Consider the following 230,686-nt stretch of genomic DNA (forward strand, 5'->3'; position numbering starts at 1 on the left):
CATTATTTCACTCCCACAGGCGACAGCATGCGCAAGGAGTTTTTGCGCACGCCAGTGGATTTTGCCCGCATCAGTTCACACTTCAATCTGCGCCGCAAACACCCGGTATTGCACTCGATCCGCGCGCACAAAGGCACCGACTATGCCGCCTCGACCGGCACACCCATCCGCGCGACCGGCGATGGCAAGGTCATCCATGCCGGACGCAAAGGTGGTTACGGCAATACCGTCATTATTCAACACGGCCAGACCTACCGCACGCTCTACGCCCACATGAGCAAATATGCCCGTGGGGTGAAAACCGGCAGCCGGGTTAAGCAGGGGCAGATCATCGGCTACGTGGGCTCAACCGGCCTGGCCACCGGCCCGCATCTGCATTATGAGTTTTATGTGAATGGCGCCGTGCGCAACCCCGTCACTGTGCCGCTGCCCAAAGCCAATGCCATCGCTAAATCCGAAATGAACCGGTTCCTGGCGCAGACCACCACCGCGTTGGCCGCACTGGAAAATTACCAGAAGACGACCCAACTCGCCCTGGCCGACTGATCCATGGACGGGCTTTATCTGGGCCTGATGTCCGGCACCAGCGCGGATGGCATTGACGCCGCGCTGGTGCAATTCACAAACCACCGCTATGAACTGGTTGCCAGTCGCCACCAACCTTTCTCGGATAGCTTGCGCACACGGATCCACGCAATCGCCGACGCACATCAATGGCGGCCGGCCGAGCTGGGCGAACTGGACGTCATACTGGGCCAGGCGTTTGCCTCTGCCGCACTGGCACTGCTCGACACTGCCTGCATCAAACGCCAGCAAGTTATCGCCATTGGCAGTCACGGCCAGACGATCCGGCATCAACCTCCGGCGCCCGGACTCACCCCCTTCACCACGCAAATTGGCGATGCGAACACCATTGCCGAACAGACCGGCATAGACACCATTGCCGACTTCCGGCGCCGCGACATGGCCGCCGGTGGACAGGGCGCGCCACTGGCGCCCGGCTTTCACCAGTGGGCCTGGGGGCGACGTCAGGACAGCTTCGCGGTAGTTAATCTGGGTGGCATCAGCAATCTCACCTGGCTGGCGAGCAGCGGCCAGCAAGCCGAAGGGTTTGACTGCGGTCCCGCGAACACGCTGATGGATGCCTGGTGCCAACGGCACCTGAATCGGGCCTTCGACAAAAACGGCGAGTGGGCCGCTTCAGGCCGGATCGATGATGCGCTGTTGCGGGCGCTACAAGCGCACCCATTCCTCAGGCAAACCGGGCCACGCAGCACTGGCCGCGAAGCGTTTAACCTCGCTTGGCTGGATCAGGTCCTGCAACAGTTGCCGCCCCTGGCACCGGCCGATGTACAGGCCAGCCTGTGTGAGTTCACCGCCCTTTGCATCACCCAGCCTTTACAGGCACGACCTGCCAGCCAGCTCTACTGCTGCGGAGGCGGCGCCTACAACACGCATCTGTTAAACCGACTACAAAGCCGGTTGCCCGCCTGGCAGGTAATGAGCACAGCCGCCCTGGGGCTTGCCCCCGAATGGGTCGAGGCCAGTGCGTTTGCCTGGCTCGCTTACCAGTTCATCCGCCAGCAACCGGGGAATCTGCCCGCGGTTACGGGCGCAACGGCGCCGAGAGTTCTGGGCGCGCGCTTCCCCTCGATTTGACCAATCGGTCAGTATTGGTCAATTATTAAGCGATAATTTCGCGTATAATGCGCGCCCCCAATTTCACTAACGCGGACTAAGCTGTTGTATATGAAGTTATTGACCTGCCTGACCTCACGCTCCTTGCCCGCCGGCCTGCTGGCGCTGGCTTGCCTGATGGCACCGCACGCCGCCATGGCGGACTCGCAACAAGCCATTGATAGTGAACGCAAGAAAATCCAATCGACCCTGACCCAGCACGCCGAACGGGAAGTCTATTTAAAAGACCGGATCGCGCGCACGGAAGAGGAGCTGCAATCCGCCGAGAAAGCGCTGGAGAAGCAGGAAGAAAAGCTCTCCGACGCCATCAGCAACGCTGAGCAGAATCCGAGTGATTCGACCGCGCGCGCCGCCACGCACGCATCCATTCGCTACAACCGCTCAGAAGCCCGTAGCGAACGCCTGCAAGAACGACTGGACGCAGCCAAAGATGAGCTCGCCAGTATCGAGGCCCACCGCTCGGAGCTGAACCGGCAATTAGGCGCGCTGAAAACCCGCGAAGAACAGCTCAAAGCGGCGGCGGCAAAACCTGCCCCCAAGCCGGCTGCACCGGTATCCAAACCCGCGCCTGCGGTGGCTGCACCGGCGGTGGCGCCGGCGGCACCCGTCGTAGCTGCACCCGCACCAGCGCCCGCTGTGGCGGCAACCTGGCCCAGCCCCGACGACGAATCGCCCGCGAATGTCGCGTTTGCCAAGCGCAAAATGGCGGCGGCCACCGGCAAACCGGCCGGTCAACCACCGTTGCCAAGCGTCAAGCTGAACCACAATCGGGGTCGCGGCACAGAATCCCTGGAGTATATCGGGGACAATCTGTACGTCATTTCCATGCGCCTGGAAGCGGGCATGTGGGGCTTCAAAATCTTCAATGAAACGTTCTGGGTCAGCATCCCCAAGGCCAGTGCCGACCAGGAGTTCCGTCTGGTATACGATGTGAACGGGCGCGCTCAGCTGAACGTGTTCCGCGCCAGTTTGCTCAACTGATCTAACCCGCATAAAAAAACCGGCTTTAAGCCGGTTTTTTTATGCGGGTAGCGCAGCAGGTCAGACTGAAAAACTGGCGCCACAGCCGCAAGTGCTGGTGGCATTGGGGTTCTGGACTACAAAACGGGAACCCTGCAGACCTTCCTCATAATCCACTTGCGATCCCACCAGATAGGGATAGCTCATGGCATCGACGACCACCTTAATACCGTCTTTCTCCACAATGGTGTCGTCTTCGGCAAGCTGTTCTTCAAACGCAAACCCGTATTGGAAACCGGAACAGCCGCCGCCCGTTACGTAGACCCGCAGCTTCAGCTCGGGGTTACCCTCTTCCTCGATGAGGCTATGCACCTTGGCTGCCGCCTGGGCGGTGACATTCAAAGCCTGGGGAATGAATACTTCAGGGGTGGACATCATGACTCCGGTCTATTTCACACAGCCGCCTATTATGCGCCATGGCAATACCCCAGTAAACGGGTCAGGATTAACCCGCCTCTGATACGCCTTTGAGCGCAGGGGCAGGGGCAGCCTTGGCCTTGGTCTCGGTGGCACCATAAACCAAATTGCCATTAACCTGCGAACCTTTGACCATCTCAATCATGTGGTAGTGCACATTGCCCTCAACCACTGCTTTGGCCGCGAGCTCAATGTGCTTGTCGGAATGGACATTGCCCTTTACGTGGCCATTGATGATAACGGAGGGCACACGAATATCGCCCTCGACCTGGCCTTTTTCCATAATGCGCACGCGCGCATCCCCCTTGCTGTCGGCAATGATATTGCCCCGCACTTTGCCTTCAATTTCCAGATTGCCGGAAAAGTGCACGTCGCCCACGATTTCAGTGGCTTTGGAGATCAGCGTTGTACCGCCCGTTGCAAAACTCATAATGACTACCTGCCTGTTGTGATTAGCGCTCTTCCACTAACCAGCCAAATTTTTTCTCGACGGTGGCGGGCTTGGCACCCCGGACACGGGCCGAAATCTCAATACGAATGGGTTCAAATCCCTGCGGCAACACCATTTCGCCTTCAATATTCTGAAAGTATTTAAAACCCAGCCGGATATCCATCGCATCCACAGTGGCCGAAACATCCTTCAGCGCCAGACTCATGGGCAGGTCATTTTGCCTACCCACAATCGTGAAATTCAACGAGCCGGTGAGCAACTTGTGATTGGTCGCAAATTGCTGCACCACCAGCTTGTAACGATAATGCCGGTCAACACCTGTAGACAGCAGGTTGAGCGAGCCGATGGTCAGCCCCTGCGCCTCGGCATTGGGCGCCATCAGCCCCCGGTAGAAGCTGATATCTTCCTGCAGCTCGGCAATCTGGGCTTTGAGATCAATGACCTCATTGCGCACATCCTCGCTGGCCACTTTGTCCACCTCTGAACCCAGACGAAGATTGGCCACCTCCTGTTGCAATCGCTCTACCTCCGCCCGGCTATCGGCCAGAGCACGCTCAAACTGATCGCGCTCCTGCAACGCCGCTTGCTGAAACCGCAGAGCTTCTTTGGTGGCGTACCAATGCGCAACCGCCACCGCGATCGCGGCCAACGCCACAAATGTCAATCGGATGGTCCAACGCCACACGGGCCGATAAGGGACCACCTCAAGCTTGTACTGCTTGCTGCCTTTGACAGCGGTCATGGAATTCTCCTGCTGATTGGGATTATGTCAGGGTAGCAGAGCCGGTGCCGCAAGCCCCATCGTCTCGTCGAAACCAAACATGATATTCATGTTCTGGATGGCCTGACCGGAGGCGCCCTTGGTGAGGTTATCAATCACTGACATCACCACAACAGTATCACGTTGTTGCGGCCGGCATACGGCGATACGGCACATATTGGAGGATTTCACACTGCGGGTTTGCGGGTGACTGCCGGCGGGTAACACATCCACAAAGGGTTCATTCGCATAACGCTCCTCGTACAACGCCTGCAAATCGCAGGCATCGCCGCGCAGGGTTGCATAGAGCGTGGCATGGATGCCCCGCACCATCGGCAGTAAATGCGGCACAAAGGTCAGCTGGGCGCGGCCGACGCCTTTGGGCAGCACCGCATTCAAACCTTGCTCAATTTCCGGCAGGTGGCGGTGGCCCGCCGAACCATAGGCCTTGAAGCTGTCCGCCACTTCCGACAACAGGTTATCAATACTGGCCTGACGGCCTGCTCCGCTGGTACCGCTGGCGGCATTGGCGATGAGGCGCGACGGATCCACCAGGTTGTTTTCCAGCAAGGGTAAAAAACCTAACTGAGTGGCGGTGGGGTAGCAGCCCGGGCAGGCAATCAACTGGGCGTCAGCAATCAGGTGCCGGTTCACTTCCGGCAGACCATAGACCGCGCTGCCAATCAGTTCAGGACAACCATGGGGTTTGCCATACCATTTGGCCCACAGCTCGGCGTCCCTGATGCGGAAGTCGGCGGACAAGTCCACCACGCGCACTCCCCGCTTCATCAGCTCGGGCATCATTGCCTGCGCCACACCGTGCGGGGTGGCAAAAAACACCACGTCGCATTCACCCAGCCGATCCGGATCAGGTACGGAAAACGCCAACTCGTCGTAATGGCCACGCAAGTTGGTAAACAACTGCGTCACCGGAACGCCCTCTTCGGCGCGTGAGGTAATGACATCCACCTTTACTTTCGGGTGAACGGCCAACAGTCGCAACAGCTCTACACCGGTATATCCCGTGCCGCCAACAATACCTGCCTTAATCATTTGCCTACCTCCTGCCTGAATTCTCTGGGTGAGTCGCGTATAATAAAAAGCCTGTGCCAATACGCAAGTAAAAGGAAGCCCTCTGGCGATCAACAAGGCACACAATACCTGTTACGCCTGATTTTCCATCACATCGCAAGGAGTCGAGTCCGTTACCATGGCCGTGAAGGCGCTGCAGCTCATTCAGAATTGGCTCGATAACTTCCGCTTGCGCCTGGCCTATACCGATGCCCTGCCCCAGCTTGCGCTGCTGGGTCTGGTGAGCGGCCTTGCCGCCGCCGGCGTTATCGTGGTGTTCCGGCTGGCTCTGGACGCCCCGCTCAATTGGATTCTCCCTCACGGCCAGGATGATTTTGAGAGTTTACCCTCCGTCTGGCACGCCGGGCTGCCGGTGATTGGCGGCATTGTGCTGGCGATCTTTTTTCATTTTCTGCCCGCCCGCTACCGTTCGCTGGGCGTCACCCATGTACTCGACCGGTTGAACGCTCACCAGGGCCATATGTCATCGCGCAATATGTGGGCACAATTTGTTGGCGGTCTGATTTGTCTTGCCAGCGGTCAATCGGTTGGCCGGGAAGGCCCGGCCGTCCACATGGGCGCGGCCAGTGCCAGCATCATCGGGCGCTGGTCCCGGCTGCCCAACAACAGCATGCGCACACTGGTAGCCTGCGGCGTTGCCGCCGCCATTGCGGCCTCGTTCAACACCCCCATGGCCGGCGTCGTATTTGCCATGGAAGTGGTCTTGCTGGAATACACCATCACCGGCTTCCTGCCGGTTATTCTGGCGTCGGTTTCCGGCGCTATGCTTAGCCAGATTTTTTTCGGCCAGGAAGTGGCGTTCAAGGTGCCCCCCTTGGCCATGAACAGTCTGTGGGAGTTGCCCTATATTGTGTTTGGCGGTCTGGTGGTTGCGCTGTTTGCGTCGCTTTTCATCCAGATTATTGTGCGCATGGTGCCACTGCAAAAACACCCGGTAGCCCCCCGGTTATTGGCGGCCGGCTGCATCACCGGGGTTGCCGCCTATTTTGTGCCACAAATCATGGGCATTGGTTACGACACCGTAAACCAGGTGATGAATACCCAGCTCGGCATGCAATTACTGGTCGTGATTGTGCTGACCAAGTTATTTATCACCGGCATCGTGTTTGGCCTCGGCATCCCCGGCGGCTCCATCGGCCCAACCCTCTTTATGGGCGCGATGCTGGGCAGCCTGCTCGGCATTACCGCCAATGTACTGATGCCGGACTATGCCTCTGATCCGGCCTTTTATGTGCTGCTGGGCATGGTGGGAATGATGGCGGCAGTACTGAACGCGCCACTGGCGGCGTTGCTGGCACTGCTGGAGTTGAGCGCCAGTCACACGATTATTTTCCCCGGCATGTTAATGGTTGTCACCGCCTGCTTCGCCAGCCGCCAGATCATTCCCAACACCGGCCTGTTTCAGGAAATACTCAAAGCCCAGGGTAAGTCAGGGCGCCAGGGCGTGGCAGGGCAAATTCTGTCGCGCGCCGGTATCGAAAGCGTGTTGGAACGCAATTTTATTGTGTGCGGTCGACGCAAGTATTACGACGAGTTGCGCAAATTGCTTGAGCAACAACCCGCCTGGTTATTGGTGGATGAACTGGAAGGCAAAAAATTCCTGGTGCGGCCCGCCGACGTGGCCAAGTACCTTGAAGAAGCCCCTATCGAAGAGCTCAGCCTGGAACGGGAAGTCGACCTGCTTAAAATCCCGGCCAAACGCCTTGAGCTGGCACCGATTCATTCGCGCGCCAATTTATATGAGGCACTCAGTCAACTGAAACAAACCGGCGCCGACGCGCTCTATGTGAGTCGCACTGGTGCCCCCCTGTTATCATCGGTGTACGGTATCGTGACCCGTCACGCCATCACCAGCTATTACCAACTATAAAAAACCATTAATAATTGCCGGTGCAGGTGCATAGCCGGCGGAGATACAAAATGACACACGCCGTAAGCCTGGCGCCCGATTTAACTTTTTCCCGCCTGATCTATGGCTGGTGGCGACTCATGTCCTGGGACATGGACACCAAGGCCATCGAACAACGCCTGGAAGCGTGTATTGCCATGGGCATTACCACGCACGACCACGCCGACATTTATGGCGACTACCTGTGCGAAACCACCTTCGGCCAGGCCCTGCGCCAGCGGCCGGATCTGCGCGCGCAGATTCAGCTGGTGAGCAAATGCGGCATCGAACTGGTCAGCGCCCAACGACCGGCCCACAGAGCCAAAGCCTACAACACCAGCCGCGATCATATCGTGGCATCCGCAGAGCGTTCCCTGCGCGAACTGGGCACCGATTACCTCGATGTGTTATTGATCCATCGCCCGGATCCGCTGATGGATGTGGACGCAATTGCCAGCGCATTTGCGCAACTGAAGTCAGCTGGTAAGGTACGTTATTTTGGTGTGTCGAACTTCCTGCCGGACCAATATCAACTGCTGCAAAGCCGTCTGGACTCGCCCTTGGTGACCAATCAATTGGAAGTCTCCGTCATGCACCACGACGCCTTTCACGACGGCAGCCTGAATCTGGCCCAGCGTGTGAGACAGCCGGTCATGGCCTGGTCTGCGCTGGCGGGTGGCCGCTTGTTCAGCGACCCGTCACCAGAGGCCCAGCGCGTGCGCGACGCTCTGACAGCGGTCGCCAAGGACATCGGCGCCGAGAGTATCGATCAGGTCGCGCTGGCCTGGCTGCTGTGCCACCCGGCACAGATTCTGCCCATTGTCGGCAGCGGTAATCTGAACCGCATCCAGTCTGCCAAGGGCGCGCTCGAACTCGGGCTCACCCGCGACCAGTGGTACAGCATCTGGCTGGCCGGCAACGGCACGCTGCCATAACTTTTTCGAAACACTTGCAGGATTCAATCCCATGCTCTGGATAAAGGCCTTCCACCTCATTGCAGTGATCTGCTGGTTTGCAGCACTGTTTTATTTACCGCGCCTGTTTGTCTATCACGCCATGAGCGACGATCAGATCAGCCGCGACCGGTTTGTGATCATGGAGCGCAAGCTTTACCGCGGCATCGCCACCCCGAGCATGGTGCTGACACTGGTATTGGGATTGTGGTTATTGCATTTGGTGCCCGGTTTCATGAAATCGGGCTGGATGCACGCCAAATTGACCCTGGTACTGCTGTGCGTGGCCTATCACTTCGCCGCGCGGCATTACATGGTGCAATTGCGCGATGGGCGCTGCACCAAATCGCACCGGTTTTTCCGCGTGTTCAACGAGTTACCGGTGTTCCTGCTGGTGCCCATCGTGATCCTGGTGGTGGTCAAACCCTTCTGATCGGCCGGCAGTTTTTTCTGCCTGTGTTAAACTCAAGCAGAGTGACTGCACAGGCTGAAAAGTGAACAACCCAACACCGCCGGTCATACTAACCCTCGCCCCGCACGATCCCACTGGCTGCAGCGGGGTCAGCGCCGACATACAAACCGCCGTCAGCCTCGGCTGTCACCCGGCGGCCGTGGTCACGGCCCTGGCGGCGCGCGACACCCGAGAACTGAAAGACAGCCTGTCGGTCGACACCGCATTAGTGATCGAACAGGCCCGCGCCCTGCTGGAAGACATGCCGGTAGCCGCGATCAAAGTGGGCGAACTGGCCGAGGTGGAGCACTGCGAGGCCATTCACAGCATCCTGAAAGACTACCCCCGCATTCCCGTGGTGCTCGACCTGAGCGCCCAACGCGCCGGCATCCACCGGCCCGGGATCATGCAGGCCATGCGCGCCCTGCTCTTGCCGCTGACCCGGCTGCTCTGTGCCAATACCCACGACCTGCAGCAACTGGCCCCGGAAGGTGACACGCTGGACGCCAAAGCCAATCTGCTGATGGAAACCGGCTGCCAGGCTATTCAGGTATCGCGCTGTCGTCACAGCCGGCAGGCTTGCATTAACCGGCTGTACAGCCGCACCGAGCCCGCCCGCGAATTCGAGTGGGGCAGCGGTTGCCCCAAGCCGGAAACACTCCTCGGTGCCAACGCCACTCTGTCGAGCGCCTGCGCCGCCTACCTGGCCCATGGCTCCAGCGTGCAGCAAGCGGTTCAACAGGCGCAACAGTTCGCCTGGCAGGCCTACGCCAACGCCCAGCGTGTGGGCATGGGCAAGCTGGTACCCAATCGCCTGTTCTGGACTCTGGACCAGGACACCCCCAAGCGCTTCCGCCACTGATACAATCGCGCCTTGTTTTTTAAGGGCAATCTCACGTGCACGGCCTCTACGCGATCACCCCCACCTTTGAGCAATGCGCCAGCGACAGATGGCTGATGGCGCAGACCCGTGCTTTGCTCACAGGCGGCGTGCGCTACATCCAGCTGCGGGACAAGAGCTGCGATCAGCCCCGGCGCCTGAAAGTGGCCAAAGCACTGCGCGCGCTTTGTGCAGAGCATGAGGCCCACCTGCTGATCAACGACGATTGGGCTCTGGCGCAGGCCTCAGGCGCACACGGTGTGCACCTTGGGCAAGGCGATGGTTCGCCGGCAGATGCCCGCGCTGCACTCGGCAAGCACGCACTCATCGGCCGCACCTGCCACGACTCGGAGCAGCTCGCCGCCGATGCGGTCGCACAGGGTGCCAGCTACCTCGCCTTTGGCCGGTTTTACCCCTCGCGCACCAAACCCCACGCCCGCCCGGCAACACCCGCATTGCTGACCCGGGCCAAAGCCCGTTTCAACCCGCCACTGGTGGCCATCGGCGGGGTGAATCTGGATAATGCGGAGCCATTGATCCGCGCCGGCGCCGACGCTCTGGCCCTATGTCAGGGCCTGTACGGGAGCAGCGAACCCGAGTCAGTTGCACGCGCATTTACCCTATTATTTTCCGTTACACACAAGCAGGACACCCCATGAGCCGTTCAGAGCAGCTGTTTTCCGAAGCCCAGAAAGTCATTCCCGGCGGGGTTAATTCCCCTGTGCGGGCATTCCGTGCCGTGGGGGGCACACCGGTGTTCTTCGAGCGCGCCAAGGGCGCCTACCTGTATGACGCCGATGGCAAGGAATACATCGACTATGTGCAGTCCTGGGGCCCCATGATCCTGGGTCACGCCCACCCCGACGTGCTCGCTGCCGTGATCGAGCGGGCCCAGTCCGGCCTGAGTTTCGGTGCGCCCACCGGCCTAGAAACCGACCTGGCCGAGCGCGTGTGCGCGCTGGTGCCGGGCATGGATATGGTGCGCTTTGTGAATTCCGGTACCGAAGCCACCATGAGTGCTATTCGCCTGGCCCGGGGTTTTACCGGCCGCGACAAAATTGTGAAATTCGAGGGCTGCTACCACGGTCACTCCGATTCCCTGCTGATCAAAGCCGGCTCCGGCGCCCTGACCATGGGCGTGCCCAGCTCGCCCGGCGTGCCCGAAGCATTGGCACAGCACACCATTACCCTGACCTACAACGACATCGAGGGCGTCAAGCAGGCGTTCGCCGAAATCGGCGATCAGGTGGCGTGCATCATTGTGGAGCCGGTCGCCGGCAACATGAATTGCGTGCCGCCGGTGGAAGGGTTTTTACAGTGTCTGCGCCAGGTGTGTGACCAGCACGGCGCGCTCCTGATCATTGACGAGGTGATGACCGGCTTCCGCGTTGGCCTGCGAGGCGCGCAGGGTCACTACGGCGTCACCGCCGACATCACCACCCTGGGCAAAGTCATTGGCGGCGGCATGCCGGTGGGCGCATTTGGTGGCCGGCGCGAGGTGATGGAAAAAATCGCGCCGCTTGGTCCCGTTTACCAGGCTGGCACCCTGTCGGGCAATCCGGTCGCCATGGCCGCCGGTCTCACCAATCTGGCGCTGATTTCTGCACCGGGTTTTTACGACCCGATTGTTGCCCGCACCGCGGCACTGACCGATGGCCTGCAGCGCGAAGCGGATGCCGCCGGCGTGCCCTTTACCACCAACCGGGTGGGCAGCATGTTCGGTTTTTTCTTCACTGAATCCAAACGGGTGGAAAATTTTGCCCAGGTCATGGCCTGCGATATTCCGCGCTTCAATAAGTTTTTCCACTTGATGCTGGAGCAAGGCGTTTATCTGGCACCGGCTTCCTATGAGGCCGGATTCATGTCGGCTGCACACACCGATGAGGACATTGCCCGCACGCTGGAGGCGGCCAGGTCGGCATTCGCGCAGCTCTGAGGTCACCATGCACGCCTCCCGGGCACGCTGGCTTGAACTGATCATCCTGTTCGGGTTGTGCCCGCTGGTGGGGTTTGTCGGGCGCCATTGGCTCGGCAGCTGGATGCTGCCGGTGTTGATCGGACTCGCGTTTGCCTGTACCTGGTTGATCCTGCGCGATCCGGGCTTCAAGCGTTTTCGGCTGGTCAACGCCGGCAACCTGTGGCCCGCATTAAAGCGGCGCCGCGCCGTGTTTGCCACCGGGCTCGCAGCCAGCGCGCTGTTGTTTGTCAGCGGCGCCGAGGCCGAATGGTTCCGTTTGCCCACGCAGGATACGGGCAGCTGGCTGATACTGCTGGTGGCCTATCCGTTACTGTCGGTTCTGCCGCAGGAACTGATCTTCCGCACCTTCTTTTTTCATCGCTATAAAAAGATTATCCCCAGCAAAAAACAGCGCGCCTGGCTGTCCGCGAGCGTGTTTGCCTGGGCGCATATCGTGTACGGCAACTGGGTGGCAGTTTTACTGGCGTTTGCCGGCGGCGTGCTGTTTGCCTTTACCTATGCAAAAAAGCGTTCCACGCTCGCCTGTGTGGTTGAACACAGCCTGTGGGGTTTATGGCTGTTCAGCTTTGGACTGGGGGAATACCTGGATGCAAACGCACTCTGACGCCACCGGAGACGAGCATCAACGGGCCTGAATCACTGCACGGCCATGCGCGCGATCACACGCTGAATCACTGCAATCTGCTCGCTACCCACATCAATTATCTGGAATCCGGACCATTGCAGCTCGGTTTCGGTATCTGCGCGCACCCAAAGGCAATCGACACCCAACACCAATTCGCCGTCATCGCTGAGCGCCTGCGGTAAATGAATGCGCACCGAATAGAGTTTGTTTTCCTCGAACGAAAAATCGCCCAGCACCATCATGCCTTCCTGGTGCAAATTCACCAATTGACCGAGCCGCTCATCAGTTTCACTGTCCCACACATCCAATTTATCGCTTAGTGTATGGCGGGTGAGGCGGCGACGGTTATCAGGCATGCTCGGCTCCCTGGTCAGGTTCATCCTCGGCGGCTTTATTGTTCAGGCTGTGGAAAATATTCTCCAGGGCGCGCTCGAAAAACGGCTTGGTGGAACCGGCAATGACTTTCGCCGCACCACTCAACATTTCACGAGCCAACTCCAAACCGGACTTCATCGCCACTTTTTTACCCATCTGATCCACTAACATGTAGTGCAGGGTTTTGGAGTTGTACCATGCCACTTTCAGGCGTCGTCCGCCTTCAAACTCAAACCAGGTGCCAAACTCAATCATCTTGAGGTTGTCGACCATTTGTTCTTCTTCAGGCGTGGGCTTTTCTTTGCCGAAGTCGGTATGGCCCGCCTTTTCAGCGGCCATGGTTTCCAACTTATCGCGCATGGGCGCGGGCGCCGCTTCGACCTGCTTACTTTGCAATGCCATCTTCTGCAGCGACTGCAACGCTTCGACCAGTTTTTTACCTTTCGCCTGATCGTAACCAATGGTTTCAAAGCCGGTTTCGATGACATCCAGCAAACTGTCGTGTAAGTCCAACTGGCGGGCACGGTCTTCCGAACTGACCTTGGGTTTGATACTCCACAGGATATCGTTCACGGCCGACAAGGCCCGCGACCAGCTTTCCGACTCGTCGCCATAGCGCAGCAGGACAAACGCAAGGTAATCAGACCAAGGCTGCAACAACAGCAACAACACCGCCGACGGCAGCTCCTGACCATCCGTGCGCGCGCGCACTTCCTGGTTGACGCGGATTTTTACTTCGCGCAGCTTTTCTTCGCCCTGCACCTTTTCTGTGGCGCGACGCTCCATCAACTCCTGACGGCGGGCGATTTTCTTGGTGTAAGAGCTGAACTCCAGTAACAGTTCGGCGAACAAGCGCACATCGTTTTTGAATTCTTCCAGTACCCGCGACACCACGGCCTTAATCTTCGGGTAGATCTCGTACTGGCAGGTGCCATCATTGCTGACCCACTGGGAGCCCGCTTCGGCCAGGTTATTCAAAAGCAGGCGTGCAGGGTGTTCAGTTTCTTCGAAAAAGTCCTTATCGATAAACGCCAATTTGAGAAACGGTGTATGCAAATAGCTCAGCAGTGCCTTCACGGAGTCGGGCAAATTGTCATCGGACAACATGTACTCGAACAACATACCCACCAGATCGATGGTGTGCAGGTCGTCGCCATCGACGGCGCCATCTTCACTTTGTTCGCGCAACTTTTGGGTCAGGTCACGTTCCACCTGCGCAATCATGGCTGGCGCGAGCGGTTGCAGACTGCTTTCGTCCGCCTGGAGGAACTGCTTGGTCACCGCAGTGGCCTGATTCTGCAGCGTTTGCAGTGCCGACACTAATTGATGGCTGGAATACACCACAGCCTGACGCACAGCAGCGCCTTGTTGGGGCACGCCCTGGGCGGGCTGGGCAGGTACGCCCTGGGCAGGTACGCCCGCCGCCGGCACGCCCTGGGCAGGTACGCCCGGTGCACCGGTGTGCATGGGGCCCATTTGTGCCTGCAGGTTGCGGATTGCACCCACCAGATCAGACTGGTACTGGGCGGTGGGCAGATCGGGATTAGGGGCTTGCGCAGGCCCTTGTGATACGGGCGAGGTAAAGCCGGGAATCCGGCCCTGGCCGGGCGGCGGCACAGCCGGGCCCGACAAGGTGTCGGCGACGGCGGCATCTTCCACACCGTCAAAATCTTCCGCATAGTCTGCCGCCGCTGGCGCCGATGCCACATGGGCGGAACCGCTCGCTCCGGGCGAATACTGTAAATTGGGAAGAATACCGGCTTCGACAAAGTAACTGTTCAACTCGCCCAACAAATCGGGCACCGCCGGCATAAACGCCTGATCAAATGCCTTGTAGGCGAGAATTTTGGCTTTGGTGTTCAACTCCAGCTTGCGCAGCGCCTTGCGCAGCGACTCACAAAACTGCACCGGGCTCACCGGATTGCCTTTGTCCTCCACCTGATCGCCGCCATTAAGCAGGGCAAAACGCTGGTTCAGCGCCCACATCACTTCAGCGACTTTGGCGTCGGCCTTGCGGGTAATCGAGGCGATGGCAATGGTCTCTTCCAGGTCGGCATTGTCCACCAGCGATAGCATATCGCCCGAATACTTCTCTTCACCGGTTTCTGTGCTGAGCGTCCGGTTTTTGAACTTGATAAAACCTTCGCCCAGATAGCCACAAAAATAGCGTTCGAGAATTTCCTGCTTTTCGTTGAATTCGCGCAAGGTATCGTTGGCGCGCGAGCGCTCCTGATCGGTCTTGGCTTCGTTTACCTGGTTGGACAGCGACTCTGACAGTTGCTTGTAAAACTCCGCCAGGTGGTTCTTGCTCGCCTCGACGGTGATTTTCTGGCAGGCCTTCAGGCGCTCGATCACGCTGGAATCAGCACCAGTGGTTTTAGGTGTGGCTTTGCCTTTCTCAGTCATAGAAGAATTCTTTTGGATAACATCCATGCTTTTCAGCCCTAGGTTTCAGTGTAGTCAATTATTGCCTGGCGCCAACATAGGCCTTTTTATCTAAGACCTGGCGGATCCAGCGGTTAAATGACGACAGAGCGTTCCCTGCGCGGGCGTTGGTTTTATTGTTGTGAGTCAGTGCTGACGTTTGGCCTGCCTCGGGTTTGTACCAACGTACATTTTATCACCAGTGCCGGGCCGGGGCTATGGCTGGGCAAATTGCTGCAATTGCGCCGTCAGGGTTTCATCCGAACCACTGTAACGCAAGCCCAAACGCGCGAAATTGCGCGCCTGGTCCCGGTTTCCAAGCGCATCGTAGGCTTGCGCCAGAAGCAGGTATAAATCGGCTGCATAGCGGTTAGACCGTAAACCGCGCTCGGCCAGGGAGATTGCGCGCCGGTAATCGCCCTGCTGAAAGGCCGCATCGGCCGACCGGGCATAGGCGGTAACGGCATTCTGCGTGGGTGCTTTTGCAGGTGCCGGGGCAACCGGAGCCGGTTCCGCCGCCGGCTCGGTCTCGGGCGGCAACGCCGGTTCCGGTGCGGACGCACAACCCACCATCCACAACAGCACAAACGCAATAATCAGTCTTGCCACAGCTTTTTCCACCAGTGCATCAGCGGGTTCTGCACCCATTCACAGTCGGCCTTGCCGGACGGTGCCTGACCGTAGCTATAGGGAATCAGGCGGGCAAAGCGGCAATTTTCACCGCTGGCCTGGCCGCTTCTTTCGTCCGTCCAGTAATAGGTTACCCCCGCCGGCGGGGGCGCATCCAATCCTCGGGTGTCGAGGCCGGCCACAATCTCGCTCCAGATTGGCAGGGCACCAATGGAGCCGGTCAGGGGCGTGGTGCCGTTGTCGTCCCGCCCGACCCAGACCGTGGCCACGTGTTCGGCGCTGAAGCCCGCAAACCAGCTGTCCCGCTGATCATTGGTGGTGCCGGTTTTACCCGCCACATCCAACGAAGCCGGTAGCTGGCGATAGGCCGCCTTGCCGGTACCTTCGCGCATGACCGACCGGAGCGCATAGTGCAGCAGAAACACCGACTGCGCATCAAAGCGCTGCTCCACCGCCAACGGGTAGCGCGACAGCGGTTTGCCGCGTTGATCGGTCACCTCCAGGATCGCGCGCAATGGCGAGTAAAACCCGTCGGCTGCGAGGGTGTGATACTGCTCGGTTACCGCCAACGGCGACATGTCCACAGCCCCTAACAGCATGGCCGGTACGCGCGGAACGCGAGCCTCGCCCCCCATGCGCTCCAATGTGCGCGCAACCTGATTCAGCCCCAACTGCATCCCCAGACGCGCGGTGGCCTGGTTGTAGGACTGGGCCAGCGCCTGGTAAAGCGGTACCTGGCCATGGCTTTCACGGTCGTAATTAGTGGGCGCCCACTCACCGTCCGGCCCAGCAACCCTGACGGGCTCGTCACTGATCCGGGTGGCAAGCTGATACGCCGGACTCTGCTCAAAGGCCGCCAGATAGACAGCCGGCTTGGCCAACGAGCCAATGGGCCGGCGGGCGTCGAGCGCGCGATTGAAGCCCGCCAGCGAGGGCGTGCGATCACCCGCCAGGGCCAACACTTCGGCACTGCCGACACGCGCCACCACTACCGCGCCCTGCAAGCTGCCGGCGGCCAGACCACGATCCCGCTCAACCCGTTTGAGAGAGGATGCAAGGGTTGTTTCCACTTGGTTCTGTACGCCGGTTTCGAGTGTCGTAAATACCCGCAAGCCTTCGCTTTGCAGGTCATCTGCGCTGTAATCACGCCTGAGCTGGCGTTTTACCAGGTCCAGAAAATTGGCATAACGGGTTATCGGTTCCTGATTCGGCGCCGCCACCCGCAGCGGACGCTGGCTTTCAATCTTGTATTGACGGTCATTGATCAGACCCGATTCGTGCATGATGCCCAACACCAGGTCGCGCCGGTCTTTCGCGCGCGCCGGCGAACGCCAGGGGTTGTAGTAGCTGGCGCCCTTCACCAAGCCCACCAGGAGGGCAATCTGGTCGATACCGAGTTCGTTCAGTGGCCGTCGGAAATAATGCTGCGACGCCAACCCGAACCCATTGATGGACTTGGCCCCCTGCTGCCCCAGATACACTTCATTGAGGTAGGTTTCCAGAATTTCTGCCTTGCTGTAATGCACTTCCAGCAGCAGCGCCATGATCGCTTCCATGCCTTTGCGGCTCAGGCTGCGTTCATTGGTGAGATAGAAATTTTTCACCAGCTGTTGGGTGATGGTACTGCCGCCCTGGGCGACACCACCGGCTTTGACATTGGCCCAGAGTGCACGTCCGATGGCGCGGATCGACACGCCCTGATGATCGAGAAAGTGTTTATCCTCAACCGCTAACAGTGTTTCGCCCAGCAAAGGCGGAATGTCCTGCAAACGCACCAACTGGCGGTCTTCCTGATGCGCCGGGTAAATGCCACCGATTTTTTCAGGCTCCAGTCGCAACAGGTTGCCACCGGTCAACCGCGTTATTTGGTCTCCGCTGAAAGTCAGATCCCAACGCGCCGGCGGCTCGGCCTGATCCCAGAATTCAAAACCGCGGCTGTTGATGGCGAATACCGTCTGCGCGCCCAGGCGCCGACGCTCGAATTGCCCAGGGCCGGACAAGGTCGCCACCGGCTGATAACCCAGCGTTTTGAGCTGAGCTTCAAGTCTGGCGGGCGCGAGTGGCATACCCTCGTAAACTTCGAACGGGCGCGCGTACACATGCGCGGGCAAGGCCCATTTACGGCCCTCAAATTTGCTGCGCACCTGGATGTCCAGCAGCACCACAGCCACCAGCCCCAGCAGTGCCGACAACGCCAGCAATCGCCATAGCCACGCACGCCAGCTGGTCCTGCTCGCTCGACTTCGCGCCCGCCGTTTGGCCATTACTCTTCCCCGTATTGCTCCCGCTCAGACTGCGGCAGTGTAAACAAGCCACCGACCATAGTCAGCATTAGACTTGCAGCGCCCGAGTCGGGATAATTGCGCTTTTGTTTCCGGGACGTGGCATGAAACACTTGGATATCTATGGCGTGGGCGCCGCATTGGTGGACACCGAAATCAAAGTCTCAGACCAGCAACTGCTGGACTGGGGCATACAAAAAGGCGTCATGACCTTGGTTGATGAGGCCCGTCAGACCGAGCTGCTCACCGCCATGGGCGAACACCTTGCCGGCGCCGAACGCGCGTCTGGCGGTTCCGCCGCCAACACCATCATCGGCGCGGCCTGGATGGGTGCAAAAACCGGGTATGCCTGCCGGGTGGCGGACGATGACAACGGCCGTTTTTATCTGGCCGACATGGACCGCGCCGGCGTGCAACTGACGCAGGACAAAACCACGTCGGCGTCGGGTATTACCGGTAAATGCCTGGTCATGATCACGCCGGATGCCGAACGCACCATGAATACCTACCTGGGCACCAGCGAAGGACTGGCGGCAGATAACCTGCACCTGGACCACATCGCGGCCAGCCAATGGCTGTACCTGGAAGGCTATCTGGTCACCTCTGACACCGGCCGACCGGCCGCCATCGCGGCGCGCAACCACGCCGAGCAACACGCCACCCGTACCGCACTGAGCCTGAGCGACCCGGCCATGGTGCAGTTTTTCCGCGACGGCCTGCTGGAGATGATTGGCGGCGGAGTCGATCTGCTGTTCTGCAACCGCGATGAAGCGCTGGGATTTACCCAGACACAAACGCTGAACGACGCCGCTGCTGCGCTGAAACATCACTGCAGGCAGTTTGCCATCACCCTGGGCGCCGAGGGTGCGCTGTTGTTTGACGGGGAACAGGAAATGATGGTGGCAGGCCAACCCGCCTGCGCGGTCGATACCAACGGTGCCGGCGACATGTTTGCCGGTGCGTTTCTGTACGGCCTGACCCAAGGCTGGGATTTTGCCCGCGCCGGAGAGCTGGCAAACCGCGCGGCAGCGCAAGTCGTCAGTCAATACGGACCGCGGCTGACCGAAGCGCAATACCGATCCCTGACGTCAGTCTGAGCCCTCAGCGCACTTAGTGACCACCGGGTTTGGCCGCCGCAAGTCCCAGCAGCGTTTCCAGTGGTTTGGGCGGACTGAAAAAATAGCCTTGCGCGTAATCCACGCCGATGTCCTGCAATAAGCCCAGGACTTCGGCGTTTTCCACGTACTCAGCCACGGTTTTCAGGCCGATTACGCCAGCCAGGTGATTGATGCTGGACACCATCGCCAGATCAATGGAGCCCGGCGTCATGGCCCGCACGAAACTGCCATCGATCTTGAGAAAGTCCACCGGCAGGTCGCGCAGGTAGCCAAAAGATGACAAGCCGCTACCGAAATCGTCCAGGTAAAACTTGCACCCCAATCCCCGCAGGCTTTTGATCAGGTGCACCGCCGCACGGAAATTCGCTACCGCCGCGGTCTCGGTAATCTCGAAATGCAGCCGGCTGGGATCTATGCCGCTCGCTTCGATTTCACTGTGCACAAATTGCGCGAAGGTTTCGTCGCTGATAGTGGTGCCGGATAAATTGACACCAAAACTCACGCGTTTATCCGGACAGCGTTCGATGAACTCCACCACTTTGATCAGCACAGTGCGATCAATTTCGTCCATCAATCCAAAACGTTCCGCCGCCGGCAAAAATTGCCCGGGCGCCACCAGTTTGCCGTCGTCATCCAGCATCCGCACCAGCACCTCCACGTGGCTGATCCGTGCATGCGGTTCAGCCACAGGTACCAGAGGCTGTGCGTACAACACCATCCGGTCTTCGGCCAGCGCGGCACTGATCTTGCCAACCCAATGCATCTGCGAACGGCGACGCTCTACCGCGGCGCTGTTGAGATTATGGTGCAAATGAATCCGGTTGCGCCCGGTTTCTTTGGCGGCCTCGCTGGCAGCCGTCGCCGCCGCCAACGCCTGGCTTTCCGATTCGGTGTCCACATCCACCGCCATGGCGCCGATGCTGATTGCGGCTTTGATGCGCTGGCCTTCCCATTCAAAGTTGAGCGCTTGCACCGATTGAATCATGGCATCGGCCACGCGCTGGGTGCCGGCCAGAGTTGCGCCCCGCAACAACACGCCAAATTCATCGCTGCCAATGCGCGCCAATACATCCTGCCTACGCAGGCTGGCCGCCAGGGTTTGCGCCAATTGCACCAGCAACTGGTCGCCACCGGCCTGGCCACAGGTCTCATTGATTACCCGCATCTGGTATATGTCGATCACCATCAAACCATGACCGGCATTCCCGCATTTAGCCCTGGCCACTTCGCGCGCAAGCTCTGCCTCAAACTGCAAACGATTGGGCAACTGGGTCAGTCCATCATGGGTGGCCTGCCAATTCATCCGCGCCGTGGTGCGCCGGCTACCACTGGCATCGCGAAATACCAGTACACACCCCGCCACGCGGCGTTGACCATCCCGGAACGGCGCCGCCATGGCATCGACCGCCATGGGTTCTTCACCACTGACAAACAACTGAGCATTACTGGCGGCATTACTGAGCCGGCCGCGCGTGAGCGCGTCCCTGACCAGACAGGGCAATGGCTGGTGTGACTCACCGTTAAACAGAGTGAACAAATTGCACACTTCCACGCCCATGGCTGAATGGGCACCCACATTGAGGAGACTGCGGGCGCTGGGATTAAGCGCGGTGACCATGCCCCGCTCGTCGGTCAGAATGACCGCGTCGGCAACGGAAAACAGGGCCAGCTGGACCTGCTCCCTGAGCGAGACCAATTCGTCCCGGAATGGCTGACTTTCGCTGATGTCTTCCAGCAGCAACAGCCAACCCTCTGGCCTGGCTTCAATGGCGCGCCAACGCAGCGAGAATTGCGTACTGTCTGCCGCGCGCATGCGTTGTACGAAGGGCCCCTGATTCTGGAATTGACTGACCATGGCGCTGAAGTCTTGCGCGGGACCGGTTACCCGCGCCGGCAGCAGACTGTTAATCAGTGGGGTGCGGCCGCCCAAGGCTTTCTCTGCACGTTGATTGGCCCAAAGGACCCGGCCTTGTGCGTCGGCCAGAATGACAAAATCGCTGACCTGCTGGAGCAGGCTGTCTATGAAGAGTGGCTGTTGTCGGTTTTCAGCAACTTGGCTCAAGAGTCATCCTTTTGGGTATTGGCGCCTTCCACTGAAGTATAGGTTGGCCTGCGCAGTTGGTTAGACTCTTTGACTATGGATTCCCTCACACATAGGGCGTTTTTATTACCATTTGGCACCTTAATCCACGAAAAAGGCGTCAGAACAGATCCAGCTGGTCATCCACCAAACGATCAAAACGTTCACCAAACACGCCCAGAATGGCGTCGGCAACCGGGCGCAATTGGCGCTCGAGGTAATGCGCGTAATCCAACGGCGACTGCTGCCGGGACAGGGGCTCGGGACCATTCACCGTGATCAGGTATTCGACCCAATCACCCCGCTTGGGGGGCTCTGGCAATTTGAGTGCGGCCTGCACGTGCGGCGGCCGATTGCGGGTGTAGTCCGTCAAGCGGCGTCGAAGGCGTTTGCGATACACCAATTGCGCATCCAATTCGCCGGCCCGCAAGGCCGCCACCTGATCCAGCAGCCAGCGCTTCCAGCTCAGGCCTTCGAATAGCCGCCAGTACAATTCCCGTTGAAAATCGCGCGCCAACCGGGTCCAGTCTGTGCGCACAGCCTCCAGCCCTTTAAAAATCAGCTCACGTCCTTTTTCGCCCGACACGATGCCGGCATAACGCTTTTTACTGCCGGTTTCAGCGCCCCGGATGGTGGGCATAAAAAACTTTTCGAAATGGGTTTCAAACTCAATTTCCAGCGCGCTCGTCAACGCCAGTTCCGCGTCGAGTTTTTCTCGCCACCAGTGGTTTAAGCCGGCGGCCAGCGCCGTGCCGGTTGCGCGCGCGTCCTCGCCCTTGTCGATATCAGCCAACCAGACAAATAAAGAGTCCGTATCACCATAGATGACCTGGTAACCCTGGTCTTCAATCCAATCGCGCGATTGCCGGATGATGTCATGCCCGCGCAAGGTAATGGAACTGCACACGCGCGGGTCGAAAAACCGGCACCCCTCTGAACCCAGCACCCCGTAAAACGAATTCATGAGAATTTTTATCGCCTGCGACAAAGGCGCATCGCCGCGTTGCTTGGCCTGGTCGCGGGCATTCCAGAGATGCGCAATCAGGTCAGGCAGTATGTGCCCCTCGCGGGAGAATGTGGCGCCATTGAAGCCCGGTACCGTCGCGTCGGCCTGTTGCGCGCGCGCTAACCAATAGCCGCAAGGATCAATCAGAAAAGTCCGGATAATAGAGGGGTACAGGCTTTTGAAATCCAGCACCAGTACGTTGTCATAGATACCCGGCACAGATTCCATGACATAGCCACCGGGGCTGACGATATCGGATTCCAGCTCGCCCAGGTTTGGCGCAATGTAACCAGCACGATGCAGCCTGGGCAGATAGGAAAATTCGAATGCGGCCACCGAACCACCCACGCGATCCAGCGGCAAGCCCGTGAGCCGCGCCCGCGCCAGCACGAATTCGAGCAAATGGGCGCGAGCAAAAATATCGGCGACCAGCTTACAATCCTGTAGGTTGTAGCGAGCCAGCGCCACCTTATCGTGTTGAAATAACCGGCTGATTTCACCCCCGCGATCGGTACCGGAAATCAGCTTGGCGTCTCCGAGCAACTGCCCCGATACATGGTTCAGGCTGAAGGATTCAAACTGGTAACTGGCGGCTTTCAGCCAATCGATGCCATCGAGCGCCACCCGACCCGGGATGTGTATGTAGCGTCGCTCAGACTCCGCATCTTCCCGCCAGCGAGGCTCGGCCCCTTGGCGCCCAAGCGAGAATTTCAGTTTTTGCGCCTGGCAGAATTGCGCCAGCATCCACAGGTCGAAGCCCACCAGATTCCAGCCGATGAGGATATCCGGATCGAGCAAGCGCAGCGCGCGCAGGAATTTGTCCAGGCAATCCCGCTGATCCCGGCAACTGATCAGTTCAAATTCGGTTTGCTCCGGGCAGTCGCCCACCATGTAGACCCGCGCAACATCGCAGCCATAGATACCGATGGAAAATAATTGTTTGCCATCCATGGACGTTTCAATGTCCAGCGACAGAGAACGCAGGGCTATGTCCTGCACCGGCGCCGGCAGCAATTTGCGTACAGGCAGACGTTCGCGCCCTGCGCTGGCACTGTGCCATTGCACATCGGCGGTGATGAATCGCTCCATGAGATACCGGTCGGGCGGGCGGATATCCGTTTCCCATAGGGCAATACCGGCCGCCTCGGCAAGTGATTCGATTTCGCGCTGGGTGCGCAAGTCATGGCAATAGAGCGCGTTAACCGGGCGCGCATCCCTGTTGCAGAGTTCAACCGGCTGCTGACGCCAATCGGGAAGATGGCCGATCAACTCACTCAGGCGGGACAGGTCGTCGCGGTCAAAAAAACACACGCTTTGCTCGCCGCTGACGACCAATAAACGCGCGCCTTCCGGTGTTGCCACCCAGAATTCCAGCGTGAGGCCTGTACGGCCTTCACGCCAGTCACGGGTGAGAAGGAAACCCTGTTGCACCCATTAACCCTGGGCCAGGAGCTCCCGCAAATCAATGATTGCGGCGTTGGCGCGGGAAATGTAATTCGCCATTACCAGTGAGTGGTTGGCGAGCATACCAAAGCCGGAGCCATTCAGGATCATGGGGCTACCGAGAGGCTCCTGCGTCGCTTCCAGCTCACGAATGATTTGCTGCAAACTGACGCGGGCATTTTTCTTTTCCAGCACGTCGGCGAAATCCACCTCGGCAGCTTTGAGCAAATGCAGCAGTGCCCAGCTGGTACCGCGCGCCTCGTAAAAGACATCGTCGATTTCCCACCAGGAGGTTTTGACCACCAGCTCTGCCGGCACCGCGGTGGATTGAACCGCAGCCGCATCACCGGCCAAATCCGTATTCACCCGGACCCGCTCCACACTGGCTGACAAACGCTGGGACAAGCTGCCCAAGCGGGATTCGACCGTGCGCAACCAGTAATTGAGATTATCTGCACGAGCATAAAACTGCGCTTCACGATCGTTTGGATCCGTCAGGCGCGTGAGATACGACTCTAATCGTTTGATGCCGGCAGCGTATTCGTTCTCAGACGACGGCAACATCCAGCTGCGATGATCGAAATTAAAACGGGGCTCCGCCAGTGCGAGATCTTTGTCCTCACGGGACTGCGATTGCGACCGACTCAGGGCTTCGCGCATGGCCTTGCTCATGTCGCGCACCTGCACCAATACGCCAAATTCCCAATTGGGAATATTGTCCATCCACACCGAGGGCGGCATAAGGTCATTGCTGAGATAGCCGCCGGGTTTGGTCAGCAGCGTATCGGCAATATGAATCAGCGTGGCGGTGGTTACCGCGCCCACCACCGGCTCCGCTGACTGTGCAGGCACTCGTTCAGCGGCAACCTGTTGTACTGAAAAGGGCGCCGGCTCGGTATCCCAGATGATCGCCAGCACCACCAACGGCAATGCCAGCGCGACCAGCGCGATCAACACCCAGCGCCAGTGCGATTGCCGGGTAAAATCCTCTTTCACATCCGCGCTGTAATCAGACATGCTGCGCTTGTTTTTCAACCAGAAGCGTTTAAGCCGATTCCACGCCATTGCGAGAAGCTCCCTATTAACCTTTGAACACTAGTGTTGATGGTGGTGATGATGATCAGCGCCGCGGGCCGAACGCACGTCGGCGGTGGCTGCAACTTTTTCGCCGGAGGCAAATCTGAATTCAGTCGCGACCGTCTGGCCCGCTCGCAATGGCGCCGCCAACCGGAACAGCATCACGTGATACCCGCCGGGTGCCAACTCTACCGTTTGGCCTGCAGGAATCACCACCTGCTCCAATCTGCGCATGCGCATCATGCCGCCATCGTCCTGACTGGCATGCAATTCGGTTTTATCGGCACCCTGGACGGCCACAGAAACCAACGTGACATCTTTTTTGCCGGTGTTTTTCACACTGGCAAACAGTGCCGAACTGGATGTACCCGGAATGGATTCCCTCGCCCAGCTGTCGCTGATCACTACGTCCGCAAAACTCATGGACGAGACCAATAACGCCGCAGGCAAGGCCAGACCCGCCAATAACTTTACCGATAGCGGCTCGCAAAACGCCATTATTTTCATGCTGCACTCCTTATTATCAGCCCTGTTCATCAACGGGCAAATCCTCAGCCGGATGGCCCAGCAGGTATCCCATGCCACCGTCCAGTCCCAACGCGGTAATCTGCTGCCACTCGGCGGCCGTTTCCACGCCCTCGGCCAGCACCATCATATCGCAACTGTGTGCGATTTGAGCCAAGGACTTAACAAAGAACTGGTTTTCCTGACTGGCGTCAATCGCGCGAATGAAGCTGCGATCAATCTTCAAGCTGTATAGCGCAAGCGATTGCAGATAGTTGAACGCTTTACCCGCCTGACCAAAGTGGTCGAGCGCTACCCTGACGCCCTGGGCCTGCACCCGCGCCAACAAATCTGTCAGTTCACTGCGATGATTTACCATCACCTGCTCGCTGACCTCCAGAATCAACCGCTCCGCTATAGCCGGGTGCTGACCCAGAAAGTGTGACAACCACAAACCAAAACCGGTATCGGCCACCGTGCTGGGCGATAAGTTCACACACAAATCACATTCCGGTACGGGCAACACCTGCGCCAACTTTTGTAACACACACCGATCCAATTTGGGCGCCAGACCAAAGCGCTCGACCAGCGGCAGTACTCTACCCGCACTTTGTAACTGGCCATCCACCGGTATACGTACCAGCACCTCTGCATGCAGCAACGATTGCGAGGCATCACACACCGGCTGGTAATGCAGCACCAGACCGCCGGCATCCAGTAACCGGCCCAGTAATTGCTGCCATTCGTTTGCGGGGCGTCCAGCCGAGCCCGAGGGCTCTGCCATCATCCATGCCGGTCGGCGCTGATGCTGAGCACGGCGCAGGGCTTCGTCCGCATTGGCCAGTAACTGGCTGTCCAGCGTCACCGCCGGCACATGCACGGCACCGATGGCGGCGGGAATACTGCCCTCGGGCCAGGCAATTTGTTGCAACGCCTGCGCAAGCCCGGCGCACAGCGATTCCGTCTGTTCACGCTCAATGGCAGGCACAAAAATACAAAAATCCGCACCACCTCGACGAGACACAATTGCACCCGGCCAACGCTCTACCATCGGTACCAACAGCGCGGCCACCTGCTTTAAAAGTAAGTCGCCCGCTTCACGGCCCTGCAACTGGTTGTAGGTCTGCATGTCACTGATTTGCAATAACAACAGTGCACCTTCGCCGCCACCGCGTTCGGATTGAATGAAGGATTCCAGGCGCGCATCAAAATCCACCCGGTTTGACAGGCCGGTCACAGCATCCTGATGCGACGCCCGGTGCAGCGATTCGGTCAGCTCCAGTTGCTCGCGGAACATATCGCGGATTTTCACCACCATGCGATTCATGGCCAGCACCATGCGCCGCAATTCGCGCGTGCGCGGCAAGGTGGCCTGCTCGGTGAACTCACGCCGGCAAATGGCTTCCGCCTGGCGCTCCACCTGGCGCAGCGGCCGCAACAAAAAGTGCAGGGCAATGCCCGCAAGCCCGTAGGCAAGTACTGCAGTGAACATAAACAGCCACAACTGCTCATTGAATACCCGCCACAAGTCGCGATACGCCAGGCCGGTGTGCGCACTCACTTTGAGTTCACCCAAACGGAACCAACCGCTGATGACCTCCGACTTACCGGCGGGCTCGGGGATTTCAATCAGATCGATGAACCACGCCGGTACGCCGTCAGCTTCCAATTGCTGATTGCGCTCCACCAGTACCTGCCCGTTCAGATCGAGATAGACGATCTCGCGGTAGTAGCCGCGATCAAAAATCACATCGATCATCGAGCCCACCAGGACCAGATCCTTATCCTGTGCCGCCTGGGAAATCGAAAAACCCAGGGCTGTTGCCGTGTCCTGTGCGTGGACCTGCATCTGCTCGTAAAAATAGCTGCGGGCATTGAACACGCTGACCACGAGGTTGCCCGCGAGCAACACGATAACCAGACAGGTGATAGCAAAAATTAACTGACGTAACAGGCTCACCGGCGCTCCCGGACTGACTGTGGATTTTGCCCTGACTATAGCATGAGCGGCGATGACCACCGCCAGTGGTTATCCGGCCGATGCGACCGGCGCAAGCTGTTGCGGGACTGGCACCACCACGATCCGCGGTCTGGGCGACAAGCCGGTGGTTGCGCTGAACTGGAACTGGGGCTGAGCCTGCTTGAGCTGTTGATAGACCCAGCGGGCCTCGGCGTCTGTGCGAGCGTAGATCACAATGCGCTCCTTGTGCCTGACCAGCTGGGACGCCAACCCTTGCAATTGAGCCACCAAACCGGGGTCGCGCGATGACAAGGCATCCACCGGTAGCGGCAACTCATTCAGCGCGGCGCCGGCCAGCACCAACTGCTCCTGCTGTGCCAGCGCCTGGCGCAGTGCGATTGCCTCCGGATTCTGTGGATCTACGCGCAATAATCGGCGCAGGTACCGTTGCGCGCGCTTGTAGTCACCTTCGGACAGGGCGGCATTGGCAAGCGCAAGGTAGCGCCGGCAGATCATACTCAAGCCACGACGGGCATGGGGGTTTTCAGGGTCCAGCACCAATGCGCCGCGGTACAGCTCGAACGCACTGTTGCGCAAAGGCACGGTCAGGTGGTCGCGCGCCAACGCCTCGTCCGCCGCCGCCAGGTATTCCAACAGCTGGTTTTCCGGCTCAACCGCAGAGGGCTCGAAAGGTGCCGGCCGCTGCAACTGGGTCAGCTGCGTCAATTGCGGCACGCAGCCAGACAGAAACACCAGCAGCGCTGTAACAATCCACACCCGCGGCCGATCAGACCATCGGGAGGTGGCGCCCGCTGACAAGATGACAGCTGCGGGCGACGATTTTTGAGTTAATGGAACACGTTGAAGCACTGACCAATCCGACAAAACCACTGCCAAAGCGACAAAACGCCACGGGAAGCACACAGCTGACCAGAGGCAGGTGCTATCCTTGACCTCTTTTCTGCCCGACCCACCCGGGCATCCACATAGACATTTGTACCGGTGAACGACACTATCCCTATGCTCGCACTCATTACCCGCACGATTCACAGGGGCGCACAGTGTGCCAAAAGCCACCCACTCGCGCCAGTTTCAATACTGCTGACCCTGCTGCTTACGTTGGCGATGGCGCCCGCCCAGGCCCAGTTCACCACTGACGGGCTCGGCAGCGAACCCGAGTTCCTGCCCGTAGAAGAAGCCTACCAGGCTGTGCCGCTGGTGACGGGGCAGCAATTATCGCTGGAGTGGCGCATAAGCCCCGGCTATTACTTGTACCGGGAGCGCTTCAACCTCCAGGCGGCCCAAGGCGGTCAAACCATCCCGCTGAGTACCCAGTGGCCCGCCGGCAAACACAAATATGACGAGTACTTCGAGAAAGAACTCGAGGTGTATTACTCCGGTGTGATGCTGGAATTAGCCGGCGCCTTGGATCTGACGCAGGATTTCGAGCTCCTGACCCAATCCCAGGGCTGCGCCGACGCCGGCCTGTGCTACCCACCGCGCAATCAACGCTTCCTGTTCGACGCCAGCACCGGCCAATTCACCGAAGTGGCCGTACAACTACCCGTTGCTGCCGAATCCGCGCCAGCGGCATCAATCCCGACTCCGGCGCCCGAAGGCAGCTGGGCATTTGCCCTGCTGGCCGCTTTGTTGGGTGGCGCCATCCTCAACCTCATGCCCTGTGTGTTCCCGGTGCTGTCGATCAAGGCGCTCTCGCTGGCCGCCAGTGGTGAGGACGCCCGCCACCGGCAAATGCATGGCTGGGCCTACACGCTGGGGGTTGTGCTCAGCTTTGTCGCCATTGCAGCCGCCTTGCTGCTGGTGCGTGCCGGCGGCGAAGCGGTGGGCTGGGGCTTTCAGCTGCAGACACCGGGTCTGATACTGGCACTGGTCTATCTGTTCTTTATTCTGGGCCTGGCACTGCTGGGCGCAATCGAAATTGGCTCCGGCCTTGCCAATCTGGGCAGCGGTTTGGCCAGCAAAGGCGGACTCAAGGGTTCTTTCTTTACCGGTGGTCTCGCCACCCTGGTGGCCAGCCCGTGTACGGCGCCGTTTATGGGTACCGCGCTGGGCTACGCCATGACCCAACCCGCCTATGTCAGCCTGACCGTGTTCGCCGCCCTGGGTACCGGCATGGCATTGCCGTTTCTGGCTTTGTGCTACTTACCCAACCTGCACCAATGGCTGCCAAAACCCGGCGCCTGGATGGAAACCTTTAAGGAAATTCTGGCCTTCCCTCTGCTGCTGACCGCCATCTGGTTGCTGTGGGTGTTGGGACGTCAGACCAGCACGGATCAACTGGCGCTGGCACTGTGTGGCCTGGTGGCACTCGGGTTTGCGTTGTGGGCGTGGAAACGCCGGCACTGGCTGGGCCGGGCCTTCGCCGTCGCCGCCGTGGCAAGCGCGGTAATCCTGCCGTTGGCAGACGCCGACAGCCCCGACATCTGGACAGCCTATGACAAAGACAGCTTCAGCCAACTGCGCCAGAGCGGCCAGCCGTTGTTCGTGAATGTCACCGCCGACTGGTGCCTGACCTGCCTGGCCAACGAAAAACTGGTGTTCAGCCAGCAGGACGTGATGATTGAAGTGGCTGACGCGGATTTGCTGTTAGTGAAAGCTGACTGGACCAAATACAATGCCGATATCACTGCACTGCTGGCGCAATACCAACGCAATGGCGTGCCGCTCTACCTGATGTTCCCCGCAGATCCGGCGGCCAAACCCGAGATTTTGCCGCAGCTGCTGACGCCCGAAATCTTTACCGACGCACTTTACCGCGCGATAGAGACAAATTAAGCGAAATTGAACACCAAAGCCTGCAAGTTTTTAAATCTTGCGGGCTTTGGCTGTCAAACTGCAGCCACTTTCGCCAAACATGTCGCCTTCTGCCCACTTCCAGACAACCAAATCCCAAATAAAACAAGCGTTTTGATGCTAACTTCTGCGAACTGGTAGCGATTAGGTAAGAATTCACGGTTTTCACCTGCAACCCGTGGACAAGGAGTCACAAATGGGGCACACTCGCCCTTCATTTTCGGCTCCCGACCCTTTTGCCGACGTTCGTTGCACGATCGCGGCCAGATCAGGGAATCGGGTCATTTTGAATCAACCAGGTGACGAAATTCTCCGGCATGGCGACAATTCTTGTACTGCACGGCCCAAATCTGAATTTACTCGGCACCCGCGAGCCTGGCGTGTACGGCAGCACCACGCTGACCGACATCAACCAGCGCCTGACCGAACGCTGTCTGCGCGACGGCCATCACCTGCAAGCCCTGCAAAGCAACGCCGAATATGAACTGATCGACCGCATTCACGACGCCAAGCGCGAGGATGTGGATTTCATTCTGATCAACCCCGCTGCGTTTACCCATACCAGCATCGCGCTGCGCGATGCGTTATTGGCGGTCGCGATCCCCTTTATCGAAGTGCACCTGTCAAATGTGCACGCGCGTGAACCATTCAGACACCACTCCTACTTTTCCGATGTGGCGGTGGGTGTCATCTGTGGGCTGGGAGCCCAGGGATATGAGCTGGCATTGGAAGCCGCACTTCAGAAACTGGCCTGAAAACCAATTCCTATTAACAGGCAATAACACAAAGTGAGAGTGTGATGGATATTCGCAAAATCAAAAAGTTGATTGAGCTCCTTGAAGAATCCGACATCGGCGAAATTGAAATTAAAGAGGGTGAAGAATCAGTGCGCATCAGCCGTGGCTCCAGCCACCAGCCGGTGATGCCCGTGCAATACGCCGCTGCGCCTGCCGCAGCACCGGCCGCTGCACCTGCCCCTGTTGCGGCAGCCGCCGCACCGGAAGCCGCCGCCGCGCCGGCCACCAGTGGTCACGCAGTGAAATCACCCATGGTGGGCACCTTCTACCGCTCCCCCAGCCCGGGCTCACCGGCGTTTGTGGAAGTGGGCAAACAAGTGAAAGCCGGCGACGTCATCTGCATTATCGAAGCCATGAAGATGATGAACCAGATTGAGGCCGACAAGGCTGGTGTAATTGAGGCGATACTGGTAGAAGACGGCGAGCCCGTCGAGTTTGATCAACCCCTCGTCACCATCGTTTAACTGACGGCTGCCGACAGGAGTTGACCTCATGTTTGATAAAGTACTGATTGCAAACCGCGGCGAGATTGCGCTGCGGGTTTTGCGCGCGTGTAAAGAGCTCGGCATCAAAACCGTGGCCGTGCACTCGCAAATTGACCGCGACCTGAAGCACGTGCGCCTGGCCGACGAAACCGTGTGTATCGGTCCCAACCCGTCGCCCAAAAGCTACCTGAATATCCCGGCCATTATTTCCGCCATGGAAATCACCGATTCGGTGGCAGTACACCCCGGTTACGGCTTCCTGGCCGAAAATGCCGACTTTGCTGAACAGGTGCAGCGCAGCGGGTTTGTTTTCATTGGCCCCGACCCGGACGTGATTCGCCTGATGGGCGATAAAGTCTCTGCCATCGCGGCAATGAAAAAAGCCGGTGTACCCACCGTGCCCGGCTCGGACGGCCCGCTGCCGGATGACCGCGAGCGCTGTCAGGAAATCGCCAAACGCATTGGTTACCCGGTGATCATCAAGGCCGCTGCCGGCGGTGGTGGTCGCGGCATGCGTGTGGTGCATACCGAAGCGGCGCTGATCAACGCCATTCAGCTGACCAAATCCGAAGCCAAGAACGCGTTTGGCGACGATACCGTGTACATGGAAAAATTCCTCACCAACCCACGCCACGTGGAAGTGCAGGTCATGTCTGACGGTCAGGGCAATGCCGTGCACCTGTACGATCGCGATTGCTCTTTGCAGCGCCGTCACCAGAAAGTACTGGAAGAAGCACCGGCACCCGGCATTCCCGATGCTGTGCGCGAGGCCTGCTACGCATCCTGCGTAAAAGCCTGTATTGATATTGGCTATAAAGGCGCCGGCACTTTTGAGTTCCTGTACGAAGATGAACGTTTCTACTTCATCGAAATGAACACCCGCATCCAGGTGGAGCACCCGGTCACCGAAATGGTTACCGGCATCGACCTGATTAAAGAGCAAATCAGTGTGTGTGCGGGCAACAAATTGTCGATCAAGCAGGAAGACATCGTGCTCAAAGGCCACGCCTTTGAATGCCGCATCAATGCAGAAGATCCGAAAACGTTCATGCCCTGTCCGGGCAAGATCAACACTTTCCACAGCCCCGGCGGGCTGGGCATCCGGGTCGACTCGCACATTTACGGCGGCTACAGCGTGCCCCCGAATTACGACTCCATGATCGCCAAGGTGATCAGCTACGGAGACGACCGGGAAATCGCGCTCAAACGCATGCGCAACGCACTGGATGAAATCGTGGTGGACGGTATCCGGACCAACATCCCTCTGCAGAAGGAGCTGGTGCGCGATGCTGGCTTCGCGAAAGGGGGCGTTAACATCCACTACCTCGAGAAAAAGCTCGAAGCCAACAAGTGATACCAAAGCCCGCATCTGCGGGCTTTTTTGTCTTTGCCCCGGGCATTTTTGGGGTGTGGCGCCGCCTTATCCGTCTTTAACCTGACACAATAAACGGAGTATCCCATGTCCCGGACATTTTTCGCCTGGGTCCTGCTCATTTGCACCAGCCTCGGTGCCCATGCAGCCACACTGGACCCATCCAAGGACTACCACAGCCAGTCCAACCCCCATCAGATTAAGGTGACCCATTTCGCATTGGACCTGAATGTGGATTTCAAAAAGCGCGAGCTGGCAGGTCATGTGGTTTATGACTTCGAGCGCAAAGACCGCAATGCCCGCGAACTGCTTCTGGATACCCGGGACATCACCGTCATCGCCACCAGCGTGCGCGTAGACGGCAAATGGCAGAAAACCGGCTTCAAACTGGAAGCCGCCGACCCCGCACTGGGCAGCGCGCTGCGCATTGCCGTGCCGGAGAAAGCCGAACAGGTCAAAGTCCAGTATCGCACCAGCCCGGCCGCGTCCGGCCTGCAATGGCTCCAGCCCGAGCAAACTGCCAGTAAAAAGCACCCGTTCCTGTTCACCCAGGCACAGGCGATTCACGCCCGCAGCTTTATCCCGTCCCAGGATACGCCCCAGGTGCGCACCACCTACGACGCAATCCTGCGCACGCCCAAAAACCTGCGCGCGGTCATGAGTGCCGAAAACACGCCCAATGCGGCCAAAACCGGCACCTATCAGTTTCACATGCCGCAGGCCATTCCCTCCTACCTGATCGCACTGGCAGTGGGCGATCTTGACTTCAAAGCCATGGGCGACCGCACCGGGGTCTATGCCGAGCCGGCTCTGTTAGATGCCGCTGTGGCCGAGTTTGAAGACACCGAATCCATGCTCATTGCCACCGAAAAAGCCTACGGCCCCTACAGCTGGGGGCGCTATGACCTGCTGATTCTGCCGCCGAGTTTTCCATTCGGCGGCATGGAAAATCCGCGCCTGAGCTTCATCACCCCCACGGTGATTGCCGGCGACAAAAGCCTGGTCAGCCTGATTGCGCACGAATTGGCGCACTCCTGGTCGGGCAACACCGTCACCAACGCCACCTGGCGCGACCTGTGGCTGAACGAAGGCCACACCACCTACCTGACCTACCGGATCATGGAGATCATCTACGGCACCGACCGGTTCAATATGGAATCGGTGCTCGGCTATCAGGACCTGACCGCCGACCTGGCCGATCTACCGGCGAATTACCAACACCTGGCCATCGACCTGCGTGGCAAGGATCCGGACGACGCCTTCAGCGATGTGCCCTATGAAAAAGGCGCGCTGTTTCTGAAAGAAATTGAACAGCGCATCGGCCGCGCCGCGTTCGACGCTTATCTGAAACAGTATTTCGCCGACTACGCGTTTAAAAGCCTGTCCACCGAAGACTGGCTCGCCTACGCGCAAACGCACCTGATTGCCAAACACCCGTCGGCCTTGTCCCTGGATCGCTTCAAGGCCTGGATCTATGCGCCGGGCCTGCCTGCCGATCACCCGCTGGCCGAATCCGATGCGTTCACAAAGATCGATCGCATCCACACCGACTGGCTTGCCGGCGCGATCCCGGCCACCGCCATCGACACCAAAGGCTGGACTGTGCATCAGTGGCTCTACTTCCTGAACAATTTGCCAGAACAACTCAGCCCGGAGCAAATGAGCGCGCTGGACAGCGCCTTTAATCTGACCGCCAGCACCAACAATGAAATCGCTCACAGCTGGTTGCTCATGGCCATCCGCAACCAGTACCAGCCCGCCTACGCCCGGCTGGAAACCTATCTGGTCAGCATTGGCCGGCGCAAGCTGATCACACCGCTCTATCGCGCCCTGATGGAATCCCAACAAGGGCAGGCATTCGCGCGCAAGGTTTACGCCGAAGCCCGTCCGGGCTATCACCCGCTGGCCCAGGGCACCATGGACGCCATCGTCAACGCAAAATAATCGCTCTGCCATCCGGTGGTCTGCGCGACCACCGGATGCCGCGCACTAAGTTGAAAAACTTTCACGCGCCCAATCCGGCAACCGGTCTCTGAATCGTTATACTGACCGCCCAACCCGGAGCCCACTATGAATCACCCCCTGTTCGAGCAACGCCAACAGCATTCAGAAACCCGTGTGGTCAAGGCGATCTTTCCCGGCACCACCAACCACCACGACACCCTGTTTGGTGGCCAGGCGCTGGCCTGGATGGATGAGGTCGCGTTTATCAGCGCCACGCGCTTTTGTCGCAAACCGCTGGTCACCGTATCCAGCGACCGCATTGATTTCAAAGAACCCATTCCCGCCGGCACTTTTGCCGAACTCGTGGCCCGCGTGGTTGGCGTGGGGCGCACCAGCCTGACCGTGCGCGTGGATATTTATTTGGAGTCCATGTATTCCGACGGCCAGCACCTGGCCATCAGTGGTGAATTCAAATTTGTCGCCATTGGCACCGATAAAAAACCGGTACCGGTGTTTGACCAATGATCAAGCCGCACCAACAGCCAGCGAGTAACAGCCTGTGCCCCCTGTGCCAGCGCGACAACCACTGCGCGCTCGCCCGGGGCCATGCACCGGACAGCTGCTGGTGTATGCACACCGCCGTGGATGCGACTCAACAGTCACGCGCGCAGGCCATCGATCCCGCCCGTTGCGTGTGTCCATACTGCGCTGCGCCCACAAAGGGTGCAAAGCGCTGAAAGCCGCAAAAAACCTGCACCAGCAGAGCGCAGCCCGTTGGCGACACTTTTTCTGTGCCGGGCCAGGCCGAAATATTTAGCCCAAAAACTTAAAAAAAAATTTCATTTATTGCTAAGAATCGCGCCTTTTTTAATTCCTATAAATTTGGCACGGGCAATGCAATATCCCCGGTGTAGTCAGTTAGTTTCGATTTATTTTTTACTACCGAGGGTCTGATCATGAAAGTACGCACACTTGCCACCACGCTGTTGATGACATTTGCAGCCAGCGCAACTTTTGCTGCCACTTGTGACAACGCCGCATTGCCAGCAATGCCCGGCATTCCAGCCGCTGACGAGCGCAGCTTTGAGTCCATGCTGGCCGCGCAAAACGACGTAAAAACTTACGTCACTGCCAGCAAAGAATACCTGAAGTGCGTTCGTTCAAGCAGCCGCCACAACGCATTGGTTGACCAGATTTATGCGGTCGCCGACGAATACAACACTGCGCTGGCAGAATTCCAGGCCAGCACCCGATAATTTTGCAACACGCGCTGAATCACCACGCCGCCCGGCTGTGTTTCAGATGAATACGATCGCCTGTTTGCAGGACAGGCCGTTCGATGGGATTACAGTTTTCATTGCTCTCCTGCTGTCTTTATGACAGAACCGGCGCAACAATTCCAAAAGGCTTACTGGCTTTTGGAATTGTCCGCCGGACTTTTTTTGTCAGCGTTTACTCTATAAATCAATGCACAGCCGTGCGCCATTGACCACCGAACACCACACTCAACAACGCCTGACCGCGCGCCTCCAACCGACGCATCCGCGCTGCGTTCTCCTGCGTCATGGGTTTTGCACACACATCCATCAGGTGCGCGCGGGCACACAGTGCTGCGGCTTGTGCTTCGTGCCAGAAACCTAACTCGGTCAGTGTATGTGCATGGTATTCGGCCGTATCCAGTAATCGCTCGGCATCAAAACCGGACACCAGGCCCATACCCCCATCGTTGGCGCGGATACGGACAATGTCCCAGGCCGACCCGAAAAAACTGCGCGCACGGGCCCAGTCCCGCACTAAAAATGCCTGCTGTCCCTGACTGAACGCGCCCACCCAAAGCGCCTGCGCCAGCGCAACCGAGCGCGCCACCTGCGCGCGATGATGCCCACACAAATAAACCATGCCAACCTCTTATTGATAACGATTATCATTTGCAATATAACATACGCAATGACTCATCCCATGGCAAGTGGAGGCACCCAAGATGGTACGGAAATCTCAACAAGCACCCCTGTTGGTGGCGGTAACGCCGGAGACATTGCGCCAGTTGCTGGCCGAAGGAAGGCTGGGGGCCGCGGATGTGCGTTGCTGCAACGCGCAACAACGCCAGTTGATCAAACGCTGGTGTCTGGAGAATCTGCGAGCGCGGTTGTGCTGATGGCCGCAAGCAGTTGCTGTTCGATGGCGCCCCAATCCAGTGCCTCCGGATTGAGGATCTCCACCCGTGAGTCCAGGCAGTCGTCCATGGATTGCTGACGCAATACACGATCCACCATATTAAAGCCCAGTACATCATCCGGGGTGATCATGACCGCCTTCAGGCGTTCACACGCGATACCTGAAAACAGCGCCCAGAGCCGGTCCGGATCAAAGCAGAGCTCGGGTTTAAAGGCCCAGCCGGCGCTGTGCCAGCCGCCCGAACGCCGGCTGCGGAACAGGAAACCCCGTGCGTTGTAGACCGGATTCAGCGTTAAAAGCGGCAAGGTCGAAGCCGGCACGACCGCACCGGTGGCGTCGGACTCCGCCGCCGGCCCCACCAGCCACGCCAGCTGCCCGGCCCCCTCGTGTACCGGCGACCAGGGTTTATGCCGCCACTCATGCTGGTGCAGGTATTGTTCAAACAGCATCAGGTGTTGCGGCTCATAGGTGTCGGCCTTGGCAGCCAGCACCCGGTCGGCCACCGCAATCTGCTGGTTGAATAGCGGGTTTGACCGGTAGCGGCTGTCGGTGAGCTTACGCGCATCCACCAGAGTCAGGGTGGCGCACACCGCCAGCAGGTTTGCCATATGAGGGGCACGCAGCTGCGCCAGGATCTCGTGCGGATGGCCAAGCCCGGTGGGTTCGATGATCAGCCGATCGGGCTTGGCGCGCCCGATCAGCTGATTCAGCGCAATCTGAAAGGGCAGCCCATTGGCACAACACAAACAGCCGCCCGGCACTTCTCTGACCACGACGTCGTTCGCGCCATTAGCCAGCAGCGCACCATCAATGCCGATATCGCCAAACTCATTGACCAGCACCGCCCAGCGCTCACCCGCCGGGCGTTGACGCAGCAAAGACTGTATCAGCGTGGTTTTACCAGCGCCCAGAAAGCCGGTAATGACATTGACCTTGACCATGGTGCCCCCAATCAAAAGAAGCCGCACCCTACACCAATTGGTTGCCGCCGGTATAGGGATCATCGAACGGTGCTACCCTTGGAAGGTCATTTTTAATGTTCATAAACTGGGGGTAAGATGCCTCCCATCCGTCTGGTGCCGCAGATACTGCCAGGCGCAGTCCACTTTGACCTTTCAGGAGAGTTTCATGTCTCGCAACGTTACCGTCGCCGCCACCCAGATGGCCTGTTCCTGGGATCGCGATGCCAATATCGCCAATGGCGAAAAGCTGGTGCGTCAGGCCCATGCCGCCGGCGCCCAGATTATTTTGCTGCAGGAGCTGTTTGAGACCCCCTACTTCTGCCAGAAGCCCAATGCCGATTACACCCAGTTGGCCACCGAACTCGCCGACAACCCGGCCATCAAGCATTTTCAGGCCATCGCCAAAGAACTGGCCGTCGTACTGCCCATTTCCTATTTCGAACGCGCAGGCCGCGCGCGCTACAACTCCATCGTGGTGATCGACGCCGATGGCAGCATTCTGGGTAACTACCGCAAGAGCCACATTCCCGATGGCCCCGGCTACCACGAGAAGTACTACTTCAATCCGGGCGATACCGGCTTCAAAGTCTGGAACACCCGCTACGCCAAAATCGGCATCGGCATTTGCTGGGACCAGTGGTTCCCGGAATGTGCGCGCAGCATGGCACTCATGGGTGCGGAACTGTTGTTCTATCCGACCGCCATCGGTTCAGAACCCCACGACCCCAACATCACCTCGCGCGACCACTGGCAGCGGGTACAGCAAGGCCATGCCGGCGCCAATCTGATGCCGCTGATCGCCTCCAACCGCATTGGCCGCGAGGACCAGGAGGATTACCACATCACTTTCTACGGCTCGTCATTTATTGCCAACCAGTTCGGCGAAAAGGTGCAGGAACTGGACGAGACCAGCGAAGGCATTCTGGTACAAAGTTTTGATCTGGACGCGCTGGAAAAAATCCGCACCGCCTGGGGCGTATTCCGCGATCGCCGGCCGGCACTGTATCGCGCCATTAACACCCTGGATGGCAGCCTGGAGTCCTGATGATGAGCACGCCACGCGCCGACGGCTTTGCCATGCCCGCCGAATGGGCACCCCAGAAACAGGCCTGGATGATCTGGCCCGAGCGCACCGATAACTGGCGCCTCGGCGCCAAGCCCGCGCAAGCGGCGTTTATGGCGGTGATGCGGGCAATCGCTCAGTACCAGCCACTGACTGTGGGCGTTTCGCACGCCCAGTTTGAAAACGCCAGTGAGCAACTGGCTGGCATCGCCAATATCCGCGTGGTGGAAATCAGCAACAACGACGCCTGGGTGCGCGACACCGGCCCGACCTTTGTACGCAACAGCGCCGGCGAAGTACGGGCGGTGGACTGGCGCTTCAATGCCTGGGGCGGGCTTAATGGTGGCCTGTATTTCCCTTGGGATAAAGACGATGCGGTTGCGCGCAAGATCGCACAAATCGAGAACACCGCGCGTTACCGCACCGACGAGTTCGTGCTGGAAGGCGGCTCCATCCATGTGGACGGAGAGGGTACCCTGATCACCACCGAGGAATGCCTGCTCAATGCCAACCGCAATCCGCACCTGACGCGCGAGCAGATTGAAGCCTACCTGGCAGATTATCTTTCAGTGGAAAAAGTCATCTGGTTGCCCGACGGTCTGTACAACGATGAAACCGATGGGCACGTGGACAACTTCTGTTGTTTCGTGGCGCCTGGCGAGGTGCTGTTGTGCTGGACCGATGATGAGACCGATCCCAACTATGAACGCTGCCAGCGCGCTTTTCAGGTACTCGAAGCCAGTACCGATGCCCGCGGCCGGTCGTTCAAAATACACAAAATGCCAATTCCCGGCCCGCTGTTCGCGACTGAGGAAGAGTGTGCAGGAGTTGATCGCGTTGCCGGCACGCAACCGCGCGACCCATCCATCCGGTTGGCGGGGTCCTACGTGAACTTTCTGATCATTAACGGCGCCATCATTGCGCCCAGTTTTGATGACGCCAAGGATCGCGCGGCCGCGTCACTGCTGTCCGATTGCTTCCCCGGACGCGACATAGTGATGGTCCCCGGACGGGAAATTCTGCTGGGCGGCGGCAATATCCACTGTATTACGCAGCAGCAGCCCGCCTGATCAATTGCGCCTGAATTCCACACTCAGGTGTGGAATTCGTTCACCTTCTGGCGCAGGTTCTGCACCGCAGAATTGAGCTCGCCGGCAATATCGGCCAGGGTGGTCACATCCTGCGCGGATAAATCCGTGGCATTGCCAAGGCTTGCCACCTCTTCCAGCACCTGATCCACTTTCTGGCTCACGCTATGGATATTGGATTCACCTTTTCGGGTTCGCTGACCCGTGAGCTCCGCCACCTGTTGCATCACATCGCAGGTGGTTACGATCACATCGCTCGCTTCGCGCGAGGACTGACTCAGTTTTTCCAACGAAGCTTTTTGTGAATCCACTTTTTTTCCGGCCGCATCGATCGCGCCGGTAATGGCGGAAATAATCTCGTTAATTTCGGTCAGGCTGTTCTGGGTTGACTGGCTTAAGCCCCGCACTTCATCGGCCACCACAGAGAAACCGCGACCGTGCTCGCCGGCGCGGGCGGCCTCAATGGCGGCGTTGAGCGCGAGCAGGTTGGTCTGATCAGCAATGCCGTTAATCACCGCCAGCACATCTTTTATTTTAAGCGCATTCTCTGATAGCAAGGAAAAGTTATTGGTGATTTCGTTACTGGCGCGCACGTGTTCGTCCACCAGATCTGCCATGGCACTGACGTTCGCGCGCGAACTCTGTAACTGACTGTTGGCATCATTAACGCGTGCATTGGTCTGCTCAGCGCGCTGGCTGATCCCTTGAGTCAATGCCTGCATTTCTTCCATATGCTGGCGCGCGCGATTGACCACCGCCAGTTGGTCCCGAATCCGGGAACGCATGCCCGATGCCGTGTCGTCCAACTGCTGGGCGGCGCCTTCATTCAATTCTGCCACCCGCTTGATATCCACCAACGCGTCGCGGATTTCACTGCGAAATAAATCGATGGTTTGAACCATCTCGGCCATTTCCGCATTGAGTTTGGTGTCGACATTGCAGTCCACCGACAGATCTTTGCGGGCAAAGTGTTTGAAATAATCAGCCACGCTTTGCAACGCGTCCACGCCCCAGCGCTTCTCATCAATATCGTGGATGACAAGCACGCCAATCAGCAAAAACTGGATTACCTGGCTGAGGGTATTGTCGGTAAAAAACAGGGCGTTTACTGCCAGAAGCACCATGCCCACCCAATGGACCAGGCGCATGCGTAAGAATAAGGAGGTCATATGATCGGCTATCCATAAAAAAAACACAGCATTTTTCAGGCTAGCACAGCTTTATATACCTACAAGTGATTATTCAATACCCTTAAATTACGTGTGGGTATAGGCGCAATGATACGCCTATACCTTATTGCTGGCTGCATCAGCGCGCAGCCACTTCTTCTGTGGTTACCAGCGTATCGCGGTTGAATTTTGGTGCCAGATAGCCCACCACCTTCTGTGCTTCGACCATTTCAGCAAAGCTGAGCAAATTCATGTCGTTGCAATTGTAAAAGGTGTGGGCGCGGGTACGATCGATTCCGCGAATACCGTGGTAAAGCGATGTCCGCAGCTGACCAGGCTGGTCGCGCACAATTGCTTTGCACACCCCGCTGGCTTCGTTGTCGGCCACCACAAATACTTTGCCGTTGCGCTCAATCCGGGTATCTGCCTGAACCATCGCGGCAGAGGTTAAAAGTGCGCCACCCAGCGCGGCGGCAATAACCAATACTGATGCATTTTTAATTTTCATGTCGGGTAAACTCCTGTGACTCTCTGTGCTGTTTGTTCGCGAGCTTGCTGCAGTACCTGCCAGCGCCGGCAATTGGCTGCCGGTTGAGATCCAGTATTACAGGCCCGGAAACGAAAAAAAGAGTCCTTCGACAGCCCGCCGAAAAGCCGGGTCAGCCAGCATAAAAACAACAACAGACCGACTTTTTCGGTCAATCGTGTCGCCAAAAAACGCTTATAGAGAGATAAAATGCACTGACGCACGATTAACGGTTGATCGAATCACGCTCATTATTGGCACAGAAATCGCGGTCGACAGACCGACTGAATCGCCAGCGTCGAAGTGAATGGCCGGATCGGCCAATGGAGCAACCCGAGGTGCCACCGGCGGTTATTGATCCGTTTCACTGTGCAACGCCAGGCGATTACCCTCCGAATCGATAATCAACGCGCGGTATCCATGCGGCCCAATGGCGTGAATAGCTTGCTCAACCCGTCCACCCTGCGCTGTCACCGCCGCCTCCGCAGCCCGGATACGACCATTGACATTGAGGTACACCAAGGGGCCGAGCGAACCTACCCGGTCTGGTTGCACGATGAGACACGCGCCATTGCCCTGGCCGTGGTCCAACACCGCAAACGCCACCTCGCCAACGGCTTCCTGATGCACCGGCAGCCCCAATACCTGCTCATAAAAAGCCGATGCGCGGGCAAGGTCTGCCACTGGAATATCCATCCAAACCACACGGTTGTGGTCTTTGTTCATTTCTGCCATGTTTAGCGGCTCCAAACAGATGAGGCGGGTCTATGCAAACTATCCACATTGAACGGATTTTTCCACTGCCACCCGCCGAATTATTCGCAGAACTCACTCACCACGAGCGGTTCGGCGAAATCATGGGCCAGAATATCCTGACGCTGAAGGCCGCTGAGGGAGAAGCCAGCTGCGGCGTGGGCTCTGTCCGACAGATCCCGCTGGGCATTGGACTCACGTTCGAGGAAACCGTTCGCAGTTATGTACCCGGCCAATTGATGGAGTACCAGGTCACGCGCGGCAGCCCGGTGACCGAACATTGGGGCCGGATGGCATTCCACCCCCACCCGCGCGGCTGCCGGTTGCTCTACAGCATCCGGTTTCAACCCCGCATCCCGTTCACCGGAGGGCTGATCGCCGTGGCCTTGCGCCGGGCGCTGACCCGGGGGCTGGACCGCTACCGCGATCGATTGCCATTGCGAGATTAGGCCCGTCACACGTCCCTTATGTGAGAGTTTTTTCCATTCCTCTAACAACAACAGGGAACCCTATGAACACGCTCCTTTCCAAGAGCTTGCCCATTGCACTGCTGGCGGCTGCCATCGCCGGCTGCAATGCGGACAAACCCGCCAACGACGCCGCTCAACCTGCTGCTCTGGTCAGCGGGATAGACAAAGCCAATGCCGATCCGAGCGTACGCGCTCAGGATGACTTCTACCGGCATGTGAACGGCCATTGGCTCGACACCAAAGAAATCCCGGCCGACAAATCCAATTACGGCTCCTTCACCAAACTGGCCGATGAGGCCGAGGTGCAGCTCAGAGCCATTATTGAAGACGCGGCCAAAGCCGGCGCCCAAGCCGGCACCGAAAAACAGAAAGTGGGCGATTTCTTCAACAGCTACATGAACACCGACAAGTTGGAAACACTGGGCACCCAGCCGCTGCAGCCACTGCTGGCGGAAGTGGACGCCATTGCTTCCAAAGACGCGCTGATGACCTGGTTTGGCAACGCTTCCCGTTCCGGCGTGAAAACCCCGGTGGTGTCTTTTATCAACCCCAGGATAAGCGCGACGCCACCCGGTACGCGGTATACACCTACCAAAGCGGCCTGGGGCTGCCCGACCGCGACTACTACTTCAAGGACGATGAAAAAAGCGTCAGCCTGCGCGCAGCTTATAAGGCTCACATTGCCAAGATGCTGACACTGGCCGGGATTGAGGCCGATGCCGAGGCGATTTACGCCATCGAAGAAGCGCTGGCTGAAGGCCATTGGGCCCGGGTAGATAATCGCGACCCGGTAAAAACCTACAACAAAATGCCGCAAGCAGAGCTCAATACCCTGGCAGCGGGCGTGGCCTGGGCCAACTGGACCAAAGCCCTGGGCATCGACGGCGAAGCCGATATCATCGTATACCAGCCGTCCTACCTGACCGCATTCGCTCAGGTCATGGCAGACAAGCCACTGGCAGACTGGAAAGCCTATGCCAAATGGCAGCTCGCGGCCGGTGCGGCGCCTTTGCTGAACAAAGCGCTGGACGACGAAAGCTTTAACTTCAACAAGAAAACCCTGCGCGGCATCGAAGCCCAGCAGGAGCGCTGGAAGCGTGCAGTGCAATTCACCGACGACGTGATTGGCGAGGCGGTTGGCAAAATTTACGTGGAGAAGCATTTTCCGCCGGAAGCCAAGGCGCGCATGGAAACCCTGGTGCAGAATCTGTTGCTGGCCTTTGGCGAGGGCATCGATGGCCTGGAGTGGATGACCCCCGAAACCAAGGTGGCGGCACGCGAAAAGCTGGCCAAGTTCACCTACAAAATTGGCTACCCGGATAAATGGCGCGATTACAGCTCGCTGGAGATCAAAGCTGACGACCTGTTTGGTAACGCCCAGCGCGCAGCGGCATTCGAATACCAGCGCAACCTGGCCAAGCTTGGCGCCCCAATCGATAAAACCGAATGGTACATGACGCCCCAAACCGTTAATGCTTATTACAACCCGGTGGCCAACGAAATCGTATTCCCGGCCGCCATCCTGCAACCACCTTTCTTTAACATGGCGGCGGATGATGCGGTGAATTACGGTGGCATTGGCGCCGTGATCGGCCACGAAATCGGTCACGGTTTTGACGATTCCGGCAGCCAGTACGATGGCGATGGCAATCTGCGCAACTGGTGGACCGATTCCGATCGCACCGAGTTTGAACAGCGCACCACTGCACTGGTGGAGCAGTACAACGCGTTTGAGCCCCTGCCGGGCGAATTTGTCAACGGCAAGTTCACCCTGGGTGAAAACATCGGCGACCTGGGCGGCTTAACCATTGCGCACAAGGCCTATGGTCTGTCCCTGGCTGGCAAGCCGGCGCCGGTGCTGGACGGGCTCACGGGTGACCAGCGTTTCTTCATGGGCTGGGCCCAGGTGTGGGCGCGCAAGTACCGCACTGAAGAGTTATCCCAGCGCTTGGTTACCGACCCCCACTCGCCCAGCGAATACCGTTGTAACGGTATCGTGCGCAATATGCCCGAGTTCTATCAGGCATTTGACGTGAAAGCTGGCGATGGCCTCTATCTGGCGCCCGAGCAGCGGGTCAAGATCTGGTAAGCGCAGCAGACTTTCTGGTCACAAAAAGGGGGGCTTAGCCTCCCTTTTTTATGGTTATACTGTTTGTGCTCAGCAGGAGACTTACACCATGACAAGCATCAGATCCGACCTGGATCGCGCCAAGCGCAAGGCCTATAGCCTGGCGGAAGAAATCGCCAACAGCGTCAGCCACGGTATCGGTGCCGCCCTCAGCGTTGCGGCCCTGACCCTGATGGTGGTGGTATCTGTCGCCAGTGGCGACGGCTGGAAACTGACCAGCGCGCTGGTATACGGCATCAGCCTGGTATTTCTGTTTCTGGCGTCAACCCTGTACCACGCCATCGTGCACGATAAAGTCAAAGGTGTACTGCGCCTGATCGACCACTGCGCCATTTACCTGTTGATTGCCGGTACCTATACCCCCTTCCTGCTGATCAATCTGCGCGGCGCCTGGGGCTGGACATTGTTTGCGGTGATCTGGAGCCTGGCGCTGTTCGGCATTTTCTTTAAGCTGTTTTTCAAGCACCGGTTTCCCAAACTGTCGTTGTTTACTTACATTCTCATGGGCTGGCTGGTGATTGTGGCGTTATCCGAAATGCTGGCCAAAGTCCCGTCCGGGGCCATGTGGCTGCTGCTGGCCGGCGGCCTGGTGTACACACTGGGTGCCGTGTTTTACAAGTGGGAGAAACTGCCATTCAACCATGCCATCTGGCACCTGTTTGTGCTTGGCGGCAGCACCTGCCACTTTTTAGCGGTCTACCTTTACGTCATGTAATCCCGGTGGCGTAAAAGCCAGCGGCATAAAAAAAGGCACCTGCGGGTGCCTTTTTTGTGTGTCGACGCGGTAGTGAATTACTGCGCGGTACGGCGACGCGCGGCAGCCAGCCCCAACAAACCCAGGCCCAGCAAAAACAGGGAGCCCGGCTCAGGCACACTGGAATAACCAATCGCCTCGATGTAACCACCGGGTGCATCGTTCCAGCCGGTGGCGGCAATCGCGTAGTAGCTGTAGCCCGTGTTCAGTCCCGTCATCAAAAACTCGCTGTCGGTAGGCGTTCTCTGAGACAAGCCATTGCTCGCGGGTGCGAACACAGACGAGTAATTAATCCCGTCCAGACTGTAGAAAATATTGAACATGGTGGGATTGCCCGCTTCACTGATCCCGGTATGTTCAGAGTGACCACCATTGAACCAGACCTGGTCCAGAATCACGTCGAAGGAAAAGTTGAAGAACAGGATTTCGTCACCGGCACTGGAGGAATAGACATTCGGCTCCAGATTGTCGGTATCGCGATTAAAGCGGCTGTCATCACCCGCGGTGTAGGCGCCAAGGCCACCGTGCTTGGGATCAACATCCTGATAAACCACGCCACTGACGTTGGGATCAATGTGATTGGTGGTATTGAATCCCGGCTGCGCCAGGTTTTTGTTGGCGGTGGAAATACCCGCGGTGACCACGAAATCACCGAAACCCAGCGCACTGCCATACGCATCGCCACTGGTTTTGACACTGCCGCCGGTACCGGTCAGCACATCACCCGCCTTGGCAACACCGCCGCTGTTATTGTCAAAAATGACCACTGTGGCCTGCGCCAGACCAGTCACAGACGCCAGCGCCACCGCCCCTAACATTTGAGCAAATTTCATAAAAAATCATCCATGTAGAAAGTAAAATCCTGCAAAGCAGAACTAAAGCATCAATTCGTTAGCAATAACCGGACCACATATAGAAAACGCTTAGACATCAAACAGTTAAAGCAATTACAAAGCATTAGATAAAGTCAGAGTGTTAAGTTATCCGACACCCTAAAGCATGAATTTCAGCCCTTGGCCGAATCCATCGGGCCAATGCGTTGAGGCCACCGTAAAACTAACCGACGATCGAAAATCCGGGTAAGGGGCTTTCGTTCCCCTCCGTCATATGGTGTGATTCAAAATTGGCAATTATTTGCTCAGGTGATGTAGTACATATGAACAAGGTTAAACTGTTGGCCGCCACGATAGTGGTAACGGCCACTTTGGGTACGCAGGCCTCTGCCGCCACACCCAATCAGGTCATGCGCATGGATACCAACGCACAAGGACAAGCCCACGGACTGTTCCAGATCCAGGGGCCCATCACCCCCACCTCTCAGGCAGTACAGAAAGCCGCGCGCGAAGGCGCCGCCGACTCGCTGCTGAGCAAGGCCAGGGCGTTTTTCTGGGATCACCAGACAATGCTGGGCGCAGGTGCCGGCGATCTGGTGCTGCACAAGCAAAACACCGATGCCTTTGGCAATCAGCATTTGCGTTTTTACCGCACCCTGGCCGGCATTCCGGTGAAAGACATGGAAGTGCTGGTCCATTTTGACTCCGCCGGCAATATGACCAGCGTCAATGGCGAGATCGTTCAACTGTCGCCAGCGCTGGAAACCCACATGGCCAGCCAGCGCCCGCGCATCAGCGAGGCCGACGCCCTGGCAGCGGTGGCAACGCTGCGCAATACCACGCCCGATCAATTGCGTTTGCTGTCCGCCAAACAATGGCTGTTCAATGAAGCTCCCCACGTGCGTTGGCACCTGGATTTAAACCCCGAGAACGGCATCGACAGATTCAGTTACTGGCTGGATGCGGAAACCGGCGCCCTGATAGACGTGCAGAACACCCTGCGCCATCCCATTCCCTTCCGTCGCTGAGGAAAGCCCCATGCATTACATTTTTTCAAGCGCCGGCCTGCTTTTCGCGGGCGCGCTGCTCGCCGCTGGCGCCGCCCATGCCGATAGCCTGAGCAAAGGCAATATCGCCCAATTCAGTTTTGACGGCACCGCCGGTAACAGCTATGAAATCGGCTTCAATGCGCAGAACACCTGCCCTACCAGTGCCAGTAAAAGCTGCTGCGTATTGCTGGTGAACAATGGCGCCCAGCAACCGACCTCGGGCTCCTTTGAGCAGGCCGTTGCCGCACCAGATACCAGTGTCGCCTCGGTGGTGGTAGACAAGGCCAGCGACGGTAAAATTTCAGCCGCGATTTACGCCATAGAAAACTGCGAGTACACGCCACCCAGCATCGTCGCCATCAGGGCCACGTCAGAGACTCTGCAATTCGGTTCAGGCAATGGCCAACTGGGCGAAAGCTACAGCGCGGTACCCACCACCCAGACCGCTGACGGCGGTGGATTTATGCTGCGCGATATCAGCCGACGCGCCAGCATGGAGGGCATTAATGACAACCCCAACGCCGGCCAGATGAGTGATACCAGCGCCATTACCGCGCGCCGGGTGTTTGGCTATTGGTCTGCCAACGACCTGTTCCTGTCGGACAACCCGAAGGACAGCGATGGCGTTTACAACACCAGCGCCCAATCGGAGCTGCTCGACGCGTTGATGAACTCCGGCAAGGTCTACGACTACTGGCAGTCAGTGCTGGGCTTCAACAGTTTTGACAATAACAGCGCCACCATGGACGCGCTGACCAATGCGCCTTTCCCACCGGCGCCTGCAACTTTCTGTGGCGAAGTCATTCCCGCCGGCTCGCTCTACAACGCGTTCTGGAATGGCTATGAAATTGTCTTCACTCCGCGCGATTTCACCAGCGCCCGTTCCGGCAATTACTACGCCAACAGCCTGGCCGCCGCGCTCGATGTCACCGCGCACGAATGGGGTCATGCCATCTCTGATCGCGCGGTAAATCTCACCTACGCACGCGAGTCCGGTGCACTGAACGAGGCCTACTCGGATTGGATGGGCGTAGCGGTTGAACTGGCCAACGGCGAAGACAACTGGACCATGGGTGAAGGCGTTGCCCTGATACGCGATCTGGCCAATCCGGCGCGATTCGGCGACCCCGATACTTATCAGGGCGAAAACTGGCAGCCCACCGATACCGTGTCCTGTTCTACCCCGGATATCTGTGTGAACGACTACTGCGGTGTTCACACCAACAGCGGTGTGGCCAACAAGATGTTCTACCTGCTCGCTGCCGGTGGCACGCACAACGGCATTGAAGTGCAAGGCATCGGCGCGGATGTTGCGCTGCAGATCGCCACCGATGCGCTGCACAACTACTGGACCTCAAATGTGGATTTTGCCGGCGCCAAGGCGGGCATGATTTCCGCTGCAGCCAACTACGGTGACAATGCGGTTGAACAAACCCGCAAAGCCTGGGAGGCCGTGGGTGTCAGCGAAAGCAAAGCCGACTGCAATGGCGGCACTATTTTCGGCAAAAGCTGTGGCAGTAGCAGCGGCGGTGGCGGTTGTGCGCTGGGCAACCCCGATGGCGATATCGACCCCACGCTGTATTTACTGCTCCTGCTGGCACTGGTGACACTGGTCCGCCGTCGCATTGTCTGAACCAGACGTCCCCGCACCGGCGCCAGACGCTTTACCTTTCTGGCGCCAATCCACCTGGCGCATTTGCACTGTGGTCGGCACCTTGGTGGCGCTGGCCCTCGGTGCCTGGATGCCCGTCTCCCTGACGCCATTCCAGCTGGTGCTGCTGGTCATTCTCTTTCCCCTGCTGGAGGAGATTGTGTTCCGGGGGCTGGTCCAACCCCTGATTGCCCGCCACTGGCGCGCGCGCTGGCAACAGCTGAGTCTGGCCAACATGGCCACATCGGCACTGTTTGCGCTGGCACATGTGGCCAGCCGCGGCCCCTCGCCGCTGACCGTGGGCGTATTCATTCCATCTCTGTTGTTCGGCCACGCAGCAGAGTCCAATCGGGGCAAGCTGGGTGCACCGATTGCCATGCACATGGCCTTCAATGCGGGCTTTTTTTTACCGGGGCTGATCGCGCATTAATTTCATTGGGCAGTGAATTTGAACACGCCGACCGAAGCGTCGGACCGTCGCCATGACTCCTGTCGGCATACGCCGATGTGTCGGACCACGGTTTTTGCTCCTGCAAAACCGGCATTTCTGTCAGTATTGATCGTGAACTGAACTCATTGGGCAGTGAATGTCAGCACGCCGCTCCTGCGCTTCCCTGCGCCCGCGGCATACCGTACATCCTGTACATAAAAAAAGCCCGGGAGTGCCGGGCCAGTGACGAGAGTACTCAAAAAAGTACAAGAGAGAACATAAGGCTTACGCAATAAACGCACCGCCGAAGGCGGGCAAACTCAACTGGCCGGCTGAAAGCTCAGCGCCGGTCAGTCCAGAATCCGGGAGCAAGGCTGATTGATCGGGTACCTGTAAGGTGACCGGCTCAGCCGTGAGGTTAAAGGCCGCCCGCATCACCTGACCATCCGCCATAGACCGCCTGATCAGCAAGCAGCCGTCTGGCGCATCATCAAAGGCAATGTCACCCTGGGTGAGCAGAGGCTGTTGTTTACGCCAGGCCATAAAGTGGCGGAAGAAGTTCAGCATGGAGTGCGGATCCTGGTCCTGCAGGTTCACGGCCAGGGTGCGATGGCTATCGGGCACGGGCAACCACGGCTTCTCTGCACTGAATCCCGCGTGGGGCGCGTCAGACTGCCAGGGCATAGGGGTGCGGCAACCATCGCGGCCTTTGAAATTCGGCCAGAAGGTAATGCCGTAGGGGTCCTGCAGGTCTTCGTAAGCAATATCCGCTTCCACCAGCCCCAGTTCTTCACCCTGGTAGTAACACACACTGCCACGCAGCGCAGCCACCAGTGCGTGCAATGTCTTGCCCAGCGTTGGGTTGAATCCTCCCCCCCAGCGGCTCATCACCCGCACCACATCATGGTTGGATAGCGACCAACAGGGCCAGCCGTCATTGAGGCTGGCTTCCAGGTTTTCGACGGTGGTACGGATATGTCTGGCGCAGAATTCCGGCACCAGCAACTCAAAGCTGTAGGCCATGTGCAGGCGCTTGTTGCCTTCGGTGTATTTGGCCATGGTGGCCAGACTGTCTTCCGAGGAGATCTCACCCAAGGTCACCACACCCGGGTAACGGTCACACAGCGCGCGCAACTGCTCGAGAAACCCGATGTTCTCAGGCAGATCGTTGTTGTAATAGTGGTACTGGAACGCGTAGGGATTATCTTCACTGAAACCGCGCCCCTGACGCTGATCTGCCGGCTTGGCCGGGTTATCGCGCAGGTCTTTGTCGTGGAAACAGAAACTGATGGCATCCAGACGCAAGCCGTCGACGCCACGCTTCAGCCAGAACTCCACTTCAGACAGTATCTGGGCCTGAACCTCGGGGTTATGGAAGTTCAGATCCGGTTGGCTTTTCAGAAAGTTATGCAGATAGTACTGGCCCCGGCGAGGCTCCCATTCCCAACCGCAGCCGCCAAAAATAGACAGCCAGTTGTTGGGCGCCGTGCCATCGGGCTTGGCGTCAGCCCACACGTACCAATCGGCCTTGGGATTATCGCGGCTTTCGCGACTTTCCTGGAACCAGGCGTGCTGGTCGCTGGTATGGCTCAATACCTGGTCAATCATGATCTTGATGTTGCGGTCGTGGGCCTCGGCAATCAGCTCATCCAGATCGCCCAGGCTGCCAAACAGCGGGTCCACGTCGCGGTAATCACTGATGTCGTAACCGAAATCGCGCATGGGCGATTTGAAGAACGGCGAAATCCAGATAGCGTCCACACCCAGCGAGGCGATGTAGTCCAACTTACTGATAATGCCGCGGATATCGCCCACACCATCATTGTTGGCATCCATGAGACTGCGTGGGTACACCTGATAGATCACCGCGCCCCGCCACCAGGGGGCCTGATCCGACACTGAAGACATAAAAACCTCGAAAACCTGACCATACGGCAGCGTTGTCTGTGGTCCTCACAGACCGTCTCAACAACCCGCTGCTCCGTTATTGTTGTACATGGCACAAACATACAGGGCGCTCTCTCGCACCAGCAAGGGACTACATACGTATGCATGGGGTGCGGGCCACTTATCACGCCCGTGCAAGCGATGAATACGTATGTATTGCCGCCCTGAAATTGGCAGCCAAAGCCGCTTTTGTCATAACCTAAACACCGATTGTGATTGTTAGTCCTCTCGTCCTTGAAACCCGCCCATGGCAGCACCTTGCCGGGCGGGCATTTTTTCTTCACCCTCCTGCGATGACCCGACTGACAATCCTGGTTTCAGCGTTTTCGGAGCAACAATGAAAATAATCCGCCCCGCCCTTCTGGCAACTTCCATTGCCCTGGCTGCCTGTGGCAGCAAGGCGCCAAGCACCGCCGCACCCAGTACAACATTGCCGCTGATTGGCACCGACGAACCCTGGGCCTCTGAAGCCATTTACTTCGTGCTCACCGATCGCTTTGTGGACGGTGACAGCAGCAACAACTTTGAAGATCAGGGGCGCGAGATCGGCGACGGGCGCTGGCACAGTTTTCACCGGCACTTCGACGGCCCGAACGGCCGCAGTGCCAACGTAGGCTACATGGGCGGCGATTTCAAAGGTCTGCTCAACCACGCGGATTTCATTACCGACATGGGCTTTACTGCGGTGTGGATGACACCGATTGTGGACAACCCCGACGCCGCTTTTAACGGCGGTGACCCGGTGGGCTACGACCAGTGGGGCGACGGCGGAAAAACCGGCTTTCATGGCTACTGGGGCGTGAATTTCTACGCGCTGGATGAACACCTGCCCTCTGCCGATCTGGATTATCGCCAGCTGAACCGGCAACTGAAAGACACCTACAACCTGAAAACCGTACTCGATATCGTCGGCAATCACGGATCGCCCTCGTACAGCGCTCCCGAGCAGATCAGCAATTTTGGCAAATTGTTCGACGCATCCGGCGCGCTGGTGGCCGACCACCAGAACATCCATCCGGAACAATTGAGCGACGATGAGCCTTTGCATCATTTTTTCAACCGCAAACCGGATGTGGCGCAACTGTCAGACTTCGATGAAAACAACCCGGCTGTCGTGGACTATCTGGTGGGCTCCTACTTGCAATGGATCGACCAGGGTGCCGATGCCATTCGCATCGATACCATCAAACACGTGCCTCACCATTTCTGGAAAACCGTGACCGACCGCATCCGCGCCGAACACCCGGGCTATTTCCTGTTTGGCGAATCGTGGAATTATGACGCCGAATTCATTGCTCAACACACCCTGCCGGAAAACGGTGGCGTGAGCGTACTGGATTTCCCCATGCAACAGGCCATGTTCGCCATGTTCGGACAGGAACAGGCGCCCTACAGCAAAGCGCTGGAGGCCATGTATCTGACAGACGGCCCCTACCACAATGTGTACGAGCTGGTGACCTTCTACGACAACCATGATGTGCAGCGTCTCGACGCCAGCGATGAAGGCTTCATCGATGCCAACAACTTTATTTTTACCAACCGGGGTATTCCGCAGATTTATTACGGCTCGGAAATGGGTTTTGAACGCGGGATGAAAGAGCACCAGGGCTCGCGCAATTATTACGGCGTTGAAAATATCGAAAAGGCGCGCAAGCATCGCATTTTCGCCGAACTGAAAAACATCGCCCACGTCCGCAAAACCACGCCGGCGTTGCAACGGGGGTTACAGCACAACCTGGCCTTCACTCAGGATACCGCGGCCTTCTATCGGGTATTGGACGCCGACGGCATTCAGCAAACCGCGCTGGTGTTGCTCAACAAAGGTGACCAACCACAGGCCCTGTCCGTAAGCCAGGGGCTCGCGCAGGGCGAATGGAAAAATGCCCTCACCGGCGAGACCCTGCAGGTACAAGACAAGTTACAACAAACGCTGGCGCCGCACAGCGTGCAGGTCTGGATCAAACACGGCGCGATCGACGCCGAATTGCGCCAACTGCTGAATTAACCGGATATGCACCGCTTAGGGCCAGATTCTGGCCCATCTTTTTTTACTGGCGGTAAACAAAACTACAATAAGCGATAACAAACCATAGGTCCTTCCTGTATGAGCACAAACAAACAACAACCGGTCTTGCCGTTCTGGCAGGTGTGGAATGTGAGCTTCGGCTTTCTCGGCGTGCAATTCGGCTTTGCCCTGCAAAACGCCAACGTAAGCCGCGTACTGTCCGATCTGGGCGCTGATCTGCACGCACTTTCCCTGTTCTGGCTGGCCGCGCCGGTTATGGGGCTGTTGGTACAACCCATCGTGGGTGCCGCGTCCGATCGCACCTGGAATCGCCTGGGTCGCCGTCGGCCATTTATCCTCGGCGGTGCCATTGCCGCTGCGCTCGGCATGCTGCTGATGCCAAACGCGCCCCTGTTTGTCTCGCTCATGGCACCCATGTTATTTGGTGGCCTGATGCTGGCGCTGATGGACGGCGCCTTTAACGTCACCATGCAACCCTTCCGTGCGCTGGTGGCCGATATGGTGCCGAGCGAGCAACGCACGCTGGGCTACTCCATCCAATCACTGCTGATCAATATCGGCGCCGTGTTTGGTTCAATCCTTCCATTCCTGCTGACCAATGTGATCGGCCTGGATAACGCCTCCAAAGTAGGCGAGGTCGCGCCGTCGGTCACCTGGGCGTTTTACATCGGCGCCACCATTTTATTTGTCAGTGTGCTGTGGACAGTGATCCGCACCAAAGAGTACGCGCCAGACGAATATGCCGCTTACAAGGGGCTTGACGCAGACGCGCTGAAAAAAGCCCAGGCACCCAAGCCGCTGATGGAAAAACTGAAAGGCTTTTTCGCGCTTTTCCCGCAGATGCCCACCACCATGCGCCAACTGGCCATCGTGCAATTTTTCAGCTGGTTCGCCCTGTTTATCATGTGGGTATATACCACACCGGCCATTACCCAATACGTGTGGGGCGTGGAAGCCAAATGGTTTGACCCGGACTACCTGCACAGCGTGGGCGAAATTCCTGCTCACATCGCACAGGCCAAAGGCGCGGCGGGCGATTGGGTCGGCATCCTGTTTGCCGGCTACTCCCTGTTTGCCGCCATCTTTTCGGTTGTGCTTACCCGGTTGGCGCGTCAGTTCGGCCGCAAAGCCATCTACGCGTTTTCGCTCGCGGCCGGTGGCGTGGGTTACATGAGCTTCATGTTATTCCAGGGTGGCGATGCTACCAGCGTAAACCTGGGCGTTACTCAGATTACCGTACCCAGCGGCGCGCTCGGCCTGATGCTGCCCATGATCGGCGTGGGCATTGCCTGGGCCGCCATCCTCGCCATGCCCTATGCGATTCTGTCCGACAGTTTGCCGGCCGATAAAATGGGCGTGTACATGGGCATTTTCAACTTCACTATCGCGGCACCGCAAATTGTGTCCGGTTTGTTTGCCGGCTGGATTCTGCACAGCGTGTTCGACAATCAGGCCATCAACATCATCATGCTGGCCGGCGGTGCCATGCTGGCGGGCGCTGTTTCGGTGATCTTTGTCAAAGAGCCTGAAGCCAGTCGCTGATTGCCTTGGTGCTTACGACGATGCTTACAAAAAAAGCCGCGCAATGCGCGGCTTTTTTATTGGTGTATCGTGGAGTCTGACCCCACGCCAGGATAATGCGTGGCGCAGGCGCTCAGAAACTGCCTGATCGTTTGAACGGGAAAGCGATTGGCCTTGTCTGAGCCTGGCCGGAGCTGATCACCTGGCAGAAAACAGCCATAGCCACTCAACAGGCTGTACCAGGACATGGGCGCGTAAAACCGGTCGTATTGCGGTTGCTTTAACAGCAAGCGCAAGTCGCCGGCCTGATGCCAGGCTTGTAGCAGCGGTGCCAGTGGATCCGATGCAGGCACAGCCGTTGCCGCTTGCCAGTAAGGCGTGTCCCGTCGTGCACTGGCCAGATAGTGCGCCACGATATAATCCCGCACACCGTCAAAATGATCATTCACCCGCTGATTAAATGCTTGTCGCTGGGTATCCGTAAAATCACTCAATTCCCAGGAATCGGCAAACTGCTCAATAGTGGTTTGCACCAGATTGAGTGCGGTGGCCTCAAGCGGCTCGATAAAACCTTGCGATAATCCCAGGGCCAGACAGTTCTTTACCCAGTGGCGTGCGCGCCGCCCCACCCGCATGGTCAGATGCCGGGCGGGCACAGCGTCGGTTACACCCAGGTGGCGGCGCAAGCTTTGCTCGGCTTGCGCCGGCGAACAGAAACGGGAGGAATAGACATAACCGTAGCCGGTTCTGTGGGCGAGGGGAATTTTCCAGATCCAGCCGCAGTCGGCGGCCTCGGCCCGGGTATACACCGGCGCGGGTGATTCGGGCGCCAACCCGATGACCACCGCGCGGTCGTTAAGCAGCTGATCTTCATAACTGACAAAGGGTTCGGCCAATGCCCCCTGCAATAAATGCGCCGAAAATCCGGTGCAGTCTACATACAAATCCGCCACCAGGGTCTCGCCCGAATCGAGCTGTAACCGAGCGATACCGGATGCATCCACCGGCACACCGGTTACCCGCGCACGCGAATGAAGCACACCGCGCGCTGCTGCCTGCTGACTCAGGTAGCCCGCCAGACGGCCGGCATCAAAGTGATAACCATAACCGGTGGCAAAGGGAAACTGCCGGTCGGGTACCGGTACGCGGTTTTCAGCGGCCAGACGGGCATTAATAAAGTAGTCATCGGGATGTGCTTGCACTGCGATACCCAGGCGGCGCATGTCGCAGTTGTAGAGAAATGCGGGCTCGGTGTGCAAATCCAGTGCGCTGTCAAAGGCATGGAAATAATCGGGATAATCTGCCCGACCCGACCAACCGGCAAATCGGATACCGGTTTTATAGGTGGCGCCGGTTGCCGCCATCCACTCGCTTTCCGCAATACCCAGAAAATCAAAATACTTTTTCAGTGCCGGTGTGGAGCCCTCGCCCACACCCACGGTAGGAATATCCGGCGCCTCCACCAGCGTCACGGAAAAATCCCGCCAGATGTGGGCAAACAACACTGCCGCCATCCAGCCCGCGGTGCCGCCGCCAACGATTGCGATGTGTTTCATCAGACGGGCCCTTGCCGTTGCGAAAAAGTGTGCCTATCAGCGTATCACACAAATAAAAAGGCCCCGCCAGAACAGAACGGGGCCGACGAGCAAACTACCTGATCAGAAGGAGTAATTCACACCCAGATAGTATTGGCGACCAAAATAAGAGATGGTGCCGGTTGCATCCTTGGAGCCGAAATAACCCACGTTGGGTTCATCGGTCAGGTTATTGATGGAGAACACCAGGTCCATACCGAAATCGAATTTGTAGCTGGCCTGATAGTCCCACACGGTAGAAGCATGGCGAATCGTTGGATTCACATTAATGCCCACCACCTCGTCGGTGCGGGTACTCTGATACACGCCAGACAACCGGGTTTCGAAATTCTCAAACGTATAGAACAGCATCAGATTGCCGGAATGTGGTGACAAGCCAGGGAAGTCAGTGACTGCACCCGGTTCATCAGTAAAGATGCTGGGCGTGGTGATTTCACTGTCAACATAGGCGTAACCGGCACTCAACCCCAGCCCATCAAAGGGTGCGGGCAACATGGAGAAGGTTTGTGTGTATGCCAGTTCGGCACCACGGATATAACCACCTTCGTCATTGTTGGTCGCCAACGTGTAGTCGCCTTGTACAACGGGCACTTCACGGGGTAGCTCGCCAGGCGTTTCAATATAGAGGTAATCAGGCCGTGGAATACCCGCGTCCAGATAGGCTTCGACAAAGAAATCCTGGTAGGTCACCGTTTGAATACGGTTTTTGACATCTTTGTTATAAACCGCGACCACAACCGCGCCATCACCGTCTTCAAAATAGTGTTCGTAAGACAGATCCACTTGGTCGGCCTCAAATGGTCTGAGGAACGGGTTACTGCCCTGATTCAAATCATAACGGGCCAAACCAGAGCTGGGGGCCGTTTCTGACACAGAACCATTTTTCACATTGGCCAATTGTGCGATGGGGGCACGCGACATCACTTTGGCAAAGCTGAAACGGAGGTTGTCATTCTCGGTTAACGCGTAATTGAGGTTCAGGCTCGGCAGCACTTTGCGGTATTTCTCGCCAGCCCGCTCAATTTTCAGATCCTGGCCGTAATCCAGATTCGATTCACCCAGTTCGTCCAATACCACATCAGACGGTTGCAGCGGATCAGCGGTCAGCTCCAACGGAATAAGTCCGGTGGAGTACTGTTCGGTATCCACTATGCGTACGCCAACGTTACCGGTAAGTGCTTTACCTGCGACTTCCATATCCAGATTCGCCATCAGGTATAGCGCTTTAACGTCCTCTTCCACATCGGCTCGCTCACGCATAGACCAGGAGCGGTTTTCACCCCAGCGCGCTTTTGGCGTTATGTCCCGGGGATTGCCATTTTTATCCAGAACCAGCCCGGCGGCGACAGCACGATCAAAAATGGCCTGGGAATTTACCGCAGGAAATGCCGGGAAATGCGCAAATTCTCCGGCCCAGCTCACAGACTCTACATCAGCGGGGAGAATGGCCAGGCTCAAATCTGTGGCGTATTCACCGGTGCCATTGCCATCGTATACAAATACCTGCCGCGATTGATGATACCTGCGCTCAGACACGCGAACGCCGGCTTCCAGCGACACCACTGGCCCCCAATCCACATCGAGCTTGCCGTCCAGCCGCAATGCATCCGACCGATCATCACTCAGGTGTGGATAGACTTCATAACTGGTCAGGCGCAAGCGATCCAAATCGGTGTAATCTGAATTGAACGCGACATTGGGAATAGTAAGGCCATCATTCTGCCAGACAAGCTGTTGATCGCCGTCGCGCTCCCAGGAGATATTGCCGTTGCCGTCATCAACCGCATTGTAAAGGTGAGAGCGTGAAATACCGTCGGTTTCAAAGGCCTCAGATTCCGAGTGGGCATAGTCCAGCGACACCTGCCAACCTTCCCCACGGTACTCCAGATTGAGACCGCCGGACAGTATTTCGGCTGACTCAGACGAGTCATCATTGATAACCTGGAAATTGATCCGCTCCGGTGTTGCCGGGTTGGTAGCAACCACACCACCAGTCACGATATCGCCCTGAGAAATGATATTACTCAGCTCACCATCGCGGAAATTATTGACCCGGAATCCACTGGCGAACGTAGTGGTATCAAATTTGGAATAAAACAAATCACCTTTCGCCGTGAAGTTATCCGTCGGTTCAAACACCAGGGTTCCTACAAAGCCATCGCGCTCATCAACGCCACCGTTTTGCTGGAACTCGAAGCCTTCACTCAGGCGCTTTCCATCCGCTGCATGACCGGGATCCTCATACAATGAATAGGTCAGGCCGATCGATTCAGTGGCGGCATTAGCTTGTTTCAGATGCGCATACCCGAGCCCGACACCCAGCGTATCGTCCAGAAACTTGCCCATGTATGACAGGGTAAAGCGGTTACCAAACGCATCGGCGTCCACAACATCGTCAGCGCGATCATTGTAAGAGCCGCGCAAACTGACAAAGGTTTTGTGTGTTTCGGCATTGTCCAGAGGATTGGCGGTACGCATATCCACTGTACCCGCCACACCGCCTTCGATCAGCGAGGCTTTGGGAGACTTATACACTGCAACGGTCGACAGCAACTCTGATGGATACTGACTAAAATCAATTTCACGTGTACCGCGGGTGTCCGTGGTCACCTGTTCGCGACCATTCATGGTAGAAAAGACGAAACCCGCGCCCATGCCTCGCAACTGAATCCGGCCCGCCTGGCCGCCGGTGCGGTCAAAGGTCACGCCGGGTAAACGCGCCAGTGAATCGGCGATGGACATATCGGGCAGACCGCCCATATCGGCCGCAGAGATTGCTTCCACAATGGTATCCGCGTCGCGCTTGATATCGAGCGCATTCTGAATCGAGCGGCGGATACCCACCACCTCAATTTCTTCTAAGGTTTCCAGTGCTTCCTGATCGTTTTCCTGAGCGGTGGTCAGCTGACCGCCCGCCAATAGAGCCGCGCCAATTAACAGCGCCAGCGGCTTCTTACTGAATGTTTTCATTGGTGTTTCCTCAAATTATTGTTTACACCGTTCGGGGCCGGCACAAGGCCGGCCCGGCAGCCCATTAAGGGGCCACAGTAATTGTCATCAGCGGATCACCAAAGTTGGCATCCAGGGTAAATCGCAAGCTTGTGTCAGCACCCACCTGCAAGGTGGAGTTGCTTTGACCCGCGCCGGGGATAAAGGCTGTGGGCTGATACAGTTTTACCGAGCCATTGGCCGTGCGATCCACCGTGCTCCAGTCGGCACTCGCCACCTTCCACTCATAGCCGCCTGCGGTGAGCGCAATGTCGACCTGATACACGTTGGTGGCGATTTCTGTCATCTGATCATCTTCACTCCAGCCGTTCATCGAACCGCGCACAAACACCGGCACGGTAAAGCGGGCGGCTGGCACCAGATGCAGCGTGGGCTTTTGTGAATCACGGGTATCCAGTGTGAAGGTGTAATCACCCGCATCGGCAATGGCCAACTTCAGGTTGCCCGGATTGCCCGCCACTTCGATGCGCAGGCTGGACGCCACGGCGATGGTGTCACCGGCTTCACCGGCACCAATGTTCGGCGCACTCCAGCTACTGTCGGCAATCTTGAACTCGTAATTACCCGCCGCCAGATTGAAGCTGACGCGGTACAAGCCTTTGCCGACGTACACCATTTCATCCACGTCGCCCCAGCCGTTCATACCGCCTTTCAGGAAGATGGCATTGTCGTAGACGTCACCTTTAGTCACGGTCAGTACGGGCGCCTCTGAGTTAGTCGCCACAATGGTGAAGCGGTATTCAGCCGTTTCTGTTGGCGTAAAACTCAGATTATCGTTGGTGCGGGCGAGGGTTTTTGCGACGCCCAACTGGACTGCGCTTTCACCCGCATTCTGTGCACCAAAGTTCACTGTGCCCCAATCTTCAGAGGCAAACTTGAAGCTGTAGCTGGTACCCGCGGTCAGGTTGGCAAACACAGTAAAGCTGCCATCGCCGTTGTAGATGAACGGATCGTTGGTGGACCATCCATTCATATCGCCACGCAAATAGGGCGTTGCGGTATAGGGATTTTCTATGGTCCCCGCCGCCGGCACGGTGGCATCCGCCGCCAGGCCTTCGCCCTGCGCGCCCGCCTGGGTTTTCACAAATACCGCAGTGGTGTAGGCCGGTACAGTGAAGGTACCGTAGGTAACATTTTCACCGTCTTCATCGCGCACTTCTTCGCTGAAGCTCGCGCTGCGTACAACGGCATCAGCGCTGGCCGCCTGCACCGGGTGCAGGCTGAAACCACTGGCCGTGCGAACGGCAATGGATTTTTCCGAGCCATTACCGTTGAACACCACCATCAGGGCATCGGCGTTGGCATCCAGATCGGTCAGCCCAAGGCCGTCATCAATGCTCATGGCAATGATGCCTTTGATCTGCTGACTGCCGGTATTGTGGAAGCCCACCCGGTCGCTCACATCCTGCGCCGTGGCCAGACTGAATAACGGCGAGCCTTGGGCAATGCGCAGGAATTCATTGAACACGTCGCTGGCCAGCTGTATATCCGCCGCCACCGGCTTGGTGCTCATGTTATTGAACTGGCTGATGATCCATTCTTCGCTGGTGTCACCGCGATCCAATGGCATGCCGATGGCCCAGTTGTTGGTGTTCTGCGTGAAGTCCACGTAGTTATACCAATCACCGGCGTCATAGGTGTTGCGATCCATAGATTTGGAACGCAACAGATCGGAACCCATGTGGAAGAAGGGCACGCCCTGGCTCAGCATATTCATGGAGAGCGTCAGGTTCTGGATGCGTGCGCGATCAGCCGCGCTCATATCCACCGATACCGCACCTTCTTTCTGGATCATGTCCCACAAGGTTTCGTTATCGTGCTTGGACACGTAGTTCACGCTTTCCTGCGGATCCTCGGTATAAGCACCGATGGTGTCGGCCGTGACCTTTTCGCTGGCGGCGTTATAGATTTCGTAAGACTTCAGGTTACCCGCCAGACCGATACGGATACGGTCAACGTTTTCACCTTTGATCAGTGCAAGATAACGCATGGGATCGCGCATGCGATCGTTAAACGTACCCACGCCGGTGCCGGCCATGTTGAACTGTTCTGCGCGCTCGAAAATCGCATCGCCCTCAGAACTGCCACCCATGTTCCAGCCTTCGCCGTAGAAATAGGTATCCGGATTCACTGCCTGCACTGCGGCCAGTGAATCAACCACCAATTGCTTGGGCAGGAATGTCATCAGGTCAAAACGGAAATCGTTGTAGCCGTATTGGGTTGCCCAATGCAGCAAACTGTCTTTGACAAACTTACCGAACATCACGTTCTCAGGCGCGGTATCGTTACAGCAGGAAACTGTCTCGATGGCACCACTCACCGGATCGCGGCGGTAGTAGTAGCCCGGCACCAGTTTGTCGAAGGTAGACGAGGCGTAAATCAGACCGGCGCCACTGGTGTGGTTGTACACCACATCCATCACCGTGCGCAGCCCCATGGCATTGAGCGCCTGGTTCATGGCGCGCAACTCTTTGATACGCGCGATGCCATCCGCATCGGAGGCATAAGAACCTTCCGGCACGTTGTACAACACGGGGTCGTAGCCCCAGTTAAAGCCATCGTAACCCCGCAGGGATTCCACCAGATCGCGGGCCGCATTGGTGGTGGGATCGTAGCTTTGCAGCACAGACAAAATCGTTGCTGTATCCGACTCCACGCCACACACGGGCGCCGATGGCTCCACATTGCACAGTTTGGCCACCGTGTCGGTCACGTCTACGCGCGCGGCTTCCACTTCATCAATGGTACCGATGTCCGCCGTTGGCAGCGCGTGGAAATGGGTCAGGCCCGAGGCTTTCAGCTCAGCCAGGTGCTGCATGGGTACCGAACCGGATTCGGTGAATGCCAGGTATTTGCCGCGATTGGCGGCGCTGGTGGACGCATCCAGAATAGAAAAATCGCGCACGTGGCCTTCGTAAATAACCGCGGCTTCCGGGTTGGCAATCATGGGCGTCGCCACAGTACCCCAACCGTCGGGTTGGGTATCGGCGTCATCCAGGTTTACAAATTGTGAATAGTGCGCACGCTCGGCCGCGCCCACTGAGTAGGGATCGGTGGATTCTACGGTGGCGACCAGATCATTTTCGCGGTCATATACACTCGCAGAAAAACGGTAGAACCGACGATCCAGGCGCTCTATGCTGTCGGTGTAGGACCAGATACCGGTGGCGCTATCCAACGTCATGTCCACGGTATCCAGCAAACGCTTGGGCGATGCATCGTTGAAGACTTTCAAACGCACATTGTGCGCGGTGGGAGCCCACACCGATACGGTGATATTGCCACCCTCATAAACCACACCCAGATCCGCTTCGTCGGCATCGTTGTCGCCCATGGTGTAGAGCGCATCCAGCAAGCGCGCCGACTGCACCTCGGTGCCAATCAGATTGCCACCGGCATCGGTGCCGGTTACCCAGATCTGACCTTTGGTGGCAGTTTTAACCTGTTCGGCGCTCAGCCCTTCCACGGAAAACGCAGCCCAGTTGGCCAGATGAGGCACGCGCGCTGCTTGCTCTGACGTAAGCGTTGTAGGCGCAAGCGTTGCTGACAAGGTGCTGTTGATGATGTTGCCTTCGGCATCCTGATCCAGACCACCGGTTTCGGCCGCAAACAGACCATCGGCACTGCCATCGGTATTCCACACCAGTGTGGTGGCATCAATCCAGTGTGCCGCGGCATTGCGCATGGCACGTGCAGGCGGCTCAGCAGCCTCACACACATCGTTAATGCAAATTGGCAAACCCATACTCACGCGTGACGTGCGCAGATCGTCGTTGGCAATCACAAACGCCATGCGGGCAAATTTGGTGTTGCCACTCAGCGACAAAGAGTAATCATTGGTCTGGTTGTCGCCGGCGGTGTTATGCACAATCCAGTTGCCGCAGGTAGATGCATCCTGAATGTTCAACACCCAATAAGCACCGTAGATGGGATCAACACCAGCGCCATTCACGGAGGGACCATCAGGCCAGTTGGTTGGCGCGGTATCGGTAGCGGTAACCTGCGAAGCCCAGCCGCCAGTGCAACCTGAATTCCAGAGATGCAAAACCCAATCGCCATAAGCCTGATCGATGTGCTGACGGTTAAAGTAGATCACCGCCTCATCCGCTGCAGGGAAGTACAGCGGATCCGGTCCGGCAAAGGGTGCATCCACGCACATCGCGCCGTCATCATCCGGCACCTGGCCATCCGGGCACACCAAAGGCCGTTCCACACACATGGTGCCAGCATCATTGGGAATTAGATTATTGGAACAGGTCAGCAATTCGCTTTGATCGCCGGACACATCCGTTTTACACCCGGCCATAGCCAGCAGTGCAACGGTGAGTGCCGACAATCCCAGCAATCGGCGGGACTGGGACATGGTTTTCTCCGTGTAATGTTATTTTTATAGGGCATTGCGCGCACACTACGGCGCAATCTCAGGTGCGCAGCTTGCGCACTGCTCCCCCACTTAAACCCAGTCTAAGAGGCAGCACGAACGTGCCGCAATGGATTGCATACGTATGTATAGGGCTGCATACGTATGCAATAGGGCATGCCTTTCAAATAATGTCGCGCGGGGATCGCCGTTCGGTAAACAGCGCAATGTTTTTCGGGGAATAACTGATGTGGGAGTACTTGCAGGCTGCTAGCCAGTATGACCGGCCGGGCTGTTTTTGGAAAAATCGATACACGCCTGTAAAAGAGCCTTGCCCGGTTCGCTCAGCCGATCGAACGCCATACCCAGTTGAACGTTGGCGTTTTCAGTGTCCGGCGCCCGCAACACGGCGCGAATAACCGCTGTGACTTTGGCTTGCCTGATGCCTTCCGGCAGGGGAAATTTCACCTCGAGCGTCAACTGATCGCCGATGGCTCCGACCGGCTCAGCCACTTCCAGGCAGCATCCGGAAATGCTGAGATCAATAATTTTGGCATCGCACGCCTGCGCCAACAGCACCCGGGTTTCCAGTTGCACGGCCACCCGCTCGGCCTTGCGGCTTTCATCACGCATTACCATGGCGGGGTAGCCCAACCAAAGCACCGGCACAGGCGCCTGGGTCGCACCCAGAATCGGGGCGGTAAACAGCATGGCGGCGTTAGCCGCTTGGGAAAACACGTGCACGTCTGCCATCCCCTGTTCAGCCAGAACCTCAACCGCCTGCTCGGACGCGGGTAGTGTCACCAGCAGGGCCCGGTTTTTGATATAGCCCACAAAACGACAGGTCGCACGGGTGCCATCTGCCAAGTCCAGATCCAGTTGCATCACGGTACCGGGCTTCAGCTGGAGATCTTCAAAGTTCATGCACAACTCACAGGGGGTAATCCCTGAAGTGTAGAACAGGAACCTGGGGGTTTCCGGTATGACCTGCCAGCGCTGTGACCGGCAGCCCCACCCAGGGATGCCTTCCCGGCGAAGGCCAACTACCGGTATAGCCCGAACTGGTCGATCAACTGCGCTACCTCAGCGGGCAAAAGTGCGACAGGCACCGATGCGCCGGCCGCAATCGCGTCGCGCACTGCGCTTGAACGCACATTGACCCGCTCTTCCACCACCAGCGTTTGCCAGCGCGCATCGATATCCTCGTGTCGGTAAAATTTTTGCCATTGGGCTGGATTGGCGTTATCGGGACCTATCGCCAGGCAGATCCGGGCATCCGGATGCCGCTGCTGGGTCTCTTGTAAAAGATCCCAGGAGTAGATGGGATCTTCCGCGGCTTTCGCTGCCGCTAACCGCTGTTCACTCAGATCCACTTCAACCCGCGTCGGTGGCAAAGAAACCGACGCGAGCGCGGCCTTTACCATGGCCACCCGCTGCGCAAAGGGCGCCATGGTTTTGCCAAACGCATGGCGATAGGACGGCACCACCAGCACGCGGTCCACCTGCGCCAACAACTGTGCGATGGCATCCAGATGGCCTGCATGCGGAGGGTTGAACGCGGCACCATACACGGCAATTTTTTCAGTCATGCTTGTTCCCGATTAACCGGCCGATCAATAGACGCGCGGCATGCGTTCATCGGCAAGCGCCGCTCGCGCAGCTGGCTTGACCGGAAAATCAATGAAACGGGCGGGGTCCAGCCGATCATCGCCCGACAGTATTTCGAAATGCAAATGCGGGCCGGTGACTTTACCGGTTTCGCCCACGGCGCCGATCAATTGCCCGGCACTGACATTGTCACCCGCCGCCACCACCCGGCTGTCCAGATGCGAATACAATGAACGCAGACCGTTGGCGTGCTCAATAATGATCAGCTTGCCATAGTTAACCCGATTGCCGTACACGTCGGTGGATACCAGCACCCGACCGTCAGCAGCGGCGACAATGGGTGTCCCTTTGGCAATCGCGAGATCGATGCCATTGTGAAAGCGCTCGGTTTTCTGTCCAAAAGACGAACTGACCCGCGCGCTGGGTACCGGATGCTGAAACACCACCTCGCGCATTTCATCCGCCACCGCGATCAAGGGTTGCAGCACTACACTCGCGCACAAGAGAGAACCGGCGCCTGCACCAAACCACCACTGCTGATGACGAGACACACCGGGGCTTTTTCTGACAATCCGACCTAAACGCATTTTGATGTCCTTATGGGTTGGGGAATGAAACGCCGGCATAACGGGCGCAGGTACTGCGGAAGTCTGGGTAATTAACGCCAACAGAGTACGGGCATAGAGCGCGGACTTGCCGGGCCGTTTACGCAACACGGTCGCGTCGCAGTCCAGCTCAATCGCCGCCAGCAGCTGGCGATTCAAACGCAGGTAGAAAGGATTAAACCAGGCCAGCGCCGACAACAGGTGCAGCACCAGCACCCATTGGTGATCCCGCCGCTTGATGTGAACCCACTCGTGCCGCAAGACTAATTGCAGGGCACTGAAATCCAACGCCTCAAGGCTGGCATAGCTCATAACCAAACGCGGCCTGACCAGCCCGAATACAAAAGGCGACACCTTGTGCCGGGCAAACACGATGCGAACACCGGTGGCACGCGACAAGCGACGGCACAGCGTTTGCGCGCGCGCCGGCACAGGGCCGGAAGCCGACACATTAAAGTGACGATTCAGGTGCCAGACACCTGCCAATACCCGCACGAAACGAAAGCCACCGATCAGAGCGACCAGGCCAACCAACAGGGTAAATAGCAGGGGCAATACAGCCTTGCCTGGCTGCCTCGCCACCGGTTCGCCGAGCGCCACTTCCCACCTGCCTGCGCCCTCTGTCATCAACGGCGGCAGCTGGACGACGGGCTCAACCAGTACGGGCACAGGTAACAACCCCAGCACGCCGGGCAACCAGCACATGAGCACGGCAAACATCCAGAACCGTCGCCAGGCCGCCGTTGCCTCCCAGCGCGACTCGGCCCATCGGGCGGCCGCCATCACCAGAGCCGAAAAAGCCAGAAAGCAACAACAAAACCACCCAATGGCACCAACAAGACTGTGCCACTCAATCATGATCGTTGGCCTCGAGTAAACGCTCAAGGTCTTCGATTTCATCCGGACTCAGCAACGCGCTGTCGGCAAACATTGCCACCGGTAACGGCCCCTTCACCTCGAGTACTGTGCGCGAAAAATCCTTGGCCAGCGCGGCCAGCGTTTGCACTTTGCTTTGCGCCGCGCTGAACACTTTGATGCCATGCACTTCGCCGGCACGGATCAACGCTTTATCCAGCATCCGGTCCAGGGTTTTGCGGGTGGAGGAGAACGACCACTGCAGCTCTGGCGCCACGCGCTCATGCACTTCCCGGGCACTCAGAGGCGACTGACGCCAGAGCGCCTTCATTAGTGTCAGCTCGGTGGCAGACGGCTTGGTGGATTCCATGGTGTTTAACCTCGACATGACATGCGGCTGGAAACAGAGTGGCAATCATGCGACATATGTCGCATGATTGCAACAAACGCATTCAACAAACCCATGCAACTACCAGATCAGCGCCCATGCCAGTACAGCAGAATATCCGGGTTGACTGGACGCCGCGACAGAGCTGCAAGGCACATCAATATTTTTCATCCTTTAATCCACTCAATAACCATTTCCCATCAGATCTCAGGTTAATCAATTACCAAAAATTCAAATTATTTGATCAATAAGCGCAATATTCTCCGTTATACACTGCTGTCGCACAGCGGTAAGCTGCATGCCATCAATCAGGCGAGGTGCCCCATATGCTTTACCATCGACCTTCATCGAGCCGCGGCAGGGCCAGTTTCGGCTGGCTGGACAGCAAACACTCCTTTTCATTTGGCCACTACTACGACCCTGAACACATGGGTTTTTCCGCACTCAGGGTGATCAACGATGACCAGGTAAAGCCGGGCGCCGGGTTTGACACTCACGGCCACAGGGACATGGAGATCATTTCCTACATTCTGGAAGGCGCCATTGCCCACAAGGACAGCATGGGTAACGCGTTCGTCGTGCCCGCGGGCGAAGTGCAGCGCATGAGCGCAGGCACGGGTATAACCCACTCGGAATACAACTATTCAGCCACCGAGCCGTTGCGCTTTCTGCAGATCTGGATTCAGCCGAATCAGCGCGGCATTGCGCCCGGTTATGAACAGAAAGCCATTGCGCAAACCGCCCCACTCACGCCACTGGTGACACCCGACGGCCGCGGCGACTCACTGACCCTGCAACAGGATGCCAGCATCTATCGTTTGGTGCTTGAGCCCGGTGCAGCCATTGACCTGGATACCCGCCAACGCCCAGGCTATCTGCACCTCATCGACGGTCGCGCAGAAATCGCCAATGGCGATGAAAAACTGGCGCTGAACGCTGGCGATGCACTGGGCGCCTATCAGGAAAAGCTGAGCGTTACAGCCGCGGAGGGCAAACTGACCGCACTCTGGTTTGATTTGCCGGCAGCCGCCTGATGCCCGCCGACCCGCTCTTCTGGCTGCTGGCCGCACTCGGCGTGACACTGACCGGCATATCGAAATCCGGTTTGGCCGGTGGCGCGGGTGTGGTGGCCGTGCCCTTGCTGGCGCTGGTGATGCCGGTACCGGCCGCAGCCGCGCTGATGTTACCTCTGCTGCTGGTGATGGACGCCAACACCCTTGCGCTTTACCGACGTGCGCTGGCCAACAGCCAACTGCTGATCCCCATTGTGCTGAGTGCATTGGTAGGCGTCAGCCTCGCGGGCATTGCCTTGGGGCAGCTGGACAACCGGTATCTGCAATTGGCACTGGCGCTGTTTTGTCTGGTGTTCGCGCTGTGGCACAAGCTCACGCCCTGGCTGGCAAAAATGCCGGGCGCCGCTTGGTTATGGGGCACTCTGGCGGGCATCAGCAGCACCCTGCTGCACGCAGGCGGCCCGCCCATAACGATTTATTTTTTGTCAAAACAATTACCCAAAGCCCAATGGCTGGCATTGGCTGCGGTGTTTTTTGCGGTAGTGAATATTGCCAAGCTGCTGCCCTATACGATCAACCAGATGTGGTCGCTGCCATTATTGCTCTGTGGCGTCTTGTTACTGCCCTTCGCCTTTTTAGGTGTGTGGCTCGGTAAGCGCTTGCAACAGCGCGTTTCCGATACGCAGTTTGTCAGCCTTATCCGGGGGCTGCTGGTGATCAGTGGCGTGTTACTGCTATGGAAATGGTTGGCAGCCTAGCAGGCTGTTGAAAAACCCCTTGAGCTTCAACCTGACGTCGCGTCACGCTGCATCAAATTCTGCTTTCATTTTCTCAGCCTGCGCCATCAATACCTGACTGCGTTTTACCCGTACCTGAAAATACGCCAATAGGATCAGCGTAGGCAGCACCAGATAACCGAAAGCTGCCAGCAAAGTTTCAGGTACCTCAGTGACCCTGAACGCATTCAACAGGTACAACAACAAGGTAAATGCCAGAGTAATCACGCAACCCAATTGATTTATGCGCAAATGGCGGAGGCTTGCGCGGAGATGCATACAGCGAAAGGTGAGCAAGCCAGCAGCCGTCCAATCCGCATAGTCCAATACCTGACGGTGAATACTGAACGCCTGCTGGCCGACAATCAGGCCGCTGAAAAACAGCACCACACTTGCAATGACGGTAATGGCCGAGGTGGGCAAAAACAGCAGAAAGCCCACACTGGCCACCAGTAACACCAGCGCCTGCACCAAATCCAGCGCAAACCACATGCGACGCCGCTTTTGCTGACGGTAAGCCGCGGAGAAATCCACGTCGACCTTGGGGGTCTGACTACGCCAGGCCGCACCCAAAGCGCCCAGATCCAGATCGTCGTCTTCAAGCCCGGATGCCGGGTTCAAATCCTGATTATTGTCGGCCATCTTGTAACACGCTCCTCAATTCTGTTTTGGCGCGATTAATGCGCACCCGTACGGCACCGGCGCTGACCTGCAACACATCGGCAATTTCATTAGCCGACAAATCTTCCAACAACAGCAGAATGACTTGCCGATAGGGTGCAGCCAACTGCTGCACCGCGCGCGCCAATGCGGCTTGTTGCTGATTTTTGTGCACCTGCTCGGCCGGACAATCACTTCCCGCGTCAGATGATTGCTCCTGCAGTTGTGCCAATTGCCCGGGCTCATGGGTCTCCGCTTTATCCCGCACCTGACGCGCTACGTGATCGACCGCCACATTGTGCGCAATGCGAAACACATAGGCGCGCGGATTTTCTGCTGCGAGAATCCGTTCTACCGACTGCGCAATGGCACAGAAAATTTCTTGTGCCAAATCCTCGCGCAGCTGAGAGTCCAGTTCGTAGCTCGCCAATGTACGCACAATGCCGGAGGCGTATTGCTGCCAGAGCTGCTCAGCGTGATCCTGGTTAGATTTCAATCGACTGCATCCATACCCATGCTCGGGTTTTCCAGCTGTTTCATTCAGGAGTCTGCCTGAACACCCAAAGTGTTACAAAAAAATTTTTTGTAACACCTGCCGCTTCGGACCCGACTGTGATTAGCGAAAGCACTTGCTGCGCCCATTACGGCTGGAGGCCATATGAAACTGATTTACCACACACTGTCCACCCTGGTTGTTGCGATATTACTGATCGCCCCGCAGGCACAAGCCGAGCAATACCTGCTGATCAATGCCACATTGATCGACCCGGCAACCGAAACGGTTACGCCCAACGCCTGGGTCCACATTGCAGACGGAAAAATTCTGGCCACGGGAAACACCCCTCTGCCGGCGGTGGCGGAACACATAGACCTGGACGGCGCGTTTTTACTGCCGGGCCTGATTGACGCCCACCTGCATTTAACGGCCGGCCCGTTAACCGTGGACATGAAAGACGGCGCACCGGCGCTCAGCATGGTCAGCCACGAAGCCATCACCCGGTTTCATGCCGCAGCGGCATTGGCCAGCGGTGTGACCACCGCCTTCAGTCCGGCCGGCGACCCCATAGCCAACCACCGTTACGCCAAACAGCAGCGCAGTGGCGAGCTGTCTGGCCCAGCCTTGCACTATGCGGGTCTGTTTTTTGATCCAACACCGATAGCCGGCGGCAGTGTTTACCCCGGTGATGCCGACGGTTGGCGCGCAGAAATTGAGCGTCAGAAAGCGCTGGGCGTGTCTCACATCAAGCTCTATCACGGTCTGTCGGAAGCGGAGCTGCGCCAGGGCACAACACTCGCCAAGGCTGCGGGGCTGAAAAGCATTGCCCATCTGGATCACGTGAGCTGGCAGTTCGCGGCCGATGCCGGCGTGGACGCACTGACCCATGCGTTCATGCCCTCCGCCGACCTGCTCCCGCAGGCCGCCCGCGCGCAATTCGAGGCCGATCGCACGCCGGGCAGCAGCCAATATCTGTACCGCTGGTTCGAAGCGGTAGATTATGACGCCGAACCCATGCAAACCCTGTTTCGGACACTGGCCAGCAAAAACATACGGGTTGACCTGACCCTGATTGCGACCGAAATGGCCTTCATACAGCCCAAGCTTGATAGCTTTTATCCGACCAGCGATTGGCAGATTCACCCGGCTGCGGCTAATTGGCGCCAGAACATCGGCATGTCGGTGTACAACTGGACTGCTGACGATTTTCAGCGCGCCGAAGCCGTGTACCCCAAAGTGCTCGAGTTGGTGGAGCGCATGCACGAGGCCGGCGTGCCCTTGCTGATAGGTTCCGACAGCTATGGCGCGGGCGATTGGTTCTGGCGCGAACTGCAATTGCATCAACGCGCAGGCCTCGACAACTGGCGCATTCTGCAAATGGTCACCAGTGACGCCGCACGCATTCTTCAGCTTGGCAATATCGGGCGACTCAAGGCAGGCGCGCAGGCAGACCTGATTGCTATCACGCAAAACCCGCTCGATGACATTGCCGCGCTCAGGTCGGTCAACCTGGTGATTCAGGCAGGCATTCGGCATTCCGTCGCCGCGCTTCGCGCGGACCTCGCAAGCGCCGCACAAGCACACCGTATTTCAGCCCAATAAACCCACTCCATGTTCAAACAGGACACACACCATGAACGAGACATTAGCTCAATACAACGCATTCTTTGCAGGCAGCAACCCGATTGAAATCATCGCCGTTGTGCTTGTCATTCTCGCCATTTATTTCCTGCCCGCCGTGTTGGCCATTTTCTTCAACCGCAAGCACCTGGTAAAAATTGCGGTGCTCAACATTCCTGCCGGCTTCTCTGTGTTGGTCTGGCTGGGATTGATCGCCTGGGCCGTTACCGGCAAACGACGGGAAAAGATGGAAAAGTACGGACGCCGGGCCGGCATTTAATCACTGTCTTTCAACAATGGGTGGGTGATGCGCACAGCGCCAGCCCGCCCCGTTCAGATACCCATCGACGTTTTTGCAGTCAGTAACCAAACCGCCTCGGTCGCGTCCACCTTGCCTTTCAGACCTCCGGCCAAGGGCCCCGACATCAGTGGCTCGCAAGTCATGGAGGCCTCATACAAGCGACAGACTTCTGCCTGATCCACACTGAAAGGCGGACCTTCCATGACCGATTGATCATAGATCAGGGTAATCAGCAATTGCCGGGCAGCGCCGGTAATCGCCAGTAGCTGCCTGGCATAGGTTTCGCGCATGGCTGGCGGCAGTGCAATCAATGCCGCTCGGTCATACACGGCATCGACCGGGCCAATCATCGCGGCATTCAACGAAAAAAAATCACCCTGCCACACCGTCAGACCCGCCACGCTGTAGCGCGTAAAACCGTCTTGCTGATGCACTGCCGGCGTGACTTCCTGCTCCCTGAAAAACTGCTCAACCGCCAGCGCCGACAGCTCACACCCAACCACGTCAACGCCCTGCTGACATAGCCATAGCATATCCACTGATTTGCCACACAGAGGCACAAACACCCGGGCGCCTGGTTGCAGCCCCAGCGACTGAAACTGATTCACCAGCAGTGCATTGGGTGCACTCTCGTGAAAACCGATTTCATTTTTTTGCCAACGGGATTGCCAGAATGCCTGTTCCAATGTATTTCCCCTCAGAAAAAGCCAACACTAAAGATTCATTCTGAATAGTAATAAACTATCGCCCGAGGTGACACCGACAATCCTGCCGCTTTCGGAAAACCAGCCAGGGCCGCGCAGAGGGATTGAGGACGCCAGTCTATGGCCCGCTGATACTCGCAGCCCGTGGTGACCAAAACAAAGACCTCAATTTACGCTATAGTGACGTAAACTGTTCGGACTCAGAGCAAAAGGCAATCCGAAAACACAAGGAAGTACGCCATGCGCAACGATGCGATAGCTATTTTTTTAAGTACAGGGGCCCTGCTCGTTTCAGCCTGTACCGGCGTAAAACAGGGTTGGCCCGAGGTAACGCCCGACGGTTTACAGCGGGTAGACAATACCCGTTTTTCGACCGTCTATATAAAACCAGACGCAGAACTCACGACCTACAAAAAATTCGGGGTCACCGATTGCTTCGTGGCACTTAAGGAAAACTGGCTACGCGACCAGAATACCAAGCGATTGAACCGATTTAATCGGGTTTCACAAGAAGATGCTGATCGCCTCACAGCTGCACTCGGTGATGAATGCAAGTCGAGCTTCACCACCGCACTCAGCCAGCCGCCCGCGCATGAAGTCATTGAAACGTTCAACGCGGGAGACAAAGTACTGGTTTTACGGCCAAATATAATAAACCTTAATATCAACGCACCCGAGATAAAGTCCGCCAGCAACATAGACCACTACACCACGTCATTCGGCGAAATGACGTTATACCTGGAACTGCTGGATGGCAGCACACAAGACGTGCTCGTGCGGATCATAGACCGCAGGAAAGATGCCTACGACATGAGAATGTGGTGGAGCAACGGCGTCACCAATAAAGTCAGTGCAGACCGAATGCTGCAGCGCTGGGCAAATCAGATGCGCGAAGAGTTGGACAAAGCGCTGGATGCACAACAACAGTAAAAATGAGTCGGCATCCGACATTTTTGAAAAACTACTGGGGTAAATGGTGGGCCTTCCGGGACTCGAACCCAGGACCTGCCGATTATGAGTCGGATGCTCTAACCAACTGAGCTAAAGGCCCAAATGACGGTGGCGATAAAGGCTCGCCATTCCGTATTTGACCGCACGCAATGGGTTTTGCGCGGGGGCGCCATTATAGCCATGCGGGATCTTTTTGACTACTCTGGGTGACAAATCCCTCCGCTGTGGAATAACCCGTGCTGCTGTCCCGCGTTTTTCGCTTGATTACACCGCTGCTTTGGGGCCTGCTGGGCTTCGTGGTGGGCGTAATGGCAATTCTTTATGTGTGGGTGCAAGCGCGCCCCTCACCCGACTTCTGGCATGAACCCGCGTTGCACCACAAGCGTCTCGCAGAGCTGGACGACTTAAGCAGCGCCAATTGGGCAGACTATGTCGCCCATGAACAAACCCAGTTTGCCGGCCTGCAGCGACTGGTTGACCGAAAGGCGCGCAAAGCCGCGCCTGCTCTGCCACCCTGGCACCGGTTTTCACCTGCCGGCAAAGCCAACAGCCTGGCTTATGAGCCAAACTGGAACCGATCATTTTATTTGGCACCACAAACCACAGCACGCTTCGCTGTGGTACTGGTGCACGGCCTGTCTGATTCACCCTACTCCATGCGCGCTCTGGGGCAAGCGTACGCGCAGGCAGGTGCTCAGGTGTACGGTCTGCGCGTGCCCGGGCACGGACTGACACCCGGCATGCTGCTGAACTATCGCTGGGAAAAAGCCGCACAAGCGGTTGCGCTGGCGGTAGAGCAAGCGGCAGAAGGCGGCCAGCCTGTGTATTTGGTGGGCTATTCCAACGGCGCAGCACTTTCTCTGCACCATGCACTCAACCAACACAAAGAACAGCACAGCGCGGCGCTGGCTGGCCTGGTATTGCTGGCACCAGCACTGGAAGTCTCACCGCTGGCGGGCTTTGCCTACATACAGGCCTGGCTCGGACACCTGCCCGGTTACTACAACCTGGCCTGGGTAGATATCTACCCGGAATACGATCCGTACAAATACAACTCCTTTCCCGTACAGGCCGGCAAGGAAATGTATGATCTGACCCAGTCGTTATTGCAGCAAACCAACGTCCTCAATGACGCTGACAAACAGCGCATGCCGCCTATATTGGCATTCATGTCGGCCACCGATGCTACCGTCAATGCCAGCGCCGTTAAAACCCGCTTACTGGATTCACTCAACGACCCCAGACACGAATTGGTATTGTTTGATGTGAATCATCAGGCTGAAGCCGCCGGCCTCTTACGTCACAGCCATCGCCAGCTGGTCAATCAACTCAGGCAGCAACCGCAGGTGTTTAATCTGCGCTTGGTTTCAAATCAACCCACACCAGAGACTACCGTCTCAGCCCAGGTGGTGGAATATTATCGTCCCGCCCATCACACCGACGTACAGCCCCGCGCACTGGCGTACGAATGGCCGGCCGATGTGTACTCGCTGTCGCATGTGGCGATGCCGTTTGCACCGGACGATCCGATTAACGGCAACACGCCCACCGGTAAAAACAGCACACAGCCTGTGTATCTGGGCGGCGGTGGCGTCAGGGGTGAACGCGGGGCCTTTATCGTTTCGATGGATCAACTCGCGCGCCTGCGCTTCAATCCGTTTTTTGATTACGTAGTGGAAAGATCCATGGCGTTTATGGAGCAGAATGCGCTGGATAATAAACCGGCGGATGAATAGGCCAGGTTGCCGGTGGCAGCGAAGTCATTGGTCACCCCCATGCCACCGCAACTCGCGCAGGGGCTTGCGGATGGCCGCCCCGCGCTCCTACAGTTTCAGTGGCGCTACCGCGCCCATAAAAAAAGGCGCTCAGTGAGCGCCTTTTTGACAGCGGGCTGACGATTACTCGTCCAGGAAGCTGCGCAGGTGATCGGAGCGCGAGGGGTGACGCAGTTTGCGCAACGCCTTGGCTTCAATCTGACGGATACGCTCACGGGTCACATCGAACTGCTTGCCCACTTCTTCCAGCGTGTGGTCAGTATTCATGTCGATACCGAAACGCATGCGCAGCACTTTCGCTTCGCGCGCGGTCAGGCCCGACAGCACATCGCGGGTCGCTTCAATCAGGCCTTCTACAGTGGCAGATTCCACTGGCGAGGTGATGGTCACGTCCTCGATAAAATCACCCAGGTGCGAGTCTTCGTCATCGCCGATGGGCGTTTCCATGGAGATGGGCTCTTTGGCGATTTTCAGTACCTTGCGGACCTTGTCTTCCGGCATGTCCATGCGCTCGCCCAATTCTTCAGGCGTGGGTTCGCGACCCATTTCCTGCAGCATCTGGCGGCTCACACGGTTCAGCTTGTTGATGGTCTCTATCATGTGCACCGGAATCCGGATGGTGCGGGCCTGATCCGCGATGGAGCGGGTAATGGCCTGACGGATCCACCAGGTGGCGTAGGTCGAGAATTTGTAACCGCGACGGTATTCAAACTTGTCCACCGCTTTCATCAGGCCGATGTTGCCTTCCTGAATCAGGTCCAGGAACTGCAGGCCGCGGTTGGTGTACTTCTTCGCAATCGAAATCACCAGACGCAAGTTAGCCTCAACCATTTCCTTCTTGGCGCGGCGCGCTCGCGCTTCGCCAATGGACATGCGACGGTTGATTTCCTTGATGGACGCCAGGTCCAGCTCGGATTCCTGCTCAATCTGCTGCAGCTTGCGCTGACTGCGAACAATTTCCGGCTCTACTGCGGCGAGCGCATCGCTGTAGTCGCGCTTTTTCTTAATGATGTCGGCAACCCAGCTATCGTTGGTTTCCATGCCAGGAAACTCTTTGATAAAGGTTTTGCGCGGCATGCCGGCCGTGCGCACACACAGGCTCATTACGCTGCGCTCTTCGGCGCGCACGCGATCCAGCATGCCACGCACGCGGCCATAGAGTGGATCGAACTGACGCGGAGGCAACTTGAAGTATTTGAAAATCTCGCCCATGTCGTTAAGCGCCTTGTCGGTGCTCTTGTGGGCGCGGCCGTTTTTGGCCAGGGATTTTTCGTACTTGACGTGGGCGTCGCGCAGGGCGGCAAAGCGTTGGCGCGCTTCTTCCGGGTCTACGCCACCGTCGTTGCTGTCATCATCGGATGAAGAGTCGTCATCGTCGTCATCGTCGTCGCTGTCGTCATCATCGTTGTTGGCATTGGCCGCCTCTTCACGCATCTGGGCCTGCTCAGCCGCGGTAGGCACTTCGTCGGCCGGGTCGAGCCAGCCGGCGATCACATCCACCAGGCGGCGCTCTTCTTTTTCCACCAGCTCGTATTCGTCCAGCAACTGTTTCACTGCACCCGGCCAGTAGGCGAGCGAGTGCATCAGTTCACGGATGCCCTCTTCAATGCGCTTGGCAATGGCAATTTCGCCTTCGCGGGTGAGCAGCTCCACCGTGCCCATTTCGCGCATGTACATGCGCACCGGGTCGGTGGTGCGGCCAGCTTCGGTTTCCACAGCGGCAAGTGCGGCGGCGGCTTCGGCGGCGGCAATTTCATCGGCGGAGCTGTCGCCGTCGGTCATCAGCAGGGTATCGGCATCGGGGGCGGTCTCGAATACCTTGATACCCATGTCGTTGATCATCTGGATGATGTCTTCAACCTGATCCGGATCGGATATGTCCTCTGGTAAGTGGTCATTCACTTCGGAATAGGTGAGGTAACCCTGTTCCTTACCGCGAGCAATCAACTCTTTGATACGTGATTGCTGCTGCTTGCCGATATCAACCATTCTGAACCCTGTAGAGTGAACCCGCCTGTGGTCGGCGGTGGGGGAAACGCAAAAGGCGCGCATTATAACGCTATATGGGGCTTTGGGGCCAGATTCCAACCGGCCTGCATGCGCCTCCCGGGCCTATTTTTTTGCCAGAATTGTGCGCAATTGCTCGCGCTCGGCCTCTGACAGCCCCTTGAGGCCTTCGCGCCGGGCCTTATCCAGCAATGGCTGGTCCAGCTGACTGCTGAGTCGGCGCCTGAGCTCACTGAATATATCCGCCAGCTCCTGCGCCCGGAGCTCCCGGTGCTGTTCGTCGTTGGCGGCCACGCTGGTAAACAGATGCATGCCGGCGAGCTGCCCGAGCCGCGACTCTTCCTGCTCCCCGTGGGTGCCACGCCAGTGGCCCAGCACCTGGCCAATACTCACCTGCGGACGCGCAGCCAGAAAGTGCACCAGCTCTTTGAGCAACGGCAAATCGGGGTCTTGCAAGGCCTCCAGCTGTGCCAGTTGTTCAGCCGCGATTTGCACCAGCTCAGTGTGGTACAGCAGCAAGGCCGCTGCCAGTTTCACCGGGGTAAATCCCACACTTTTGGTGGAGTGGGCGGCAAATAGTTGCGGCTGTCTCGGCACCGTATCGTCGGGCGCCCAGTCGTATTCCGGCGGCGCCTCATCGTCGCTGTCGGGCTGCCACAGCGCCTCGTAGCCTTCATCGGCAACAGCTTGCGCCGGCGCCACCTGCGCCGGGCGAGTCGGCGCCGCCGAAGCCGCTGGCCTCAACGGCTCAGGCTCAGACGCCACCGGCGCTTGCGCCAGCTCCATCAGCGTTTCCAGATCCAGACCTGTACGTTTGGCCAACTGCTGAAACATCAGCTCCCGGTACACGCCCTTGGGCAACTGGTAAATCAGCGGCGCCGCCAGCTTGGATAAGCGCGCTTTATGCTCCAATCGCTTCAGGTCGAGCCCGGTGGAGACGGCGTCGAACAGATAGTCCTCGAGCGGAATCGCGCGGCTTGCGATCAGTTTTTCAAACTTTTCCGGTCCAATCTGGCGCACCAGGGTGTCCGGGTCTTCGCCGTCGGGCAGAAACAAAAACTGCACCGTGCGGCCATCCGTCATCACCGGCAACGCCACTTCCAGCGCCCGGCGGGCGGCGCGGCGGCCGGCCTCGTCACCGTCAAAACAGAACACCACTTCGTTGGTGTACTTGAATGCCAGCTCCAGGTGGTCTTCGCCACTGGCGGTGCCGAGTGTCGCCACGCCGTAGCAGATGCCGAACTGGGCCAGCGACACTACGTCCATGTAGCCTTCCACCACCAGCAGGCGGGGGATTTCCTTGTAGGCCTGGCGCGCTTCGTACAGACCGTAGAGCTCTTTGCCTTTGTGAAACACCGGCGTTTCCGGCGAGTTCAGGTATTTCGGCTTGCTGTCATCCAGCACCCGGCCACCAAAGCCGATGACCCGCCCGCGGATGTCGCGGATCGGGAAGATGATCCGCTCGCGGAATCGGTCGTACAACTTGCCCTGATCGGGCTGGTGAATCAGCATGCCGCCTTCAATCAGCATGCGTTTATCGTCTTCTGCCTCACCCAGGGCTTTGAGCAAATTTTCCCACCCCGGCGGGGCATAACCGATCAGGTAGTCGCCAGCGATTTTGCCGGTGAGTCCGCGCCCTTTCAGGTAGTTCACCGCCCGACCTTTGTTGGCGTGGGTTTTTAATTGCTCGCGATAAAACTCGGCCGATTTTTCCAGTAGGGTGTACAGGCTTTTGCGGGTCTGGGCGCGCTCGATCTGCTGCGCACTTTGCTCTTCGCGCGGGACTTCCAGACCGGCCAGATGGGCCAGGCTTTCCACCGCCTGGGGAAAGTCGAGCCGCTCGTAGTCCATCAGGAAACCCACCGCATTGCCGGTGGCACCGCAACCAAAGCAATAGAAGAACTGCTTGTCCTGGCTGACAGTGAACGAGGGCGTTTTTTCGTCGTGGAACGGGCAGCAGGCGCTGTAGTTTTTGCCGGTTTTCTTCAGTTTGACCCGACTGTCGATCAGGCTGACGATGTCCGTCCGATCGAGCAGGTCATCGAGAAACGCTTGTGGAATGCGGCCAGCCATAGCGGACTCTGTCGGGTGGGCGCCTCAGTGTAGCGCCCTGCTCCCGAGAAATCAGCCCAGTTTGGCCTTGAGCAGCTTGCTCACTTCACCCATGTCGGCGCGACCCGCCACCTGCGGCTTGATCAGCGCCATGGCGGCACCCATTTCACGCATGGAGCTGGCGCCGGATTCCGCAATGGCGGCGGCGATGATGGCATCCAGCTCGTCGGCGCCGAGTGCCGCGGGCAGGAATTCCTGAATCACCGCCATTTCGGCTTTCTCCACCTCGGCCAGATCGGTGCGGCCGGCGGCCTCAAACTGGCTGACGGAGTCTTTGCGCTGCTTGAGCATCTTGTCGAGCACCGCCAGGGCGCGCTCATCACTCACTTCAATGCGCTCGTCCACCTCAATGCGCTTGAACTCGGCCTGAATCAGCCGGATGGCGGCCAGGCGCTCTTTGGCGCGGGCTTTCATGGCGTCTTTCATGGCATCGCTGATGCGGTTTCTGAGTTCGGTGCTCATGGTGGCTCCTTGCGGCATGGTTATGGTGGCACAACGACCAACGGCCGGGGCTTGGATACCCGGCCGTGCAGTCAGTCAGTACTGGACAGAAATCATTGCCCCGGACAGGGCGGGAGACAACTCAGTACAGGCGCTGGAACTTGCGGTTTTCGCGTGACATCTTCTTGGCGTGACGCTTAACAGCGGCAGCCGCTTCACGCTTACGTACAGACGTGGGCTTCTCGTAAAACTCGCGACGACGTACTTCGGCCAGAATACCGGCTTTTTCACATGAGCGCTTGAAGCGACGCAGCGCTACATCAAAGGGCTCGTTCTCTTTAATCTTAACTGATGGCATTTGACTACCTGACTGTTGAATTCTCTATCGGGGCAAGAAAATAAGACCCGATTCCAAGGGGCGCAGATTCTAACCACATCGCCTGCCCACTTCAAGCCTATTTTAGTTCATCGTATTGGGGAACCCGAAATCCCCCAACACTTGGATAATAACGTGCGTTTACCCAATCTCCACGCGGGGGAGCGGGTGATAGGGCAGATATTACGGGGCGTCGGCGGCATGGGTTGCGGCGAATTGCTGGCAAAGCATGCTTTGCATTCGCTGCAACGCCCTCAATCCATGATTGAGGGCCGGTCCCGCAGGGCCGCCGTCGAGCTACAGGGGTGAGGCAAGCGATTGCAATACATCGTATTGCGCGCAGCCGCACGACCCCAGGCTACGCATGGGGTCCGGGCCCGACGGGTTTTTACGCGTCCCCGGAATGTCTGCCCTATTGCCCGCCCATTGTCAGAAAAATGTGCCCAACTTGCAGCACCAAGCCCCCACCCAAGCCGCCTATACTACTGGCATCATTCACCACCCCCTCGTATCATGCCGGCCCACACCGGCAAATACTGAAACGGCATGCGCGTACTTGGCATTGAAACCTCCTGCGACGAGACCGGTATCGCCCTTTACGATACCGACAAAGGCCTGTTGGCTGACGCTCTTTACAGCCAGATTGATCTGCACAGCGAATACGGCGGCGTGGTGCCGGAACTGGCCTCGCGCGACCATGTGCAGAAAACCCTGCCACTGATCCAGCAGGTATTGGATGAAGCGGGTCTTGATAAGCAAGACCTGGACGCCGTCGCCTACACCGCCGGGCCCGGCCTGATTGGCGCGTTGATGGTCGGCGCCGGCATCGGCCGCTCGCTGGCCTACGCTCTGAATATTCCCGCCGTGGGTGTGCACCACATGGAAGGCCACTTGCTGGCACCCATGCTGGAAGACAATCCGCCCGCCTTCCCGTTTATCGCCCTGCTGGTCTCTGGTGGGCACACCCAGCTGGTGCGGGTAGATGGCATCGGCCGCTACAAGCTGCTGGGCGAATCACTGGACGACGCCGCCGGCGAAGCCTTCGATAAGGCCGCCAAAATGATGGATCTGGACTACCCGGGCGGCCCACACATCGCGCGTCTTGCCGAAAAGGGCACGCCCGGCCGCTTTACCTTTCCTCGCCCCATGACCGACCGGCCCGGGCTGGATTTCAGTTTTTCCGGGCTCAAGACCTTCACCCTCAATACGGTGACCGAGCACGCCCAGGCCAACGGTCTGCCCGACGACCAGACCTGCGCCGATATCGCCTTTGCCTTTCAGGAAGCCGTGGTTGGGACCTTGGTGATCAAATGCCGGCGCGCGCTCAAGCAAGAGGGCCTCAAGCGCCTGATCATCGCCGGTGGTGTGTCGGCCAACAAAGCCCTGCGGGAAAAACTGGAAGCGGAGTTGGCAAAAATGGGGGCGGGCGTGTTTTATGCGCGGCCCCGCTTCTGTACCGACAACGGCGCCATGATCGCCTACGCCGGTGCCCAGCGCCTGCTGGCGGGGCAGACCGAACCACTGCCCATTGCCGTCACCCCGCGCTGGCCCATGGAAAGCCTGCCGCCCTTGGACAATGCCCATGACTGACCAGATCATGATCGAAGGCCTGTGGATCGAGACTGTCATCGGCGTGTACGACTGGGAGCGCGAACTGCGCCAACGGCTGCTGTTGGACCTGACGCTGACCACCGATATCCGCCCCGCCGCCGCCAGTGACGACCTGGGTAAAACCCTGGATTACAAAGCCATTACCGATCGCATCATCGCATTTGCCGAAGGGTCATCGCACCAGCTGGTGGAGACCTTAGCGGAGCAAATAGCCGCACTGGTACAAAAAGAATTCGGTGTGACCCGGTTGACGTTAAAGCTCAGCAAGCCCGGCGCCCTGCCGCGCGCGCAGAATGTGGCCGTATTCATCGAGCGTGGCCGTTGATGGCACGGGTATTTTTAGGTTTGGGCAGCAATACCCAGAAGCACAAGCACCTTTGTGCCGGGCTGGATGCGCTCGCGCAGACCTTTGGCCCACTCGACATTTCTCCGGTGTATGAAAGCCTGTCTGTGGGCTTTGATGGACGCAATTTTTACAACCTGGTGGTGGGTATCCACACATCACTGGACGTGGCGGCACTGTCAAAAGCCTTAAAAGCCATTGAAGATGCCAACGGCCGCCTGCGCGACGGCCCCAAGTTCGCCCCCCGCACGCTCGATATCGATATTCTCACCTACGACGATCTGGTGGGGGTTTACGCAGGTGTTGAACTGCCCAGGGATGAAGTGTGGCTCAATGCGTTTGTGCTGCGTCCACTATCCGAATTGGCGCCGGACGACATACTGCCCGGTCGGTCCGAAACCTACGCAGCCCTGTGGCAAGCCTACAGCAACCCGTCACAAAAACTCTGGCCCGTCAGTTTTATCTGGTGCGGACGCGAGCTCAGCCCCGTCGCGTCCTGATCGGTCGCGGCTTTATTGCTGCTTCATTGCGCAGTATTCTCAACCCTGGCCCGATCATCGTCAGGACTCGAGCACATGGACAAGCCCGGCTTCAAACTCCCGCACCTACCGCTTACCCGATGGCAAAACTGGCGTGAAGCATTACACCAACGCTGGCATCGGCTCACAGGTTTTCAGAAATTTTACCTGCTCGCACTGCTTGCTCTTCCGCTACACGGTGGCACCGCAGCGCTGCTCGCCATTGCAGGGCTGATACTGGATTTCTGGCCGCGCTTTGTCCGCCTGTGGGAGAGTCTGGCCGGCAAGGCGGCCATCCTGTTGTTTTACGCTGTGGTGGCAAATTTTGCATTTGCCTCGGCGGCGGGATTGATCAATCAGTTGACCGGGGTCAACGCCGATTTCCTGCCCTACTCGCTGAATACTGCCCTGTTATTGAACTTGCCCGGTTACGCCTTTGGTATCAGCGTTTTGGCATTGGTGATTATCGGGCTGTTCTTCCCATTGTTTTTACTGGCAATTTTTCTGTTGCGCCTTGTGGGTGTGAGCCATCAGCGTTTGTTCCGGGACATACCCTACCCGGTGTCCACCCTGTGCATCCGGTTCGTGTTGAGCTGGCTGCTGATCATGCAATCGGCCGACCTGTTCAGCCAGCAGGAGGAACCGGCGCTTGAAGCGGCAAGGTCTGAGCGGGACATCAACCTGGTCGCGGTGGATACCAGCGGCTACGAACGCACGATCAGTCGCCTGTTATCACAGTTCATTTACTATTTTGAAGCGGCTGAAAAATCGCGCTGTGTGCTGGCAGACGGTGAGCGCGCGATTGAATTGAACGACTACCAATATCTGGCGATCAGCAAGGACGACGTGGCCGACTATGGCTTGCGCTATCAGGTCAAAGCCTGTGTCAGCCCCGGCATTACGCTGCCACAAACCGGGCCTTGATCTCAGCGATGGCGCTGGTGCGCGCTTTTGCAATGGCGGCGCCCAACGCGGGGCCATTGAGCCCTTGCGCAACCAGTGCCTGGGCTTTGACGGCTGCCGCCGCCCCATAGGCCGCGGGCAGATACTCGGCCGGCGGGTAGTCGCAGTGTTCAAACCCCGTGCGCCCGCGCGCATCAGCCATACACGCCTGCACGAACAGGGGCAGGCGTTCCGGGCGCCGGAATGCATCGAGCGTCTGGAATAACTTCAACACTGTTTCTGGTCTGAGCTCCAGCGCGCGATGACAGTTCAGGTGCTGGGCGCACACCACGATCGCCAATTCACGATACTCTTTGGGCACCCCAAGGCGAGAGCAAAAGGCTTTCACCAGCGGCACGCCCCGGTTTTCATGGTTGATGTGACGCGGTAATTGGTCGACGGGCGTAATGCCTTTGCCAAGATCGTGCACCAAGGCGGCAAAGCGGGGACGGGTTTCGCCGTCGGGCGTGAGCAATACCGCCTGTCTGAGCGTCAGTAGCGTGTGCACGCCGGTATCCACTTCCGGGTGGTACTCGGGCCGCTGCGGCACCCCCCAAAGCGCATCCAGCTCCGGCATAATGCGTGCGAGCGCGCCACAATCACGCAGCACCTGCACGAACACCTCGGGATTGGGTTCGGCCAGTGCCCGCACCAATTCTTTCCAGCAACGCTCTGCCACCAGATGATCCACTTCGCCGGCATCAACCATGGCTTTCATTAACCGATTGGTTTCGGGCGCGACAGTGAAGCCCAGGTGAGAATAGCGGGCAGCAAAGCGGGCGATGCGCAGAATGCGCACCGGGTCTTCGGCAAAAGCCGGTGACACATGCCTCAACAATTTATTGTGCAGATCCGCTTGCCCGTTATAGGGATCGACGATTTCGCCCTCTGGGGTTTGCGCCATGGCATTAATGGTGAGGTCGCGGCGGATCAGGTCCTGCTCAAGCGTCACTGACGGATCGGTGTGAAAAGTAAACCCGGTATAGCCAGGCCCGGACTTCCGCTCCGTGCGCGCCAGCGCGTACTCTTCCTTGGTTTGCGGGTGCAGAAAAACGGGAAAATCTTTACCCACTGGCTCATAGCCTTGCGCACGCATGTGCTCGGGCGTGGCACCTACCACCACCCAATCCCGCTCGTGAAATGGAAAGCCCAACAACTGGTCGCGCACTGCGCCACCCACCAAATACACCTGCACACTGATTACCTTTTAGCAAACGCGGCACACAGCATACTACAGCCAGCGGCTGTTACTGGAGAACTGTGCACGCAGGTATTCCATTTGATCGCCACGAATGCGGTCGCTGTTGACCAGGGCCAGGTATTCCGCATTGTTGGGTTTGTACGGCAACGCGATCAGCGGCATATCGATTTCAGACAACAGGTGGTTGCCCTTGTGCTGATTACAACGCTTGCACGCGGCCACCACATTCTGCCAACGATCTTTGCCGCCGCGGCTGGTGGGATGCACATGGTCGCGCGAAAGCTGCATAAAACTGAACCGTTTGCCGCAGTAGAGGCAACGGTAATCGTCGCGCTGAAACAGGGCACGGTTGGTGAGCGGGGGCACTGTGCGCATGGGCGCCAGATGACTGCCGCCAACGGCCATGATCGCAGGTAACTCGATCCGGCTGATATGACCGGACAGCTGCGAGTAACCACCGGTCACCCGCCGCACCACGCCTCCCAATGTCCAGGTCACCAGATCCCGGGCATAGAGACACACCGCCTCCTGCCAGTGAATCCACTCGATTGGCTGGCCCGCCAGATTTAACCGCAGAATACGCGCTTCCATCAACGACTCTCCCTGAGCAGATGGGTGAACGAACTATCGGAGGAGGTATTTGAGAGCGAGAGGGGTCTTGGTGCCGCCAGAACCGGCAGCAGAGGCTTGTCACTTGTGAGTAGCGCTATGCAGTAGAAAGCAGTCACCCCGCACGATTGATAACCTCAGTGTATAAAAAATGCACTGACGGTCAACCTTTTTTACGGAATGAAGATGACACTTTCGTGGCAGTGGAAAATATAAAGGCCGCAGCACGAATGCTGCGGCCTTTAAACAGGATGGTACCCAAATCCTTCGGGCATTTTATGCGGCGTCGGTCCGTCTAACTCCCTGCCATCATCCATGATTTGCTTCCCTACCCCGCCAGTATCGCGCTTCCGGCCTGAGCGCCATAGTGGACATTGGCGTCAGCGCTTGTAAGACATCTCGTACAAAGCCCTGAAGTGTGATCCAGGCCGCAATTTACCGGCCTTACTTGGGTCCCTGACGCAACGCAGCCTGCAGCTCACTGACCTCCGCCTGATCATCCAGCTGGCGCTGCTCTCTCAGCAAGCTGCCCTGGCGTTTGACGATATGCTGGATCAGGCTTTCCTGATCCATGGCCGACAGCGCCATAAAATTGATGCGCAGATAGAATCCCTTATCACCCGCTTCGCAATCCAGCACCTGCCCGTAAGTGGCGATATGACGACCTTCTGGCCGCAGGATCAGGTCCAGGCTCAGGATTTTTCCCGCCGGAATCTGCTCGTCCACAATAAACGCCATGCCACAGGCAGAAATATTGACCTCGCGCACCCTGTGCGCGATTTCGCGCACCAGACGGCTATCGAGTTCCAACTGCGCAATGATGCAATTGATCTTGTTGTTGAGCGCACCGAAAAGCTCACGCATGGATTCTGACTGTATGCCCGGCAGCAACTGGGTAATGGTGTTCTCGTAGCGCGACAACAGGCTCAGGGTGTCCACCGGTTCCGCATCCCGCTCGGTCCGGCTGTTGGCCTCCTCCTCGGTGAGTACGCGGTAGGCCACCCCCACCTTGTCGTTAATCCGGAAAAAGCGGCGTCGCTCAGCCATCAGAAAACCTCACTGGGGTCTAAGTCAAACATGTAGTCCGGGTCCAGATTCAAATCCCGCAAAATATCCTGCCCCTCTTCTTTCAGTACTTCCAGGTCGGCCTGATCCAGATCGGAATCCAGCCCCTGTTGGATGACAATTTCCACCCGCCGGTTGCGCGCGCGGTTTTCGCTGCTGTCGTTGGCCACCAGCGGTTTGGTTTCGGCGAAGCCCGAGACCTGGAACCGACGCGGATTGATTTCATTTCCGCGCATCAGCTCCTGCGCCACACTCACCGCACGGCTGGAGGAAAGCTCCCAGTTCGATCGGTAGCGGGCGGTGGCGATGGGTACATTGTCGGTGTGGCCCTGCACCTCGATCTTGCCGGGCTTGGCCCGCAACACCGCGCGGATCTCTTCCATCACATCCGCATAATTGCCCACCAACTCAGCTGAGCCTGAACGGAACGAGCCTTTCTCGCGGATGCGGATAATGATTTTGCGGCCTTCGGTCTCGATTTCGATTTCACCGGCGACAATCTGGTCATGCAGGGATTGAGCGAGGTCGATGGCGTCCTGTTCAGTCTGCTGGATCAACTCTTCCAATTGTTGACGGATGCGCGCTTTCACACCTGCATCGCTGCTCACCTCGCCCTGCTCGACGTCGTACTCCTCGTTGCACTGCACCTCCAGACTCATCTCGGTGACGTCTTCGGTTTTTTGCCAGATTTCATTGATAGGGGTGGGGTCCGGCGTGCCCGGACTGAACTCCTGGGCAATGATGGATGTGCCTTTGGGAATATCGTTGACATTCAGTTTGTTCTGCACGCCAAAAGCCTGCGCCATGGAGCCGGCCAGGCGTTTGAATTTCATGGCGTCCATTTCGGAAAAAGACAGCAGCAATACGAAAAAGCACATCAGCAGCGCCATCAGGTCTGCGAAGGTGCCCATATAGGCCGGTAGCCCGGGGGGCGGGCATTTGCAGTCGTGTTCTTCGTCAGCCATGAAATTCCTTCAGCACTCAACCCGCGTCCGCAGCTTCGCGCTTGCCTTCCGGCAGGTAGGTGCGCAGCATCGAATCAATCACCCTCGGATTCTGCCCACCCTGAATCGCCAGCAAGGCATCGATAATCAGGCTCTTGGTGAGCGCTTCTTCGGAGGCGCGGAGTTTCAGCTTGTCGCCCATGGGCCCGAAAATACCGTTTGCCATGATTGCGCCATACAGCGTGGTCAACAGGGCAACGGCCATGGCCGGGCCAATGGACTTGGGGTCATCCATGTTCGAGAGCATGGCCACCAGCCCCACGAGTGTGCCGATCATGCCCATGGCCGGTGCGGTTTCCGCCATGCCGGCAAAAATTTTGGCGCCGTTCTCGTGCCGCTCAATGGCCAGGGCTTTGTCTTTCGACAGCAGTGTCTTCACCACTTCCGGGTCGTGGCCATCCACCAGCAACTGAATGCCCTTTTGCAAAAACTGATTGCTCACTTCCTTGCCTTCCAGGCTCAGCAGACCGCCTTTACGGGCGGCATCTGCCAGCTCCACGATTTCGGCAATCAGGTCTACCGGGTCGGTGCTCTTGAACATGAAGCTCTTGCCGGCAATCTTCATGGCCGACAGATAATGGCTGAGACCAAACTTGATCATGACCGCAAAGACCGACCCGCACACCACAATGACAAAGGACGGGGCGTCGGCAAACATACCGAGATTCCCGGCCATCAACATGGCGGTAACAATAAGGCCCAGGGTGCCCAATAAACCGATGAGAGTGGCTAAATCCACAAAATGCTCCTTTTGGTAAGCCAGCGCCGGCCAGCCTTCCGTTAACGCGGTTCCCCGTGACACTGAACGATGCAGTGCAGATTGCAGGGGATTGCCCTGTATATCGTCTGCCACCGGAAATACTGAAACTCGTCTTCCTTAGTTTAGTCAGGTATATGGCAAGCGCACGGCCGATTGACCCCTGTGGGCCGCTCGTATAGGGTTGCGGCTTTAAAAATGAGAGCCCCGTCATGACCGGTCGCAAAAAGCCACAGGACTTTGAACAATCGCTCGCGGCGCTGGAAGCGCTGGTAAACCGCATGGAAAAGGGCGAACTGACACTGGAAGAGTCGCTCAAGGCCTTTGAAGAAGGCGTCCAGCTCACGCGCGAATGCCAGACCCGACTGGCCGAGGCCGAGCAGCGGGTCAATCTGCTGCTGGAACAGGATGGCGAACTGCAAACCACGCCGCTCGACCCCGAACAATAATTCCGAGGAAATAGCATGGGCCCGGCTTTACAGGCACTGCGCGACCACGTCATCGCAGCAGTAGACGCGCGCCTTGCCGACGCCATCCGCGACTTCACAGGCCCGGGTGGCCAACTGGCCGAGGCCATGGCTTACAGCCTGACCAACGGCGGCAAACGCATCAGGCCATTACTGGTGTACGCCGCCGCCAACGCAATCGCGCCCTGCCAGCACCTGGACTGGCCCGCCGCCGCGGTGGAAGCCATCCATGCCTACAGCCTGGTACACGACGATCTGCCGGCCATGGACGATGACGACCTGCGCCGGGGCAAACCCACCACCCACATCGCCTTCGACGAAGCCAGCGCCATCCTCGCCGGCGACGGCCTGCAGACGCTGGCGTTCGAACTGCTGGCGCAAGCACCGTTCAGCGCAGAGCAGCGGTTGGCGTTTGTGCGCACCCTGGCCGAAGCTTCCGGGGCACGTGGCATGGTATTGGGTCAGGCCATCGACCTTGAGGCCGTCAATCGCCAACTCACCCTGACGCAGCTGGAACGCATGCACCGGCACAAAACCGGGGCGCTGATCCGCGCTGCAGTGGAACTGGGGGCTACGGCGGCGGGTGCCACGGACGCCCAACGACAGGCGCTGGTGCACTATGCAGAGACCATCGGCCTGGCGTTTCAGGTCCAGGACGACATACTGGATGTCACCAGCGATACCGCCACGCTGGGCAAAACCCAAGGCGCCGATCAGGCACTGAACAAACCCACTTATGTGTCGCTGCTGGGGCTCAGTGGTGCGCAGGCTCGGGTGGCAGCATTGCACCGGGACGCTCTCGACACCCTGCAACCCTTTGATCAGGGCGCCGACCCCCTGCGCGAGCTGGCGGACTACATTGTCCAACGCCGTCACTGAGCCGGCCGGCGAACACTTGTCTGACAGGACACTAGCCACCGGCGGCCCCAACCCCTAAAATGGCCGATTCGGTCAGCCTGTTAGCCCGCCATTTGCATGTTTAAGGAAATCCCCAGAAGCCGCCCGGCCACGCCATTACTGGACAGCGTCAACAGCCCCGAAGCGCTGCGTGCGCTGGACACGGCAGCGCTGGACCAACTGGCGCACGAACTGCGCCACTTCCTGCTGTATTGCGTGGGCCAGACCGGCGGTCACTTTGGTGCTGGCCTCGGCGTGGTCGAGCTGACCATTGCCCTGCACTATGTGTACAACACCCCGGCCGACAAGCTGGTGTGGGATGTGGGACACCAGACCTACCCGCACAAAATACTCACCGGCCGGCGCGAGCAAATGCTCAGCATGCGCCAGCGCGGTGGTCTGGCGGGCTTCCCCAAACGCACCGAGTCGGCGTTCGATAGCTTTGGCGTTGGCCACTCAAGCACCTCCATCTCCGCCGCCCTCGGTATGGCGCTGGGCCACCAGATGGCCGGCCTCGACAACAAAACCGTCGCCATCATCGGCGATGGCGCCATGACCGGTGGTATGGCCTTTGAGGCACTCACGCACGCGGCTCACACCGAAACCGACATGTTGGTCATCCTGAATGACAACAATATGTCGATCAGCAAAAACGTGGGCGGACTGGCCACCTACTTTTCGCGCATCTGGGCGAGCAAGACTTACAACAGCCTGCGCGAAGGCAGCCGCAAAGTGCTGTCGAAAATTCCGTCGGCGTGGGAGTTTGCCAAGCGCACTGAAGAGCACATGAAGGGCATGGTAAGCCCCGGCACCCTGTTCGAGGAACTCGGCTTCAACTACGTGGGTCCTATCGACGGTCACGATACCGAGCGGCTGGTGCATTACCTGAGCAATCTGCGCGATATCAAAGGCCCCAAACTACTGCATGTGATCACCCAGAAAGGCCGCGGTTTCGAACCTGCCGAAGCGGATCCCGTGGGTTATCACGCGCTCAATAAAATTGAGCCCAAGCGCCCGGTCACCGACCCGGCGGCGCCGAAAAAACCCAAGTTCCAGGACGTATTCGGCGACTGGTTGTGCGATACCGCCACCCAGGATGCGCGCCTGGTCGGCATTACTCCGGCCATGTGCGAAGGCTCTGGCATGGTGCGCTTCGCGCGCGAATTCCCACACCAGTTTCACGACGTCGCCATCGCCGAACAACACGCGGTTACGCTGGCGGCCGGACTTGCCTGCGAAGGGCAGAAACCGGTAGTCGCCATTTACTCCACGTTTTTACAGCGCGCCTACGATCAGTTAATTCACGATGTGGCCATCCAGAACCTGGATGTCACCTTTGGCATTGACCGCGCCGGTCTGGTGGGTGAAGACGGCCCCACCCATGCAGGCGCCTTCGACCTGAGTTTTATGCGTTGCGTCCCCAACATGGTGATTGCCGCGCCCAGCGATGAAAACGAATGCCGCAAATTGCTGACCAGCGCCTATCAGTACCCCGGCCCGGCTGCCGTGCGCTACCCGCGCGGCACCGGTACAGGCGTTACCATTGAGACGGAACTGACGCCCTTGCCGGTTGGCAAAGGCGTACAGTTGCGCCAGGGTAAAGACATCGCCATTCTGAATTTTGGCACCCTGCTGTCCAATGCGCTGCCGGCAGCCGATCAGCTCAACGCCAGTGTGTGCGACATGCGCTGGGTTAAACCGCTGGATGAAACACTCGTGCTGACCATGGCCAAACAACATTCACTGTTGGTGACCTTGGAAGAAAACGCCGTGGCGGGTGGCGCCGGCTCGGCCGTGCTCGAACTGCTGAACAGCCATGGCCTGTGTGTACCGGTCCTGCAACTCGGCTTACCCGATCGCTACGTAGAACACGGCAAACAGGCTGAAATGCTGGCCGATGCTGAATTAAACGCCGACGCCATTCTGGCCCGCATTACCGACCGGCGCGACAAACTGGGATTGAAGCCGGCCGCCAGCGCATGAAAAAGTCCTCCGCGATTATTTTCTTTGTAGTGGCCGGCGGCGTTTTCACCCTGGGCAAATGCAGTGCGGGACCCGGCCCAGCCGAGCAGCGCATGGCAACCGAAGCCAGTGCACGTTACGCCGAATTAAAAGCCGCGCGCGACGCCAGGCGCAATAACAGCATCGAACTGGACGCTTCACTGCAGCAACTCGGCGATCTGTACATACCAGACGACGCGCTGGCCAACTGCATCGAGCGCACAGTCAGTCACGCGCTCACGCACTCGGGCGGCGCCGCGATTGCCAGCGCGACCGATATCACCTCGCTGACATGCCCCAGTCAATCCATCTCGCGCCTGACCGGCATTGAACACTTCACCCGCCTGACCGAGCTGGACTTGTCCCATAACAAAATTGACAATGCCGATGCACTCAACGCACTGCAGGCGCTGGAAAAACTCGACCTGACCGGCAATCAGATAAAGAATATCTGGGGATTACAGGGACTGGATCGGCTGACCCAGCTCAAACTGAAAGACAATCCGGTGACTGACCTGCACTTTTTGTCGGGCTTCGAGAAACTGGAATCCGTCGAATTCCGCCTCGATGCCAGGCAACGCTGTGATTATCTGGTCAATATAAAAAACGCGCTGAAACAGTCCAAAGCATCGCTGCGCATACCCAGCCGCTGCGTCGATGAGTTCGGCGAGCCCGCACGTATCAGCGATTTTGAGTAGGCGGTTTGTGTTCACCGACGAATGTCGCCAACACCTCAGACAGCTTTGATCTCAGCGCTTCAATTCCCGTCGCCTTGGTAACATAGCCCGCCGCACCCGCTTGTAAACACGCGGCAATATCTTCCGGATCTTCCGAGGTGGACAACATGACCACCGGAACCCCCAATGGGCTGCAGTGCCCGGCAAATTCTATTCCGCTCATGCCCGCAAGCCGGACGTCGGCAAGTATCAGGTCAAACTCTTTGGGCGAGCCCGCCAGTGCGGCTTCTGCGCTGGCAAAACTCACAAGATCCACACGCAGCGCCGCCAGCGCGGCTCGGATTAACAAGCGGTGATCTTCGTTGTCTTCCACCAACATCACCCGTCTGGCCACGGTCATCCACGCCCCTTGCGCTTGCGCGCGTACATGGCCTTGTCAGCCTGTTCCAATTCCGCCTCCGGTTTGCCGCCGGCGCCAGCCACCAGGCCAGCACTGGCACTCACGCCAACCGCCTGATCCTGCCATTGCAATGGCTGCTCTGCCAATTGCTGCGCCAGGCGTTGCAACATGGCCTCGGCGTCCGACACGCTGCTGTGAGGCAATAACACCAGAAATTCATCGCCGCCCAGGCGCACCACGGAATCGCCTTCGCGCACCAACGCCGCCATAGCCGATGCCAGCATGCGAATGGCCGCGTCGCCCGCCAAATGCCCGAACTGATCGTTAATGGCTTTCAGGTTATCCATGTCGAGCAAACACAACGTATAGGGATAACCATAACGCCGGTAATCAGCCGACAGTTTCCGTAATGCACGCATGCCATAGCGCCGGTTAAACACACCGGTCAGGGCATCGTGCTCGGACTCGTCTTTTAATTGGTTAAGTATGGCCTGACGCTCAACTGCATGACGGATGACGCGCTTCAGTAACGATGGCGACAACTCGGATTTGGCGACAAAATCCGCGGCCCCCAGTCGCATCAATTCGCTGTCCAGTTGATCATCTTCATGCACGGTGACCACAATTACCGGAAAGTCCGACAACTGTGGCAAGAGTTCCTTGGCGGTTACCAGGCCCACGGAGAAATCCAACAAACAGATATCGAACACCTGCTCTTTTAACGCCGCGTGCATGGCATCAACGTCTTCGCATTGGTGCAGACGGTACTCCATGCCCGACTCGGCCAGCATGCGCTCAAGGATCAGGCGATGATCCTCTTCATCTTCCACGTGTAATATTGCTAGCCTATGCATTGGATCCATCCGAATCTGATACAGAATGTAAATGCGCCACAAACTGGGCGCCGCCCATATCGCTGGTTTCTACCCAGATATCGCCTTGGTGTCGCTCACAGATACTGCGACAAATGGCCAGCCCCACGCCCGACCCTTCACCGCTGGTGTGGGCGCGGACGAACAGATCGAATACGCGCTGGCGATCGGCTTCGCGCACACCCGGCCCGTTGTCCGCCACGCTGATAGTCACGCCCTCCTGGGTTTGCGCGATACTCAGCCGCACAATGGGCGACTGCACCTGACTCCGGTACTTGACTGCATTGGCGAGCAGATTATCGAGCAGCTGGCGTACCAGAGTGCGATAACCGGAGAACACTTCACACGACAACACCAGTTCCAGTTTGCCGCCCAGATCACGCAGCTGGGGCCGGTAGATCAGCACCAATTCATCGACCAGTGCGGGCAACGAGAAAGACTCCACCGGCAATTGCTGATGGCCGATGCGCGACAAGGCCAACAGATCGTTCAATAACCCTTCCATTTGCTTACAGTTGCGCACTACACGGGCCAACAATTGCCGACTGTCTTCCATGCCGTTAGCTGGCAACTGATGAATCACCAGGTCCACCAGGCCGGCGATGGCCACCAGGGGCGATTTGAGATCGTGAGAAACCGCGTACACAAACCGCTCGAGGGCCTCGGTGCGTTGCTTGAGCAACGATTCCTGTCGTAAGCGCTGGCGGATATCGATCAGGGTATACACCTCGAAGGGAACCTGGTTCACCGTCAGCGACGTATGCCGCACCTCCACCGGCACCGTCCGCCCACCGCGACAGTGCAATGCGCCATCGCTGGCGCTGCGTTCCAAGCCAACCCCGCCACTGACCACCGGCAGCAAATCGGCCACGTTTTTATTCACCAGCTCATCTTCGTAGCCGGATAAGCGTGCAGCCTCGCGGTTGTGCAGGCAAACCTCACCCGTCTCGGAGACCAACAATAAACCCGTGGGAGCCAGGTCTGCCATTTGCTGAAATTTCTGCGCCAGAAACAGCTGCTCCTGCGACTTGACCGCATGCAGCTGGGCACTTCGCCGGTGTGAAACCAGCGTCAACGCCATCACAAACAACAACAGGCTATCGAGCAGCCCCACTGCCAACACCAACCAGGGCGCGCTGCCACCGGCTTCGCTATCGAATGCCGGTGTCGAGCGCGCGGTCAATCGCCAACTGCGACCGGCAAACGCCAGTTGGCTTTCACCAAAAAAACGCCCCGAGGACAGCGGCGGCACCGACGCGTACAGTGTTGCCGGTTCGTCACTCACGTCCTCGATATGAAATACCAGATCAGGCCAGTGCTCACCCAGCGCACCCTGCATGAGCTTTTTCATTCTGAAGGGGGCATAGACGAAGCCCTGCGGCTTATCGCCCAGCCGGGCATTGTCGGCCCACACGGGCAGGTACAACAAAAAGCCCAGCTGCACATCTTCCTTGGTTTCCTGCACCAATGTGACGATGCCGCTGGCGCTGGCTTCGCCACTGCTGATGGCCCGATCCATTGCCGCGCGACGCACGGGCTCGGAATACATGTCGTAACCAAACGCGCGCTGATTGCGCCAATCGAAGGGTTCCAGATAGGTCACCGGCACATACCAGTCCCGATGCCCCGGCGGCGACACCATAAAGCCGGGAAAACCTTGCGTTACCAGGTCTTTTTCGTAGCCTTTCAGGTCAGTGCTGCTGACCATTGCGGCGTAACCGATGCCCTGGATGCCGGGGTAAAACCGGTCGATATCCAGCGTTTCCACAAACTCGCCAAATTCTTCCCGCGACACGTGTTCGGATGCATTAAACAGACCCACACCGGCACGCAAGGTGCTCACATAGGTGTCCAGGTGATGATAGATATCGAAGGTAAGCTTTTCGAGCCGGCGCTCAAACGCTTCCTGGCTGGCACGATTGGTTTCCTGCTGGGTGATGTAGGTGGCAAAGGCACTTACCAACAAAGACACCAGCAAAACGAGCCAGGGCGGCTTGGCCCCCAATGCATGTAGGAATGTTGACATAAACCGGACATTCTCTTGGTCTGTCCGGTAAATCTAGCAGCAGATCAGCGCCCGTGCGGCCTCATTGAGGGGAATCGTCGGCCCCGTCTTCCAGCAGATGTCCCAATTTGCCCTTCTTGGTTTCAAGGTACTTGGCATTGTGGGGATTGCGTCCTGTCTGGTGGGCCAGGCGCTCGACCACGGGAATGCCGATGTCCTGCAACGCTTTGACTTTACGCGGGTTGTTGGTCATGAGCCGGATTTTCTCAATGGCCAGATGCTCGATCATAGGCTTGAGGATCGTGTAGTCACGCATATCGGCACCAAAACCCAGCGCCTCATTAGCCTCCACGGTATCGGCACCGCAATCCTGCAAATGGTAGGCGCGGATCTTGTTGAGCAGGCCAATACCCCGGCCTTCCTGGCGCAGATAAAAAATGGCGCCGCGACCGGCCTGGGCGACCTTGTACATAGCCGCCTGCAATTGGGCGCCGCAATCGCAGCGCAGGCTGAACAAGCCGTCACCGGTCAGGCACTCGGAGTGGATGCGGGCCAGCACCGGCTCGTCGCCGCGCACGTCGCCCATGGTGAGCACCACATGCTCTTTCTGGCTGGTGGTATCTTCAAAGCCATGCATGTCAAAAGTACCCCAGGGGGTAGGCAGCCGACAGGATTCTATATAGCGAATGCTCACAATAAACCTCTTACACAAGGGTGGCAGTCAAAAGCGCGCACGAATAACCCACACACCCCGTTTCCGATCGAGATCGGCTTTATCAAAAAAACTGTTGCCTGGCCGGATGATTCGGGGGACGTTTCCTCCCACCCCTGCCAGCGCACAGACATACCAGCCGCAAACACCGGTTTACGCCAACACCTGGGCCGTTGCCTGCACCACGAACCAAGCCATCACGCCCGCCAACACGTCATCGAGCATCACGCCGAGACCGCCTTTGACCTGTTTATCCGCCCAGTCAATCGGCCAGGGCTTCAGCACGTCGAACAGGCGGAATAACAAAAACCCGTAGACCAGCCAGGCCCAGCCCTGGGGCACCAAAAACAATGCGATCCAGAGCCCGACAAATTCATCCCAGACGATGGCGCCGTGATCGCTGACACCCAGCCAGCGACCGGCATAGCCGCACAGGTAAATACCCAGAAAAAATGCCGCCAGCACCACCCCGGCGTAAACCCACGCCGGCAGCGGCTGCAAAATCAGAAACAGCGGCAGTGCCATCAGCGTGCCAAAGGTCCCGGGCGCTTTCGGCGCCAGCCCACTGCCGAACCCCAGCGCGCAAAACAGACGAGGGTCCGCCAACAAGGCGCGCCACCCGGGCAGGCTACGCATCGGTGTCGAAATGGTTGTAGCCGCGTCGTTTGGGTTCAAACACCTCACCTTCCAGCAGCACTTCAACGCCACTGCCTTTAACGATTTCACCAATGGCATTGGCGTGCAGCTTGCCGGCATCGATCAGTGCCTGTACCTGACCCAGCTTGTCAGGCGAGACGGTAAAACACAGTTGGTAATCGTCGCCGCCGGCCAATGCCCAGTCGGCGATCTGTTCGGCTTCTGCCACTTTGTTAAGCGCAGTGGATACGGGGATGCGCTCGAGATCGATCTTCGCACCCACGCCACTCTCTTCACAAATGTGCCCGAGATCCGCCAGCAAACCGTCGGACACATCAATGGCGCACTGGCTGATGCCCCGCAACATTTTGGCTTCTTTAAGGCGCGGCTGGGGGCGATAATAGTGGGACATAAAATAATTGAACGCCGACTTGCCGACCGTCAATTCCTGCCGGATAACCGCCAGCGCCGCCGCCGCATCGCCCACGTTGCCGGTAACGTAGATCAGGTCGCCCACGCGGGCATTGGCACGCATCAGCGCGTGATCGGATTCCACCGCGCCATGCACCTGAATGGTGATGGCCAACGGGCCGCGCGTGGTATCGCCCCCCACCAGGGCAATGTTGTATTCATCGGCTACCGTGAACAACCCGCGGGCAAAGCCTTCCATCCAACGCTCGTCCACTTTGGGCATGGTGAGGCCCAGGGTAAACCACAAAGGTTCAGCGCCCATGGCCGCCAGATCACTCAGGTTCACACGCAGGGCGCGTTCGGCGATGAGTTCCGGGTCGGCGTTGCGGGGAAAGTGAATGCCGCCTACCAGCGTGTCCATTGACACAGCAATGACCTTGCCCTCCGGCGCCTGCAACAGGGCACAGTCATCGCCAATGCCCATCTGCACTCCAAAGGCACGTGCAGACTGGTAGAAGTAACGCTTGATCAGTTCAAATTCACCCAACGCCATATCGGTTCCTCAATTGCTGCCGTCGGCACGGCGCTAAATCCATTTATCGCAAACTCAATTGCGGCCGCGCTCGGCCTGCACTTCCACCGCGCGCAACTGCGCAGCAGTCTGATCCAGCACGGCGTTGATGAACTTGTGCGCATCGGTGGCGCCAAATTTCTTCGCCAGCGCAACCGCTTCGTTAATGACCACTTTGTAGGGTACATCGATGCGGTTTTTCAGCTCGTAGGTACTCAGACGCAGCAGCGACTGGGTGATGGGATCCAGTTCGTCCTGATTGCGCCCCTGCAGGTGCGGCGCGTACGCGGCCTCCAGTGCATCCAGCTGTGCGGGCACCTGGTGCAACAGTTCCTGAAAGTAGGCCAGATCCACTTTCGCCATGTCGTAATCCGTGCGGAACTCCGCCTCGATGGCGTTCAGCGAGGAACCCGCCATCTGCCATTGATAGAGCGCCTGCATGGCGTAGTGGCGCGCCTGACGGCGCGCAGAAGCAGAGACGTTCATGTTTATACCTTGGACAGCAGTGAGACCATTTCCAGTGCGGTGAGCGTGGCTTCCACACCCTTGTTGCCGGCCTTGGTGCCGGAACGCTCAATCGCCTGCTCGATGGAATCGACGGTGAGCACGCCGAAGGTCACGATAACACCGCTGGCCATGGAGGCTTGCGCCAGACCTTTGGTGCACTCACCGGCCACGTATTCAAAGTGTGGTGTGCCACCGCGGATAACCGCACCGAGCGCAATGATGGCGTCGAACTTACCCGTTGCCGCCAGCTTTTGAGCCACCAGCGGAAACTCGAAGGCGCCGGGAGCGTAGTAGATGGTGATGTCTTCGTCTTTGATGCCGTGGCGACGCAGGGTATCCAGCGCGCCGTCTTTCAGGCTTTCAACAACAAAGCTATTCCAACGGCTGACAATCAGCGCGTACTTGCCTTTGCACTGGGTGAAATCGCCTTCGACAACGGTAATCTTGCTCATGGGGTTTCCTGTTTATACATTCTATTCAAAAAAATTAGTCGGGGCAGGACAGTTGTTCTGTCACTTCCAGATCCCAGCCGGAGATGGCCGAAAATTTCAGTGGCGCCGACATCAGTTTCATTTTGCGCACGCCCAGATCGCGCAGAATCTGGGCGCCGGTGCCCACTTGTTTATACACTTTATCCTGACTGATCTGGCGCTGACGGCCAGACAGCATCCAGTCCACGTTGTCGGCAATTTCCTGTGCGCTTTCAGTGTGACAGATCAATACCACCACACCTTTGCCTTCCCGCTCCACCGCCTCCAGTGCGGCGTGAAAGGTCCAGGGTTTGTACTCGGTATCGCTCGGGCGCTGAATGGTGAACAGATCGCGCGCGCTGTCCTGCACGTGGACCCGCACCAACGCGGGCTCATCGGCGCTAAGCGGACCTTTGACCAGGGCAAAATGCAATTCCTGCCGCGCCACATCGCGATAGGTTTTCAGTTCGAATTCACCGAAACCGGTTTTAACCGGGCGGGTGCTGATGCACTCGACGGTTTTTTCTTTCACCGAACGGTAGTGGATCAGGTCGGCAATGGTGCCGATTTTCAGATCGTGGGTTTTGGCGAACTCTTCCAGATCCGGACGGCGCGCCATGGTGCCATCTTCATTCATGATCTCCACGATCACCGCCGCCGGCTCGAAACCCGCCAGACGCGCCAGGTCGCAACCGGCTTCGGTGTGGCCCGCACGGCTCAACACACCGCCGGGTTGAGCCATGAGCGGGAAAATATGACCCGGCTGGACGATGTCTTCTGCTTTCGCTTCGCGCGCCACTGCCGCGCGCACGGTGCGTGCCCGGTCGGCGGCGGAAATACCGGTAGTGACGCCGGTCGCGGCCTCGATGGAGAGCGTGAAATTGGTGCTGTGCTGGGCGCCGTTGTGACGCCCCCCCACCATCAGCGGCAGATCCAATTGGCGGCAACGCTTTTCGGTCAGGGTCAGGCAAATCAACCCACGGGCGTGTTTGGCCATGAAATTGATGTCTTCGGGCCGGATCTGCTCGGCGGCAATCACCAGATCGCCTTCGTTTTCGCGATCCTCGTCATCCATGAGGATGACCATCTTGCCCTGTCGGATGTCGTCGATCAGTTCTTCTACGCTGTTAAGTTCCATATCTCGTCCCGTTAGCGGCTGAAGCCGTGCTCCGCCAGAAATGCCATGGTAATGCCTGAGTCCGGGGTGCCGGTCTGTGCCGCCTTGTCCCCTAATAATAGTCTTTCGAGGTAGCGCGCCAGCAAATCCACCTCCAGATTCACCCGCGTGCCTGCTTTATAGGTGCCCATCACCGTCTTCTCAAGGGTGTGGGGCACGATATTAAGCTCGAACTCCGCCCCGTCGACGGCATTGACTGTCAGGCTGGTGCCATCCACCGTGATTGAGCCCTTATGCGCGATGTATTTGGCCAAGTGATCGGGCGCGCGCAAGCGAAAACGCTCCGAACGGGCATCCGTGTGCCGGCTGACCACTTCGCCCACGCCATCCACATGACCGCTGACCAAATGCCCGCCCAGACGGGTGGTGGGTGTCAGTGCTTTTTCCAGGTTGACCTTCTGACCCACTGCCCACTGGCGCAGGGTGGTGTTGTCGAGCGTTTCCACGCTCACATCGGCCCAATAGCCGTCGCCGGGCAATTCCACCACGGTCAGACACACGCCATTGGTGGCAATAGAATCGCCCAGCGCCACATCCTGTAAATCCAGTCCGTGGGTCTTCACTCGCAGCCGCAGATCGCCACCGGCGGGCTGGGCCACCAGGATTTCACCTACCGCTTCAATGATACCGGTAAACATACGCTCTCCCAGAGAGTGAAAAATCAGTCGCCCACCGGGTGGGCGGTTATACGCCAATCGCCACCGATTGCGCGCATATCGGTAATCGCCAGCTTGCGTTGTTCTGCCATCTGCTCAAGCGGCAGTTGCAACAACGGCCTGGCACTGGAGCCCAACAGGGTCGGCGCCATGTACAGCACCAATTCGTCCACCAGACCCGCCGCCATAAAACTGCCCGCCAACCGGCTACCCGCCTCGACCAGCACTTCGTTGCACTCGCGCGCAGCCAGGGCCTCCAGCAAAGCGCGCAAATCGCCGCCATCACTCTGCGCTTCGGGCAGGGACAAATGGCTGTAGGGCACGGCCGCATCGGCATACGTTTCAGGCTCGCCCTGTACCAGCAATACAGGACCACCCGCCGACAACAACCGGCTGCCTGCGGGCAGGCGCGAACGCCGGTCAAGCAATACCCGCACAGGCGGATTGGCCAGCGCCAGGCTGCATTGCGGCTCGGGCAGCTGTAACTCGCCCGCTCGCAAGGTCAGGGCCGCATCATCGTGCAAAACGGTATCGATACCGGTGACGATAGCGCAGCTGCGCGCGCGCAGTTTTTGGACGTCTGCGCGCGCAGCCGGCCCGGTAATCCATTGGGATTCGCCACTGGCCATTGCGGTACGGCCATCCAGACTCATGCCCAGCTTGACCCGGACCCAGGGCAGGCCCTGTTCCATGCGTTTGATAAAGCCCGGGTTGAGCGCCCGGCAACCGGCTTCCAGCACCGGGCCCTGTACCTCCACCCCGGCATCGCGCAGGCGCGCGAGTCCGCTGCCTGCCACCCGGGGGTTGGGATCCTGCATACCGAATACCACGCGCCTGATGCCGGCGTCGATCAGCGCCTGGGAGCAGGGTCCGGTGCGCCCGGTGTGGTTGCAGGGTTCGAGTGTGACGTAAGCGATCAGGCCCTTGGCACTGCCGCCCAGCGCTGCCAGCGCGTTCACTTCGGCGTGGCCCTGACCGGCGCGCTGATGCCAGCCTTCAGCCACGATCGCACCGGCCTCATTCACTAACACACAGCCCACGCGCGGATTGGGGCGAGTGCTATAGATACCCTGCTCTGCCAGCTGCAGTGCGCGGGCCATGTAAAATTCCTGGGTGTGCAAGAGATTCAGTCCGCGCCGCGTGGGTTGCGTTCCAGGCGCTCAATTTCATCGCGGAATTCACTGATATCCTGAAACTGGCGATAGACCGAAGCAAAGCGAACGTAGGCCACTTCGTCCAGGCTGCGCAACTTTTCCATGACTTTTTCACCCAGCAGGCGAGAGGGGATCTCGCGCTCGCCGGTCGCTTGCAACGCGTGCTTGATCTGGTTCAGTGCGGACTCGATGTCTTCCACCGACACCGGGCGTTTTTCCAGCGCCCGCAATAACCCGGCGCGCAGCTTGTTTTCATCAAAAGGCTCACGGGTGCCATCCTGCTTGATGATGCGTGGCATCAACAGCTCGGCCACTTCATAGGTGGTGAAGCGTTCGCGGCACGACAGGCATTCGCGACGCCGGCGCACCTGATCGCCTTCGGCCACCAGACGGGAGTCGATTACCTTGGTGTCATCGGCGCTGCAGAAGGGACAATGCATAGGGCAATACCAGTGAGAAACTGGCGCGCATGGTACCACAGGAAGCCGTTCAAACGTATGAATAAGGCACCCGCGGCCAGCATCAACTATACTGATGACTGATTGTGACCTACAGGTCAGCAACTGCGCAGCGCTATGCAAGATCGTTTGATTTCACGCCTACACGCGTTTCTACCCGGGCTCGTCTATCGCTGCCGGTCTGACGATGCGTTTACTATGCTCGAAATGGACGGGCCGGTTGAAGCCATTACCGGCTACGCGGCCGACGCATTTATGCGCGGTGAAATCCACTTCAACGGCATCATCCATCCCGACGACCTGCCCGCCGTGCAAGCCTCCATGGACGACACCCTGTCGACCCGGAAGCCGTTCGAAATCGAATACCGGATCCGCGATAAGGCGGGTAACATCAAGTGGGTCTGGGAGACCGGCCTGATTGACGACCAGGATGAAATGTACGGTTTTATCAGTGATTGCCTGCCCGGTCTCGGCAGGCAACACCGATTGCAGGACGCCCAGCAACGGGTCGTAGCCGTGGCCTCCTCCAGCGACGTGGCCATGGGTAACCTGGATGCCGTCGCCGAAGCGGTCACCCGCCATTGCGCCGAATGGCTTGAAGTGGAACGCGCCAGTCTGTGGCTGCTCAACGACGCGCAGGACCAGCTCGATCTGGTGTGTTTGTTTACCCGGTCCGACCAACAGTTTCACAAAGGCGTGTCGCTCGCGCGCGACGACTACCCCAATTATTTCAGTGCGCTTATTACCGGGCGCGCTATCGATGCCCATGCGGCCCGCACCGACCCGCGCACCAATGAATTTGCCGTGGGTTATCTGGATCAGCTCAACATCTACTCCATGCTCGATGCCGCCATCCGCAATGGCGATGCCATCCGCGGCGTAATTTGTTGCGAACAAACCGGAACCGAACGCCAATGGAGCGTGGATGAAATTAATGTCGTGGCGGAAATGGCCGACCAGTTTTCCCAGGCATTGCTCAACCGCGCGCACCGCCAGGCGTTGGAGCAGCGCCTGCAAGCCGACGCCGCCAATGCCGCCAAAAGCCGCTTTCTGGCCACCATCAGCCACGAGATCCGCACGCCGCTCAATGGCGTCCTGGGCATGGCGGAATTGCTGCGCGACTCAAGCCTCAACGCAGAGCAGCAAGACATCGTCGACACCTTGCAGGCGTCGGGCGAATTGCTGCTGTCGGTGATCAATGACGTACTGGATTTTTCCAAAATTGAAGCCGGCAAATTTGATCTTGCGCCAGCACCGACCCATATCGCGACGCTGATCCAACAATGCGCCGACATGTTCCGCCAGCGTGCCGATGCCAAGCGACTGAACCTGGTGGTACAGGCCGACCCCGCCATGCCGGCCCAAATGCTCGATGGCCCACGCCTGCAGCAGGTCGTCGCCAACCTGATCAGCAATGCCATCAAGTTCACCGAACAGGGCGATATCGTCATCACCGCACAGCATCGGGACCAAGCGCTGCAGTTAAGCGTGACGGATCACGGCCAGGGTATCAGCGAGGAGTTACAGACCCGTCTGTTTCAACCGTTTGAGCAGGAACGTCACGCCGCCGGCAAGCCGCCTTCGGGCACGGGCCTTGGCCTGGCTATCTGCCGACGGATCGCGGAGGCGATGCACGGTAACATCAGCGTGCGCAGTGAGCTCAAGCAGGGCAGCACCTTTATTGTGAGCCTGCCCTGGCAGCCATGCGACCCGATCGCGCAGACACCGCGGACAAAAGCCGGCAGCCAGACCAATTTCCAGCACCTGAAGGTGTGGATTGCCGAAGACAATCCGGTCAACCAACGGGTTGTGGGCGGATTGCTGCATCGCTTGGGCATACAGGCGAGAATGTTTGATCACGGCGGCCTGCTGACCGACGCCCTCGCGAGCGATCCATTGCCCGACCTGATCTTCATGGATTGCGAAATGCCGGTGAAAGATGGCCTCACGGCCACGCGCGAAATCAAGGCCGACGCCCGCACCCGTCACCTGCCCGTGATTGCACTCACGGCCCATGCGCTATCGGATTTCCGCGAGCGGACCCAAGGCGTGGGCATGGACGCTTACCTGACCAAACCCATCCAGTACGACGAACTCCTGGATACCCTGGCGCGCTTCAGTTAACCCATATCCACCTGCCACTGCACCGGCTTGTCGTTCATCCGGTCCAGCAAAAAGCCGTAGCAATCCTCAATTGGCCCGCGGCGGATTTTCAACGTTGGCGTGAGCAGGCCATTTTCCACCGTCCACGGCTCGGCCAACACAATCAACGCACCCAACCGCTCATGGGATTCCAGTTCGCCATTCACCTGCAACAAGGTTTGCTCCAGCGAGGCCTGCACCAATTTTTTGTCGCTGCCGAGGCCTGCGTCATTGAGCACAACCAAAGCCACGGGCGCGGGACGCCCCAGCCCCAGCACACACACCTGATCAATGCTGTCATTCTGCGCCAGCTTGTTCTCAATCGGCGCCGGTGCCACGTATTTGCCTTTGGCGGTTTTGAATTGCTCTTTCAGACGACCAATAATTTTATAGGCGCCGTCTGCCGTCACCTGACCCCGATCACCGGTGCGGAACCAGCCATCCACGAAGGATTCGCGCGTGGCCTCTTCGTTGTTGTAGTAGCGGGTAAACACCGCGTCACCGCGGATCTGCACTTCATCGTTTTCGCCCAAACGCATTTCCACGCAGGCCACGGGCGTGCCGATAGTACCGATGCGATCGGGGTTATAAGGCAAATTGGAACAGGACAATCCCGAGGTCTCGGTCATGCCCCAACCTTCGGCGATGTCGATACCAATTCGCCGGTACCAGCGCAACATGTCGGGCGAAATGGGCGCCGAGCCGGAACCGAACACGCGCACCTTGTCGAGCCCGAGACCCGCACGGATTTTGCGCGCCACCAGTTTGCCCACAAACGGAATCGCGAGTAGCCGACGCAGCTTGCGCTCGGGCAATTTTTCCTGGATTCCGGCCTGAAACTTGGTCCACAGCCGCGGCACGGAAATGAAAAAGCTCGGCCGGCAATATTTCACGTCATCCACAAAGGTATCGAGCGCTTCCACAAAATAGATGGCCACGCCCGCGTAGTAGGACATGATCTCCACCACACAGCGCTCGGTAATATGTGCCAACGGCAGGTAGGACATGCAGCGATCATCATCGCGCCACTCCACCTGCGCTGCGGTGGTGTAGCTGGACGACCCCACATTGCGGTGGGTCAGTACCACGCCCTTGGGTCTGCCGGTGGAGCCGGAGGTGTACACCAGCGTGTAAATATCGTCGGGCTGAAATTCGGGCAACTGTTCGAGCGGCTTGTACTGCACCAGCCATTGATCCCAATGGGCCGTTGTCCGCGCGGTTTCGTACGGAAAGCCGATACGCAATACCGACTCGGGAATCGCATCGTCTGCCGCGGCAATATCATCCAGCTTACCCAGAAAAATCGCGCGCGCGTCACTGTGCTCCAACACATAGCTGATGGTATCGGCACTGGCGGTTGAATAGATGGGCACACTGATCATGCCAGCCATGGTGATGGCCAGATCGGCGATAAACCATTCGGCGGAATTTTTTGCCAGTATCGCAATCCGGTCGCCCTTGCCGTAACGGGCGGCCAGGCCACTGGCAATCGTGCGGGCCTGCCGGTCGGCCTCGGCCCAGGTCCACTGCCGCCATTGCCGCTCCACCGGCTGGAACAACCAGGGTTTATCGGGATGCTGCGCCACACGCTGACTGAATTGGGCGAGGGGAAGTTGATAGCTCATTGCCGCTCCGTTGGTTTTTTATTGTCTGGCCAATGTGCCACAGTCATTGGCCATTCTCAAACCTCTACACGAAATCGTCACAGGTTTGAGACACCGCTGTCATAAAACCCGGGCACAGTGGCGCCATCAGAACGGGGAACCGGCCCGATGCATCATTTCCGCACCGTATTTTTATCCGACCTGCATTTGGGCACACGCGACTGCAAGGCAGACCTGCTGCTCCAGTGCCTGGAACAGATCCGCACCCGGCACATTTACCTGCTGGGGGACGTGATCGACATGTGGGCGCTGTCCCGCGGCAGCGCCTGGCCCGCGGCCCATTCAGCGGTGCTGGACAAACTCCGGCAACTGGCCTGCGAGGGCGTGCGCATCACTTACATTCCGGGCAACCACGATGCCCCGCTTCGTCACTACACCGGCGTCTTTCCCGATCAGGTAGAAGTGGTGCGCGAAAGTCATCACCGCACCGCCCGTGGCGAGCGGCTACTGCTGATTCATGGCGATTGTTTCGATCAGGCCATGCACTGCGCGCCCTGGCTGTACTGGCTGGGCGACAGGGCCTACGATCTGCTGCTGTTGATCAACCGGTTTAATGGCCGCATCAGTCGCTGGCGCGGCCTACCCTACTGGTCGCTGGCGGGCTTTATCAAAGCCCGTATCGGTGTTGCCCGCCGTCTGCTTGCCACCTACGCGCGACTCGCCACGGGCCACGCCCGCAGCCGGGGCTTTGAAGGCGTGATCTGCGGCCACATACACCACCCCGCGCTTGAGCACATCGATGGCCAGCTCTACGGCAATTGCGGCGACTGGGTGGAAAGCTGCACATTGCTGGCGGAGCATCCCGACGGCAAGCTACAGCTGTTGGACCTGCCTACGCTACTGACTGAGCCCCACCGGGACCGCGCATTACACGCCGCGTGAACAGCGCATAAAACAGGTGCCAACCTGCGCAAGCACAGGTACAATGCGTCCCTTTTTCCCGCACACTCAGAACGTCAGGAAATTGGGGAGTTAGTATGAAGCCGCTGATCGGTATCATTATGGGGTCCACGTCCGACTGGGACACCATGAGCCACGCCGCTGAAACCTTGGACAAGCTCGGGGTCCCCCACGAGGTTGAGGTGGTGTCTGCACACCGCACGCCCGACAAGCTGTTTCAGTACGCTGAAGAGGCGGAAGCCCGCGGTATCGAGGTGATTATTGCCGGCGCCGGTGGCGCGGCGCACCTGCCCGGTATGGTAGCCGCCAAAACGCCCCTGCCTGTACTGGGCGTACCGGTTCAGTCCAAAGCCCTGAACGGCATGGATTCCCTGCTATCCATTGTCCAGATGCCCGGCGGCATTCCGGTGGGCACACTGGCCATCGGCAAAGCCGGCGCCATCAACGCCGCCCTGTTGGGTGCCTCCATTCTCGGCAACAAGTATTCCGAATACCGTCAGGCGGTGGTGGATTTCCGCGAAAAGCAAACCGAAACCGTGCTGTCCAAGCCAGACCCACGGGAGCTGGGCTGATGAAGATCGGCATTCTCGGTGGCGGCCAGCTGGCCCGCATGATTGCCCTCGCCGGCATCCCGCTGGGTGCCCGGTTTGTGGTACTGGATCCGTCCGCCGACGCCGGCGCTACCGAGTGCGCCGACCTGGTGCAGGGCCAATACGACGACACCGCAGCCCTGGACGCCTTGGCGGCACAGGTGGATGTGGTGACCTACGAATTCGAAAACGTACCCCAGGCGTCGGCCCGCTACCTGGCCCAGAAGGTGCCCGTTTACCCCGCTGCGGATGTACTGGAAGTGGCGCAGGATCGACTGAACGAAAAGACCCTGTTCAACCAGCTCGGCATTGAAACGCCACCCTTCGCACCGGTGAGCTCGTTGGCCGAACTGGAAGCCGCGGTGGCCAGCATCGGCTTGCCGGCCGTGCTGAAAACCCGCACCCAGGGCTACGACGGCAAGGGGCAGGCCGTCATCAAAACTGCCGATCAATTGGCCGAGGCCTGGCAAAGCATTGGCGAGGTACCCGCAATACTCGAGGGCTTTATCCAGTTTGATCGCGAAGTATCGATGATTGCGGCGCGCAACCTCAACGGCGACATCCGCTTTTACCCCGTGTCTGAAAACGACCACGCCGGCGGCATTCTGCGCGTTGCCCGCGCCCGTGCCGGCGACCCCATCACACCCTTGGCGCAAGACTACACCGCCAAATTGATGGAGCACCTGAATTACGTGGGCGTGATTGCGGTTGAATATTTCCAGCGTGGCGACCAGCTGCTGGCCAATGAGTTTGCGCCCCGGGTACACAACTCCGGCCACTGGACCATTGAAGGCGCCGAATGCAGCCAGTTTGAAAACCACGTCCGCGCCGTGGCCAACCTGCCATTGGGCAGCACTGATCCGGTGGGCTTCGGTGCCATGGTGAATCTGATCGGTGATCTGCCCAGCGCAGATCAGATCCTCGCCATTGCGCATTGCCACGCGCATTTCTACGGTAAAGATCCCCGCCCGGGCCGCAAGGTGGCGCACATCGGTATTCGCGCCAACACAGAAGCCGAGCGCGAATCGGCGATTACGGCCGCCAACCAGCTGCCCGGAGCCAAGACTTAATCAGGAATTACATGCTGCAGGGACGCATAGAATTGAGGTTATATGCGTCTTTTTCCTCTCGTTATCTGCCTGCTGGCAACCTTCAGCACACCCCATTTACACGCCAAAACCCGAACTTACGGGGATGTCTCTGTCACCGAAGTGGTGAGCATCTACGACGGCGACACCTTTACGGTTAACATCAAAGACTGGCCCTCGGTGGCGGGCGAGCGCATCAGTGTGCGCATTGCCGGCATCGATACGCCCGAAATGCGCGGGCGTTGCGACTACGAAAAACAACGCGCCCGCGAAGCCAAACAATTTACCGTTGCTGCACTGCGCAACGCCCGCCAGATCAGACTGCAAAACCTGCAGCGCGACAAATACTTCCGGTTGCTGTCCGACGTCTACGTGGATGGCGAAAATCTTGGCGTCATGCTCATGCAGCAAGGTTTTGCGGTACCCTATGCCGGTAAAACCAAAGTTGATTGGTGCGCCCGCTGAGGAACCCATGCGCTACTGGCTATTCAAAACCGAACCCGACGACATCAGCCTGGATGACATCCGTGCGGCCGGGAAAAAGGGCATACGCTGGGACGGCATTCGCAACTATCAGGCGCGCAACTTTTTGCGCGACCAGGTGCGCAAGGGCGATGGCGTGCTGATCTATCACAGCCAGTGCAAACAGGTAGGGATAGTGGGCACGGCGCGCACCCTGGGTGACAGCTACCCGGACCCGGCCCAGTTTGACCCGCAAAGCCCCTATTTTGATCCGAAAGCCACGCCCGATTCGCCGCGCTGGTACTGCGTGGACATCGCTTTTGAACAGGCCCTGCCCACGACCATCAGCCTTGCCAGCATCAAGCAGGACCCGGCGTTGAGCGATATGGTGCTGGTGAAACAGGGGCGCCTGTCGGTCCAGCCGGTCACTGACGCTGAATGGCGCTATCTGTTGAGCTGAGGAATGCGAAAGCCTGTTCGAAAGGGCTGAGGCCGGGTCGTTATCGTCACCCCATGGCCGCGGCGCCGGCAATCCCCCACCGGCAAGGATAACAGGGGTTTAAGTGCGTGGCAGCGAGGCCACAAACGCTGAGACTTTCTTGATCTCGGGCGCCAGACGCGGCACCAGCTGATCCACCACACTTTGCTGCCCCGATTTGGCAGCCGCTTCCAGGCCGGCGCAGATATCGGCCAGATCGTTAGCGCCCACAGTGCGTGCCGACGATTTCAGCTTGTGCGCCACCGCGCCGACCGCTGTGATTGTTGACGCCGCCTCGAACTCCGACAAATAGAGCTCGGTGGTGGCGCAAAACTCGTCCAGGATACTCAGCCTTAACCCATGATCATCGCCAAATAGCGCTTGTAATGTCGCCAAATCTACGGGCTGACTACTGCTGGTCATGGTTCTGTTTTCCGGTGCACAGTGGATACGAAGGCCCCAGATTAGCATGAAATGACGCCGGTGCCAGAATTTCCACCGGGCGAATGGCGGGACGCCGGTTTCCCGTCCATACTGGTTTCTACCACAAATGTGCTGTAAAGCTGAGGCATATGACTGCCGAAAACCTGAAGAACATCTCCTGCCTGGTCGTGGATGACGACAGTTTCATGCTGAAAACGCTGTCCATCATCATCAAGCAATTGGGGCCCGAGCAGGTCTACCAGGCCGACAACGCTCAGGACGCGCTCAAGCTGATCGCCAACCGGAATAACAATATCGACGTGGTCATCAGCGACCTGAACATGCCCCAAATGGACGGCATCCAGCTGCTCCGCCACCTAGGCGCATTGGGCGTGAATCTGGGTGTCATCCTGGTTTCGGGTGAAGACCCCCGCCTGCTGGAGTCGGTCCAGAATCTGGGCCAGCAATACAAGTTGCGGGTACTCGGCAGTATCTCCAAGCCTGTGAACAAAGACCTGCTGGCAAAATTCCTGTCCGACTACAAACGCGATATCGCGCCCTCTCCCCAGGGGCCTGCCACCATGGTCTTTGCCGACGAATTACAGGCCGCCATCATGGCAGATCAACTGGATGTCTGGTTCCAGCCCCAGGTGGACGTGAGCACCGGTCAACTGGTGGGCGTGGAAGCGCTGGCGCGTTGGCACCACGAAGAAAAAGGGTTCATTCCGCCCGGCATTTTCATCGGCATCGCGGAAAAATACGGCATGATTCAGAAGCTGACCGACAGCATCCTGAAAAAAGCGGTGAAGCAAATCAGCGACTGGAACAAAATGGGGTTTGATATCACCTTGTCGGTGAACTTCTCCTCGGCCGGGCTCTGCCACCTGGAAATGCCCGAAGTACTGGACAGCACTATCCGCAATTCAGCCCTGCGACCAGACCATCTCAATATCGAGGTCACAGAAAGCGCGCTGCCCAAAGACTCTTCGGCCACACTCGACATTCTCACCCGCCTCAGGCTGAAAGGTTTCGGGCTTTCTATCGATGACTTCGGCACCGGCTTTTCGTCGCTGGAACAACTGAAACTGATTCCTTTTACCGAGCTTAAAATCGACCGTTCGTTTGTCCACAACGCCGCCGATAACAAAGCCAGTCAGGCCATATTGGAGTCGAGCATTTCACTGGCAAAACGATTGAATATTCACTGCGTCGCGGAAGGCGTAGAAGATCAGGCAGACTGGGATCTGGTGGCTAAACTCGGGTGCGACATCGTGCAAGGCTATTTTATTGCCAAGCCCATGCCGGCGGCGGATTTTATTCCTTGGGTGCGCGAATACAGTAAAAAGCACCGAACGCCAGCCACGTGATTCAGACTATTACAATCGCACCTAAGTGCAAAAACGGTTACACCACACCATGCGACCAGGCGATGTAGTAGCTCAGGCCCGATAAGCCCATCAACACCACCATGATCAACAGTAACAACACACCCGGCCGGAAAGGCCTGCGCGCGACCTCATGACCACCGGAATTAACCACTGAATCCACTCGCGCTTGATCTTCTGGTGTTAATTGAGATGACATAGGGAATTTCCAATCAGTATACTTGAGCCTGAATTTCAGCCCTGTTCAGCCAGTCACTGTTACACAAATCGCTGAAGCAGGTAAAGCCCCCAGGAGATCCGATGCAAGGCCCCGCAGAATTCGGCGCGCTGCTGTACGCAAGCAACACCAAAAAGCTGGCAGAATTTTATTGCCAGACCTTTGGTTTCACATTGTTGCACGCCACCACTGAACGGCATATTTTGCACAAAGATGGCTGGCAGCTGATCATCCACCAGTTCCCCGACTTCGTCAGTCGGGGCGATCAGCGAGCCGCGCGCAAAAATACGCTCAAGCTTTTTTTCACCACCGACGACATCGATGCCTGCAAGATCAGCATTGCCCGCCATGGCGGACAGCTGCTGCATGGCACCTGGCACGGTCCGGGCTTTACCCTCGGCAACGCACTCGATCCGGAAGGCAATCCCTTTCAATTGCGCTGGAAGGCCTGAAAACCGATCCACATGACGCCCAGAAGGAACTGATATGCGCATCACCGAATCCAGCTTGCTGAAAGCCGCAGACGCAAAAATTATAAGCGCCGAACAGGCCACCGCTCTGTATCAGTTCCTGACCGATCATTCAGAACCGCAGTTTTTCTTTACCCACATCCTGTACTACTTCGGCGGTCTGATCGCCATCGGCGCCATGACCCTGTTCATGAACCTGGGCTGGGAAAATTTTGGCGGGCTGGGCATCGTACTCTTGTGCGCCCTCTACGGGACAATGGGCATTGCACTGACCCATTTTTTTGAACACAAAAACCTGCGCATTCCGGCGGGCATTGCCATCACCTTTGTGCTGGCCTTGGCACCGCTGGCAACCTACGGGACCCAGCAGTGGCTGGGAATCTGGCCCGATGAATCTGCCTACCGGGAATACCACCGCTACATCCGATGGCACTGGATTTACCTCGAGCTTGCCACATTGCTTGCCGGCGCCTTGTTGATCTGGCGCTATCGTTACCCATTCCTGCTCATGCCCGTTGCCTTTACCCTTTGGTACCTGTCCATGGATCTGGCGGCCATGCTCATGCAGGATGCGCACGACTGGCAATTCCGGCGCCAACTGACCATGGTATTCGGGATAATCACCTTATTGCTGGCTTTTTGGGTCGATATCCGCACCCACTCCACCAGGGATTTTCCGTTCTGGCTGTATTTGGTTGGCGTGATCTGCTTTTGGTCCGGACTTACGTTTCAGCACTCGGACAGTGAACTGAACAAGTTCCTGTATTTTTGCATCAATATTGCCATGATCGGCCTGGGTGCATTGCTCGCGCGCAAGGTGTTTGTGGTGTTCGGCGCACTGGGCAGCTGCCTCTACCTCGGCCACCTGGCCGAAAAAATCTTTCCTGACAGCTGGCTGTTTCCGATCGCGTTGACCGCAATTGGATTCGGCATTGTGTTTTTTGGCATCTGGTGGCAAAAACATGAAAGCGCCATCGCCGCGAGTATTGCGCAGCGATTGCCCGCCTCGCTTCAGGCATTAAACCGCCACCACTGACCAAAGCGGTCGCCTGCGGTTGGCGTCGACCAGCGGCGCGCACGACGCCCTAATACAACCATAAAAAAAGGCGCCGAGGCGCCTTTTTAATCAGCGGGCTGAAGCCCCTCAGAACTGGGCTGCGTCCAGCGCCATCAAGGAATCGCCGCCGGCCAGAATCTGCGCCGATAAGGCGCGGGTTTGCGGCAGCAAACGGCTGTAGAAAAATTTCGCCGTGTCGATCTTGGCCTGATAGAAACTCTGATCTTCTGCCAGTTTGTCGCCGGCAACGGCCACCATTTTGGCCCACATGTAGGCGTAGCTCACGTAGCCGAACAAATGCAGATAGTCTACTGCGGCAGCGCCCACCGCGAACCTGTCACCGCCTTTGGCGCGCGCAATCACCGCCTCGGTCACATCCTGCAGATTCGACACTTCCTGCATCAGTGGCGCAACGAATTGCTCCGCCGCAGTCCCTTTGGCGCTATCGGCAAAGGCACGGATTTCATTCAGGTATTGCTGCACAAATTCGCCGCCGTTCATGACGGTTTTCCGGCCCATGAGATCCATTGCCTGGATACCATTGGTGCCCTCGTAAATTTGCGTGATACGGATATCGCGCACCAGCTGCTCCTGGCCCCACTCGCGGATAAACCCGTGGCCACCAAACACCTGCTGACCGTGGATTGCAGATTCGAGACTCTTATCGGTAATGAACGCTTTCACCACCGGGGTCAGCAACGCCACCATGTTTTCCGCCAGGGCTTTTTGTTCCGGCTCGTCGGAGTACTTACTGATATCCAGCCACAGAGCGGCATAGGTGGAGAAAGCGCGACCAGCTTCATTGTAGGCGCGCTGAATCATCAGCATCCGACGCACGTCCGGGTGCACGATAATCGGGTCAGCGGCTTTGTCCGGGTTTTGTGCACCCGCCGGCGACCGACTCTGGATGCGTTCGCGGGCGTATTCCACGGCACTCTGGTACGACGCTTCGGCCGCACCCAGCCCCTGAATGCCAACGCCCACGCGCTCGTAGTTCATCATGGTGAACATACAGGCCAACCCCTGATTCAGCTCGCCCACCAGCCAGCCTTTGGCGCCATCAAAATTCATCACGCAGGTGGCCGAGGCTTTAATGCCCATTTTCTTTTCAATGGAACCGCAAGCCACATGGTTGCGCTCGCCCAGAGAGCCGTCGTCATTCACCAGCACTTTCGGTACCAGAAACAGCGATATGCCTTTGGGCCCAGCCGGTGCATCCGGCAGCTTGGCCAGCACCAGGTGGATTATATTCTCCGCCATGTCGTGCTCGCCCCAGGTGATAAAGATCTTGGTGCCGGTAATGTTGTAGGAGCCGTCCGCATTGGGCTCGGCCTTGGTGCGGATAATGCCCAGGTCCGTGCCCGCATGCGGCTCGGTCAGGTCCATGGCACCAGCCCAGGTGCCGGCATACATATTGGGCAGGTATTTCTGCTTGAGCGCTTCGCTGGCGTGGTAGTCAATGGACACGCAGGCACCGGCATTGAGCATCGGCGATAAGCCAAAGGACATACAAGCCCCCTGGATCATTTCTTCAAACTGGGCCACCAGCACTTTGGGCATGCCCATGCCGCCGTATTCGGGGTTGCCACCCAGTCCCATCCAGCCGCCTTCGGACAATAACTGATAGACCTCTTTAAACCCGTGCGGCGTGGTGACTTCACCCTCGTTCCAGTCGCAACCCTGCTCATCGGCCTCGCGGTTCAGCGGTGCCAGGGTGGCACTGGCGATCTTACCGGCTTCTTCCAGAATGGCATCGGCCGTATCGGCATCCACCGTTTCCGCCAGACGCGGCAACGATGCCCACAGCTCGTTGACTTTGAATACTTCGTTCAACACAAAACGCATGTCGCGCAGGGGAGCCTGATAATCAGCCATAGTTATCTCCGGATTCGGTGGGCGATGGTGTAAGCCTAGCATTCCGACCGCCTGCTATCGGCGCATCGGAACAGCGTCACTGTATACGGGCACTAGCCACCAACAGTTTAAAACAAACGTTTGAAAGATAATGCGAGCAGGGCTCAAGGTCAAGCTGTCACAAGGGGATTTGGTAAATATCGGGGATTCAGGCAGCGAAGGCAGGCGCGCCTCAGATGGTCTGGTCCAGCAGACTGCCTGGGCTGGTAGTGGCGTCGGAAATACCGATATCCAGCAGGCGACGGTTCAGATCGATGGCGCGGCGCCCTTCTTCCGCCAGACGCTGGGCTTCTTCACGCTCGGCGCGCTCGGCGTCCCGCCTGCGCTCTTCTTCGGCGCGGGCCTCACGGGCCGCCTCTTTCTCCGCTGCGTCTTCGCGCTGCATTTCCTGCTGTTCAACACGAATTTCCACCCGCGCCTGCTCAGCCATGCGCGCCGCTTGCGCTGCGACCTGACGGTCCTGGGGAGAAGGATCGGCCGGCGCCAGCGCCGCTTGCTGGATTTGCTCCGCCTTGCGCAAGGTCGCCTCTGGGTTACCCGGCACGGAAGACAGGCTTACAGATACTTCACCCGACACGGCGTAGGAAACGCCATCAGGACCGCGAACGTAATTAAAACTGGGGGCACCCGTATGCTGGCCACCCACACTGGCATGCGCCCGCTCATGGGCTCGTACTTCCCGGTCGCGCGCTGCCAGCTGCTCGATTTCCCGCTGCTCCCGCAACGCCTGATCGCGCTCGTAAGGGCTTTGTTCCGCTTCGGCGGGCGAGGCCAGATTGCCGCCGGCCCCTGAAAGACGGGCCGACAGAGCCTGATCCCGGTTGCGATCATCCCGATCGGTTCGATTCTGACCTGCAGCCGTTTCTTCTGTTTCGGTCACGGCTTTGAAGCTGGTTTCCCGCTTATCCACGCCCTCTTCACCCACCGGCTGACGACCCAGCGGGTTAAACGGCGCCACCTGGTTGGCAAAACTGGCGGGGAAATTAACGCTCATGGCCTCAGGCCTTCACATCCAGCAGACTGCCGAGGGTTTCATCGGCCGTTTTGACGATTTGCGCACTGGCATTGAACAGTTGTTCCTGCCGGCGCAGGTTAATCAGGGGCTCGGTAATATCCTGCGATTCGTTAACCTGCTGCTCGGGCGCGAGTTCGCCGGCCGCCTCGGCACCTTGTGCCGGCCGGACATTGGCGTTGGCAATATCCTCCGCCGAACGCAGAATTTCTTTCTGTGCGTTTTGCAGGCCCCGGAGCCCCTCGTTCAATACCGAAGAGGCCGAAGCGCTGGCACCATTCACCTGCATGCCGTTCTCCTTACCCTGTTGGGCGCGTGGATAACACGCGCTTGGTTTACGCAGTGGGCCGCCAACCGGATGCACCGCCCTGCATACCCTCTCAGCCAGCCGTACATCGCGGACGGACTAAGACATAGTTACCGATGATTTTACCAAACGGCTGTTCAGAAAACAGACAAAAGCGGCAATTCCTTGCCGTCTTTAAGACTTTTTTGGCGCAGGATAAGCGCTTTTTATAACCCTAACTTGTCCAATGAGAGGTGCGTTGCGGCCTGTTCTGCCGACGCGTTGACGAGATGAGGTATCACGCCCAACAAGGGCACCGGTAACCGGCTTTGCAGGCTGTGAATGTTTTGCTCCAGCACCTGCATATGGGGATCTATACAACTGGCAACCCAGCCCGCTACCGGCAAGCCATCGCGCACAATGGCCTCAAAGGTTAACAGTGCGTGGCTGATACAGCCGAGCTTCATACCCACCACCAGAATCACCGGTGCGTTGAGCGCCTTGGCCAGATCCGCCAGGGTGTGGCTGGGGTTGAGGGGCACGCGCCAACCGCCTGCACCTTCTATGACCGTCAGGTCGGCGCGCTCGGCCATCACACCGCGACAAAGTCCCACCAACCGATCCACATTCAACACCCGGCCGGCCTCTTGGGCGGCAATGTGCGGCGCGATAGGGGGCGCTAAGGCAATGGGGTTGACCTGGTCATAGCTGAGCGGACGGGTGCACTGGGCCAGCAAGGCCAGCGCGTCACTGTTGCGCAAACCGTCGGCGGTGGATTCACAACCGGCCGCCACTGGCTTAACGGCGGCAGTAGACAAACCCTTCGCTTTCGCCGCGGCCAGCAACCCGGAGGCCACCAATGTTTTGCCGGCATCGGTATCGGTACCGGTAATAAAAAAAGTCTTTGTCATTTACTCAGCCCTGAAATCACCAGTACAAAATGCCTGAATGCGCGCGCTGATCTCATCGCGGATAACGCGGGTGCGCGCCAGTTTTTCTGCATCACTGCCGGCCAATGCCGATGGATCGGCAAAGCCCCAGTGCAATCGCTGCACCGGTACATTGAATGCGGGACAACGCTCGGCACTGGCCTCATCACACACGGTGACAACAATATCCGGCGCGCCCTGCTCTGCTAAATGCTGTTCAACACTGCGACAGGGTTGGCCGCTGATGTCGATGCCTTTTTCGGCCATCGCCTGCACCACAATCGGGTTCAGTTTGCCCGGTTCAATGCCGGCACTGAAAGCGATAAAGCGTTCCGATCCATACGCACGGGTGAAAGCTTCTGCCATCTGGCTACGGGCAGAATTATGAATGCAAACAAATAATATGGTTTTCACACGCAAACTCCTTTTCCCGTTGGATTGTGCCCGCGACGAAAACGTTACAACACGGGCACCGCTTTTTTCAGCACCAACCAATAGACTTCATAACTGGCCGGCAAGCCCGACGGTGTCCGGAAGCGCTCGTAAGCCTGCGTCAGCGCGCGCAGTTTTGACGGTGCCGTGAGCCCTTGTGCGCGCGCCTCATTCACATTGTGCGCACCCAGCGCTTTCAGTTCGTGGGTTAATTCGCCGAGGCGCGCATAGTGCAACTGCACAGTGTCGGTGCGCCACTGAACTTCCACCAGGCCCGCACCCGCCGCACAACGGCGCAGGTGTTCGGCACTGTCAAATTGATTCACGTGCACATAGTCGTCCACCTGCGCCCAACTGCTGCGCAACTCATGCAGCGTGGACGGCCCCAGGGTACACAGCGCCAACCAGCCGCCGGGCGTAAGAATGCTGTGCACATCGCGGAAAAACGCCGGCAGGTCTTCACACCATTGCAACGCCAGACTGGTGAACATGGCATCCACTGAATGGGCAGCAAAAGGCAGTTGCTCCATATCGCCTCCCAGCCATTGCAGGCGCGGATGCCGGTGTGCTTTTGCATGCGCCAACATGCCGCCGGCCAGATCGAGACCGAAAATGTGTGCATCGGGATAAGTGGTCGCCAGACGGTCGGTAAAATAGCCGGTACCACAACCAAGATCCACCAGTCTTGCCGGTTTACCGAGACCTGCCTGTGCAATATGTTGCTGCAGGATTTCGCCCACCTGACGCTGCAATTGCGCCACCGAATCGTAAGTGTCAGCCGCGCGGCTGAAGCTGTCGGCCACCGCCTGTTTTTTGCGCTCGCACACCGGGCTCATCATCCTGCAGCCTCCGTTGGCGCTTGCAGGACACGCGCGATGCGGTCGGGGTGTGTGAACGGCAGCGCGTGCCCGGCGCCCTCGATAACCTCAACCGCAATGGACGCCGGGAATGTATCGGCCAATGCCACTGGCACCAGGCCGTCCCTTGCGCCCAGCAACCAATGAGCCGACGACAAGGCAGACAACCGGTGGCGGTCATCCAATTCCTTCAATGCAGATAAGGCATGACCAGCATCCGCAGCGTCAAGCGACCGGGCCAAAAACGACATCAAGGCCTTGCGGTTCAGCGCCGCACCCTCTGCCACCAGTCCGGCAAAACGCTTGAGTGTGATCTCGGGATTTGCCGAAAACGCATCGCAAAATTGCCGGTAAACCGCCGCATCCATCGCACACGGCCAGTTCTTTTGTTGCACAAATTGGGGGTTAGTTGCCACACAGACCACACTGTCAACGTGTTCCGACCGCAATGCCAAACGGATCGCGAGTTGACCGCCCAAGGACCAACCCAGCAAGTTCACCGGCCGCCCCTGTTGTGCAATCCAGACAGATAAAAAACCCAGTGCGGTATCGATCCATGCTCCAGCGTTGCTGGCCTGCGCAATCTGATCTGCACCAAATCCCGGCAGGTCCACAACAAATAAATTGAGATCTGCGCCCTGTGCTTGCAATGACTGAACGAGTGGCTGCCAACAACAGTGATCAAAGCCCCAACCGTGAATGGCCAGCCAGAGGGGCGCATCACTGCTGCCACGATGCAGTAACTGAATCACGTCAACGCCCGCTGCACGTGTGCCAGTGCATCCAGCAATTGATCCACCTGCTGCGCTGTGTGCGCGGCGGTGAGCGTAATGCGCAATCGGCTGCTGCCGGCCGGCACCGTGGGCGGGCGGATTGCGCCGACCCAGATACCTTGTTGTTCGAGCGCCTGCGACCAGCGCAAGGCAGTGTCGGCATCGCCAATGCGAATGGGTTGGATGGCGGTGAATGAATCCATCAGATCAAGGTCGAGCGATGCGGCACCTGTTCGGAATCGGACGATTAGTTGATTCAGATGTTGGCGCCGTTCCGGCTCATTGCGCGCAAGTGCTAACGCCGCGCAGCTGGCGGCCGCCACGGCCGGCGGCAAGGCGGTGGTGTAGATGTAGGGCCGGGCAAATTGAATCAGATTTTCAATCAACGCTTCGCTGCCCGCCACAAAGGCGCCGAAGCTGCCGATGGCTTTACCGAGCGTGGCCATGTAAACCGGCAACTGTTCACTGTTCAGGCCAAAGTATTCGGCACTGCCAGCGCCGGTTTCTCCCAACACGCCAAAGCCGTGGGCATCATCCACCATCAACCAAGCGTTATGTTGGGCGCACACGGCGGCAATCTGATCGAGCGGTGCCAGATCGCCATCCATGCTGAACACGCCATCGGTCACCACGAGTTTTTCGCCACTGGCCGCTGCCAGTTTTTTCCCTAACTGCGCCACATCATTGTGCAGGTAGCGGGAAAATTTTGCGCCCGAGGCCAAGCCGCCGTCCAGCAGTGAGGCGTGGTTGAGTTTATCCTGCAACACCGTATCGCCAGACTCCACCAAGGCAGCAATGGTGCCGAGGTTGGCCATGTAACCCGTGGAGAATAACAGCGCGCGCTCGCGCCCGGTGTAATCGGCCAGCGCTTGTTCCAGCGCGTGATGTTCATGGCTGTGGCCGCACACCAAATGCGACGCACCACTGCCTACGCCGTAACGACTGGCCGCCTGGGTAAAGGCTTCTATTAATCTCGGGTGATTGGCTAAACCCAGATAATCGTTGGAACAAAAACCCAATAGGGGTTTGCCATCCACATTAAGTGCGGGCTGCTGCGCCGACTGCACTTCGCGCCGGCGACGATACAGGTGCTGCGCCCGCCGCTCGGCGAGCCGGGCGGCGAGTCGTTGTTTCATTTACTTGGCCGCGTTGTAGAAGAAGGGATCGTTCTGGCGCTCTTCCAGGGCCTGATAGATTTCCGCTTCCTGTTCGGCTTCGTCCTGATGAATTTCGTAGGATTCCTGATGAATGCCCAGGCGCTTAAACAACATGCGGTCTTTGCTGGCTTCAGGGTTGGGCGTGGTGAGTAGTTTTTCGCCGTAGAAAATCGAGTTGGCGCCGGCGAGGTACGCCATCGCCTGCATCTGCTCGTTCATTTCTTCACGCCCGGCAGAGAGCCGCACGTGGGATTTTGGCATCAGGATACGCGCCACGGCAATGGTGCGGATGAAATCAAACGGGTCCAGATCGGCCTGCTCGGCCAGGGGCGTACCCTGCACTTTCACCAGCATGTTCACCGGCACCGATTCGGGATGCTCGGGCATGTTGGCCAGCTGAATCAACAGACCGGCACGGTCGGATTCTTCTTCGCCCATGCCCACAATGCCACCACAGCAGACTTTCATGCCGGCCTTGCGCACATTGGCCAGGGTTTCCAGGCGGTCCTGATAGGTGCGGGTGGTGATGATGTCACCGTAAAACTCGGGCGAGGTATCCAGGTTGTGGTTGTAGTAGTCGAGGCCGGCATCGGCCAGATCCTGCGCCTGGTTTTCGTTCAGCATGCCGAGGGTCATGCAGGTTTCCAGGCCCAGCGCCTTGACGCCTTTGACCATATCGGTCACATAGGGCATATCTTTGCCCTTGGGTGAACGCCAGGCCGCCCCCATGCAGAAGCGGGTGGCACCGCTGGCCTTGGCCGCGCGCGCCTCTTCAATCACCTTTTCCACTTTCATGAGTTTTTCGCGCTCGAGGCCGGTGTCGTAACGGGCCGATTGCGGGCAGTAGGCGCAGTCTTCCGGGCAGGCGCCGGTCTTGATGGAACACAGGGTGCTCACCTGCACCTGATTCGGATCAAAGTTGGCCCGATGCACCGTTTGAGCCTGGTACATCAGATCGGCAAAAGGCAGCTGGAACAGGGCCTGCACTTCGTCGCGGGTCCAGTCGTGGCGGATAGATACGTTGGCCTGGGCACTCATGGGTTACACTCTGTGATTCACGGATAATTCAGACCGCGCATTGTCTGGCGCCCCCGGAGCGCTGTCAACCTGAAACGGACTTTAGGTTAACTAATGAAACCAGCCTCTCTCAGCCGCTGCCTTTTGTGTGACGACGCCAGCCCGAGCGGACTGCTGTGCGCACCCTGCACGGCCGATCTGCCAACCAATCCACACGCCTGCTGGCAATGCGCCTTGCCATTACCTCAAACCGGCCTTTGCCCCGATTGCCAACAGCATCCACCGGCATTCAGCCGGGCACTGGCCGCGTTTGAGTACCGGGCCCCGCTGACAGCGTTGATTGCTCGCTGGAAACACCAGGCAGACCAGCGCCCGTTGCACTTGATGGCCCGGGCACTGCTAGACCAACTGGCGATTCATTATCAGCAGGATGACTGGCCGCAAGCACTGATACCGGTGCCGATTCACTCTCGTCGCCTGATAGGTCGCGGCTTTCACCAAACCCACCAACTTGCCCGGTATATTGGCAAGGCATTGGGTATACCGATCGATATGACCTTACTCAGCAAACGGGTCAGTGGTCACGCACAGCAAGGGCTCGACCGCAAAGAACGGCTCAGAAACCTGCGCGGCACCTTTGCGTGCGATGGCAACCCCACCGGACTGCACCTGTCGCTGGTGGACGACGTCTTAACCACCGGCGCCACTGCCAACACACTGGCTGAATTGCTACGTCAACGAGGCGCCGCCAGGGTGGATGTGTGGGTATTGGCCCGCACACCATGACCAATAAGTCACACCCATTTGGCCAGTATGCCACCCCATATGACCAGCGCGGCCGGAAAAGCCAGGCGCCTCGCTGGACGGGTTCAACCTCCATGGGCGACAATTTTGTCCAATCGCCGGCGCATGCGCCGCCCGCGCGCAAAGGCTACCCGCCTGTGCCGCCTGACCGACCCACAAGGCATCAGAATTATGAGCAATGCATCCATCGTCATCAGTGGCAGTGGCCTTTACACCCCTCCGCACAGCGTGACCAACGAAGAACTGGTTGACGCCTACAACCGCTATGCGGACAAGTTCAACGCAGAAAACGCCGCCGCTATTGAAGCGGGCGAGCTCGCTGCCAAGCCCCACTCCAGTGCGGAATTCATCGAAAAAGCCTCAGGCATCAAAAGCCGGTACGTGTTTGCCAAAGAAGGCATTTGCGACATAGACCGCATGGCGCCGGTCATCCCCCAGCGTGCGGAAGATGAAATGTCGCACCAGGCAGAAATGGCATTGGCGGCCGCAAAGCAGGCACTGGCCGCCGCCAATAAAAAGCCCGAAGATATCGATGCTGTGATCGTATCCTGCGCCTACACCCAGCGCGCTTACCCGGCCATCGCCATCGAAGTGCAAGCAGCGTTGGGCATAGCTGGCTTCGGTTTCGACATGCTGGTGGCCTGCTCGGCTGCAACCTTTGCCTTGCACCGCGCCTACGACAGCGTGGCCTCAGGCTCCGCGCGTGCGGTATTGGTGATCAACCCGGAACTCACCTCGCCGCAGCTGAATTACACCGACCGCGACAGCCACTTTATTTTTGGCGACGTGGCCACCGCCATGGTGGTGGAAAAAGCCGAGACCTGTACCAGCCAGCACAGCTACGACATTCTCGACATCAAAGCGGTGACCAGTTTTTCCAACAATATCCGCTCCAACTTTGGCTATGTATCGCGCGCCCACGGCGACGACCCGTTTGGCCCCGCCAACCTGTTTCACCAGAACGGTCGCTCCGTATTCAAGGAAGTCTGCCCCATGGCCGCCGATCACATCGGCGGCCAATTGGAAGCCAAAGGTTTCACCCCGGCAGACGTCAAACGCTGGTGGTTGCACCAGGCCAATATCAACATGAACAATCTGATCGTGCGCAAGCTGCTGGGCCGCGACGCCGATGCGGAAGAAGCACCCATCGTGCTCGACCGCTATGCCAACACCGCCTCGGCCGGCTCATTGATCGCGTTCAACCTGCACCACGAAGATCTGGCCGCCGGCGACCTGGGCGTGCTGTGCTCCTTCGGCGCGGGCTACTCCATCGGCAGCCTGCTGTTGCGCAAACGTTGAGTCAGCCACACCCCTACGCCGCACTCACACCCGACCGGGTGCTGGATGCCATTGAATCCACCGGGCGTTTGACCGACGCCCGGGTGTTTCCCCTCAACAGCTACGAGAACCGCGTCTACCAGGTGGGCATTGAGGGCGGCCAACCACTGATCGCCAAGTTTTACCGGCCCGACCGCTGGACCCGGGATCAGATACTCGAAGAACACCGTTTCACCGCCGAGTTGCACGCAGAAGGTTTATCGGTAGTGCCACCCCTGACCGATACCGAGGGCCAAAGCCTGTGGCATTTCGCGGGCTTCGATTTCGCGCTGTTTGCCCGTCAGGGCGGCTATCCGCCCGAACTGGATAACCTCGATCACCTGCACACCCTCGGCTGCCATTTGGGCCAGCTGCACGCCATTGGCAAACGCGAACCGTTTCAATTCCGGCCGTCACTCGATGCCCGCAGTTTTGGTCACGACAGTGCGGCGTTTTTGCTGGACGGCTTTATCCCGTCGAGTCTGCAGGAAGCCTACCGCACCCTGAGCCGGGATCTGCTGGTCAAAGTGGATGCCGCTTTCGCCCGCTTCACCCCCAAGCTGCTGCGCCTGCACGGCGACTGCCACCCGGGCAATATCCTATGGCGCGACGAGGTGCCCCATCTGGTGGATTTTGACGATGCGCGCATGGGGCCGGCGATACAGGACTTGTGGATGCTGCTGTCCGGTGATCGCCAACAACAGCACCAGCAACTGGCGGAAATCATCGAAGGTTACGAAATGTTTTCCGAATTTGATCCGCGCGAGCTCAGTCTGGTGGAGCCCTTGCGCACGCTCAGGATGATGCACTACGCCGCCTGGCTTGCCAGGCGCTGGCAGGACCCGGCATTTCCCAAGGCATTCTCCTGGTTCAACACCGAACGCTATTGGGCCGAACACATTCTGGAACTGCGCGAACAGATGTCGGCCCTGGACGAACCGCCACTGAGGCTGCAATGATCATCGAACCGGCACGGGCATCCGATGCGCTGGCCCCGCTGATTTACAGCTCGGGCCCCGCCGCCTTTGACTTTGTTTTTCTGGGTCAGGCGTTGGAATTTTTGCAATCGGTATCCGACGGCAAGGGACACAGCTTTGGCTTCGACGCCCACACGGTCATGCGCGACGACAAAGGCCAGGCGCAGGCCTGCATCAGTCTCTATACCCGCGATCAACACGACGCGCGCCAGAACGCCAATGTGGCCGCCATTATCCGCTGGGGCAGCTGGCGCTCGCCAATTATGCTGGTGCGCGGTCTACGGGTGGAAAAACTCATTCCGCCACCGCCGCCCGACAGCTTGCACGTGGCCCAACTGGGCGTTGCGCCAGCCCTGCGCAGCCAGGGCCTGGGAGCCCAGTTGCTGGCCTATGCGGAATCTCAGGCGCGCGCCCGGGGAATCGGCCAACTGTCACTGGATGTCGCTGATGAAAACCCGCGCGCGCGGGCACTGTACGAACGTCTGGGCTTCCGCCTCCTCACCTCCCAGGCCAGCAGCATTCCCGGCCTGTCCGATCATCATCTGCTGGTGCGGCCGGTGTAACGCCACGCAAGAATCCCGCTCTACGCTTTGATTGGCCCGCACGAACCGTCATAATGGGCAACTCAGGTAAACAGGGGCACCCCATGGCACTGGTCAGCACACTCACGGACACCACACTTTCCGATTCCGTCTGGATCGAGATCTGTGCACGCACCCGCGAGGCCGCCGAGCAGGAACCCATGCTGGCGTCGTTCCTGCACGCCACCATTCTCAATCACGACACCTTTGAGTCCGCACTCAGTTTCCATCTGGCCAGTAAACTCGACAGTCCCATGGCGCAGGCCATGATGGTGCGCGAGGTGATCGATCAGGCCATCGCCGAAGACCCGGGCATTGCGCTCGCCGCGCGCGAGGACTTGTGCGCAATCAATACCCGCGATTCCGCCTGCTGCTCGCTGGCGACGCCATTCCTGTACTTCAAAGGTTTTCACGCACTGCAAAGCTACCGCATTGCCCATTGGCTCTGGAGCAAGGGACGCAAGTCGCTGGCATTGTTCTTGCAGAACCGGATATCACAGGTATTTGGTGTGGACATCCACCCGGCCGCCCGCATCGGCCGCGGGGTCATGCTGGATCACGCCACCGGCATTGTCATCGGTGAAACCGCCGTGGTGGAAGACAACGTCTCCATCATGCAGGGCGTCACCCTGGGCGGTACGGGTAAAGAATCGGGCGACCGGCACCCAAAAGTCAGACGCGGCGTGCTGATCAGCGCCGGCGCCACCGTGCTGGGCAATATCACCATTGGCGAAGGCGCGAAAGTAGCCGCCGGCAGCGTGGTATTGAAGGCCGTTGAGCCTCACACCACCGTCGCTGGCGTACCCGCGGTGCTGGTCGGACGCTGTCTGAGCGACTCACCCGCGTTCGACATGGACCACGAGCTGGCCTGCCAGGCTGAGTGTAAAAGCGCATCAGACAGCTGACAGCCACCCCCACTTTTGGGTACCATCGTACAAAAGTGGGGATCTGTTGACTGTTTACGTTTACACGGCGCCTGAACCGGTAAAATGCACCGGCTTTGAGCAGACCAAAAAGTCCGGCATTTGAATCGGGCAGAATTGATGGCCGCTCCCTATACTTCCTCATGGACGAAGAATAAGCAGACAACATGAGCTTTGACGAGACCTTACAACGCCTTCTGGCGCGGCTGCCTTTGCCGCCCCAGAACCTCAACATCCTGAGCTTTTGCCACAGCACCAAAGCCGCTGCGGTCAAGGCGTGGGCGGAATCTTTGCCCGCAACCCGCATCAGCTTTACAAGCGTTCAGCTCTATTCCGCACTACCTGAACTGGCACGCCTGAAAACCGATGCCGCCACCCGGCTGGATATGCTGGAATCCATGCGCCCCTACGTGCAGCAATGCATCCAGGGATTGGGTCGCAATTTTCTGAACCAACCGATTATCCTGCCCGATGGGGCTGTAAAAACCGCCATCGTCGCCCAAGCGCTGCAAAAACACCTGACCAACGGCTATGTGGCGGTGGCCGCCGAGCTGGCCCAAAGCAAAACCAACAGTGCGGCACTGGCTCAACTGGATCTGGCGCTCAGCCGGGCGATCAACGGTTTTGCCCTGATGCTGATGCGCGGTTACCAACTCTATACCCCTACGCCCGCTGGCCATTGGCTGGAACTGCACAGCCTGTACCAGCTGGCCAAATTGCTGGAGCGGGAAAACCAGCTGGTGGCGGACGACCGGCTGGCCCATGTGCCGGCCATGACGCTGACCCAACAATACCTGCGCCCCCTGCTGCTCGCCTGTGCCCGGCCCAATCAAATGCGCCAGCAGGAAGTGCAGGCTGCCTTTGATGCACTGGAACTTTGGGCGCCCTTTGCCCATATGCGCGAGGGCACTGACGAGGCCCGCTTGTTTGCCGTCGACCCGAATGACGACCTGCAGCCGGTCTACAAAAGCCGGTTGCACGCCAAGCAACCGGATCAGGTATTTGAACTGGATATGGAAGAGTTGGTCACCGGGCTCAAGCGCCAGCTGGAGTTAAAGGATGACGACACCGCCATCATCAAACTGCCAGCCAACTTTCCCACTCAGCTGATAGAGCATCTGTGTTCGGCATGGGCTGTGCTGCGCCAACGCGCGTTCGAGCGCCGGCTGGCCCAGGGTGACCTGCAGGTTACTGTCGGCCTGATCAACCTCCATTATCACTGCGCAGGTGAAGTGGAGTTTCCCGCATTCCTCGATCACCTGGCGGAAAAACTCGAATTCAATGCCAAACCCACGAGCGAACAGCAGGATCCCTGGGCCAACAGCGAGGGTGGAGGCGGCGGCGGTGCATTTGGTGCGCTACCGGTAATGGACTTCACCGAAGACTGGGATGATACCGGAGAGGAGGCACCTGAAATTGCGCCAGTGCATCTGATCCGCATTGTCGATACCAGCCCGGGCGGTTACTGCCTGCAATGGAACACCGACCAGGACGAAAAGCTGCGCGCCGGCGACCTGATTGGCGTTAGGGAACCCGGCCGGCTGAAATGGGCCATTGCCGCGGTGCGCTGGATTCGCCAGTCGGCCGGTAACACCCAGCTGGGCGTGCAGGTGATCGCGCCCCAAGCCCGCGCGACCGCCGTCTCCATGGTGCAAAAGTCCGGTGAAAATACGCCGTTTATGCGAGCCCTGAAAATTCAGGCATTGAAGTCGGTGAACCAGCCGTCTACCTTAATTACTGACAGCCTGCCTTTTACTGAGTATTGCAAAGTCAGGGTGCGAGACACCGAAGGTCAGATCCGCCTGCAGCTCACCAAACGCCTGTTTGCCACCGGCTCATTCAGCCAGTTCACGTATCGCGTTATCGATGCGGGTGCGCAACCCGCCAAAGATAAGGAGCAGGAGAAATCTGGTGAAGACTTCTCTTCCGTATGGAAAGACGAGTGAAAGCGCAATCGCAATTGCAGAATTCGGGAACCAGTACTCAGTTCAGGGGTTTTCTAACTAAACCGAATGCACTATAGAGCTCGCCCAATATAAGATTATGTAATATGGATTTTCCTCGCTGACCAGCGCTGGAAACGCAGCAAAAAGGCACTATGAATCCGAACGACATCTTAAGGTTACTGATCATCAACAACAGCCGCTCGGAAGCAGAGCGGCTGATCAGTATGCTCAATAACGCCGGCCGCAACACCCGTGCTCAACACGTGGAAAGCGAAGACGCATTGGTCAAACTCCTGCAGGAACAAAGCTGGGAGCTTGCCATCGCCCACGCCGAAGCGGAGAACCTCGCGCCGGCCGATGCCATTCGCCAGATCAAACGCCTGAATAAAGATATCCCGGTCATTCTTCAGACCGAGGAAGAAGGCAGTCACCCGGTCGTTGACGGCCTGCGCATGGGTGCCACCGACGTGGTGCGCATGGATGAGGACCAGCACCTGCTGCTGGTCATCAACCGCGAAATGAGCAACCGCGAAAACCGCCAGGCCCGCCGCAAAGCCGATCGGAAATTCAAAGAAGCGGAACGCCGTTCGCAACAATTGCTCGACAGCTCGCGCGACGCAATTGCCTATGTACAGGACGGAATGTTCCTGTACGTAAACCAGAGTTTTTCGGAACGCTTCGGCTACGAAGACCCGGACGATGTACTGTGTCTGCCCACCATCGACCTGGTGGCGAAAGCGGATCAGGAAGAAACCAAGGCTTTCCTGAAAGAGTTCACTCTCAAGGGCGAGGAAGCCGAGTCCACCGAGATCAGCTTCACCGGCCTCACATCCGACGGCCAGGAAGTCAAACAGCAAATTTCCGTTGCCCACGCCATTTTTGACGAAGAGCCTTGCATCCAACTGGTCATGCGCGCGGCAAAAGTGGAAGCCAACAGTGCAGAGTTCGAAGCCAAACTGGATGAGATCAAACAGCGCGATGTACAAACCGGGCTGTACAACCGCCAGTTCTTCATGGAAAAGCTGGAAGCGGCTGTCGACAAAGCCAGCGAGGGCGATAAAGGCTTTACGCTGACTTACATCGAAGCCGACGCCTTTTTTGACCGGGTGGAATCGGTGCACGGCGTATCCGTAGCCGACGGCATCGTCAAAGCCCTGGCCGAAATGTTGTCCAGCCAAATCAAGGACGAGGAATGCCTTGCGCGCTTCTCCGACGACACTTTCGCCGTACTGTCTCCGGGCACCAGCGCAGACAGGCTGACGACACGCGCGCGCTCGCTGTGTAAGAGCATTGCCGACAAAGTATTCGATATTGACGGCAAGACCGCGCAAATCACGATTACCGCCGGCTTGTCGCTGATTACCGAAGCCACCAAAGATGCCGAATCCGCCATCGATCAGGCTCTTCAGGCCATCGAAGAACTGCGCAAAAAAGACAAGGAAAAAATCACCGGCAACGATGCCCTGCTGTACGAACCCAAAGAAACAGCCGAAGGCCAGAGCATCACCAAAGCGGTACAGAAGGCGGTCGATAACAACCGCTTCAAACTGCTGTTCCAGCCGGTCATCAGCTTGCGCGGCAACGAAAATGAACTCTACGAAGTGCTCATGCGCATGGTGGACGACAAGGGTGAAGAAGTGCAGCCAAGCGACTTTCTGGAAGCCGCGGACAATATTGGCGTCACCACCAAGATCGATCGTTGGGTCATTCTCGAGTCCATCAAAATGTTGTCCGAGCACCGCGCCAAGGGCAACAACACCAGCCTGATTGTGAACCTGAGTCGCCATTCACTCACTGACGATTCGCTGCTGCCCTGGCTCGGCGTTGCTTTCAAAGCCGCAAAATTGCCCACCGATGCCATTATTTTCCAGGTGCGTGAAATCGACGTCACCAATCACCTGAATGCCGCCAAAGCATTCTGCACCGGCATCAGCAAGCTCAAATCCAATCTCTGTATTGCCAATTTCGGCTGCGCCATGAATCACTTCACCACCCTGAAGCACGTGCCAGCGGCCTACATCAAGGTCGACGGCAGCTTTACCCAGGATGTGCAAAACGGCAATGAAGGTGCCGATGGCCTCACCAACATGATCAAAGAGTTGCACAAACTCGAAAAAATCACCGTGGTGCCGTTTGTGGAAAACGCCAGTGTGCTCAGCACCCTGTGGCAAAGCGGCGTGCACTACATTCAGGGTCACTACCTGCAAGGCCCCGCTGAAGGCATGAACTATGACTTCAGCATGGACGGCTAAAAAACGGCTCGCCGTCCTGCTGGTACTGGCAGTCTGGCTGGGCAGCTCGGCCACGGCCTTCTGGTACTACCAATTGCGCTGGACCGAGGCGTTTCCAGGCGCAGAAACCTACGCCTTGTTTGACGGCACGCCCTTGTCAGATTGGCTCAGCCGCTTTCATCGTCCCGGCCAGGTGACGTTGGTACACCTGGGCCGGCCCGACTGCTTCTGCAACCGATTCAACGACCCGCACCGGCAGGAAATCCAGGCGCACTACCAACCCCTGGGGGTTCACTTTGCCGCCCCGGCGCTGGCGCCCGACCTGCCGGTCAGCACACCGGCGGTGGCCCTGCTCGACACCCAGGGGCAGTTGCGCTACATCGGGCCCTACTCCGACAGTCTGCTATGCTCTATTGGCGACGGTTTGGTGGAGCCTCTGCTCGATCAGCTGCTGGCCGGTGCTGCACCCGACATGCTGCACACCACCGGCGTCGGCTGCTTCTGCCCGCCACCAAATCCCACACAAGAGTAATCGCCAGGGACAGGCTGTATGCGAGGACTCGCCATGCAGAATACGCCCGTCAAAACCTCCCCGCTCCAGGCCCACTACGAGAAAGCAGATCAACTGCTGCTGATCTCCGTGTATGGTTGTGCACTGATGGGCCTGGGCTTGGCCAGTCTGTTTGATCTTTGGGTATTAGCCATTGTGGTAGGGGGCGGCACCGCGGCAGCCTGCACGTTTTTTGTAAAAGCGATGCCCGGCAGTCCAATGACCCGCGTAGTGATTGCCGCCGCCTTTGTGCTCATGTCAGCCCTGCATATTCACCTCGCCAACGGCATGATCGAAGCCCACTTTATTATTTTTGTGCTGCTCGCACTGCTCGCCTATTACCGCGACTGGCTTCCGCTGCTGGTGATGGCCGGCGGCATCGCCGTCCACCATTTGGGCTTCTACGCTATGCAACAGGCGGGAGGCAGCGTGTTCGTACTGGACTCACCCGACCGGAGCTGGGGCATTATTCTGTTCCACGCGTTCTACGTGGTGGTGGAAACCGGGGTACTGCTTTGGATGTGTATCGATTTGAAAGCGCAGGCCGAAGTGGCATTCGATCTGAAAAATACCGCGGCCGAACTGACCCAGAGCGAACACGTCGATCTCACCCGGCGCTGCAGCTCGGACACTCATGAACTGACACGCAACTTCAACGGCTTTATCGATGCAGTGCATCAACTGGTGTCCGATGCCAACCACTCCTGCACCACCATTGCGCGCGGCGGGCAACAACTCGATCAGCTGACCCACGATATGCATCATCGGTCCACCGAACAACAGCAACAGTCAGAGCAAATTGCCAGCGCAAGCCAAGCGTTGGCAGAAAGCATTCATCAGGTAGCAAGCCGGGCCCAAGATGCCGCCAACGAAACCCAGCAAGCCGATCAGGATGCCCGCGAAGGCAGCCAATGCAGTCAGGATACCCACAATGCCATCAGCGACCTGGAAGCACAGGTCAATCAGGCGGTGAAAGCCATTACCGAGCTGGCCAACGAAACCAGTAACATCGGTTCGATGCTGGATGTGATTCGCGGCATTGCTGAGCAAACGAATCTGCTGGCGCTCAACGCCGCCATTGAGGCCGCCCGCGCCGGCGAGCAGGGGCGGGGATTTGCTGTGGTTGCCGATGAAGTGCGCACACTTGCCTCGCGCACACAACAGTCGACGGAAGAAATCCAGGGCATGATCCAACGCCTGCAAAAAGGCAGTAAGGCCACGGTCGATGCCATGGCCGCGAGCCAGCAAGGGGTAGGGATTTGTGTCACCAATATCGACCGAACCCGCGCACTGCTGGGCAACATCGCCAATGCCATCGCGACAATTGCCAGCATGAACGACGCCATTGCCGAAGCCACTGCTGAGCAAACCAGCGCTATCAACGGTGTAAGGGACAATGCCGTCACCATCAAGCATTCGTCCGACGCCAACAGGCAACAACTGAGCGAGCTTCTCAGTACAGCCAGCGAACTTCAATCCGCCGGCACCAGCATGCAACAGCAAATCGGACGGTTTAAAATCAGCTGATAATATCTGCGTCTTCCAGACCCAGCAGGTAACACAGGCCGTCCAGCCCCAGCGTGCTGATGCTGTAATCCGCCGATGCCCGCACCAGTGGTTTGGCGTGAATGGCCACGCCCATGCCGGCCAACCCCAACATGGGTAAATCGTTGGCGCCGTCGCCCACTGCGATCACATTTGCCATTTCAAGACCACGGTCAGCGGCAATCTGTTGGATCAATTCGGCTTTGCGCTTGCCATCCACAACCGTGCCGGTAACACGGCCAGTGACAAAGCCATTCTCGATTTCCAATTGATTGGCATGGTATTCGTGAATGCCCAGACGGGCGGCCACTTTTTCAGCAAAGTAATTGAACCCACCCGACAAAATTGCGGTATGAAAACCGCGCGCCTTGAGCGTGTTAATCAACACTTCGGCACCGTCCATCAACTCCAACCGGTTGGCAATACCTTCCAGCACCGATTCAGACAAGCCATTGAGCAACGCCATGCGGCGGGTAAAACTTTCGATAAAATCGATTTCCCCTCGCATGGCCTGCGCGGTAATTTCAGACACCCGCTCACCAATGCCGGCCTCGCGCGCCAGTTCATCAATGCACTCGGCTTTGATCAGGGTGGAATCCATATCAAAGCAGATCAATCCGGCAGACATGCCAAAGCCCGCGCGCGGCTGCAGGTTAATATCCACCTGCAAGTTATCGGCCAACGCCAACAGCGCCTTGCGCGCGGCCGCCAGATCCACCTGACCGGAAAACTGCAATTGCCAGCCCTGGCGCCCGGCCGAACAACCCGATGAAAGACTGCGGCCCGAGACAAAACCCAGCCCCAATTCGTCTGCCTTGCGCAACACCGCGGTCTGATGCGCGGGGTTCAACGCCGGTGCCATCAACGTCATCACATAGTCGGCAGGCGACGGCGCTTGTGTCACGGCAACCTGCAGGTCCGGCAGCAATTCGGCCAGTGATTCCCGCAGCGCATCGGCCTCCACCGGCGACTCACACTCCGCCAGCAGGCTGAACCCCGGGTGCAGTAACCGGGTTTCCATCCCGCCCCAGGTCACAGGCAGCTGCGCCAGCGTAGCCAATACGGAATCCAGTGGCTGCGAGTTTCGGTTTCCGGTGAGAGCAATCAGTGGCATGTTTTTATCTCGGTAGTTTGATGTTCGCTAGCGCAAGGGGGGCGGATTATAGCGATTTATTGCCGCCAATCGTACTTGACCGCCTCACGGCGGGCCCGCTGCCCAAGCACCACCCGATTAGGCTACACTAGGCGGCCGTAATTGCCCCAGCCGGGGCCTAAGGCGTTTTGATGACCGACTCTAATCATAACAATATGCCGGCCAGCCCTTTTTGGCAGTCTTTACTCAGACATCCCCACCCGTTTGGTGGCACCCTGGTTTTGAGCCTGCTGCTGACCCTGGCCATCGGCCTGCAACTGCACTGGTTTCTGGACAACGCCACCCAGGCAGCCGCCCAGCGCTATGGCCAGACCCTGGCCAATCTGGCTGCAGAACAAGCGGCCGGCGCCCTGCTCAATCAGGATCAGGTCAGCCTGAATGCCCAAATGGCCGATATCGGCCGCAATCTCGACGTGGCCGGCGCCACCCTGCACGATGTGGAAGATCGCCTGCTGGCCCAGGTGGGCACTTTGGCCCAACACAACCCGCACCTGCAGATCGCCCAGTATTCCGCGCCGGTGGTACTGCAGGACAGTGTCGCAGGCTATGTCACCGTGGCGGTGAATCTGGCCCGCGCACTGGATAACCGGATGCGCCTGTACGGGCGTTTGCTGCTCACCACCGCATTGCTGGTGGCACTGTTCTGGTTGTGGGCGCGGCGCTATCAAGCGGAACCGACACCAACCAAACCCGCCAGCGCCACCAAAAAGGTGCGCAGGCTCAAGCCCCGGGTGAAGCTGACGCTCGATTTACTCAATCTGGAACAACTGCACACCGAGCTGAATGGCGAAGCCTTCAAACAACTGCTGAGTCGCTTTGAACAGCAACTGCAAGGCGTGACTGCGCTGTACGGGGGCGAAAGCCAGGGCCTGCAAAACAATCAGTTGACCCTGTTGTTTTCAGACGAAAACCGCACCGAGGCCAGCTTCCGCGCCATTTGCAGCGCCGAACTGTTACACAGCCTGAGTGAAAGCAGCGAACTGGCACTCAAACTGGGTGCCCGAATTCTGCCATTTGAAGCCAGTGCCAACCTCAAAGCCCAGTATTCCCGTCAGCTCAAACCGGGCGGTACACGCGCCACACTGATCTCGGTGAAGTTACTGGATGAAGCGCTTACCGAACGCTGCCAGTTCGCCGCCCGCGCCGACCAGCGCAGTGCCCGGGTTGAGCAACTGTTGCCACCCTATCAGCAGCTGCTCATCAATCAATGCAATCAGTTATGCCAGGCACCCGCATCCGACGCCTGATTGCCTGGCTGCTCCTCTGTTGGGTCGCCGCCACCGGCGCGACGCCGCCGGCGGAGTTAACACTGGTGACACTCAATCTCGCCCACGGCCGGGGTACCGCCTTCAGCCAACTGCTGATTGGCAAAGACCGGTTTGGTGAAAACCTGAAAACCGTGGCCGATACGCTGGCGCCGCTTAAGCCGGATCTGGTGGCCCTGCAGGAAGCCGACGCCGCCTCCCGCTGGAGTGGCAATTTCGATCACGTGGGCTATCTCGCCAATCGATTGGGCATGGACGAGCGGGCCCATTCACTGCATATCGACAATTGGGCCGTCAGTTACGGCACCGCCTTGCTATCGCGCCTGCCCCTGGCAGAACAGATCGACCACGTGTTTGCCGGCAGTTTTCCCACCCCCAACAAAGGCTTTACCCTCGCCCGCATTCACTGGCAACCCGATCCGGCACAGCCTGCGCAAGCGATCGATGTGGTCAGTCTACACCTGGATTTTTCCCGGCAGTCGGTGCGTCTGGCGCAAATGGCAGAGCTGATAGCGGTAGTGGCAGAGCGGGACGCAGCACTGATCGTGATGGGTGATTTCAACGATGCCCGGCTGGCGGCCGAACTCTTGCCCGCCGCCATGGCCAAGCAGGACCGGGTGCTCCACAGCCACCCTCAAGCGGGTGAAATGCCCACCTACAAAAGTAACGTGCTGGATTGGATTCTGATTTCTGAGGAGCTGGCCTTCAGCGGCTACCAGGTGTTGGAAGCCCCGCTGTCGGACCACCGCGCGGTGGTGGCCCGGGTGCGGCTGCACTAAATCAATTGGCGGAAATGCGTGCGCTGACTTTCTCTGCCTTCTCTTCCTGGTAGCGCACCAGCCGATAGTGAGCCAGCTCGGGAATGGTTTCCCGCATGCGGGTTTCGAGCGCGGCGGTGCGGCGTGCACGTTCGCACATGATATCGCCCCGCGCCTCCACGTTTTCCGCCGCCTCTTTCATCTCGACTTCCATGCGCTCGCCGAATTTTTCCATGCGGTCGGCAAAGCCCGGCTCAAACAGGGCGCGCCACACCAGCGACATACCCGTGCCAACAGACTCGCTGGCGGCCTCTTCCACCGCTTGGTCAAATTCTTCACCGAAGGCCTCGGAAAACAGGTCTTCCTCGCCATGAGATAAATGATAGCGACCATCCTTTTGCTGGATACGCTCGTCCAGCTTCTGGCTCGCCACATTCAGTGCATATTCGGTTTTCACCGCCACATCGCTGTCGTGACCGAACAGCTCGGAAAAGGTTTCACCCAGTGCCCGCGCCACCAGTTTCATGGCATCCCGCACCAAGGCCAGCAGCTCGGGCACCAACGCCTGCACTTCACCCACATATTCGGCTGACAATGCCTGCTGATCGCGGTTGAGTTTGACGGGTTTACCTGCACGCGTGACCGAACCATCGGTACTGAAACGCAGGTCAGCCACCTCTAAAACAGACTTGTCGACGGTGAGACTCTGCTCGAAATGCAGATCACACTGCGGCTCTTCCACGCGGGTATCGGCCAGACTCAATGCACTTACCCACAGCAGGCCCAATCCTATCCATCGTCCCAAAGTCATGATCCTTCCCCAATTGGCTTAAAGCGCCAGTATTCCACAGCACCTTTGATCCCCCAATGCGCCTGCGACTAAGCGAGCCACTGCCCGGTTATATAAAAACCGCTGCTAATACCCTTCCTTACCTTTACGTTAACGTAAACCTTAGATAGAGTAATGGGCTCGATCTGCCCGGATAGCCCCATGGCCAACACCTACACGATTTCCGATCTGGCGCGGGAGTTTGACGTCACCACCCGCACCATTCGCTTTTACGAGGATAAAGGCCTGATCGTGCCCGAGCGTCGGGGCCAGACCCGGCTCTACAGCGCCGCCGACCGCACTAAGCTCAAGCTGATTCTGCGTGGCAAACGGTTGGGGCTGTCACTGGATGAAAGCCGGCAAATCATCGATATGTACAACCCCGGCACCAATAACGCCGATCAGCTCAACCGGCTGATCGGCAAGATTCAGGAGCGCAAAGCCCTGTTGGAAGCGCAAAAGCGCGACCTGGATCAGATGCTTCAGGAACTGGACGACGCCGAGCAACGCTGCCGCGACGCCCTTCAATAAAAAACGACCACACGAGAGGCCACCCATGAGCTTTCCATACCCCACGTTGAATTTCGGTTTAGGCGAAGACATCGACATGCTGCGCGAGTCGGTGCACAAATTTGCCCAGGCCGAACTGGCACCACGCGCCGCCCAGATCGATCTGGACAACGAATTCCCCATGGATATGTGGAAAAAATTCGGCGACATGGGCCTGTTGGGCATGACCGTGGCAGAAGAATACGGCGGCACCAACATGGGCTACCTGGCACACGTGGTGGCCATGGAGGAAATTTCCCGCGCCAGCGCCTCGGTGGGTCTTTCCTACGGCGCCCACTCCAATTTGTGCGTGAACCAGATTCACAAGAATGGCACTGAAGCGCAAAAGCAGAAGTACCTGCCCAAGCTGTGTTCCGGCGAGCACATCGGCGCGCTGGCCATGAGCGAGCCCAACGCCGGTTCCGACGTGGTCTCCATGAAGTTGCGGGCCGAGAAAAAAGGCGACCACTATGTGCTGAACGGCAACAAAATGTGGATCACCAACGGCCCCGATGCCAACACTTATGTAATCTATGCCAAAACCGATATCAGCGCCGGCTCCAAAGGCATCACCGCGTTTATCGTGGAGCGCGATTTCAAGGGCTTCTCCCGTCATCAGAAACTCGACAAGCTGGGCATGCGCGGCTCCAACACTTGTGAGCTGGTGTTCGAAGACTGTGAAGTACCGGCCGAAAACGTGCTCGGCGGCGAAGGCCGCGGCGTGGCGGTATTGATGAGCGGACTCGATTACGAGCGCACGGTTCTCTCCGGTGGCCCCACCGGTATCATGAGCGCCTGCATGGACGTAGTGGTGCCCTACATTCACGACCGCAAGCAGTTCAACCAGTCCATCGGCCAGTTCCAATTGGTGCAGGGCAAGGTGGCCGACATGTACGCCGGCATGAACGCGTCCAAGTCGTATTTGTACAACGTGGCCAAGGCCTGCGATCGCGGCGAAGAATCGCGCAAAGACGCGGCCGCCGTAATTCTGTACACCGCCGAAATGGCCACCAAAATGGCGCTGGATGCGATCCAGTTGTTAGGCGGCAACGGCTACATCAACGAGTTCCCCACCGGGCGTTTATTGCGCGATGCCAAGCTGTATGAAATCGGCGCCGGCACCAGCGAAATCCGCCGCATGCTGATTGGTCGCGAGCTGTTTAACGAAACCAAATAAAAAATCACCGCAGGTGCGTTGCGCAAACGCACCTGCCAATTATGTAATGGTGCCCCACATGCCCATCATCAAATCCGATATCAATCCACGTGCCGAGGATTTTCAGGTCAATGCGGCACACCTGCAGGCGCAGGTGGATGACCTGCATCAACTGCTGAAGACCGTCGCCCTTGGCGGCGGTGAAAAAGCCCAGAAGCGCCACACCGATCGCGGCAAATTGCTCGCGCGCGACCGCATCAATGGCCTGCTGGACCCAGGCAGTCCGTTTCTGGAATTGTCACCCCTGGCCGCGCACGGCGTGTATGACGAAGAGGTGCCGGCAGCGGGCGTGGTGGCCGGTATTGGCCGGGTCAACGGTCAGGAATGCATGATCGTGGCCAACGATGCCACCGTGAAAGGCGGGTCCTACTATCCACTGACAGTGAAAAAACACCTGCGCGCACAAACCATCGCCGACCAGAATCACCTGCCTTGTATTTATTTAGTGGATTCCGGCGGCGCCAACCTGCCGCGCCAGGACGATGTATTTCCCGACCGCGAACATTTCGGCCGCATCTTTTTCAATCAGGCCAATATGTCGGCCAAGGGCATTGCCCAGATTGCAGCGGTCATGGGCTCCTGCACCGCCGGTGGCGCTTATGTGCCGGCCATGGCGGACGAGTCCATTATTGTGAAAGAGCAGGGCACAATTTTTCTCGGTGGCCCGCCCCTGGTAAAAGCCGCCACGGGTGAAGTCGTCAGCGCTGAAGATCTCGGCGGCGCCGATGTGCATTGCCGCACCAGCGGCGTAGCCGATCACTATGCCCAGAACGATCACCATGCACTGCAACTGGTACGCAATGCGGTGGCGCGTCTGAATCGCACCAAACCCGCGCAACTGGATACCAAACCCAGCGTTGAACCCTTATACGATGCCAAAGAAATCTACGGCATTATTCCCAAAGATACGCGCAAGCCGTTTGATGTGCGCGAAATCATTGCGCGCATTGTGGATGGCAGTGAGTTCGACGAATTCAAAGCCCTGTTCGGTACTACGCTGGTGTGCGGTTTTGCCCGTTTGTATGGCAACCCGGTGGGCATCGTCGCTAACAACGGCATATTGTTTTCCGAGTCTGCACAAAAAGGCGCGCACTTTGTGGAACTGTGCGCGCAACGCAAGATCCCGCTGGTGTTTTTACAGAACATCACCGGTTTCATGGTGGGCAAACAATACGAACAGGGCGGCATTGCCAAGCACGGCGCCAAGATGGTGACTGCAGTGGCCTGCGCCCAGGTACCCAAACTCACCGTTCTGATCGGCGGCTCCTTTGGCGCCGGCAACTACGGCATGTGTGGCCGCGCTTACGACCCGCGCTTTCTGTTCATGTGGCCCAATGCCCGTATCTCGGTCATGGGTGGCGAGCAGGCTGCGGGCGTATTGGCGCAAATCAAAAAAGACCAGATGGAAAAAACCGGCGACAGCTGGAGCGCCGAAGAAGAGGCTGCGTTCAAACAACCTATCATCGACACTTACGAACAACAGGGTCACCCCTATTACGCCAGTGCGCGCCTGTGGGATGACGGCGTCATTGATCCCGCCGATACCCGCCGGGTACTGGGGCTGGCGCTGTCCGCCAGTCTGAACAAACCCATTGAAGACACACGCTTTGGCGTGTTCCGCATGTGAGGCCAGTATGAGTATTGTTACCACTCTGGATGCACGCGGCGTGCTGCGCGTGACCCTGAACAACCCGGACAAACACAACGCCTTTGACGATGGTGTAATTGCCGAATTGCAAGCCGCCTTTGAACAGGCGGGCGCCAACCCGGCCGTGCGCGCACTGATTCTGGCCGCTGAAGGTAAGTCCTTTTCCGCCGGCGCCGATCTCAGCTGGATGCAGCGCATGGCCAACTACTCACTGGCCGACAACCGCGCCGATGCCGACAAGCTGGCGCGCATGCTGCACACACTCAACAGCCTGCCCTTCCCCACCATCGCGCGCGTGCAAGGCGCCGCCTTTGGCGGTGCCGTGGGGCTGGTAAGTTGTTGCGATCTGGCCGTAGCCAGTCCGCGCGCCAGCTTTTGTTTAAGTGAAGTAAAAATCGGCCTGATTCCGGCCACCATCAGCCCCTATGTGGTGGCGGCCATGGGCGAACGTGCGGCTCGGCGGTATTGCCTGACGGCCGAACGGTTTTTTGCCGACACCGCAAAGCAGTTGGGTTTGGTGAGCGAAGTGGTAGACGAAACCGAGCTGGACAGCACCATCGACAATTTGTTGAAGCAATTACTGGCCAACAGCCCGGCTGCCCTGTCTGCCGCCAAACAATTGGTGTTCGACGTGAGCAACCGACCCATCACCCAGGCATTGATTGACGACACCAGCCAACGCATTGCGGAAATCCGCGTATCCGACGAAGGCCAGGAAGGGTTAAAAGCGTTTCTGGAAAAACGTGCACCCCGCTGGCAACAGGAGTCCTGACATGTTTCATAAAATTCTGATTGCCAACCGCGGTGAAATCGCCTGTCGCGTCATGCGCACCGCCCGTAAACTGGGTATACGTACCGTGGCGGTTTATTCGGATGCCGATCGCCACAGCCTGCACGTGGCTATGGCCGACGAAGCCATCCATATCGGTGCTGCGCCCTCGCGTGAAAGTTATCTGTGCGGCGATAAAATTCTGGCGGCGGCCAAGAAGACTGGCGCCCAGGCGATTCATCCCGGCTACGGTTTTCTTTCAGAAAATGCCGCCTTTGCGCGCGCCTGTGCAGACGCCGGCGTGGTATTCATTGGGCCGCCGGTTGGCGCCATTGAAGCCATGGGCTCCAAGTCCGCCGCCAAAACCATCATGGAAAAAGCCGGCGTCCCCTTGGTACCCGGTTACCACGGCGAGGACCAGTCACCCGCGCTGATCAAACAGCACGCCGATGCCATGGGCTACCCGGTGCTGCTAAAAGCCGCCGCCGGTGGTGGTGGCAAGGGCATGCGTCAGGTGTGGAGCGCAGAAGAGTTTACCGGCGCGCTGGACGCCGCCAAGCGCGAAGCCATGAATGCCTTTGGCGACGATACCATGCTGGTGGAAAAATACCTGACCCAACCACGCCATGTGGAAATTCAGGTGTTCTGCGACAACCACGGCAACGGCGTTTACCTGTTTGAGCGCGATTGCTCGGTGCAGCGCCGGCATCAGAAAGTGATTGAAGAAGCACCGGCACCCGGTATGGACCCGGCCGTGCGCGAGGCCATGGGCGATGCTGCCCTGAAAGCTGCCCACGCGATTCACTACAGCGGCGCCGGCACCGTGGAATTCCTGCTCGATGCCGATGGCAGTTTCTATTTCATGGAAATGAATACGCGCCTGCAAGTGGAACACCCGGTGACCGAAATGATCACCCATCAGGACCTGGTGGAATGGCAACTGCGCGTGGCTGCCGACGAATCGCTGCCACTCACGCAGGATCAACTGCGCATTGACGGCCACAGTTTTGAAGCGCGCATTTACGCGGAAGACCCGGACAATGATTTCCTGCCGGTAACCGGTATGCTCAACTACCTGCAAACGCCGGAACAAAGTCAGTACGTTCGGGTGGAAACCGGCGTCCGCCAGGGCGATGAGGTGAGCGTGTATTACGATCCGATGATTGCCAAGCTGGTGGTCTGGGGCCGCGATCGGGACAGCGCCCTGCGCCGCTTGCAGCTGGCATTGACGGAATACCGCATTGGCGGCATGACCACCAACCTGGCGTTTTTGTACAACCTGATCAGCACCGAGCCCTTCCGCGCCGCGCAGCTGGATACCGGGTTTATTGAAAAACACCAGAGTCTGATCTTCCAGAAATCCGATGCGCAACTGGAACACTACCTGCCGTTTGCTGCGCTTTATCTGGTGCTGCGCCAGGCGCGCGAAGCACGGGCCCTTGCGGCCCACGACACCAATTCGCCCTGGAGCCTGGCCGACAGCTGGCGCCTGGACGGCAGTCGCCAGCACAGTTTTGAGATTGATGTGCACGGCGAAGTGTGTCGACTGGTCATCAACCAACAGGGCGAAGGCCCGGCCACACGCTATCAGATCTGTTACGGCAACACCTGTTGGGTGTTACAAGGCACGCTCGACGGCAATCACTTAACCGCTGTGGTAGACGGCCACCGCCAGCGCCTGACCGCCACCGAAGATGGCTTACAGGTAACCCTGTTTGTGGAAAACCATGCGCTCAATTTTACCCGCTTGTTACCGGATACCGGCGAACAGGACAGCAATGCCCATGCAGGTGGCCTCACCGCGCCCATGAATGGCACCGTGGTGACGCTGTTGGCCGAGGCCGGCAGTCACGTCAAAGCCGGTACACCATTGCTGGTAATGGAGGCCATGAAAATGGAGCACACCATTAAAGCCCCGACTAACGGCACAGTGAATAATTTTTACTATGTGGCCGGCGAGTTGGTGGATGGCGGTGCCTTGCTGGTAGACTTCAGCGCAGACGAATAGTGGACGACAGCATGTTACCCAAGTACGTAAAAATTGTTGAGGTGGGCCCGCGCGACGGTCTGCAAAACGAAAAGCAACCGATTGAGACAACGGATAAAATTGCGCTGGTCAATGCGCTGGCCGATGCCGGCTTGCAAGTGATCGAATCCGGCAGCTTTGTAAACCCCAAGTGGGTCCCGCAAATGGCCGGCAGCGAAGCAGTATTTGCTGGCATCCAGCGCAAAGCCGGTGTCAGTTATGCGGCTTTAACACCCAACATGAAAGGCTTCGAGCGCGCGCTGGAAGCGGGCGCAACGGAGGTGGCTATTTTTGCCGCTGCCAGCGAGGCCTTCAGCCAGAAGAATATCAATTGCTCCATTGCCGAAAGCATTGAGCGCTTTGCGCCCATTATGGAAGCCGCCCGCGCGAGCAATGTACCGGTTCGGGGTTATGTGTCCTGCATCGCTGGCTGCCCCTACGAAGGCGCTATCGCGCCGGCCAAAGTCGCTGACGTCAGTCAGCAATTGTTTGACGCCGGCTGCTATGAAATTTCGCTTGGCGACACCATCGGCACCGGCACCCCCGCTCAAATAGAGCAGGTAATCGATGCGGTGACCCGCAGCCTGCCCGTTAATAAACTCGCCCTGCACGCGCACGACACTTATGGGCAAGCATTGGCCAACATCTATCGCGCGCTGCAATTGGGCGTGAGCGTATTCGACAGCTCAGTGGCAGGGCTGGGTGGATGCCCCTACGCCAAAGGCGCGTCGGGCAATGTGGCAACAGAAGATCTGATTTATCTGCTGGATGGGCTGGGCATTGAACACGGCGTCGATTTACAAGCCGTCGTGGATGCCGGCCAGCGCATGTGCGACTTGCTCGGTCGCTCCAACAACAGCAAAGTAGCGAGAGCGCTGTTGGCCAAATGTAGGGTGGATTAGCGATAGCGTAATCCACCATTCCAGAAAGTCAGGAGCAGAATGCGTAGCCGGAATTAGAAGGTGGAATGCGCTTCGCTTATTCCACCCTACGGAAAAATAAGACCGTAGGGTGGATTAGCGGCAGCGTAATCCACCTTTACAACGAATCAGTCCTTGAACTTTTTGCTCGGGATATACTGAGACTGGGTTGAGGTCGCTACATAGGTGCAGTTACCCTCTTCATCCCAACGGAAGCCCACATAAGAAAAACTGGCTACGGATTTCATCTGGTCGATAAGGTCTGGCTTATCGTAAGCAAAACAAATCACCGATTCGCCTTCAACAACCTGAGCCTGACAAAAACCGAAGGTAAAACCGGGACTGGTATCGGTTGCACCGAAGGTACGGGTACCACAGCCTATTTGCTCCGCTTTATTGTCAGAAAACCGTGCCGTTTTCATATTTCCCATGGCGGTTCTCGCCTCCATGTCAATCTCCACAGGCACATCAATAGCGGCGCCGGCAAAGGAGAAAGCTGCAGCGGTGGACAGCACCAAGCCAAATACAAACTTAACCATATTATTTTCCTTTTTGTTTCATTGATTTAATTGGCCAATTCCAACTGGCCTGAGTTTACCGCCCGGGCAATATCGGAAAACATCTGCTTGCGTTGCTCGGGATGTAACTGGGCGGCCTCTATCTGCAGTGCTTCAAACTGCGCCTGCGATACGGGGCCTGAATAAATAAGCGCGTTGAGCTTGTCCTGCGCCCGACGCTGCAGGGCAATTTGCTGTTCTGTGGGGGCTTGTACCGTGGCCACTTGAGGCTTTATGACATTCTGTTGGCGCTGCAAGCTATCGATCAGCTGACGCAAGTCCGATTGGAGTTGTGCCAGCGCCATTGAATCACTTTCTGCGGGCGCCACAGCCTGCGGTAACTGGCACGCTAGTTCCGATTTAGCAGGTGCACCCACCTGCGCTGCCAACTGTGCGTGCTGCCGGCTGACCTGGTCCAGTTTGAAATATACGAAAACCAAGAGACAGGATTGCGCAATAACTGCAAATAAAGTCCATTTCATTTAGTAAAAAGCTCCAATCCAAAGAAAGAGAAAAGCAAGGCGTCTGGACAAGCCTCAACCAGAATTACTACCCGGCGACAAAAACGTCAAGAAGATTGAAGGGAGGTGATGTAGACACAATGGTGGGATGCGCTTCGCTTATCCCACCCTACGGGTAAAGGCAAACCGTTGGGTGGATTAGCGACCGCGTAATCCACCACTATTAACCGCAAGCCTCAATACGATCTGTTGTGCTTAAACACGGACGCTTGCCGGCCGCAATGGTGGGATGCGCTTTGCTTATCCCACCCTACAGGTGCAGGCAAAAACGTAGAGTGGAATAGCGACAGCGTAATCCACCGCGATTCATCCGGTTTCAGAATCTTTTTTCGATCTGCAATACCGGCGTGACGTCTATCAACTGACGAACCCGGTCATTTTTTTCGACGCGCATGCCATGCGGCAATCTGGCATCTGCCCGATACGAATTCAACAACCCGATATTCAGCTGCCATCGTTTTCGGGTGGTGACTTGTATCGACAATACCGCTTCGCACGGCTGAGCCAAAGCTACACGACCCATTTCATCATTTAACAACGGCTCTGATTCACAATGCGCTGCGCAGGGTAATGCGGCGCAAAAAATCAGTATCAATATCAATCGGTTCAATAGGCACATAGGTTGACCTCCATGTGCACACAATAAGGTGCCGTCGAATAACGGCCTATTCGCTGAAAGGGCTAGCCCCCATCGGCATTTGGCCTAATACCCGCTCCAGCTGTTGCATCCGCAAGGGCGCTACCGGTGCTGCGCTCTGCAGCGTCAACAATGCAACACCCACGCGCACCACATGCTCGCGCTGTTGATGGGCCGCACGGTCACCGGCCGTTAGTTCTAACGCACCGGCGAACAGTAACAAAGACATCGCCAAAAATCGGATCATTGCACCAAAAACCGCTTTTCAAATTCCAGCACGGCCATCACCGCCAGCTGTTTCTGCCAATCCATATCGGCTCGGGTCAGGCCACGGGCATCCGCCACCGTCACGCCAAGCAAGCCAATACAGGCAATCGCAATCATCTTTTTCATCACCGACCTCAGCTGATGCTCAGCAGATTTGGAATCGTGTCTTTATTACCGGCGTAAGGTACCTCCACACCAGCGGCGCGACCGATAGTGGCCCACACCCGCTGCATGTCCACGGCCTTGCCCATGGCCCAATGGCTGCGCTCACCGAAATCGTACAAGTCATAAAAACGACCGCCGTTGTGCTTGAGCAAACCCGAGGCGCCGCCGATCAGTGTCACGGGTACATCCTGCATATGCTCGGGTGCGCCGTCGGCCATTTCAGAGGTAAATACCACCAGCGTGTGCTGCAGCAAACGATCGCCACTCACATCCGGATCGGGCAACGCATTCAATTGATCCAGCAGGTATTTCACCTGCTGCACATACCAGGCACGCGAGTCGCGCCATTCAGTCACACTGCCGTAGCGGTGCGCGCAATCGTGCGGGTTACGACTGGCAGACACGGATTTGATCGCCACCGGATCGGCACTGCGGCCGATCTGTAACGTAGCCACCCGGCTGGTGCCGCAACTCAAACCGTGCGCCACAATATTGGCGTGGGCACGGGTCACTTCATCGCGGTAATCGGCCGAGGTGGCAATCAGACCGGATGCCGGTGATGCACTGGCTGGCGTGCAGGCAGCTTCCACCGGCACCGCGTTGTTCAGGTCAACCACCAATTGTTCCACTGCATCGAGGTGGGTATCGAGTTTGGCTTTTTCCGATTGCGACACCTGACTGCGCAATTGCTGCAACCGGCTGTTGGCCATATCAAAAAGATGCGCGCGCGAATTCGCCTGTGGCGCGCTGCTACCGGATGCCGACACATTGCCAAATACCTGGTCAAACAGCACATAGGGATCAACTTCCGGCACTATCATGTTGTTGTTGTCGTAAGAAATATTCCAGTTGGCACCCACGGTTGCATGGGGGCCGGAATAAATGCGCTTGAGTGTGGGGTTGGTACCGCGCAACTGATTGCCAAGTAACAGATCAATAGATGTTTTGCTGGCAGCCGAATCGCGCATGACGGTGGTCCAGGCATTGTGCCCACCGGTGCCCGAGCCCACGATCAACCCCTTTAGAAAAACCGACTGATTTTTATAGGCCGATAAATGCCGTGACATTTCGTTCAGCTGGAAATTACCCGTATCTTTCGAGCCACCGGCATCAGGAAACCACAACCCGTTGTTGTAGCCGCCGTAAGCATCGACGCCAAAGCCATCGGGTATCACCGCAAACACCACTTTCAATTTGGGCGTACCCGAAGCCTGTGCCAGGCGGGCAAAACCACCCACAGAGAGCGGCGCGGCGCCGGCGGTGGCGATCAGGTTGCGTAAAAAACGACGGCGATTCATGGCGGCAGTTACCTGTCTGGAAATTCAATTCATCTGAGTGCATAGGGTAAAGACCTGGGTGGCGAAAACCATTCGCCACCCGGTCTAATTGGCCTAGGTCTAACGGTCTAACCGGAGTAAGAACGCATCGCGTGACAAGCTCTGCAGCATCAGCGCTTTCACATCGCCGCTCTGGGTAAAAGCATCCACCACCGGCTGGCTCTGGCTTTGCGCGTCCAGCGACCGACCACTGGCAAAGCGCAGGAACGACTGGGCGAAGCAGGCCTTGGCTTCATCGGATTGGCCGAGGAAGCTGGCCAGTTCACGCGCGTCGTTGAAGTAGGTCAGCTCGGTCTGCGCATCGTTACTGCGCAGGATGCCGCTGGCGTTGATGGCCAATTCCACACCGGCCACGTTGTATGCCGCTTCAGTGGTGCGATAGCGACCGGCCTGATCGAAGTTTTCCAGCGAAGAGCCCGGATCATTCATCAGCTGATGACACTGCCAGCATTGGCCCTCACTGGCATCCGGGCCGGTGATCACATTCCAGCGCTCACGGGTTGTCAGGGCATGCTCGGGTATCTCGATGGTGGCCGGATCAATGCCCACCGGTACGCCCATGTCATGGCACAGCAGGTTCTCGCGGATCATCTTGCCGCGCTTCACCAGCGAAGTGGCCGCGAAATCCGAATTCAGGATCTGGGTAATACCCTGGTGCAGAATGCCGCCGCGCTGGTCATTGGTGTCCACCTTGGTAAAGCTGCTGCCAGCGGGTGCGGACAAGCCGTAGTGGGCCGCCAAAGTGCCATTGAGGTAGGTGTAGCCTGGGTTAAACAGGGCATTGAACTGGGCGCCTTCAGTCCACCACTGGTTTACTGCCAGACGCTGTTCTTCCACCATGGCTGCAATCACATCCAGTGTCAGACCCGGCTTTTCCGACGTGCTGCCCTCGGTGTGGGTGTAATGGCGGATGAATTCCACAAAGTAGCTATTGAAGCGGGCATCAGCCATCAGGCGCTCGGCCTGCGCTTCAATCTGCGCGGCGGTGCCCAGGCGGTTGTTGCGCGCCTCAGTCAGCAGCGTGGCATCCGGTGTGGTACCCCACATCTGGAACGACAGAGCCGCGGCCACCTCATAGTGATTCAGACGGTAGGCTTGCGCATCGGCATCCCACTCGCCGCGCAGGCTCAGGTACAGGAAGTCGGGCGCCAGCATCATGGCGGTGAGCCAATCGCGGCTGCCATAGCTCTGGTTAAAACTCTGGGCGCTGCTCAGTTCGCTGCTGGTGAGCGGGCGACGCCACAGGCGCTCGGCCGCGCCGGCAATCTGCGCGTTTGAACAGCTGGCCACGGCACAGCCCAGACGGGTCAGATCTGCACTGGCTGCCGCCGGCTCCAGTAATTGCAGCAGACGGTTGGCCGCTTCGTAATTCACCACGCCCTTGTCGGCCTGGGTGGGGTATTTGAAATCGCTGTCGTGGAACGCCTTCGGCAGTTTGTCTTCGTCCAGGCTCACACCGGTGAGATCGGCCACAGCGTTGGCAAACTCGCGCGGTGTCAGTAAGCGCACGCCACGCACACCACGGCCACCGTCAACCACCTCGACCTGATCGCGGTAGAGATCTGCGCGGATATAAGCGGCAATGTCGTCGGCACAGCTGCCGACACACAGGGCGGCATTGCCGAGCGGCATGGCGGCACTGATGTAGGCCGCAAGGGCTTCCTGTGAACGCTGATTGCTGATGATTTCGCGGCCGGTGTTGCCATCGGCACCGTGACAGTTAGTGCAACCCAGGTCGCGGTAAAGGTCGGCGCCAGTCAGCGCGTCAGGGACATGTGGCTGTACAGGATCAACCGGATCAATCGGGTCTACCGGATCAACCGGATCAACCGGATCAACCGGGTCTACCGGGTCTACCGGGTCAACCGGGTCAACCGGAACGCTCGGATCAACGGGCTCTGACGGGTCTACCGGCAATGATGGGTCAGGCTCCGACGTCCCGGCATAGAGGTTATCCACGATATAGGTGGCAATGGCGCTGGCGCAGTCACCCACACATTCTGATGCTTTACCAAAAGGCATATTGGCGGCGATGTAGTCAGCCAACGCACTCTGGCTCATGGGGCTGGCAACAATCGACACCAGCTCAGTGCCGTCGGCGCCGTGGCAGGCCAGGCATTCCTTTTCCACGTACAAGCGGGCACCGGTATCGGTTTCAGGTTCGGTGGGCTCGGGTGACGCACCATCATCGCCCGCCAAGTGGTAGCTGGCTGCGGCATAGGTGGCCGAAACGCGACCATTGTTCACCGCCGAGACGCGGAAATTGTAGTCTCCGGTGGCATCAAGGCTCAGGCTAAAGCGCTGCTGATTGGCTTCCAGCAGGGCCAGACTCTGCCAGCGACCATCGGGCGATTGCATTTGGACCAGATAGCCGGTTTCCTGCTGGGCCATATCGGCCCATTGCAACTCCAGTTGCCGGTCACCGGAGGCCTCGGCAATGAGCGCCTGCGGGTCGGCCGGCTGGCTCGGCCAACCCGGTTGCTGACTCGACTGCATGCGCCAGCGGGTATCGATGTAAACCGGCACCGTGTTGCCGATGTCACTCAGGCCTGCGACGGCGCGCAGCGCTTCTATGCCGCCATCCAGTGCAAAGTCAGCGCCGTTCAACAGCAAAGGTTGTTGGGAGAAGACGCGCAGCTGCGACTCGGACTGACGCCACAGCATCAGCCTGGCGTCGATGGTTTTTTGCACGCCGTTCAGGCTCACCCGGATCTGGGTGGTCAGCGGGCTCACAGTACCTACCGCCAGCGCGTTAATCTGGGTGCTATCGAGCGTCGCATCAATGTAAACGCTGGGCAGCCAATCACTGGCAAACAACAGCGCGCGCATGCGCTCGTCGCGCAGGGCAATACCCGAGTCGATGCTCGCCAATCCAACGCGCAGCCGCAGCTGGCCCTGCCCGGTCAGGTCGCCTTCTATCACGGTGAACCGATGAACTTCCTGCACCCGCTCTTTCTTAGTGGAAACAAACTGTAAATTGGATTGAGCGCTGTCCATTACCCAGGTCGCATGCACGTCCGGGTCAGTGGTGGTTGCCGGTGCTTCCGGCTCCGCGGGCTGGGCGGGTTGATCCGGCTCCGAAGGCTGTTCCGGTTCTGCTGGCTGATCGGGCTCCGACGGCTGTTCCGGGTTCGTGGGCTGATCGGGATCAACCGGCTGCTCTGGTTCTGACGGCTGGACCGGCACTGTGGGCTGACCGGCACCGCTGTCGGCGCAACTGACCAGACGCCACGCCTGCTCCCACGCCAGGCCGGAACCGGGCGCGTAGTAGAAGCTGGACGATGACGAGCACCAACCGGCAACCTCGCAGCGGTAGTATTTACCTGCGTGGGAAACCAGCTCACCATACACGTATTGATTGCCCGTCACGTAGGCATTGGCAGAACCGCAATCGTCCATAGCAGACACTTGCGCGGTCGCCAGCAGGCCGCTGGTGATCAGGGCGATGTGGGGTAACCAGCGCTTCATGACTGCACCTCCGCGCGACGAAATACCAGATAAAACGAAACCGGCACACTGGTGCCCAGCGAGGTGAGCTTGGCCAGTGACTTGAGCTCGGCAAACCCGGCTTCAAAGCCGAACGACAGACCGTCGACCACCAGCGGCGCCAGACTGCGCACCATCAACCGATCAGCGGTCAGGCGGGACACCATGACGCTGGCCTGAATGTTTTGGGTAATGCCGTGCAGGTCCAGGGTAAAGGCCAGCGTCATGGTGCGTTCGGCACCCACTGCCAGGCCGTCCACCAACTGGGCATCAACCTGCGCTTCAACGCGGGCCTGCGGGTAGACCGCGGTTTCAAACAGCAGGTCGCGCAGGCGCTGGTCGCGTACGCTGTTGGCGCTATCCACGCTGTTCAGATCAATCACCAGCTCAGCCAGGCCCCGGCTGCTGATGCTGCCTGCAAAGCCGCTGAAATGCGCCACTTCGCTCACGTGCAACTTTTTGGTGGTCACAAAATGCAAGGCTGAAGAGGCACCGTCCAATTGCCATGCCGTACTTTCAGCCGGCGTCTCCACCTGGCCATTGTCGGGCACGGGCAGTGGATTATTGGTACCCGGTGCGGGCTCCGAAGGGGCAGCAGTCTCCTGGCCACAAGCGGTTATGAGCAACAGCATGGTCAGTGCTGACAGGTATTTCAGGCATTTCACGGCGTGGTTTCTCTGGTTTACCATTGATGCCGGCATGCTACTTTTCGCTAGTCGAAAAGAATATTCGCATCATGACCTAAGCCAAAAGAGCTAAAGGGCCGTTTCCACGACTGCGGCCAGATGGCATTTGATGCTAGAATCCGCGCCGTTTAAGGTCTCAGCTATCGGCTTGGCCATACTTGGACGACACTCTACGAAGGAGCGTAAAAATGCGAATATCAGTGGTTGGCACTGGCTATGTGGGCTTGGTTTCCGGTGCCTGTTTTGCCGACATGGGAATGAATGTGACCTGTGTGGACATTGATCAGGCCAAAGTCCAACGCCTGCGTGAAGGGCATATCCCCATCTTTGAGCCCGGCCTCGAGCCTTTGGTCAAGCGCTGTGTCGCACAAGGGCAATTGCATTTCACCACCTCTCTGCCCGACGCCATGGCCAACAGCAACGTGTATTTTATCGCGGTTGGCACACCCACTGGCGAAGACGGTTCGGCCGATTTGCAATACGTACTTGCTGTTGCCAAGGAGATCGGTGAACACCTCAAGGACTACGCAGTGATCGTTGATAAGTCCACGGTTCCTGTAGGCACCGCCGACAAGGTGCGCGCAACCATACAGGCCGAGCTGGACAAGCGTGGAGTTAGCATCGACTTTGACGTGGTGAGCAACCCGGAGTTTTTGAAAGAGGGCGCCGCCGTCGACGACTTCATGAAACCCGACCGCATAGTGATTGGCACAGAAAGCGAGCGGGCCCGTGCGATCATGGCTGAGGTGTACCAGGAGTTTTCCCGCAACCACAATAAAATCATGTTTATGGGCGTACGCGATGCGGAAATGACCAAGTACGCCGCCAATGCCATGCTGGCCACCAAAATTTCATTCATGAATGAGATCGCCAATCTGTGCGACGCAATGGACGTTGATGTGGAGCAGGTGCGCCACGGCATTGGCTCCGATTCGCGTATCGGCTACTCGTTTATCTATCCCGGCTGCGGTTACGGCGGCTCCTGCTTCCCGAAAGATGTGAAAGCACTGGTGCGCATGGCGCACGAAGCGGATGTAAAACCCTACGTACTGGACGCAGTAGAAGCGCGCAATGCCGACCAGAAAAAAGTGGTTGCCGCAAAAACCCAACGCCTGCTGGGCAACGTAAAAGGCAAACGCATTGCGGTGTGGGGGCTGGCCTTTAAGCCAGGTACCGACGACATGCGCGAAGCGCCTTCAATCCCTTTCATTACCCGTATGCTGGAGGCCGGCGCCACTGTGTGTGTGCACGACCCAGAGGCCATGACCACCTCCAAACGCGAATTTGCGCCTAAGTGGATCGAAAACGGCCAGCTGATTTACTGCAATAATCAATTTGACGCGGTAAAAGACGCTGACGCATTGGTGCTGCTGACCGAATGGAAACAATATCGTCAGCCGGACTTCGCCCGTTTGCTGGCAAGCCTGAAAGCACCGGTGGTGATAGATGGCCGCAATGTGTACAACCCGCGCAGGATGAAGGCATTGGGCTTTACCTATGAGGGCATTGGTCGGCGCTAGATGCGAAATTGCCGACCGGGCGTTTAGTGGAATACCTGGACGGTGGAATGCGCTGCGCTTATTCCACCCTACCCGAATCCACCAACACCGTTCCACCAACAACGCTCCACCAATAACCACCCATAAAAAAACCGGCCTGAAGGCCGGTTTTTTTATGGGTGGTTGCGTTTATTCGGCCTTGGCCGGCGCCGGCAACTTACCCACCAACTCGCGGAATTTACGCAGCGAATTCAGGTGTACGTACAGCAGCTCCATGCCATCATTCTTCACCAGCTCTTCCATCTGCTCAGCTTTCAGGCCTTTGAGTTTCTCGCGATTTACCGCCAGGAAGCCACCCAAGCGGATTTTGTCACCGCCGTTCTGAGGCGTGAATTGGGCCTCCATGGGTTCCAGCAACTCCCACTCCACCAGGCGCTTGCAGAAAGCCTGAGTGCGGGCGAAATTCATTTGATATTCCTTGAGGAATTCAAGCACTTTACCCAGGTACTCGGTCTGCTTGCCTTCGTCGTCAAACAGGCGCTCACCTTTACCTTCTTCGTTGCATCCGGCGTAGGTTTCATCGATGCACAGCATGAAGTTTTTACCGTCATCATTGCTGGAAAAAACGAATGGATAGCGACGGAAGAATGCGGGCAGGTAGGAGGCAGTGAACTTGCCTTCATCGTCGATGAACAGGTTTTCTTCCGGGCGCACACCCATTACAGCCAGCGGGATTACGCTGTCACCGTTTTTGGTGAACACAACGGGAAAAGCTTCTGACGCAGCGAAGAATTCCACAGCCGTCAAAGGCACCGAATTAACGCTTTTGGCAAACGACAGGCTATCGGACGGTTCGATGCCCCACTTGGCATGACGCTCGACGGAGATGGGGGTGGCATTGCCATAAATTAACAGTTGCTTAGACACAATTTACTCGCTTATTCGTCAGTGGATTTTTTTGCTTCTTTGGCTTTGCGCAAAGACTCGTATTGATCGGGGTTTATATAAGTCAAACACAAATTCATTTCTCGGTTGGCTTTTGGCATGATAACCAATACCAGCACGTTGTATTCTCCGGCTTTCTCAATCACACCGGGCTTATGAATCATGATATTGCCTGAGTCACTGGTGAGATAATTCAGGTCGCCCCGTTCATTCAGGGTTTTGCCAATGTTCTGCAGCATGGCTTGCAAACCGGCTTTGAAAACCGGAAAACCAAATTGGCCACAAAATTCTTTCTTGTCTAGCGATATCGTCAGTGCCAGTTCCAGTTTGCCGCCTACCGTCATGGTGCCAGCGTTCAACTTTTCTGATTCTTTCAGATCCTTGAACAACTTCTTCCCATGCTCGTCACCTTTGGCGATAAATCCACCGTGGAGAATATTGCAGGCCAGATTGACCACTTCAGGAATATTCAGTGAAAGTTGATCTTGTTGCGCTTGCGGAGCATCCGCTGCGGGCTTGATAGTTTCTTCAGTCATTATTCTTTTCTCTGGTTACAGCGTTTTAATCCATCTTCCCTGATTGGTGTTGAGGCTACCGACGCTTGTGATGGCGCTCGGCATTCTCGAGTTTTTTCTTATCGCTCTTGCGAATCAGAACATAGGTTGCGCCGGCGCCACCATGCTGCTTTTGCGCAGAGTGGAAGGCCTGCACCTCTGCCAACTGCGGCAGCCAGTGGGCAATGCAGCTTTTTAACATAGCCGGCTGGGGTTTTCGACCCTCGCCCTTACCATGGGTAATCAGCGCCGACCGGATATCGTGCGCACAGCAGTCTGTGACAAAGCTATGTACTGCATCACGCGCCTGCTCAACCGTGTGATTATGCAGGTCGAGCCGCGCCTCTATGCTGTACTTGCCCAAACGCAGGTTGCGGTAAACCCCGTTCTGAATACCCGGGCGCTTGAACGCCAGCAAGGCGTGCGGATCGACCGGCTCAATAAACTCGCCCGATAGCCGGTTGTATTCTTCCAGCTCCGCGGCCACCGCCTGCTCGCGCTTGCGTCGCAGGGCTTCCTCAGAGATGGGTGCGGTTTTCGACAATTCAACCCGGGCCTGCACCTTAATGGGCCGGATTTCCGCCAACTCCTGCCCCATCAGGCCCAAAAACGATTCATCAGACATGGGCAACCTCCACAATCGCTGGTTCATATACGGCCCGGAACTCCGCCGGCATGCGCGCCGGACGGCCGGATTGCATATCGATACAGGCCAGCTGCCAAAGGCCGCGCATGAGCGTGGTATCGCCCCGCAGCAGTTGAAACCGGCGGGTCATACTGAGGCGGCCATCGGAGTGGGTGAGCCAGGTACACAAGGTGAGCGAATCGCCCAACAGGGCTGGCCGGATGTAGTCATACTCGGCCCGGGCAATAGCCATGGCGCGGTTCAACCGACCGTAATCTTCCAGAGACAAGCCCAGAGCCTGAGAGTGTGCCCAGGCCACCGCCTCACACCATTGCACGTAGACGGCATTATTGGCGTGGTTAAGCCCGTCGATATGGGCCTCACCCACCACAAGGGTCTGGGTAAACGGAGTTGGATAATCGAAAGGCGAAACCGCACTCATCTCAATACCGCCTGAACCGGTGCCTGAAAAACGAGGGGAGAGATTAGCGCGTTCACACCGCTTGGGCAAACCCAAGAAAGGGGTCACCAGAAGCCTTAACACCTCAGGCATTCGGAGCCAGAGAGGTTACTGCAGAGTTCTTCCAACAAGGGCCCGGAGGCCCTTGTAGCTAGCACATCCTGTCTTACATCAATTTGCGTTTCCAGCCCAACGCCACCAGGCCAAGCCCCAGTAACAGCAACGGAGAAGGCTCCGGCACGCTGGATTCGTTCAGCACGATATTATCGATTGCAAAATGCTGACCCTGGTCATCAAAGCGCACGCTGTCGATACCCATCCAGTCAAACGTGAAGAAACGCGCTTCGGTGCGACTGACCTCAAAGTTGGTACTGTACAGCATCACACCGTCAAGCCAACCAGACAGGGAAATGTTCAACACATTGTCCCAGGCAGACGTCATCCAGAAAGAAGTCAGATCAAAGGTATCCGTTCCTTGAGCCTCGACTAGTACAGGATTATACCCATACCCATTAAAGCCAACCATGTCGCCATCTAAAGCATTTGCCAACGTTTCGTAACCAGATCCCGCGAGATAACCCGCTGTTCCATTCACAGTCCACATATCGCCGGCGCCATTATTCCAATCCAGCCCCTGATATCCGTCTGCGATCTGGTTTTCGCCCTGTGGCCGGTCTTCAAAATCAATAACCAGGGCAGAAGCATTCAGACTTACAGCCAAAAGTGCAGCACCCGCTATCCATTTCACCATTTTCATCATTCTTCTCCACTTCCTTCGATTGTTGTTTCATTACCTCGTTCCAAGGCAATGCCTTCCTCGGGCAAGCCAATGCAAGGCACGCGCCAAAAAAAAATTTCTTTAAAATCAATCAGTTAAAAAAATAAAGGATGGACGGTGTAAAGATAACTGACAGGAAAACTGTACAAATATAAAAAAAGGCTGCCCTACGGCAGCCCCTAAGGGTGGATAGACTAACTAGGAAATTAGCTACCCGAGGGTGCGAAACTGGTTACGTGCGCAGGCAGGGGTTGGATTTCCCGATGTATGGGGTCAGAGCCCCGAAAAGCCGCCAGGCTTACTTATTCGCCCGGTTGCTGATCAGCTCATCCACCACCGCGGGCTCGGCCAGGGTGGAGGTGTCGCCCAGGCTGTCGATCTCGTTGGCGGCGATCTTGCGCAGGATACGGCGCATGATTTTGCCGGAACGGGTCTTGGGCAGGCCGGGCGCCCACTGGATCACGTCGGGCTTGGCGATGGGGCCGATTTCCTTGTTACACAGGGCAACCAATTCCTTTTTCAGCTCGTCCGAGGGTTCGGTGCCGGCCATCAGGGTCACGTAACAATAGATGCCCTGGCCCTTGATGTCGTGCGGATACCCCACCACGGCCGCTTCGGCCACCTTATCGTGCAGCACCAGCGCACTTTCGATTTCGGCAGTGCCCATGCGGTGGCCGGACACGTTCAGCACGTCGTCCACCCGGCCGGTAATCCAGTAGTAGCCATCCTCGTCGCGACGGGCGCCGTCGCCGGTGAAGTAGTAGCCCTTGTAGGTGCTGAAATAGGTGTCGATCATTCGCTGGTGATCACCGTACACGGTGCGGATCTGACTGGGCCAGCTGGCTTTGATGGCGAGTGAGCCCTCACCTGCACCGGTAATTTCTTTACCCTCGGCATCCAGTAACACCGGTTGCACGCCAAAGAACGGCAGGGTGGCAGAGCCCGGTTTGGTGGCGGTAGCGCCCGGCAGCGGGGTGAGCATGTGGCCACCGGTTTCGGTTTGCCACCAGGTGTCCACTATGGGGCAACGGCCCTCGCCCACCACGTGGTAATACCATTCCCAGGCCTCCGGGTTGATGGGCTCACCCACGGTGCCCAATACCCGCAGGGTTTTACGTGAGGATTTGGTGACGAAATCATTGCCGGCCCCCATCAGAGCGCGAATGGCGGTGGGGGCAGTATAGAACTGGTTGACCTTGTGCTTGTCCACCACGTCCCAGCAACGCGACGCCGACGGATAAGTGGGCACGCCCTCAAACATCAAGGTGGTGGCGCCGTTGCACAGGGGGCCGTAAACAATGTAGCTGTGGCCGGTCACCCAACCCACGTCCGCCGTGCACCAGTAGATATCACCCTCTTTGTAGTCGAAGGTGTATTTGAAACTCATGGCCGTGTGCAGCAGGTAGCCCGCGGTGGTGTGCAGCACACCTTTGGGCTTACCGGTGGAACCGGAGGTGTACAGAATGAACAGCGGGTCTTCCGCGTCCATCATTTCCGGTTCTGCATTGCTCGCAGCCGCGGCAACAGCATCGCCGTACCAGATATCGCGGCCTTCGGTCCAATTCACCTTGCCGCCGGTGCGCTTTACCACCAGGCAGGTGTGAGTGTTGGGGCAGGAGGCCAGCGCTTTATCGGCATTGGCTTTCAGCGGCACCGCCTTGCCACCGCGCAGGCCTTCGTCGGCGGTGATCAGCACCCGGCAATCGGAATCCAGAATGCGGTCTTTCAACGCATCGGGCGAGAAGCCGCCAAACACCACCGAGTGAATGGCACCCACGCGCGCGCACGCCAACATGGCGTAGGCCGCTTCCGGAATCATGGGCATGTAAATGCACACCCGGTCGCCTTTTTTCACGCCGCGCTCGCGCATCACATTGGCTAACCGGCACACCTGCTCGTGCAGTTCGGCATAAGTGATGTGCTTGTCTACTGAAGGGTCATCGCCTTCCCAGATAATCGCCGTCTGGTTGGCACGCTTGGGCAGGTGGCGGTCAATACAGTTCACCGTCACATTCAGTTTGCCGCCAGTAAACCAGCTGGCCTCGCCCTTGGTCATGTCGTAATCGCAGACCTGGGTAAAGGGTGTCGAAAAGGTTAAAAATTGCTCCGCCTGCTCGCGATAAAACGCCTCGGGCTCGTTAACGGAGCGAGCGTACATGGCGTCGTACTGGGCCTTGTTGATGTGGGCATTGGCCGCACTCGCGGGTACCGGATAGGTTTTTACGTCTGACATAAACATTCCACCTTGCGATTTTTTTAATTTTTTAGCAATACTTTGTTTTGGTTATTTGCTATGCACCCTTGTGGGCCGCGCCGAGCGTGACCCGTAAGTTCTGGCCACTATACCAAGTGCGCCCGGCAAACCCTATTAGCCAATAGTCTAAAAGCCATCAGACCCATTGCCGTCGCGTTGTAATCAGGCTGCCATTTGTCCGCAAACTGCGCCGGATCTCGCCAAAGCACTGCCAAATAATTGCATCCCGCCGCCAGCCCGAGTAAGTTAGCACTTGCCCATATAAGGACCTGAGGGCATCACTGCAGGGAACAGCAGAAAAATAAAAAAGGGTTCCCATGACCGAGGCCGAAATTCCTCAAACCGAAAACTACACCGTTGAAGCCATCCTGGGTAAGGGCGGCATGGGTGTGGTTTACCTCGCGTTTGACAAGCGCCTCAACCGCAAAGTGGCCATTAAATGCATCCGCCACAACCGCGCCAATGAAAACTGGGTGGAGGCGGTTACCGAAGAAGCCCGCCTGCTGGCGCAGATCAATCACCGCAACATAGTGCACATTTACGACCTGATCGACTGGCAGGGCTCACCCGCGCTGGTAATGGAATATTTGCAGGGCCGCACCCTGTTGGATATTTTTCGTTCAGACGAACTCATGAGTGGCGAGCTGGACCTCGCCACCCGGCTGGACTGGCTGCGGCAAATTGCCGAAGGCCTGGCCTGCGCCCACGCCAAGGGCATCATTCACCGCGACCTGAAAGCCGAAAACATCATGATCACCGACGAAGGCACGGTTAAGATCATGGACTTCGGCATTGCCCGGCACCAGGCTCAGCCCCTGCACGCCAATATTCACGACAGCCAGGTGCTGCCCGGCGAATTCATCGGCAGCCCCGCCGCCCTCTCGCCCGAACAGGCCATGGGCGACCGGCTCACCACCGCCAGCGACATTTTCAGCTTCGGCATCCTGGCCTATTGCCTGCTGTGCGGTCATCACCCCTTCGGCGACCCGAAAAACGCCGACCTGGTTCTGCAAGGCATCATCTACCGGCCGCCTATGCCGGTGCAGTTTCTGGAGTGCTTGGGCATCCCGGATGAAGATGCGCAGACATTGGGTGCGGAGATTATTGCTTGCTTGAATAAGGCGCCGGGGATGCGGCCGGCGGCGAGTGCTTTGGCATTTACGCAAACGATTCCAAATAAAGAAGACTACACGGCGATGCCAGTGCCGCCCCAGAATTCTCGCGGTTTGGCACTCACGATCAGCGCCATACTGGTTACCGCCACCGCCGGCCTGATCTGGCTGGCCGGGCAACAACCGGAACCTCGTCGCAATGTTTACGTGGCCTTGCCTACATTTACGGGAACCGATATGGCCGAATATATTACCGAGGCCACACCGGAGTTTTTGCGCAATGGCATTATTGATGCGCTGCTTATAGACGACCGTCATGCTGTTATCCAATACGACAATGCCAGCAAACTTGAAGAGCCCAGCCAACTTGGACTCGCCTCTGGCGCCAATGAGGTGCTTAAACTGACATTTGAGTGCAAGAAGTATTGGTGTGATGGAAGAATGGCACGCTACTCGGGGCCGGAATGGCACAAAACTAGTGGCGATGCATTTTCCATAGACCTGCGAAATGGCTCTGACTCTTTTTCGGCAGTGCAATGGCATACCGTTAAATCGGGCCTGATCCTAAACGACAGACACATTGATAACGCCCGCGATCCGTCTCGAGAGTATTTCAGTCTTTTGACGGAATTTAGGAAAACCCGCTATCTGTCAGGCGAGTCAATAAAAATTCTCATTGACGAGATATTGACCTACCCTTCATTCACGCCAAATTATCACTTGTTAGTGAAAGTCGCGACACGAAACTTCCAGATCAACAACAATAGTGGCGACCTCAAAATTGCACTTGAGTTAATTGAGTCCAACAAAGCTGAACTGCCGACTTCGACCTATTTGAAGTTGATTGGACAATGCCAAAGCGCACTAAAATTCTATCGAGAAGCAGAGGCGTCAGCCGAAAAACTACTTCAATTCGGATCGGTATTTGATGCGAGATTAATTGAAGCAGATTTAGCAATAGAACAAGGCAACTATCAGCACGCGCTGGATACGTACACGTCTCTTATAGATTATGCTCCTTCCGAAAATGGCTTTTACGGTATTGCCTACAGCGCCTACATACTCGGAGACATTGCGCTGACAAAAAGAGCGCTTAATAGCGCCCTTACTCTCAACCCAAATAGCATACCAGCCAACAGCTTATTAGGATCGCTTCAATTGTCCGATGGCGAATACACATCGGCAATCGAAAATTTCAACAAGATAGTTGAAATCATCCCCGACGAACCCACCCTGAACAATCTAGCCACGGCTTACCTACTTTCTGGAAATCGAGCAGAAGCAAAAAAGCAATTTGAAAAAGCCGCACAACTGGCGCCCAACAACCCTACAATTTTATATAATTTGGGAGAGCTAGAACTATTAGCAGGAAACCAGAATAACGCGCAGATTTTTTTTGAAAAAGCAATAAAAGGACTCAGATCACTCGAACAAAGCAGTGATGCAAGCATTGCAATAAGAGCGCTCAGCTTGCTCGGAAGAACAGAAGAAGCTAAAAATGTGCTAACAACCACCGAAAAAAACTTTTCAGGTATTCCAGACTACCTCTTCAGCGAAGCCATCTACTACACGACAATCGGGCAGCCTGATCTCGCTCAGGAAAAAATTGAAATGCTAATTGCGCTCGGCTACACAAAAGATTGGTTTCGCTTTCCTTGGTATGGCGCTGATTGCAACAAAGCAATCAACGCACAAAACGATCACCTGTGCTCCGCACCAATCAATTTGGAGGGCGATGAATAATCAAGATAGGATCAAAGCTCTTATACTCCTCCTGCTTACTCCCCTTCGCCTTGGCCGCAATCGTAAACTTATAATTAATCGACGCATCACCCACCGCATCTTTGGCAATCACCATGCGCAGGGTTTTACCGCCGTTTTTCAGGCTGGTTTTTACATCGTTCTTACCACCACCCGTATCCGATTCTACTTCAATACCAGCACCGGTAAAGGTGAGGCAGGTAGCCGCCTGGCCGGTTTTCACCAGGGTAATATCCAGAATCGCGCGCTCTTTGCGGTTGGATGCATCAGAGCCGCCCGGAAAAATAACCTGAACCAAACCATCGTCGATGACGGTGGAGTTGGTTGCCAGCGGCCAGCAGACTGTCGGTGGCAGTTCATCGGCATTCACGGTTAAGGTCATCTGGGTGGTAATCGGTTTACCCTTGGGTACTTTTATGGTTTTGCCCATTGTTCATTCCTTTAATGGTGTTAGCTTTTACTCTCCAAACAAACAGCGCACTGGCAGGCTATTGATAAACCCCTTACATACTCAGGTTTACAGGCTGCCAGCCCTGTTTGCACAGCCGTCACAGTTTGCCACAAGCCAGGCGCGCGACACAGCACTTAAGGCGTCATATTGATTGGCGAAGGCAACGCCATTGATTCTCGCCCCACTTATGGGACGCTCGCAAACTGGTACAAAGCCACCGCACAGGCACTGCCCACATTCAGCGAGGAATTGCTGCCGCCCATGGGTATGTGCACCACCGCGTGGGATTCCGCCAATAGCGCCGGCGCCACGCCGCGATCTTCTGCGCCCAGAATCAAACATACGGGACCGTCAGGCAGGGTGAAGCGGTTGAGCGGGCGCGAGTGTTCGGTAATTTCCAGGCTGATAATGCAGGTGCCGGCTGCGCGTAACTCGCGCACTAATGCCAGCGCATCGTCGCGATGCTCCCAGGCCACATATTTTTCCGCCGCCCGGCTCAACCGGCGCAACTTGGAGTTGGGCGGGCAGATGGTGTCGCCGCACAAATATAACTTGCCCGCGCCAAAGGCATCGGCACTGCGGAACACGGCGCCCACATTGGCCGGAGCGGTGAAGTTATCCACCAGAATACTGAGCCGGGCAAGGCCCGTACCCGCAGGGGCGAAGTCTTCGTGTTCGAGTTGGCGGCCGGGGGTGGGCATGGGTATTTAGTCTCTGGTTGCTAGCAACTAGTCAAGCACCATTATGGTGCGGATGGCATCAAAATTGCTGTAATCGTGGCGCTAATCCGCATTCTCGCAGATTTTCATAAAAATCAATAAGTTAAAAAGAGCAATGGCGTAAAACACCCCTCTTTTGCGCACCATCGTGGTGCCGACCTGTGTTTTCGCCCCATAAAGATGCAAAAGGAAACCCTATGGAACCCTTGAACAGCGCGGTGGAGACGCTCGTCGCCAGCGCCAACACTTATTTTATTTTGCTTGGCGCAATCATGGTATTTGCCATGCATGCCGGTTTTGCCTTCCTTGAAGTGGGCACCGTACGCCAGAAAAATCAGGTGAATGCCCTGGTGAAAATTCTCACCGACTTCGGTATTTCGGCCCTGGTGTATTTTTTTGTGGGCTATTGGGTGGCCTACGGCACCACCTTTTTCGCCCCCGCCAGCGAGCTGGCCATGAGCAACGGTTATGAGCTGGTGAAGTTTTTCTTCCTGCTCACCTTTGCCGCCGCCATTCCCGCGATTATTTCCGGCGGCGTGGCCGAGCGCGCGAAATTTTACCCCATGTTAATTGCCGCTGCGGTGATTGTGGGCCTGGTGTACCCGTTTTTTGAAGGCCTGATCTGGAACGGCAACTTCGGTTTTCAGGATTGGCTGCAAGCCACCTTTGGCGCCAGCTTCCATGACTTTGCCGGTTCTGTGGTAGTACACGGTGTGGGTGGCTGGGTGGCCTTTGCCGCCATCCTTATTCTGGGTACCCGCAATGGCCGCATCCGCAACGGCCAGCTGGTGGCCTTTGCGCCGTCCAATATTCCGTTCCTTGCCTTGGGCGCGTGGATTCTGTGCATCGGCTGGTTTGGTTTCAATGTGATGAGTGCGCAAACGCTCGACGGCATCAGCGGTCTGGTGGCGGTAAACAGCCTGATGGCCATGGTGGGCGGCACGCTGGTGGCCATGGTGGCCGGTAAAAAAGACCCGGGCTTTATTCACAATGGTCCACTCGCGGGTCTGGTGGCCGTGTGTGCCGGTTCGGATTTAATGCATCCCATCGGCGCGCTGATTGCCGGCGGCGTGGCCGGCGGCCTGTTCGTGTTTTTGTTTACGTTCATGCAAAACCGCTGGCACAAGGTGGACGATGTATTGGGCGTGTGGCCCCTGCACGGCGTGTGTGGCGCCTGGGGCGGCATTGCGGCAGGTATTTTTGGTTCAGAAGCACTCGGCGGTCTGGGCGGCGTGAGCCTGATGTCACAAGTGATTGGCACGCTTGCCGGCATTGGTGTGGCGCTGATTGGCGGCTATGCCGTGTATTTTGTGGTGAATGCGGTGAGCGGTATCCGGCTTTCTGAAGAAGACGAGTTTAATGGTGCGGACCTGTCTATTCACAAGATCGGGTCTGTGTCGAACGATTAATTAAGACAGAAGCAAATCTGTAGGAGCCGAATCCCTTCGGCGAAACTAAGGGTGCAAGGCCCTTTCGCTGAAGGGATTCAGCTCCTACACATTATCATTACTCGTCGTCTGGCTCGTACAGGTCGATAATTTCCCGCACTAATCCGGAACGGACAATATCGGCGCGTTCGAACTCGTGAATGTACACATTGTTCACGCCGCCAAGCCGCTCCACCGCGTCGGCCAACCCGCTTTTGCCGCGAATATCACTCTGGCGGATATCGCCATTGATCACGACTTTGCACTCTTCCCCGATGCGGGTGAGGAACATTTTCATCTGTTCGATGGTAGTGTTTTGTGCTTCATCCAGAATCACAAAAGTGCGGTGATCAAAGGTTTTACCGCGCATGTAGGCCAATGGTGCGGCAACAATCCGGCCGTGGCGTAAGCAGTAATCCACCGTGCCGCTGCCCAGACGCTCATTCAGAATGTCGCGGAAGGCATCAATATAGACGGCGAATTTTTCATCCAGTGCGCCGGGTAAAAAACCGAGCGACTCACCCGCCTCAACTGCCGGGCGCGTGATGATAATGCGCTCCACCTCACCACTTTCCAGCGCACGCGCGGCGAGCGCACCGGCACAATAGCTCTTGCCGGTACCCGCCGGGCCGATGCCAAACGTGAGGGCGTTGTTGTTGATGGCGTTGATATACGTTTGTTGGGCGGGGGTGCGCGCTTTCAGAGGCTGATTGCTGCGCTGGGTACTGTAGGCCGTATCGGTCGGATTGTAGCGGGCGTTTAATTCCACCACATTGCTTTGATTACGGCGGGCCTTGCGGGCGGCTTTCTTTAATTTTTTGTCTGCGTATTGGTCGTCATAGTGCTTGTGTCGCGCTTGCGATCGTTTCGCCATGAGTATAACTCCATTGATACTGGTGACTGATAACGCGTTCGGACTTGCGGGCTCCTGTTTCGGGTGAATGAAAGTTGAAAACTCGTTACATCGCTTAGCTTTTAAATATCTGAAGATTGTGCAACCGTTTAATGTGCAATGTCCTTTGCACACTCAAAAACTTTTTTACTTAAAGCACTCAAACTTAAAGTAATTTCTTAAGAGTGATTAAACGGGGCGGAGATGACAATTGCGTGAAGGCTTTCACACAGCAGGCGCATGGCCGGGAGGGGCAAAACGCCTGGGATGGGGAAGCCTTGCCTCACAGCCTGCGTCACAATGCGTAGGCCGGTGAGCAAAAGTCAATCACCTTTGCGTCTTACAGTAGACAACAGAATGCAATGATTTTTGGGGTTTGTAAAGTGGAAATTTTCGCGGCTGGGAAGCCGCTCCCACAATCAGTTGTCAAGGAAATCCAAATTTGTAATTGCGGTTGGCTGCGCCGCGCCCCTAAAAAAAAGACCCCGGGCGGGCGTCGCGCGCGGGGTAAATGTCTGAGGAAAGATTGCCGGCGATAAATCGCCGGCACTGACACACCAGGGGTTAAAACTCGTAACGCGCTTCCAATGTGACAAACCGCGCGGTTAAACGCTCGTCCGCCAAACCATAATTTGGATTGCGCACGCGACCGTTTTGCGTTTCGATAGAACGCTGCTCCACAATTGCGGTGGCGGTATCGGCATTAAACAGGTTATAGACTGTTCCTTTCACGTTAACGCGGCCCATGGACAGATCCACATTGTAGGCCAGCGACAGGTCTACTCGCGTGGTCCAATCCAGTCGTCCCGCCGAGCCGCGCGGTGCCGGGTTGCCGTTTTCATCGTAAAAGGATGCTTCGTCATACCACTGGGATGCACAGGCCTCCCAGGGGCTGCCAGCGCTGCAACTGTCTACGCCATCCGGGTGCACGGAAAAGTAATTTTTTGGTGCACCCGACGCCACGGTTGCCACAAAACCGGCCACCCAGTTTTCAGTCAGGTCATAGTAGCCGTTGAGTTTGAAGACGTGGCGGCGATCATTGGGCAAATCACCTTTGCCGTGGTCCATGAGATCGGCGTAGTCGTAGCTGGTGGTCCAACCCGGGTCAGCCTGCCCGTTGTCGGTGCGCACCAGGCCTTCGGTATTGCCGTGGCTTTTTGACAATACATAACTGACGTCCAGATACAGTTTGTCGGTGAGATTGCCGCGGAAAGTGGTTTCCAGTGCGGTGTAGGTGCGCGACGGTTTTGGCAGCGCCAGATCCGCTTCACTCAGGTGAATATTATCCACTACGCCATCGCCGTCAAAATCGTAGCTGATGGAGATTGCTTCACCCGGGTTGTTCAGTACATAGTAAGAACCCTGACCCACGTTGTCGGTGATGCCGTTGTCGGCAAAATACTTTTCCAGCACCGGGCCGATATCGGTGTCTTCCACCGAACGTTTCAGATCGCGATAAACACCGCGCACGCCCACCACCATGCCATCCAGCACCACGCGTTCAAACCCGAGCGTGAATTCATCGGCATACATGCCTTTCAGGCTGCCGCTGGCAATGAGTGCCGGTTCAACAATACCGGCCTGACGCACGTAGGTGTCGCGCACTTTGGCACCGCGTTCGGGCGAACCGTCTGCGCTCAACAAGGGGCGACCATCGGCATCCACACCGGCGAGCGCGTAGTAATCCATGGTTTCGCGCGAATAGGAGCCTTGGGTGATATTCATGTTGGCAGAGACCGGCTGATAGTAGCGGCCAAACGACGCGAAGGCTTTGGTGTCACCGTCGCCAAATACATCCCACACGGCCTGCAGGCGCGGCGACAGACCCGCGGTATCCACGTAGGCCTCACCACCGGTGACGGTGTTTTCAAATTGCTCGTAGCGCGCACCCAGATTCAACACCAGGTCCGAACTGACCTGCCAGGAATCCTGTACATAAAAAGCCCGCGCGGTAACGGTGGAATCGGTACCGCGATCGCGAATGCGCTGGCGGATATACTCTTCGCCTTGCGGGAGTCCAGACACATCGTTTGCCGACGCCACGCGCACTTCCCACCAGCCATTGGCACCGGGTGCACCGTTCTGCGTGGACAAGTAGTCCACGTTCAGCTCGGTCTGATCCATGCCCACCTGCAAGGCGTGATCGTCAAAGTCGTAACGCAAATCCACTTTGTATTGGTTGCGGGTGTAGTCTTCTTCCACAATGGAGGAATCGGTGTGATTGCTGTAAGCGATGCAATTGCCGGTACGGCAATCCCACACGCCCGGCAAGGCATTTTGTGCCGTGTTGTAGACTTTTTCGCGGGTCTGCCCCAGTACTACATCCACCGCAAAACGATCGGTTAACTGACCGTTGTAGTGGAAGCCATACACCTGGCCGCCATCGCGCTCTTTGGTGGTGGACACAAAGTCACCCACGCGATCAGAAGCCGGGTCGTAGGCAAAACCGTCGCGCTCACCATTGCGCTCGTAGTTGATACCGGTGACATCGATGCGGTGGTTGTCGGTGATCTGATAGTCCACCGTTACAAACCAGCGGTCTTCCTTGCGCTCGCGCTCGGTATAGCTGGAGCCGTAGGCCCAGGTGTCTTTGGTATTGCGCGGATTGTACAAGGCATAGAAAAACGCCTTGTCCTCAATCAACGGGCCAGACGCCCAGATATTGGCCTCCTGGAAAGTGAGTGAGTCCTGCTCGGTATTGATGTGGTAATCACCGGCATCGTCAAACACTGAGTCGTGGTTTTGCTTGAACGCGTTCGGGTCCAGCCGGTAGCTCGCACCCACGTTGAATTCGTTTGAACCCGATTTTGACACCGCGTTCACCACACCGCCGAGTGCACCACCAAACTCGGGATTGATGCCACCGGTTTTGATTTCGGTTTGCTGAATGGCTTCCCATGGCAGGCGGATCGAACCAATGCCGGTTTTGATGGTGCTTACATTCAGACCGTTGAGGTAGTAAAGATTCTCTGCTGAGGAGGAACCACCAAAACTGGACGCACCAAATTTACTGCTGGATGACACACCCGGCGCCAGCACCGCCATGGCCTCAAAGCCGTTGCCCACTGGCATGGCGTCCAGTTGTTCCTGCGTAATCACCAGGCCCGCCGTGGAAGTGCCGGTGTCCACCATGCGCTGCAGGGCACCGAACACCTCGATGGTCTCCATGGTTTCGTGGTCGGCCAGCAACTGGCCATCGTAGACACTCGCCTGCCCTACCCGGATCAGCACGTTGGACACGCTCACTTCACCAAAGCCGGATTTATCCAGCATCAGGTCGTACTCGCCCACCGGCAGATTGCGCAGCAGGTAGTCGCCACTTTCATTGGTGGTGACCTGGCGGGTAATGCCCTTGTCTTTGTGTTTAACGGTGATCTCGGCGTTGGCAAGGCCCACGCCACTGGAGTTAGTGACACGCCCCTTGAGCGAACCACCACTGGTTTCCGCTCCCAGGGCAGGCGTGGTACTCAGCGCGGCAATGGCGACGGCCAAAGCCGATTGACGCCATCCCCAAGCCCGATTGTGCTGCTTGGCAGACATATTCTTATCCTCGATTGTTGTTATGCAAAGGTGGGCCGGCTGCCTTGCCGGGGCGAATCCCGCCCGCAAGCGAACACCCTTTCAGAGACCAACCGGACCCGTCGCAGCCTTAGCGACCGACGAACTGTATACAATATATCTTATAATGTACACACAAAATGAGGCGGAAGTACCCACTGCAGATCGGCCTGAGGACTTTTGCTAATGAAATCAGTGAGATAGCACGTTAGCGGGCAGATCAGGCCCGGCTGAATAAAAGGGTGTGGATTTTTACCGGAGGGGCAGGCTATTGTAGTGACAATCAGGGAAAGGCCGTGGAAGCAGTAATGAGTCAGGATCTCACTGAACTCTACAACCAACTCAAAGCCAGTGAAGAGCGCTACCGGGAGCTGGTAGAAAACGCCAACTCCATTATCTTGCGTTGGAACCAGGAAGGTATCATCACGTTTTTCAATGAATATGCGCAGAAGTTCTTTGGCTTCAGCGCAGAGGAAATCATTGGCCAACACGTGGTGGGCACCATTGTGCCCGAAGACGAGAGCACCGGTCGCGATTTGCGGCCACTGATGGAAGACATCTGTCGCCATCCCGAAAACTACGCGCTCAACGTCAATGAAAACATCAAGAAAAACGGCGAGCGATGCTGGATCAGCTGGACCAACAAAGTCCTGCTGGACGATCGCGGCAAGCCCGTGGGTGCGCTCAGTATCGGCAGCGATATTACCAAGCAACGGCAACTGGAAATTGAACTGCAACAAGCCCAGAAAATGCAGGCCATTGGCCAGCTCGCCGGCGGCATTTCACACGATTTCAACAACCTCATCCACGCCATTATCGGCTATGCCGAAATCATTGATGAAATCAGCCAGCAGACCGAAGTCACCGAACAGGCGCGGCTGATTGTAAACACCGCTACCTCTGCCGCAAATCTGACCCATCAGCTTATGACCTTTGCCCGCAAGGGCAACGTGCAACTCAAGCACTGCAACCTGCTTGGCCTGGTGGAAGATACGGTCACGATTCTGCGTCATACCTTTCCGCGCAACATCCGCCTGATACACCAGACCCGCACCGAACACGCCTGGTTTCAGGGTGATGCCACGCAGATTAAAAACGCGTTACTGAACCTGGCATTGAACGCCCGCGACGCCATGCCCGATGGTGGCGTTTTCAGAATGGACGTGGACGAAATCACCACTGAGGCTGAGTCCAGCATTGGTGAATTCCGCATGCCGGCCGGACGTTATTTGCGCCTGCGCATTGAGGATACTGGCCAGGGTATGACCGAAGAGGTTACCCAACATATTTTCGAGCCGTTTTTTACCACCAAAGAGATGACCCGCGGCGCTGGCCTCGGCATGGGGTTGGCCACCACCTATGGCACCATGCACCTGCACAAAGGCGCCATCTCCTGCATCAGCGCGCCCGGCAAAGGCACCTTATTTGAGCTGTTGTTGCCCGCCTGCTCCGCACCCGATTCCATCAAACCCGTTCCACCAGAGCACAAATGCGCACCGGTATCCATGCTGGTGGTGGATGACGAGGACATGGTGCTGATGTATTCCCGCCAGCTGTTCAGCCTGCATGGCCATCAGGTGGCAACCAGCAATCACCCGCTCAAGGCGCTGGAATATTTCCGAGAACACTGGCGCTCACTCGACCTGGTGATTCTGGATATGCTCATGCCCGACATGGACGGTCACGCCCTGTTTCTGGAAATGAAAAAGATTCACCCGGAGGTGAAGGCGATTATTGCCTCCGGCTACAGTAACAATCAGCGTGTCAGCGCCGCGCTCGATTCCGGCATCCGCGGCTATGTGCAAAAGCCGTTTACCTATGAGGTGCTCGAGGCGGAGCTGGCCAAACTCCAGAATGGTTGAGGCAGATCATTTTATAGCCAGACCAACCCGGCTAGAGTCTAATGATTCAAAGAGGACTGGCTTATGAAACTGCGCCTGATTGCCACGGCATTGCTCATTGTTGGTTGCGCTCAAACGGTACCGGTATTTGTGGAGAAGCAGCCGGATACCGGCACTGCGCCACCAGACGCCATGAGCAATGATCCACTTGCCCAGCATGGCCAATATCTGGTGACACTGCTGGGTTGCGGAAGCTGCCATACCGACGGCGCCCTCACCGGCCAGGCCAACAGCAAGTTATTGCTGGCCGGTTCCCGTACCGGCATCGCCATTTCCAATCCGTTAAAAGTCGAACACCCCGGCATGGTGTTCCCCCCCAACCTCACACCCGACAAAACCACCGGGCTCGGCCACTGGAGCGAAACCGACATTGTGCTGATGCTGAAAGCCGGTGAAGACCGGCATGGCATCCGGCAATCGCCGGTGATGCCCTGGAGTGCCTACGCCCAGATGTCCGATGACGATGCCCGCGCCATCGCCCGTTATCTGAAACGTCTGGCACCGGTGTCGCACAAGGTCCCCACCAATGTGCGACCCGGCCAGGCAAGCGATTTGCCGCACGTGTATTTCGGCGTTTACCAAAAGCCATAAGGTGTATAGTGGCAGCCTGAAAAAGGATGCCACTATGTTTTACCTGTTTGCTGCGCTGTCTCTGGGCGCAACCTTCGCTGCACTCAAATGGAATAAACCCTGGGCGGCCCTGCCAATAGTGTTGGTCGCCTGCGGTCTGCTGCTACCCATCCAATGGCTGGATCTCACCAGCTACCTGCTGCCCTTCGCATTCGCCCTTGGTTACCGGCAACTCAACGGCCGCTGGGCCGGTGTGTGTGCGCTGGCGGCGATTGTAAGTGCCCTGGTAATTGCCTTTGGCCTATTGCCCAAGGTAGACGCCATAGGCCCGATAGCAACGCAGAAGCTCTCGGCTATCAGTGCCGAGTGGTCAATTAAAGCTGGACTGAATAAAACCCTGATTGGATTGGCGCTGCTGCCCATGGTGGACTGGCACCGCATTGACCTTTCGCGCTGGCAAAAACAACTGCCGTTATTACTACTTGGGCCGTTGTTCATTGCCGTGATTGCCTGGGCGCTGGGTCTGGCCTGGGATTTCAAACTGAGCCTGTTTACCGGCCTGTTTATGATTGCCAACCTGTGCTTTGTGGTCATCAACGAGGAAATTTTTTTCCGCGGCGTGGTACAGCGGCAATTGCATCGCGTGCTGGGAGAATCCGGCAAGGGTGCCTGGCTGGCGGTAATAGTGGCGGGTGGAATTTTTGGCTTACTGCATTTTGGCGGCGGCAGCTTCTATGTAATCCTGGCCACGCTGGCAGGCATTGTGTATGGCGCGGCCTTCTGGTTAACCCGCAGCATCTGGGCCGGCGTATGGACGCATATTGCGGTGAACAGCCTGCACTTTATTTTTCTGCAATATCCGGTGCCAGCCTGAGCCGGCACCGGAGATCTGTCAGGCAACCTGTACGGGAATGGTGTTGGTGGAACGCTCAACGGTGTTGTCGTCGTTCAGATACACCAGCTTGGGCTTATGCAGTTTGGCTTCCGCTTCGGTGAACTGCCCATAGGCCGCGATGATCACGCGATCGCCTTTCTGTACCCGGCGGGCGGCCGCACCGTTCATGGAAATGGTGCCACTGCCGCGCTCGGCCAGAATTACATAAGTGGTAAAACGCTCGCCGTTGGACACGTTGTAAATATCGATTTGCTCAAACTCGCGCAAACCCGCCAGCTCAACCAGGTTCTGATCAATGGCGCAGGAGCCGTCGTACCAAAGCTCGGCCTGCGTCACCGCGGCCATGTGGAGTTTGCCTTTCAGCAGAGTAGAAATCATAGCGACCTCAGGGTAATTCAATCGAGATATTGTCAATCAGACGCGCACCCGCGGTGAACATGGCACCCAGAATGGTAATGCGCTTGTCATCGTGCGCCGCCGGCGCCAGCGTTTTGCTGTTGCAGATGGAAAAGTAATCCGGCCGGAAGCCTGCTGCCGTAATCGCCGCCTTGGCCTCGGATTCCAGCGCATCAAAATCCCGCGCACCCTGGCGGATTTTCTCTGCCGTTGTGGTAAGACACTGATACAACTGGGTTACCCGTGAGCGCTCGTCCGGTTTCAGATAAGAATTGCGCGAACTCATGGCCAGGCCATCGTCTTCCCGGTGGATCGGCGCGGCGGTAATCTGGATCGGCATGCACAAATCTTCCGTCATGCGGCGGATCACGGCCAGCTGCTGATAATCCTTGATGCCAAACACCGCTTCGTCGGGCTGCACAATATTGAACAGCTTGCTCACCACCGTGGTCACGCCCTCAAAGTGGCCGGGCCGCGATGCGCCACAGAGCACGTCGGTCATGGTGGGGCAGATCACCCGGGTCTGGGTGTCCAGGCCGTTGGGGTACATTTCCGCATCGTCCGGGTGGAACAGGTAATTGCAACCGGCCGCTTTGAGCTTGTCGCAATCTTCGCGGAAGGTGCGCGGGTATTTGTCCCAGTCTTCGTTCAGGCCGAACTGCAGCCCGTTAACAAAAATGGAGCACACGACGATGTCGTTGGTGGTTTGCGCCTGCTTGATCAACGCAATATGACCCGCGTGCAAATTGCCCATGGTGGGCACAAAGCCAATGCGCTTGCCGGCACGACGCTCGGCCGCCAGGGAATCCCGCAAGGACTGAATATGGTGGAATATCTGCATGGCAACCTCTGCCGGAGCCCAAAAATCGCGCAGATTTTACGCGAACGATTGTTTGAATACCACGAGCAAAATCGGAGGGATTGTTCGGTTTAATGGAATGCCGGCTTCGGGAAAAGTCATTGGCGAAGTTGCTGGCTAGCGGGCATGCTTTGGCTTCCATTAACCCAGGAGATCAGCATGAAAACATCACAAGTATCCGGCTCACAGTCAGAGTGTAATTACGACAACAACTACTATGGCGATCAGGTGTGTATTGTTCGTGCGTAATTAGTGGTTTGGTGGCGGGGGTGGTTGAAGATGGGATTTGAAGATGGAATGCGAAGTTGGAATTTGAAGGTGGAATTTGAAGGTGGAATTTGAAGGTGGAATTTGAAGGTGGAATTTGAAGGTGGAATGCGCTTCGCTTATTCCACCCTACGGGTTTTCGGATAATCGGATAATCGGGTAATCAGGTAATCAGGTAATCGGGTAATCGGGTAATCGGGTAATCGGGTAATCGGGTAATCGGGTAATCGGGTAATCGGGGTATACCGTAGGGTGGATTAAGCGCCAGCGCAATCCACCACTTCGATCCGTCACCCGCCCCAATCCTCCGGGTATCGCCCCCTTTCCACCCACGCATGGAAACTCGAATGGGGCCAATCACGTACATGCTCCACAAGACCATGCTTCACCGGATTCATATGCACATAATCCACATGGGCAGCAAAATCTTGCTCGTCGCGAATGCAATGTTCCCAATAGCGGTGTTGCCAAATACCCCGCTCGCCGCGTTTTACTGCTCTGGACGACAGGGGTTCAAGTTTTGGTAAAGCCCTGCTGAAATTCGCTTTGATTAAGCGCCAGCGGGAAGAAAAATCGGAGACGCCTTCCGGCAGGCTGGCAACCCAATGCAAATGGTCGGGCAGCAACACCCAGGCATGGAGAGCAAAGGGATGGCGTGAGCGCACATCCGCAACCACTTCTCGTAGCAGGTCTGCATGATGAATAAGATTAATCGCCCGGGTTGTTCGGTTAGCGTTTACGGTAAAGAAATAGGTTCCGCCTGGTTGCCAATAGCGGCGGTAATTGGACATATCAACGCTCCTTGTTGATAGGGATTCATCCTTGAATTTTTTTGTGGTTTTGTTGGTTTATTTTGCTGGTGAAATTTGAAAGTGGAACTTGAAGGTGGAATGCGCTTCGCTTATTCCACCCTACGGTAAGGTTTCATTGGATTATATTGTAGGGTGGATTAAGCGTAGCGCAATCCAGCACGCCACCAAAGCCGCTACCGCCGGCGCCGCCTGAATCCACAGAATACGAGAAGACACGGTCATTGCTCCAAAGACTCCGGCCACTATTACACACACTAACGAAAATGTGACCAACACATCATTGCCAAGCAACGACCCCACCAACAATCCCGCCGCCAGAAAGCCGTTATACAAACCCTGATTCATCGCCAGCACCTTGGTGGCGGCTGCCTGCTCCTCCGACATCCGGAACACCTTGCGCCCCAGCGGCTTATCCCACCAAACCATTTCCAGCAGCAGAAAACCGATATGCAAAAGGGCAACAATCAGAACGAGAATAACGGCGAGAAGGTTCATTGATTCTTCCTTGATGATCAGCACAACATGCCGTAAATCGGCAAAATCGTAGGGTGGATTAAGCGTAGCGCAATCCACCAATTATTGGCCAAGGTTCTATTTGTGAATTTTTTGTCCTTGCGTGAAGGTGGAATTTGAAGGTGGAATGCGCTTCGCTTATTCCACCCTACAAAGCACATCCGTAGCGCGTTCTGCGAGGACGCTGTGGCAAGGCAAAAGTGACGCGAGCGCGCGGAGTTTACAGCGTGTAAATGAGCACGCGAGCGGCGCTTTTAACGCGGCCACAGCAACGCAGCTAGCGCTACGGGCCGTAATCGGGTTGGGCCATGTAGTCTGGTGCCAGATTCTCGAAGCGCGTGTACTTGCCCACAAACGCGGCCTTGCTGGTGCCGATTTCACCGTTACGCTGTTTGCCGATAATCAGTTCGGCCACGCCTTTGTCGGGGCTGTCTTCGTTGTAATATTCGTCGCGGTAGATGAACAGGATTACATCGGCGTCCTGCTCGATGGCACCGGATTCCCGCAGGTCGGAGTTCATGGGGCGTTTGTTGGGGCGCTGCTCCACACCGCGGTTGAGCTGCGACAGCGCAATCACCGGGCAATTGAATTCTTTGGCAATGCCTTTGAGCGAGCGGGAAATTTCGGAAATTTCCTGGGTGCGGCCTTCGGTGTAGTTGGCGATCTGCATCAGCTGCAGGTAATCCACCATCACCATGCCCGGCTGCGCCAGCGCTTCCAGTTCTTCACTCGGGGTATCCGGGTTTTCCTGCTGAAGCTTGCCAAAGTGTTGGCGCACCACGCGCTTGATGCGCGCGCGCACTTCCTGCGGCGAAAGCGCGGGCGTGTCGTCGATGTAGAGCGGTTTATCTTTGAGCTTGGCCACCGCGCTGGAGAGCTTGGGCCAGTCCTCTTCGGTGAGTTTGCCGTTACGCAATTTGCCCGCGTCGATACGGCCGAGGCTGGACAGCATACGCATGATCAACGACACCGAGGGCATTTCCATACTGAACACCAGCGCCGGCTTGCTGGTGCTGGCCAACGCCGCTTCCACAAAGTTCAGCGCCAGTGCGGTTTTACCCATGGACGGACGCGCGGCGAGAATGATCAGTTCACCCGGCTGCCAGCCGGCGGTGCGCTCATTCAGGTCCTGCAAGCCGGTGGAAATCCCGGTAAGGTCTGAATCGGTGCGGAACAATTCATCAATGCGCGACACTGCCTGATGCAACAGGGATTCAGCACCGATAAAACCGCCTTCTTTGGGCCGGTCTTCGGCAATGGCCGCGACCCGGCGCTCGGCCAGCTGTAACAGGTCATCGGAATCCAGGCCGGCCGGATTCATGGAGGTCTGGCTGATTTCGTTAGCGGCGGATATCAGCGCGCGCAGCGTGGCGCGCTCGCGGATGATGCGGGCATAGGCCGCTACGTTGGCGGCCGAGGGCGTATTGGCCGCCAGATCCAGCAGATAACCGTGGCCGCCCACCCGCTCCAGTTCACCGTTGCGATCCAGCTCGTCCACCAGCGTTACCGCATCAATGGGCTGCTCGGCGGCGATCAATCGCTGCATCATGGTGAAAATCTGGCGGTGATCGTCGCGGAAGAAATCGTCCGGGCTCACCAGCTCGGCCACCGCATCAAAGCGGTTGGCATCGCGCATCAGGCCACCCAACACCGCTTGCTCGGCTTCCATTGAGTGCGGCAGGGTCAGCGAGGGACTGGCCTTGTCTTCGTCGTCAAATGAGCGGGCGCGGGGTTTGGGATCTGCCATAAATGCTTAGTTGTCTGTTATTGAATGGAAGCCTGAAAAACAAAACGGGCACTCGCCATACCCACCGGCGAGCCGGTAAATACAACAGAGTGCCCGATTGTACCCCGAGTGGGGTCAGAAGCCAGAGGCTGTTACCGAATTATTCGGCAACGATCGCCAGCTTCAGTACGGCGGTAACGTCGGCGTGAACCTGAACGTCAACTTCGTACTCACCCACAACGCGCAGGGCGCCTTCGGGCAGACGTACTTCAGCCTTGTCGATTTCAACGCCGGCAGCGGTGGCTGCATCAGCGATGTCGCGAGTGCCGATAGAACCGAACAGCTTACCTTCGTCGCCCACATTGGCAGCGATGGTGATAGACAGTTCGTTGATCTTGGCAGCGCGGGCTTCCGCTTCACCCAGCTTCTCAGCTGCAGCCGCTTCCAGCTCGGCGCGACGCGCTTCGAAGTCAGCGATGTTAGCAGCAGTAGCCATTACCGCTTTGCCTTGCGGCAGCAGGTAGTTGCGGCCGAAACCGGCTTTAACGGCAACCTTGTCACCGATCTTGCCCAGCTTGCCTACTTTTTCGAGCAGAATAACTTCCATCTCGGTTTCCTCTAAATTTGCAATGTTATTGCATCAGTCGTCTGAAGGCGCTTTCGCCTGCAGCCGACCACGTATGTTCAACCACGTATCGGCCAGTCCTACAGCTGCCAGCAATGCAGTGAGCGGTGCCCATACGAACAGCGCTATGTACATTACTACCAACCATCCTGGCCCCGAGCCGCGCGCCTGCACCAGCGCATGGATCAAAGCGACACCTGCAACCAACAAGGGCAGCGAAAACAAGCTGGCCCACGGCTGATAGCCCATTGGCTGCACCATGCAATAAATGGCGGCCAACGCACTGATCATCGCCTGGACGGGCGTTAAGCGGAGCGAATGAAACTCCTGCTGAAACCCACCCGGGTTGTACAACCGGGCCTGACACCAGCGGGCCAACAACAGACTGCCAACACCACTTAAGGCGATAACAAAGGCAATCAGGCCCAGCACAAAGGTGCCGTCCGGGCTGGCCACCACCGCACCCTCGGGCGCATTGGCTGCCAGCTGTTGCATAAAGTCACCCAGCGCATCGGTCATGGCCTGCACCGGATCGGGTAAAAACACCCCCAATACCAATGCCGCCGCGGCCGACAGTGCCACCAAACCGGTGAGTGTGCGGGCCCACGATACCGTGAGGCGCAACACTTGGGCGGCCAACATGACCACCACCAGGCTCAGCAGGGTGACAAAGACCATCGCTGGCCCTATGTCGCTCATACCCTGGGTGTTCAACACCAGGGCAAACAGTGCGGGCAACATGGCCCCCACCATCACCAAGGCACCTTCAAAGGCGCCCTTGCGCAGGCTTACCAGTGCCACCACGGCCGGACTGACCAGGGGGAACCAACTGCCGATCATCGCTGCGGTTACCGCCTGAAGGCGGCCACGCATTATGAATTCCAGCAGGGCCTGCACGCGTAACTCGTAAACTTATTCGTGGCTATCAGTGTAAGGCAGCAGAGCCAGAACGCGCGCGCGCTTGATCGCGGTTGCCAACTGACGCTGGTACTTAGCCTTGGTACCAGTGATACGGCTAGGTACAATCTTGCCGGTCTCTGAAACGTACGCTTTCAGAGTATCCAGGTCTTTGTAATCGATCTGCTTAACGCCTTCGGCGCTGAAACGGCAGAACTTACGACGACGGAAAAAACGTGCCATGGTGTGCTACTCCTTATTCGTCTTCGGAATCGTCAGCGTCGTCTTCGTCGCTGTCGTCATCTTGAGCGGCTTCGCGGGCTTCAGCTTCGCGACGAGCTTCGGCGCGGGCTTTACGCTCACGACCTTCTTTCTCGGCCTTCATGATGGGTGATTCTTCAGTGATAGCTTCGTCCTGACGGATCACCAGGTTACGCAGAACAGCGTCGTTGTAACGGAAGTTGGTGTTCAGTTCTTCCAAAGCCGCTTCAGAACACTCTACGTTCATCAGAATGTAGTGTGCTTTGTGGATTTTGTTGATGGAGTAAGCCAGCTGGCGACGACCCCAGTCTTCCAAGCGGTGTACCTTGCCGCCATCCTGATTGATGGCTGCAGTGTAGCGCTCGACCATACCGGGCACCTGCTCGCTCTGGTCCGGGTGAACCAGAAAAACGATTTCGTAATGACGCATTGATAGCTCCTTACGGGTTAAGCTTCCCGCGCAATTGCGGTGAAGCAAGGAGGGTCAGATCTGTAAACCGAGGCCTACCCCCGTCCGACCAGTTAAATTTGGGGTCGCGCATTGTAGGGGAAGGGGGGAATTGGTGCAAGTTTGATCAATCGGCCCAAGTAACTAGTCTCCAGGCGCTAATTCCTAGAGGGCGCCAAACTGCAAACAGGGTGCAGCTGACTTATTGGGCGCACCACCCCTATCGCGGACGGCTGGCACGCTGGTTGAGCGCCGGCCATTCCCTCGCCCTTTGCAAGGGCATGGAAGCCCGGGAGCGAGTCGGGGCAGGACGCCACGTTCGAGCGGTAAAGGGCGGGGGATGGTGGGCGCCGTGCAGGGGCTCTGATTCAGGGCTTAACCGCGGAAGCATGGCACGATCCCCGGACGCCGGCCGCCTACTGCCCTTTGCAAGGGCCAGGGAAGGCCCGGGAGCGAGTCGGGGCAGGATTGCCACGTTCGAGCGGCAAAGGGCAGTAGGTGGCCTGCGCTTGGCACGGGCTTGGTTGTCCAAGACGTAGGCGCGGGGCGCTTTGGGCGAGGGAGCGAAGGTGGAATGCGCTTTGCTTATTCCACCCTACGTTAATCCTGTCTACGGTTTTACCGCGCGGCGTTGGCGGACGGCTTCGAACAGGCAGACGCCGGTGGCGACGGAGACGTTGAGGCTGGACACTTCGCCGGCCATTGGGATGCTGATAAGTCCATCGCAGCATTCGCGGGTAAGCCGGCGCAGGCCGTCACCTTCGGCGCCCATCACGATGCCGAGCGGGCCTTTCAGGTCGGCCTGATACAGATCCACCGCTGCTTCACCGGCCGCGCCCTGCAACCAGACGCCGGCCTCCTGCAACTTCTTCAGGCAGCGCGCCAGATTGGTCACGGGCACCAAAGGCAGCACTTCGGCCGCGCCGCAGGCCACCTTGCGGGCCACAGTGGTCAGGCTGGCGGAATTGTCCTTGGGCACAATCACCGCATGCACACCGGCCGCCTCGGCGCTGCGCATGCAGGCGCCGAGATTATGGGGGTCGGTAACGCCGTCGAGAATCAGCAGAAAAGGCGGCACAGACAGGCTTTCCAGCATACGGAACAAGAAGGCCTCGTCGTGCAGCTCACCCCGGTCGCACTCCGCCACCACGCCCTGATGGTTCTCGCCATCTACCAACTGATCCAGCTTGGTGCGGCTCCAGCGCTCCATGGCGATACCCTCACGCTCGGCAAAGGCCACGATTTTCGCCAGCTTCTGGTCCTCACGACCGGTGAGCAGCATGAGCTTGCGAATGCGCTGGGGCGCGCTTTTCACCACTGCCTGCACCGCATGCAGGCCAAATACTAATTCTGATTTCATTGCTTACATTTCATTGGGTCTTTACCGGTGTGATCATCACTGCCCATTCGCCGATGGAAATCGGCTCCTACAAGCGCGCGCCGGCCACACCGCCAGACTCATTTACGTTTTCTGGGTGCTTTTTTAGCACTCGTTGCGCCCTTGCGGGAAGCGGTGGCCTTGCCATCGCCGCGCGGACCACCCTTACTGGCCGCGCGCTTGCCCTTGGCCGGTTTCGGATCGCGATCGGCCTCGGCCTTGGCGCGCGCCTGCTTTTTCACCGTCTGGCGAATGCCCTTGGCGGCCTTTTTGGTGACTGACAGACGCCGGCTGGACAACACCTCCACCAACTCGAAATCCACCTTGCGCTCATCCAAATCCACCCGCGCCACCTGCACCTTGAGCTCGTCGCCCAACTGGAACACGGTACGCGAGCGCTCACCCACCAACCGGTGATGAGGCGCATCATAATGGTAGTAATCGTGCGGCAGGCTGGTCACATGTACCAGGCCGTCGGTGTACAGCTCTTTCAGCTCCACAAACAGACCAAAGCCGGTCACGCCCGAGACCACACCCTCAAATTCATCACCCACATGGTCCTGCAGGTATTCGCATTTGAGCCAGGTCATCACATCGCGGGTGGCCTCATCGGCCCGACGTTCGGTTTGCGAGCAGCCTTCACCCAGCACCAGCAGATCGTTGAAATCGTAGGGGTAAATATCGCGTTTAGCGATTTCACCGGCACCCTTCACCCGCTCCACCAGCTTGGTGTCGCGCTTGGAGCGGATCACCGAACGGATGGCCCGGTGCATCAGCAGATCGGGGTAGCGCCGGATGGGCGAGGTAAAGTGGCCGTATTCTTTGTAGCCCAAACCGAAATGGCCTTCGTTATCGGGCTGATACACCGCCTGCGACAGACTCCTCAGCATCACCATCTGGATAATATGGGCATCGGGCCGGCCGGCAATCTGAGTGAGTACCGACTGGTAATCCTTGGGCGTGGGTGTACCGATACCGGGCAGATCCAGCCCCAGCTCGCCCAGGAACTCGCGCAGGTTATCCAGCTTCTGGTCGGCCGGGCCCTTGTGTACCCGGTACAGACCGGGCACTTCGTGTTTCTCCAGGAAACGAGCGGCGCATACGTTGGCCGCCAGCATGCACTCTTCAATCAGCTTGTGGGCGTCGTTGCGCACCACCGGCACTATCTTGTCGATCTTGCGCTCGCGGTTGAACACGATGCGCGTTTCCACCGTCTCGAAGTCGATGGCGCCGCGCTCGTCGCGGGCTTCGCGCAGGGTCAGGTAGAGCTTGTGCAGCTCCAGAATCTGCGGCATCAGCTTGCCCGGCACACCCGATACACTGGGCGCGCGCCCGAGCAAACCATCGAGCATCTTGCGCCCGAGGCTGCGGGTATCTTTGCCGCCCGTGGCCGCTTCAATGGCGGCACCCACCTGGGTGTAGGTCAGGCGCGCATGGGAATGCATCACGCCTTCATAAAACTTGTAACCGCTGATCTTGCCGGTGGAGGAGATGGTCATCTCGCACACCATGCACAGGCGGTCCACCTTGGGGTTCAGGCTGCACAGGCCGTTGGATAGCGCCTCTGGCAGCATGGGCACCACGTGATCGGGGAAGTACACCGAGTTGCCGCGCACCACCGCTTCTTTATCCAGCGCCGAGCCCACCTTCACATAGTGGGAGACATCGGCAATGGCCACGAACAAGCGCCAACCACCGGAGCGCTTGGGCTCACAATACACGGCATCATCGAAGTCGCGGGCATCTTCACCGTCGATGGTGACGAAGGGCATTTTGCGCACGTCGACCCGGTGCAGTTTATCCGGCTCGGCCACTTCGGCGGGCAATTGCTCTGCCTCTTTGCGCACCGCGCCCGGCCACATGTGCGGGATACCGTGGGCGCGGATGGCCACGTCGATTTCCATGCCCGGCGCCATGTGGTTGCCCAGCACTTCAATAACCCGGCCCTGCACCATCTGGCGTGAGCCCGGCTGCTGGGTAATTTCCACCACCACAATCTGGCCGTCAGCCGCGCCTTTCTGATCTTCCGCGGGCACCAGAATCTCGTGCAGGATGCGCGGGTTCTCCGGCCGCACAAAGGCCACCGACTGGTCACGCACCAGACGCCCCACCACCTGATGGGTGTTGTGCGCCAACACTTCGACGATCACGCCCTCGGTGCGGCCGCGACTGTCGGTGCCGGAGATGCGCACCAGCACTTCATCGCCGTCAAATACCTTGCGCATCTGGCGGTTGTATAAATAGATGTCTTCCCCGCCCTCGGCCGGAATCAGAAAGCCGTAGCCATCCTTATGGCCCTGCACGCGCCCGCGCACCAGATCCACCTTGTTCACCACGGCATAGCCGCCCCGGCGGTTGCTGATCAGCTGGCCATCGCGCGACATGGCAATCAGCCGACGGCGCAGGGCCTCGCGGTTTTCATCGGACGTAAGCGATAGGCTGAAGGCGATCTGGTCGAAATCCAGCGGCCCCGGGGCCTGATTGAGCAGTTCGGTAATGAATTCGCGACTGGGGATGGGGTTTTCGTACTTGTCTGCCTCACGGCGGGCATGGGGGTCTTGCTTAAACGATCGTTTCTTGATCAATAGTTGTTCCTTTAAATCAAATGGGGTGTGCGTCCTTTAATATAGGCATCACCGTCAATGGGCGCACTATACCCTAAGAGTAGGCGCTGGCCAGCAAGTTCCGGCAAAAACCTCAGATTTTTTCGCGCGGGACAATTGACAAGCATATACCAGATCACTATAGTGCGCGCCTCAGCTAAACGCTGACCTGCCCAGATGGTGAAATTGGTAGACACGCTAGCTTCAGGTGTTAGTGGCCTTACGGCCGTGGAGGTTCAAGTCCTCTTCTGGGCACCATATTAAAGAAAGGCCCTGATCGAAAGATCAGGGCCTTTTTCTTTATGTGCCCACGGACTGCCGGCCCGCCAGCAAAGCTGGCGTGCGTTCGCCGGCACGTGAAGCTAATCGCTTCACCAGCGTTTGGCTCACCCTCTTCTGGGCACCATATTGAAGAAAGGCCCTGATCGGAAGATCAGGGCCTTTTTCTTTGTGTGCCCACGGACTGCCGGCCCGCCAGCAAAGCTGGTGTGCGTTCGCCGGCACGTGAAGCTAATCGCTTCACAAACGTTTGGCTCACCCTCTTCTGGGCACCATACATAAGGCACCCTCTCTTTAAGCAGTTTTTATACCCGGCTGCATTCCAGCACGGATAAATGGGGCTATGCTCAGGCACCTGCAACCGCCGTAAACTTTATCTACACTGGATCATTGCCCAATCGCCGAATGCCGGAGTCACTGATGAATACCGGGACGTTCAAGCAAGTGGAGCAGGTAGGGCTACTGAAGCTCCTGGAGCACGCCAATATTGGCGTGGTCATCCACACCGCAGACACGGCTGTCATCTATGCCAACCCCACAGCGCTCAGACTGTTAAAGCTTACTTACGCCCAGATGATTGGCAAGGACGCGCTCGACCCGCAGTGGAAATTTATCGACCCCGATGGCGTGCCATTGCCGTTGGATCAGTACCCGGTTAACCGGGTGAAGCACACAGGAAAAGCCATCCATGACCAGGTGCTCGAGGTGGTGGATTCGCAACACAGGGACATCAGCTGGTTTTCGGTGAATGCTTACCCGGAAGGCAAACTCGACAGCAACAACGGCTTTATTATCGTCAGCTTTACCGATATTACCGATCGCAAATCCCAGTTTTCCTTCGCCGATATTTTGCACAACACCCAGGATGTGGTGCTGGTCACCGAAGCCGACAACATCAAAGCCCCGTTCGGCCCGCGCATCGTCTATGTGAACAAAGCCTTCGAATCGCTCACCGGTTATACCGCCGATGAAGTGATAGGGGAAACGCCGCGTATATTGCAAGGCAAGGATACCGATGCTGGTGCGCGCAAACGCATTTTTGAAGCGCTGGAAGCCCGGCAACCGTGCCGGCAAAAAATTCTCAACTACTCCAAAACCGGCACCCCTTACTGGCTCGACCTGAGCATTTTCCCACTCAAAAACCGTTACGGCGAAGTGACCCATTTCGCCGCCATTGAGCGCGATATCACACAGGCCACTCACTACAGCGACATGCTGGAACAGCGCAATGCAGACCTGAAACTGATGCGCTCGGAGCTGGAACAATTAATTGATACGCAAACCCAGGAACTCAAACAGAAAAATTCAGAGCTGCACCGCCTCGCCTATGAGGACTACCTGACCGGATTACCTAATCGCAAGGCGTTTTTCCAACTCGCCGAATCGCAACTGGCGCGCATGCAGCGGCAGAACTGCACACTGTGCGTGGCGATTCTGGATATCGATCATTTTAAGGCCATCAATGACCAGCACGGCCACGATGCCGGAGACCGGGCGCTCATACTGGCGGCCAAGATCTTGCGCGATTCGCTGCGCACCGAAGATGCCTTCGGACGCCTGGGCGGCGAGGAGTTCGCGATTGCTTCACTGGCCAACAACCAACAAGAAGCAGTTCATGTACTCGAGCGATTAAGGGCAAACATCGAAAGCCTCACACACTCGTTGGCATCGGGTGGTTTTACCTGCAGTATCGGCTATTGCACGGTCACAACAACGCAGCTCGACTCCATATCCAATCTGCTACAGCGTGCTGACAGCGCGCTGTATGAAGCCAAACATGCAGGTCGAAACCGCCTGGTGGGGCACACGGCGTAGCCGCGTCCCCCTCGGCCGTACTGACACGCGCCCGCGGTGCGTTTAGCATTGCAGCATGAATCTGCTCATCGCCCCCAATCCCGGTCTGTTTGTCAGCACCGGCCTCGTCGCCCTGATGCTATTGGCTATCGCACTCTGGTCTGCCCCGTGGCGCCAGTTGGGGTCGGTCTCTGTGCGCCAGCACGCCTTCTTTTTCAGTTGTCTCGGCCTGGGGGTGTTCTGGACCTTGCAGGTAGAAGTCAGGGAATTGCTGGCGTTTCACCCGCTGCTGATCACCGTTACCGTCATGCTGTTCGGCCTGCGCCTGGCACTGGTGGCCGGCGCCGCCGGCGTTCTGGTCCAACACCTGTTTATGCAGATGTCTGGCGCGAACGGACTTTGGCAAGCGATGCCACTGGAATATGTGTTACAGGTTGCGGTCCCTGCCGGCTGGACCTGGCTGATGATCGGGCTGGTGAATCGCCTCAGTTTCAAGAACCCTTTTACTTACTTTCTTGGTGTTGGTTTCTTTGGCGCTGGGCTTGGCGTTCAGGTCATGACACTCACCGCCCTGTTGCTTTTCTGGCTCATAGGCAACGACCTGCTGTTCGATGTGTTGATGGATCATTACCTGATTACCGTGCTACTGATGTTTCCTGAAGGCTTCATCAATGGCACCTTAGCCACGCTGTTAACGGTATTGCACCCAGATCTGTTGCGCACCTATCGGGATGACTGGTTTACCCGCTAGCTCGCTTCTGAGCGAATAAAAAAGGCCTGCAATTGCAGGCCTTTTTGGTATCAACGGCTCACTCAGAAATCCAGATTCACACCCATCTGGAAACCGCGTCCGTATTGCTCCACGTTGAACAGCATGGTGCCGCCTGAATCGGCATTGCCTTCGTAGTAGTAGCGATCCACATTGTCGGTCAGGTTGATGGCGTCGAAGTAGACCCGCACACCATCTGTCACTTTCCACGTGGCTTTGAAGTCCCAGGTCAGTGCTGCCGCCTGGTAGACATCGGCCCAGTCCTGACAGTTCTGTGCGTATCCAAGTACGGCATCCGCCTGCTTATCCGCCACGGTACAGGCGCCGATACGCTTCAGTATGTCGCCGGTGTAATTACCGATCAGTCGCACCGACACGGCATCGTCTTCCCAACCCAGGGTCAGGTTCGCTGCGGTATTGGCGGTTTCAGGCAGGCGGATGTTATCCGCGCGCACCGACTCACCCACATCGCCGTCGCTGTTTTGCAACGTCAGGTTGGCCTGCAGGAACAGGTTATCCAACCAACGCCCCACCGAATGATCCTCCCAGCGACCATCGAGGTACTGGGTATAACTCAGCTCGGCACCGTAGACTTTGGCCGACTCGCCGTTGAGGTAAGTACGAGCATTGGTGAAGGTGGTATCTTCGGGGATGCGGAACATGGTGACCTGATCCACCGGCAAGGTGAACGGCAGATCATTGGCGATATTCACATCCACGCCGTTGGCATCCACCACAAAGTCCTTGATGTCTTTGTAAAACAACGCAGCCTGTAAAAAGGCGTCGTCACCGTACCAGGACAGAGAAAGATCCAGGTTGGTGGCTTTCATGGGCGCGAGTTTCGGATTACCGATGCGCACGGAATTATCCGGTGAAATCACAAAATGTTCTGCCTGATAATCCAGATCCCCGGCGGCCGACCCGATATCGTCGGGGCGATCGGAACAGGTAGGCGTACCGGTATAGGCCGGATCAGTATTACAGAACTGAACCCGATCGGTGATTTCAAAGTAAGCGCGGCTTTTGCCAAAATCCGGCCGACTGAAACTGGTCCAGAGCGCGGCGCGCGCCAACAATTGCTCACTCAATTCATGCCGGTAATGTAGCGCTGGCAGAAAGTTGCTGTACTCATTGCCGGTATCTTCCAGGGGCAAAGCAATATCCAACGATTCCAGACCTTGAGAATCTTCGTTGCGATCGTTACGCATGGCCATGTAGCCGGTGGAATTGAATTTGGTGCGCTCGTAACGCGCGCCCGCAATCAGGGTTGCGCCATCGGCCACCTGGAATTCCGCCATCAGGTAAGCGGCAGAGGTGTCTTCGCTCAGCTCGTAGTCGAGCTTGGTGGAATCCACCTCACGCTCTTCCGGGTCGTAGTTATCGCCGATGGCGCGGGTTGCGGCAATCAGTCGCTCAGCTTCCGAGCGGGTAATAAAGGAATGATCGAAAGCGGTATTGTCCGGCCGTTCCACATTAAACTCGCCCAGACGCGCACCGGCCAATGCCACACATTCCAGATCACCGCCACAACCGGCAACCGCACGGTCGCCCGGCACAATACTGGCCCGGTTTTTATCGTTGCTGCGGTCGCGTTGCTGCAGTTTTACACCGGTCTTTACGTAATTGATGAAACCACCGTCCGTCCAGTCCCGGCGCAAGTCCATGGAAAACTGATTGATCGCGTCTTCCCGCACACTGTCTTCGAGAAACAGGTTGTCGTAACCGAGGTTGGGCTGGTCCACCTCGCCGTACTGGTATCCATTGGGGTTAGATACCGCGCCGGAGGTGATTTCGCCAGTGGCAATCAGCTCATCCAGCTGAGGCCCGGATATGATCTGGCCATTCAGATACTCCTCGCCGAAGCTGCCCACCGAACTCAGATCGCGCAAGCGGAACTGCACGCGGCGGCCATCGGGTTTTTCGTCTTTACTGCGCGACACCACCAGGTTGTAGTCCAGTTGCCAGACATCGGCAAAGCGGTTTTCACCGCCAAGGTTCAGGGTGTTGGTAGACACCTTGGATTCCTGGATAAAGTACTGTTGCTGCAGGTCCACACTGTTGACGCCAAAGGTATTGCTGTTGGGGTCCAGGTACACCTTGTCGGTGCCGGTGTCGTAGTTAAACCGGTAATATTCCCGCAGGGCAATATCGTCGTCGGCGTAGCTGCTGTGATTGAGTTTTACGTAGTAGCGGCTGTTCACATCGGGCGCGTACTCGATGTTTGCAAGGCCCGTTATACGCTCACGCTCTGCGTTTTCTTCGTAGTTAGTAAATTCCCAAGGAATCAGTTTGCGCACGCCGCCCGCTTCGGCATACACCGGCAGGGTCGTGTCGTGGTGCTTGGACTGATAACCCTGGGTTTTGCGTTTTTCCCACGAGCCGGTATAGGCCACGCCCAGGGTGTTATCCAGAAACAGATTGGTGCCCTGCAGGGTAATTTTCGGCGAATGGCTGGATGCCTGACTGCTGTAGTAATCCTGCAGGCTGACCTTCAGGCTGTCGCGTCCGCGGTCCAGCGCCGACAAGGAGCGCACGTTGATGGAGCCTCCGATGGCGTCCAGGTTCATGTCGGGCGTCAGTGATTTATTGACTTCAATACTTTGCAGCACGTCGGAAGGCAGGCTGTCGAGCGAAAAGGCGCGGTCTTCCAGGTCGCCATTGCTGCCGCCACCGGCGTTGGCGATGGCACCGCCATCCATTTGCACATTCACCATGCCCGGGCCAAGGCCGCGCAGGCTGACAAACTTACCTTCGCCCTCACCTTTCTGCAGGGTAATGCCGGGCAGTCGCTGTAACAGCTCCGCCACGTTCTGGGCCGAGAAGTTACCGGCATCGTCCTGGGTCACCACGGAGCTGAAGTTATCTTTATTGCGTTCGGCTTCGCGCGCATTTTCGTCGGCGGCGCGAATGCCTTCAACCACCACCTCTTCCAGGCCCTGGCCGGTCATTTCCTGATTGTTTTCTGCCTTCTGAGCGCACACCTGGGCGCTGATCAATGCGATAGCCAAGGGCAGGAGTTTTTTATGCAACTTGTGTTGATTCATTTTATTTTTTTCACCTCTGGATTATTGTCGGGCGGGCCGCGCGGCGGCCCGCGCTCGTTTACTGGTATTCAACAACCAGATTGTCGATGGTGATGGGGTTATCCAGCTTGCTGTCGCAACGAACCTGCAAGAAGGAGGTGGCAGTACCGACGCTACTCGCGATAGTCACAGTGCCTGTGGCCTGATCGCCGTCGGCAATAATGCCTACGGATTTCTCGAATATTTTCGAGCTGCCGCCATGAATGGATTTGCTCGAGCTTGAGGTGTTGTTATCCACATACACCTGGCACTTGCCGTCGTCCGCTGCCGGGTTCGGATTCACCGTGACATCGAAACGCACAACATAGGGCTGACTCAGGTCAATATCACCGCGGGTCACGGTGTCGGTATCAGCGGTATCGGTCGCCGGGTCAGTATCACCGAGCGAGAAACGCGCATTGGCAAGGCTCACACTGCCGCCCGCAAACACGGTACCCGAACCACCGCCGGTGGAGTTGTGGAAGGGTTTGGCGGCATCGCTGCTGATGCTTTTATAGCCCGCAGTAAAGAAGTCGCTGGTGCTGGCATCGCCATCGGTTGCTGCATCAAAGCTTTCACTCAGCACAGCTGAACTTGAAGCGCCGGCATAGAAACCCAACTCACCAATGGACGCCGGCAGCTCACCCACCAGATCGTCCGCCGTCATCTCGGCGACTGACTGGGCGTTGCTCCACAATATCCAGTCCACCACACTGAAATAACCAGAGGATGAATCTTCACCGATGCGCATGCGGTTGGCACCACCGCCGCCTGAACGGCCGGTTGCCGCGATGACCGTATCACCGGGCGTACCGGTAAACTGATCGGAAATATTCACGCCGTCGCGGTACACACTGATCAGCAGATTATTGCCGTCCACCACCGACACATCGGTGGGATCGAGCAAGGTATAGCTCAAGTGATAGATGTGATAGTCATCGGTCATGGTCTGATCGGCTTGCGCGGTGGCATCACCTGCCAGCACTTTTTCCAATTGGATGCGGCCATCGCTGCCCTGATCGGGTCGCAGCAACAACTTGGCGCGTTGATCGCTGGGCGCCGCAAACACCACTTCCGCTTCCAGACCGCGCGCGGTGCTGGCCGAGGCATCCACCCGTGCAATCAGGGTGAAATACTGCGGGTAACCGTCTGCATCGGCCACCACACCCGTGATGTCGCCTTTACTGCGCGCACCGGAATCCGCTGTGGTATCCAGCGTTGAAGTGCCATTGTTATTGGCGCCGAACAAGATCTCATCGGTGCCATAACTGAGCGAACCGGTGGTGTTGGCTTTTAACACCAGGGCACCGCTGGTATCCGGCGAAACACAACCGTCCCATGCGCTCCAGGCAATGCTGGTGGTGATGTCGCCGGGCGCAGTGAGATTACAGCCGAGCGGCGCTACCGGCGTGGCAGAACCCGACGCACTCCACTCGCCCGCACCCACGGCATTGTTAACCCGCAGGAACACAAAATACTCGGTGCCATTGGCCAGGCTGACCAACACCTGAGGACTTACAGCGCCGGACACGACGGTGGCACTGGCCACATCGTCCGCGGTGCCGTAGGCCAGGTCGTAACTGGTGGCACCCAGCACATCCAGCCAGCTCACCGTCAACTGACCATCGCCCGCGGTAACGGCCGGTGCGTCGGGTGCGTCCGGCGCTGTGGCGGGCACAAACACATTACAGGCCGGCAGATCGGCCTGGCCGTCTTCGGTTTGCGGCTCCACCAGCAGGTCGTCAAAAATGACCGAGCTGCCGCCTTCCACGCGGAATTGCAGGAAAGAGGTACTGCTGCCCACCTGCACGGGGCGCACATCCACCGGCGTCGCTTCCGGATCGAGCAGGATGTCACCAGGCACGTTAATCTGCACGCGCTTGCCGGCCACCAATTGATCGGCAGGCACATTGAAAATGCGCGAGCCCTGGCTGCCGCCGCCCCAATAGGATTTGCTTTCGCTGGAGGTGTTGTTATCCACATACACCTGCATGTTGCGGCTGCCGCTGGTCTCTTTTACACAGAATGAGATCCGGTAAGGCTGGCTCAGATTGAGCTCCCCCCAGGTGGCCACATCGTCACCGGTGGTGCTGTCTTTTTTCGGGTCGGTACCGGTCAGATCAGGCCGGTTCTGGCCGGCACTGAAACGGCCGGTATTGAGCAACATGGCCGGGTTGCCGTTATCGCTCACAATACCCATCTGCTCCAGATTCACTGCCACCGGGCCGGCCGGGTCGTCGCCTTCGTAAAAACAGCAGGTGGGGTGATAGAACGAGGGTTTGGTATCGTTTGGATTGGCGTCAGCCAGCGCTTTGTAGGCTTCGCTGAAAAACGCTTCGGTGTCAGCCGCATCAAAATTGCTGAACTGCCCGTCGCCGAAGTTTTCGCTGAGGATAATGGCATCGGCTTCTACCGGGCCTTCGCCACCGGAACCACCGCTGGTGGCGGGTGGCACCGCCAACACATCGCCGCTGCCGGCTGGGTCACTGCCCCCGCCGCCACAGGCGGTCAGGCAGGTTAACAAATACAGGGATGCTGCACTGAGCCTCACGTTCATTGCTCTTCCTCTCTCTGAGTATTTTTATTGTTAGCTTCTGCGGCTACCGGCAGCGGTGGCACGGTCTTACCACTTTGGAAGGACATAATAAATATATTGGTAAGACCAAATCAAGGTTTTTGTGCAAGCGTCTGCTTCCAGGCCGTGAAGGCCTTCTCCAGCTTGGCCGGCGCGGTGGAATACCAGCCATAGCCAAGGCGGCGCTCGAGCGAAACCTGGCTGACCTGGGTGTAAACGGCGCCATCGCGGTCACCAAACACCGGCTCTTGGCTGACCGGATCATAGAATCTGGCCCAATGCGGTTTGGCCGATTCATCGTTCACCAGCTCACCCTTCAGCTTGTCCCAGCGCACACCAGCCAGCTGCCTGGCACGGAACCAGCGCATGGCCGCCTCCACCGCCTGCACCACCGCCGCGGGCGGCTGCGGCAAATCCATCAGGAACAACAGGATTTCGGCACTTTCCTGCGAGGCCAGCGCCGCCGGCTCGAACGCGCGCGCCGCCGCGGGCGCAAGTGTGAAGGGGTCGTGCTGCGCACCCCAGATGGTCAACTCCCCCCCGATCACCACCTGGGTGATCAACAAGCATTGCACGCCCCTGATCAATGCATTGGCGGCCCGGTTTCGCTGCTCTGCAGTGGCCAGATCGTAGGGTGCGGAGGCTTCCACCACTGGCCTCAGCAGCTCGAGCAGATTGACCTGGCTTTTATCGTTGTAAGTGATCAGATTGTGGTAGCCGCCGTCGAGCGGGTAGCTTTGCGGCCAGCCGCCGTTGGGCATCTGGGCGTCGAGAATCAGATCCAGTGCGCGCCGGAAAGCCGCGCGGTATTTGTCCTCACCGGTGGCGGCATAAGCGCGCGCCAGCACATGCATTTGGGTGCTGGTAGCGTAGTTATCAAAGGTGGGCTGATAGCCCTTGCTTAAACCAAACGCCTCCCCACGTCGCCGGAAGTGACTGCTCATATCCACCCGTTTGGACCAACCGCCCGAGGGCGTTTGATAACTGAGCACAATGTCCGCCACACGGCGGCCGGCGTCAGTGCTGTAGAAACCGACCGGCTGGTCCGGATCGAAGCCAAATTTGTCGTGGGGCACAGGCTTGATCGGTACTTGCCTGCCGGCCTGCGCCAGCTCGCGGGCCATGGCGCGCTGATCCAGGCGCCGCAATTCCACGGAGCGTTGATACCAGGCCGCCCACTCCTGTTTATCAGCGTCGGATTCGGCCGCCACCGCGGACAACGGCAGGAGCGACATAAGCGCTGCCAGAACAGCAATGAGGGTATTTGACATACTCAGTTCTCGGAAAAAGTCTTTGCAGGTAACGGCGACACCTGCTGCGATAGAAATTGTTCGATACACTGCACCATGGGCGAAAACCAGGGCTCAAACAACCAGAAGCTGTGCGGCCCCGCGACCGATTCACGCGTGACGGAAAGTTGAATCCGCAAAGCCTGCGCCTGCAAACGCGCCACGCCGGCACTGAAACGCGGCGCACTTCCGGTAAAAACCAGAATGGGCGGCGCATTGGCATGCAGGTGCGTCAGCGGCGAGGCCTGCTGCCAACGCGCGGACTGTTGCTCGAACCGGCCACCCAGGTAAAGACCGGCAGCCGTCCGCGCACGCGACGGATCGTTTTCGTAAGGCAAAGCCAGCGGGTCGGTAAAATCCCATAAACCATCGATATTGATAATCGCTGCAGGCGCCGCCACTTGCGCGGGATTTAATTCACTCTCACTCACCGCCAGTCCAGCCAGAGCCGCCAGCTGACCGCCGGCCGACGCACCCGCCAGCGCCAATCGCTGCCCATCAAGACCATAGGTCACGGCATGCGCTCGCAAATACGCCAGCGCGGCGTACACATCGTGCACCTGCGCGGGAAATGGCGCCCGGGCCGACAGGCGATAATCCATCGTGGCGGTTACGTGGCCTCGCGCGGCCAGCGCTTGCGCCAACGGCGCCAGCAATGCACGGGTGCCGGATTGCCAACCACCCCCATGCACCAGCAACACACCGGAATAACTGCCTGCATCCTCCGGCGCAAATACATCCATGTGCAGCGGCTCGCCGTCCGGCGAGGCATAAATCTGCGCCGGCCAATGGCGCAGCTCCGACCTGGCCTGCAAGGTCACCGGCACAATAAACGGGTAGTCGGCTCTGTGTTTTTCAAAAGCAGTGCTGAGCGAGTAGCTGCCTAAGGCCGCCTCGGCCATCAGGCAGCCCAGCAACAAGCCAACACCAACCCGGCGCCGATTAATTGGCCGCTTCAACAACCAGATCGTCCAGCACAATAGTCGCAGCACTTTCCGTGCGCAGGGTCAGGAACGAATTAGCCGACGCCAACAACCCCGACACCTGATACGTCTGGCCGGGCACAAGGCTATTAAGCGCCACTGAATAGAACTTTGACGCACCGCCCCACAACGAGTTGGCGCTGCTGGCAGTATTGTTGTCCACGTAAATCATGAACGCCTTGCTGGTATCGCCAGCCACACTCACCACCTTAAAGCTCACGCGATAGTCGGCAACCAGCGGCAACACGCCAGTGGTTTGCTGATCGCTGCCGGTGGTACTGACGGTGGGCGTACTGTTCCCAACACTGACCCGTGCGCCGGTTAAACTGAGCGCGCCATCCACAATCTCCGCACTGCCGGTCACCCGATGGTAAAGCGGTGTACCGGTGCCGGCACTGCCAGTCAGGGATTTGTAACTGGCGGTGAAAAACGCTTCCGTACTTGTGGTAAAAGATTCGCTCAACGGCAAGGTCAGCGAGGCGACGGGCTCACCTTCTTCGCCACCACCGTCATCCACAGGTGGCGCCGATACCGGCGGCGGAATATCGAGACCCGACTGATCCAGTTTGCCCACCCCGGCATTGGCCAGAATGTATTCTTTCAGGCCATCGGTGCTGTCGGCGGTGTAGCTGTAGGGCACCGTATAGGTTGAGGTGGATTCGCCGCTTTGCGCGTGTGCATCCAGGCTACCCGTGCTCCAGGTCACACCGGGTCCCATGAGATTATCCACCAGATTCCAGTAACCGATACTGGACGAACCAAATGACACCACCGGGTTCTGGGTATTTTCGAATACGTTTTTTTCCACCAGTATTTCCGCGCCCATGCGCGAGTTAATGGCGGTGGAGCTGATCTCGTTAAAATAATTGTTGTACACATGGCCCTTGCCGTGACGGAACAGCGGCACGCGCGAAGTCAGGTGTTCAAACCGGTTGTGGTGAAAGGTGAGAAAACGGTCGGCGTTCGGTACCGTATCGGTATCGGATGATCCGTGCAGCGAGGTTTTGTGGGCATGATGCAAATAGCTGTAAGAAACAGTTACCGCATAAGCCCCCGCCTTGGTATCGATCAGACCATCGTAATAATCCTTGTCGCTGGTGAGCTGGTGGTATAGCTCGCAATGATCAATCCAGATATGCCCGGTGACTGAACCATCGTCATCGCCTTCGATGGAAATGGCGTCCCGCTCCTGCCCGGGCCAGGGCTCATGGAAGGTCAGGTTCTGAACAATGATATTTTTTGAACGCCGGATGTGCAGCCCGATACCGTCAAAGCTGGCGCGATCGGCCACGCCGATCAACGACACATTATCCTGGTCTTTGATCTCGATATCCTTGCCCTGCCCTCCACTGTTGGCATCGGTAATCACACCATCGATATACACCACAATGGGCTGACTGCCGGCTTTGGCCTCAGCCAGTTTGGCGCGCAGGTCATTGCCATTATTCACCGTATAGACCAAACCACCCGCGCCGCCAGTGAGCGCAAACTGATATCCGGCAAAACCGCCATCGGTGGCACCCGGGGTCGGGCTGGGTTCCGGTGTGGGAGTTGGTGTCACCGTGGGGCTTGGGGTTGGTGTCGGGGTCACCGTTGGGGTCGGCGAGGGCGTCGCCGGCTGCACACCGGGAGACGACCCACCACCCCCACACGCCATTAATGCTGCCGTACAGGCTAACAGACCCAAGTAGTTAACTGCTTTCATCGAAGGCTTCATCCAGTCACAGTGTAATTTAGTTATTTGGCAGACAGAATACATCAATTTGATATTACCAATAAGCGTTTTTTGGCCATACCTCGAACAAACGTGCCAGTCAGGCGGGCAAAATCCTGGCAAGCGCAACTGCCCGCCCCTGAGAAAAGGTAAATATTTCTAACTATTTCATTAGGTTATGACGAAATCCAGATGACGAACGACGAACCGAAGGGAATCGCGACAAAGCCAATGACAAGGGCGCCAAAAGGCTAAAACCAGCACTGGATCGCGTTTTTACGGGCCATTCTGGATTTACAGACCGGTAAATGCTGACTATTATGGCCTTACCAAATGGCTTACCAGATTACCATTTTGGACTAACCAAACAATAAGAGAGTGAGAGAGCGAACCGTCATCTTCGATGTACCTCGATGACGGCAACAGCACCTGCCGTGAGGCCCGCCCGGGCCGAGGTACATGGTCACAGTGCAACACAACCATAATCAGCGCGATTGCCGGTACGGCATCCCATGCCCGCCCCGTCGCCATAATAAGCAGGAAAAAACAATGAAACGCCTTTCCCAGACAATGCTTGCAGCATCCATTGCGGTTGCGGGCCTGGCGGCATTGCCGCAGGCTCACGCCGCAGTACAGGGTTACGCCACCCTCAATGGCGGCACCACCGGTGGTGCCGGTGGTGCGGTGGTGTACGCCAGCACCGGCGCCGAAATTAATGCCGCCATGTGCAACCGCGCCAGCGATGACACGCCGTTGACCATCTACGTGACCGGCACCATCAACCACGCCAACACCACCAAGTATTCCGGCAGTTGCGATACCACCGCCGAAGAAATCCAGTTCAAAGGCGTGAAAAATATTTCACTCATTGGCGTAGGCAATGCCGCCGTATTCGACCAGATCGGCATTCATCTGCGCGACACGTCCAACATCGTGCTGCAAAACCTGCACATCAAAAACGTGAAAAAATCCGGCTCACCTACGTCGAACGGTGGCGACGCTATCGGCATGGAATCCGGCGTGTATAACGTCTGGGTTGACCACTGTACGCTGGAAGCCTCCGGCGGCGAAAGCGATGGCTATGATTCGCTGCTGGACATGAAGGCGACCACACAATACGTGACCGTGTCCTACACCCACTACCGCAATTCCGGCCGCGGTGGACTCATGGGCTCCAGCGACAGTGACGACACCAATACCTTCGTCACCTTCCATCACAACTATTACGAAAACATGGACTCGCGTTTGCCGCTGCTGCGCCACGGTACCGCCCATGCTTACAACAACTATTACAACGGCATCATCAAGTCCGGCCTGAACCCGCGCATTGGCGGCAAGATCAAAGTGGACAACAATTACTTTGAAAACGCCCACAACCCGCTCGGCACTTTCTACACCACCGACATGGGCTATTGGGACGTGAGCGGCAACTACTTTGATCCCGACACCGTAGTCTGGGAGCAAAGCGATTCGGACAAGTGGTTCCCCGCCGGCCCCAATCCGGTGTCGACCACCAGCATCAGCATCCCCTACAGCTACACGCTGGATCAGGTCCACTGTGTACCGCAGATTGTGACCTCCACCGTGGGTGCCGGCACCGGCATGCTGGAATCCGATGGCAGCTGTTCGGTCACGCCCACTCCGACCCCGGCGCCAACACCAACGCCCACTCCGACCCCGGCGCCAACACCAACGCCGGTTCCTACCCCGACACCAACACCAGCGCCAACGCCCACCGGTGAAAACCTGAGCATCGGTGCCGGCTCAGACGGTTCCAGCAAAGCCAGCGGCACCAGCTACGGCAATGTGCGCGACGGCGATCTCAGCACTTACTGGGCACCGAGCGGCAGCACCGGCCGCGTGTCCGTGAAATGGAGCAGCGACACCACCATCAGCAGCGTGATCATCCGCGAAGCCGCCGGCTTTGAAGGCAACATCGGCAGCTGGCAGCTGGTCAACAATGATAACGGCACAGTATTGGCTACCGGCTCGGGTGCAGGTGCCATTAATTTTTCCAGCACCAGCCTCAGCAAAGTCAACTTTGAAATTCTGAGCAGCAGCGGCCTGGCTACAGTGGCGGAATTTGAAACTTATGCCGGCTCAGCTGCACCAGCCCCAACGCCGACCCCAACGCCGACCCCAACGCCTACTCCAACCCCGACGCCAACGCCGGTACCGGATACCACCTTTACCGTGCAGGAAAACGCAGCCGGTTTCTGTGCCGTTGAAGGTGCCGTGGAAAACGAGCACGCGGGTTACAACGGCAGCGGTTACGCCAACACCACCAATGCCACCGACGCCGGCATTGATTACGAAATCTATGCGCCGCAAGCGGGTTACTATGAACTCAATGTGCGCTACGCCAATGGCGCCAGCGACCGACCTGCGCGGATTCTGGTTAACGGCCAGCAACAGGGCAACCTTGGCTTTTCCAGTACCGGTAGCTGGAGCAGCTGGTCCGACGCCGGCAATCTGGTACTGGCACTGAACGGCGGCGAACAAAGCCTGCGCATCGAAGCCGAAACCAGTGGCGGTCTGGCCAACATTGATCAGGTCAGCATTACCGGTCTGGCACCGGCGGCGGGCGATTGCGCACCGGGCGACAGCACCAACGGCGGAACGCCGGTTGAGCCCGAGCCTACCGAGCCCGACCCTGTAGACCCCTCCGATCCAACAGAACCCACCGATCCCACCGACCCGGTTGATCCCACTGACCCGTCGGAACCCACTGATCCCAGCGACCCAACCGATCCGGGCAACGGCGGCATTCCACCCATTGGCGATGGCGGTGATCCGGCTTGCTCGGAATTGCTGACCAATCCCAACATGAACTGGCGCGAGTCGCCCAGCCTCACCACCGACCAGGAAATCGTTCACTGCCTGGCCACCTCACTCGGTCGCCCGGTGGGCTTTGGCAGCAATGCCACTGGTGGTTATGACCCACTCGGCAACAGCAATCTGGTGGTCATCACCCAGGGCGGCAGCGTTTCACCCGAGCAGCAAATCCTGAACGCCATCAGCACGCCCGATTACAACTGGATCGTGTTCGACAAGGATGACTTTGCCAATCGCACCGAACTGGGCATGTACCGGGTAGGCTGTGATGACGCCGATGTCCTGTCTGCCTTGGGCGGCGCCAGTCCGGCGGAGTGCCGCGACCCGCAACTCTGGTGCAGCAATCACGGCGTATCCTCTGCCAGCTGTCTGGAAACCTTTTTCAATGACCGGTTAAACGACAGCAGCCTGAACGCACTGAAAAATAAACTGATTGAGTCCAACACCACCATCGATGGTCGCGGCACCAATGCCACGTTTATTTTCAGCGGGTTTAAAATCGGGGCGGATTCCAGCGGTGCCAGCACGCACCAAAGCCGCAATGTGATCATCACCAACAACCGGTTTGAAGGCGTGGGTCACACGGAAGACCACAATCTCGACCCGGATATGATCCGCTCCACTGGCGAATCACACGACATCTGGATTCACCAGAACACCTTCGACACCACGGGCGATTCCGCTTTTGATGTAAAAGTCGGTGCCTACAATCTCACCATTTCCTTCAACAAACTGGTCAATGTGAAACGCGCGGCACTGCACGGTTCCAGTGATAGCAGAACCATTAACGAACAGATTACCAGCACCATGCACAACAACCTGTTCATCACCACCGACGACAAGTTTGGCGACAACGCGTACAACACCTTGCGTCGCGTGCCGTTGATCCGGCGCGGTCAGTCACACATGTTCAACAATGTGTTTTATGGTTATCGCAAAGACCTACTGAGCGTGCGTGTGGGTGGCCGGGTGCTGTTTGAGGACAATATGTTCCTGAACAACGTCAATAACAGCAAAGGCGATGATCTGAACGATTGGGTAGAAACCCTGCTGCGCGATTTCCGCGAAGGCGGACTGGAAATCAAACGCAGCTTTGTGTGGTATGCCGATGACCAGTGCCAGGCGCAAGGCAGCCCCGGAGACCTGACCGCCTCTCATGGCAGCACGCCCAATATGTTCAGCGCCTACGATGGCAGTTCGCAGAACACCATCAATGCCTACCGGTTCGCCGCAGGGTCCGATCTGGCCAATTACGCCTTTGCCACCGCGGGCAAGGGTGGCCATACCCCTTACGTCAGCGGCTACGCCGCCGACACGGCCAGCATCATTGCGGCCGCCCCCTCGGGCTGCCAGTAACAGTCGCTGTCTCCGGCCTGGTAACAGGCCCTTCCCAGCCCCGCCATGGCGGGGCTTTTTTAAAAATTGGGTCAGATACACATTTCCACGGTCGTCTGGGTGGTTCTGGTGGCTCTCGTTGAGGAAATGTGTATCTGACCCCGATTTTTTTACCAATTCACGGCAAAATTCTGCCAAAATAAGGAAATCTGTCTGACCGAAGGCCAGTCCAATATTGCACGATGGACTAACCAGATTCTTTGCGGAACGACGCCCAACAGCCGAAAAGGAAACTTCATGACGACTCAAGCACACCACGGCGATAACCGGCTCTATCAGCAAGTGGCTGAACAGTTAGCCGACGCCATTACCCGCGGCGACTACCCCATTGGCACCCGCCTGCCGGCCGAACGCAAACTGGCCGAGCGCTTTAATGTCAGCCGGCCCACCCTGCGCGAAGCGGTGATCGCCCTGGAAATTGCCGGTTATGTGGAAGTCAAAGGTGGCTCCGGTGTTTACATCACCGGTCACGGTGGCGGCGTCAAAGCCAGCGAAAAAGACGTGGGTGCGCTCGAAGTATTGGAAGCCCGCATCCTGTTTGAATCCGAAGCTGCCGGTCTCGCCGCTCACCACATTACCGAAGAAGAACTGGCCGAACTGGAGCAGAGCCTGGACGCACTGGTACTGGAAAGCCAGTCCGATACGCCCGAAGAAAGTGCCGACCGCCGCTTCCACCTCACTATCGCCAAGGCCTGTAAAAACGCCGCCATTGAATCCACCATCGAACACCTGTGGAAACTGCGCAACAGCTCGCCGCTGCCCGAAGCCATTGTCACCCGGGTGCGCGCCGCCGGTGCAAAAACCCGCGTAAAGGCTCACAAGGACATTTACCTGGCGCTCAAGCAGAAAGATGGCGACAAAGCCAAAAATGCCATGCGCGCGCACCTCACCGCCGTGGTCGAACAATTGCTTGAAGCCACCGAAGCAGAGGCCGTGGAAGAAGCGCGCAAAAAGAGCGCGAACAACCGTGCAAGACTGATCGCGCTAGGTGCAAAATAAACACAGTATTCAACTGAAAAAAAGCAGAGCGCCATGCGGCGCTCCAAAAGGGAAACTCTGCATAATTTTGATACCGCTCTGCGGCACCTGTAGCCGTTAGCCTCAAGACGAGTTTTGCAGCTAATGGCCATAGTCCTTAGCAAAAAGCTCAACGCCGAGGATGACGGCTACAGGTATCGCCCTTCGGGGCCTCCAGCAAATTCCTTGTTCAGTGTTGCGACTTCTCGACAGACCCCGGTATGCCTTCGAAGCCGCGCCTTGCACAAAAAATTTGCTGGAGGCCAGAGCGGCATCAAAGTTATGCAGAGGTTCCCTGGGGAAGCGTTAGATTTTCAATGACCTGCTCAACGCAGCCAGCGTGCCCTGGCTGCGCATGGCCACCAACCAATCCGCAACAGACACCTGCAGCCGGTGATTGGCTTTCAGGTCATCGCCAAACACTGAGGTCACCGAGAGAATTGCCGACACCCAGGCGCGTGTATCGTCGCGCTGTTCGCGCGCAATCTGCGCCAGTGTTTTTGCCAATGGGTCCTGCACGTCAATCACCTGACCAGACTCGTCGAAACCCGCCACATAGCGCATCCAACAGGCCAGACCAAAACTCAGCCAACGCACAGAACCACTGCCCTCAAGTTGACCGCGCAAGGTAGCCAGCCAACGCTGAGGAATTTTTTGTGAACCGTCCATGGCGATTTGCCAGGTGGTATGTTTGAGTGCGGGATTTTTAAAGCGCTGTGCCAGTTCCTGCTGATAGGCATGCAGATCAAAGCCTTCAGGCACCTCCACCTGCGGCGTCACTTCATCGCGCCAGAAGGCGGTCAGCAATTGCTGAAAAGCCGGTTGAGCCATGGTCTCGGCGATGGTCTTACAGCCGGCCAGATAGCCCGCGTAGGCCAGCAACGAATGGGCCCCATTCAGGCAGCGCAGCTTGATGTCTTCATAGGCCTCCACATCTGTCACCATCTGCACGCCAACGGTTTCAAAGGCAGGGCGCCCGGCAATGAAATTGTCTTCCACTACCCACTGGGTAAAGGGCTCGGTCACCACCAGCCCCTGATCATCGAAGCCTGCCATCTGGGCATACTGCTGATAATCTTCGGCGCGGGTGGCCGGCACAATCCGGTCGATCATACTGCTGGGGAAGCTGACGTTATCATTCAGCCATTCCGCTAATTGCGGATCGTAATCGCGCGAAAACTGGCTCAACACTAGCGCCAGGGTTTTGCCATTGCTGGGCAGATTATCGCAGCTCAGCAAGGTCACCGGGCCTGCGCCGCGTGCCTTGCGACGCTGCAAGCCGGCGCACAGATACCCCAGCGCCGTGACCGACACCGAGGCATCGGCCAGATCGGCGATCACGCCGGGGTGATCCGCCAACAGATTACCGGTGGCCGGATCGTGGCAATAACCTTTCTCGGTAATGGTCAGCGTCACCACGCGGATACGCGGATCGGCAATCCAATCCAGCAACGCTTCCCGCTCGGTGGGCGCGTGCAAGACCCGATCAATGGCGCCGATAATGCGCACGTCGTCAGCGCCCGCCGAGCGCACCATCAAACTGTAAAGACCCTGCTGCGGATTCAGCTGATCGGGCACAGACTGGCTGCGCAAACTCGCACCCACAATGCCCCAGCTCGTGTCGCCGGCGGCGAGAATATCGTCCACATACACGGCCTGGTGCGCGCGATGAAACGCGCCCACACCCAAGTGCAGAATACCGGGTGTCACCCCGGCGCGTGCATAGGCCGGCGCCCGGATACCGATGGGTAAATCATCCAACTGGGCATTTGTCAGGCGTTGCATAACCGTTCCCACTACAGCTTGTAGGCTTTTTTGGCAAAGTGATAAGCGAGATCGGCAGCCAACTGCACGGCCTCGTCTTCATCGATGCGATGATCGGCCACCAGCTCGGCCAGGAAAGCGCAATCCATGCGACGCGCCACATCGTGACGGGCAGGAATAGACAAGAAGGCGCGCGTGTCGTCGTTAAAGCCAACCGTATTGTAGAAACCTGCAGTCTCCGTCACCTGCTCGCGGAAGCGACGCATGCCTTCGGGGCTGTCGTGAAACCACCAGGATGGCCCAAGCTTCAGGGTTGGGTAGTGACCGGCCAGCGGTGCCAGCTCGCGCGAGTAACTGGTTTCGTCCAGGGTAAACAGAATAATTTCCAGCTTGGGGTGATTGCCGTATTTATCCAGCAATGGTTTGAGCGCATTGACGTATTCGGTTTGCGAGGGCACATCGGCGCCCTTATCCCTGCCCCACCGCTGAAAAACTTGTGCATTGTGGTTGCGCGACGCACCTGGGTGAATCTGCATCACCAGGCCGTCGTCAATACTCATGCCGGCCATTTCAGTCAGCATCTGACCACGGAAGGTTCGCGCTTCTTCGGGCGAACATTCACCGCGACGGGCTTTCAGATAAAGCGCTTCAGCCTCCGCGGGCGACAAATTAGCGGTTGTCGCACAAGGGTGACCATGGTCGGTGGAGGTTGCGCCCATTTCCTTGAAGAACAGACGACGCTTACGCAGGGCATTCAGGTAACCCGCATAGGTCTCCACCGATTCACCTGCCAGCTCGCCGAGCCTGCGCAGGTTGTCGGAAAAGCCTTCATACTCCGGATCGAGCACATCGTCCGGCCTGAACGCCGTGATGATTTTCCCGCCCCAACCGCTGGCGCGAATCGCCTGGTGGTGTTTCAGCTCATCCAATGGCGATTCGGTGGTGGCGATGACTTCAATATTGAATCGCTCAAACAAGTTGCGCGGCAGGAACGCCTCGGTTTTTAATGCCGCATCAATATGGTCGTAGTAATGCGTGGCCGTTTCACTGCTGAGCGCCACCGTCAGACCAAACACTTCCGAAAACACATGATCGAGCCACATGCGCGACGGCGTGCCGCGAAACAGGTGGTAATTATCGGCAAACAACTGCCAGATTTTCCGGGGATCAGTTTCAACCGGCGTGCCATCTTTCGTGGGAATCCCCAGGGACTCCATGGCGATGCCCTGGCTGTACAGCATGCGGAACACATAATGGTCGGGAATAATCAGCAATTCGGCCGGATTCCCGAAGGGCGCATTGGTGGCAAACCAGGCCGGGTCGGTGTGGCCGTGCGGGCTGATAATGGGCAAACCGGCAACCGTTTCATACAGGCGACGCGCAATGGCCCTGACACCGGGCTCGGCGGGAAATAACCGGTCTGGATTCAAGTTGAGTGGCTTGGACATTAGCAGCCTTTCCTTTTTATCGAACGTATCTTATCTAGAGTGGGCGCAACCGAATCCGGTCAAGCTATTTGGTATGACCAATATAGTCGCCAATGCCAGCTTTAATGTCAACCAAGAACTGGCATTTAAACCTGCCAGAGGCGAAAAACCCATAAAAAAAGCCCTCAACCGAGGGCATGCAAGAGGTGCGATGGCATGCCAGACAGGGTATGCAGACCCGAGAGCTTGGCGCAGGGAGAATGGTTTCACCGCTGCATTATCCGCATGAGCATATTTTGGCATGACCAATTTAATATTAAATGGTAAGCTCACATCATTCAACCGGTAACTGTATTCAGAGGATGCAATGAAAGGAATTGCCGCCATTGGCGAGGTCATGATTGAACTGGCGCCACTCCATCCGCCCACCCTGCGCCTGGGTTACGCAGGCGATACCTACAATACCGCTATTTACCTCGCCCGCCACGGCGTTCCGGTCAGCTACTGCACGCACCTGGGCCAGGACCGCCACAGCGATGCGATCCTGGCGCAACTCGCGCACGAACAGGTAAACACCCAACTGATCTCCCGGCACCCTATACGACTACCAGGCCTGTACATGATCAACAATCTGCCCGATGGCGAGCGGGAATTCAGCTACTGGCGCGACCAGTCGGCGGCGCGGCTGCTGTTCAGCGAAGTTCAGCCTCCCGTCGGCCTGTTCGAGCACGCCATGATTTACCTTTCTGGCATTACCCTCGCCATCATCAGCCCTGAGGCCCGTGCACATTTATTTGAACAACTGGCCGACTACCGCGCCCGCGGCGGCCGGGTGGCCTTCGACAGTAACTACCGTCCCCGCCTGTGGCCGGATCAGGCGACCGCGCAAAACACCACTCGCCAGTGCCTGCAGCTGACTGATATCGCCTTGCTGACGCTGGATGACGAACAGCTTTTATGGGGAGAGGCAGATGAGGCCATAAGCCTCGCGCGTTTGCGCGCGCTCGGACTCACCGAACTGGTAGTGAAACGCGGGGCCAAGCCCGCGCTGGTGAGCGAACAAGGTGGCGATTGGCAGCCGTGCCCGGTGGTGAAAGTATCAAACGTCATTGACACCACCGCCGCCGGCGACTCATTCAATGCGGGCTATTTGTCTGCGCGCCTGATGTCGGCCAACTGCGCTACAGCCGTGCGGACGGGCGCCCTGTGCGCGGGTGCCGTGATTCAACACAAGGGCGCCATAGTGGATCGCGATGCATATAACACCAGCCACCAGGATCTCAGCCAGCAATCATGATATGGCTGGGTCAACTGCTGGGGCTATTTACCTTTGCCTTGGGAATCGCCTGCTTTTATCAGCGCGACGATCGCAAACTCAAACTCACCATGCTGGTGATGAACCTGAACAATGTGCCGCATTTCTGGTTACTGGGCGCGGAAACCGCAGCACTCGGTTCGGCGTTGTCGGTCTTACGCACAGGCCTGGCCCTGCGCTTTCGTGGCCTGCCATTGGCATTCGGTTTTATGGGCATCACTTTGGCCTTGGGCGTGCCGCTGATTCAATCGCCCCATCACTGGCTCGCGCTGGTAGGCAGCTGCATCGGCAGCTACGCACTGTTTTGCTTACAGGGAATTGCCATGCGCGTGGCGTTTTTACTCGGCGCCCTGTTCTGGCTGGGCAATAATATTGCCGCTGGGTCTATTGGCGGCATATTGCTCGAGCTAACGCTGATCTGCGTTAATCTCCGGACCATCGTGCGGATACAAAACACAACTCCAAACAAGCAATCGCCGGAAAAACAGTTACAAGCCGGCCAAAGAGTCTGACAAGCTCGCTCCAACCGCAGCACTCCGTTTGGCGACTCGTCAGAGTAATTTGCAAGCCACAGGGATGTGGTGAGAGCGAATCGGTACAGGACGTATCGTTGAGCGGCAAATTACTCTGACGAGTCGCCACCCGAAGTACAAATCTTGATCGTGCCTAATCGAAAACTTCTGAAATGACTTAGTCAAGCGCCAGGCACTGACTAAACCAATCTACGCTGCCGAATCGCCACCCAAAGTCCGGATCGGAATAAAAAAAGCCCCAAACCGGGGCCAAAGTAGGGCGAGATTATTCGTTGGCGGGCTTGCCAATGGTGGCGAGAATTCCGCCATCCACGTACAGCACCTGACCCGATACAAAATCTGAAGCGCGCGAAGCGAGAAACACAGCGGCGCCTTGCAGATCCTCCGGGTCTCCCCAGCGGCCGGCCGGTGTGCGGCTGATAATGAAATCGTTAAAGGGATGACCATCCACCCGGATGGGCTCGGTTTGCGAAGTGGCGAAATAGCCGGGACCGATACCATTGACCTGCACATTGTGTTTGGCCCATTCCGTCGCCATGTTACGGGTCAGCATTTTCAGGCCGCCTTTTGCCGCGGCGTAAGCGCCTACCGAATTACGCCCCAGCTCGCTCATCATGGAGCAAATATTAATAACTTTGCCCCCACCGCGCTGAATCATGCCGGGCACCACAGCCTTGCTCACCAGAAACACACTGGTGAGATCTGTGTTGATCACCTGCTGCCAATCGGCAAGCGGCATCTCCAATAGCGGGATGCGCTTGATAATACCGGCGTTATTGACCAGCACATCGATAGGTGCAAAATCTGACTCAATTCGCGCGATAGCATCATTCACCTGCGCTTCATCGGTGACATCAAATAACAGTCCGTCTGCCTGAAGACCCGCATCGCGATAAGCTGCGACAGCGGCATCCAGTTTTGTTTGGGATGACGCGCCGTTAATTACCAGACGCGCACCGGCCTTGCCCAGACCCATGGCCATCGCCATGCCCAACCCATGTGTGGCACCGGTCACCAACGCAGTTTTACCCGCGAGATCAAACAGCTCACTCATGGGTGCAGCCTCCGCTGGCAAGCATGGTAGGGGTTATGTGGTCCATATCGCCGTAGTCGAGGTTTTCACCCGCCATTCCCCAGATGAACACATAGTTGCTGGTTCCCGCGCCCGAGTGAATGGACCAGGGTGGCGACACCGCCGCCTGCTCATTAGCCAACCATAAATGGCGGGTCTGATCCGCTGGGCCCATAAAGTGACAAATGGCCTGATCTTCCGGCACTTCAAAATAGAAATAAGCTTCCATTCTGCGACTATGGGTATGGCACGGCATGGTGTTCCACACACTGCCGGGCTGAAGCTCCGTCATACCCATCTGCAACTGGCAGGTGGGCAACACACTGTTGACCAACAGCTTATTGATAGCACGCGCATTACTGGTTTCCAGGCTGCCCATTTGCACGATATCGGCGTCTGCGCGCGATACCTTGCGCACGGGAAAAGCCTGATGCGCCGGCGTGGAATTCAGATAGAATTTAGCCGGCTCAGCTGCAAACGCGGATTCAAAAACCACCGTGTGATCACCGCAACCGATGTACAACGCCTCTTTATAATCCAGCGCAATCGATTCGCCATTCACAATCACACGCCCTGCACCACCCACATTGATGATGCCCAGCTCACGACGCGCCAGGAAATGTGCCGCTTTGAACTGATTCGGCGCCACCAATTCCAACGGCCCCGAAACCGGCATAGCTCCGCCCAGCACAAAACGGTCGTAGTGGGTATAGGTCAGGTTGAGGCTGTCGGGCTGAAATAAGTCCGCCACCAGAAAATGCTTGCGCAGCTCGGCCATGGTGAAACGCTCGTAGGCGTCGGGGTGCACTGCAAACCGCTCTTCTGTGTTTACCTTGGACATAAAAATAACCTCTGATATTTACTGCAGCAGGCGGCTGATCTGCACGCTCGCCATTAAAAACGGTGCCAGACCTTTGATGTCATCAGCCACCACAGGTTCGCTCATGTAATAGCGGTAACTACCATCGCGACCAAAACCCAGGCCGGCCACCTGACAAATATTGTTAATGTGCACATCACCATCGGGGTCGCGACTCACAAATTGATTCACCACACCCTGATAGGACGCTAACGCATAAGGGCGATAGCTTTCCGGTAATACGCCCAGATTAATGCCCTTAGCCAGGGCGTACACAAACATGGACGACGCCGACGCCTCCTCATAGTTACCTGGTGCGTTCGGCTTATCCATCACCTGATACCAAACACCAGCCGGCGAACGGTGGGGCTTAATGGCTGACAGAAATTCCACCAGATAGGCTGTCAAACGCTCGCGTTCTGCCACCTTGTCATCCGGCAGAATCTCAAGCAGATCCACCAGCGCCATGGCATACCACCCCATGCCCCGGCTCCAGAACTCCGGCGATAGTCCGGTGGTTTGATCGGCCCAGGTTTGCGCACGTTCTTCATCCCAGGCGTGGTGCAATAAACCGTTGGCAGCCTTCAGTTTTTCATTCACCACATCAAACTCGTGCACGGCCTCATTGAGGCTGGCACCCTGCTCAAACATCAGGCTGTATTGTGCGAGGAAAGGCATACCCATATACACGCCGTCCAACCACAGCTGGCCCGGGTACTTTTTCTTGTGCCAGAAAGCCCCATTGGACGTTTTCGGATGGGTTGCGAGCTGTTTGCGCAATTCGGCCGCGGCGGTCGCAAACCGTGGTTCGCCCGTTTGCTGATACAGTCGCAACAGCATTTTGCCCGCGTTGATATTATCGATGTTGTAACTGTCGAGTTTGTAGGTATGTATTTGGCCATCCGGCGCCACGAAAGAACCCACAAGATCAGCGCCTGCAGCCGCATAGTTTTGCCCAAGCCCCGCTTGCGCCAGATCGTCGAAGGCCTGAGCCAACAGGCCGGTGGTGTACTCCCACTTGGCCGGCCTGTCACGCTCCGGGTCCCATCCGCCATAACGCAGCGGCCAGGCCTTGGTGCGCAATTCGGTATCGGCCATGTCACGCGCGAGCGACAGCACGGTATCTGCCGTTAAGCTATCTACGCTAACCGTTGGATTGCCCGCATGCACAATGTCTACCCGGGGCGCGAAGGTGAGTCGGTCGCTCCACCCGGCTACAGCCGCTTCGAACGCAATTTTATCCGCAATACCGGCGGGACCACCCGACCAGATGGCACCAAAATAGTATTCCAGTTGCCCGCTGGGCGCGCGCATCACACTCAGCCAGCTTTTATCGTCCTCGGTCTGTTCAGTGCGCAAGGCATTCTTGAACACCAACATCATGCCCAGATCATCACCCGCCAGGCTTTGCTTGCCCCAGGTGGATACAGCCGTATAAGCGTGGCCGGTGATATCGTCATCGCCCTGCACCAAAGGTGCGGCCTCCGATTTAACCAGGCCAATCACCAAGGGATGCACCGGCTCACTTAATTGCAGCTTCACCTGCACCAATGGGCTGCCCGCCGTCATGGTGAATTGCGCGCGCAGGTTTGTGGTCACACCATCAACCTGCCAACTACCATAATCGATAACAAAACTGGAAAGCAGCGGGCCCTTGTCGATAATGATCGCTTCACGCGAACTGGTGTGGCCCACCGGCACAACGTTTTTACCGTCCCAGTAACCAAAGCCACCCATGCCCAAAGATTGACCGACTTTTAACAGGTCCATGCCCCAGTCAGCCATCTGGTGATAGGAATCATAACCATCCAGACCTACCTGTTGTAAAACCAGATCAGATTCGCGCTTGCCAAAAATATCGAAGCCATTGCGCCAATCCAGATAAACACGGTAGCCGATGTGATCGGATTCAATCCCCGGGCCTTCGTAACGGATGTATTCGGAATGGTCGGTATATTGTCGCGGCAATTTCAGGCGCGGAACATTAATAAACTCACCACCCTGATACTGTTTACCCTGCCATTGGCCGCCCTGCTTGCGGGAAATTTCCGCCTGGGTGCGTGCTGCCGCCGTCAGCTGACTTGGCGTGGCAGCCACCGAAAAATTCATCTGAGCCGCGGCCGCCAGATCAATGCTTACCGCCAGCGCATCCGGCCGGCCATCGGCATCGCGATCCACCAGTTGCGACGGTAATTCTGCGCCCTCATGCCAGGCCGAGAGCGGGCCCTGAGTTGCGCCCAGACGCTCAAAATCAAGCATCAGTATTTCACTATTGCGCGCGACCAATTGGGCGTTGCTTACCCTCACCTCAGCCAAGCTAGCCGCTTTCGCCTGCGATGGTTTTTGCGGTTGATCCTGCGTGCGCTCAGCCCCACAAGCAGCCAGAGTTATCGCCAGCGCTACAACGAGAAAATATCTCATAGGTACATTATCTCTTTGTGTAAATAAAGCGGGCGCATCCCTGCGCCCCGTGTGTTCATCCGCTGTTGTCAGCCGTAATCAGAATGCGTAAGACGCACCCAGATAGAACTGACGACCGGTGTGATGATAAACCGAGCTGCGGATAGAGGAATCCACATACTGGTGGTTGTATTCATCGGTCAGGTTGATACCTTCGAAAGTGAACTTGAGCTGCTCGGAGAAATTATAGTTGAGAGCCATATCCACATTCTGGGTACCGATAGTACCTTCAATGTCGTTGCCATTGCGGCCGGGCACGCGGGTCAGATAATCATCACGCTTGGCCCAGGAGATGCGGGCACCGAACTTTTCGGTCTCATAGTAGAACGTCAGGTTATAGGTATTGCGGGACAAGCCTTGCAGATCATCAACAATGATGTTGCCATCGCTGTCTTCGCCGTATTCAACCGCCGAGTCCACATAGGTGTAGTTTGCTACTACACCAAAATCATTAAACAGCGGCTGCTGCCAGATCACTTCGAAGCCGTCGAGATCGCCGCCTTTGCCATTGCCTTTGCCGTCAACCTGCCAAAGATCATTGGCGCCGTATTGGCCGTTCGGATCCAGGATGGAGTTTGGCAAGCCAGTGGACGACCAGGGCACGCCCGCATCGGAAGTGCTCACCACAAAAGAATCAATTTTCTTTTTGAAGTAAGCCAATGCAACCAGGGCCTCATCGTCGTAGTACCATTCCGCCGACAGATCAAACGCATCAGCACGGAAGGGGTCGAGGTTCGGATTACCATATTTAACCACGCCGTTAAATTGATCCACAGAGCCGCCGGGTGTCAGATCGCCCAGGCCGGGTCGCGCCATGACTTTGGCGTAGGACAGACGGAGATTTACGTCTTCCACCGGAGACAAGACCACGTTCAGAGACGGCAGAGTATCGGAGTAATCACGATCCACAGTCACCTTCTGAAGCTCACCACCGATTGAGGTGTTGCCCGTAGATTCCAGTGAGGTGGTAACCTGGCGCACACCGAAATTACCGCGCAATGGCATGCCTGCCACTTCCGAATCCCAGTTCACTTGCACATAGAAACCGGTGTCTTTTTCCTTCACCGCACGATCATCCTGACTGCGCAGGCTGAGCGGTTGATTGTACAGATCCACAGCGGCTGCTGCGGCGGCAACATCTGGTGTGATCCAGGTGATGCCGTTCAGGCTGGTGAGGGTATACATATCACCCACCGGCAGATCCTGGCCATCGCTGGTCACTGCACTGACCCGGTTATCGCGGCGTGATTCAGTCACTTCAAAATTGTACTGCTTGTACGAAACACCCGCATCCACCGACCAGACATCGCTGATATCGTAGGTCAGATTGAACTGCGCGGTGTCAAACGAATTATCCACACTGTTCGGGCGATCACGGAAGTTGGTGTATTCAAAGTTATCCGGGTTAGTGAGGTCAAAGTTGCCCCAGCTCAGATCAACCATCTTGCTGTCGCTGCGCGCGTCGTAGGTGAAGGTATCTGGCGCATCAAACGCATCATAAATAATGGTGGTCTGGATCGGGTTATCGAACGCTGAATTTGAAGTCCCCAACAAACCACTGACGCGGAAGTTATCGCTGAACTCGTGACTGGCGGATACCGACAGCTGCTGGAACTTGGTGTTCAGCTCATCGTAGCGATTTTCAATACGGGTATCGAAGTCAGACAATGCCATGTAAGTCAGCGTGTTGTTCGAATCCAACTCATAGTCGACCACATCCATCTGGTTAGCGTTGCCATTTTCCTTGATGCTCACTTCCACAAACTCTTCCGAGCGGGTCGCATCAAAGTTGGACATCAGATAATCCACCGAAATATCCGTACGGTCGGTCGGTCGGAACTGCAGCGAGCCGGTGAGACCGAAGCGCTCTTGCTCATGGGATAAAACACCGTAACGCGGAATCCGTGGGTAGATACCATCGTTAACAGCATCAAACTCGGCCTGATCGGCACAGGCGGAGCAGCTGGCGAAATCTCGCTCTGACGACCAGCGAACAGCACTGAAACCTTCTTCCAGAATGTTGCGCTTGGAGTAAGAACCGGTGAGCGACCAGCCGATCGTTTCATCACCATTTTTACCCGCCACCAGGAAAGACGCGCGCGGATCAACTTCCTGCGCCAGATCGTTGTAACCAGCCTGGCCCGACAGACGGAATGTCAGATCATCTTTGTAGTCCAACGGCTTGCCGGTAGACAGATCAATGGTCGCGCCCAATGAACCCTCATCGATATCGGCCGATGCGGTTTTGTGCACAGTCAGACTATTAAACAGCTCTGAGGCAAAGGTATTGAAGTCAAACGCGCGGTCGCGGTTGGCACCACCCGAGGAGTCGGTACCACCGGTGGTAGACATGGCCTCCATACCGTTGATGCGTACGCGGGTAAACTGCGGGCCAAGACCCCGCACGGATACGTTGCGACCTTCACCGGCGTCGCGCGAAATGGCCACGCCCGGAATCCGCTGGAGCGATTCCGCCAGGTTCAGATCCGGAAAGTCGGCAATGTCTTCCGCCATGATCACGTCGCGTGATCCAACGGCATCGCGCTTCTGATTGAGTGCATTGGCCAGACTGTCGCGATAGCTGGCAGTTACTGTGATCTCTTCCAGTACCGCCGAGCCTTGCTCTTGAGCCAGGGCGGACTGTGATAGCGCAGGGGTTGCCAACGCTATGGCCGCTACCAGCGGCTTGATTTTGCAGGCGTTCATGTTATCTCCCGATCGAATTACTTGTCTTTATATGCATCGATACAGCACATGCAGTGCATTACCTAAACTGGTAATGCAGACCATCCTGACACACTAGTATTACCAAATCAACCCGTTTTGGCAGCTATTTGGTAATACCAATTAGCTTAACTCAATTTACCAAACACCCGCAAACACCCAGAAAGGCCGCGCTGAGTGAGGCTCTCAGCTCCATAGCCCGTCACGCGGCAGCCCATTAATATTTGGCCTTACCAAACCAACAAGTCCCAGCCCGGGTTTCAACAACAGTCGCAGACCATAAACACACAAGGCGCCCACGGGCGCCCTGCGTTATTGGAAAGCTGGCTCCGGTATTCAACGCACCACCTGCTCCAGCGTCAGATCCGGTGCATGCTCGATGATGTCGGCTTTTGCCACCCGACCAAACTGTGCGCGCCTGAGGGTAATGGCACCCACCGGGTTGTGGGCAAAGCCACGCAAATGAAACACCCGCTCCACCTGATCACAGCGAAGATCCTCCACCAGAATATCGCGCACGGTGGGCATATGCTCACCCGCCTCGCCTTCTTCGTAATGAAAATTCACCACCAGCGCTTCCTGCGCCTGCTGAATGTGAACGTGACGCACGCGCACTTTCTCGATAACACCACCGCGCCGGGCATTGGTTTTGAACCGCAGCGCACGTTCCAGATGCGGGCTGTTCATGCTGCAATGTTCCATGAAAATGTTGCGGGCGCCGCCGGAGATTTCGCTGCCCAGCACCAACCCGCCGTGGCCATCCCGCATTTCGCAATGGCGCACCACCACATTTTCCACCGCCACCCCCACCCGGCGGCCGTCCTCATTGCGGCCGCTTTTGAGTGCAATACAGTCATCACCTGTGTCGAACACGCATTGTTCGATTAGCACGTTTTTACAGGACTCCGGGTCACAGCCATCGTTGTTGGGGCCGTGGCTGCGACAAGTCACGCCGCGCACCACTACGCTTTCACACAACACCGGATGCAGCAACCAGAAGGGCGAATTGACCAGCGTCACGCCTTCAATTTTGACCTGGTTACAGGCATAGAACTGTACGAAGGCGGGCCGCAGGAAGCTGCCCTCGGCATAGTGACGTTCACGCGGGTCCACGCCCGCCAGCACATCGGCCTGCAATGCATCGCGCGCCGGGCGCTGATCTTCACCCTCAATCAGATCCCAATGCCGTTCTTTGTGCGCGCCCTTCCAGGGCCACCAGGTCTGGTCATTGGCATTGCCATCCAGCACGCCGCCGCCGGTGACAGCAATATTCTGCTGGCCATAGGCATAAATCAGTGGCGAATAGCCCATCATCTCCATGCCCTCCCAGCGGGTAAACACGGCGGGCAGGTAGCGCGACGGGTCGGTGACAAAAGACAGCGTCGCCCCTTCCGCCACGTGCAACTCCACGTTGGATTTGAGATGAATAGCCGCGGTCTGATAAACCCCCTTGGCGCACACCACGCGCCCGCCGCCGGCCGCATGAGCAGCGGCAATGGCATCGGCAATGGCCCGAGTGGCATCCTCGTCGGAATCGGCCACCGCACCAAAATCCTCCACCACAAAATCGCGCTCGGGAATCTGCACTTCGCGTATGGACTGCACTATCTGATCCGCCAGTTGCCAATCATCCGCTATTGGTGATTTGACAGCACCCGGCTCCCGCGCGGAGCAGGCCAACAGGGCGCCGGCTGAACCTGCGATGGACAGTTGCAGAAATTGACGTCGGGGCAGCATGGCCTCAGCTCCTTTTTTACGTGTGCGACTTGTGAAATAACCTGGCCGGAGTGTGCCCCAGCAACAACCAAAACTCAACATTTGGTATTACCAATATGACAAAGCATCACCCAAACCAAAAACCAGAATAATCATAACCTATTGAAATACAAGAAAATAAAATTTAAGCCACACAAGACTGACAATTTTTCAACCGTTAAACCAAAGTAAAGCCAGGACACAAACTAATTGCGGTATGACCAATTTAAGTTAAACTGGCACCACGATTAAGCCACACCGTGATTACCATGACCCACGCCATTCACCTGCACCCCGACGATAACGTGTTATTGGCCCTGACGCCTCTCGATGAAGGACAAGCGCTGCCAGTGGGCGGTCATTGCATTCAACCGGTACCGGCCATGCACAAAGTGGCGATAACCGACCTGCCCGCGGGCGCGGCCATCCGCAAATACGGCCAGGTCATTGGCCAGGCGAGCCAACCGATCCGCGCGGGCGAACATGTGCACGTGCACAATTGCGTGATGGCAGGCGAAACCCGCAGCCACCATTTCTGCAGCAACCTGCGCGACACACCCTTTGTGGCACCCGCGGACCGGGCACAATTCATGGGCTATCAGCGCGCCGATGGCCGGGTGGGCACGCGCAATTTCATGGCGCTGGTGACCACCGTCAATTGCTCGGCCACCACCGCCCGACACATTGCGCACCAGGCGCAGGTGCAGGGCCTGCTCAATGACTATGACCAGATCGACGGCCTTGTGCCCCTGGTGCACAGTTCCGGTTGCGGCATGAACCCCAACAGCCGGGGCGGCGAGTTGCTGGCCCGGACCTTGTCCGGCTATGCCGCGCACCCGAATTTTGGTGGCGTGATCCTGTTAGGTCTGGGCTGCGAAGCGATGCAATTAAAACAGCTGATGGAAAGCCAGGGCCTGCAGGAATCCGATACCTTCCGCGCCTACACCATTCAACAGCAGGCCGGCACGCGCAAATCCATTGCGTACGGTCTGGATCAGTTGCGCGAGATGCTGCCCTCGGTCAATCGCGCCCGGCGCACACCGGCCGACGCCAGCCACCTGACACTGGCCGTCCAGTGCGGCGGTTCCGATGCACTGTCCGGCGTCACCGCCAACCCGGCGCTGGGGCGCGCCGCTGATACGCTCATCGCCCACGGCGGCACGGTGATCTATTCGGAAACGCCGGAAATCTACGGCGCCGAACACCTGCTGACCGCACGCGCCGAAACGCCGGAAACCGCGCAAGCGCTCGCCGATTTAGTGCAATGGTGGGAGCACTACACGCTCATGCACGGGGTAGAACTGAACAACAACCCCTCGCCCGGCAACAAAGCCGGCGGGCTCACCACCATTCTGGAAAAATCCCTGGGCGCCATGGCCAAAGGCGGCAGCACCAATTTGCGTGGCGTGTTCCAGTATGCCGAACGGGTCAACACCCGCGGGCTGGTATTCATGGACAGCCCCGGCTTTGACCCGGTATCTGTCACCGGGCAGGTGGCATCGGGCGCGAACGTGATCTGCTTTACCACCGGCCGCGGCTCGGCTTTCGGCAACAAGCCCGTGCCCAGCCTGAAGCTCGCCAGCAACACCGCCCTGTATGAACGCATGCAGGAAGACATGGACATCAACTGCGGCAAGGCCATCGAACCCGGCGGCAGCCTGGCGGCGTCGGGCGAGGAGATCTTCCAGACCATTCTGCGCACCGCCTCGGGCGAGCGCACCGCCAGCGAAAAGCTGGGCTACGGCGACAACGAGTTCACGCCCTGGCACATAGGCGCGGTGGTTTAGGGCCCGGCCCGATTCATTCCGCGCCGGCAATGCGGGCGCGCCAACGGGCCAGATCCCGTTCCGGTTGCCAACGATCACCGAAGGCCAGTGCGGGCGACACCCGCACCGGTGGCATATTGGTCGCCGCCCAGGCCGGCAAGGGACTGAAATCCACCGATGCAGCACCGGAAAAATAATAGCGATCACCCCAATGGTTGGGCCTGTCGCGCGTCGGCTCATCGGGGTAGGTTTTACGGTACAGGGGCTGCCGGTTCAGGTGCCGGTCGAAGCGCGGATTGATCAGCCAGAAGCTGGCATCGTAGTGGCGCCGGCCCAGCCGATAACCCGGCTCGCCGGAAAACCGGCTGTTCACCACCACCAACGCTTTGGCCGGATCACCGTCCCCGTCGTGCCAGAGTGCGTGGCCCGGCGAGCGGGTGAAGAATTCGCTGTCGGTAATGTAGGCCCAGCCGCGCGGGCACACCTGATCCACATAGCCTTCGAAATAACAGCGACTGTGGTAGTACATCCCATTCTTGTCCCACAGGCTGAGGGTATCGGCACCGCCACTGATCAGGCGGCAGTTGTCGGTGATGATGCGGGTGCCCTGGAGAGACCGCACCGCAAACTGATGGTCGTGATCGCCGGTGCGCTGGCCGTAACTGTTTAGCACGGTGAGATCCAGCAGCGCCACGTCCGAGGCATTGATATTCACCACCGCGGCACCCCAATCGGTCTCCGCATGCGCGCGCCAGTGCTCGCGCAATTCAGCGAATTCAATAATGGTTTTGTCCGGCCCGGCACCCACTAATGCCAATTGGTCCCGGGTGATGTATACCTTTTCCAGGTATTGCCCGGCGGCGATGTGTATCACCACTGGCCCGTCTATTCCATTAGCCGCGTCCACCGCTGCCTGAATGGTGGCGTAAGTCTGATCGGGCCCCACGCGCAAGTGACTGGCCGGATGGGCCAAACCCGACACCAGACAGAAAAAAAACAGGCAGTAACGCAACATGGGCAAATCCCGGCTTGTTATTGTGAGGGGACCTAGTGTAGCATTTTGGTCTTACCAATATAACAAAACATGTATAACCAAATGCTGACCACCCTGACTGGCGTGCGACAGCATTGACCATCAACCGACAGAGGCACCCATGGGCAAACTACTGGGACTGACACTGCTGAGCCTGGCCCTGGCCATCACCGGCTGCAAAGGTCAGGACACCACCAAGCGGCTCAAGCTCGCGCACACGCTGGATACCAGCCACCCGGTTCATCAGGGCATGGTGGCCATGGCCGAACGGCTGAATACCATTTCCGGCGGTGAACTGACCATCGACATTTACCCCAGCGGCCAGTTGGGGTCCGAACGGGAAATGATCGAACTACTGCAAATCGGCAGCCTGGCCATGACCAAGGTGTCCGCCAGCCCGATGGAAAGCTTTGTACCGGAAATGAAAGTGTTCAGCCTGCCCTACGTGTTCCGCGATGAGGACCATTTCTGGCGCGTGCTCGACAGTGATCTGGGCAAACAGCTGTTAGTGGCTGGCGAGCGGGTGCGCCTGCGCGGACTGTGTTACTACGATGCCGGTGCCCGCAGCTTTTACACCACCGACCGCGCCATCAATACGCCCGCCGACCTGGAAGGCCTGAAAATCCGCGTACAGAAAAGCCAGACCGCCGTGGAAATGGTGAGCACGCTTGGCGGTTCCGCCACGCCTATTTCCTTTGGCGAGTTGTACACCTCACTGCAACAGGGCGTGGTGGACGGTGCGGAAAATAATCCGCCCAGTTTTTATTCCTCCAAGCATTACGAAGTGTCGAAATACTACAGCCTGGACGAGCACAGCTACGTGCCCGACATGCTACTGGTGAGCGCGCACGTGTGGCGCAACCTGTCGGCCCAACATCAACAATGGTTGCAGCAGGCCGCGGATGAGTCGGTGCCGGTGCAACGGGCGCTGTGGAAGCAGCAAACGGAAAAAGCGCTGGCGGAAGTACAGGCCGCTGGCGTCACCGTTATTTATCCCGACAAGACACTGTTCGCACAGCAGGTCAGCCCCATGCACAGTGCCCTCGAAGGCACGCCCGTGGGTGAGCTGTTAAATACCATCAAATCATTGTAAGGCGGACCTGATGAAACCCTTGATTTCGCTGCTCGACCGCAGCCTGTACTGGCTGCTGGCATTGCTGATGACCCTGATGGTGCTGGATGTGACCTGGCAGGTGCTCACCCGGTTTGTGATGAGCCAACCGAGTTCCTTTACCGAGGAACTGGCTGGCTTTCTATTAATCTGGATCGGCATTCTCGGCTCGGCCTATGCGTTTCGCTTTAACGCCCATCTGGGGCTGGATCTCATTACCGCCAAACTGACGGGTGCGTCCGCCCTGAATGTCAGACGCATCGGCCTGCTGGTGAGTTTTGCCTTTGCCGCCGGGGTCATGGTGTTGGGTGGCGGCTACCTGGTGCAGATGACATTTGAACTCAATCAGGTGTCGGCGGCACTCGGCATCCGCATGGGTTATGTGTACCTGGCCGTGCCCTTCAGTGGTTTGCTGATTTGTGTTTACGCCCTGGCGTTTTTATTCAACGGCCTCGATGCCGATCAATCCTATTCACAATAACCGGGGCTGCTATGGACATCTCTGTTTGGGTACTGCTGATCACCTTTGTGGTGCTGCTGTTTATCAACGTACCAATTTCCATTTGTATCGGCATGGCCACGCTGCTGACCATGTTGTTCACCATTGACGGCGGGCCTGCGATCACCACCATTGCCCAACGCATGGCCGGCGGCATAGAAAGTTTTGCCCTGTTGGCGATTCCGTTTTTTATCCTGAGCGGCATGTTGATGGGCCAGGGCGGCATTGCCCGCCGATTAATCAATTTTGCCAAAGTCATGATCGGCATGCTGCCCGGCGGCCTGGCCTATGTGAATATCGTATCCTGCGCCCTGTTCGGCGCCATTTCCGGTTCGGCCGTGGCCGCCACCAGCGCCATCGGCGGCTTCATGATTCCGGTCATGAATAAAGAAGGTTACGACAAAGACTTCAACGCAGCCGTTACCGTCGCCTCATCCACCTCCGGCCTGTTGATTCCACCCTCGAATATTCTGATTGTGTATTCACTGGCTTCTGGCGGTGTATCCATTGCAGCCCTGTTTATTGCCGGCTATTTGCCCGGTATTTTACTGGCGCTGTCATTGATGGCCGTGTGCGGTATCTGGGCCAAGCGTAAAGGCTACCCGGTAGGCGAGCGCACCAGTCTGGGCGACAGTCTGCGTATCGCGCTCGACGCCATTCCCAGCCTGTTCCTGATTGTGCTGATCATTGGCGGTATTGTGGGCGGCATTTTCACACCCACCGAGGCCAGCGCCATTGCCGTGCTGTACGCGTTGATACTGAGCGTGTTTATTTACCGCGAAGTGAGCCTGAAACAGTTGCCGGACATTCTGGTGAAATCGGCGATTACCACCGCCATCGTCATGTTCCTCATCGGCACCAGCAGTGCCATGAGCTGGATTCTGTCTTACGAAAATATTCCGCAATCCATTTCCGCCGGCTTGTTGGAATTATCCAGCAATCCGATCGTAATTCTGCTCACCATCAACCTGATTTTGCTGGCCGTGGGGATCTTCATGGACATGACCCCGGCGGTGCTGATTTTCACGCCGATCTTTTTGCCGGTGGCCAGCGAACTCGGCATGTCGCCGCTGCATTTCGGCATCATGATGGTACTGAACCTGTGCATTGGCTTGTGCACACCGCCGGTGGGCAGCGTGTTGTTTGTGGGCGCGAGTATTGCCAAAACCAGTATCACCCAATTGATCCGGCCGCTGTTGCCCATGTACCTGGCCATGTTCATCGTGCTGATGCTGGTGGCTTACATCCCGGCATTGTCTGAAGCGTTACCGCGTTTGTTCGGACTCTACTGATGAACCCTCTGAGGCGCTGCGGCCTCTGGCTTGCCGCATTACTGCTATGCACCCATGCGACCGTTGCCAGTGAGCCACCGGTGGTTCGCCTGCACCTGGCAGGTGATTCCACCCTGGCCGACAAACACCCGAAAGATTTTCCCGAGACCGGCTGGGGCACGCCCTTCGCGACATTTTTTGGCGACGCGCTGCAGGTAATTAATTACGCCCAGAATGGCCGCAGCACCCGTTCATTCCGCGATGAAGGCTTGTGGGATCAGCTATTAGCAGCCATCCAGCCCGGCGATTGGGTGATTATCCAGTTCGGCCACAACGATGAAGCCAAACACAAGCGCGAGCGCTACAGCTCGCCAGCGCAATTTGAAGCCAATCTGACCCGGTTTGTGCGCGAGGTGCGTGAACGAAACGCAACGCCGATACTGGCCACACCGGTCACGCGCCGGAAATTTTCCGGTGACCTTATCGTTGAAACGCACCCGCTCTACAGTGAACGAGTGGCAAATGTCGCCAAAGCACAAAATATTTTACTGCTCGATCTGGATAGCATCACCCGGGACTGGTTCAGCGCACAAGGCGACGCCGCCTCGCGCCTGCGTTTCATGCACCTGGCGCCGGGTGACCACCCCAATTATCCGGTCGGTGTCAGCGACAACACTCACTTCAATGAATTGGGCGCACGTGAAGTGGCGCAACTGGTGCTGAGGGAGTTACGCCTGCTAAAGCATCCGCTGATTCAATACCTGCGCACACCCGACCCCAAACACCTGCAGCTGGAATACACGGTCGAACGGCCAAGCCACTGAGCAGCTTTCACAAAATCTGCACATTCTCTCCACGCTTGTTGCACTGCGCCCCAATAAGGTAGCGGCAACCCCCTCAGGAGAGAGACTATGCAAAGCCTTTGTTTTTCGCGCAGGCTCAGCGCCTGTTGCGCCATCGCGCTCTTGAGCGCCTGTGGCGGCTCATCTGACAGCGACAACCTGACACCCATTGTGGAGGATACCGATGCGTCCACCAGTGCATGCACCCATGCTGTAACCGAGCTGTCGGGCGCCTATTTGTTTTTCGGCAGCAACGTCACGGTGACCCTGTCTGACGATGGCTGCGAGGTCACCTTCGAGGCCGCTGGCAAACCCGATCACACCTCACCCTACTGGAACCCAGATAACCGCAGCGGTTTATACGAAGCGCCTGGCGCTGAAACAGACATAGCGCACATGTCGCCCGGATACATTGAAGATTATTCCAACCGCTACTACCTCACCACACCGGTGGCCCCGGAAAAAGCCGGCAGCAGCACCGCCACCCGATTGGGTGCCGTTGGGATTGCCACCTCCGGCGCACCGATTTTCAATGATCAGGAAGGTCCGAACGTGGCGTTGCAACTGGGCGTAATCCAGGGTTTTGATCGCAATGGTGCCCACACCGGGCCCGAGGTCTATCACTACCATCTGGAACCCAAGGCGATTTCCGATGATGACGATGCCTTAGTTGGCGTAATGGCGGATGGCTTTTTTCTGTACGGACGCAAGTGTTATGGCGTGGGCGACTACCCCACCGACCTTGACGAGTCGGGCGGACATACCACCTTCACCCAGCACACCTTCGGCGACAACCAATATCACTATCACATCCAGAACACGCTGTATCTGAATGCCTATTATCTGGCATTTCCCGGTGACTATCAGGGCACCTACTATGGCATCAGTAACTGATCGCTGGCCCGCGCGCGGGTTGCTGGCCATCGGCGCGCTGCTGATGGCCGCGCTGTGCTACCAGGTCATCACCGGGCCCACGGTATTTCTTGAGCAACTGACACTCGACAGCAAAGGCCTGCGCCTCTATCGCGATCGCCCCTTCACCGGTACGGCGGTGAGCTATCACGACAACGGCGCACTGCGTTCGGCACAGCAGTTCCGAGAGGGCCGGCGCCACGGCTATTTGCGCGAGTGGTTTGAAGAGGGTCAGCTCGCTTTTGATGCCAGTTTTGCCCGGGGAGAACGTCACGGGTTAATGAAAAGCTGGTGGCGCAACGGCAATCCGCGTTCATCCAGCTTTTACCTGCACAATCAGCTGGATGGCGAGTCCCTGCACTGGTACCGCACCGGTGAAAAGTTCAAACGGCTTTATTACCGGCAGGGTAAACCGGAAGGCCTGCAGCAGGGCTGGCGCCAGAACGGCAAGCTGTTCAGCAACTACGAATACCGCAATGGCCGGCTTTACGGCCTGAACAAAGCCAATTTATGCGTGGAATTAAACAATGAAGACATTGCTCAGTTTACTCAGCTTAACTAGCCTGCTGACCCTGCAGGCGATTGCCAGCGACACACTGCCCTTTTATCAGTCGGCAGATTTTACCCCGCATTGGTTGACACCCGATTCGAAAGCGGCGCAGCAATTCCACCGGATTCCTGCTTTCCGCTTTACCAATCAATTCGGCGAAACGGTTACCGAGGCACTGGTTGATGGAAAAATTTACGTGGCAAATTTTTTCTTTACTACCTGCCCCGGCATTTGCCCTGCCATACGGTCAAAACTGGTAAAAGTTCACGAGGCATTTGCGCAGGATACCGGCGTGATGATTCTGTCCCACTCCATCCGTCCGCAGCATGATACCGTGGACATTCTGCAGGACTATGCCAAACACAATGGCATTACGGGACGCCAGTGGCAACTGCTTACCGGTGACCGGGAGCGCACCTACCGGTTAGCGCGCGATGCCTATTTTGCCAACGAAGATCTGGGTGAAGTGCAAAGCAGTGACGATTTTCTGCATACGGAAAACCTGCTGCTGATCGATCAGCACAGGCACATCCGGGGTGTGTACAACGGCCTGAATGCGGCCTCGGTGCAAAACCTGATTGACGACATTCACCGGCTCAAAGCCGAGTCGTCGAACTTGTAACCGGCACCATAAATAGACCCGATCAGCTCAGTTTCCGGCTGCAGCAAAGCCAGTTTTTTGCGCAGCTTCTTCACGTGGCTGTCAATGGTCCGGTCCGACACGATGCGACGGTCGGGGTAGATGGTGTCCATCAGATGGCTGCGGGACACAATCCGGCCCGGTCGCGCCATCAGGCAGGCCAATAGTTCAAATTCCACCTGGGTCAGCGTTTGTTCCTGCTCGCGCAGCCTCACACATAAACGCTCGCGGTCGAGGATAAATGTGGTTGCCGGCGCGGGGATCTCTGCCATCTGCTGCTGGCGCCGCAACACGGTTTTGATGCGCGCCACCACTTCGCGCGCACTGAACGGCTTGCAGATATAATCGTCGGCGTGCAATTCCAGCCCCAACAGCCGATCAATTTCATCCACGCGGGCGGAAATCATCAACACCGGCACCTGCGAGAACTGACGGATTTCCTTCAGCAGCTGAAAGCCGTCTTTACCCGGCAACATCACATCCAGCGTCACGGCGGCCGGCTGGTGTTGTTGCACCCAGGCGATGACCTGATTGCCGTCCGCCAGGCTGTGTGCATCGAACCCTGACGCGGCCAGATAATCACATAACACTTCGGCCAGCGTCGGTTCGTCTTCCACTACCAGTATTTTAGGTTTCATGGGTTGTTTTTCCGCCAAACACCATTGTCATTTTAATCCCGCCCAGGGCTGAAGCCGACGCACTCAGACTGCCCCCGTGCGCCTCCACAATGCGGCGGGCAATGGCCAGGCCCAGCCCGCTGCCACCGGTGCTGCGATTGCGCGAACTGTCGGCGCGGTAAAGGTGATCGAACAAGCGGGGCAATTGCTCGGCGCTGACACCGGGTGCGCTGTCTTCTACGGTAAGAATAACCCCGCTGTTGTCGGCACGCAGGCGAACCTGAATACGGCCGGGCGGGTCGGTGTATTTAATGCTGTTGCCGAGCAGGTTTTGCAACAGCTGGTGCAAGCGCGCCGAATCGCCCGGCAGCATAATATCCGTCGGCCCATCGAACGTCAGATCCAGCCCCCGGGCACCCGCCCAGGCCTGCATCTGGCGCACACAATCACTGCACAACTGATGCAGGTCCACCGGTTCACGTGGCGAATTGAACGAATGAAATTCCGCAGACGCCGACGCGTTGAGGTCATCAATCAGTGTTGCCAGTCGTTCAATCGCCGCGTGCACCACCTGCAGATTGTCGCGTTGGATGGGCTGGATACCATCGAGCATGGCTTCGAGTTTAGCCATGGCCGCCGCCGTGGGCGTACGTAATTCATGGGAACTGTCGGCCAGCCATTGGCGACGGAAATTTTCTGTGTTCTGCAATGCCAGGCGCAGATCTTCGAGGTGCTGCGCCAGATCGCCAAATTCATCGGGGGCGAGCACCAGGCGGTCCGGCCGCGCCACAAGATCACCGCCGGCCAGGCGCCGGATTTCCTGTTTGATACCGTCCAGGCGCCGGTTAAGGTAGCGCGCCATCAACAATGCCAGCGCGAGCGCCAGCAACAGTGCCACCGCCAGCGACCACCACTGTGCCTGCAGCTGACTTTCGTACAGGGTTTTCACCACCGCGTCAGCCAACGGCTCGCGCTGCGGTACGGCCAACCAGCCCACCGGGCGCCCGTCTTCTGAAGCCTTGATTGCGAGCAGCAATTGACCGGGAGGCAAGGGCTCGTGCGCCGGTGCGTTTCCCCGACCGCGGGGCGGGAAGATAACCCGGCGCTCCGCATCCAGAATAAACAAGGGCATCATACGCATGGGTGGCCCCGGGCGGGCCTGTGGCTGTACATCCGTGTTACGCGTATGCGCATCAAGCAAGGCATGCACTGCGCGACGATCCGCCAGCCACGGACGCCAACCACCCGCGCTGACATAGGCCGCGCCCAGTGCGTCGGCCAGTGGCTGGAAGGCGGCGCGCTGGCGGGCATCTTCAAATTGCGACAGATCGGCCCGCAGCTGCAGTTGCAAGGCATAGAGCACCCCGCTGAACGCAGCCACCAGCACCACTAGCAAGGCGATGAATAATTTGCGGCCTACGGACATACACTGCCAAGTCCAGAGAATGAAAAGGAGAGTCTACCGGGTACAAGCGGACGACCCCAGCGCCAGCCCCTGCGATTCCACATTTGTTTCACAATTTGTGCAACTTTGCTGCGCCTGAGCACGCCATGATCAAGCCTCCATTTAACGCCGAGGATCAATCCATGCGCACCCCATTATGCCTATTCCTGTCATTCGCTATCAGTTCATTCGCATTGGCACAGCCATCGGACGGTGACAAGGGTAAACGCAAGCCGCCCGAAGAGGCGATCACTGCCTGTGCCGATGCCAGCGAAGGTAGCCAGGTCAGCTTTACTCTGGCCAACGGAGACACCATCAACGGAACCTGCGTGAATCACCGGGGCCAGCTACTGGCAATTCCGGACGAGCACCTGGCGCGGATGAAGCGGGAAAAAACCGGGGAATAAGCCCAGCATAGCCTGAAAAAACGCAATCGCTTGGCATGGCGTGGTCGCCACGGATATAATCTGATCGTTTGGACGCCCAATTAATCAGATACTTAAGTCCGCCGGAGACAGCCATGCCCAACACTCCCTTGATCAGCGTATTTTTGGCCAGCTGCCTGCTACTCACAGCCTGCGGCGGCGGAAGTTCAGAGCCGGCGCCCGCCCCGACTCCGACTCCGACTCCGACTCCGACGCCAACCCCGACCCCGACCCCGACCCCGACCCCGACCCCGACCCCGACCCCGACCCCGACCCCGACCCCGACGCCAACGCCAACGCCAACGCCAACGCCAACGCCAACGCCAACGCCAACGCCAACGCCAACGCCAACGCCAACGCCAACGCCAACGCCAACGCCAACGCCAAGCGTAGCCCTTGCCCCTTATCAGGCAAGCGATAATTTTGATGCTCTGTTGGATGCATCCAAACTGCAGGCGCCCACCAGCAGCACGCTGATTGCACAGGGCAATTTTGACAGTGCCGATGCCCACAACCGTTATTTTTACAGCCCGTCGGATGCACCCGATGAAATGGTATTTGTGGCCGACGGCGCCAGCAGCCGCAGCGAGCTACGCCAGATGAGTGAATGGTACTCAGGCGATGCCGGCAACACGATGAGTGGCAGCTTTCATCTGGTGGACCCGCTCGCGCAAACCGTTGATCAGCTCACCGTGATGCAAGTGCACACCACCGACGAACCCAAAAAACCGCTGGTGCGCATCGCCTGGATGCGTGAGAAAAATGGCCTCTCCGATCACTTCTGGGCGGTGGTGAAAGATGATCTGATCGAGGCGGGCGAATACAGCTGGATTCCCATGGGCCAGCGCAACAGCAATGGCAACAGCGTAAGCATTGATGTGGCAGCAAACCGATTGACCATCGCCATGGATGGTCAGGATTATGTGACCGACAGAGCACTGGATTACTGGGCCAGCAACAGCAACTACTTCAAGGCCGGCGTCTATTTACAGACCGATGGTCACGCCGAGGTACATTTTACCGAGCTGGACTATCAGCGCACGCCGGCACTGAATGCCGCATTACCGCCCTCCGGCAATTTTAATCTGGACAACTGGAAAATTACCCTGCCCTATTCCAAAGACGAGTTTTTTGGCAGTGGCGGCAGCAGTGCAGCGGAAGTCAAACCCTTTGATCTGAACCCCGATGGCGTGGCACCTCTGAACGATGGCTTCACCGAGAGTGGCAGTTTTGTGACCGCTGCCGACGGCGCCATGCGCTTCATGGTTGACCTGGCCGACCCGCGCGTGGCCTCCACCACCAACTCCAGTTACGCCCGATCTGAGTTGCGCGAACTCTACGACTGGAGCCCGGGAGAAAGCGACAGTCAGGCAAACTGGTCACCCGCCGGCCGGCATCTGCTCAATGCACGTGTATCGGTTACCGAGTATTTTGCCGACGACCCACAAACCGTGGTGGGCCAGATACACGCCAAGGATTCCAGCAAAGCACTGGTAAAATTGCAGTGGGATGGCCCCGCCAAGCCCGTGCGCGCCATCATCAACGCACACCCGGTGGAAGGTAACCCGTTTAACCTGACCTTTTCAGACTACGGCAATCCAGGCACTCAGCCCTTTGACTACAGCATTGTGCTTGAAGATGAGACCATAACCGTCACCGTGGGCAATGAATCAAAAAGCGTGGTTTTTGGTGAAGGCAATATGAGTACACTTTGGAGTGACCATGTGTACTATTTCAAAGCCGGTAATTATGCGCAGGCGTCCATTGGTTCAGCAGGCCGGTTTGTGGTGAATATTTACCAGCTGTCGGTAGAGCATCAATAGAAGCGATTTAAACGCCAGCAGTCTGTTGGTCCTCCCCGTGCACGCGAAAGGCTAATCAACAGACTGCTAACACGAGTCGCACCCGCGCTTTTTTCGTATAAACACGTACGTTCAGCGATTGATATCGCAGGCCTGTTGGGAACACGCGGCCAGAGCCGGCACATCAGCTACATCATTCATAAACAAATCATCTGTGGCCGCGTACAGCAGCAGGGATAACACCGCCACCACCAACAACATCAATTGCCATCCGGGAATCACTTTCATAGGTCAGCCTCAGGGTCTGTTTCTCTCTCCTTGCTCCCGTGTATCCTTCCACGTCCTTTATCCTTAACCAAAAAAAGCCCGGCAATGCCGGGCTTTCTTACGGGCTTTCCGATCAATCAGCGGTCCAGCTGCTACCCGGACCGACCATGTCTTCGGAGATGTAGATCAACGCATCCAAATCCGCACCAATACCGGCATCGGGACCCGCTCCTTCAACCATGTTATTGGCATCCGGCGTGGTGAGCGTTGCGCCGTTTTCCGCGCCGAACAGGTTGCCATCCATGCCTTGCTTGAAGTTGAAAGAGCCGCTTTTAGACAAGGTGTCTGAGTAGATATGCACATTGTCGTAGTCGGAGCTCGCCTCAATGGCACAATCATCTATGACCGCAGTACGGCCACTGCCGTTGGTGTTGCCATTAATCGAGTTAGCTGAGTCCTGGTTCGCAATCAACAGACCATCCACATCAATCACAATACTGGCCAAACCACAGTTTTTACTGCCGAACTGCAGCGCATACTGTGCGTTAACCACTGTGTTGTTACTGATGGTCAGCGTTTTATTGATGCTGCCATCAGCTATCACAGCGCCATTGCCGTCCCCAGTCAACACTTCGGAATTGACGAGCAGTGCCGCACGCTGACTGGATGTGGTGCGAATGTTATTGATGTAGTTGTTGCTGATGGTGTGGCCCAATGGGGCGAACGAAATACCACCATCATCCTTATCATCGCCAGCAGAAATAATGATATTACTATCCACAGTTGAGCCAAAACCGTCTTCAAGTGCTATCTGGCCGGTGGAATTCACCACAGTATTATATCGGATCGTATTCCGGCTGGATTGCACTTTGATTAGTCGGCGGTCAACATTCACATTGCTGAACAGGTTATATTCAATCGTCGTCAGGCCATCTTCTTTACCATCAGAGGATGTAGAACGCCCCAACTGAATTGCGTAGCCCGATGAGTTGCGATTATCGATATCACCAGAAGGCAATGTGAAGTCCTTGAACAGGTTATAGCGGATGCTGTGACCTTCGTTGTTATCCGGTGTATTGTTAACGTAGATGGTAATGGCAGAACCTTTTTGTTCGGCATTTTTTGCCGCAAATACGTTGCGCTCAATAACCGACTGAAAGCCTTTCAGAGATACATAATGATATTCACCCGAAGCATCTGCCTGACCGTTAAAGGTGTTGTTCGACAAAACCGCTCCGCTACCCTCCATATAGACAGAAGCCGGTCCCGTCGACGCACAACTGCTACCGCTCGATAGGCTTAAATCGTTGAAGGTCATGCCATCCAGTACCGAGCCCGCGCCTAACACGATACAGCTAGTACCGGAAACGATTGGCGCCTGCCCAGCAACCGCTTGCACTGTAACACCGTCGCCAATCGATAGCTCTGGCATATTGGCATAGTCGCCTGCCTGCACACCGATCACATCACCAGACGCGGCAGCACCAACGGCCGAGGCCAATTCGGCTTTATTGCTGACAAGCGCACTATAGACAATACCATCGGCAGAGGACGTCAGCGATTCATCAAAGCCATCATCATCGGTGTAACTTGCCGTTACAGAAATGGCGGCACCGACTTCAGCGGCTGTTAGTGTGTATGACGAAGCATTGGCATTGGCGATCGCCTGCCCATCAGCCATCCACTGATAGCTTACGCTGCCACTGATACCGTTGGCATCGGTGGGCGCGGCAACGGTCAGTGCTTCACCAACCACCAAAGTGCCCGATATCGCGCCGGCTACACCATCAAAATCTGTTGCATCCGTGGTCACTGCAGCGGTCGACGCGGAGGTCAGTTGTTCCGAGAAGCCTGCATTATCGGTGTAGCTCGCGGTTACGCTCAGGGTTGAACCCAGAACCGCGGCAGTAATATTGTAACTGGCAGCGGTTTCGCCTGAGGCAGCCACACCATCAACCAACCATTGATAGCTGACACTGCCCACCCCGTTGGCATCAGACACAATCGCCTGAAGGCTGGAGCCCACACTGGCAGAGCCCTGAATGGACACGGAGCCTTCAGTGTTCACAATACCAATAGAACCTGCCAACGCATCAAGCGCTGCCTGATTCAGGTTTGCCGCCACCGCGGAACTGGCAAGATCCATTTGAGCCGCGGCCAGATCCTGTAGTGTCTGCACAGAAAAACTTCCATCTTCAAGATCGCTTGCCAATGCAGACACGACGGCTGATGCGTCGCCGCTGGTATTTTCATCCAGCTGAGACACTAATGCCAATGCGGTTGCATAAAGGCCGGCAGCATCATTACCAATAGCACCGGCTTGCAAATCAGCAGGCGCTTGCGCGGTGATATCAATGGTGACCGGAGCAGTTGCACCGGCTGGCACATATTCCAGCCCGAACCACTGCGCCACATCGTTGTTATAGGTGGTCAGCGCACTCAGCAATCCGGCCGCATCAGCCAGTGCCAACTGGGTGGCAAGCTCGGTGAGTGGCGAAACCACAAAGTCCGCATCGCCATCCACATTGACTACGGCACGGGTGAGCGGCGCGGTCAGACTGGAGCCGGTCGCTTCATCGATGTAGGTGCCACCAGAACATTCAACCAAGGCGGGCCCCTGATATTCAACGCCCGCAAAGGTCAGCACACCGGAAGCCGTCATGCCCGAGCCCAGCGCTGTACCTTTTTCGCCGGTATCGGTCAGTGGAAACAGGCTGCAGCTGCCACCCTCTACCAGACCGTGCACGAAGGTCGCATTAATAGTGAGTGAGGCGGGGACTGCGTCGGTTACAGTGGACGCGGTGGACTCACGCAGGCCGTTTTCACCCTGATAGCTCACTTTGACTTGCAGAGTCTGACCCACGTATTCATTGGTTACCGTGAAGGTGGCCGCATCCGCACCGGAAATAGCTGCACCATTGGCATACCAACCGTAAAGCACA

At 57.6% G+C, this 230,686-nt stretch carries 207 protein-coding genes and 2 tRNA genes (2 of these 209 cut by a window edge); 94 read left to right on the forward strand and 115 right to left on the reverse strand.

The window, feature by feature from the left end; genetic code table 11:
- From M5M_RS09290 to M5M_RS20325, 3 genes are all read left to right on the forward strand, one after another.
- Positions 1 to 546 carry the end of an OapA family protein gene (locus M5M_RS09290; protein WP_015047229.1) on the forward strand. Its footprint begins 825 nt before the window's first position, so 546 of the gene's 1,371 nt are visible here — the last part of the coding sequence; its start codon lies off the left edge, out of view; the stop codon is at positions 544 to 546.
- A 3-nt stretch (positions 547 to 549) separates the two neighbouring features.
- On the forward strand, positions 550 to 1,659 hold the full coding sequence (locus M5M_RS09295) for an anhydro-N-acetylmuramic acid kinase (protein ID WP_015047230.1): 1,110 nt from the start codon (positions 550 to 552) through the stop codon (positions 1,657 to 1,659).
- Positions 1,660 to 1,749: 90 nt separating this feature from the next.
- Entirely contained in the window at positions 1,750 to 2,679 is a 930-nt protein-coding gene (locus tag M5M_RS20325; RefSeq protein WP_015047231.1) for a hypothetical protein, read from the forward strand.
- A gap of 60 nt (positions 2,680 to 2,739) precedes the next feature.
- Here M5M_RS20325 and erpA read toward each other — a convergent pair whose 3' ends face one another.
- The 4 genes from erpA to argC all read right to left on the reverse strand — a co-directional run bounded on the left by erpA (position 2,740) and on the right by argC (position 5,399).
- Positions 2,740 to 3,093, reverse strand: coding sequence for an iron-sulfur cluster insertion protein ErpA (erpA, locus tag M5M_RS09305; RefSeq protein WP_015047232.1), 354 nt, complete (start codon positions 3,091 to 3,093; stop codon positions 2,740 to 2,742).
- Positions 3,094 to 3,163: 70 nt separating this feature from the next.
- Positions 3,164 to 3,565 (reverse strand): bactofilin family protein, encoded by a 402-nt coding sequence (locus M5M_RS09310; RefSeq protein ID WP_015047233.1) that lies wholly within the window; start codon positions 3,563 to 3,565, stop codon positions 3,164 to 3,166.
- 22 nt (positions 3,566 to 3,587) lie between these two features.
- A complete protein-coding gene (locus M5M_RS09315) occupies positions 3,588 to 4,328 on the reverse strand; it encodes a DUF6776 family protein (protein WP_015047234.1) in 741 nt (246 codons plus the stop codon).
- 27 nt (positions 4,329 to 4,355) lie between these two features.
- On the reverse strand, positions 4,356 to 5,399 hold the full coding sequence (argC, locus tag M5M_RS09320) for an N-acetyl-gamma-glutamyl-phosphate reductase (RefSeq protein WP_015047235.1): 1,044 nt from the start codon (positions 5,397 to 5,399) through the stop codon (positions 4,356 to 4,358).
- A gap of 157 nt (positions 5,400 to 5,556) precedes the next feature.
- On the opposite strand from argC, the gene M5M_RS09325 reads away from it, so the two are divergent.
- The 7 genes from M5M_RS09325 (at position 5,557) to M5M_RS09355 (ending at position 12,192) form a co-directional block, all read left to right on the forward strand.
- Positions 5,557 to 7,308 (forward strand): chloride channel protein, encoded by a 1,752-nt coding sequence (locus tag M5M_RS09325; RefSeq protein ID WP_015047236.1) that lies wholly within the window; start codon positions 5,557 to 5,559, stop codon positions 7,306 to 7,308.
- A gap of 50 nt (positions 7,309 to 7,358) precedes the next feature.
- Positions 7,359 to 8,261, forward strand: a complete 903-nt coding sequence (locus M5M_RS09330) for an aldo/keto reductase (protein WP_015047237.1) — start codon at positions 7,359 to 7,361, stop codon at positions 8,259 to 8,261.
- Between the two features lie 31 nt (positions 8,262 to 8,292).
- Positions 8,293 to 8,712, forward strand: coding sequence for a protoporphyrinogen oxidase HemJ (hemJ, locus tag M5M_RS09335; RefSeq protein WP_015047238.1), 420 nt, complete (start codon positions 8,293 to 8,295; stop codon positions 8,710 to 8,712).
- Positions 8,713 to 8,773: 61 nt separating this feature from the next.
- Complete coding sequence (gene thiD, locus M5M_RS09340) at positions 8,774 to 9,592, forward strand: bifunctional hydroxymethylpyrimidine kinase/phosphomethylpyrimidine kinase (RefSeq protein WP_015047239.1); 819 nt, start codon at positions 8,774 to 8,776, stop codon at positions 9,590 to 9,592.
- 35 nt (positions 9,593 to 9,627) lie between these two features.
- Positions 9,628 to 10,269 carry a thiamine phosphate synthase gene (gene thiE, locus M5M_RS09345; protein ID WP_015047240.1) on the forward strand — a complete coding sequence of 214 codons (642 nt, stop codon included), beginning with the start codon at positions 9,628 to 9,630 and terminating at the stop codon, positions 10,267 to 10,269.
- Entirely contained in the window at positions 10,266 to 11,546 is a 1,281-nt protein-coding gene (gene hemL / locus M5M_RS09350) for a glutamate-1-semialdehyde 2,1-aminomutase (RefSeq protein ID WP_015047241.1), read from the forward strand. The genes thiE and hemL overlap by 4 nt, the downstream gene beginning before the upstream one ends.
- Before the next feature lie 7 nt (positions 11,547 to 11,553).
- Entirely contained in the window at positions 11,554 to 12,192 is a 639-nt protein-coding gene (locus M5M_RS09355; RefSeq protein ID WP_015047242.1) for a CPBP family intramembrane glutamic endopeptidase, read from the forward strand.
- A 32-nt stretch (positions 12,193 to 12,224) separates the two neighbouring features.
- On the opposite strand, the gene M5M_RS09360 is transcribed toward M5M_RS09355, so the two are convergent.
- From M5M_RS09360 to mrcB, 4 genes are all read right to left on the reverse strand, one after another.
- The gene (locus tag M5M_RS09360; protein ID WP_015047243.1) at positions 12,225 to 12,569 is read right to left on the reverse strand and encodes a PilZ domain-containing protein; all 345 of its coding nucleotides are present in this window, start codon (positions 12,567 to 12,569) and stop codon (positions 12,225 to 12,227) included.
- A complete protein-coding gene (locus tag M5M_RS09365; RefSeq protein WP_015047244.1) occupies positions 12,562 to 14,994 on the reverse strand; it encodes a DUF1631 domain-containing protein in 2,433 nt (810 codons plus the stop codon). Before M5M_RS09365 ends, M5M_RS09360 begins: the two co-directional genes overlap by 8 nt.
- A 234-nt stretch (positions 14,995 to 15,228) precedes the next feature.
- Complete coding sequence (locus M5M_RS19500) at positions 15,229 to 15,621, reverse strand: tetratricopeptide repeat protein (RefSeq protein WP_144062424.1); 393 nt, start codon at positions 15,619 to 15,621, stop codon at positions 15,229 to 15,231.
- On the reverse strand, positions 15,609 to 17,906 hold the full coding sequence (gene mrcB / locus M5M_RS09375) for a penicillin-binding protein 1B (protein ID WP_024330281.1): 2,298 nt from the start codon (positions 17,904 to 17,906) through the stop codon (positions 15,609 to 15,611). Before mrcB ends, M5M_RS19500 begins: the two co-directional genes overlap by 13 nt.
- 122 nt (positions 17,907 to 18,028) lie before the next feature.
- On the opposite strand from mrcB, the gene M5M_RS09380 reads away from it, so the two are divergent.
- Complete coding sequence (locus tag M5M_RS09380; RefSeq protein WP_015047247.1) at positions 18,029 to 19,021, forward strand: adenosine kinase; 993 nt, start codon at positions 18,029 to 18,031, stop codon at positions 19,019 to 19,021.
- A 13-nt stretch (positions 19,022 to 19,034) separates the two neighbouring features.
- Here the strand turns inward: M5M_RS09380 and M5M_RS09385 are convergent, their stop codons facing one another.
- The 6 genes from M5M_RS09385 to M5M_RS09410 form a co-directional block, all read right to left on the reverse strand.
- The gene (locus M5M_RS09385; RefSeq protein ID WP_015047248.1) at positions 19,035 to 21,104 is read right to left on the reverse strand and encodes a putative bifunctional diguanylate cyclase/phosphodiesterase; all 2,070 of its coding nucleotides are present in this window, start codon (positions 21,102 to 21,104) and stop codon (positions 19,035 to 19,037) included.
- 139 nt (positions 21,105 to 21,243) lie between these two features.
- Positions 21,244 to 23,559, reverse strand: coding sequence for a DNA polymerase II (locus M5M_RS09390; RefSeq protein WP_015047249.1), 2,316 nt, complete (start codon positions 23,557 to 23,559; stop codon positions 21,244 to 21,246).
- A gap of 3 nt (positions 23,560 to 23,562) precedes the next feature.
- Complete coding sequence (locus tag M5M_RS09395; protein ID WP_211217030.1) at positions 23,563 to 24,588, reverse strand: DUF2333 family protein; 1,026 nt, start codon at positions 24,586 to 24,588, stop codon at positions 23,563 to 23,565.
- Positions 24,589 to 24,666: 78 nt separating this feature from the next.
- On the reverse strand, positions 24,667 to 25,155 hold the full coding sequence (locus M5M_RS09400) for a copper chaperone PCu(A)C (RefSeq protein WP_015047251.1): 489 nt from the start codon (positions 25,153 to 25,155) through the stop codon (positions 24,667 to 24,669).
- 16 nt (positions 25,156 to 25,171) lie between these two features.
- Positions 25,172 to 27,112: an EAL domain-containing protein gene (locus tag M5M_RS09405; protein ID WP_015047252.1), complete on the reverse strand. Its 1,941-nt coding sequence runs from the start codon at positions 27,110 to 27,112 to the stop codon at positions 25,172 to 25,174.
- A 69-nt stretch (positions 27,113 to 27,181) separates the two neighbouring features.
- Entirely contained in the window at positions 27,182 to 27,889 is a 708-nt protein-coding gene (locus tag M5M_RS09410) for a tetratricopeptide repeat protein (protein WP_024330282.1), read from the reverse strand.
- Between the two features lie 225 nt (positions 27,890 to 28,114).
- Between M5M_RS09410 and M5M_RS09415 the strand changes: the two genes are divergently transcribed.
- The 8 genes from M5M_RS09415 (at position 28,115) to M5M_RS09445 (ending at position 35,780) form a co-directional block, all read left to right on the forward strand.
- Positions 28,115 to 29,908 (forward strand): protein-disulfide reductase DsbD family protein, encoded by a 1,794-nt coding sequence (locus M5M_RS09415; RefSeq protein WP_244431071.1) that lies wholly within the window; start codon positions 28,115 to 28,117, stop codon positions 29,906 to 29,908.
- A gap of 335 nt (positions 29,909 to 30,243) precedes the next feature.
- Positions 30,244 to 30,681: a type II 3-dehydroquinate dehydratase gene (gene aroQ / locus M5M_RS09420; RefSeq protein WP_015047255.1), complete on the forward strand. Its 438-nt coding sequence runs from the start codon at positions 30,244 to 30,246 to the stop codon at positions 30,679 to 30,681.
- A 44-nt stretch (positions 30,682 to 30,725) separates the two neighbouring features.
- Positions 30,726 to 31,187, forward strand: a complete 462-nt coding sequence (gene accB, locus M5M_RS09425; RefSeq protein WP_015047256.1) for an acetyl-CoA carboxylase biotin carboxyl carrier protein — start codon at positions 30,726 to 30,728, stop codon at positions 31,185 to 31,187.
- A 28-nt stretch (positions 31,188 to 31,215) separates the two neighbouring features.
- On the forward strand, positions 31,216 to 32,562 hold the full coding sequence (gene accC, locus M5M_RS09430) for an acetyl-CoA carboxylase biotin carboxylase subunit (RefSeq protein ID WP_015047257.1): 1,347 nt from the start codon (positions 31,216 to 31,218) through the stop codon (positions 32,560 to 32,562).
- A gap of 105 nt (positions 32,563 to 32,667) precedes the next feature.
- The gene (locus M5M_RS09435) at positions 32,668 to 34,524 is read left to right on the forward strand and encodes a M1 family metallopeptidase (RefSeq protein ID WP_015047258.1); all 1,857 of its coding nucleotides are present in this window, start codon (positions 32,668 to 32,670) and stop codon (positions 34,522 to 34,524) included.
- 126 nt (positions 34,525 to 34,650) lie between these two features.
- Entirely contained in the window at positions 34,651 to 35,049 is a 399-nt protein-coding gene (locus M5M_RS09440; protein WP_015047259.1) for an acyl-CoA thioesterase, read from the forward strand.
- Positions 35,046 to 35,261, forward strand: a complete 216-nt coding sequence (locus M5M_RS19880; protein ID WP_015047260.1) for a cysteine-rich CWC family protein — start codon at positions 35,046 to 35,048, stop codon at positions 35,259 to 35,261. Before M5M_RS09440 ends, M5M_RS19880 begins: the two co-directional genes overlap by 4 nt.
- Positions 35,262 to 35,480: 219 nt before the next feature.
- Complete coding sequence (locus M5M_RS09445) at positions 35,481 to 35,780, forward strand: hypothetical protein (protein ID WP_015047261.1); 300 nt, start codon at positions 35,481 to 35,483, stop codon at positions 35,778 to 35,780.
- A 208-nt stretch (positions 35,781 to 35,988) separates the two neighbouring features.
- Here the strand turns inward: M5M_RS09445 and M5M_RS09450 are convergent, their stop codons facing one another.
- Positions 35,989 to 36,423 (reverse strand): hypothetical protein, encoded by a 435-nt coding sequence (locus tag M5M_RS09450; protein ID WP_015047262.1) that lies wholly within the window; start codon positions 36,421 to 36,423, stop codon positions 35,989 to 35,991.
- Positions 36,424 to 36,505: 82 nt separating this feature from the next.
- Here M5M_RS09450 and M5M_RS20330 point away from each other — a divergent pair, with 82 nt between their 5' ends.
- Positions 36,506 to 36,679 (forward strand): hypothetical protein, encoded by a 174-nt coding sequence (locus tag M5M_RS20330; RefSeq protein ID WP_016389325.1) that lies wholly within the window; start codon positions 36,506 to 36,508, stop codon positions 36,677 to 36,679.
- Here the strand turns inward: M5M_RS20330 and M5M_RS09455 are convergent.
- Positions 36,636 to 37,640 carry a CobW family GTP-binding protein gene (locus tag M5M_RS09455; protein WP_016389326.1) on the reverse strand — a complete coding sequence of 335 codons (1,005 nt, stop codon included), beginning with the start codon at positions 37,638 to 37,640 and terminating at the stop codon, positions 36,636 to 36,638. The genes M5M_RS20330 and M5M_RS09455 overlap by 44 nt on opposite strands.
- Before the next feature lie 187 nt (positions 37,641 to 37,827).
- Between M5M_RS09455 and aguB the strand changes: the two genes are divergently transcribed.
- Positions 37,828 to 38,706 (forward strand): N-carbamoylputrescine amidase, encoded by an 879-nt coding sequence (gene aguB, locus M5M_RS09460; RefSeq protein ID WP_015047264.1) that lies wholly within the window; start codon positions 37,828 to 37,830, stop codon positions 38,704 to 38,706.
- Positions 38,706 to 39,794, forward strand: a complete 1,089-nt coding sequence (gene aguA / locus M5M_RS09465; protein ID WP_015047265.1) for an agmatine deiminase — start codon at positions 38,706 to 38,708, stop codon at positions 39,792 to 39,794. Before aguB ends, aguA begins: the two co-directional genes overlap by 1 nt.
- Before the next feature lie 23 nt (positions 39,795 to 39,817).
- Here aguA and M5M_RS09470 read toward each other — a convergent pair whose 3' ends face one another.
- The 3 genes from M5M_RS09470 to M5M_RS09480 all read right to left on the reverse strand — a co-directional run bounded on the left by M5M_RS09470 (position 39,818) and on the right by M5M_RS09480 (position 42,242).
- Positions 39,818 to 40,981 (reverse strand): methyl-accepting chemotaxis protein, encoded by a 1,164-nt coding sequence (locus tag M5M_RS09470; protein WP_015047266.1) that lies wholly within the window; start codon positions 40,979 to 40,981, stop codon positions 39,818 to 39,820.
- A 139-nt stretch (positions 40,982 to 41,120) separates the two neighbouring features.
- Positions 41,121 to 41,489, reverse strand: a complete 369-nt coding sequence (locus M5M_RS09475) for a DUF3718 domain-containing protein (RefSeq protein WP_015047267.1) — start codon at positions 41,487 to 41,489, stop codon at positions 41,121 to 41,123.
- Between the two features lie 369 nt (positions 41,490 to 41,858).
- On the reverse strand, positions 41,859 to 42,242 hold the full coding sequence (locus M5M_RS09480; protein WP_015047268.1) for a VOC family protein: 384 nt from the start codon (positions 42,240 to 42,242) through the stop codon (positions 41,859 to 41,861).
- 32 nt (positions 42,243 to 42,274) lie between these two features.
- Here M5M_RS09480 and M5M_RS09485 point away from each other — a divergent pair, with 32 nt between their 5' ends.
- The 4 genes from M5M_RS09485 (at position 42,275) to trhA (ending at position 45,573) form a co-directional block, all read left to right on the forward strand.
- Positions 42,275 to 42,709, forward strand: a complete 435-nt coding sequence (locus M5M_RS09485) for an SRPBCC family protein (RefSeq protein ID WP_015047269.1) — start codon at positions 42,275 to 42,277, stop codon at positions 42,707 to 42,709.
- Between the two features lie 62 nt (positions 42,710 to 42,771).
- Positions 42,772 to 43,425, forward strand: a complete 654-nt coding sequence (locus tag M5M_RS20980; protein ID WP_016389327.1) for a M13 family metallopeptidase — start codon at positions 42,772 to 42,774, stop codon at positions 43,423 to 43,425.
- Entirely contained in the window at positions 43,332 to 44,819 is a 1,488-nt protein-coding gene (locus M5M_RS20985; RefSeq protein ID WP_276324570.1) for a M13 family metallopeptidase, read from the forward strand. The genes M5M_RS20980 and M5M_RS20985 overlap by 94 nt, the downstream gene beginning before the upstream one ends.
- A gap of 88 nt (positions 44,820 to 44,907) precedes the next feature.
- On the forward strand, positions 44,908 to 45,573 hold the full coding sequence (gene trhA, locus M5M_RS09495; RefSeq protein ID WP_015047270.1) for a PAQR family membrane homeostasis protein TrhA: 666 nt from the start codon (positions 44,908 to 44,910) through the stop codon (positions 45,571 to 45,573).
- Positions 45,574 to 45,650: 77 nt separating this feature from the next.
- Here trhA and M5M_RS20745 read toward each other — a convergent pair whose 3' ends face one another.
- Complete coding sequence (locus M5M_RS20745) at positions 45,651 to 46,445, reverse strand: PEP-CTERM sorting domain-containing protein (protein ID WP_015047271.1); 795 nt, start codon at positions 46,443 to 46,445, stop codon at positions 45,651 to 45,653.
- Positions 46,446 to 46,768: 323 nt separating this feature from the next.
- Between M5M_RS20745 and M5M_RS09505 the strand changes: the two genes are divergently transcribed.
- From M5M_RS09505 to mrtJ, 3 genes are read left to right on the forward strand one after another with little or no spacing between them, the layout of a single operon-like run.
- Complete coding sequence (locus M5M_RS09505) at positions 46,769 to 47,473, forward strand: zinc metalloproteinase aureolysin (RefSeq protein WP_015047272.1); 705 nt, start codon at positions 46,769 to 46,771, stop codon at positions 47,471 to 47,473.
- 10 nt (positions 47,474 to 47,483) lie between these two features.
- Positions 47,484 to 49,127 carry a M4 family metallopeptidase gene (locus M5M_RS09510; RefSeq protein ID WP_015047273.1) on the forward strand — a complete coding sequence of 548 codons (1,644 nt, stop codon included), beginning with the start codon at positions 47,484 to 47,486 and terminating at the stop codon, positions 49,125 to 49,127.
- A complete protein-coding gene (mrtJ, locus tag M5M_RS09515) occupies positions 49,120 to 49,575 on the forward strand; it encodes a JDVT-CTERM system glutamic-type intramembrane protease MrtJ (protein WP_144062425.1) in 456 nt (151 codons plus the stop codon). Before M5M_RS09510 ends, mrtJ begins: the two co-directional genes overlap by 8 nt.
- Before the next feature lie 285 nt (positions 49,576 to 49,860).
- On the opposite strand, the gene M5M_RS09520 is transcribed toward mrtJ, so the two are convergent.
- Entirely contained in the window at positions 49,861 to 51,483 is a 1,623-nt protein-coding gene (locus M5M_RS09520) for an alpha-amylase family glycosyl hydrolase (protein ID WP_015047275.1), read from the reverse strand.
- 376 nt (positions 51,484 to 51,859) lie between these two features.
- Between M5M_RS09520 and M5M_RS09525 the strand changes: the two genes are divergently transcribed.
- Together M5M_RS09525 and M5M_RS09530 are read left to right on the forward strand one after the other, a co-directional pair.
- A complete protein-coding gene (locus tag M5M_RS09525) occupies positions 51,860 to 53,527 on the forward strand; it encodes an alpha-amylase family glycosyl hydrolase (RefSeq protein ID WP_015047276.1) in 1,668 nt (555 codons plus the stop codon).
- Between the two features lie 99 nt (positions 53,528 to 53,626).
- Positions 53,627 to 55,090: an MFS transporter gene (locus M5M_RS09530; protein ID WP_015047277.1), complete on the forward strand. Its 1,464-nt coding sequence runs from the start codon at positions 53,627 to 53,629 to the stop codon at positions 55,088 to 55,090.
- Positions 55,091 to 55,146: 56 nt separating this feature from the next.
- Here the strand turns inward: M5M_RS09530 and M5M_RS09535 are convergent, their stop codons facing one another.
- The 7 genes from M5M_RS09535 to M5M_RS09565 form a co-directional block, all read right to left on the reverse strand.
- On the reverse strand, positions 55,147 to 56,625 hold the full coding sequence (locus tag M5M_RS09535; RefSeq protein ID WP_015047278.1) for a tryptophan halogenase family protein: 1,479 nt from the start codon (positions 56,623 to 56,625) through the stop codon (positions 55,147 to 55,149).
- 102 nt (positions 56,626 to 56,727) lie between these two features.
- Positions 56,728 to 59,634 (reverse strand): TonB-dependent receptor, encoded by a 2,907-nt coding sequence (locus M5M_RS09540; RefSeq protein WP_015047279.1) that lies wholly within the window; start codon positions 59,632 to 59,634, stop codon positions 56,728 to 56,730.
- Positions 59,635 to 59,698: 64 nt separating this feature from the next.
- The gene (locus tag M5M_RS09545; RefSeq protein ID WP_015047280.1) at positions 59,699 to 64,036 is read right to left on the reverse strand and encodes an alpha-1,6-glucosidase domain-containing protein; all 4,338 of its coding nucleotides are present in this window, start codon (positions 64,034 to 64,036) and stop codon (positions 59,699 to 59,701) included.
- Positions 64,037 to 64,303: 267 nt separating this feature from the next.
- Complete coding sequence (locus tag M5M_RS09550; RefSeq protein ID WP_015047281.1) at positions 64,304 to 64,957, reverse strand: flagellar brake protein; 654 nt, start codon at positions 64,955 to 64,957, stop codon at positions 64,304 to 64,306.
- 119 nt (positions 64,958 to 65,076) lie between these two features.
- Entirely contained in the window at positions 65,077 to 65,622 is a 546-nt protein-coding gene (locus tag M5M_RS09555; protein ID WP_015047282.1) for an adenylyltransferase/cytidyltransferase family protein, read from the reverse strand.
- Positions 65,623 to 65,646: 24 nt separating this feature from the next.
- Positions 65,647 to 67,104: a M23/M56 family metallopeptidase gene (locus tag M5M_RS19505; RefSeq protein WP_015047283.1), complete on the reverse strand. Its 1,458-nt coding sequence runs from the start codon at positions 67,102 to 67,104 to the stop codon at positions 65,647 to 65,649.
- The gene (locus M5M_RS09565) at positions 67,097 to 67,489 is read right to left on the reverse strand and encodes a BlaI/MecI/CopY family transcriptional regulator (RefSeq protein ID WP_244431072.1); all 393 of its coding nucleotides are present in this window, start codon (positions 67,487 to 67,489) and stop codon (positions 67,097 to 67,099) included. Before M5M_RS09565 ends, M5M_RS19505 begins: the two co-directional genes overlap by 8 nt.
- Positions 67,490 to 67,815: 326 nt before the next feature.
- Between M5M_RS09565 and M5M_RS09570 the strand changes: the two genes are divergently transcribed.
- Together M5M_RS09570 and M5M_RS09575 are read left to right on the forward strand one after the other, a co-directional pair.
- A complete protein-coding gene (locus M5M_RS09570) occupies positions 67,816 to 68,523 on the forward strand; it encodes a pirin family protein (protein WP_015047285.1) in 708 nt (235 codons plus the stop codon).
- Positions 68,523 to 69,260 (forward strand): sulfite exporter TauE/SafE family protein, encoded by a 738-nt coding sequence (locus M5M_RS09575; RefSeq protein WP_015047286.1) that lies wholly within the window; start codon positions 68,523 to 68,525, stop codon positions 69,258 to 69,260. The genes M5M_RS09570 and M5M_RS09575 overlap by 1 nt, the downstream gene beginning before the upstream one ends.
- A gap of 42 nt (positions 69,261 to 69,302) precedes the next feature.
- Here the strand turns inward: M5M_RS09575 and M5M_RS09580 are convergent, their stop codons facing one another.
- Both M5M_RS09580 and M5M_RS09585 read right to left on the reverse strand, forming a co-directional pair.
- Positions 69,303 to 69,920 carry a hypothetical protein gene (locus M5M_RS09580; RefSeq protein ID WP_015047287.1) on the reverse strand — a complete coding sequence of 206 codons (618 nt, stop codon included), beginning with the start codon at positions 69,918 to 69,920 and terminating at the stop codon, positions 69,303 to 69,305.
- Positions 69,907 to 70,434, reverse strand: a complete 528-nt coding sequence (locus tag M5M_RS09585; protein ID WP_015047288.1) for an RNA polymerase sigma factor — start codon at positions 70,432 to 70,434, stop codon at positions 69,907 to 69,909. The genes M5M_RS09580 and M5M_RS09585 overlap by 14 nt, the downstream gene beginning before the upstream one ends.
- A 162-nt stretch (positions 70,435 to 70,596) precedes the next feature.
- Here M5M_RS09585 and M5M_RS09590 point away from each other — a divergent pair, with 162 nt between their 5' ends.
- Complete coding sequence (locus M5M_RS09590; protein ID WP_015047289.1) at positions 70,597 to 72,036, forward strand: amidohydrolase family protein; 1,440 nt, start codon at positions 70,597 to 70,599, stop codon at positions 72,034 to 72,036.
- A 31-nt stretch (positions 72,037 to 72,067) separates the two neighbouring features.
- Positions 72,068 to 72,334, forward strand: coding sequence for a superinfection immunity protein (locus tag M5M_RS09595; protein WP_015047290.1), 267 nt, complete (start codon positions 72,068 to 72,070; stop codon positions 72,332 to 72,334).
- Between the two features lie 53 nt (positions 72,335 to 72,387).
- On the opposite strand, the gene tmpT is transcribed toward M5M_RS09595, so the two are convergent.
- Positions 72,388 to 73,041 carry a thiopurine S-methyltransferase gene (gene tmpT, locus M5M_RS09600; RefSeq protein ID WP_015047291.1) on the reverse strand — a complete coding sequence of 218 codons (654 nt, stop codon included), beginning with the start codon at positions 73,039 to 73,041 and terminating at the stop codon, positions 72,388 to 72,390.
- A 258-nt stretch (positions 73,042 to 73,299) separates the two neighbouring features.
- Between tmpT and M5M_RS09605 the strand changes: the two genes are divergently transcribed.
- Positions 73,300 to 73,989 (forward strand): DUF3313 family protein, encoded by a 690-nt coding sequence (locus tag M5M_RS09605; protein ID WP_015047292.1) that lies wholly within the window; start codon positions 73,300 to 73,302, stop codon positions 73,987 to 73,989.
- 44 nt (positions 73,990 to 74,033) lie between these two features.
- On the opposite strand, the gene M5M_RS09610 is transcribed toward M5M_RS09605, so the two are convergent.
- Positions 74,034 to 74,110, reverse strand: a tRNA-Ile gene (locus M5M_RS09610).
- A 136-nt stretch (positions 74,111 to 74,246) separates the two neighbouring features.
- On the opposite strand from M5M_RS09610, the gene M5M_RS09615 reads away from it, so the two are divergent.
- Positions 74,247 to 75,746: an alpha/beta hydrolase gene (locus M5M_RS09615; protein ID WP_015047293.1), complete on the forward strand. Its 1,500-nt coding sequence runs from the start codon at positions 74,247 to 74,249 to the stop codon at positions 75,744 to 75,746.
- A 162-nt stretch (positions 75,747 to 75,908) separates the two neighbouring features.
- On the opposite strand, the gene rpoD is transcribed toward M5M_RS09615, so the two are convergent.
- The 4 genes from rpoD to rpsU all read right to left on the reverse strand — a co-directional run bounded on the left by rpoD (position 75,909) and on the right by rpsU (position 80,703).
- On the reverse strand, positions 75,909 to 77,774 hold the full coding sequence (gene rpoD / locus M5M_RS09620; protein ID WP_015047294.1) for an RNA polymerase sigma factor RpoD: 1,866 nt from the start codon (positions 77,772 to 77,774) through the stop codon (positions 75,909 to 75,911).
- A 123-nt stretch (positions 77,775 to 77,897) separates the two neighbouring features.
- The gene (dnaG, locus tag M5M_RS09625) at positions 77,898 to 79,865 is read right to left on the reverse strand and encodes a DNA primase (RefSeq protein WP_015047295.1); all 1,968 of its coding nucleotides are present in this window, start codon (positions 79,863 to 79,865) and stop codon (positions 77,898 to 77,900) included.
- A gap of 51 nt (positions 79,866 to 79,916) precedes the next feature.
- On the reverse strand, positions 79,917 to 80,366 hold the full coding sequence (locus tag M5M_RS09630; RefSeq protein ID WP_015047296.1) for a GatB/YqeY domain-containing protein: 450 nt from the start codon (positions 80,364 to 80,366) through the stop codon (positions 79,917 to 79,919).
- Between the two features lie 121 nt (positions 80,367 to 80,487).
- A complete protein-coding gene (rpsU, locus tag M5M_RS09635) occupies positions 80,488 to 80,703 on the reverse strand; it encodes a 30S ribosomal protein S21 (RefSeq protein ID WP_015047297.1) in 216 nt (71 codons plus the stop codon).
- A gap of 564 nt (positions 80,704 to 81,267) precedes the next feature.
- Between rpsU and tsaD the strand changes: the two genes are divergently transcribed.
- From tsaD to M5M_RS09655, 4 genes are all read left to right on the forward strand, one after another.
- On the forward strand, positions 81,268 to 82,311 hold the full coding sequence (tsaD, locus tag M5M_RS09640) for a tRNA (adenosine(37)-N6)-threonylcarbamoyltransferase complex transferase subunit TsaD (RefSeq protein WP_015047298.1): 1,044 nt from the start codon (positions 81,268 to 81,270) through the stop codon (positions 82,309 to 82,311).
- Complete coding sequence (folB, locus tag M5M_RS09645) at positions 82,304 to 82,657, forward strand: dihydroneopterin aldolase (RefSeq protein ID WP_015047299.1); 354 nt, start codon at positions 82,304 to 82,306, stop codon at positions 82,655 to 82,657. Before tsaD ends, folB begins: the two co-directional genes overlap by 8 nt.
- Complete coding sequence (gene folK, locus M5M_RS09650; protein WP_015047300.1) at positions 82,657 to 83,175, forward strand: 2-amino-4-hydroxy-6-hydroxymethyldihydropteridine diphosphokinase; 519 nt, start codon at positions 82,657 to 82,659, stop codon at positions 83,173 to 83,175. Before folB ends, folK begins: the two co-directional genes overlap by 1 nt.
- Before the next feature lie 75 nt (positions 83,176 to 83,250).
- Positions 83,251 to 84,117, forward strand: coding sequence for a hypothetical protein (locus M5M_RS09655; RefSeq protein ID WP_015047301.1), 867 nt, complete (start codon positions 83,251 to 83,253; stop codon positions 84,115 to 84,117).
- On the opposite strand, the gene M5M_RS09660 is transcribed toward M5M_RS09655, so the two are convergent.
- The 5 genes from M5M_RS09660 to pomA form a co-directional block, all read right to left on the reverse strand.
- Positions 84,092 to 85,330: a multifunctional CCA addition/repair protein gene (locus M5M_RS09660; RefSeq protein ID WP_015047302.1), complete on the reverse strand. Its 1,239-nt coding sequence runs from the start codon at positions 85,328 to 85,330 to the stop codon at positions 84,092 to 84,094. The two genes, M5M_RS09655 and M5M_RS09660, sit on opposite strands and share 26 nt — an antisense overlap.
- Positions 85,331 to 85,366: 36 nt before the next feature.
- A complete protein-coding gene (locus tag M5M_RS09665) occupies positions 85,367 to 85,927 on the reverse strand; it encodes an HNH endonuclease (protein ID WP_015047303.1) in 561 nt (186 codons plus the stop codon).
- Between the two features lie 462 nt (positions 85,928 to 86,389).
- Positions 86,390 to 86,992 (reverse strand): PilZ domain-containing protein, encoded by a 603-nt coding sequence (locus M5M_RS09670; protein WP_015047304.1) that lies wholly within the window; start codon positions 86,990 to 86,992, stop codon positions 86,390 to 86,392.
- Positions 86,992 to 87,975 (reverse strand): flagellar motor protein MotB, encoded by a 984-nt coding sequence (locus tag M5M_RS09675; protein ID WP_015047305.1) that lies wholly within the window; start codon positions 87,973 to 87,975, stop codon positions 86,992 to 86,994. The genes M5M_RS09670 and M5M_RS09675 overlap by 1 nt, the downstream gene beginning before the upstream one ends.
- 16 nt (positions 87,976 to 87,991) lie before the next feature.
- Positions 87,992 to 88,753: a flagellar motor protein PomA gene (gene pomA, locus M5M_RS09680; RefSeq protein ID WP_016389330.1), complete on the reverse strand. Its 762-nt coding sequence runs from the start codon at positions 88,751 to 88,753 to the stop codon at positions 87,992 to 87,994.
- A 230-nt stretch (positions 88,754 to 88,983) separates the two neighbouring features.
- On the opposite strand from pomA, the gene M5M_RS09685 reads away from it, so the two are divergent.
- The 4 genes from M5M_RS09685 to M5M_RS09700 all read left to right on the forward strand — a co-directional run bounded on the left by M5M_RS09685 (position 88,984) and on the right by M5M_RS09700 (position 92,834).
- Complete coding sequence (locus M5M_RS09685; RefSeq protein ID WP_015047307.1) at positions 88,984 to 89,220, forward strand: exodeoxyribonuclease VII small subunit; 237 nt, start codon at positions 88,984 to 88,986, stop codon at positions 89,218 to 89,220.
- Positions 89,221 to 89,235: 15 nt separating this feature from the next.
- Positions 89,236 to 90,117, forward strand: coding sequence for a (2E,6E)-farnesyl diphosphate synthase (gene ispA, locus M5M_RS09690; RefSeq protein ID WP_015047308.1), 882 nt, complete (start codon positions 89,236 to 89,238; stop codon positions 90,115 to 90,117).
- 96 nt (positions 90,118 to 90,213) lie between these two features.
- Positions 90,214 to 92,118, forward strand: a complete 1,905-nt coding sequence (gene dxs / locus M5M_RS09695) for a 1-deoxy-D-xylulose-5-phosphate synthase (RefSeq protein WP_015047309.1) — start codon at positions 90,214 to 90,216, stop codon at positions 92,116 to 92,118.
- Positions 92,115 to 92,834: a leucine-rich repeat domain-containing protein gene (locus M5M_RS09700; RefSeq protein ID WP_015047310.1), complete on the forward strand. Its 720-nt coding sequence runs from the start codon at positions 92,115 to 92,117 to the stop codon at positions 92,832 to 92,834. The genes dxs and M5M_RS09700 overlap by 4 nt, the downstream gene beginning before the upstream one ends.
- Here the strand turns inward: M5M_RS09700 and M5M_RS09705 are convergent.
- The 12 genes from M5M_RS09705 to nrdR all read right to left on the reverse strand — a co-directional run bounded on the left by M5M_RS09705 (position 92,818) and on the right by nrdR (position 102,824).
- Positions 92,818 to 93,213 (reverse strand): response regulator, encoded by a 396-nt coding sequence (locus tag M5M_RS09705; RefSeq protein ID WP_015047311.1) that lies wholly within the window; start codon positions 93,211 to 93,213, stop codon positions 92,818 to 92,820. The genes M5M_RS09700 and M5M_RS09705 overlap by 17 nt on opposite strands.
- On the reverse strand, positions 93,210 to 94,067 hold the full coding sequence (locus M5M_RS09710; RefSeq protein WP_162141156.1) for a diguanylate cyclase response regulator: 858 nt from the start codon (positions 94,065 to 94,067) through the stop codon (positions 93,210 to 93,212). The genes M5M_RS09705 and M5M_RS09710 overlap by 4 nt, the downstream gene beginning before the upstream one ends.
- Positions 94,060 to 96,111, reverse strand: coding sequence for a CHASE domain-containing sensor histidine kinase (locus M5M_RS09715; protein WP_015047313.1), 2,052 nt, complete (start codon positions 96,109 to 96,111; stop codon positions 94,060 to 94,062). Before M5M_RS09715 ends, M5M_RS09710 begins: the two co-directional genes overlap by 8 nt.
- Before the next feature lie 61 nt (positions 96,112 to 96,172).
- Positions 96,173 to 96,784 (reverse strand): GTP cyclohydrolase II, encoded by a 612-nt coding sequence (ribA, locus tag M5M_RS09720; RefSeq protein ID WP_016389331.1) that lies wholly within the window; start codon positions 96,782 to 96,784, stop codon positions 96,173 to 96,175.
- Positions 96,785 to 96,955: 171 nt separating this feature from the next.
- Positions 96,956 to 97,438 carry a phosphatidylglycerophosphatase A family protein gene (locus M5M_RS09725; protein WP_015047315.1) on the reverse strand — a complete coding sequence of 161 codons (483 nt, stop codon included), beginning with the start codon at positions 97,436 to 97,438 and terminating at the stop codon, positions 96,956 to 96,958.
- Positions 97,431 to 98,402, reverse strand: coding sequence for a thiamine-phosphate kinase (gene thiL / locus M5M_RS09730; RefSeq protein WP_015047316.1), 972 nt, complete (start codon positions 98,400 to 98,402; stop codon positions 97,431 to 97,433). Before thiL ends, M5M_RS09725 begins: the two co-directional genes overlap by 8 nt.
- A 54-nt stretch (positions 98,403 to 98,456) precedes the next feature.
- Entirely contained in the window at positions 98,457 to 98,906 is a 450-nt protein-coding gene (nusB, locus tag M5M_RS09735; RefSeq protein ID WP_015047317.1) for a transcription antitermination factor NusB, read from the reverse strand.
- 2 nt (positions 98,907 to 98,908) lie between these two features.
- Entirely contained in the window at positions 98,909 to 99,379 is a 471-nt protein-coding gene (gene ribH / locus M5M_RS09740; protein WP_015047318.1) for a 6,7-dimethyl-8-ribityllumazine synthase, read from the reverse strand.
- A 34-nt stretch (positions 99,380 to 99,413) separates the two neighbouring features.
- Positions 99,414 to 100,535, reverse strand: a complete 1,122-nt coding sequence (gene ribBA, locus M5M_RS09745) for a bifunctional 3,4-dihydroxy-2-butanone-4-phosphate synthase/GTP cyclohydrolase II (protein WP_015047319.1) — start codon at positions 100,533 to 100,535, stop codon at positions 99,414 to 99,416.
- An 11-nt stretch (positions 100,536 to 100,546) separates the two neighbouring features.
- Entirely contained in the window at positions 100,547 to 101,212 is a 666-nt protein-coding gene (locus M5M_RS09750; protein WP_015047320.1) for a riboflavin synthase, read from the reverse strand.
- Between the two features lie 23 nt (positions 101,213 to 101,235).
- Complete coding sequence (gene ribD / locus M5M_RS09755; protein WP_338057832.1) at positions 101,236 to 102,360, reverse strand: bifunctional diaminohydroxyphosphoribosylaminopyrimidine deaminase/5-amino-6-(5-phosphoribosylamino)uracil reductase RibD; 1,125 nt, start codon at positions 102,358 to 102,360, stop codon at positions 101,236 to 101,238.
- Positions 102,357 to 102,824, reverse strand: a complete 468-nt coding sequence (gene nrdR, locus M5M_RS09760) for a transcriptional regulator NrdR (protein WP_015047322.1) — start codon at positions 102,822 to 102,824, stop codon at positions 102,357 to 102,359. The genes ribD and nrdR overlap by 4 nt, the downstream gene beginning before the upstream one ends.
- Positions 102,825 to 102,959: 135 nt before the next feature.
- Between nrdR and M5M_RS19510 the strand changes: the two genes are divergently transcribed.
- The gene (locus M5M_RS19510) at positions 102,960 to 104,966 is read left to right on the forward strand and encodes an ATP-binding protein (protein ID WP_016389332.1); all 2,007 of its coding nucleotides are present in this window, start codon (positions 102,960 to 102,962) and stop codon (positions 104,964 to 104,966) included.
- On the opposite strand, the gene M5M_RS09770 is transcribed toward M5M_RS19510, so the two are convergent.
- A complete protein-coding gene (locus M5M_RS09770; protein ID WP_015047324.1) occupies positions 104,963 to 106,609 on the reverse strand; it encodes an AMP-binding protein in 1,647 nt (548 codons plus the stop codon). The genes M5M_RS19510 and M5M_RS09770 overlap by 4 nt on opposite strands.
- Positions 106,610 to 106,756: 147 nt before the next feature.
- On the opposite strand from M5M_RS09770, the gene M5M_RS09775 reads away from it, so the two are divergent.
- The 5 genes from M5M_RS09775 (at position 106,757) to M5M_RS09795 (ending at position 110,148) form a co-directional block, all read left to right on the forward strand.
- The gene (locus M5M_RS09775) at positions 106,757 to 107,530 is read left to right on the forward strand and encodes a UDP-2,3-diacylglucosamine diphosphatase (RefSeq protein WP_015047325.1); all 774 of its coding nucleotides are present in this window, start codon (positions 106,757 to 106,759) and stop codon (positions 107,528 to 107,530) included.
- Positions 107,531 to 107,625: 95 nt separating this feature from the next.
- Positions 107,626 to 108,120 (forward strand): 5-(carboxyamino)imidazole ribonucleotide mutase, encoded by a 495-nt coding sequence (gene purE, locus M5M_RS09780; protein WP_015047326.1) that lies wholly within the window; start codon positions 107,626 to 107,628, stop codon positions 108,118 to 108,120.
- Entirely contained in the window at positions 108,120 to 109,208 is a 1,089-nt protein-coding gene (locus M5M_RS09785; protein WP_015047327.1) for a 5-(carboxyamino)imidazole ribonucleotide synthase, read from the forward strand. The genes purE and M5M_RS09785 overlap by 1 nt, the downstream gene beginning before the upstream one ends.
- A 42-nt stretch (positions 109,209 to 109,250) precedes the next feature.
- Positions 109,251 to 109,691: a thermonuclease family protein gene (locus tag M5M_RS09790; protein ID WP_016389333.1), complete on the forward strand. Its 441-nt coding sequence runs from the start codon at positions 109,251 to 109,253 to the stop codon at positions 109,689 to 109,691.
- 7 nt (positions 109,692 to 109,698) lie between these two features.
- Positions 109,699 to 110,148: an EVE domain-containing protein gene (locus M5M_RS09795; protein ID WP_015047328.1), complete on the forward strand. Its 450-nt coding sequence runs from the start codon at positions 109,699 to 109,701 to the stop codon at positions 110,146 to 110,148.
- Positions 110,149 to 110,247: 99 nt separating this feature from the next.
- Here M5M_RS09795 and M5M_RS09800 read toward each other — a convergent pair whose 3' ends face one another.
- Positions 110,248 to 110,589 (reverse strand): Hpt domain-containing protein, encoded by a 342-nt coding sequence (locus M5M_RS09800; RefSeq protein ID WP_015047329.1) that lies wholly within the window; start codon positions 110,587 to 110,589, stop codon positions 110,248 to 110,250.
- 149 nt (positions 110,590 to 110,738) lie between these two features.
- On the opposite strand from M5M_RS09800, the gene M5M_RS09805 reads away from it, so the two are divergent.
- Positions 110,739 to 111,956, forward strand: a complete 1,218-nt coding sequence (locus tag M5M_RS09805; RefSeq protein WP_015047330.1) for an EAL domain-containing response regulator — start codon at positions 110,739 to 110,741, stop codon at positions 111,954 to 111,956.
- A 37-nt stretch (positions 111,957 to 111,993) separates the two neighbouring features.
- Here the strand turns inward: M5M_RS09805 and M5M_RS09810 are convergent, their stop codons facing one another.
- Positions 111,994 to 112,173 carry a DUF3094 family protein gene (locus M5M_RS09810; protein ID WP_015047331.1) on the reverse strand — a complete coding sequence of 60 codons (180 nt, stop codon included), beginning with the start codon at positions 112,171 to 112,173 and terminating at the stop codon, positions 111,994 to 111,996.
- Between the two features lie 101 nt (positions 112,174 to 112,274).
- Between M5M_RS09810 and M5M_RS09815 the strand changes: the two genes are divergently transcribed.
- Positions 112,275 to 112,643 carry a VOC family protein gene (locus tag M5M_RS09815; RefSeq protein ID WP_015047332.1) on the forward strand — a complete coding sequence of 123 codons (369 nt, stop codon included), beginning with the start codon at positions 112,275 to 112,277 and terminating at the stop codon, positions 112,641 to 112,643.
- Between the two features lie 34 nt (positions 112,644 to 112,677).
- A complete protein-coding gene (locus tag M5M_RS09820; protein ID WP_015047333.1) occupies positions 112,678 to 113,697 on the forward strand; it encodes a hypothetical protein in 1,020 nt (339 codons plus the stop codon).
- A gap of 108 nt (positions 113,698 to 113,805) precedes the next feature.
- Here M5M_RS09820 and M5M_RS09825 read toward each other — a convergent pair whose 3' ends face one another.
- The 9 genes from M5M_RS09825 to bioB all read right to left on the reverse strand — a co-directional run bounded on the left by M5M_RS09825 (position 113,806) and on the right by bioB (position 122,116).
- Positions 113,806 to 115,593 carry an acyl-CoA dehydrogenase C-terminal domain-containing protein gene (locus tag M5M_RS09825; protein ID WP_015047334.1) on the reverse strand — a complete coding sequence of 596 codons (1,788 nt, stop codon included), beginning with the start codon at positions 115,591 to 115,593 and terminating at the stop codon, positions 113,806 to 113,808.
- A gap of 211 nt (positions 115,594 to 115,804) precedes the next feature.
- Complete coding sequence (locus M5M_RS09830; RefSeq protein ID WP_015047335.1) at positions 115,805 to 116,626, reverse strand: putative metalloprotease CJM1_0395 family protein; 822 nt, start codon at positions 116,624 to 116,626, stop codon at positions 115,805 to 115,807.
- Between the two features lie 4 nt (positions 116,627 to 116,630).
- Positions 116,631 to 116,933, reverse strand: coding sequence for a hypothetical protein (locus M5M_RS09835; RefSeq protein WP_015047336.1), 303 nt, complete (start codon positions 116,931 to 116,933; stop codon positions 116,631 to 116,633).
- Between the two features lie 224 nt (positions 116,934 to 117,157).
- Positions 117,158 to 117,841 (reverse strand): dethiobiotin synthase, encoded by a 684-nt coding sequence (gene bioD, locus M5M_RS09840; RefSeq protein ID WP_015047337.1) that lies wholly within the window; start codon positions 117,839 to 117,841, stop codon positions 117,158 to 117,160.
- Positions 117,842 to 118,273, reverse strand: coding sequence for an arsenate reductase ArsC (locus M5M_RS09845; protein WP_015047338.1), 432 nt, complete (start codon positions 118,271 to 118,273; stop codon positions 117,842 to 117,844). It lies immediately after the preceding gene.
- Between the two features lie 44 nt (positions 118,274 to 118,317).
- Positions 118,318 to 119,130, reverse strand: a complete 813-nt coding sequence (gene bioC / locus M5M_RS09850; RefSeq protein WP_015047339.1) for a malonyl-ACP O-methyltransferase BioC — start codon at positions 119,128 to 119,130, stop codon at positions 118,318 to 118,320.
- Positions 119,127 to 119,900 (reverse strand): alpha/beta fold hydrolase, encoded by a 774-nt coding sequence (locus M5M_RS09855; protein ID WP_015047340.1) that lies wholly within the window; start codon positions 119,898 to 119,900, stop codon positions 119,127 to 119,129. Before M5M_RS09855 ends, bioC begins: the two co-directional genes overlap by 4 nt.
- Entirely contained in the window at positions 119,897 to 121,057 is a 1,161-nt protein-coding gene (gene bioF, locus M5M_RS09860) for an 8-amino-7-oxononanoate synthase (RefSeq protein ID WP_015047341.1), read from the reverse strand. Before bioF ends, M5M_RS09855 begins: the two co-directional genes overlap by 4 nt.
- Positions 121,058 to 122,116 (reverse strand): biotin synthase BioB, encoded by a 1,059-nt coding sequence (bioB, locus tag M5M_RS09865; protein ID WP_015047342.1) that lies wholly within the window; start codon positions 122,114 to 122,116, stop codon positions 121,058 to 121,060. It lies immediately after the preceding gene.
- A 93-nt stretch (positions 122,117 to 122,209) separates the two neighbouring features.
- Between bioB and M5M_RS09870 the strand changes: the two genes are divergently transcribed.
- The 9 genes from M5M_RS09870 (at position 122,210) to M5M_RS09910 (ending at position 132,951) form a co-directional block, all read left to right on the forward strand.
- Positions 122,210 to 122,881 carry a ComF family protein gene (locus tag M5M_RS09870; protein ID WP_015047343.1) on the forward strand — a complete coding sequence of 224 codons (672 nt, stop codon included), beginning with the start codon at positions 122,210 to 122,212 and terminating at the stop codon, positions 122,879 to 122,881.
- A 189-nt stretch (positions 122,882 to 123,070) separates the two neighbouring features.
- Positions 123,071 to 124,198, forward strand: a complete 1,128-nt coding sequence (locus M5M_RS09875; RefSeq protein WP_015047344.1) for a beta-ketoacyl-ACP synthase III — start codon at positions 123,071 to 123,073, stop codon at positions 124,196 to 124,198.
- Complete coding sequence (locus tag M5M_RS09880) at positions 124,195 to 125,175, forward strand: serine/threonine protein kinase (protein ID WP_015047345.1); 981 nt, start codon at positions 124,195 to 124,197, stop codon at positions 125,173 to 125,175. The genes M5M_RS09875 and M5M_RS09880 overlap by 4 nt, the downstream gene beginning before the upstream one ends.
- Positions 125,172 to 125,756 carry a GNAT family N-acetyltransferase gene (locus M5M_RS09885; protein WP_015047346.1) on the forward strand — a complete coding sequence of 195 codons (585 nt, stop codon included), beginning with the start codon at positions 125,172 to 125,174 and terminating at the stop codon, positions 125,754 to 125,756. Before M5M_RS09880 ends, M5M_RS09885 begins: the two co-directional genes overlap by 4 nt.
- Before the next feature lie 83 nt (positions 125,757 to 125,839).
- Positions 125,840 to 126,679: a serine O-acetyltransferase gene (gene cysE, locus M5M_RS09890; protein WP_015047347.1), complete on the forward strand. Its 840-nt coding sequence runs from the start codon at positions 125,840 to 125,842 to the stop codon at positions 126,677 to 126,679.
- 185 nt (positions 126,680 to 126,864) lie between these two features.
- The gene (locus M5M_RS09895; RefSeq protein WP_015047348.1) at positions 126,865 to 128,643 is read left to right on the forward strand and encodes a hypothetical protein; all 1,779 of its coding nucleotides are present in this window, start codon (positions 126,865 to 126,867) and stop codon (positions 128,641 to 128,643) included.
- A gap of 152 nt (positions 128,644 to 128,795) precedes the next feature.
- A complete protein-coding gene (locus M5M_RS09900) occupies positions 128,796 to 130,895 on the forward strand; it encodes an EAL domain-containing response regulator (protein ID WP_015047349.1) in 2,100 nt (699 codons plus the stop codon).
- Positions 130,873 to 131,406, forward strand: coding sequence for a DUF6436 domain-containing protein (locus tag M5M_RS19515; RefSeq protein ID WP_015047350.1), 534 nt, complete (start codon positions 130,873 to 130,875; stop codon positions 131,404 to 131,406). The genes M5M_RS09900 and M5M_RS19515 overlap by 23 nt, the downstream gene beginning before the upstream one ends.
- A 33-nt stretch (positions 131,407 to 131,439) precedes the next feature.
- Entirely contained in the window at positions 131,440 to 132,951 is a 1,512-nt protein-coding gene (locus M5M_RS09910) for a methyl-accepting chemotaxis protein (protein WP_015047351.1), read from the forward strand.
- Here the strand turns inward: M5M_RS09910 and serB are convergent.
- The gene (serB, locus tag M5M_RS09915; RefSeq protein WP_015047352.1) at positions 132,944 to 134,083 is read right to left on the reverse strand and encodes a phosphoserine phosphatase SerB; all 1,140 of its coding nucleotides are present in this window, start codon (positions 134,081 to 134,083) and stop codon (positions 132,944 to 132,946) included. The genes M5M_RS09910 and serB overlap by 8 nt on opposite strands.
- 170 nt (positions 134,084 to 134,253) lie before the next feature.
- On the opposite strand from serB, the gene M5M_RS09920 reads away from it, so the two are divergent.
- Positions 134,254 to 135,369: a hypothetical protein gene (locus M5M_RS09920; protein WP_015047353.1), complete on the forward strand. Its 1,116-nt coding sequence runs from the start codon at positions 134,254 to 134,256 to the stop codon at positions 135,367 to 135,369.
- Complete coding sequence (locus tag M5M_RS09925; RefSeq protein WP_015047354.1) at positions 135,342 to 136,166, forward strand: endonuclease/exonuclease/phosphatase family protein; 825 nt, start codon at positions 135,342 to 135,344, stop codon at positions 136,164 to 136,166. The genes M5M_RS09920 and M5M_RS09925 overlap by 28 nt, the downstream gene beginning before the upstream one ends.
- Before the next feature lies 1 nt (position 136,167).
- On the opposite strand, the gene M5M_RS19520 is transcribed toward M5M_RS09925, so the two are convergent.
- Positions 136,168 to 136,956: a YggN family protein gene (locus tag M5M_RS19520; protein ID WP_081640152.1), complete on the reverse strand. Its 789-nt coding sequence runs from the start codon at positions 136,954 to 136,956 to the stop codon at positions 136,168 to 136,170.
- A 180-nt stretch (positions 136,957 to 137,136) separates the two neighbouring features.
- Here M5M_RS19520 and M5M_RS09935 point away from each other — a divergent pair, with 180 nt between their 5' ends.
- Genes M5M_RS09935 through M5M_RS09960 form a run of 6 tightly spaced genes read left to right on the forward strand, consistent with a single transcriptional unit; the run spans position 137,137 to position 144,084 of the window.
- Positions 137,137 to 137,505 (forward strand): MerR family transcriptional regulator, encoded by a 369-nt coding sequence (locus M5M_RS09935; protein ID WP_015047356.1) that lies wholly within the window; start codon positions 137,137 to 137,139, stop codon positions 137,503 to 137,505.
- Positions 137,506 to 137,530: 25 nt separating this feature from the next.
- Positions 137,531 to 138,700 (forward strand): isovaleryl-CoA dehydrogenase, encoded by a 1,170-nt coding sequence (locus M5M_RS09940; protein ID WP_015047357.1) that lies wholly within the window; start codon positions 137,531 to 137,533, stop codon positions 138,698 to 138,700.
- Between the two features lie 58 nt (positions 138,701 to 138,758).
- Positions 138,759 to 140,366, forward strand: a complete 1,608-nt coding sequence (locus M5M_RS09945) for a carboxyl transferase domain-containing protein (RefSeq protein ID WP_015047358.1) — start codon at positions 138,759 to 138,761, stop codon at positions 140,364 to 140,366.
- 7 nt (positions 140,367 to 140,373) lie between these two features.
- Complete coding sequence (locus M5M_RS09950; RefSeq protein WP_015047359.1) at positions 140,374 to 141,159, forward strand: enoyl-CoA hydratase/isomerase family protein; 786 nt, start codon at positions 140,374 to 140,376, stop codon at positions 141,157 to 141,159.
- A 1-nt stretch (position 141,160) separates the two neighbouring features.
- Positions 141,161 to 143,164 carry an acetyl/propionyl/methylcrotonyl-CoA carboxylase subunit alpha gene (locus M5M_RS09955; RefSeq protein ID WP_015047360.1) on the forward strand — a complete coding sequence of 668 codons (2,004 nt, stop codon included), beginning with the start codon at positions 141,161 to 141,163 and terminating at the stop codon, positions 143,162 to 143,164.
- Positions 143,165 to 143,175: 11 nt separating this feature from the next.
- Complete coding sequence (locus tag M5M_RS09960; RefSeq protein ID WP_029879609.1) at positions 143,176 to 144,084, forward strand: hydroxymethylglutaryl-CoA lyase; 909 nt, start codon at positions 143,176 to 143,178, stop codon at positions 144,082 to 144,084.
- A 146-nt stretch (positions 144,085 to 144,230) separates the two neighbouring features.
- On the opposite strand, the gene M5M_RS09965 is transcribed toward M5M_RS09960, so the two are convergent.
- The 8 genes from M5M_RS09965 to M5M_RS10000 all read right to left on the reverse strand — a co-directional run bounded on the left by M5M_RS09965 (position 144,231) and on the right by M5M_RS10000 (position 151,737).
- Entirely contained in the window at positions 144,231 to 144,641 is a 411-nt protein-coding gene (locus tag M5M_RS09965) for a hypothetical protein (protein ID WP_015047362.1), read from the reverse strand.
- A 26-nt stretch (positions 144,642 to 144,667) separates the two neighbouring features.
- On the reverse strand, positions 144,668 to 145,141 hold the full coding sequence (locus tag M5M_RS09970) for a hypothetical protein (protein ID WP_015047363.1): 474 nt from the start codon (positions 145,139 to 145,141) through the stop codon (positions 144,668 to 144,670).
- A gap of 355 nt (positions 145,142 to 145,496) precedes the next feature.
- Positions 145,497 to 145,799 (reverse strand): hypothetical protein, encoded by a 303-nt coding sequence (locus M5M_RS09975; RefSeq protein ID WP_015047364.1) that lies wholly within the window; start codon positions 145,797 to 145,799, stop codon positions 145,497 to 145,499.
- A 46-nt stretch (positions 145,800 to 145,845) separates the two neighbouring features.
- Complete coding sequence (locus M5M_RS09980; RefSeq protein WP_015047365.1) at positions 145,846 to 146,064, reverse strand: hypothetical protein; 219 nt, start codon at positions 146,062 to 146,064, stop codon at positions 145,846 to 145,848.
- The gene (locus M5M_RS20335; protein ID WP_016389334.1) at positions 146,061 to 146,210 is read right to left on the reverse strand and encodes a hypothetical protein; all 150 of its coding nucleotides are present in this window, start codon (positions 146,208 to 146,210) and stop codon (positions 146,061 to 146,063) included. Before M5M_RS20335 ends, M5M_RS09980 begins: the two co-directional genes overlap by 4 nt.
- Positions 146,211 to 146,218: 8 nt before the next feature.
- The gene (locus M5M_RS09985; protein WP_015047366.1) at positions 146,219 to 147,547 is read right to left on the reverse strand and encodes a DUF1552 domain-containing protein; all 1,329 of its coding nucleotides are present in this window, start codon (positions 147,545 to 147,547) and stop codon (positions 146,219 to 146,221) included.
- Positions 147,548 to 147,646: 99 nt separating this feature from the next.
- Positions 147,647 to 151,054, reverse strand: a complete 3,408-nt coding sequence (locus M5M_RS19525; protein ID WP_015047367.1) for a DUF1592 domain-containing protein — start codon at positions 151,052 to 151,054, stop codon at positions 147,647 to 147,649.
- The gene (locus tag M5M_RS10000) at positions 151,051 to 151,737 is read right to left on the reverse strand and encodes a YceI family protein (protein ID WP_162141157.1); all 687 of its coding nucleotides are present in this window, start codon (positions 151,735 to 151,737) and stop codon (positions 151,051 to 151,053) included. The genes M5M_RS19525 and M5M_RS10000 overlap by 4 nt, the downstream gene beginning before the upstream one ends.
- A gap of 209 nt (positions 151,738 to 151,946) precedes the next feature.
- Here M5M_RS10000 and M5M_RS10005 point away from each other — a divergent pair, with 209 nt between their 5' ends.
- The gene (locus tag M5M_RS10005) at positions 151,947 to 153,278 is read left to right on the forward strand and encodes a UDP-glucose dehydrogenase family protein (RefSeq protein WP_015047369.1); all 1,332 of its coding nucleotides are present in this window, start codon (positions 151,947 to 151,949) and stop codon (positions 153,276 to 153,278) included.
- A 168-nt stretch (positions 153,279 to 153,446) separates the two neighbouring features.
- Here M5M_RS10005 and M5M_RS10010 read toward each other — a convergent pair whose 3' ends face one another.
- The 6 genes from M5M_RS10010 to acs form a co-directional block, all read right to left on the reverse strand.
- A complete protein-coding gene (locus M5M_RS10010) occupies positions 153,447 to 154,184 on the reverse strand; it encodes a SapC family protein (protein WP_015047370.1) in 738 nt (245 codons plus the stop codon).
- Between the two features lie 11 nt (positions 154,185 to 154,195).
- Positions 154,196 to 154,738, reverse strand: coding sequence for a hypothetical protein (locus M5M_RS10015; RefSeq protein ID WP_015047371.1), 543 nt, complete (start codon positions 154,736 to 154,738; stop codon positions 154,196 to 154,198).
- 55 nt (positions 154,739 to 154,793) lie between these two features.
- Positions 154,794 to 155,381 carry a DNA endonuclease SmrA gene (gene smrA / locus M5M_RS10020; protein WP_015047372.1) on the reverse strand — a complete coding sequence of 196 codons (588 nt, stop codon included), beginning with the start codon at positions 155,379 to 155,381 and terminating at the stop codon, positions 154,794 to 154,796.
- Positions 155,374 to 155,823 (reverse strand): acyl-CoA thioesterase, encoded by a 450-nt coding sequence (locus M5M_RS10025; protein WP_015047373.1) that lies wholly within the window; start codon positions 155,821 to 155,823, stop codon positions 155,374 to 155,376. The genes smrA and M5M_RS10025 overlap by 8 nt, the downstream gene beginning before the upstream one ends.
- Positions 155,824 to 156,007: 184 nt before the next feature.
- Entirely contained in the window at positions 156,008 to 156,601 is a 594-nt protein-coding gene (locus tag M5M_RS10030) for a PEP-CTERM sorting domain-containing protein (protein ID WP_015047374.1), read from the reverse strand.
- A 316-nt stretch (positions 156,602 to 156,917) separates the two neighbouring features.
- Complete coding sequence (gene acs, locus M5M_RS10035; RefSeq protein ID WP_015047375.1) at positions 156,918 to 158,852, reverse strand: acetate--CoA ligase; 1,935 nt, start codon at positions 158,850 to 158,852, stop codon at positions 156,918 to 156,920.
- A 338-nt stretch (positions 158,853 to 159,190) separates the two neighbouring features.
- Here acs and M5M_RS19530 point away from each other — a divergent pair, with 338 nt between their 5' ends.
- Positions 159,191 to 161,728 (forward strand): serine/threonine-protein kinase, encoded by a 2,538-nt coding sequence (locus tag M5M_RS19530; RefSeq protein ID WP_015047376.1) that lies wholly within the window; start codon positions 159,191 to 159,193, stop codon positions 161,726 to 161,728.
- Here the strand turns inward: M5M_RS19530 and M5M_RS10045 are convergent.
- Both M5M_RS10045 and M5M_RS10050 read right to left on the reverse strand, forming a co-directional pair.
- Positions 161,706 to 162,176 carry a DP-EP family protein gene (locus tag M5M_RS10045; protein WP_015047377.1) on the reverse strand — a complete coding sequence of 157 codons (471 nt, stop codon included), beginning with the start codon at positions 162,174 to 162,176 and terminating at the stop codon, positions 161,706 to 161,708. The two genes, M5M_RS19530 and M5M_RS10045, sit on opposite strands and share 23 nt — an antisense overlap.
- A 206-nt stretch (positions 162,177 to 162,382) precedes the next feature.
- On the reverse strand, positions 162,383 to 162,898 hold the full coding sequence (locus tag M5M_RS10050; RefSeq protein WP_015047378.1) for an RNA methyltransferase: 516 nt from the start codon (positions 162,896 to 162,898) through the stop codon (positions 162,383 to 162,385).
- 215 nt (positions 162,899 to 163,113) lie between these two features.
- On the opposite strand from M5M_RS10050, the gene M5M_RS10055 reads away from it, so the two are divergent.
- Positions 163,114 to 164,325: an ammonium transporter gene (locus tag M5M_RS10055; protein WP_015047379.1), complete on the forward strand. Its 1,212-nt coding sequence runs from the start codon at positions 163,114 to 163,116 to the stop codon at positions 164,323 to 164,325.
- A gap of 97 nt (positions 164,326 to 164,422) precedes the next feature.
- Here the strand turns inward: M5M_RS10055 and M5M_RS10060 are convergent, their stop codons facing one another.
- Together M5M_RS10060 and M5M_RS10065 are read right to left on the reverse strand one after the other, a co-directional pair.
- Positions 164,423 to 165,217 (reverse strand): PhoH family protein, encoded by a 795-nt coding sequence (locus tag M5M_RS10060; protein ID WP_015047380.1) that lies wholly within the window; start codon positions 165,215 to 165,217, stop codon positions 164,423 to 164,425.
- A gap of 582 nt (positions 165,218 to 165,799) precedes the next feature.
- Positions 165,800 to 168,775: a TonB-dependent receptor gene (locus tag M5M_RS10065; RefSeq protein ID WP_015047381.1), complete on the reverse strand. Its 2,976-nt coding sequence runs from the start codon at positions 168,773 to 168,775 to the stop codon at positions 165,800 to 165,802.
- Between the two features lie 326 nt (positions 168,776 to 169,101).
- Between M5M_RS10065 and M5M_RS10070 the strand changes: the two genes are divergently transcribed.
- The 3 genes from M5M_RS10070 (at position 169,102) to M5M_RS10080 (ending at position 172,138) form a co-directional block, all read left to right on the forward strand.
- Positions 169,102 to 170,655, forward strand: coding sequence for a hybrid sensor histidine kinase/response regulator (locus M5M_RS10070; RefSeq protein WP_015047382.1), 1,554 nt, complete (start codon positions 169,102 to 169,104; stop codon positions 170,653 to 170,655).
- A 63-nt stretch (positions 170,656 to 170,718) separates the two neighbouring features.
- Positions 170,719 to 171,285, forward strand: a complete 567-nt coding sequence (locus M5M_RS10075; RefSeq protein WP_015047383.1) for a c-type cytochrome — start codon at positions 170,719 to 170,721, stop codon at positions 171,283 to 171,285.
- Positions 171,286 to 171,319: 34 nt separating this feature from the next.
- Positions 171,320 to 172,138 carry a CPBP family intramembrane glutamic endopeptidase gene (locus M5M_RS10080; protein ID WP_015047384.1) on the forward strand — a complete coding sequence of 273 codons (819 nt, stop codon included), beginning with the start codon at positions 171,320 to 171,322 and terminating at the stop codon, positions 172,136 to 172,138.
- A gap of 18 nt (positions 172,139 to 172,156) precedes the next feature.
- Here the strand turns inward: M5M_RS10080 and panD are convergent, their stop codons facing one another.
- The 12 genes from panD to rnr form a co-directional block, all read right to left on the reverse strand.
- Positions 172,157 to 172,537 carry an aspartate 1-decarboxylase gene (gene panD / locus M5M_RS10085; protein WP_015047385.1) on the reverse strand — a complete coding sequence of 127 codons (381 nt, stop codon included), beginning with the start codon at positions 172,535 to 172,537 and terminating at the stop codon, positions 172,157 to 172,159.
- A gap of 7 nt (positions 172,538 to 172,544) precedes the next feature.
- Positions 172,545 to 173,396, reverse strand: a complete 852-nt coding sequence (gene panC, locus M5M_RS10090) for a pantoate--beta-alanine ligase (RefSeq protein ID WP_015047386.1) — start codon at positions 173,394 to 173,396, stop codon at positions 172,545 to 172,547.
- A gap of 456 nt (positions 173,397 to 173,852) precedes the next feature.
- Positions 173,853 to 173,975 (reverse strand): hypothetical protein, encoded by a 123-nt coding sequence (locus tag M5M_RS20990; RefSeq protein ID WP_276324560.1) that lies wholly within the window; start codon positions 173,973 to 173,975, stop codon positions 173,853 to 173,855.
- Positions 173,972 to 174,472: an REP-associated tyrosine transposase gene (locus M5M_RS10095; RefSeq protein ID WP_015047387.1), complete on the reverse strand. Its 501-nt coding sequence runs from the start codon at positions 174,470 to 174,472 to the stop codon at positions 173,972 to 173,974. The genes M5M_RS20990 and M5M_RS10095 overlap by 4 nt, the downstream gene beginning before the upstream one ends.
- A 141-nt stretch (positions 174,473 to 174,613) precedes the next feature.
- On the reverse strand, positions 174,614 to 175,012 hold the full coding sequence (locus M5M_RS10100) for a DUF1304 domain-containing protein (RefSeq protein ID WP_244431025.1): 399 nt from the start codon (positions 175,010 to 175,012) through the stop codon (positions 174,614 to 174,616).
- A gap of 277 nt (positions 175,013 to 175,289) precedes the next feature.
- Positions 175,290 to 176,753, reverse strand: a complete 1,464-nt coding sequence (gene dnaB, locus M5M_RS10105) for a replicative DNA helicase (protein ID WP_015047389.1) — start codon at positions 176,751 to 176,753, stop codon at positions 175,290 to 175,292.
- A 139-nt stretch (positions 176,754 to 176,892) separates the two neighbouring features.
- Complete coding sequence (gene rplI, locus M5M_RS10110; RefSeq protein WP_015047390.1) at positions 176,893 to 177,339, reverse strand: 50S ribosomal protein L9; 447 nt, start codon at positions 177,337 to 177,339, stop codon at positions 176,893 to 176,895.
- Positions 177,340 to 177,372: 33 nt separating this feature from the next.
- Entirely contained in the window at positions 177,373 to 178,230 is an 858-nt protein-coding gene (locus M5M_RS10115) for a YybS family protein (protein WP_024330290.1), read from the reverse strand.
- 39 nt (positions 178,231 to 178,269) lie between these two features.
- Positions 178,270 to 178,497 (reverse strand): 30S ribosomal protein S18, encoded by a 228-nt coding sequence (gene rpsR / locus M5M_RS10120; protein ID WP_016389337.1) that lies wholly within the window; start codon positions 178,495 to 178,497, stop codon positions 178,270 to 178,272.
- 13 nt (positions 178,498 to 178,510) lie between these two features.
- A complete protein-coding gene (gene rpsF / locus M5M_RS10125) occupies positions 178,511 to 178,945 on the reverse strand; it encodes a 30S ribosomal protein S6 (RefSeq protein WP_015047392.1) in 435 nt (144 codons plus the stop codon).
- Positions 178,946 to 179,573: 628 nt separating this feature from the next.
- Complete coding sequence (gene rlmB / locus M5M_RS10130; protein ID WP_015047393.1) at positions 179,574 to 180,323, reverse strand: 23S rRNA (guanosine(2251)-2'-O)-methyltransferase RlmB; 750 nt, start codon at positions 180,321 to 180,323, stop codon at positions 179,574 to 179,576.
- A gap of 98 nt (positions 180,324 to 180,421) precedes the next feature.
- Positions 180,422 to 182,926 (reverse strand): ribonuclease R, encoded by a 2,505-nt coding sequence (rnr, locus tag M5M_RS10135; RefSeq protein ID WP_015047394.1) that lies wholly within the window; start codon positions 182,924 to 182,926, stop codon positions 180,422 to 180,424.
- A gap of 189 nt (positions 182,927 to 183,115) precedes the next feature.
- On the opposite strand from rnr, the gene M5M_RS10140 reads away from it, so the two are divergent.
- The 3 genes from M5M_RS10140 (at position 183,116) to M5M_RS10150 (ending at position 185,768) form a co-directional block, all read left to right on the forward strand.
- Positions 183,116 to 183,202: transfer RNA gene (locus M5M_RS10140), tRNA-Leu, on the forward strand.
- A gap of 441 nt (positions 183,203 to 183,643) precedes the next feature.
- Complete coding sequence (locus tag M5M_RS10145; protein ID WP_015047395.1) at positions 183,644 to 185,038, forward strand: sensor domain-containing diguanylate cyclase; 1,395 nt, start codon at positions 183,644 to 183,646, stop codon at positions 185,036 to 185,038.
- A 55-nt stretch (positions 185,039 to 185,093) separates the two neighbouring features.
- Positions 185,094 to 185,768 (forward strand): energy-coupling factor ABC transporter permease, encoded by a 675-nt coding sequence (locus tag M5M_RS10150; RefSeq protein WP_015047396.1) that lies wholly within the window; start codon positions 185,094 to 185,096, stop codon positions 185,766 to 185,768.
- A gap of 62 nt (positions 185,769 to 185,830) precedes the next feature.
- Here M5M_RS10150 and M5M_RS10155 read toward each other — a convergent pair whose 3' ends face one another.
- The 5 genes from M5M_RS10155 to M5M_RS10175 all read right to left on the reverse strand — a co-directional run bounded on the left by M5M_RS10155 (position 185,831) and on the right by M5M_RS10175 (position 195,400).
- Positions 185,831 to 188,830, reverse strand: a complete 3,000-nt coding sequence (locus tag M5M_RS10155) for a TonB-dependent receptor (protein ID WP_015047397.1) — start codon at positions 188,828 to 188,830, stop codon at positions 185,831 to 185,833.
- 58 nt (positions 188,831 to 188,888) lie between these two features.
- Positions 188,889 to 191,405, reverse strand: coding sequence for a fibronectin type III domain-containing protein (locus M5M_RS10160; protein WP_015047398.1), 2,517 nt, complete (start codon positions 191,403 to 191,405; stop codon positions 188,889 to 188,891).
- A gap of 110 nt (positions 191,406 to 191,515) precedes the next feature.
- Positions 191,516 to 192,694: a pectate lyase gene (gene pelA, locus M5M_RS10165; RefSeq protein WP_015047399.1), complete on the reverse strand. Its 1,179-nt coding sequence runs from the start codon at positions 192,692 to 192,694 to the stop codon at positions 191,516 to 191,518.
- A 2-nt stretch (positions 192,695 to 192,696) separates the two neighbouring features.
- Complete coding sequence (locus M5M_RS10170; protein ID WP_015047400.1) at positions 192,697 to 193,674, reverse strand: alpha/beta hydrolase; 978 nt, start codon at positions 193,672 to 193,674, stop codon at positions 192,697 to 192,699.
- Positions 193,655 to 195,400, reverse strand: a complete 1,746-nt coding sequence (locus M5M_RS10175) for a pectate lyase family protein (protein ID WP_156025698.1) — start codon at positions 195,398 to 195,400, stop codon at positions 193,655 to 193,657. Before M5M_RS10175 ends, M5M_RS10170 begins: the two co-directional genes overlap by 20 nt.
- A 558-nt stretch (positions 195,401 to 195,958) precedes the next feature.
- Between M5M_RS10175 and M5M_RS20995 the strand changes: the two genes are divergently transcribed.
- Positions 195,959 to 199,600 (forward strand): pectate lyase family protein, encoded by a 3,642-nt coding sequence (locus tag M5M_RS20995; RefSeq protein WP_015047402.1) that lies wholly within the window; start codon positions 195,959 to 195,961, stop codon positions 199,598 to 199,600.
- Positions 199,601 to 199,876: 276 nt separating this feature from the next.
- Positions 199,877 to 200,638: a FadR/GntR family transcriptional regulator gene (locus M5M_RS10185; protein ID WP_015047403.1), complete on the forward strand. Its 762-nt coding sequence runs from the start codon at positions 199,877 to 199,879 to the stop codon at positions 200,636 to 200,638.
- Between the two features lie 324 nt (positions 200,639 to 200,962).
- Here M5M_RS10185 and M5M_RS10190 read toward each other — a convergent pair whose 3' ends face one another.
- Together M5M_RS10190 and uxaC are read right to left on the reverse strand one after the other, a co-directional pair.
- Positions 200,963 to 202,441, reverse strand: a complete 1,479-nt coding sequence (locus M5M_RS10190; RefSeq protein WP_015047404.1) for a mannitol dehydrogenase family protein — start codon at positions 202,439 to 202,441, stop codon at positions 200,963 to 200,965.
- 11 nt (positions 202,442 to 202,452) lie between these two features.
- Entirely contained in the window at positions 202,453 to 203,868 is a 1,416-nt protein-coding gene (gene uxaC, locus M5M_RS10195) for a glucuronate isomerase (RefSeq protein ID WP_015047405.1), read from the reverse strand.
- 346 nt (positions 203,869 to 204,214) lie between these two features.
- Here uxaC and M5M_RS10200 point away from each other — a divergent pair, with 346 nt between their 5' ends.
- Positions 204,215 to 205,144 carry a sugar kinase gene (locus M5M_RS10200; RefSeq protein ID WP_015047406.1) on the forward strand — a complete coding sequence of 310 codons (930 nt, stop codon included), beginning with the start codon at positions 204,215 to 204,217 and terminating at the stop codon, positions 205,142 to 205,144.
- Entirely contained in the window at positions 205,141 to 205,674 is a 534-nt protein-coding gene (locus tag M5M_RS10205; protein WP_015047407.1) for a YgjV family protein, read from the forward strand. Before M5M_RS10200 ends, M5M_RS10205 begins: the two co-directional genes overlap by 4 nt.
- A 286-nt stretch (positions 205,675 to 205,960) precedes the next feature.
- Here the strand turns inward: M5M_RS10205 and M5M_RS10210 are convergent, their stop codons facing one another.
- The 5 genes from M5M_RS10210 to M5M_RS10230 all read right to left on the reverse strand — a co-directional run bounded on the left by M5M_RS10210 (position 205,961) and on the right by M5M_RS10230 (position 214,547).
- A complete protein-coding gene (locus tag M5M_RS10210) occupies positions 205,961 to 206,749 on the reverse strand; it encodes a gluconate 5-dehydrogenase (RefSeq protein ID WP_015047408.1) in 789 nt (262 codons plus the stop codon).
- Positions 206,742 to 207,608, reverse strand: a complete 867-nt coding sequence (kduI, locus tag M5M_RS10215; RefSeq protein ID WP_015047409.1) for a 5-dehydro-4-deoxy-D-glucuronate isomerase — start codon at positions 207,606 to 207,608, stop codon at positions 206,742 to 206,744. The genes M5M_RS10210 and kduI overlap by 8 nt, the downstream gene beginning before the upstream one ends.
- An 18-nt stretch (positions 207,609 to 207,626) precedes the next feature.
- Positions 207,627 to 210,047 (reverse strand): DUF4861 family protein, encoded by a 2,421-nt coding sequence (locus tag M5M_RS10220; protein WP_016389338.1) that lies wholly within the window; start codon positions 210,045 to 210,047, stop codon positions 207,627 to 207,629.
- Between the two features lie 78 nt (positions 210,048 to 210,125).
- Positions 210,126 to 212,792 carry a TonB-dependent receptor gene (locus M5M_RS10225; protein ID WP_015047411.1) on the reverse strand — a complete coding sequence of 889 codons (2,667 nt, stop codon included), beginning with the start codon at positions 212,790 to 212,792 and terminating at the stop codon, positions 210,126 to 210,128.
- 354 nt (positions 212,793 to 213,146) lie between these two features.
- Positions 213,147 to 214,547, reverse strand: coding sequence for a glycoside hydrolase family 28 protein (locus M5M_RS10230; RefSeq protein ID WP_015047412.1), 1,401 nt, complete (start codon positions 214,545 to 214,547; stop codon positions 213,147 to 213,149).
- Positions 214,548 to 214,834: 287 nt separating this feature from the next.
- On the opposite strand from M5M_RS10230, the gene M5M_RS10235 reads away from it, so the two are divergent.
- Positions 214,835 to 216,352: a UxaA family hydrolase gene (locus M5M_RS10235; protein ID WP_015047413.1), complete on the forward strand. Its 1,518-nt coding sequence runs from the start codon at positions 214,835 to 214,837 to the stop codon at positions 216,350 to 216,352.
- A gap of 13 nt (positions 216,353 to 216,365) precedes the next feature.
- Here the strand turns inward: M5M_RS10235 and M5M_RS10240 are convergent, their stop codons facing one another.
- On the reverse strand, positions 216,366 to 217,346 hold the full coding sequence (locus M5M_RS10240; protein ID WP_015047414.1) for a pectinesterase family protein: 981 nt from the start codon (positions 217,344 to 217,346) through the stop codon (positions 216,366 to 216,368).
- 139 nt (positions 217,347 to 217,485) lie between these two features.
- On the opposite strand from M5M_RS10240, the gene M5M_RS10245 reads away from it, so the two are divergent.
- The 7 genes from M5M_RS10245 to M5M_RS10275 all read left to right on the forward strand — a co-directional run bounded on the left by M5M_RS10245 (position 217,486) and on the right by M5M_RS10275 (position 223,171).
- Positions 217,486 to 218,457, forward strand: coding sequence for a TRAP transporter substrate-binding protein (locus M5M_RS10245; protein WP_015047415.1), 972 nt, complete (start codon positions 217,486 to 217,488; stop codon positions 218,455 to 218,457).
- Positions 218,458 to 218,467: 10 nt separating this feature from the next.
- On the forward strand, positions 218,468 to 218,956 hold the full coding sequence (locus M5M_RS10250) for a TRAP transporter small permease (RefSeq protein ID WP_015047416.1): 489 nt from the start codon (positions 218,468 to 218,470) through the stop codon (positions 218,954 to 218,956).
- A gap of 11 nt (positions 218,957 to 218,967) precedes the next feature.
- On the forward strand, positions 218,968 to 220,266 hold the full coding sequence (locus tag M5M_RS10255) for a TRAP transporter large permease (protein ID WP_015047417.1): 1,299 nt from the start codon (positions 218,968 to 218,970) through the stop codon (positions 220,264 to 220,266).
- Positions 220,266 to 221,069, forward strand: a complete 804-nt coding sequence (locus M5M_RS10260; RefSeq protein WP_015047418.1) for a rhamnogalacturonan acetylesterase — start codon at positions 220,266 to 220,268, stop codon at positions 221,067 to 221,069. Before M5M_RS10255 ends, M5M_RS10260 begins: the two co-directional genes overlap by 1 nt.
- Positions 221,070 to 221,156: 87 nt before the next feature.
- The gene (locus tag M5M_RS10265) at positions 221,157 to 221,981 is read left to right on the forward strand and encodes a YHYH protein (RefSeq protein WP_015047419.1); all 825 of its coding nucleotides are present in this window, start codon (positions 221,157 to 221,159) and stop codon (positions 221,979 to 221,981) included.
- Complete coding sequence (locus tag M5M_RS10270) at positions 221,965 to 222,561, forward strand: toxin-antitoxin system YwqK family antitoxin (RefSeq protein WP_015047420.1); 597 nt, start codon at positions 221,965 to 221,967, stop codon at positions 222,559 to 222,561. Before M5M_RS10265 ends, M5M_RS10270 begins: the two co-directional genes overlap by 17 nt.
- Positions 222,527 to 223,171: an SCO family protein gene (locus M5M_RS10275; protein WP_015047421.1), complete on the forward strand. Its 645-nt coding sequence runs from the start codon at positions 222,527 to 222,529 to the stop codon at positions 223,169 to 223,171. The genes M5M_RS10270 and M5M_RS10275 overlap by 35 nt, the downstream gene beginning before the upstream one ends.
- On the opposite strand, the gene M5M_RS10280 is transcribed toward M5M_RS10275, so the two are convergent.
- Both M5M_RS10280 and M5M_RS10285 read right to left on the reverse strand, forming a co-directional pair.
- Complete coding sequence (locus tag M5M_RS10280; protein WP_015047422.1) at positions 223,138 to 223,827, reverse strand: response regulator; 690 nt, start codon at positions 223,825 to 223,827, stop codon at positions 223,138 to 223,140. The genes M5M_RS10275 and M5M_RS10280 overlap by 34 nt on opposite strands.
- Positions 223,817 to 225,232: an ATP-binding protein gene (locus M5M_RS10285; RefSeq protein ID WP_015047423.1), complete on the reverse strand. Its 1,416-nt coding sequence runs from the start codon at positions 225,230 to 225,232 to the stop codon at positions 223,817 to 223,819. Before M5M_RS10285 ends, M5M_RS10280 begins: the two co-directional genes overlap by 11 nt.
- Positions 225,233 to 225,357: 125 nt before the next feature.
- Here M5M_RS10285 and M5M_RS10290 point away from each other — a divergent pair, with 125 nt between their 5' ends.
- A complete protein-coding gene (locus M5M_RS10290) occupies positions 225,358 to 225,657 on the forward strand; it encodes a hypothetical protein (protein WP_024330293.1) in 300 nt (99 codons plus the stop codon).
- A gap of 162 nt (positions 225,658 to 225,819) precedes the next feature.
- Here the strand turns inward: M5M_RS10290 and M5M_RS20495 are convergent, their stop codons facing one another.
- Complete coding sequence (locus tag M5M_RS20495; RefSeq protein ID WP_042455043.1) at positions 225,820 to 226,119, reverse strand: hypothetical protein; 300 nt, start codon at positions 226,117 to 226,119, stop codon at positions 225,820 to 225,822.
- On the opposite strand from M5M_RS20495, the gene M5M_RS10300 reads away from it, so the two are divergent.
- Positions 226,110 to 227,498, forward strand: coding sequence for a polysaccharide lyase family 7 protein (locus M5M_RS10300; protein WP_015047426.1), 1,389 nt, complete (start codon positions 226,110 to 226,112; stop codon positions 227,496 to 227,498). The genes M5M_RS20495 and M5M_RS10300 overlap by 10 nt on opposite strands.
- Positions 227,499 to 227,609: 111 nt before the next feature.
- Here M5M_RS10300 and M5M_RS20345 read toward each other — a convergent pair whose 3' ends face one another.
- Together M5M_RS20345 and M5M_RS10305 are read right to left on the reverse strand one after the other, a co-directional pair.
- Entirely contained in the window at positions 227,610 to 227,765 is a 156-nt protein-coding gene (locus M5M_RS20345) for a hypothetical protein (RefSeq protein WP_016389340.1), read from the reverse strand.
- Between the two features lie 112 nt (positions 227,766 to 227,877).
- Positions 227,878 to 230,686, reverse strand: the 3' portion of a protein-coding gene (locus tag M5M_RS10305; RefSeq protein ID WP_015047427.1) for a chondroitinase-B domain-containing protein. 182 nt of this gene lie beyond the right edge of the window; only the last 2,809 of its 2,991 coding nucleotides appear in the window; its start codon lies off the right edge, out of view; the stop codon is at positions 227,878 to 227,880.

The sequence above is a fragment of the Simiduia agarivorans SA1 = DSM 21679 genome, assembly GCF_000305785.2.
In the GTDB taxonomy this organism is placed as follows: domain Bacteria; phylum Pseudomonadota; class Gammaproteobacteria; order Pseudomonadales; family Cellvibrionaceae; genus Simiduia; species Simiduia agarivorans.

What these genes read in the sequence shown, in the direction of transcription:
- M5M_RS10075 (WP_015047383.1), top strand. Translation starts at nt 170,719, where the DNA reads ATGAAACTGCGCCTGATTGCCACGGCATTGCTCATTGTTGGTTGCGCT.
- aguA (WP_015047265.1), top strand. Translation starts at nt 38,706, where the DNA reads ATGATGAGCACGCCACGCGCCGACGGCTTTGCCATGCCCGCCGAATGG.
- M5M_RS20330 (WP_016389325.1), top strand. Translation starts at nt 36,506, where the DNA reads ATGGTACGGAAATCTCAACAAGCACCCCTGTTGGTGGCGGTAACGCCG.
- M5M_RS09395 (WP_211217030.1), bottom strand. Translation starts at nt 24,588, where the DNA reads ATGTCTGATTACAGCGCGGATGTGAAAGAGGATTTTACCCGGCAATCG.
- M5M_RS09950 (WP_015047359.1), top strand. Translation starts at nt 140,374, where the DNA reads ATGAGTATTGTTACCACTCTGGATGCACGCGGCGTGCTGCGCGTGACC.
- M5M_RS09630 (WP_015047296.1), bottom strand. Translation starts at nt 80,366, where the DNA reads ATGAGCACCGAACTCAGAAACCGCATCAGCGATGCCATGAAAGACGCC.
- M5M_RS09605 (WP_015047292.1), top strand. Translation starts at nt 73,300, where the DNA reads ATGCGCAACGATGCGATAGCTATTTTTTTAAGTACAGGGGCCCTGCTC.
- M5M_RS09325 (WP_015047236.1), top strand. Translation starts at nt 5,557, where the DNA reads ATGGCCGTGAAGGCGCTGCAGCTCATTCAGAATTGGCTCGATAACTTC.
- M5M_RS20345 (WP_016389340.1), bottom strand. Translation starts at nt 227,765, where the DNA reads ATGAAAGTGATTCCCGGATGGCAATTGATGTTGTTGGTGGTGGCGGTG.
- M5M_RS09980 (WP_015047365.1), bottom strand. Translation starts at nt 146,064, where the DNA reads ATGATCCGATTTTTGGCGATGTCTTTGTTACTGTTCGCCGGTGCGTTA.
- M5M_RS09310 (WP_015047233.1), bottom strand. Translation starts at nt 3,565, where the DNA reads ATGAGTTTTGCAACGGGCGGTACAACGCTGATCTCCAAAGCCACTGAA.
- M5M_RS10015 (WP_015047371.1), bottom strand. Translation starts at nt 154,738, where the DNA reads ATGACTGAAGAAACTATCAAGCCCGCAGCGGATGCTCCGCAAGCGCAA.
- M5M_RS09475 (WP_015047267.1), bottom strand. Translation starts at nt 41,489, where the DNA reads ATGAAAATTAAAAATGCATCAGTATTGGTTATTGCCGCCGCGCTGGGT.
- M5M_RS09900 (WP_015047349.1), top strand. Translation starts at nt 128,796, where the DNA reads ATGAATCCGAACGACATCTTAAGGTTACTGATCATCAACAACAGCCGC.
- M5M_RS10265 (WP_015047419.1), top strand. Translation starts at nt 221,157, where the DNA reads ATGCAAAGCCTTTGTTTTTCGCGCAGGCTCAGCGCCTGTTGCGCCATC.
- M5M_RS10070 (WP_015047382.1), top strand. Translation starts at nt 169,102, where the DNA reads ATGAGTCAGGATCTCACTGAACTCTACAACCAACTCAAAGCCAGTGAA.
- M5M_RS09655 (WP_015047301.1), top strand. Translation starts at nt 83,251, where the DNA reads ATGGACAAGCCCGGCTTCAAACTCCCGCACCTACCGCTTACCCGATGG.
- M5M_RS09820 (WP_015047333.1), top strand. Translation starts at nt 112,678, where the DNA reads ATGCGCATCACCGAATCCAGCTTGCTGAAAGCCGCAGACGCAAAAATT.
- M5M_RS09790 (WP_016389333.1), top strand. Translation starts at nt 109,251, where the DNA reads ATGCGTCTTTTTCCTCTCGTTATCTGCCTGCTGGCAACCTTCAGCACA.
- M5M_RS10290 (WP_024330293.1), top strand. Translation starts at nt 225,358, where the DNA reads ATGATCAAGCCTCCATTTAACGCCGAGGATCAATCCATGCGCACCCCA.
- bioF (WP_015047341.1), bottom strand. Translation starts at nt 121,057, where the DNA reads ATGAAACAACGACTCGCCGCCCGGCTCGCCGAGCGGCGGGCGCAGCAC.
- M5M_RS10235 (WP_015047413.1), top strand. Translation starts at nt 214,835, where the DNA reads ATGACCCACGCCATTCACCTGCACCCCGACGATAACGTGTTATTGGCC.
- M5M_RS09580 (WP_015047287.1), bottom strand. Translation starts at nt 69,920, where the DNA reads ATGGCCGACAATAATCAGGATTTGAACCCGGCATCCGGGCTTGAAGAC.
- M5M_RS10080 (WP_015047384.1), top strand. Translation starts at nt 171,320, where the DNA reads ATGTTTTACCTGTTTGCTGCGCTGTCTCTGGGCGCAACCTTCGCTGCA.
- M5M_RS19515 (WP_015047350.1), top strand. Translation starts at nt 130,873, where the DNA reads ATGACTTCAGCATGGACGGCTAAAAAACGGCTCGCCGTCCTGCTGGTA.
- M5M_RS09330 (WP_015047237.1), top strand. Translation starts at nt 7,359, where the DNA reads ATGACACACGCCGTAAGCCTGGCGCCCGATTTAACTTTTTCCCGCCTG.
- M5M_RS20745 (WP_015047271.1), bottom strand. Translation starts at nt 46,445, where the DNA reads ATGAAATTTGCTCAAATGTTAGGGGCGGTGGCGCTGGCGTCTGTGACT.
- accC (WP_015047257.1), top strand. Translation starts at nt 31,216, where the DNA reads ATGTTTGATAAAGTACTGATTGCAAACCGCGGCGAGATTGCGCTGCGG.
- M5M_RS09875 (WP_015047344.1), top strand. Translation starts at nt 123,071, where the DNA reads ATGAGCAATGCATCCATCGTCATCAGTGGCAGTGGCCTTTACACCCCT.
- aroQ (WP_015047255.1), top strand. Translation starts at nt 30,244, where the DNA reads ATGGCGACAATTCTTGTACTGCACGGCCCAAATCTGAATTTACTCGGC.
- pelA (WP_015047399.1), bottom strand. Translation starts at nt 192,694, where the DNA reads ATGTCAAATACCCTCATTGCTGTTCTGGCAGCGCTTATGTCGCTCCTG.
- M5M_RS09985 (WP_015047366.1), bottom strand. Translation starts at nt 147,547, where the DNA reads ATGAATCGCCGTCGTTTTTTACGCAACCTGATCGCCACCGCCGGCGCC.
- M5M_RS09530 (WP_015047277.1), top strand. Translation starts at nt 53,627, where the DNA reads ATGAGCACAAACAAACAACAACCGGTCTTGCCGTTCTGGCAGGTGTGG.
- M5M_RS09910 (WP_015047351.1), top strand. Translation starts at nt 131,440, where the DNA reads ATGCAGAATACGCCCGTCAAAACCTCCCCGCTCCAGGCCCACTACGAG.
- M5M_RS09960 (WP_029879609.1), top strand. Translation starts at nt 143,176, where the DNA reads ATGTTACCCAAGTACGTAAAAATTGTTGAGGTGGGCCCGCGCGACGGT.
- M5M_RS09835 (WP_015047336.1), bottom strand. Translation starts at nt 116,933, where the DNA reads ATGCAGGTGAATGGTGCCAGCGCTTCGGCCTCTTCGGTATTGAACGAG.
- rpsU (WP_015047297.1), bottom strand. Translation starts at nt 80,703, where the DNA reads ATGCCATCAGTTAAGATTAAAGAGAACGAGCCCTTTGATGTAGCGCTG.
- M5M_RS09380 (WP_015047247.1), top strand. Translation starts at nt 18,029, where the DNA reads ATGAAACACTTGGATATCTATGGCGTGGGCGCCGCATTGGTGGACACC.
- M5M_RS10220 (WP_016389338.1), bottom strand. Translation starts at nt 210,047, where the DNA reads ATGAGATATTTTCTCGTTGTAGCGCTGGCGATAACTCTGGCTGCTTGT.
- M5M_RS09810 (WP_015047331.1), bottom strand. Translation starts at nt 112,173, where the DNA reads ATGTCATCTCAATTAACACCAGAAGATCAAGCGCGAGTGGATTCAGTG.
- rlmB (WP_015047393.1), bottom strand. Translation starts at nt 180,323, where the DNA reads ATGAAATCAGAATTAGTATTTGGCCTGCATGCGGTGCAGGCAGTGGTG.
- M5M_RS10185 (WP_015047403.1), top strand. Translation starts at nt 199,877, where the DNA reads ATGACGACTCAAGCACACCACGGCGATAACCGGCTCTATCAGCAAGTG.
- M5M_RS09315 (WP_015047234.1), bottom strand. Translation starts at nt 4,328, where the DNA reads ATGACCGCTGTCAAAGGCAGCAAGCAGTACAAGCTTGAGGTGGTCCCT.
- M5M_RS19520 (WP_081640152.1), bottom strand. Translation starts at nt 136,956, where the DNA reads ATGACTTTGGGACGATGGATAGGATTGGGCCTGCTGTGGGTAAGTGCA.
- M5M_RS10205 (WP_015047407.1), top strand. Translation starts at nt 205,141, where the DNA reads ATGATATGGCTGGGTCAACTGCTGGGGCTATTTACCTTTGCCTTGGGA.
- M5M_RS09455 (WP_016389326.1), bottom strand. Translation starts at nt 37,640, where the DNA reads ATGGTCAAGGTCAATGTCATTACCGGCTTTCTGGGCGCTGGTAAAACC.
- M5M_RS10200 (WP_015047406.1), top strand. Translation starts at nt 204,215, where the DNA reads ATGAAAGGAATTGCCGCCATTGGCGAGGTCATGATTGAACTGGCGCCA.
- erpA (WP_015047232.1), bottom strand. Translation starts at nt 3,093, where the DNA reads ATGTCCACCCCTGAAGTATTCATTCCCCAGGCTTTGAATGTCACCGCC.
- M5M_RS10255 (WP_015047417.1), top strand. Translation starts at nt 218,968, where the DNA reads ATGGACATCTCTGTTTGGGTACTGCTGATCACCTTTGTGGTGCTGCTG.
- kduI (WP_015047409.1), bottom strand. Translation starts at nt 207,608, where the DNA reads ATGTCCAAGGTAAACACAGAAGAGCGGTTTGCAGTGCACCCCGACGCC.
- M5M_RS09570 (WP_015047285.1), top strand. Translation starts at nt 67,816, where the DNA reads ATGCTTTACCATCGACCTTCATCGAGCCGCGGCAGGGCCAGTTTCGGC.
- ispA (WP_015047308.1), top strand. Translation starts at nt 89,236, where the DNA reads ATGGGCCCGGCTTTACAGGCACTGCGCGACCACGTCATCGCAGCAGTA.
- dxs (WP_015047309.1), top strand. Translation starts at nt 90,214, where the DNA reads ATGTTTAAGGAAATCCCCAGAAGCCGCCCGGCCACGCCATTACTGGAC.
- M5M_RS09825 (WP_015047334.1), bottom strand. Translation starts at nt 115,593, where the DNA reads ATGGCTGATTATCAGGCTCCCCTGCGCGACATGCGTTTTGTGTTGAAC.
- hemL (WP_015047241.1), top strand. Translation starts at nt 10,266, where the DNA reads ATGAGCCGTTCAGAGCAGCTGTTTTCCGAAGCCCAGAAAGTCATTCCC.
- M5M_RS09670 (WP_015047304.1), bottom strand. Translation starts at nt 86,992, where the DNA reads ATGGCTGAGCGACGCCGCTTTTTCCGGATTAACGACAAGGTGGGGGTG.
- M5M_RS09775 (WP_015047325.1), top strand. Translation starts at nt 106,757, where the DNA reads ATGCATCATTTCCGCACCGTATTTTTATCCGACCTGCATTTGGGCACA.
- M5M_RS09435 (WP_015047258.1), top strand. Translation starts at nt 32,668, where the DNA reads ATGTCCCGGACATTTTTCGCCTGGGTCCTGCTCATTTGCACCAGCCTC.
- M5M_RS10245 (WP_015047415.1), top strand. Translation starts at nt 217,486, where the DNA reads ATGGGCAAACTACTGGGACTGACACTGCTGAGCCTGGCCCTGGCCATC.
- M5M_RS10045 (WP_015047377.1), bottom strand. Translation starts at nt 162,176, where the DNA reads ATGGGCAAAACCATAAAAGTACCCAAGGGTAAACCGATTACCACCCAG.
- M5M_RS09510 (WP_015047273.1), top strand. Translation starts at nt 47,484, where the DNA reads ATGCATTACATTTTTTCAAGCGCCGGCCTGCTTTTCGCGGGCGCGCTG.
- argC (WP_015047235.1), bottom strand. Translation starts at nt 5,399, where the DNA reads ATGATTAAGGCAGGTATTGTTGGCGGCACGGGATATACCGGTGTAGAG.
- M5M_RS10055 (WP_015047379.1), top strand. Translation starts at nt 163,114, where the DNA reads ATGGAACCCTTGAACAGCGCGGTGGAGACGCTCGTCGCCAGCGCCAAC.
- M5M_RS09925 (WP_015047354.1), top strand. Translation starts at nt 135,342, where the DNA reads ATGCCAGGCACCCGCATCCGACGCCTGATTGCCTGGCTGCTCCTCTGT.
- M5M_RS09590 (WP_015047289.1), top strand. Translation starts at nt 70,597, where the DNA reads ATGAAACTGATTTACCACACACTGTCCACCCTGGTTGTTGCGATATTA.
- M5M_RS09945 (WP_015047358.1), top strand. Translation starts at nt 138,759, where the DNA reads ATGCCCATCATCAAATCCGATATCAATCCACGTGCCGAGGATTTTCAG.
- M5M_RS09450 (WP_015047262.1), bottom strand. Translation starts at nt 36,423, where the DNA reads ATGGTTTATTTGTGTGGGCATCATCGCGCGCAGGTGGCGCGCTCGGTT.
- M5M_RS09870 (WP_015047343.1), top strand. Translation starts at nt 122,210, where the DNA reads ATGAAACCAGCCTCTCTCAGCCGCTGCCTTTTGTGTGACGACGCCAGC.
- ribBA (WP_015047319.1), bottom strand. Translation starts at nt 100,535, where the DNA reads ATGGAACTTAACAGCGTAGAAGAACTGATCGACGACATCCGACAGGGC.
- thiL (WP_015047316.1), bottom strand. Translation starts at nt 98,402, where the DNA reads ATGGCGTTGGGTGAATTTGAACTGATCAAGCGTTACTTCTACCAGTCT.
- trhA (WP_015047270.1), top strand. Translation starts at nt 44,908, where the DNA reads ATGACAAGCATCAGATCCGACCTGGATCGCGCCAAGCGCAAGGCCTAT.
- M5M_RS10065 (WP_015047381.1), bottom strand. Translation starts at nt 168,775, where the DNA reads ATGTCTGCCAAGCAGCACAATCGGGCTTGGGGATGGCGTCAATCGGCT.
- M5M_RS10175 (WP_156025698.1), bottom strand. Translation starts at nt 195,400, where the DNA reads ATGAAAGCAGTTAACTACTTGGGTCTGTTAGCCTGTACGGCAGCATTA.
- M5M_RS20995 (WP_015047402.1), top strand. Translation starts at nt 195,959, where the DNA reads ATGAAACGCCTTTCCCAGACAATGCTTGCAGCATCCATTGCGGTTGCG.
- M5M_RS09565 (WP_244431072.1), bottom strand. Translation starts at nt 67,489, where the DNA reads ATGTCGAGGTTAAACACCATGGAATCCACCAAGCCGTCTGCCACCGAG.
- M5M_RS10260 (WP_015047418.1), top strand. Translation starts at nt 220,266, where the DNA reads ATGAACCCTCTGAGGCGCTGCGGCCTCTGGCTTGCCGCATTACTGCTA.
- M5M_RS09595 (WP_015047290.1), top strand. Translation starts at nt 72,068, where the DNA reads ATGAACGAGACATTAGCTCAATACAACGCATTCTTTGCAGGCAGCAAC.
- M5M_RS20335 (WP_016389334.1), bottom strand. Translation starts at nt 146,210, where the DNA reads ATGAAAAAGATGATTGCGATTGCCTGTATTGGCTTGCTTGGCGTGACG.
- hemJ (WP_015047238.1), top strand. Translation starts at nt 8,293, where the DNA reads ATGCTCTGGATAAAGGCCTTCCACCTCATTGCAGTGATCTGCTGGTTT.
- M5M_RS10030 (WP_015047374.1), bottom strand. Translation starts at nt 156,601, where the DNA reads ATGATGAAAATGGTGAAATGGATAGCGGGTGCTGCACTTTTGGCTGTA.
- M5M_RS09540 (WP_015047279.1), bottom strand. Translation starts at nt 59,634, where the DNA reads ATGAAAACATTCAGTAAGAAGCCGCTGGCGCTGTTAATTGGCGCGGCT.
- M5M_RS09920 (WP_015047353.1), top strand. Translation starts at nt 134,254, where the DNA reads ATGACCGACTCTAATCATAACAATATGCCGGCCAGCCCTTTTTGGCAG.
- ribH (WP_015047318.1), bottom strand. Translation starts at nt 99,379, where the DNA reads ATGAGCAAGATTACCGTTGTCGAAGGCGATTTCACCCAGTGCAAAGGC.
- M5M_RS09800 (WP_015047329.1), bottom strand. Translation starts at nt 110,589, where the DNA reads ATGACCAGCAGTAGTCAGCCCGTAGATTTGGCGACATTACAAGCGCTA.
- M5M_RS09770 (WP_015047324.1), bottom strand. Translation starts at nt 106,609, where the DNA reads ATGAGCTATCAACTTCCCCTCGCCCAATTCAGTCAGCGTGTGGCGCAG.
- M5M_RS10230 (WP_015047412.1), bottom strand. Translation starts at nt 214,547, where the DNA reads ATGCTGCCCCGACGTCAATTTCTGCAACTGTCCATCGCAGGTTCAGCC.
- M5M_RS09355 (WP_015047242.1), top strand. Translation starts at nt 11,554, where the DNA reads ATGCACGCCTCCCGGGCACGCTGGCTTGAACTGATCATCCTGTTCGGG.
- M5M_RS20980 (WP_016389327.1), top strand. Translation starts at nt 42,772, where the DNA reads ATGAACACGCTCCTTTCCAAGAGCTTGCCCATTGCACTGCTGGCGGCT.
- purE (WP_015047326.1), top strand. Translation starts at nt 107,626, where the DNA reads ATGAAGCCGCTGATCGGTATCATTATGGGGTCCACGTCCGACTGGGAC.
- M5M_RS09440 (WP_015047259.1), top strand. Translation starts at nt 34,651, where the DNA reads ATGAATCACCCCCTGTTCGAGCAACGCCAACAGCATTCAGAAACCCGT.
- M5M_RS10275 (WP_015047421.1), top strand. Translation starts at nt 222,527, where the DNA reads ATGAAGACATTGCTCAGTTTACTCAGCTTAACTAGCCTGCTGACCCTG.
- M5M_RS09685 (WP_015047307.1), top strand. Translation starts at nt 88,984, where the DNA reads ATGACCGGTCGCAAAAAGCCACAGGACTTTGAACAATCGCTCGCGGCG.
- M5M_RS10115 (WP_024330290.1), bottom strand. Translation starts at nt 178,230, where the DNA reads ATGCGTGGCCGCCTTCAGGCGGTAACCGCAGCGATGATCGGCAGTTGG.
- folK (WP_015047300.1), top strand. Translation starts at nt 82,657, where the DNA reads ATGGCACGGGTATTTTTAGGTTTGGGCAGCAATACCCAGAAGCACAAG.
- M5M_RS10150 (WP_015047396.1), top strand. Translation starts at nt 185,094, where the DNA reads ATGAATCTGCTCATCGCCCCCAATCCCGGTCTGTTTGTCAGCACCGGC.
- M5M_RS09365 (WP_015047244.1), bottom strand. Translation starts at nt 14,994, where the DNA reads ATGACTGAGAAAGGCAAAGCCACACCTAAAACCACTGGTGCTGATTCC.
- M5M_RS09965 (WP_015047362.1), bottom strand. Translation starts at nt 144,641, where the DNA reads ATGGTTAAGTTTGTATTTGGCTTGGTGCTGTCCACCGCTGCAGCTTTC.
- folB (WP_015047299.1), top strand. Translation starts at nt 82,304, where the DNA reads ATGACTGACCAGATCATGATCGAAGGCCTGTGGATCGAGACTGTCATC.
- acs (WP_015047375.1), bottom strand. Translation starts at nt 158,852, where the DNA reads ATGTCAGACGTAAAAACCTATCCGGTACCCGCGAGTGCGGCCAATGCC.
- M5M_RS10225 (WP_015047411.1), bottom strand. Translation starts at nt 212,792, where the DNA reads ATGAACGCCTGCAAAATCAAGCCGCTGGTAGCGGCCATAGCGTTGGCA.
- M5M_RS19510 (WP_016389332.1), top strand. Translation starts at nt 102,960, where the DNA reads ATGCAAGATCGTTTGATTTCACGCCTACACGCGTTTCTACCCGGGCTC.
- M5M_RS09575 (WP_015047286.1), top strand. Translation starts at nt 68,523, where the DNA reads ATGCCCGCCGACCCGCTCTTCTGGCTGCTGGCCGCACTCGGCGTGACA.
- uxaC (WP_015047405.1), bottom strand. Translation starts at nt 203,868, where the DNA reads ATGTCCAAGCCACTCAACTTGAATCCAGACCGGTTATTTCCCGCCGAG.
- M5M_RS09525 (WP_015047276.1), top strand. Translation starts at nt 51,860, where the DNA reads ATGAAAATAATCCGCCCCGCCCTTCTGGCAACTTCCATTGCCCTGGCT.
- M5M_RS10145 (WP_015047395.1), top strand. Translation starts at nt 183,644, where the DNA reads ATGAATACCGGGACGTTCAAGCAAGTGGAGCAGGTAGGGCTACTGAAG.
- M5M_RS09940 (WP_015047357.1), top strand. Translation starts at nt 137,531, where the DNA reads ATGAGCTTTCCATACCCCACGTTGAATTTCGGTTTAGGCGAAGACATC.
- M5M_RS09555 (WP_015047282.1), bottom strand. Translation starts at nt 65,622, where the DNA reads ATGACTGAAAAAATTGCCGTGTATGGTGCCGCGTTCAACCCTCCGCAT.
- M5M_RS09520 (WP_015047275.1), bottom strand. Translation starts at nt 51,483, where the DNA reads ATGTCTTCAGTGTCGGATCAGGCCCCCTGGTGGCGGGGCGCGGTGATC.
- dnaG (WP_015047295.1), bottom strand. Translation starts at nt 79,865, where the DNA reads ATGGCTGGCCGCATTCCACAAGCGTTTCTCGATGACCTGCTCGATCGG.
- M5M_RS10280 (WP_015047422.1), bottom strand. Translation starts at nt 223,827, where the DNA reads ATGAAACCTAAAATACTGGTAGTGGAAGACGAACCGACGCTGGCCGAA.
- M5M_RS09445 (WP_015047261.1), top strand. Translation starts at nt 35,481, where the DNA reads ATGAAAGTACGCACACTTGCCACCACGCTGTTGATGACATTTGCAGCC.
- M5M_RS10095 (WP_015047387.1), bottom strand. Translation starts at nt 174,472, where the DNA reads ATGTCCAATTACCGCCGCTATTGGCAACCAGGCGGAACCTATTTCTTT.
- M5M_RS10050 (WP_015047378.1), bottom strand. Translation starts at nt 162,898, where the DNA reads ATGCCCACCCCCGGCCGCCAACTCGAACACGAAGACTTCGCCCCTGCG.
- M5M_RS09885 (WP_015047346.1), top strand. Translation starts at nt 125,172, where the DNA reads ATGATCATCGAACCGGCACGGGCATCCGATGCGCTGGCCCCGCTGATT.
- M5M_RS10005 (WP_015047369.1), top strand. Translation starts at nt 151,947, where the DNA reads ATGCGAATATCAGTGGTTGGCACTGGCTATGTGGGCTTGGTTTCCGGT.
- M5M_RS09545 (WP_015047280.1), bottom strand. Translation starts at nt 64,036, where the DNA reads ATGTCCCAGTCCCGCCGATTGCTGGGATTGTCGGCACTCACCGTTGCA.
- rplI (WP_015047390.1), bottom strand. Translation starts at nt 177,339, where the DNA reads ATGGAAGTTATTCTGCTCGAAAAAGTAGGCAAGCTGGGCAAGATCGGT.
- rpoD (WP_015047294.1), bottom strand. Translation starts at nt 77,774, where the DNA reads ATGGTTGATATCGGCAAGCAGCAGCAATCACGTATCAAAGAGTTGATT.
- M5M_RS09505 (WP_015047272.1), top strand. Translation starts at nt 46,769, where the DNA reads ATGAACAAGGTTAAACTGTTGGCCGCCACGATAGTGGTAACGGCCACT.
- mrcB (WP_024330281.1), bottom strand. Translation starts at nt 17,906, where the DNA reads ATGGCCAAACGGCGGGCGCGAAGTCGAGCGAGCAGGACCAGCTGGCGT.
- M5M_RS09470 (WP_015047266.1), bottom strand. Translation starts at nt 40,981, where the DNA reads ATGACCTCCTTATTCTTACGCATGCGCCTGGTCCATTGGGTGGGCATG.
- M5M_RS09675 (WP_015047305.1), bottom strand. Translation starts at nt 87,975, where the DNA reads ATGGCTGACGAAGAACACGACTGCAAATGCCCGCCCCCCGGGCTACCG.
- M5M_RS10155 (WP_015047397.1), bottom strand. Translation starts at nt 188,830, where the DNA reads ATGAATCAACACAAGTTGCATAAAAAACTCCTGCCCTTGGCTATCGCA.
- M5M_RS09895 (WP_015047348.1), top strand. Translation starts at nt 126,865, where the DNA reads ATGAGCTTTGACGAGACCTTACAACGCCTTCTGGCGCGGCTGCCTTTG.
- M5M_RS09935 (WP_015047356.1), top strand. Translation starts at nt 137,137, where the DNA reads ATGGCCAACACCTACACGATTTCCGATCTGGCGCGGGAGTTTGACGTC.
- M5M_RS19505 (WP_015047283.1), bottom strand. Translation starts at nt 67,104, where the DNA reads ATGATTGAGTGGCACAGTCTTGTTGGTGCCATTGGGTGGTTTTGTTGT.
- M5M_RS09360 (WP_015047243.1), bottom strand. Translation starts at nt 12,569, where the DNA reads ATGCCTGATAACCGTCGCCGCCTCACCCGCCATACACTAAGCGATAAA.
- aguB (WP_015047264.1), top strand. Translation starts at nt 37,828, where the DNA reads ATGTCTCGCAACGTTACCGTCGCCGCCACCCAGATGGCCTGTTCCTGG.
- M5M_RS10270 (WP_015047420.1), top strand. Translation starts at nt 221,965, where the DNA reads ATGGCATCAGTAACTGATCGCTGGCCCGCGCGCGGGTTGCTGGCCATC.
- M5M_RS10025 (WP_015047373.1), bottom strand. Translation starts at nt 155,823, where the DNA reads ATGAGTGCGGTTTCGCCTTTCGATTATCCAACTCCGTTTACCCAGACC.
- M5M_RS10250 (WP_015047416.1), top strand. Translation starts at nt 218,468, where the DNA reads ATGAAACCCTTGATTTCGCTGCTCGACCGCAGCCTGTACTGGCTGCTG.
- bioB (WP_015047342.1), bottom strand. Translation starts at nt 122,116, where the DNA reads ATGAGTGCCCAGGCCAACGTATCTATCCGCCACGACTGGACCCGCGAC.
- serB (WP_015047352.1), bottom strand. Translation starts at nt 134,083, where the DNA reads ATGCCACTGATTGCTCTCACCGGAAACCGAAACTCGCAGCCACTGGAT.
- M5M_RS09725 (WP_015047315.1), bottom strand. Translation starts at nt 97,438, where the DNA reads ATGCGTAGCCTGCCCGGGTGGCGCGCCTTGTTGGCGGACCCTCGTCTG.
- panD (WP_015047385.1), bottom strand. Translation starts at nt 172,537, where the DNA reads ATGATTTCTACTCTGCTGAAAGGCAAACTCCACATGGCCGCGGTGACG.
- M5M_RS09715 (WP_015047313.1), bottom strand. Translation starts at nt 96,111, where the DNA reads ATGTCAACATTCCTACATGCATTGGGGGCCAAGCCGCCCTGGCTCGTT.
- M5M_RS09785 (WP_015047327.1), top strand. Translation starts at nt 108,120, where the DNA reads ATGAAGATCGGCATTCTCGGTGGCGGCCAGCTGGCCCGCATGATTGCC.
- tsaD (WP_015047298.1), top strand. Translation starts at nt 81,268, where the DNA reads ATGCGCGTACTTGGCATTGAAACCTCCTGCGACGAGACCGGTATCGCC.
- bioD (WP_015047337.1), bottom strand. Translation starts at nt 117,841, where the DNA reads ATGACAAAGACTTTTTTTATTACCGGTACCGATACCGATGCCGGCAAA.
- M5M_RS09830 (WP_015047335.1), bottom strand. Translation starts at nt 116,626, where the DNA reads ATGAGCGTTAATTTCCCCGCCAGTTTTGCCAACCAGGTGGCGCCGTTT.
- dnaB (WP_015047389.1), bottom strand. Translation starts at nt 176,753, where the DNA reads ATGGCAGATCCCAAACCCCGCGCCCGCTCATTTGACGACGAAGACAAG.
- M5M_RS10285 (WP_015047423.1), bottom strand. Translation starts at nt 225,232, where the DNA reads ATGTCCGTAGGCCGCAAATTATTCATCGCCTTGCTAGTGGTGCTGGTG.
- M5M_RS09975 (WP_015047364.1), bottom strand. Translation starts at nt 145,799, where the DNA reads ATGTGCCTATTGAACCGATTGATATTGATACTGATTTTTTGCGCCGCA.
- M5M_RS09480 (WP_015047268.1), bottom strand. Translation starts at nt 42,242, where the DNA reads ATGGCAGAAATGAACAAAGACCACAACCGTGTGGTTTGGATGGATATT.
- M5M_RS09700 (WP_015047310.1), top strand. Translation starts at nt 92,115, where the DNA reads ATGAAAAAGTCCTCCGCGATTATTTTCTTTGTAGTGGCCGGCGGCGTT.
- M5M_RS09550 (WP_015047281.1), bottom strand. Translation starts at nt 64,957, where the DNA reads ATGAACTTTGAAGATCTCCAGCTGAAGCCCGGTACCGTGATGCAACTG.
- M5M_RS20325 (WP_015047231.1), top strand. Translation starts at nt 1,750, where the DNA reads ATGAAGTTATTGACCTGCCTGACCTCACGCTCCTTGCCCGCCGGCCTG.
- panC (WP_015047386.1), bottom strand. Translation starts at nt 173,396, where the DNA reads ATGCAGATATTCCACCATATTCAGTCCTTGCGGGATTCCCTGGCGGCC.
- M5M_RS09815 (WP_015047332.1), top strand. Translation starts at nt 112,275, where the DNA reads ATGCAAGGCCCCGCAGAATTCGGCGCGCTGCTGTACGCAAGCAACACC.
- M5M_RS09400 (WP_015047251.1), bottom strand. Translation starts at nt 25,155, where the DNA reads ATGAAAATAATGGCGTTTTGCGAGCCGCTATCGGTAAAGTTATTGGCG.
- M5M_RS10240 (WP_015047414.1), bottom strand. Translation starts at nt 217,346, where the DNA reads ATGTTGCGTTACTGCCTGTTTTTTTTCTGTCTGGTGTCGGGTTTGGCC.
- M5M_RS09955 (WP_015047360.1), top strand. Translation starts at nt 141,161, where the DNA reads ATGTTTCATAAAATTCTGATTGCCAACCGCGGTGAAATCGCCTGTCGC.
- M5M_RS10160 (WP_015047398.1), bottom strand. Translation starts at nt 191,405, where the DNA reads ATGAACGTGAGGCTCAGTGCAGCATCCCTGTATTTGTTAACCTGCCTG.
- rpsF (WP_015047392.1), bottom strand. Translation starts at nt 178,945, where the DNA reads ATGCGTCATTACGAAATCGTTTTTCTGGTTCACCCGGACCAGAGCGAG.
- M5M_RS19525 (WP_015047367.1), bottom strand. Translation starts at nt 151,054, where the DNA reads ATGAAGCGCTGGTTACCCCACATCGCCCTGATCACCAGCGGCCTGCTG.
- M5M_RS10060 (WP_015047380.1), bottom strand. Translation starts at nt 165,217, where the DNA reads ATGGCGAAACGATCGCAAGCGCGACACAAGCACTATGACGACCAATAC.
- M5M_RS09970 (WP_015047363.1), bottom strand. Translation starts at nt 145,141, where the DNA reads ATGAAATGGACTTTATTTGCAGTTATTGCGCAATCCTGTCTCTTGGTT.
- M5M_RS09295 (WP_015047230.1), top strand. Translation starts at nt 550, where the DNA reads ATGGACGGGCTTTATCTGGGCCTGATGTCCGGCACCAGCGCGGATGGC.
- M5M_RS19880 (WP_015047260.1), top strand. Translation starts at nt 35,046, where the DNA reads ATGATCAAGCCGCACCAACAGCCAGCGAGTAACAGCCTGTGCCCCCTG.
- rpsR (WP_016389337.1), bottom strand. Translation starts at nt 178,497, where the DNA reads ATGGCACGTTTTTTCCGTCGTCGTAAGTTCTGCCGTTTCAGCGCCGAA.
- M5M_RS09535 (WP_015047278.1), bottom strand. Translation starts at nt 56,625, where the DNA reads ATGAAACACATCGCAATCGTTGGCGGCGGCACCGCGGGCTGGATGGCG.
- bioC (WP_015047339.1), bottom strand. Translation starts at nt 119,130, where the DNA reads ATGATGAGCCCGGTGTGCGAGCGCAAAAAACAGGCGGTGGCCGACAGC.
- M5M_RS09710 (WP_162141156.1), bottom strand. Translation starts at nt 94,067, where the DNA reads ATGCATAGGCTAGCAATATTACACGTGGAAGATGAAGAGGATCATCGC.
- M5M_RS09805 (WP_015047330.1), top strand. Translation starts at nt 110,739, where the DNA reads ATGACTGCCGAAAACCTGAAGAACATCTCCTGCCTGGTCGTGGATGAC.
- nrdR (WP_015047322.1), bottom strand. Translation starts at nt 102,824, where the DNA reads ATGCATTGTCCCTTCTGCAGCGCCGATGACACCAAGGTAATCGACTCC.
- M5M_RS09795 (WP_015047328.1), top strand. Translation starts at nt 109,699, where the DNA reads ATGCGCTACTGGCTATTCAAAACCGAACCCGACGACATCAGCCTGGAT.
- M5M_RS20495 (WP_042455043.1), bottom strand. Translation starts at nt 226,119, where the DNA reads ATGCATCCAACAGAGCATCAAAATTATCGCTTGCCTGATAAGGGGCAA.
- M5M_RS09750 (WP_015047320.1), bottom strand. Translation starts at nt 101,212, where the DNA reads ATGTTTACCGGTATCATTGAAGCGGTAGGTGAAATCCTGGTGGCCCAG.
- M5M_RS10210 (WP_015047408.1), bottom strand. Translation starts at nt 206,749, where the DNA reads ATGAGTGAGCTGTTTGATCTCGCGGGTAAAACTGCGTTGGTGACCGGT.
- M5M_RS09485 (WP_015047269.1), top strand. Translation starts at nt 42,275, where the DNA reads ATGCAAACTATCCACATTGAACGGATTTTTCCACTGCCACCCGCCGAA.
- M5M_RS19530 (WP_015047376.1), top strand. Translation starts at nt 159,191, where the DNA reads ATGACCGAGGCCGAAATTCCTCAAACCGAAAACTACACCGTTGAAGCC.
- M5M_RS10190 (WP_015047404.1), bottom strand. Translation starts at nt 202,441, where the DNA reads ATGCAACGCCTGACAAATGCCCAGTTGGATGATTTACCCATCGGTATC.
- nusB (WP_015047317.1), bottom strand. Translation starts at nt 98,906, where the DNA reads ATGAACGTCTCTGCTTCTGCGCGCCGTCAGGCGCGCCACTACGCCATG.
- smrA (WP_015047372.1), bottom strand. Translation starts at nt 155,381, where the DNA reads ATGTCTGATGAATCGTTTTTGGGCCTGATGGGGCAGGAGTTGGCGGAA.
- M5M_RS09665 (WP_015047303.1), bottom strand. Translation starts at nt 85,927, where the DNA reads ATGGAAGCGCGTATTCTGCGGTTAAATCTGGCGGGCCAGCCAATCGAG.
- cysE (WP_015047347.1), top strand. Translation starts at nt 125,840, where the DNA reads ATGGCACTGGTCAGCACACTCACGGACACCACACTTTCCGATTCCGTC.
- accB (WP_015047256.1), top strand. Translation starts at nt 30,726, where the DNA reads ATGGATATTCGCAAAATCAAAAAGTTGATTGAGCTCCTTGAAGAATCC.
- M5M_RS09705 (WP_015047311.1), bottom strand. Translation starts at nt 93,213, where the DNA reads ATGACCGTGGCCAGACGGGTGATGTTGGTGGAAGACAACGAAGATCAC.